The sequence below is a fragment of the Friedmanniella luteola genome (assembly GCF_900105065.1).
Classification (GTDB): domain Bacteria; phylum Actinomycetota; class Actinomycetes; order Propionibacteriales; family Propionibacteriaceae; genus Microlunatus; species Microlunatus luteolus.
Genome location: NZ_LT629749.1, coordinates 508,633 through 734,612, shown reverse-complemented (window position 1 = coordinate 734,612; position 225,980 = coordinate 508,633). Strand labels below are relative to the sequence as shown.

202 protein-coding genes, 2 tRNA genes, 1 pseudogene and 1 riboswitch (2 of these 206 only partly in view) are annotated in these 225,980 nt (G+C 73.7%); of the genes and pseudogenes, 85 read left to right on the top strand and 120 right to left on the bottom strand.

Annotated elements, in window-relative coordinates; all coding sequences use genetic code 11:
- The 3 genes in view from BLT72_RS03430 to glp are tightly spaced (each overlapping or abutting the next) and all read right to left on the bottom strand, a layout consistent with a single transcriptional unit that may run on beyond the window.
- A protein-coding gene (locus BLT72_RS03430) for a MogA/MoaB family molybdenum cofactor biosynthesis protein (protein ID WP_231930298.1) crosses the window boundary here: on the bottom strand, positions 1-277 show its 5' portion. The gene continues 239 nt to the left of window position 1, outside the view; only the first 277 of its 516 coding nucleotides appear in the window; its start codon is at positions 275-277; its stop codon lies off the left edge, out of view.
- Complete coding sequence (gene moaC, locus BLT72_RS03425) at positions 274-762, bottom strand: cyclic pyranopterin monophosphate synthase MoaC (RefSeq protein ID WP_091410170.1); 489 nt, start codon at positions 760-762, stop codon at positions 274-276. Before moaC ends, BLT72_RS03430 begins: the two co-directional genes overlap by 4 nt.
- Entirely contained in the window at positions 762-2,084 is a 1,323-nt protein-coding gene (gene glp, locus BLT72_RS03420) for a molybdotransferase-like divisome protein Glp (RefSeq protein ID WP_091410168.1), read from the bottom strand. Before glp ends, moaC begins: the two co-directional genes overlap by 1 nt.
- Before the next feature lie 138 nt (positions 2,085-2,222).
- Between glp and BLT72_RS03415 the strand changes: the two genes are divergently transcribed.
- Positions 2,223-3,146 carry an Fpg/Nei family DNA glycosylase gene (locus tag BLT72_RS03415; protein ID WP_091410165.1) on the top strand — a complete coding sequence of 308 codons (924 nt, stop codon included), beginning with the start codon at positions 2,223-2,225 and terminating at the stop codon, positions 3,144-3,146.
- Here BLT72_RS03415 and BLT72_RS03410 read toward each other — a convergent pair.
- Positions 3,124-4,782, bottom strand: coding sequence for a glycoside hydrolase family 13 protein (locus BLT72_RS03410; RefSeq protein WP_091410162.1), 1,659 nt, complete (start codon positions 4,780-4,782; stop codon positions 3,124-3,126). The two genes, BLT72_RS03415 and BLT72_RS03410, sit on opposite strands and share 23 nt — an antisense overlap.
- Before the next feature lie 43 nt (positions 4,783-4,825).
- Between BLT72_RS03410 and BLT72_RS03405 the strand changes: the two genes are divergently transcribed.
- Positions 4,826-5,431, top strand: a complete 606-nt coding sequence (locus BLT72_RS03405; protein ID WP_091410159.1) for a 5-formyltetrahydrofolate cyclo-ligase — start codon at positions 4,826-4,828, stop codon at positions 5,429-5,431.
- A gap of 4 nt (positions 5,432-5,435) precedes the next feature.
- On the opposite strand, the gene BLT72_RS03400 is transcribed toward BLT72_RS03405, so the two are convergent.
- From BLT72_RS03400 to BLT72_RS03390, 3 genes are all read right to left on the bottom strand, one after another.
- Positions 5,436-5,708 carry an acylphosphatase gene (locus tag BLT72_RS03400; protein ID WP_091410156.1) on the bottom strand — a complete coding sequence of 91 codons (273 nt, stop codon included), beginning with the start codon at positions 5,706-5,708 and terminating at the stop codon, positions 5,436-5,438.
- Between the two features lie 26 nt (positions 5,709-5,734).
- Positions 5,735-9,010: an isoleucine--tRNA ligase gene (gene ileS / locus BLT72_RS03395; protein WP_091410153.1), complete on the bottom strand. Its 3,276-nt coding sequence runs from the start codon at positions 9,008-9,010 to the stop codon at positions 5,735-5,737.
- Positions 9,011-9,332: 322 nt separating this feature from the next.
- Entirely contained in the window at positions 9,333-11,879 is a 2,547-nt protein-coding gene (locus tag BLT72_RS03390; protein WP_091410151.1) for a penicillin acylase family protein, read from the bottom strand.
- A gap of 145 nt (positions 11,880-12,024) precedes the next feature.
- Between BLT72_RS03390 and BLT72_RS03385 the strand changes: the two genes are divergently transcribed.
- The 3 genes from BLT72_RS03385 to BLT72_RS03375 all read left to right on the top strand — a co-directional run bounded on the left by BLT72_RS03385 (position 12,025) and on the right by BLT72_RS03375 (position 13,582).
- A complete protein-coding gene (locus BLT72_RS03385) occupies positions 12,025-12,414 on the top strand; it encodes an FmdB family zinc ribbon protein (RefSeq protein WP_091410148.1) in 390 nt (129 codons plus the stop codon).
- A gap of 49 nt (positions 12,415-12,463) precedes the next feature.
- Positions 12,464-13,135 carry an SAF domain-containing protein gene (locus BLT72_RS03380; protein ID WP_157720278.1) on the top strand — a complete coding sequence of 224 codons (672 nt, stop codon included), beginning with the start codon at positions 12,464-12,466 and terminating at the stop codon, positions 13,133-13,135.
- 81 nt (positions 13,136-13,216) lie between these two features.
- A complete protein-coding gene (locus tag BLT72_RS03375; RefSeq protein ID WP_091410143.1) occupies positions 13,217-13,582 on the top strand; it encodes an MscL family protein in 366 nt (121 codons plus the stop codon).
- 24 nt (positions 13,583-13,606) lie between these two features.
- Here BLT72_RS03375 and BLT72_RS03370 read toward each other — a convergent pair whose 3' ends face one another.
- Complete coding sequence (locus BLT72_RS03370; protein WP_091410140.1) at positions 13,607-13,951, bottom strand: hypothetical protein; 345 nt, start codon at positions 13,949-13,951, stop codon at positions 13,607-13,609.
- Positions 13,952-14,064: 113 nt separating this feature from the next.
- On the opposite strand from BLT72_RS03370, the gene BLT72_RS03365 reads away from it, so the two are divergent.
- Positions 14,065-14,712 (top strand): malonic semialdehyde reductase, encoded by a 648-nt coding sequence (locus tag BLT72_RS03365; RefSeq protein ID WP_231930297.1) that lies wholly within the window; start codon positions 14,065-14,067, stop codon positions 14,710-14,712.
- 75 nt (positions 14,713-14,787) lie between these two features.
- On the opposite strand, the gene BLT72_RS03360 is transcribed toward BLT72_RS03365, so the two are convergent.
- The 4 genes from BLT72_RS03360 to BLT72_RS03345 all read right to left on the bottom strand — a co-directional run bounded on the left by BLT72_RS03360 (position 14,788) and on the right by BLT72_RS03345 (position 18,774).
- Complete coding sequence (locus BLT72_RS03360; protein ID WP_091410137.1) at positions 14,788-16,170, bottom strand: UTP--glucose-1-phosphate uridylyltransferase; 1,383 nt, start codon at positions 16,168-16,170, stop codon at positions 14,788-14,790.
- Between the two features lie 64 nt (positions 16,171-16,234).
- Entirely contained in the window at positions 16,235-17,287 is a 1,053-nt protein-coding gene (locus tag BLT72_RS03355) for an alpha/beta hydrolase (RefSeq protein ID WP_091410135.1), read from the bottom strand.
- Positions 17,288-17,337: 50 nt separating this feature from the next.
- Entirely contained in the window at positions 17,338-17,823 is a 486-nt protein-coding gene (locus tag BLT72_RS03350) for an aminoacyl-tRNA deacylase (protein WP_197677189.1), read from the bottom strand.
- 72 nt (positions 17,824-17,895) lie between these two features.
- A complete protein-coding gene (locus BLT72_RS03345) occupies positions 17,896-18,774 on the bottom strand; it encodes a dioxygenase family protein (RefSeq protein ID WP_091410133.1) in 879 nt (292 codons plus the stop codon).
- Positions 18,775-18,876: 102 nt separating this feature from the next.
- On the opposite strand from BLT72_RS03345, the gene BLT72_RS03340 reads away from it, so the two are divergent.
- Complete coding sequence (locus BLT72_RS03340; RefSeq protein ID WP_091410131.1) at positions 18,877-19,374, top strand: GNAT family N-acetyltransferase; 498 nt, start codon at positions 18,877-18,879, stop codon at positions 19,372-19,374.
- A 10-nt stretch (positions 19,375-19,384) separates the two neighbouring features.
- Positions 19,385-20,596: an SGNH/GDSL hydrolase family protein gene (locus tag BLT72_RS03335; RefSeq protein WP_091410129.1), complete on the top strand. Its 1,212-nt coding sequence runs from the start codon at positions 19,385-19,387 to the stop codon at positions 20,594-20,596.
- A gap of 41 nt (positions 20,597-20,637) precedes the next feature.
- On the opposite strand, the gene BLT72_RS03330 is transcribed toward BLT72_RS03335, so the two are convergent.
- Positions 20,638-21,330 (bottom strand): anti-sigma factor family protein, encoded by a 693-nt coding sequence (locus BLT72_RS03330; RefSeq protein ID WP_091410127.1) that lies wholly within the window; start codon positions 21,328-21,330, stop codon positions 20,638-20,640.
- Positions 21,327-21,863: a sigma-70 family RNA polymerase sigma factor gene (locus BLT72_RS03325; RefSeq protein ID WP_091410125.1), complete on the bottom strand. Its 537-nt coding sequence runs from the start codon at positions 21,861-21,863 to the stop codon at positions 21,327-21,329. Before BLT72_RS03325 ends, BLT72_RS03330 begins: the two co-directional genes overlap by 4 nt.
- Positions 21,864-22,065: 202 nt before the next feature.
- Between BLT72_RS03325 and BLT72_RS03320 the strand changes: the two genes are divergently transcribed.
- Complete coding sequence (locus BLT72_RS03320; RefSeq protein WP_091410123.1) at positions 22,066-22,905, top strand: DUF4394 domain-containing protein; 840 nt, start codon at positions 22,066-22,068, stop codon at positions 22,903-22,905.
- 54 nt (positions 22,906-22,959) lie between these two features.
- Here BLT72_RS03320 and BLT72_RS03315 read toward each other — a convergent pair whose 3' ends face one another.
- The gene (locus BLT72_RS03315) at positions 22,960-24,507 is read right to left on the bottom strand and encodes an alpha-amylase (RefSeq protein ID WP_091410120.1); all 1,548 of its coding nucleotides are present in this window, start codon (positions 24,505-24,507) and stop codon (positions 22,960-22,962) included.
- A 265-nt stretch (positions 24,508-24,772) separates the two neighbouring features.
- Here BLT72_RS03315 and BLT72_RS03310 point away from each other — a divergent pair, with 265 nt between their 5' ends.
- On the top strand, positions 24,773-26,371 hold the full coding sequence (locus BLT72_RS03310) for a VCBS repeat-containing protein (RefSeq protein WP_091410118.1): 1,599 nt from the start codon (positions 24,773-24,775) through the stop codon (positions 26,369-26,371).
- A 93-nt stretch (positions 26,372-26,464) separates the two neighbouring features.
- Here BLT72_RS03310 and BLT72_RS03305 read toward each other — a convergent pair whose 3' ends face one another.
- The 3 genes from BLT72_RS03305 to BLT72_RS03295 are packed head-to-tail and all read right to left on the bottom strand — an operon-like array spanning position 26,465 to position 28,227.
- Positions 26,465-26,926 (bottom strand): AAA family ATPase, encoded by a 462-nt coding sequence (locus BLT72_RS03305; RefSeq protein WP_091410115.1) that lies wholly within the window; start codon positions 26,924-26,926, stop codon positions 26,465-26,467.
- Between the two features lie 44 nt (positions 26,927-26,970).
- Positions 26,971-27,540, bottom strand: coding sequence for a dihydrofolate reductase family protein (locus tag BLT72_RS03300; RefSeq protein WP_091410112.1), 570 nt, complete (start codon positions 27,538-27,540; stop codon positions 26,971-26,973).
- Positions 27,541-27,549: 9 nt separating this feature from the next.
- The gene (locus BLT72_RS03295; RefSeq protein ID WP_091410110.1) at positions 27,550-28,227 is read right to left on the bottom strand and encodes a Clp protease N-terminal domain-containing protein; all 678 of its coding nucleotides are present in this window, start codon (positions 28,225-28,227) and stop codon (positions 27,550-27,552) included.
- A gap of 133 nt (positions 28,228-28,360) precedes the next feature.
- Between BLT72_RS03295 and BLT72_RS03290 the strand changes: the two genes are divergently transcribed.
- Together BLT72_RS03290 and BLT72_RS22050 are read left to right on the top strand one after the other, a co-directional pair.
- Positions 28,361-29,128: a GolD/DthD family dehydrogenase gene (locus BLT72_RS03290; protein WP_091410107.1), complete on the top strand. Its 768-nt coding sequence runs from the start codon at positions 28,361-28,363 to the stop codon at positions 29,126-29,128.
- 45 nt (positions 29,129-29,173) lie between these two features.
- Positions 29,174-29,344, top strand: a complete 171-nt coding sequence (locus BLT72_RS22050) for a hypothetical protein (RefSeq protein WP_157720277.1) — start codon at positions 29,174-29,176, stop codon at positions 29,342-29,344.
- 81 nt (positions 29,345-29,425) lie between these two features.
- Here the strand turns inward: BLT72_RS22050 and BLT72_RS03285 are convergent, their stop codons facing one another.
- The 7 genes from BLT72_RS03285 to BLT72_RS03255 form a co-directional block, all read right to left on the bottom strand.
- Positions 29,426-30,136, bottom strand: a complete 711-nt coding sequence (locus tag BLT72_RS03285) for a hypothetical protein (RefSeq protein ID WP_091410104.1) — start codon at positions 30,134-30,136, stop codon at positions 29,426-29,428.
- 7 nt (positions 30,137-30,143) lie between these two features.
- Positions 30,144-31,166 carry a LacI family DNA-binding transcriptional regulator gene (locus tag BLT72_RS03280; RefSeq protein WP_091410101.1) on the bottom strand — a complete coding sequence of 341 codons (1,023 nt, stop codon included), beginning with the start codon at positions 31,164-31,166 and terminating at the stop codon, positions 30,144-30,146.
- Positions 31,167-31,335: 169 nt separating this feature from the next.
- Positions 31,336-32,508, bottom strand: coding sequence for a sialidase family protein (locus BLT72_RS03275; protein WP_091410098.1), 1,173 nt, complete (start codon positions 32,506-32,508; stop codon positions 31,336-31,338).
- A 244-nt stretch (positions 32,509-32,752) separates the two neighbouring features.
- Entirely contained in the window at positions 32,753-33,367 is a 615-nt protein-coding gene (locus BLT72_RS03270; RefSeq protein ID WP_091410095.1) for a hypothetical protein, read from the bottom strand.
- Positions 33,357-33,878: an RNA polymerase sigma factor gene (locus BLT72_RS03265; protein WP_091410093.1), complete on the bottom strand. Its 522-nt coding sequence runs from the start codon at positions 33,876-33,878 to the stop codon at positions 33,357-33,359. The genes BLT72_RS03270 and BLT72_RS03265 overlap by 11 nt, the downstream gene beginning before the upstream one ends.
- A gap of 120 nt (positions 33,879-33,998) precedes the next feature.
- The gene (locus BLT72_RS03260; RefSeq protein ID WP_091410091.1) at positions 33,999-35,675 is read right to left on the bottom strand and encodes an MFS transporter; all 1,677 of its coding nucleotides are present in this window, start codon (positions 35,673-35,675) and stop codon (positions 33,999-34,001) included.
- Between the two features lie 26 nt (positions 35,676-35,701).
- Positions 35,702-36,862: a PIG-L family deacetylase gene (locus BLT72_RS03255; protein ID WP_172826017.1), complete on the bottom strand. Its 1,161-nt coding sequence runs from the start codon at positions 36,860-36,862 to the stop codon at positions 35,702-35,704.
- A gap of 116 nt (positions 36,863-36,978) precedes the next feature.
- On the opposite strand from BLT72_RS03255, the gene BLT72_RS03250 reads away from it, so the two are divergent.
- Together BLT72_RS03250 and BLT72_RS03245 are read left to right on the top strand one after the other, a co-directional pair.
- Entirely contained in the window at positions 36,979-37,695 is a 717-nt protein-coding gene (locus BLT72_RS03250; RefSeq protein WP_091410087.1) for a DUF2652 domain-containing protein, read from the top strand.
- A gap of 97 nt (positions 37,696-37,792) precedes the next feature.
- The gene (locus BLT72_RS03245; RefSeq protein WP_091410084.1) at positions 37,793-38,452 is read left to right on the top strand and encodes a hemerythrin domain-containing protein; all 660 of its coding nucleotides are present in this window, start codon (positions 37,793-37,795) and stop codon (positions 38,450-38,452) included.
- Between the two features lie 43 nt (positions 38,453-38,495).
- Here the strand turns inward: BLT72_RS03245 and BLT72_RS03240 are convergent.
- Positions 38,496-38,571, bottom strand: a tRNA-Arg gene (locus BLT72_RS03240).
- An 85-nt stretch (positions 38,572-38,656) separates the two neighbouring features.
- Here BLT72_RS03240 and BLT72_RS03235 point away from each other — a divergent pair.
- Complete coding sequence (locus tag BLT72_RS03235) at positions 38,657-39,619, top strand: nucleoside hydrolase (protein ID WP_091410082.1); 963 nt, start codon at positions 38,657-38,659, stop codon at positions 39,617-39,619.
- Positions 39,620-39,693: 74 nt separating this feature from the next.
- Here the strand turns inward: BLT72_RS03235 and trxA are convergent, their stop codons facing one another.
- The 4 genes from trxA to BLT72_RS03215 form a co-directional block, all read right to left on the bottom strand.
- Positions 39,694-40,092 (bottom strand): thioredoxin, encoded by a 399-nt coding sequence (trxA, locus tag BLT72_RS03230; RefSeq protein WP_091410079.1) that lies wholly within the window; start codon positions 40,090-40,092, stop codon positions 39,694-39,696.
- Positions 40,093-40,275: 183 nt separating this feature from the next.
- A complete protein-coding gene (locus tag BLT72_RS03225; RefSeq protein ID WP_091410076.1) occupies positions 40,276-41,064 on the bottom strand; it encodes a class I SAM-dependent methyltransferase in 789 nt (262 codons plus the stop codon).
- Positions 41,061-42,119, bottom strand: coding sequence for a hypothetical protein (locus tag BLT72_RS03220; protein ID WP_091410073.1), 1,059 nt, complete (start codon positions 42,117-42,119; stop codon positions 41,061-41,063). The genes BLT72_RS03225 and BLT72_RS03220 overlap by 4 nt, the downstream gene beginning before the upstream one ends.
- A gap of 38 nt (positions 42,120-42,157) precedes the next feature.
- A complete protein-coding gene (locus BLT72_RS03215) occupies positions 42,158-42,853 on the bottom strand; it encodes an iron-dependent transcriptional repressor DtxR (protein WP_091410070.1) in 696 nt (231 codons plus the stop codon).
- 76 nt (positions 42,854-42,929) lie between these two features.
- On the opposite strand from BLT72_RS03215, the gene BLT72_RS03210 reads away from it, so the two are divergent.
- Together BLT72_RS03210 and BLT72_RS03205 are read left to right on the top strand one after the other, a co-directional pair.
- On the top strand, positions 42,930-44,333 hold the full coding sequence (locus BLT72_RS03210; RefSeq protein ID WP_091410067.1) for a cryptochrome/photolyase family protein: 1,404 nt from the start codon (positions 42,930-42,932) through the stop codon (positions 44,331-44,333).
- Positions 44,334-44,467: 134 nt separating this feature from the next.
- Positions 44,468-44,992: a hypothetical protein gene (locus tag BLT72_RS03205; RefSeq protein ID WP_091410064.1), complete on the top strand. Its 525-nt coding sequence runs from the start codon at positions 44,468-44,470 to the stop codon at positions 44,990-44,992.
- A 20-nt stretch (positions 44,993-45,012) separates the two neighbouring features.
- Here BLT72_RS03205 and BLT72_RS03200 read toward each other — a convergent pair whose 3' ends face one another.
- From BLT72_RS03200 to BLT72_RS03180, 5 genes are all read right to left on the bottom strand, one after another.
- Positions 45,013-46,461, bottom strand: a complete 1,449-nt coding sequence (locus tag BLT72_RS03200) for a vanadium-dependent haloperoxidase (protein WP_172826016.1) — start codon at positions 46,459-46,461, stop codon at positions 45,013-45,015.
- A 331-nt stretch (positions 46,462-46,792) separates the two neighbouring features.
- On the bottom strand, positions 46,793-47,632 hold the full coding sequence (locus tag BLT72_RS03195; protein ID WP_091416594.1) for a class II fructose-bisphosphate aldolase: 840 nt from the start codon (positions 47,630-47,632) through the stop codon (positions 46,793-46,795).
- On the bottom strand, positions 47,632-48,810 hold the full coding sequence (locus BLT72_RS03190; RefSeq protein ID WP_091410059.1) for an N-acetylglucosamine-6-phosphate deacetylase: 1,179 nt from the start codon (positions 48,808-48,810) through the stop codon (positions 47,632-47,634). Before BLT72_RS03190 ends, BLT72_RS03195 begins: the two co-directional genes overlap by 1 nt.
- On the bottom strand, positions 48,807-49,739 hold the full coding sequence (locus BLT72_RS03185; protein WP_091410057.1) for an ROK family protein: 933 nt from the start codon (positions 49,737-49,739) through the stop codon (positions 48,807-48,809). Before BLT72_RS03185 ends, BLT72_RS03190 begins: the two co-directional genes overlap by 4 nt.
- An 8-nt stretch (positions 49,740-49,747) precedes the next feature.
- Complete coding sequence (locus BLT72_RS03180; RefSeq protein ID WP_091410056.1) at positions 49,748-50,629, bottom strand: SIS domain-containing protein; 882 nt, start codon at positions 50,627-50,629, stop codon at positions 49,748-49,750.
- 116 nt (positions 50,630-50,745) lie between these two features.
- Here BLT72_RS03180 and BLT72_RS03175 point away from each other — a divergent pair, with 116 nt between their 5' ends.
- Both BLT72_RS03175 and BLT72_RS03170 read left to right on the top strand, forming a co-directional pair.
- Entirely contained in the window at positions 50,746-51,516 is a 771-nt protein-coding gene (locus tag BLT72_RS03175) for a DeoR/GlpR family DNA-binding transcription regulator (protein ID WP_091410055.1), read from the top strand.
- A gap of 343 nt (positions 51,517-51,859) precedes the next feature.
- Positions 51,860-52,495 carry an acVLRF1 family peptidyl-tRNA hydrolase gene (locus BLT72_RS03170; RefSeq protein ID WP_091410053.1) on the top strand — a complete coding sequence of 212 codons (636 nt, stop codon included), beginning with the start codon at positions 51,860-51,862 and terminating at the stop codon, positions 52,493-52,495.
- A gap of 74 nt (positions 52,496-52,569) precedes the next feature.
- Here the strand turns inward: BLT72_RS03170 and pdxH are convergent, their stop codons facing one another.
- Positions 52,570-53,217 (bottom strand): pyridoxamine 5'-phosphate oxidase, encoded by a 648-nt coding sequence (gene pdxH / locus BLT72_RS03165; RefSeq protein ID WP_091410051.1) that lies wholly within the window; start codon positions 53,215-53,217, stop codon positions 52,570-52,572.
- Positions 53,218-53,285: 68 nt separating this feature from the next.
- On the opposite strand from pdxH, the gene serC reads away from it, so the two are divergent.
- Entirely contained in the window at positions 53,286-54,404 is a 1,119-nt protein-coding gene (serC, locus tag BLT72_RS03160) for a phosphoserine transaminase (protein WP_091410048.1), read from the top strand.
- Between the two features lie 115 nt (positions 54,405-54,519).
- Here the strand turns inward: serC and BLT72_RS03155 are convergent, their stop codons facing one another.
- On the bottom strand, positions 54,520-55,533 hold the full coding sequence (locus tag BLT72_RS03155) for an NHL repeat-containing protein (RefSeq protein ID WP_091410046.1): 1,014 nt from the start codon (positions 55,531-55,533) through the stop codon (positions 54,520-54,522).
- A 229-nt stretch (positions 55,534-55,762) separates the two neighbouring features.
- Here BLT72_RS03155 and BLT72_RS22955 point away from each other — a divergent pair, with 229 nt between their 5' ends.
- Together BLT72_RS22955 and BLT72_RS03145 are read left to right on the top strand one after the other, a co-directional pair.
- Positions 55,763-59,482 (top strand): efflux RND transporter permease subunit, encoded by a 3,720-nt coding sequence (locus BLT72_RS22955; RefSeq protein ID WP_231930296.1) that lies wholly within the window; start codon positions 55,763-55,765, stop codon positions 59,480-59,482.
- A gap of 137 nt (positions 59,483-59,619) precedes the next feature.
- Positions 59,620-60,276, top strand: coding sequence for a DUF7691 family protein (locus tag BLT72_RS03145; RefSeq protein WP_157720273.1), 657 nt, complete (start codon positions 59,620-59,622; stop codon positions 60,274-60,276).
- A 121-nt stretch (positions 60,277-60,397) separates the two neighbouring features.
- On the opposite strand, the gene BLT72_RS03140 is transcribed toward BLT72_RS03145, so the two are convergent.
- The 6 genes from BLT72_RS03140 to BLT72_RS03115 all read right to left on the bottom strand — a co-directional run bounded on the left by BLT72_RS03140 (position 60,398) and on the right by BLT72_RS03115 (position 67,446).
- Positions 60,398-63,805 carry a pyruvate carboxylase gene (locus tag BLT72_RS03140; RefSeq protein ID WP_091410042.1) on the bottom strand — a complete coding sequence of 1,136 codons (3,408 nt, stop codon included), beginning with the start codon at positions 63,803-63,805 and terminating at the stop codon, positions 60,398-60,400.
- A 72-nt stretch (positions 63,806-63,877) separates the two neighbouring features.
- Entirely contained in the window at positions 63,878-64,531 is a 654-nt protein-coding gene (locus BLT72_RS03135; protein ID WP_091410039.1) for an SIMPL domain-containing protein, read from the bottom strand.
- A 31-nt stretch (positions 64,532-64,562) separates the two neighbouring features.
- On the bottom strand, positions 64,563-65,969 hold the full coding sequence (locus BLT72_RS03130) for an MFS transporter (RefSeq protein WP_231930295.1): 1,407 nt from the start codon (positions 65,967-65,969) through the stop codon (positions 64,563-64,565).
- Positions 65,966-66,418: a MarR family winged helix-turn-helix transcriptional regulator gene (locus tag BLT72_RS23255; protein ID WP_091416584.1), complete on the bottom strand. Its 453-nt coding sequence runs from the start codon at positions 66,416-66,418 to the stop codon at positions 65,966-65,968. The genes BLT72_RS03130 and BLT72_RS23255 overlap by 4 nt, the downstream gene beginning before the upstream one ends.
- 142 nt (positions 66,419-66,560) lie before the next feature.
- A complete protein-coding gene (locus BLT72_RS03120; protein ID WP_091410036.1) occupies positions 66,561-67,148 on the bottom strand; it encodes a flavin reductase family protein in 588 nt (195 codons plus the stop codon).
- A gap of 103 nt (positions 67,149-67,251) precedes the next feature.
- On the bottom strand, positions 67,252-67,446 hold the full coding sequence (locus BLT72_RS03115; protein ID WP_091410033.1) for a CsbD family protein: 195 nt from the start codon (positions 67,444-67,446) through the stop codon (positions 67,252-67,254).
- A gap of 148 nt (positions 67,447-67,594) precedes the next feature.
- On the opposite strand from BLT72_RS03115, the gene BLT72_RS03110 reads away from it, so the two are divergent.
- The 4 genes from BLT72_RS03110 to BLT72_RS03095 all read left to right on the top strand — a co-directional run bounded on the left by BLT72_RS03110 (position 67,595) and on the right by BLT72_RS03095 (position 71,613).
- Positions 67,595-69,652, top strand: a complete 2,058-nt coding sequence (locus BLT72_RS03110) for a bifunctional copper resistance protein CopD/cytochrome c oxidase assembly protein (protein WP_197677187.1) — start codon at positions 67,595-67,597, stop codon at positions 69,650-69,652.
- Positions 69,649-70,254: a hypothetical protein gene (locus tag BLT72_RS03105; RefSeq protein WP_091410029.1), complete on the top strand. Its 606-nt coding sequence runs from the start codon at positions 69,649-69,651 to the stop codon at positions 70,252-70,254. Before BLT72_RS03110 ends, BLT72_RS03105 begins: the two co-directional genes overlap by 4 nt.
- 76 nt (positions 70,255-70,330) lie before the next feature.
- Positions 70,331-71,086, top strand: a complete 756-nt coding sequence (locus tag BLT72_RS03100; protein ID WP_091410026.1) for a YcnI family copper-binding membrane protein — start codon at positions 70,331-70,333, stop codon at positions 71,084-71,086.
- Complete coding sequence (locus tag BLT72_RS03095; RefSeq protein WP_091410024.1) at positions 71,083-71,613, top strand: copper resistance CopC family protein; 531 nt, start codon at positions 71,083-71,085, stop codon at positions 71,611-71,613. The genes BLT72_RS03100 and BLT72_RS03095 overlap by 4 nt, the downstream gene beginning before the upstream one ends.
- A gap of 9 nt (positions 71,614-71,622) precedes the next feature.
- On the opposite strand, the gene BLT72_RS03090 is transcribed toward BLT72_RS03095, so the two are convergent.
- Together BLT72_RS03090 and BLT72_RS03085 are read right to left on the bottom strand one after the other, a co-directional pair.
- On the bottom strand, positions 71,623-72,648 hold the full coding sequence (locus BLT72_RS03090) for an NADP-dependent oxidoreductase (protein ID WP_091410020.1): 1,026 nt from the start codon (positions 72,646-72,648) through the stop codon (positions 71,623-71,625).
- Positions 72,649-72,757: 109 nt separating this feature from the next.
- Entirely contained in the window at positions 72,758-74,296 is a 1,539-nt protein-coding gene (locus tag BLT72_RS03085; RefSeq protein ID WP_091410018.1) for an NCS2 family permease, read from the bottom strand.
- Positions 74,297-74,319: 23 nt separating this feature from the next.
- Between BLT72_RS03085 and BLT72_RS03080 the strand changes: the two genes are divergently transcribed.
- Positions 74,320-74,616: a DUF2530 domain-containing protein gene (locus tag BLT72_RS03080; protein ID WP_157720271.1), complete on the top strand. Its 297-nt coding sequence runs from the start codon at positions 74,320-74,322 to the stop codon at positions 74,614-74,616.
- Between the two features lie 54 nt (positions 74,617-74,670).
- Here the strand turns inward: BLT72_RS03080 and BLT72_RS03075 are convergent, their stop codons facing one another.
- The 4 genes from BLT72_RS03075 to BLT72_RS03060 form a co-directional block, all read right to left on the bottom strand.
- Positions 74,671-75,192, bottom strand: a complete 522-nt coding sequence (locus BLT72_RS03075) for a MarR family winged helix-turn-helix transcriptional regulator (protein ID WP_091410011.1) — start codon at positions 75,190-75,192, stop codon at positions 74,671-74,673.
- Between the two features lie 20 nt (positions 75,193-75,212).
- Positions 75,213-75,998, bottom strand: a complete 786-nt coding sequence (locus BLT72_RS03070; protein WP_091410008.1) for a DUF3027 domain-containing protein — start codon at positions 75,996-75,998, stop codon at positions 75,213-75,215.
- 67 nt (positions 75,999-76,065) lie between these two features.
- Positions 76,066-76,449 carry a cold-shock protein gene (locus BLT72_RS03065; protein ID WP_091410005.1) on the bottom strand — a complete coding sequence of 128 codons (384 nt, stop codon included), beginning with the start codon at positions 76,447-76,449 and terminating at the stop codon, positions 76,066-76,068.
- Between the two features lie 146 nt (positions 76,450-76,595).
- Positions 76,596-77,489 (bottom strand): LysR substrate-binding domain-containing protein, encoded by an 894-nt coding sequence (locus tag BLT72_RS03060; protein WP_091410002.1) that lies wholly within the window; start codon positions 77,487-77,489, stop codon positions 76,596-76,598.
- A gap of 167 nt (positions 77,490-77,656) precedes the next feature.
- Here BLT72_RS03060 and BLT72_RS03055 point away from each other — a divergent pair, with 167 nt between their 5' ends.
- The 6 genes from BLT72_RS03055 to BLT72_RS03030 all read left to right on the top strand — a co-directional run bounded on the left by BLT72_RS03055 (position 77,657) and on the right by BLT72_RS03030 (position 86,341).
- Positions 77,657-79,024 (top strand): MFS transporter, encoded by a 1,368-nt coding sequence (locus BLT72_RS03055; RefSeq protein WP_231930294.1) that lies wholly within the window; start codon positions 77,657-77,659, stop codon positions 79,022-79,024.
- 50 nt (positions 79,025-79,074) lie between these two features.
- The gene (locus BLT72_RS22465; protein WP_172826013.1) at positions 79,075-79,971 is read left to right on the top strand and encodes a hypothetical protein; all 897 of its coding nucleotides are present in this window, start codon (positions 79,075-79,077) and stop codon (positions 79,969-79,971) included.
- A 4-nt stretch (positions 79,972-79,975) separates the two neighbouring features.
- Complete coding sequence (locus tag BLT72_RS03050; protein WP_091409999.1) at positions 79,976-82,192, top strand: helicase-associated domain-containing protein; 2,217 nt, start codon at positions 79,976-79,978, stop codon at positions 82,190-82,192.
- Between the two features lie 53 nt (positions 82,193-82,245).
- Positions 82,246-83,091 (top strand): hypothetical protein, encoded by an 846-nt coding sequence (locus BLT72_RS22045; protein ID WP_157720269.1) that lies wholly within the window; start codon positions 82,246-82,248, stop codon positions 83,089-83,091.
- Entirely contained in the window at positions 83,091-84,752 is a 1,662-nt protein-coding gene (locus BLT72_RS03035; RefSeq protein ID WP_091409989.1) for a DNA repair helicase XPB, read from the top strand. The genes BLT72_RS22045 and BLT72_RS03035 overlap by 1 nt, the downstream gene beginning before the upstream one ends.
- 86 nt (positions 84,753-84,838) lie before the next feature.
- Positions 84,839-86,341, top strand: coding sequence for a SulP family inorganic anion transporter (locus tag BLT72_RS03030; RefSeq protein WP_091409985.1), 1,503 nt, complete (start codon positions 84,839-84,841; stop codon positions 86,339-86,341).
- A gap of 6 nt (positions 86,342-86,347) precedes the next feature.
- Here the strand turns inward: BLT72_RS03030 and BLT72_RS03025 are convergent, their stop codons facing one another.
- Entirely contained in the window at positions 86,348-88,420 is a 2,073-nt protein-coding gene (locus BLT72_RS03025) for an MMPL family transporter (protein ID WP_197677185.1), read from the bottom strand.
- A gap of 120 nt (positions 88,421-88,540) precedes the next feature.
- Between BLT72_RS03025 and BLT72_RS03020 the strand changes: the two genes are divergently transcribed.
- Positions 88,541-89,032 (top strand): MarR family winged helix-turn-helix transcriptional regulator, encoded by a 492-nt coding sequence (locus BLT72_RS03020; RefSeq protein ID WP_091409981.1) that lies wholly within the window; start codon positions 88,541-88,543, stop codon positions 89,030-89,032.
- 129 nt (positions 89,033-89,161) lie between these two features.
- Complete coding sequence (locus BLT72_RS03015) at positions 89,162-89,650, top strand: VOC family protein (protein ID WP_091409977.1); 489 nt, start codon at positions 89,162-89,164, stop codon at positions 89,648-89,650.
- Positions 89,651-89,735: 85 nt separating this feature from the next.
- Here the strand turns inward: BLT72_RS03015 and BLT72_RS03010 are convergent, their stop codons facing one another.
- On the bottom strand, positions 89,736-90,746 hold the full coding sequence (locus BLT72_RS03010) for an aldo/keto reductase family protein (RefSeq protein WP_091409974.1): 1,011 nt from the start codon (positions 90,744-90,746) through the stop codon (positions 89,736-89,738).
- Positions 90,747-90,891: 145 nt separating this feature from the next.
- Here BLT72_RS03010 and BLT72_RS03005 point away from each other — a divergent pair, with 145 nt between their 5' ends.
- Together BLT72_RS03005 and BLT72_RS03000 are read left to right on the top strand one after the other, a co-directional pair.
- Positions 90,892-91,635, top strand: a complete 744-nt coding sequence (locus BLT72_RS03005; RefSeq protein WP_091409970.1) for a histidine phosphatase family protein — start codon at positions 90,892-90,894, stop codon at positions 91,633-91,635.
- Positions 91,616-92,500, top strand: a complete 885-nt coding sequence (locus BLT72_RS03000) for an NAD(P)H-hydrate dehydratase (protein WP_091409966.1) — start codon at positions 91,616-91,618, stop codon at positions 92,498-92,500. The genes BLT72_RS03005 and BLT72_RS03000 overlap by 20 nt, the downstream gene beginning before the upstream one ends.
- A gap of 15 nt (positions 92,501-92,515) precedes the next feature.
- On the opposite strand, the gene BLT72_RS02995 is transcribed toward BLT72_RS03000, so the two are convergent.
- Together BLT72_RS02995 and BLT72_RS02990 are read right to left on the bottom strand one after the other, a co-directional pair.
- The gene (locus tag BLT72_RS02995; protein WP_091416574.1) at positions 92,516-93,742 is read right to left on the bottom strand and encodes an MFS transporter; all 1,227 of its coding nucleotides are present in this window, start codon (positions 93,740-93,742) and stop codon (positions 92,516-92,518) included.
- Between the two features lie 20 nt (positions 93,743-93,762).
- Entirely contained in the window at positions 93,763-94,341 is a 579-nt protein-coding gene (locus tag BLT72_RS02990) for an NUDIX hydrolase (RefSeq protein ID WP_197677184.1), read from the bottom strand.
- 133 nt (positions 94,342-94,474) lie between these two features.
- Between BLT72_RS02990 and BLT72_RS02985 the strand changes: the two genes are divergently transcribed.
- Positions 94,475-96,544 carry a HelD family protein gene (locus BLT72_RS02985; RefSeq protein WP_091409958.1) on the top strand — a complete coding sequence of 690 codons (2,070 nt, stop codon included), beginning with the start codon at positions 94,475-94,477 and terminating at the stop codon, positions 96,542-96,544.
- 67 nt (positions 96,545-96,611) lie between these two features.
- Here BLT72_RS02985 and BLT72_RS02980 read toward each other — a convergent pair whose 3' ends face one another.
- From BLT72_RS02980 to BLT72_RS02945, 8 genes are all read right to left on the bottom strand, one after another.
- Positions 96,612-97,118: a MarR family winged helix-turn-helix transcriptional regulator gene (locus BLT72_RS02980; protein WP_172826012.1), complete on the bottom strand. Its 507-nt coding sequence runs from the start codon at positions 97,116-97,118 to the stop codon at positions 96,612-96,614.
- A gap of 66 nt (positions 97,119-97,184) precedes the next feature.
- A complete protein-coding gene (locus tag BLT72_RS02975) occupies positions 97,185-98,636 on the bottom strand; it encodes an ATP-binding protein (RefSeq protein ID WP_091409954.1) in 1,452 nt (483 codons plus the stop codon).
- A 10-nt stretch (positions 98,637-98,646) separates the two neighbouring features.
- Positions 98,647-100,341 (bottom strand): NAD(P)/FAD-dependent oxidoreductase, encoded by a 1,695-nt coding sequence (locus tag BLT72_RS02970; protein ID WP_091409951.1) that lies wholly within the window; start codon positions 100,339-100,341, stop codon positions 98,647-98,649.
- A 164-nt stretch (positions 100,342-100,505) separates the two neighbouring features.
- Entirely contained in the window at positions 100,506-100,778 is a 273-nt protein-coding gene (locus tag BLT72_RS02965; protein ID WP_091409947.1) for a DUF4031 domain-containing protein, read from the bottom strand.
- The gene (locus BLT72_RS02960) at positions 100,775-101,488 is read right to left on the bottom strand and encodes a copper homeostasis protein CutC (RefSeq protein WP_091409944.1); all 714 of its coding nucleotides are present in this window, start codon (positions 101,486-101,488) and stop codon (positions 100,775-100,777) included. Before BLT72_RS02960 ends, BLT72_RS02965 begins: the two co-directional genes overlap by 4 nt.
- Positions 101,485-102,669 carry a dipeptidase gene (locus BLT72_RS02955; protein ID WP_231930293.1) on the bottom strand — a complete coding sequence of 395 codons (1,185 nt, stop codon included), beginning with the start codon at positions 102,667-102,669 and terminating at the stop codon, positions 101,485-101,487. Before BLT72_RS02955 ends, BLT72_RS02960 begins: the two co-directional genes overlap by 4 nt.
- Positions 102,670-102,851: 182 nt before the next feature.
- Positions 102,852-104,483 (bottom strand): chaperonin GroEL, encoded by a 1,632-nt coding sequence (gene groL, locus BLT72_RS02950; protein WP_091409941.1) that lies wholly within the window; start codon positions 104,481-104,483, stop codon positions 102,852-102,854.
- 271 nt (positions 104,484-104,754) lie between these two features.
- Positions 104,755-106,527: a glycoside hydrolase family 3 protein gene (locus tag BLT72_RS02945; RefSeq protein ID WP_091409939.1), complete on the bottom strand. Its 1,773-nt coding sequence runs from the start codon at positions 106,525-106,527 to the stop codon at positions 104,755-104,757.
- A 144-nt stretch (positions 106,528-106,671) separates the two neighbouring features.
- Between BLT72_RS02945 and BLT72_RS02940 the strand changes: the two genes are divergently transcribed.
- The gene (locus BLT72_RS02940) at positions 106,672-108,126 is read left to right on the top strand and encodes an MDR family MFS transporter (protein ID WP_091409936.1); all 1,455 of its coding nucleotides are present in this window, start codon (positions 106,672-106,674) and stop codon (positions 108,124-108,126) included.
- 19 nt (positions 108,127-108,145) lie between these two features.
- Here BLT72_RS02940 and BLT72_RS02935 read toward each other — a convergent pair whose 3' ends face one another.
- Positions 108,146-109,528 carry a serine hydrolase domain-containing protein gene (locus BLT72_RS02935; RefSeq protein ID WP_157720267.1) on the bottom strand — a complete coding sequence of 461 codons (1,383 nt, stop codon included), beginning with the start codon at positions 109,526-109,528 and terminating at the stop codon, positions 108,146-108,148.
- Between the two features lie 89 nt (positions 109,529-109,617).
- On the opposite strand from BLT72_RS02935, the gene BLT72_RS02930 reads away from it, so the two are divergent.
- Positions 109,618-109,995 (top strand): YccF domain-containing protein, encoded by a 378-nt coding sequence (locus tag BLT72_RS02930; protein ID WP_091416567.1) that lies wholly within the window; start codon positions 109,618-109,620, stop codon positions 109,993-109,995.
- 2 nt (positions 109,996-109,997) lie between these two features.
- On the opposite strand, the gene BLT72_RS02925 is transcribed toward BLT72_RS02930, so the two are convergent.
- Positions 109,998-110,780 carry an HAD-IIA family hydrolase gene (locus tag BLT72_RS02925; protein WP_091416564.1) on the bottom strand — a complete coding sequence of 261 codons (783 nt, stop codon included), beginning with the start codon at positions 110,778-110,780 and terminating at the stop codon, positions 109,998-110,000.
- Positions 110,781-110,887: 107 nt separating this feature from the next.
- On the opposite strand from BLT72_RS02925, the gene BLT72_RS02920 reads away from it, so the two are divergent.
- Both BLT72_RS02920 and BLT72_RS02915 read left to right on the top strand, forming a co-directional pair.
- Positions 110,888-111,154, top strand: a complete 267-nt coding sequence (locus BLT72_RS02920; RefSeq protein ID WP_091409929.1) for a hypothetical protein — start codon at positions 110,888-110,890, stop codon at positions 111,152-111,154.
- Between the two features lie 123 nt (positions 111,155-111,277).
- Positions 111,278-112,705, top strand: a complete 1,428-nt coding sequence (locus BLT72_RS02915) for a glucose-6-phosphate dehydrogenase (protein ID WP_197677183.1) — start codon at positions 111,278-111,280, stop codon at positions 112,703-112,705.
- Positions 112,706-112,760: 55 nt separating this feature from the next.
- Here BLT72_RS02915 and BLT72_RS02910 read toward each other — a convergent pair whose 3' ends face one another.
- From BLT72_RS02910 to BLT72_RS02895, 4 genes are all read right to left on the bottom strand, one after another.
- Positions 112,761-113,555: an inositol monophosphatase family protein gene (locus tag BLT72_RS02910; RefSeq protein WP_157720265.1), complete on the bottom strand. Its 795-nt coding sequence runs from the start codon at positions 113,553-113,555 to the stop codon at positions 112,761-112,763.
- A gap of 1 nt (position 113,556) precedes the next feature.
- Positions 113,557-114,492 (bottom strand): ROK family protein, encoded by a 936-nt coding sequence (locus BLT72_RS02905; protein ID WP_197677182.1) that lies wholly within the window; start codon positions 114,490-114,492, stop codon positions 113,557-113,559.
- Positions 114,493-114,565: 73 nt separating this feature from the next.
- Entirely contained in the window at positions 114,566-116,623 is a 2,058-nt protein-coding gene (locus tag BLT72_RS02900) for a RecQ family ATP-dependent DNA helicase (RefSeq protein ID WP_091409921.1), read from the bottom strand.
- Positions 116,624-116,806: 183 nt separating this feature from the next.
- Positions 116,807-117,418 (bottom strand): TIGR03086 family metal-binding protein, encoded by a 612-nt coding sequence (locus tag BLT72_RS02895; RefSeq protein WP_157720263.1) that lies wholly within the window; start codon positions 117,416-117,418, stop codon positions 116,807-116,809.
- Between the two features lie 100 nt (positions 117,419-117,518).
- Here BLT72_RS02895 and BLT72_RS02890 point away from each other — a divergent pair, with 100 nt between their 5' ends.
- Complete coding sequence (locus tag BLT72_RS02890; RefSeq protein WP_172826011.1) at positions 117,519-118,502, top strand: helix-turn-helix transcriptional regulator; 984 nt, start codon at positions 117,519-117,521, stop codon at positions 118,500-118,502.
- Here the strand turns inward: BLT72_RS02890 and BLT72_RS02885 are convergent.
- A complete protein-coding gene (locus tag BLT72_RS02885; RefSeq protein ID WP_091409912.1) occupies positions 118,463-119,140 on the bottom strand; it encodes a TetR/AcrR family transcriptional regulator in 678 nt (225 codons plus the stop codon). The genes BLT72_RS02890 and BLT72_RS02885 overlap by 40 nt on opposite strands.
- Before the next feature lie 66 nt (positions 119,141-119,206).
- On the opposite strand from BLT72_RS02885, the gene BLT72_RS02880 reads away from it, so the two are divergent.
- The gene (locus BLT72_RS02880) at positions 119,207-119,923 is read left to right on the top strand and encodes a GAP family protein (protein ID WP_091409909.1); all 717 of its coding nucleotides are present in this window, start codon (positions 119,207-119,209) and stop codon (positions 119,921-119,923) included.
- A 5-nt stretch (positions 119,924-119,928) separates the two neighbouring features.
- Here the strand turns inward: BLT72_RS02880 and BLT72_RS02875 are convergent, their stop codons facing one another.
- A complete protein-coding gene (locus tag BLT72_RS02875; RefSeq protein ID WP_091409906.1) occupies positions 119,929-120,204 on the bottom strand; it encodes a MoaD/ThiS family protein in 276 nt (91 codons plus the stop codon).
- The gene (thrC, locus tag BLT72_RS02870) at positions 120,201-121,502 is read right to left on the bottom strand and encodes a threonine synthase (protein ID WP_091409902.1); all 1,302 of its coding nucleotides are present in this window, start codon (positions 121,500-121,502) and stop codon (positions 120,201-120,203) included. The genes BLT72_RS02875 and thrC overlap by 4 nt, the downstream gene beginning before the upstream one ends.
- Before the next feature lie 10 nt (positions 121,503-121,512).
- Positions 121,513-121,626: riboswitch (SAM riboswitch) on the bottom strand.
- A gap of 104 nt (positions 121,627-121,730) precedes the next feature.
- On the opposite strand from thrC, the gene BLT72_RS02865 reads away from it, so the two are divergent.
- Positions 121,731-122,216 carry a hypothetical protein gene (locus BLT72_RS02865; protein WP_091409899.1) on the top strand — a complete coding sequence of 162 codons (486 nt, stop codon included), beginning with the start codon at positions 121,731-121,733 and terminating at the stop codon, positions 122,214-122,216.
- On the opposite strand, the gene BLT72_RS02860 is transcribed toward BLT72_RS02865, so the two are convergent.
- A complete protein-coding gene (locus BLT72_RS02860) occupies positions 122,213-122,521 on the bottom strand; it encodes a DUF3263 domain-containing protein (protein WP_091409895.1) in 309 nt (102 codons plus the stop codon). The genes BLT72_RS02865 and BLT72_RS02860 overlap by 4 nt on opposite strands.
- Positions 122,522-122,625: 104 nt before the next feature.
- Between BLT72_RS02860 and BLT72_RS02855 the strand changes: the two genes are divergently transcribed.
- The 3 genes from BLT72_RS02855 to BLT72_RS02845 are packed head-to-tail and all read left to right on the top strand — an operon-like array spanning position 122,626 to position 126,110.
- The gene (locus BLT72_RS02855) at positions 122,626-123,645 is read left to right on the top strand and encodes a Gfo/Idh/MocA family protein (RefSeq protein WP_197677181.1); all 1,020 of its coding nucleotides are present in this window, start codon (positions 122,626-122,628) and stop codon (positions 123,643-123,645) included.
- 1 nt (position 123,646) lies between these two features.
- Positions 123,647-124,837 carry a mannose-6-phosphate isomerase, class I gene (gene manA, locus BLT72_RS02850; protein ID WP_091409889.1) on the top strand — a complete coding sequence of 397 codons (1,191 nt, stop codon included), beginning with the start codon at positions 123,647-123,649 and terminating at the stop codon, positions 124,835-124,837.
- A gap of 7 nt (positions 124,838-124,844) precedes the next feature.
- Positions 124,845-126,110 (top strand): hypothetical protein, encoded by a 1,266-nt coding sequence (locus tag BLT72_RS02845; RefSeq protein WP_091409887.1) that lies wholly within the window; start codon positions 124,845-124,847, stop codon positions 126,108-126,110.
- Between the two features lie 12 nt (positions 126,111-126,122).
- Here BLT72_RS02845 and BLT72_RS02840 read toward each other — a convergent pair whose 3' ends face one another.
- A complete protein-coding gene (locus BLT72_RS02840) occupies positions 126,123-127,169 on the bottom strand; it encodes a phosphatase PAP2 family protein (RefSeq protein ID WP_091409884.1) in 1,047 nt (348 codons plus the stop codon).
- Positions 127,170-127,297: 128 nt separating this feature from the next.
- On the opposite strand from BLT72_RS02840, the gene BLT72_RS02835 reads away from it, so the two are divergent.
- Positions 127,298-127,373, top strand: a tRNA-Thr gene (locus BLT72_RS02835).
- A gap of 82 nt (positions 127,374-127,455) precedes the next feature.
- On the opposite strand, the gene BLT72_RS02830 is transcribed toward BLT72_RS02835, so the two are convergent.
- The 5 genes from BLT72_RS02830 to BLT72_RS02810 form a co-directional block, all read right to left on the bottom strand.
- Positions 127,456-128,595: a tyrosine-type recombinase/integrase gene (locus BLT72_RS02830; protein WP_091409880.1), complete on the bottom strand. Its 1,140-nt coding sequence runs from the start codon at positions 128,593-128,595 to the stop codon at positions 127,456-127,458.
- The gene (locus tag BLT72_RS02825; protein ID WP_091416552.1) at positions 128,592-128,777 is read right to left on the bottom strand and encodes a helix-turn-helix domain-containing protein; all 186 of its coding nucleotides are present in this window, start codon (positions 128,775-128,777) and stop codon (positions 128,592-128,594) included. Before BLT72_RS02825 ends, BLT72_RS02830 begins: the two co-directional genes overlap by 4 nt.
- A 176-nt stretch (positions 128,778-128,953) precedes the next feature.
- Complete coding sequence (locus BLT72_RS02820; protein WP_231930292.1) at positions 128,954-130,465, bottom strand: replication initiator; 1,512 nt, start codon at positions 130,463-130,465, stop codon at positions 128,954-128,956.
- Positions 130,462-131,553 carry an FtsK/SpoIIIE domain-containing protein gene (locus BLT72_RS02815; RefSeq protein ID WP_091409877.1) on the bottom strand — a complete coding sequence of 364 codons (1,092 nt, stop codon included), beginning with the start codon at positions 131,551-131,553 and terminating at the stop codon, positions 130,462-130,464. Before BLT72_RS02815 ends, BLT72_RS02820 begins: the two co-directional genes overlap by 4 nt.
- 42 nt (positions 131,554-131,595) lie before the next feature.
- On the bottom strand, positions 131,596-131,862 hold the full coding sequence (locus BLT72_RS02810; protein ID WP_157720259.1) for a hypothetical protein: 267 nt from the start codon (positions 131,860-131,862) through the stop codon (positions 131,596-131,598).
- Between the two features lie 308 nt (positions 131,863-132,170).
- On the opposite strand from BLT72_RS02810, the gene BLT72_RS23460 reads away from it, so the two are divergent.
- The 4 genes from BLT72_RS23460 (at position 132,171) to BLT72_RS22040 (ending at position 138,009) form a co-directional block, all read left to right on the top strand.
- Positions 132,171-132,671: a protein NO VEIN domain-containing protein gene (locus tag BLT72_RS23460; protein ID WP_091409870.1), complete on the top strand. Its 501-nt coding sequence runs from the start codon at positions 132,171-132,173 to the stop codon at positions 132,669-132,671.
- A gap of 870 nt (positions 132,672-133,541) precedes the next feature.
- The gene (locus BLT72_RS23455; RefSeq protein ID WP_091409867.1) at positions 133,542-134,027 is read left to right on the top strand and encodes a DUF4231 domain-containing protein; all 486 of its coding nucleotides are present in this window, start codon (positions 133,542-133,544) and stop codon (positions 134,025-134,027) included.
- A complete protein-coding gene (locus BLT72_RS02795) occupies positions 134,024-137,032 on the top strand; it encodes a toll/interleukin-1 receptor domain-containing protein (RefSeq protein ID WP_091409862.1) in 3,009 nt (1,002 codons plus the stop codon). The genes BLT72_RS23455 and BLT72_RS02795 overlap by 4 nt, the downstream gene beginning before the upstream one ends.
- 380 nt (positions 137,033-137,412) lie before the next feature.
- Positions 137,413-138,009 carry a helix-turn-helix domain-containing protein gene (locus BLT72_RS22040; protein WP_157720257.1) on the top strand — a complete coding sequence of 199 codons (597 nt, stop codon included), beginning with the start codon at positions 137,413-137,415 and terminating at the stop codon, positions 138,007-138,009.
- A gap of 341 nt (positions 138,010-138,350) precedes the next feature.
- On the opposite strand, the gene BLT72_RS02790 is transcribed toward BLT72_RS22040, so the two are convergent.
- From BLT72_RS02790 to BLT72_RS02765, 6 genes are all read right to left on the bottom strand, one after another.
- Positions 138,351-139,637 carry a tetratricopeptide repeat protein gene (locus BLT72_RS02790; RefSeq protein ID WP_091409859.1) on the bottom strand — a complete coding sequence of 429 codons (1,287 nt, stop codon included), beginning with the start codon at positions 139,635-139,637 and terminating at the stop codon, positions 138,351-138,353.
- Between the two features lie 272 nt (positions 139,638-139,909).
- Positions 139,910-140,155, bottom strand: coding sequence for a type II toxin-antitoxin system RelE family toxin (locus BLT72_RS23450; protein WP_091409855.1), 246 nt, complete (start codon positions 140,153-140,155; stop codon positions 139,910-139,912).
- Between the two features lie 2 nt (positions 140,156-140,157).
- Complete coding sequence (locus BLT72_RS02780) at positions 140,158-140,418, bottom strand: type II toxin-antitoxin system Phd/YefM family antitoxin (protein WP_091409850.1); 261 nt, start codon at positions 140,416-140,418, stop codon at positions 140,158-140,160.
- Positions 140,419-140,530: 112 nt separating this feature from the next.
- Positions 140,531-140,896: a hypothetical protein gene (locus BLT72_RS02775; RefSeq protein WP_091409846.1), complete on the bottom strand. Its 366-nt coding sequence runs from the start codon at positions 140,894-140,896 to the stop codon at positions 140,531-140,533.
- Between the two features lie 440 nt (positions 140,897-141,336).
- Complete coding sequence (locus BLT72_RS02770; protein ID WP_091409843.1) at positions 141,337-144,000, bottom strand: DUF4062 domain-containing protein; 2,664 nt, start codon at positions 143,998-144,000, stop codon at positions 141,337-141,339.
- Entirely contained in the window at positions 143,990-144,835 is an 846-nt protein-coding gene (locus BLT72_RS02765) for a hypothetical protein (protein ID WP_091409839.1), read from the bottom strand. The genes BLT72_RS02770 and BLT72_RS02765 overlap by 11 nt, the downstream gene beginning before the upstream one ends.
- A 51-nt stretch (positions 144,836-144,886) precedes the next feature.
- On the opposite strand from BLT72_RS02765, the gene BLT72_RS02760 reads away from it, so the two are divergent.
- A complete protein-coding gene (locus BLT72_RS02760; protein ID WP_091409834.1) occupies positions 144,887-146,578 on the top strand; it encodes an NAD(P)/FAD-dependent oxidoreductase in 1,692 nt (563 codons plus the stop codon).
- A 62-nt stretch (positions 146,579-146,640) separates the two neighbouring features.
- The gene (locus BLT72_RS02755) at positions 146,641-147,654 is read left to right on the top strand and encodes an ABC transporter substrate-binding protein (RefSeq protein WP_091409832.1); all 1,014 of its coding nucleotides are present in this window, start codon (positions 146,641-146,643) and stop codon (positions 147,652-147,654) included.
- 214 nt (positions 147,655-147,868) lie between these two features.
- On the opposite strand, the gene BLT72_RS02750 is transcribed toward BLT72_RS02755, so the two are convergent.
- The gene (locus BLT72_RS02750) at positions 147,869-148,759 is read right to left on the bottom strand and encodes an SDR family oxidoreductase (RefSeq protein ID WP_091409829.1); all 891 of its coding nucleotides are present in this window, start codon (positions 148,757-148,759) and stop codon (positions 147,869-147,871) included.
- A gap of 103 nt (positions 148,760-148,862) precedes the next feature.
- Here BLT72_RS02750 and BLT72_RS02745 point away from each other — a divergent pair, with 103 nt between their 5' ends.
- Entirely contained in the window at positions 148,863-149,453 is a 591-nt protein-coding gene (locus tag BLT72_RS02745) for a TetR/AcrR family transcriptional regulator (RefSeq protein WP_091409826.1), read from the top strand.
- Complete coding sequence (locus BLT72_RS02740; protein ID WP_091409823.1) at positions 149,450-149,659, top strand: hypothetical protein; 210 nt, start codon at positions 149,450-149,452, stop codon at positions 149,657-149,659. The genes BLT72_RS02745 and BLT72_RS02740 overlap by 4 nt, the downstream gene beginning before the upstream one ends.
- A gap of 59 nt (positions 149,660-149,718) precedes the next feature.
- Here the strand turns inward: BLT72_RS02740 and BLT72_RS02735 are convergent, their stop codons facing one another.
- Positions 149,719-150,804, bottom strand: coding sequence for an Rv2578c family radical SAM protein (locus BLT72_RS02735; protein WP_157720255.1), 1,086 nt, complete (start codon positions 150,802-150,804; stop codon positions 149,719-149,721).
- 137 nt (positions 150,805-150,941) lie between these two features.
- Here BLT72_RS02735 and BLT72_RS02730 point away from each other — a divergent pair, with 137 nt between their 5' ends.
- A complete protein-coding gene (locus tag BLT72_RS02730) occupies positions 150,942-152,180 on the top strand; it encodes a sensor domain-containing phosphodiesterase (RefSeq protein ID WP_091409816.1) in 1,239 nt (412 codons plus the stop codon).
- A 132-nt stretch (positions 152,181-152,312) separates the two neighbouring features.
- Here the strand turns inward: BLT72_RS02730 and BLT72_RS02725 are convergent, their stop codons facing one another.
- Together BLT72_RS02725 and BLT72_RS02720 are read right to left on the bottom strand one after the other, a co-directional pair.
- Positions 152,313-154,619, bottom strand: coding sequence for a putative bifunctional diguanylate cyclase/phosphodiesterase (locus tag BLT72_RS02725; RefSeq protein WP_091409813.1), 2,307 nt, complete (start codon positions 154,617-154,619; stop codon positions 152,313-152,315).
- Positions 154,612-156,630, bottom strand: coding sequence for a glycosyltransferase family 2 protein (locus tag BLT72_RS02720; RefSeq protein ID WP_091409810.1), 2,019 nt, complete (start codon positions 156,628-156,630; stop codon positions 154,612-154,614). Before BLT72_RS02720 ends, BLT72_RS02725 begins: the two co-directional genes overlap by 8 nt.
- 238 nt (positions 156,631-156,868) lie before the next feature.
- Here BLT72_RS02720 and BLT72_RS02715 point away from each other — a divergent pair, with 238 nt between their 5' ends.
- Together BLT72_RS02715 and BLT72_RS02710 are read left to right on the top strand one after the other, a co-directional pair.
- Entirely contained in the window at positions 156,869-158,239 is a 1,371-nt protein-coding gene (locus BLT72_RS02715; protein WP_091409806.1) for an L-serine ammonia-lyase, read from the top strand.
- A 100-nt stretch (positions 158,240-158,339) separates the two neighbouring features.
- A complete protein-coding gene (locus BLT72_RS02710) occupies positions 158,340-159,134 on the top strand; it encodes a transglutaminase-like domain-containing protein (RefSeq protein WP_091409803.1) in 795 nt (264 codons plus the stop codon).
- Here BLT72_RS02710 and BLT72_RS02705 read toward each other — a convergent pair.
- From BLT72_RS02705 to BLT72_RS02695, 3 genes are read right to left on the bottom strand one after another with little or no spacing between them, the layout of a single operon-like run.
- Positions 159,122-159,706 (bottom strand): DedA family protein, encoded by a 585-nt coding sequence (locus tag BLT72_RS02705; protein WP_091409800.1) that lies wholly within the window; start codon positions 159,704-159,706, stop codon positions 159,122-159,124. The two genes, BLT72_RS02710 and BLT72_RS02705, sit on opposite strands and share 13 nt — an antisense overlap.
- 10 nt (positions 159,707-159,716) lie before the next feature.
- On the bottom strand, positions 159,717-160,571 hold the full coding sequence (locus BLT72_RS02700) for a YceI family protein (protein WP_231930291.1): 855 nt from the start codon (positions 160,569-160,571) through the stop codon (positions 159,717-159,719).
- On the bottom strand, positions 160,568-163,147 hold the full coding sequence (locus BLT72_RS02695) for an MFS transporter (RefSeq protein ID WP_091409797.1): 2,580 nt from the start codon (positions 163,145-163,147) through the stop codon (positions 160,568-160,570). The genes BLT72_RS02700 and BLT72_RS02695 overlap by 4 nt, the downstream gene beginning before the upstream one ends.
- A 139-nt stretch (positions 163,148-163,286) precedes the next feature.
- On the opposite strand from BLT72_RS02695, the gene BLT72_RS02690 reads away from it, so the two are divergent.
- A complete protein-coding gene (locus tag BLT72_RS02690) occupies positions 163,287-163,958 on the top strand; it encodes a TetR/AcrR family transcriptional regulator (RefSeq protein ID WP_197677180.1) in 672 nt (223 codons plus the stop codon).
- A 130-nt stretch (positions 163,959-164,088) separates the two neighbouring features.
- Entirely contained in the window at positions 164,089-165,186 is a 1,098-nt protein-coding gene (locus tag BLT72_RS02685) for an ABC transporter ATP-binding protein (protein WP_091409795.1), read from the top strand.
- 125 nt (positions 165,187-165,311) lie between these two features.
- Here BLT72_RS02685 and murQ read toward each other — a convergent pair whose 3' ends face one another.
- The 3 genes from murQ to BLT72_RS22940 form a co-directional block, all read right to left on the bottom strand.
- On the bottom strand, positions 165,312-166,145 hold the full coding sequence (gene murQ, locus BLT72_RS02680; protein ID WP_425349233.1) for an N-acetylmuramic acid 6-phosphate etherase: 834 nt from the start codon (positions 166,143-166,145) through the stop codon (positions 165,312-165,314).
- A 101-nt stretch (positions 166,146-166,246) separates the two neighbouring features.
- Positions 166,247-167,431: an anhydro-N-acetylmuramic acid kinase gene (locus BLT72_RS02675; RefSeq protein WP_091409791.1), complete on the bottom strand. Its 1,185-nt coding sequence runs from the start codon at positions 167,429-167,431 to the stop codon at positions 166,247-166,249.
- 186 nt (positions 167,432-167,617) lie between these two features.
- Positions 167,618-168,472 carry an NUDIX domain-containing protein gene (locus BLT72_RS22940; protein WP_231930285.1) on the bottom strand — a complete coding sequence of 285 codons (855 nt, stop codon included), beginning with the start codon at positions 168,470-168,472 and terminating at the stop codon, positions 167,618-167,620.
- 68 nt (positions 168,473-168,540) lie between these two features.
- Here BLT72_RS22940 and BLT72_RS02665 point away from each other — a divergent pair, with 68 nt between their 5' ends.
- Positions 168,541-169,107, top strand: a complete 567-nt coding sequence (locus tag BLT72_RS02665) for a GNAT family N-acetyltransferase (protein ID WP_157720253.1) — start codon at positions 168,541-168,543, stop codon at positions 169,105-169,107.
- Positions 169,108-169,245: 138 nt separating this feature from the next.
- Here BLT72_RS02665 and BLT72_RS02660 read toward each other — a convergent pair whose 3' ends face one another.
- Positions 169,246-170,160 carry a 3-methyladenine DNA glycosylase gene (locus BLT72_RS02660; RefSeq protein WP_231930283.1) on the bottom strand — a complete coding sequence of 305 codons (915 nt, stop codon included), beginning with the start codon at positions 170,158-170,160 and terminating at the stop codon, positions 169,246-169,248.
- A gap of 86 nt (positions 170,161-170,246) precedes the next feature.
- On the opposite strand from BLT72_RS02660, the gene BLT72_RS02655 reads away from it, so the two are divergent.
- Positions 170,247-171,629 (top strand): DUF4032 domain-containing protein, encoded by a 1,383-nt coding sequence (locus BLT72_RS02655; RefSeq protein ID WP_091409784.1) that lies wholly within the window; start codon positions 170,247-170,249, stop codon positions 171,627-171,629.
- A 15-nt stretch (positions 171,630-171,644) separates the two neighbouring features.
- Here the strand turns inward: BLT72_RS02655 and BLT72_RS02650 are convergent, their stop codons facing one another.
- Genes BLT72_RS02650 through BLT72_RS02640 form a run of 3 tightly spaced genes read right to left on the bottom strand, consistent with a single transcriptional unit; the run spans position 171,645 to position 174,221 of the window.
- The gene (locus BLT72_RS02650) at positions 171,645-172,226 is read right to left on the bottom strand and encodes an adenylyl-sulfate kinase (protein ID WP_091409780.1); all 582 of its coding nucleotides are present in this window, start codon (positions 172,224-172,226) and stop codon (positions 171,645-171,647) included.
- Entirely contained in the window at positions 172,223-172,987 is a 765-nt protein-coding gene (locus tag BLT72_RS02645; RefSeq protein ID WP_091409777.1) for an SDR family NAD(P)-dependent oxidoreductase, read from the bottom strand. The genes BLT72_RS02650 and BLT72_RS02645 overlap by 4 nt, the downstream gene beginning before the upstream one ends.
- Positions 172,974-174,221 (bottom strand): acyl-CoA dehydrogenase family protein, encoded by a 1,248-nt coding sequence (locus BLT72_RS02640; protein ID WP_091409774.1) that lies wholly within the window; start codon positions 174,219-174,221, stop codon positions 172,974-172,976. The genes BLT72_RS02645 and BLT72_RS02640 overlap by 14 nt, the downstream gene beginning before the upstream one ends.
- Between BLT72_RS02640 and BLT72_RS02635 the strand changes: the two genes are divergently transcribed.
- From BLT72_RS02635 to rlmB, 5 genes are all read left to right on the top strand, one after another.
- The gene (locus BLT72_RS02635) at positions 174,220-174,825 is read left to right on the top strand and encodes a TetR/AcrR family transcriptional regulator (protein ID WP_091409770.1); all 606 of its coding nucleotides are present in this window, start codon (positions 174,220-174,222) and stop codon (positions 174,823-174,825) included. The two genes, BLT72_RS02640 and BLT72_RS02635, sit on opposite strands and share 2 nt — an antisense overlap.
- Before the next feature lie 135 nt (positions 174,826-174,960).
- Positions 174,961-176,667 carry an amidase family protein gene (locus BLT72_RS02630; protein WP_197677179.1) on the top strand — a complete coding sequence of 569 codons (1,707 nt, stop codon included), beginning with the start codon at positions 174,961-174,963 and terminating at the stop codon, positions 176,665-176,667.
- 280 nt (positions 176,668-176,947) lie between these two features.
- Positions 176,948-177,376 carry a MarR family winged helix-turn-helix transcriptional regulator gene (locus BLT72_RS02625; RefSeq protein WP_091409767.1) on the top strand — a complete coding sequence of 143 codons (429 nt, stop codon included), beginning with the start codon at positions 176,948-176,950 and terminating at the stop codon, positions 177,374-177,376.
- A 146-nt stretch (positions 177,377-177,522) separates the two neighbouring features.
- Positions 177,523-178,950 carry a cysteine--tRNA ligase gene (gene cysS, locus BLT72_RS02620; protein ID WP_091416526.1) on the top strand — a complete coding sequence of 476 codons (1,428 nt, stop codon included), beginning with the start codon at positions 177,523-177,525 and terminating at the stop codon, positions 178,948-178,950.
- Position 178,951: 1 nt separating this feature from the next.
- The gene (rlmB, locus tag BLT72_RS02615; RefSeq protein WP_091409763.1) at positions 178,952-179,923 is read left to right on the top strand and encodes a 23S rRNA (guanosine(2251)-2'-O)-methyltransferase RlmB; all 972 of its coding nucleotides are present in this window, start codon (positions 178,952-178,954) and stop codon (positions 179,921-179,923) included.
- A 16-nt stretch (positions 179,924-179,939) separates the two neighbouring features.
- Here the strand turns inward: rlmB and BLT72_RS02610 are convergent, their stop codons facing one another.
- Positions 179,940-180,713, bottom strand: a complete 774-nt coding sequence (locus BLT72_RS02610) for a glycoside hydrolase family 16 protein (protein ID WP_197677178.1) — start codon at positions 180,711-180,713, stop codon at positions 179,940-179,942.
- A gap of 62 nt (positions 180,714-180,775) precedes the next feature.
- Entirely contained in the window at positions 180,776-181,507 is a 732-nt protein-coding gene (locus BLT72_RS02605; RefSeq protein ID WP_091416520.1) for an SDR family NAD(P)-dependent oxidoreductase, read from the bottom strand.
- Between the two features lie 100 nt (positions 181,508-181,607).
- On the opposite strand from BLT72_RS02605, the gene BLT72_RS02600 reads away from it, so the two are divergent.
- Together BLT72_RS02600 and BLT72_RS02595 are read left to right on the top strand one after the other, a co-directional pair.
- Positions 181,608-182,546 (top strand): helix-turn-helix transcriptional regulator, encoded by a 939-nt coding sequence (locus BLT72_RS02600; RefSeq protein ID WP_231930282.1) that lies wholly within the window; start codon positions 181,608-181,610, stop codon positions 182,544-182,546.
- A 61-nt stretch (positions 182,547-182,607) separates the two neighbouring features.
- A pseudogene (locus BLT72_RS02595) lies at positions 182,608-184,076 on the top strand (glycine hydroxymethyltransferase); the annotation flags it as partial.
- Positions 184,077-184,155: 79 nt separating this feature from the next.
- Here the strand turns inward: BLT72_RS02595 and BLT72_RS02590 are convergent.
- The 6 genes from BLT72_RS02590 to BLT72_RS02565 are packed head-to-tail and all read right to left on the bottom strand — an operon-like array spanning position 184,156 to position 191,288.
- Positions 184,156-184,779, bottom strand: a complete 624-nt coding sequence (locus BLT72_RS02590) for a MurR/RpiR family transcriptional regulator (protein ID WP_157720251.1) — start codon at positions 184,777-184,779, stop codon at positions 184,156-184,158.
- Positions 184,776-185,723, bottom strand: coding sequence for a S66 peptidase family protein (locus BLT72_RS02585; protein ID WP_197677176.1), 948 nt, complete (start codon positions 185,721-185,723; stop codon positions 184,776-184,778). Before BLT72_RS02585 ends, BLT72_RS02590 begins: the two co-directional genes overlap by 4 nt.
- Positions 185,720-187,513, bottom strand: coding sequence for an ATP-binding cassette domain-containing protein (locus BLT72_RS02580; RefSeq protein ID WP_091409748.1), 1,794 nt, complete (start codon positions 187,511-187,513; stop codon positions 185,720-185,722). Before BLT72_RS02580 ends, BLT72_RS02585 begins: the two co-directional genes overlap by 4 nt.
- Positions 187,513-188,418: an ABC transporter permease gene (locus BLT72_RS02575; RefSeq protein ID WP_091409744.1), complete on the bottom strand. Its 906-nt coding sequence runs from the start codon at positions 188,416-188,418 to the stop codon at positions 187,513-187,515. The genes BLT72_RS02580 and BLT72_RS02575 overlap by 1 nt, the downstream gene beginning before the upstream one ends.
- Positions 188,415-189,446, bottom strand: a complete 1,032-nt coding sequence (locus tag BLT72_RS02570) for an ABC transporter permease (protein ID WP_231930281.1) — start codon at positions 189,444-189,446, stop codon at positions 188,415-188,417. Before BLT72_RS02570 ends, BLT72_RS02575 begins: the two co-directional genes overlap by 4 nt.
- Positions 189,447-189,449: 3 nt before the next feature.
- The gene (locus tag BLT72_RS02565) at positions 189,450-191,288 is read right to left on the bottom strand and encodes an ABC transporter substrate-binding protein (protein ID WP_157720249.1); all 1,839 of its coding nucleotides are present in this window, start codon (positions 191,286-191,288) and stop codon (positions 189,450-189,452) included.
- A 274-nt stretch (positions 191,289-191,562) separates the two neighbouring features.
- Between BLT72_RS02565 and BLT72_RS02560 the strand changes: the two genes are divergently transcribed.
- Positions 191,563-192,924 carry a M20/M25/M40 family metallo-hydrolase gene (locus BLT72_RS02560; protein WP_231930280.1) on the top strand — a complete coding sequence of 454 codons (1,362 nt, stop codon included), beginning with the start codon at positions 191,563-191,565 and terminating at the stop codon, positions 192,922-192,924.
- A gap of 7 nt (positions 192,925-192,931) precedes the next feature.
- Here the strand turns inward: BLT72_RS02560 and BLT72_RS02555 are convergent, their stop codons facing one another.
- Positions 192,932-193,750, bottom strand: coding sequence for a serine hydrolase (locus tag BLT72_RS02555; protein WP_197677175.1), 819 nt, complete (start codon positions 193,748-193,750; stop codon positions 192,932-192,934).
- 110 nt (positions 193,751-193,860) lie between these two features.
- Between BLT72_RS02555 and BLT72_RS02550 the strand changes: the two genes are divergently transcribed.
- The 3 genes from BLT72_RS02550 (at position 193,861) to BLT72_RS02540 (ending at position 198,647) form a co-directional block, all read left to right on the top strand.
- On the top strand, positions 193,861-194,064 hold the full coding sequence (locus tag BLT72_RS02550) for a hypothetical protein (protein ID WP_091409734.1): 204 nt from the start codon (positions 193,861-193,863) through the stop codon (positions 194,062-194,064).
- A 43-nt stretch (positions 194,065-194,107) separates the two neighbouring features.
- Entirely contained in the window at positions 194,108-195,130 is a 1,023-nt protein-coding gene (locus tag BLT72_RS02545; RefSeq protein ID WP_091409731.1) for an aldo/keto reductase, read from the top strand.
- A 166-nt stretch (positions 195,131-195,296) separates the two neighbouring features.
- Positions 195,297-198,647, top strand: a complete 3,351-nt coding sequence (locus tag BLT72_RS02540) for a S8 family peptidase (RefSeq protein WP_091409727.1) — start codon at positions 195,297-195,299, stop codon at positions 198,645-198,647.
- Between the two features lie 75 nt (positions 198,648-198,722).
- Here the strand turns inward: BLT72_RS02540 and BLT72_RS02535 are convergent, their stop codons facing one another.
- Both BLT72_RS02535 and BLT72_RS02530 read right to left on the bottom strand, forming a co-directional pair.
- Complete coding sequence (locus BLT72_RS02535) at positions 198,723-200,192, bottom strand: cryptochrome/photolyase family protein (protein WP_091409723.1); 1,470 nt, start codon at positions 200,190-200,192, stop codon at positions 198,723-198,725.
- 120 nt (positions 200,193-200,312) lie between these two features.
- The gene (locus tag BLT72_RS02530) at positions 200,313-202,025 is read right to left on the bottom strand and encodes a DUF2207 family protein (protein ID WP_091409720.1); all 1,713 of its coding nucleotides are present in this window, start codon (positions 202,023-202,025) and stop codon (positions 200,313-200,315) included.
- Between the two features lie 138 nt (positions 202,026-202,163).
- On the opposite strand from BLT72_RS02530, the gene BLT72_RS02525 reads away from it, so the two are divergent.
- Positions 202,164-203,273: a neutral zinc metallopeptidase gene (locus tag BLT72_RS02525; protein ID WP_091409715.1), complete on the top strand. Its 1,110-nt coding sequence runs from the start codon at positions 202,164-202,166 to the stop codon at positions 203,271-203,273.
- A 54-nt stretch (positions 203,274-203,327) separates the two neighbouring features.
- Here BLT72_RS02525 and ispF read toward each other — a convergent pair whose 3' ends face one another.
- Positions 203,328-203,801 carry a 2-C-methyl-D-erythritol 2,4-cyclodiphosphate synthase gene (gene ispF, locus BLT72_RS02520; protein ID WP_091416508.1) on the bottom strand — a complete coding sequence of 158 codons (474 nt, stop codon included), beginning with the start codon at positions 203,799-203,801 and terminating at the stop codon, positions 203,328-203,330.
- A 40-nt stretch (positions 203,802-203,841) separates the two neighbouring features.
- Positions 203,842-204,327: a CarD family transcriptional regulator gene (locus BLT72_RS02515; RefSeq protein ID WP_091409713.1), complete on the bottom strand. Its 486-nt coding sequence runs from the start codon at positions 204,325-204,327 to the stop codon at positions 203,842-203,844.
- A 315-nt stretch (positions 204,328-204,642) separates the two neighbouring features.
- On the opposite strand from BLT72_RS02515, the gene BLT72_RS02510 reads away from it, so the two are divergent.
- A complete protein-coding gene (locus BLT72_RS02510) occupies positions 204,643-205,245 on the top strand; it encodes a hypothetical protein (RefSeq protein ID WP_091409710.1) in 603 nt (200 codons plus the stop codon).
- A gap of 63 nt (positions 205,246-205,308) precedes the next feature.
- On the opposite strand, the gene BLT72_RS02505 is transcribed toward BLT72_RS02510, so the two are convergent.
- From BLT72_RS02505 to BLT72_RS02495, 3 genes are all read right to left on the bottom strand, one after another.
- Entirely contained in the window at positions 205,309-206,268 is a 960-nt protein-coding gene (locus tag BLT72_RS02505; RefSeq protein WP_091409707.1) for a ribose-phosphate diphosphokinase, read from the bottom strand.
- Between the two features lie 88 nt (positions 206,269-206,356).
- Entirely contained in the window at positions 206,357-207,034 is a 678-nt protein-coding gene (locus BLT72_RS02500; protein ID WP_091409705.1) for a response regulator transcription factor, read from the bottom strand.
- Positions 207,031-208,260: a sensor histidine kinase gene (locus tag BLT72_RS02495; protein ID WP_091409702.1), complete on the bottom strand. Its 1,230-nt coding sequence runs from the start codon at positions 208,258-208,260 to the stop codon at positions 207,031-207,033. The genes BLT72_RS02500 and BLT72_RS02495 overlap by 4 nt, the downstream gene beginning before the upstream one ends.
- A gap of 172 nt (positions 208,261-208,432) precedes the next feature.
- Here BLT72_RS02495 and phoU point away from each other — a divergent pair, with 172 nt between their 5' ends.
- Complete coding sequence (phoU, locus tag BLT72_RS02490; RefSeq protein ID WP_091409699.1) at positions 208,433-209,098, top strand: phosphate signaling complex protein PhoU; 666 nt, start codon at positions 208,433-208,435, stop codon at positions 209,096-209,098.
- A 197-nt stretch (positions 209,099-209,295) separates the two neighbouring features.
- On the opposite strand, the gene BLT72_RS02485 is transcribed toward phoU, so the two are convergent.
- Positions 209,296-210,048, bottom strand: a complete 753-nt coding sequence (locus BLT72_RS02485) for a phosphoglyceromutase (protein ID WP_091409695.1) — start codon at positions 210,046-210,048, stop codon at positions 209,296-209,298.
- A gap of 80 nt (positions 210,049-210,128) precedes the next feature.
- Here BLT72_RS02485 and BLT72_RS02480 point away from each other — a divergent pair, with 80 nt between their 5' ends.
- Entirely contained in the window at positions 210,129-210,893 is a 765-nt protein-coding gene (locus BLT72_RS02480) for an SDR family NAD(P)-dependent oxidoreductase (RefSeq protein WP_091409691.1), read from the top strand.
- Between the two features lie 3 nt (positions 210,894-210,896).
- Here BLT72_RS02480 and BLT72_RS02475 read toward each other — a convergent pair whose 3' ends face one another.
- Entirely contained in the window at positions 210,897-213,083 is a 2,187-nt protein-coding gene (locus BLT72_RS02475) for a glycoside hydrolase family 36 protein (RefSeq protein WP_091409688.1), read from the bottom strand.
- 36 nt (positions 213,084-213,119) lie between these two features.
- Here BLT72_RS02475 and BLT72_RS02470 point away from each other — a divergent pair, with 36 nt between their 5' ends.
- The gene (locus tag BLT72_RS02470; RefSeq protein ID WP_091409684.1) at positions 213,120-213,596 is read left to right on the top strand and encodes a PPOX class F420-dependent oxidoreductase; all 477 of its coding nucleotides are present in this window, start codon (positions 213,120-213,122) and stop codon (positions 213,594-213,596) included.
- Between the two features lie 34 nt (positions 213,597-213,630).
- On the opposite strand, the gene BLT72_RS02465 is transcribed toward BLT72_RS02470, so the two are convergent.
- Positions 213,631-214,185: a type III secretion system chaperone family protein gene (locus tag BLT72_RS02465; RefSeq protein WP_091409681.1), complete on the bottom strand. Its 555-nt coding sequence runs from the start codon at positions 214,183-214,185 to the stop codon at positions 213,631-213,633.
- Between the two features lie 140 nt (positions 214,186-214,325).
- Here BLT72_RS02465 and BLT72_RS02460 point away from each other — a divergent pair, with 140 nt between their 5' ends.
- The 3 genes from BLT72_RS02460 to BLT72_RS02450 are packed head-to-tail and all read left to right on the top strand — an operon-like array spanning position 214,326 to position 216,912.
- Positions 214,326-215,225, top strand: coding sequence for an ABC transporter substrate-binding protein (locus tag BLT72_RS02460; RefSeq protein ID WP_091409677.1), 900 nt, complete (start codon positions 214,326-214,328; stop codon positions 215,223-215,225).
- Positions 215,222-216,136 (top strand): amino acid ABC transporter permease, encoded by a 915-nt coding sequence (locus BLT72_RS02455; protein WP_091409673.1) that lies wholly within the window; start codon positions 215,222-215,224, stop codon positions 216,134-216,136. Before BLT72_RS02460 ends, BLT72_RS02455 begins: the two co-directional genes overlap by 4 nt.
- Positions 216,133-216,912: an amino acid ABC transporter ATP-binding protein gene (locus tag BLT72_RS02450; RefSeq protein ID WP_091409669.1), complete on the top strand. Its 780-nt coding sequence runs from the start codon at positions 216,133-216,135 to the stop codon at positions 216,910-216,912. Before BLT72_RS02455 ends, BLT72_RS02450 begins: the two co-directional genes overlap by 4 nt.
- A 63-nt stretch (positions 216,913-216,975) precedes the next feature.
- Here BLT72_RS02450 and BLT72_RS02445 read toward each other — a convergent pair whose 3' ends face one another.
- The 4 genes from BLT72_RS02445 to BLT72_RS02430 form a co-directional block, all read right to left on the bottom strand.
- Positions 216,976-218,286, bottom strand: a complete 1,311-nt coding sequence (locus BLT72_RS02445) for a class I SAM-dependent methyltransferase (RefSeq protein WP_091409667.1) — start codon at positions 218,284-218,286, stop codon at positions 216,976-216,978.
- The gene (locus BLT72_RS02440) at positions 218,283-219,653 is read right to left on the bottom strand and encodes an FAD-binding oxidoreductase (RefSeq protein ID WP_091409664.1); all 1,371 of its coding nucleotides are present in this window, start codon (positions 219,651-219,653) and stop codon (positions 218,283-218,285) included. The genes BLT72_RS02445 and BLT72_RS02440 overlap by 4 nt, the downstream gene beginning before the upstream one ends.
- Before the next feature lie 234 nt (positions 219,654-219,887).
- Entirely contained in the window at positions 219,888-221,786 is a 1,899-nt protein-coding gene (locus tag BLT72_RS02435; protein WP_091409661.1) for an amylosucrase, read from the bottom strand.
- Positions 221,787-221,841: 55 nt separating this feature from the next.
- Positions 221,842-222,981 (bottom strand): GTPase family protein, encoded by a 1,140-nt coding sequence (locus BLT72_RS02430; RefSeq protein WP_091409657.1) that lies wholly within the window; start codon positions 222,979-222,981, stop codon positions 221,842-221,844.
- Between the two features lie 199 nt (positions 222,982-223,180).
- On the opposite strand from BLT72_RS02430, the gene typA reads away from it, so the two are divergent.
- Complete coding sequence (typA, locus tag BLT72_RS02425; protein WP_091409654.1) at positions 223,181-225,043, top strand: translational GTPase TypA; 1,863 nt, start codon at positions 223,181-223,183, stop codon at positions 225,041-225,043.
- Positions 225,044-225,311: 268 nt separating this feature from the next.
- Positions 225,312-225,980 carry the 5' portion of a L,D-transpeptidase family protein gene (locus BLT72_RS02420; protein ID WP_197677174.1) on the top strand. It continues 72 nt past the right edge of the window, so 669 of the gene's 741 nt are visible here — the first part of the coding sequence; the start codon lies at positions 225,312-225,314; its stop codon lies beyond the right edge, outside the window.

Genomic DNA, 225,980 nt, shown 5'->3' with positions numbered 1-225,980 from the left:
GCTCCGGGGTGTGGTCGTCGGGGCTGAGGCCGGTGCCGCCGGTGGTGATGACCAGGGGCCGGCGGGCGGCGACGGCACCCCGCAGGGCGTCACCCACGGCGTCTCCGTCGGGCACCACCACCGCGTCGCCGACGGCGAAGCCGAGGGCCCGCAGCGCCTCCACGACGACCGGTCCCGAGCGGTCCTCGTACACGCCGGCCGACGCCCGGGTGGAGACCGTCAGCACCAGCGCCTCCGGCAGGCCCGCGTCGCCCGCCCCGTCGGTCGGACCGCTCACCGCTCCTCCTCCGCGCGCTGCCAGTCCCCGCGCCGGCCGCCCGACTTCGCCAGCACGCGGATGTCGGTGATCACCGCGGCCCGGTCGAGGGCCTTGATCATGTCCACGACGGTCAGCGCGGCTGTGCTCACGGCGGTCAGCGCCTCCATCTCGACGCCGGTGCGGTCCGTGGTCCGCACGGTGGCGGTCAGCTCGACGCCGTCGTCGGTGACCTCCGCCGTCACGTCGACCCCGCTGATCGAGAGCGGGTGGCAGAGCGGCACCAGGTCGGGGGTCCGCTTCGCCCCCTGGATGCCGGCGATCCGCGCCACGGCCAGCGCGTCGCCCTTGGGCACCGAGCCGTCCCGCAGGGCGGCGACGCACGCCGCGCTCAACCGGACCCGGCCGGCCGCGGTCGCGCTGCGCGCCGACACCTCCTTGGCCGACACGTCGACCATCCGCGCCTGGCCGGTCGCGGTCAGGTGCGGGAACGGCGTCTCGGCCATCAGGCGACCTCGTCCAGCAGCCAGACGTCCACGTCCTCGCCCGCCTCGACGGCGGTGACGTCCTCGGGCAGCACCACCAGCGCGTTGGCCCGGGCCAGGTCGGCCATCAGGTGCGAGCCGTGCCCGCCGGCCAGCTCGACCAGCCGGGTCCCGTCCTCGTCCACGGTGACGATGCCGCGGGCCAGCTGCCGCCGTCCGGGCGCCGAGCTGACCGGGTGGGTGACGCGGGCGCGGACCGTCGGTCGGGTGTAGGGGGTGACGCCCATCAGCCGGCGGATCGCAGGCCGGACGAAGGCCTCGAAGGAGACGAACGCGCTGACCGGGTTGCCCGGCAGCATGATCATCGGCGTCCGGTCGTCGCCGACCAGCCCGAAGCCCTGCGGCTTGCCCGGCTGCATGGCGACCTGGGTGAAGTCGGTGGCTCCCAGCTCCGGCATCACCGCCTTGACGACGTCGTAGTCGCCCTGGCTGACGCCGCCGGTGCTGACGACGAGGTCGGCGCGCACCAGCTGGTCGGTGATCAGCTGCTTGACCTGCTCGGGGTCGTCGCTGACCAGGCCGACCCGGAAGACGTGGGCGCCGGCCTGCCGGGCGGCAGCAGCCAGCAGGTAGGAGTTCGAGTCGTAGATCTGGTGGTCGTTGCCCAGTTCCAGGCCGGGCTCCACCAGCTCGGTGCCGGTGCTCACGACGGCGACCCGTGGCCGCGGCCGGACCAGCACCTGGTCGTGCCCGATGCCGGCCAGCAGGCCGATGTCGCGGGGGCCGAGCTGCTGGCCGACGGAGAAGAGGTGCGTCCCGGCCTCGACGTCCTCACCGACGTAGCGGACGTGCTGCCCGGCGGTGCTGGGTGCGTAGACGCGGACGTCGCTGCTGCCGCGGTCCGTGGCCTCGTAGGGGACGACGGCGTCGGCGCCCGCGGGCAGCGGGGCGCCGGTCATGATCTTGATCGCCGTGCCCGGCGACAGCCGGTGCAGGGCGTCCTGGCCGGCGGCGACCTCACCGACGACGGGCAGGCTCACCGGGCTCTCGTCCCCGGCGGCCTCGACGTCGACGGCGCGGACCGCGTAGCCGTCCATCGCGGAGTTGTCGAAGCGCGGCATGCTGATCGGCGCGTAGACGTCCTCGCACAGGCTGAGCCCCAGCGCGTCGAGCACGTGCTGGCTGAAGGCGGGCAGCGGCTCGAGGCAGCTCAGCAGGTAGTCGCGGTGGTCGTCGAGCGTGCGCAGGCCGGACGGCCCGGGCTCGGGCGGCGGGGGCAGCGGCTCGCGGGTCCGGTCCAGCGGAGCCGGGTCGTCACTCTTCTTGCGGCCGAACAGGGGCATACCGGCCACCCTAGATCCCGCTCCTCCGCGAGGCGCCGAACCGGGGCCCGTGCCGACTGGCCAGAAGCCCGTCGACCCCGGGGTCGGCGGGCTCGCGACACCTCGGGGAGTTGGGGGGCGCGCACTACAGTCGCCTGCGTGCCCGAAGGACATACGATCCACCGCCTGGCCCGACGGCACGCGAAGCTGTTCGGCGGTCAGACGCTGCACGCCTCGAGCCCGCAGGGCCGCTTCGACGGCGGCGCCGCCCTGCTCGACGGCCGCACCCTCGAGGGCACCGACGCCTACGGCAAGCACCTCTTCCACCGGTACGGGCGGGCCTCCGCCCCCGGCGGGGAGCCGAGCGCCCGCGCCCCCCGCGACGACCTGTACCTGCACGTCCACCTGGGCCTGTACGGCAAGTTCACCGAGGGCCACCTGCCCGCGCCGGAGCCCCGCGGCGCCCTCCGGCTGCGGCTGCAGGGCGACGTCGGCTACCTCGACCTGCGGGGACCGATCACCTGCGAGGTGATCACCCGCGGGGAGAAGGACGCCGTCGCCGCCAAGCTGGGGCCGGACCCGCTGCGGCCGGGGTCCGACCCGGCGCTGGCCCAGGCCAGGCTGGCGCGCAGCCGCACCGCGCTGGGCGCGCTGCTGATGAACCAGACCGTGCTGGCCGGGGTCGGCAACGTCTACCGCGCGGAGATCCTGTTCCGGCACGGCGTCCACCCCTACCTCGCGGGCCGCGACCTCGACCCGGTGGTCTGGCTGGACATGTGGGAGGACCTCGTCCGGCTGATGCGCGCCGGCGTGCGCAGCGGCAAGATCATCACCACCGACCCCGACGACCGGGAGCGCCGCTCGGGTCCCGCCCGCCGGGTCGACGCGCACTACGTCTACCGGCGGACCGGTGAGCCCTGCCGCCGCTGCGACACCCCGATCGCCCACGCGGTGATGGTGACCCGCAACCTCTTCTGGTGCCCGCGCTGCCAGCCCGAGCCGCGGACCGACGCCCGCGGGGCCGGCGCCGAGCTGGCCTCCGCGGTGGACGACGCGACGGTCACGCCGGACGAGGACGAGTGAGCCAGACCGTCGTCTCCCCCGGCAGCTGGTCGACGACCGGGGCGGCCGCGCTGCTCAGCAGCAGCTGACCCTCGGGCAGCGGCGCCGGGTCGCTGCCGAAGTTCATCACGCAGTGCCAGCCGCCCGGGCGCTCGAGGTGCAGCACCTCGTCCCCGGCCGGCAGCCAGGTCAGCGACTCCGGTCCCTGCAGGGTGCGCCGCAGCCGCAGCGCCTGCGTGTACAGCTCCAGCGTGGAGCCGGCGGCGCCGCGCTGCGCCGAGACCGCGGTCCGGGAGAACGCGGCCGGCTGCGGCAGCCAGGCCGCGCCGGAGCCGAACCCGTAGGAGGCGCCCTCGTCGGACCAGGGCAGTGGGACCCGGGCGCCGTCGCGGCCCTTCTTGGTGTTGAGCGTCCGCAGCCAGATCGGGTCCTGCAGCGCGCCGAGCGGGATGTCGGCCACCTCGTGGAGGCCGAGCTCCTCCCCCTGGTAGAGGTAGGACGAGCCGGGCAGGGCCAGCATCAGCAGCGTCGCCGCCCGGGCCCGCCGCAGCCCCTGCGCCTCGTCGAGCGGCGGCACCTGGCCCTCGCCCATCAGCCAGGCGTCCAGGTCGACGCCCCGCGGCAGCCCGTAGCGGGTGGCGTGCCGGACGACGTCGTGGTTGGACAGCACCCAGGTGGTGGACGAGCCGGCCCGCTCGGCCTCACCGAGGCAGAAGTCGATCACCGTGCGGAAGTCCTCGGCGCCGAAGTCGGCCTTGAGGAGGTCGAAGTTGAACGCCTGGCCGAGCTCGGTGGGACGGGCGTACAGCGCCCGGCGCTCCGACGGCGCGAAGGCCTCGGCGACGGCGGTGCGCGGCGGGTCGTAGCGGTCGAAGACCTCCCGGCGCCACTCGGCGTAGATCTCGTGCACCTCGTCGCGGTCGTACAGCGGGTCGGTGCCGTCGAGGGGCACGCCCTCGTCCTCCAGCGTCGGCTTGCTGCGCAGCGGCTCGGACAGGTCCTTGGCCAGCGCGTGCGCGACGTCGACCCGGTAGCCGTCGACGCCACGGTCGGCCCAGAAGCGCAGCGTGGTGAGGAAGTCCTCGTGCACCTCGGGGTTGCCCCAGTCGAGGTCCGGCTGCTCGGGCGCGAAGAGGTGGCAGTACCACTGGCCGTCCGGCACCCGTGTCCACGCGGGACCGCCGAAGTGGGAGATCCAGTCCGACGGCGGCTCGGCGCCGTCGGGGCCCAGCCCGTCGCGGAAGATGTAGCGCGCGCGGGCGGCGGAGCCGGGCGGGGACGCCAGCGCCTCCTGGAACCAGACGTGCAGGTCCGAGGTGTGGTTGGGGACGATGTCGACGACGACCTTGAGCCCGCGCGCCTTCGCCGCCGCCACCAGGGCGTCGAAGTCGGCCAGCGTGCCCAGCTCGGGGGCGACGTCGCGGTAGTCGGCGACGTCGTAGCCGCCGTCGGCGAGGGCCGAGGGGTAGAACGGGCTCAACCAGACGGCGTCCACGCCGAGGTCGGCCAGGTAGTCCATCCGCGAGGTGAGGCCGGGCAGGTCGCCGATGCCGTCGCCGTTGCTGTCGGCGAAGCTGCGCGGGTAGACCTGGTAGACGACGGCCTGGCGCCACCAGTCGCGGTCGTGGCTCGTCGGGGCGGAGTTGGCTGCGGTCACCGGCACGATGCTAGGGCCCCGAGGGCATCCCTAGCATGGAGGCGTGCCCGCGACCGCTGCCGACGACGACGCCCTGAGCGGGGCGAAGCAGGTGCTCCGGCACGCCGTCCAGCTGCGCCGCGAGAGCCGCCGCCCCGAGCAGCGGACGGCGGACGACGAGGCCCGGCTGGCCGTCGTCGACGAGGCCCTGGCCACCACCCTGCCGCGCACCGTCGCCGCCTACCTCTCCACCGGGGTCGAGCCGGGGACCCTGCAGCTGGTCGGCTGGCTGGCGGCCCACGGGGTGGAGGTCCTGCTGCCCGTGCTGAGCCTCGGTCCCGCGCCGGCGTGGGCACCGTACGGCGGTCCGGACGCCCTGCGGCTGGGTCGGCACGGGATCCTCGAGCCGACCACCGGCCCGCTGCCCGACGGCGGCCTGTCCCGCGCCGAGCTGGTGCTGTGCCCGGGGCTGGCCGCGAACCGGCGCGGCGACCGGCTGGGCCGGGGCGGCGGCTGGTACGACCGGGCGCTGGTGTCGGCGGACCCGGGCGCGCCGGTCTGGGTGCTGCTCAACGCCGACGAGGTGCTCGAGACCATCCCCGCCCAGGCGTGGGACCGGCCGGTCGACGCCATCGTGACGCCCGAGGCGCTGCTGCCCTGCGTGCGCTGACCCCTCAGACCACCGCGAACCCGGAAGCGCCGGTCGGCTCCTCCTCGGTGACGGTCTGGCGGTCGACCCGCGCCCTCACCGGCCCCCGGCGGGTCCAGGCGATCATCGCGTCGACGGCGTCGGGCTCGCCCTCGAAGACGGCCTCGACGCTGCCGTCCTCCCGGTTGGTCACCCAGCCGGAGACCCGCCGGCGGCGCGCCTCCCGGCGGGTGCTGTCGCGGAAGAACACGCCCTGCACCCGCCCGGTGACGACCACCCGGCGGCGGATCACAGCCATCTCGGTCCCTCCCGGCGACGGCGCGGTCAGGCCCGGCTGACCGTGACCGCCACGCGCTGCTTGTCGCCGATGTCGACGGCGTCCGGCCCGAGCGGCTGCTCGGCGGCCTCGAGCGAGGTGGCCAGGGTCTCGGTCCGGATCAGGGCGGCGTGCGTGTGCACCGCCGCGACCAGGTCCGCCCCGCCGCCCAGGGTGAGCGCGATCCGGTCGCTGACCTCGAACCCCGCCTCGCGGCGGGCCTGCTGCACGGCCCGGATGACGTCGCGGGCCAGGCCCTCGGCGGCGAGCTCGGGGGTGACCGCGGTGTCGAGGATGACGAAGCCGCCGCCCGGGAGCATCGCGACCGCGCGCTGGTCGGACGGGTCGGCGTCGGCCACGACGGTCTGCAGCGTGTACTCCCCCTCGACCAGCGCGATGCCGCCGGCGGTGACGGTGCCGTCGTCGGCCACCGACCAGTCGCCGCTCTTGCTGCCCCTGATGGCGACCTGCACCTGCTTGCCCAGCCGCGGGCCGGCGGCGCGGGCGTTGACCTGCAGGGTCTGCCGCACCCCGAAGGCGGACGCGTCGCCGGCGTCGACGTGGGTGAGCTCGACCGTCCGCACGTTGAGCTCGTCGGCGACGAGGCTGCGGAAGGGCTCCAGCGCGGCCGCGTCGTCGGCCACCACGGTCAGCTTGGCCAGCGGCAGCCGGACGCGGAGGTTCTCGGCCTTGCGCAGGCCGGAGCCGGTCGAGCAGACCTCGCGGACCCGGTCCATCGCGGCGACCAGGGCGTCGTCGGCGGGCAGCAGCGCGGCGTCCGGCCAGTCGGTCAGGTGCACCGAGCGGCCGCCGGTCAGGCCGCGCCAGATCTCCTCGGTGGTCAGCGGCAGCAGCGGGGCGATCGCCCGGCAGAGCACCTCCAGCACCGTGCGCAGGGTGTCGAACGCGGCGTGCGAGGCGGCGGACCCACCGTCCCAGAACCGCTCGCGGGAGCGCCGGATGTACCAGTTCGAGAGCACCTCGAGGAAGCCGCGGGTGGCGTCGCAGGCGGCGGCCACCTCGAGGCGGTCGAGCTCGGTGGTGAGCGTCTCCACGAGGTCGCGCAGCTTGGCGAGGACGTAGCGGTCGAGGACGTCGTCGGAGTCGTAGCGCTCCTGCGCCTCGTAGCCCCGCCCGGGGCTCGAGGGCGCGCCCGCACCGTCGCCTCCACCGTCGGCCACGTTGGCGTACAGGGAGAAGAAGTACCAGGCGTTCCAGAGCGGGATCATCACCTGCCGGACGCCCTCGCGGATGCCCTGCTCGGTGACGACGAGGTTGCCGCCCCGCAGGATCGGCGACGACATCAGGAACCAGCGCATCGCGTCGGCGCCGTCGCGGTCGAACACCTCGCTGACGTCGGGGTAGTTGCGCAGCGACTTGCTCATCTTCTGCCCGTCGCTGCCCAGCACGATGCCGTGGCTGATGCAGTTCTGGAACGCGGGCCGGTCGAAGAGGGCGGTGGCCAGCACGTGCATCGTGTAGAACCAGCCGCGCGTCTGGCCGATGTACTCGACGATGAAGTCGCCCGGGTAGTGGTGCTCGAACCAGTCGGCGTTCTCGAACGGGTAGTGCACCTGGGCGTAGGGCATCGAGCCCGAGTCGAACCAGACGTCGAGGACGTCCTCGATCCGGCGCATGGTCGAGCGCCCCGTCGGGTCGTCGGGGTTCGGCCGGGTCAGCTGGTCGACGTAGGGCCGGTGCAGGTCGGTCACCTCGACGCCGAAGTCGGCCTCCAGCTCGGCGATGGAGCCGTAGACGTCGACGCGCGGGTGGGCCGGGTCGTCGGACTTCCAGATCGGGATCGGGCTGCCCCAGAAGCGGTTGCGGCTGATCGACCAGTCCCGGGCGCCGGCCAGCCACTTGCCGAACTGGCCGTCCTTGACGTGCTCGGGCACCCAGGTGATCTGGTCGTTGAGCTGGACCATCCGCTCCTTGATCGCGGTCACGGCGACGAACCAGCTGGAGACGGCCTTGTAGATCAGCGGGTTCTTGCAGCGCCAGCAGTGCGGGTAGGGGTGGTCGTAGGTCTCGCGGCGCAGCAGCACCGTGCCCGGGGAGACCGAGCCGGTCGCCGCGCGCAGGTCGTCGATGATCGCCAGGTTGGCGTCGAAGACCTGCAGGCCGGCGTACTCGGGCACCTCGGCGGTGAACCTGCCGGCCGCGTCGACGGGGACGACGACGGCGATCCCGGCCGCGTCGGTGACGGCCTTGTCCTCCTCGCCGAAGGCGGGGGCGATGTGCACGAGGCCGGTGCCGTCCTCGGTGGTCACGTAGTCGGCGGCCAGCACCACGTGGGCGTTCTCGGTGCCGACGAAGTAGCGGAACGGCGGGGTGTAGCGGCGGCCCAGCAGGTCGGCGCCCTTCAGCCGCTCGACGACGTGGTCGGCGGCGTCCTCGCCCAGCTCACGGGCGTAGGCGGCCAGCCGGGACTCGGCGAGGACGTACCGCTCGCTGCGCCCGTCCTCGCCGGTGTGCTCGACGACGACGTAGTCGATGGCCGGGTTGACGGCCATGGCGAGGTTGCTGGGCAGGGTCCAGGGCGTCGTCGTCCAGATCAGCGCCAGCTCGCCGGTCTCCAGCCGGAAGCCGACGGTGACGGCCGGGTCCTGCCGGTTCTGGTAGACCTCGTCGTCCATCCGCAGCTCGTGGCTGGACAGCGGCGTCTCGTCGTTCCAGCAGTAGGGCAGCACCCGCAGGCCCTCGTAGACCAGGCCCTTGTCGTACAGGGTCTTGAGGGCCCAGAGCACGCTCTCCATGTAGGAGATGTCGAGAGTCTTGTAGTCGTGCTCGAAGTCGACCCAGCGCGCCTGGCGGGTGACGTAGGCCTGCCACTCGTCGGTGTAGCGCAGCACCGACTCCCGGCAGGCGTCGTTGAACTTGTCGATGCCCAGCTCGAGGATCTCGTCCTTCGTCTTCAGCCCCAGCTGGCGCATCGACTCCAGCTCGGCGGGCAGGCCGTGGCAGTCCCAGCCGAACCGGCGCTCGACGTGCCGGCCGCGCATCGTCTGGTAGCGCGGCACGATGTCCTTGACGTAGCCGGTCAGCAGGTGGCCGTAGTGCGGCAGGCCGTTCGCGAAGGGCGGGCCGTCGTAGAAGACGAACTCGTTGCTGCCGTTCTCCCCGGCCGGGTTGCGCTCCACGGAGGCCGTGAAGGTGTCGTCGGCCTTCCAGAACGCGAGCACCCGCTCCTCCAGCTCCGGGAACCGCGGGCTCGACGGAATGCTCGTCGACCCTTCGACGGGGTCCGGGGTCGACGGTCCGGTCGTCTGCTTCGGGTAGGTCATCGGGACGTCTCTTCCTCGTGGGCTGCTGCCTGCACGAGGACGACGTCACCGCCGCGGTACCACCTCGCTTGCCGCCCGCCGGTGCACCGGAGGACGACCGCTCTGGGTCGAAGGCGATGACGGGCCCACCCGTCCGGTTCTAGTGAGGCCTGGCGGCCCGTTCTTCCGGAGGCTCACCGGTGATGGCCGGATCACTGCCTGTGCCGCCATTCTAGGCCCGTCGGCCGGGTGGTCGGCCAACGCATTCCGGGCGGGGCGGGAGCGGCGGGAGGACGACACCGGACGAGGCCCGCCGGCCTGCCGTCCTCCCGCAGCTGCGGGCTCAGCCGCCGGGCACCAGCTCCAGCCGGTCCGCCGTCGCGGCCTCCACCGCGGGCCGGGAGCTGACGAAGGGCAGCATCTGGTTGGTCGCCCACAGCTCGGTCTGGTCGTCGTAGTGCTCGGCGAACGCGTGCCCGGAGACCCCGCTCTGGTTGATCCAGCGCGACCCGTCGAGCGCCCCGAGGTCGACCAGCATCCGCATCGTCGGGGCCGTCGTCACCCCGTACCCGAGCAGGTCGTCGTAGCCCAGGGCGTTGACGACGGCCGGGCCGCCGCCCACCGGGTAGTGCCCTCGGTTGAACAGCGCCTCGACCGGGGCGATGCCGCTCTGGCCGAGCGTCAGGCTCTCGAGCCGCACCTGGTGCAGGTGACCCCAGCGCCAGCCGTCGGGGTCGCGGGACATCAGCGAGGTGATCTCGGAGCGGGCGTCGGTCATCGCCGCCAGCAGGATGTCGTCGCGCCGCTCGACCTGCGGGGTCGTGACGTCGTCCCACCAGGCGTTGTCCGGGTCGGCCAGCAGCCTGTCGAGGACGGCGTACCACCGGTCGCCGCCGTGCGGCCACTGGTCCTGCGGCAGCTCGTCGCGGAAGGTGAGCTCGAGCAGGTCGTGCACGACGACGTTGTAGAAGGCGGCGGGCGCGGAGTCGGCCGAGGCGCTGTAGTCCCAGCCGACGAGCGTGCGCTGCCCCTCGGCGACCCACGGGTCGGCCACCCGCACCTTCAGCAGGGCCGGGACGAGAGCGGCGGCGGGCCGCACCGTCTCGTCGTAGAAGATCTGCTCCGCCGCGTCGAGGGTCAGCGGGGGCGCGTCGGCCAGCCGGTCGCGGATCTCCTGGCTCCGCCAGCCGTAGGAGTAGCCGGAGCCGACCGGGTAGGGGTACTGCCGGCCGATGACCTGCTGGTTGGCCGCCACCAGGTAGCCGCTCGGCGGGTTGTAGGTGTAGGGCAGCTGGGCGAACGGGATCCGGCCCGTCCAGTCGTACCGCTCGTCCCAGCCCGGGGACGGCGTCCGGCCGTCGCCCCGGCCCCGGACCGGCAGGTCGCCGGGCAGCTGGTAACCGATGTTCCCGGCGGTGTCGGCGTAGACGAAGTTCTGCGACGGCGCGGACAGCAGCGCCAGCGCGGCCCGGAACTGGCGGAAGTCCTGGGCCCGGTTGAGCCCCAGCAGCGCGTCCATGGTGCGGCCCGGGGTGGAGCCGACCCAGGCGACGGACACGGCGTAGCCCGAGCCGCCCGACTCCCCGCGCTGCGCCCCCACCCGCTGCAGCGCGGCGCTGACGTCGGACAGCAGCGGCCCGTGCCGCGACGAGCGGATCCGCAGGGCGCGCGGCTGGTCCTCGCCGCGGACGCGGATCTCCTCGGTGCGCTGCTCCAGCGGCTCGTACACCGGACCGCGGCGGACCGTGTCGCCCTGGACCTGCTCGAGGTAGAGGTCCTGCACGTCGGCGTAGCTGGTGGTCATCCCCCAGGCGACCGCGCTGTTGTGGCCGATCACCACGCCCGGCACGGCGGCGAGGCTGAAGCCGGAGACGTCGAACGGGCACGCCTTCGACACCGTGCGGCAGTGCAGCCCGACCTGGGCGAAGGTCGAGGGGATGGAGGTGGCCAGGTGCGGGTCGTTGGACAGCAGCGCCTTCCCGCTGGCCGTCCGGGAGCCCGCCACGACGAAGGAGTTGGAGCCGATGCCGCCGGCCCCGTCGGCCGTGCCGAGGACGGCGGGCAGCAGCCGGTCGACCGCGGCCGCACCGGCGAGGGCCGGCTGGGCGGCCTGCAGCTGGGCCCGGGAGAGCCCGGCCGGGGCCGGCCGACCGGAGACCAGCGCCGCGTCCGGGTCGAAGGCCCGTCCGCGGACGTCGCCACGGTCGAGGATCGGGTCGTAGCCCTCCAGCGGGTGCTGCGGGTAGAGCTCGGCGACCCGGCCGGGGCCGAGGGTGGCGCTCAGCAGGCCGCGGGAGGCCTCGTCGTCCTGGTTGGACCCGAGCTGCCAGGCCATCACCTTGAGCCACGCCAGCGAGTCGGCGGCCGTCCACGCCTCCGGGGCACCGCGCAGCCCCTGGACCCCGAGCAAGCGGTACTCGAGGGACAGCTCGGCGGGTGACCGCTCGCGCAGGTAGCCGTTGACCCCGGCCGCGTAGGCGTCCAGGTAGCGGCGGGTCGAGGAGGACAGCAGGCGCAGCTCCTGCTCGGCCACCCGGCGCCAGCCCAGCGTGCGGACGTAGGCGTCCGTGCTCACCTGCGACTCCCCGAACAGCTCGGCCAGCCGACCCGCGGCCAGGTGACGGCGGAAGTCCATCTCGAAGAACCGGTCCTGGGCGGCCACGAAGCCCTGGGCCTCGAAGAGGTCCTCCGGGTTGTCGGCGTAGACGTGCGGGACGCCGCTGGCGTCACGGAGCACCTCGACCGGAGCACCCAGCCCGGGCAGGGTGAGCCGGCCCTCCGTCGTCGGGGTGGACTCGCGGACCAGGCTGACGGCCAGGAAGGGCAGCACGACCAGCGCCAGCACGACGACGATGGCGGGGAACAACAGCCAGCGGGGAAGGCGACGCACCGGCTCAGCCTAGTGACCGCGGCCGTCCCCGCCCTCCCTCCGCAGCCGCGGCCCGCGGGTGCGTTGGCAGTCGTTATGCTGGAGTGCTAAGTGCGTCGTATCGTCACCGGCGCCTGATCCACCTGAGACCGGAGAGAGCACGCTCATGCCTACCTACCAGTACCGGTGCACCGAGTGCGGGCACGACCTCGAGGCCGTGCAGAAGTTCACCGACGCGGCGCTGACCGAGTGCCCGAACTGCGGCGGCTCCCTCCGCAAGGTGTACAACGCGGTCGGCGTCGTCTTCAAGGGCTCGGGCTTCTACCGCACCGACAGCCGCAAGGCCCCGTCCGAGAACGGCTCCTCCGGGGGAGGCAGCAGCTCCACGCCCGCCAAGGAGACCGCCGGCAGCGGCTCGGGCAGCAACGGCTCGGGCAGCAACGGCTCGGGCACCAACGGCTCGGGCCCGCAGGGGACGTCGGCGCTGGCCAAGGAGTCCTCCGGCAGCGGCTCGTCCTCGTCCTCGTCCACACCCAGCAAGGCCGCCAGCTCCTAGGGCTGTGGACGACGCGCACGCCCCGGCGGCGCGTCCCGAGACTGACGGCGTGACCTTCCCGCCGTCCCCGCGCACCCGTCGCCGGCCCGCCGCCCTGACCGGGCCGGGTCGGCGTCACCCCCTCCGCACGCTGCTGCGCGCCGCCTCCTGGCACCGGCGTCCGCTGGCCGCGGTCGCCGCGGCCCTCGCCGTCCTCACGGCGGTCTCGGCCGCCCTGCCCGAGGGCCCGCCCGAGCGCACCGTGCTGGTCGCCGCGCACGAGCTGGCCGGCGGCAGCGTGCTGACGGCGGCCGACCTGCAGCGTCGGCCTCTCCGGGCCGCCGACCTGCCCGCCGGCGCCCTCACGGCGGCGGAGCAGGCGGTCGGCCGCGCGGTCAGCGCACCGGTCGCCCAGGGTCAGGTGCTGACGCCGCTGGCCCTGGTCGCTCCCCGGGCCGGACCGGCGTCCGGACGGGTGGTGGCGCCGGTCCGGCTCTCCGACCCCGGCCTGGTGACCCTGCTGCGGCCCGGGGACGTGGTCGACCTGGTCGGCACGGACGAGCAGGGCGGCGGCGCGTCCGTCGTCGCCCGGAGCGCCCGGGTGGTGACCGTGCCGCACGTGGACGAGGAGACCGCGACCGGCAGTGACGGAGGTCTCGTGCTGGTCGAGGTGCCGACGGGCACCGCGACGGCGCTCGCCCGGGCGGCGGTGGCGGGTCCGCTGACCCTGACCTGGCACTGACCGCAGTCCCGCCCGCCCCGGCGTCGCCCTGCTACCGTCCGGCGTCCCAGCCCGATCACCGAACTCGCCGGAGGAAGCACGATGCTGCAGGGATTCAAGGAGTTCCTCCTGCGGGGGAACCTCATCGAGCTGGCGGTGGCCTTCATCATGGGCACCGTCTTCGCCGCGGTCGTCCAGGCGTTCACCAGCATCGTCCTCGACCTGCTGGGTCTGGTCGTGCGGGTGGAGGGGCTCAGCGACGTCGCCGTGCGCGGCATCAACGTCGGCAACTTCCTGACCGCGCTGATCACCTTCGTCCTCACCGCGGCCGTGCTGTACTTCGCCGTCGTCGTCCCCTACAACCGGTTCAGCCGGGTCCGCAAGGCCGACGAGCCCGAGCAGGCCGCGTCCACCGAGGACCTGCTGGCCGAGATCCGCGACCTGCTCCGGGCGCAGAACCGGGGCTGACGCAGAACCGGCCGCCGCTCCGCCTCAGACGCCGTGGTGGGGCGGCACGTCCTGCAGCAGGCGGCGCTCGTCGGCGGTGAGCGGTCGCTCGCCGGCAACCACGGTCGGCGACGGCCCGGTCAGCCGGCGGCGGAGCTCCGCCAGCGCCGCCCCCAGCTGGGCCGCACCCAGACCCTCGGCGAGGTCGGCCGGCAGCGGGTGGGCCCGGGTCAGCTCGGCGACGTCGACCTCCGCGCCCAGGCGCGGGCGCAGCAGCGCGGTCAGGGCGTCGAGGTCGGGACGGGGCTGGCGCCCGAGGTCGTCGAAGCGGACACCGGTCACGGCGTAGGCCAGCGCCTCGTGCCAGGCGGGCACGTGCTGGTCGTCCATGACACCTCCGGCTGGTCGAGAGCCACCCATGGTCGCAGACCGGGCGGAGGCCCGTCGTGACGGGCGTCGCACGGACGGAGGAATAGCCAAACTAATTGAACGTTGAATCAACCGTGACCGACCTCGATGTGAACGCCGCCGACCTGAACGCCTTCGAGCAGGAGTTCGACGCCCCGCTCGCCGTCCCGGCGGGGGTCGCCGACCAGCTCTTCCGACAGGCGGCCACCGCCTACCGCTTCTCCGACCAGCCCGTCACCGACGCCCAGGTGCGCGCCGTGCACGACCTCCTCAAGTGGGGTCCGACGGCGATGAACACCCAGCCCCTCCGGATGGTGCTCGTCCGCTCCCCCGAGGCTCGGGCGCGTCTGGTCGAGCACATGGCCGGCGGCAACAAGGAGCGGACCGGCGCGGCCCCCCTGGTGGCGCTGCTGGCCGCCGACGTCGACTTCCACGACGAGCTGGACCGTGTCTTCCCCGTCTACCCGAACGCGAAGGCCGGGTTCGCCGACGAGGCCGGTCGCGCCGCCGCGGCCCACACCAACGCCGTGCTGCAGGCGGGCTACTTCATCCTGGCCGTCCGCGCCGCGGGCCTGGCCGCCGGTCCGATGGGCGGCTTCGACGCCGACGCCGTCAGCCGGGAGTTCTTCCCCGACGGCCGCCACCGCGTCTTCATGGTGGTCAACCTGGGCCACCCCTCGGCGGAGTCCTACCGCCCGCGCCAGCCGCGGCTGGGCTACGACGAGGTCGTCACCACCGTCTGACCACGACGGGCACGGGGGCCCGCACCCCTGGGGGTGCGGGCCCCCGTCGACCGCGGCCAGCCGGCGCTGGTCCGCTCAGCCCTGCAGCACGGTCCCGGCGGGCACGGTGCGCGGCCCGCCCTCGTCGGGCAGCCGTCCGGCGCCGACGACGGTGACGTCGGCCTCGAAGGTCCAGTCCCCCTCGACGGCCAGGCCGCTGGCCCGCCGGAGCGACGGGGCGCCGGCCGGGAAGCGCGCGTCGAAGGCCGAGATCGTCTTGTAGTGGTCGCCGGCCAGGTCGACCAGTGGCGCCGGGTCGGTCACCCGCACCAGGTGGCCCGCGTCGTCGACCTCGTAGACGTCGGAGCGCAGCAGCAGCAGGTCATTCGTCGTCTTGACCGGCAGGAAGCGCTCGCGGCCGACACCGATCGCCGTCGCGCCGTCGAAGACCTCGACCGCCGCACCCATCGCGCACTCGATCTGGACCACCGGCGTCGAGGTCGGGTCGGCGGGGTCGACCGTCTTCTCGTTCTTGATCAGCGGCAGGCCCAGCACCGACCCCCGCTCCTTGAGGGTGCGGGAGAGCACCTGGAGGTCGAACCACAGGTTGTTGGTGTGGAAGTACGGGTGCCGGTGCTCGTCGGTGAAGTAGTGCATCTCCTCCTTGGCCGTCTGCGCGGTGTCGCGCAGGATCAGCTGGCGGTCCGCCTTGCGGACGGCCAGGTGACCGCCCTTGCGGTCCGCCGCCGTCCGACGGCAGATCTCGGCCGCGTAGGGGGCACCGCTGGCGGCGAACCAGCCGGCGATGGTGGCGTCGGGGGCAGCGCCCAGGTTGTCGGAGTTGGAGACGGAGGCGTAGCGGTAGCCCAGCGCCAGCAGCCGGTCCAGGAGACCGGACGCCTCCAGCGCCGGGTAGAGGTCGCCGTGCCCGGGCGGGCACCACTCAAGCGTCGGGTCCGCCGGCCACGCGACCGGCGTCAGGTCGTCGGCGCGCAGCCGGGGCTCCTGGCTCTGCAGGAAGTCGAGGTCGAGGCCCTCGACGGCGAGGTCGTCGTAGCCGGCCAGGGCGGCGAGGGTGTCCTCGCGGGTGCGGAAGCTGTTCATGAAGACCAGCGGCAGGGTGGCGCCGGAGCTGGCGCGGGCGGCGCGGACCTGGTCGACGATGAGGTCGAGGAAGCTCTTGCCGTCCCGGACGGTCAGCAGGGACTTGGCGCGGTCCAGCCCCATCGACGTGCCGAGCCCGCCGTTGAGCTTGATGATCACGGTGGCGGCGAGGGCGGACCGGGCCTCCTCGTCGCTGATCGTGACGTCGCTGAGCAGGTCGGGGTCCTCCAGCGGGTCGATGCTGTCCTCGGAGATGACGCCGCTGACGCCCTCCTCGAGCTGGTGGTAGTAGTGGCTGAAGACCTCGATGGCCTGCGGGTTCACCCCGGCGGCGACCATCTTGTCCTGGGCCTGCTGCAGTCCCTGTGCGCTCATGCCCCTGATCCTAGGGAGGTGCCGCCGGGGCGAGCGGCCCGGGACGGCGGCGGAGCGGACGGCGCTACTTCTTCTTCGCGGGCGGCTTCGGGGTCACCGCGGCCAGCACGGCCCGGGTGGCCTTCGTGATCTGCGCCTGCGCCGCCGCCCGGTCGCCCGTGGGCGTCCCGTCGCCCGGCTGGTCGCCGTAGTCGCCGAACCAGCTGTGCACCGCGCCGGGCACCACCACGTAGGTGGTGTCGGGCGGCAGGTCGTCCTTGGCCGCGTCGATCGTGGCCGGGGTGCTCAGGCCGTCCCGCTCGCCCGCCACCGACGTGACGCGGAGGTCGGGGCGCTCCAGCCGACGCGCCGGGTAGGACGCCCACAGCACGAGCCCCGCCACCCGGGCGTCGCCGACCGTCGGGGTGCCGTCGGCGAAGGAGGCGGCGGTGACGCCACCGAGCGAGTGCCCGGCGACCACCCACTGGGCGATCTCGGGGTGGGCGGCCATCACCCGCTCCGGGTGGCCCGCGTCGACGAAGGACACCCCGAACGGCTCCTTGAGGACGGTGACGAGGTAGCCCGCCCGGGCCAGCGGTCGCAGGACGTTGGCGTAGGCGCGGGGGTCGACGCGGGCGCCGGGCACGAAGACCAGCCCGGTGGTGGGCCGGACCACCTGGTCGTCGTCGTCCCGGGCGGTCGAGGCCATCTCGAACCAGGTCAGCCGGTCCGACACCCGGACGTCACCCCCGGAGCGCATGGCCGCGACGGCGACGGGCGAGGCGGGGAACGGTCGCGACCAGGCGAGGGCGCCCACCAGCAGCACGCAGACGAACAGCGCCGGCACGGCGAGGGCGATCCGTCGGCTGGCCCGCCGGGCCCGCTGCCGCTCGGTGCGGGGGCGGGTCTCGTCGTCCTCGGAGCGGTCCCCGAGCACCAGGCTGGCGAAGGCCCAGGCCAGGGCGACGAAACCGAGCAGTCCGCAGCCGATGGTGAGCCCGAGCATCAGCGGGTGGCCCATCAGCACCGGCTGCCAGCGCGTCCAGCCGAGCCAGACCGGGACGGCGACCATCGCGGCCCCGACCACCAGCCAGACCGTCGCGAGCACGCGTCGGCTGAGGACCCCCGTCTTGGCCATGCCGGGAAGTGTAGGGCGGCGGCGCACGTTCCCCGGCCGTCGCGGCGGGCTCAGCCGGCCAGGTCGGCGACCGTGCCGGCGTAGGCGGTGACCAGCGCGTCGGCGTCGAGGAAGGCGCTGAACCCGTGGTCCCCCGCACCCATCGCGACCCGTCGACCGGCCAGCCGGGTGTCGACCCAGAGCGGCCAGGCCGTGGTGCTGCCCACCGGCGTGATCGTCCCCCGGGCGTAGCCCGTGGCGGCCAGGGCCTCGGCGGCGTCGGGCAGCGTCAGCTTGTTCACCCCGACCAGGGCACGGAACTTCGGCCACGCCAGCTGGGTGTCGCCGGGCAGCACGGCGAACAGGTAGCTGCCGTCGGAGCGGCGCAGCACCAGCGTCTTGGCGATGTCGGCCGGGGTGATCCCGAGCAGCCCGGCCGCCTCCTCCAGGCTGCGGGCCGCCGGCCGGGGCCGCACCTCCACGGCGAGGCCGCGCTCGGCCGCCCCCGCCAGCATCCGTCCGACGCCGGCGGGCCAGGTCTGCTGCGGCTCGGTCACGGCTCCATCGTGCCGGATGCCGCGCTGTCGCGCCGTGAGCCCGTCCGCTTCCCCATCAGCCCGTCGAAGGGCTCATCCCAGCTGGAACGATCGGCGGGACAGCCCCATCATGTAGCCGTCGATGGTGGTGAGGGCCGACGCGGGCGGGGCGGAGGCGGCGCCGAAGGTGACGAACATCGGGATGAAGTGCTCGACCGTCGGGTGGCACCAGGGCATGCCGGGCGCGTGGTCGCGGAAGCCGGCGAGCCCGTCGACGTCGCCCGCCGCCAGCAGCTCGGCCGCCCACTGGTCGAAGTCGGAGGACCAGGTGGGCACCTCCCCGGCGGCGTTGGCGCGGGTCAGGAACGGCAGCCCGTGCGTGGTGAAACCCGATCCGATGACCAGCACGCCCTCCTCGCGCAGGGCGCGGAGACGGCCGCCGAGGGCCAGCAGGTCGCCCGGGTCCTCCGTGGGCAGGCTCAGCTGCAGGACGGGCACGTCGGCCAGCGGGTACATCACCATCAGCGGCACCCAGGCGCCGTGGTCCAGGCCGCGCTCGGCGTGCTCGTGCACCGGGGTCGCGTCACCCATCACCGCGTGCACCCGCGACGCCAGCGCCGAGGCGTCGGGCGTCGGGTAGGTCAGCGCGTAGTAGCGGGGGTGGAAGCCGCCGAAGTCGTAGACCAGCGGGGCGGCCGCCACGCTCGAGGACAGCGAGAGCGGGGCGGACTCCCAGTGCGCGCTGACGATGAGGATCGAGCGCGGCTTGGGCATCGAGAGCGACCACGCCAGCAGCTTGGCCATCCACTCCGGGTCGTCCAGCAGCGGCGGGGCGCCGTGGCTGAGGAACAGCGAGGGCAGCGGCCCGTCCTCCGGCTGCCACAGCGGCTGACGGCGGCTGGCGGCCACCGCCCCGGGCAGGAACGCGTCGTAGGCACCGGCGGGGACGCCGCGTTCGAACAGGGAGGTCATGGTCGGCTCTCGGTCGCAGGATCAGCACCGTCTGGCGCTGCACCGAGTGTACGAGGAATGAGTTGAATTATCAAGTGAAGCCGCCACTGCTACGGTCGTCCGGTGCCGTGGATCGAGGTTCACCCGGCCGGGCCGGAGAACGAGCACGCCCTCGCCACGCTGGAGAACGCGGCCTGGGCGCTGGAGCTGCGCGCGCGGCCGCGGACCGGCGTCGACGAGCCCTTCTTCGGGCCCCACCGGCAACCCGGCGACGTCCTCGTCGCGGTCGAGGAGCCGGACGGGGTGATCCTCGGCCACGTCGACCTCGACCGCCAGTTCACGGCACCCAGCAACGCCCACGTCCTCCGGCTGCTGAACCTGCTGGTCTCACCCGCCGCGCGCGGCCAGGGCATCGGGGCGAAGCTCCTCGCCGCCGCCGTGGAGGAGGCCCGCGTCCGCGGCGCCCGCAAGGTGGAGGTCCGCGCCCTGGCCACCAACGCCACGGCCGTCGACCTCTACACGCGCGCCGGCTTCGCCGAGGAGGCCCGCTTCCACCACGAGTTCGCCCTGCCCGACGGCCGGCTGGTCGACGACGTGTGGTTCGCCCGCTGGATCGGCTGAGCGGCGACGCGTGAGAACCCGCTCCCTGCTGACCTGCCTGCTGGTCGTCGTCGTCCTCCTCACCGCCGGCTCGTGCCGCAGCGGCGCCGGTGCACCCGCACCGTCGGCGACACGGACGGTGGGGGTGCTCGACCAGTGGCGAGCCGCGCTGGCCGGCCGGGCGTCCGAACCCGCCGTCTGGTACTCGATCGGGGAGTCCCTCGCCGAGGGCCAGGGCGCCTCGACCGTGGAGAGCCGCTGGTTCACCCAGGTCTCCGACGCGCTGCACGCCGCCGACCCGGGCGGCGGCCGCGCCGACTACGTCCCCGCCCGCCAGCGGGTCTACGGCCCGGACTCCCCCTGGGGCAACCGCTACAGCGCCTCCGAGGGCACGCTGGTCATGCGCGACGGCTCGGCGGAGGCGGGCTACGGCTTCGCCGACCTCGGCCACAAGGCCCTGGAGATGGCGCCGGGAGCCAGCCTGACGTTCTCGGTGACCGGCACGTCGGTCGACCTGTGCTGGGTCGGGGCCCCGCTGGCCGGCACCTTCAGCTACACCGTGGACGGTGGGCCGCCGGTCAGCGTCTCCACCACCACGGAGACGCCGGCCCCCGCCAGCCGGACCCGAGCCACCTTCGCGACCGGGGGCGACCACACGGTCGTCGTCACCGCCGCCTCGGACGTGGTGTTCGCCGGCCTGATGGTCTACGACGGCGGGGAGACCTCGGGCATCACGACCGTCGACGGCGCCTGGTCCTCGGCCACCCTGGCGGTGCCGTTCCTCACCGACCTCGAGGGCTGGCGGCAGACGACGAGCACCCTGGCGCCGGACCTGGTGACCATCGAGCTGGGCGGCAACGACGTGCTGCAGGGGACGGACCCGGCCACGTTCCGCCAGCAGGCGCAGAGCCTGGTCGACATGCTGATGTCGCTGCCCACCCCGCCGTCGATCTACTGGGTGTTCCCCTACCAGTTCTCCCCGACGCTGGACAACGCCGACCAGATGGGCACCTACCAGGACCAGATCGCGCAGCTCGTCGCCGCCAACCCCTCGGTCGGGCTGCTCTCGCTGCGGGACCAGATGCCCGCCGCCACCGCCGCGGGGGGCGGGCTCTACGCCTCCGACGGGCTGCACCCGAACGACGCCGGCCAGCGCGTGATCGCCGGGCTCGTCGGGGCCGTCGTGACCGCACCGCTGGCCGGCACGGCGTCGCCGTCACCGTCCCCCTCACCGACCCGGTGACCGGCTGACCGCCAGGCTGCTGAGCACGGAGCAGGCGACGGTCAGCCCAGGTCTGCGTCCATGACGACCGTCCCGCCGGGGTCGGTCACCAGGAGCTGGCGCGTCTCGTCGACGGGGACGGCGGCGTTGACGCTGCACCGGACCGCGTCCGCGCCGGTGCCGAGGAAGCTCCCCGCGCTCACCCGCGACCCGTCGTCGCGCACGAAGGTGACGGCGTAGCTCTGGCCGCGGTCCAGCCCCGCGGCCTCGAGCTTCAGCTCGGTGCCCCAGGTGTGCCGGACCAGGCCGGCGTCGGCGGTGAGGCCCGGCGCGTCGAGCCTCAGGTCGACGGCGATCACGGGTGGCTGGTCCCGGGACCCGGCGAACCAGGCGCCCGCCCCGAACGCCGCGGCCACGCTCGCCGCCACCAGGACGGCCCCGGCCACCCGCCGCCGCACCGACCGGCGGGCCGCGGCCCGCCGCCGGGCGCCGACCGCCGCGATCACCTCGCCCTCCAGCGCGGCGGGCGGGTCGGCGGCGTCGGCGAGGCTGGGGTCCAGCTGCTGCAGCGCCGCGACGACGGGCTCGAGGGCCGCCACCTCGGCGCGGCAGTCCGCGCAGCCGGCCAGGTGGACCTCGACCCGCTGGCGCTCCCCCGGGGCCAGCTGGCCGAGCACGTGCGCACCCAGGAGCTCGCGGAGCGCGGCGTGCCCACCGTCTCCGAGGTGCCCGCCGGTGCGGTCCTGGTCCGTCACAGCGACACCCCCATCTCCTCCATGGCGACCCGGAGCGCCTTGAGCGCGTAGAACGCCCGGCTGCGCAGCGTCCCCGCCGCCACGCCGCTCGTCGTCGCCAGCTCGTCGTAGCTGCGTCCCCGCAGGTAGGTCTCCACGATCACCTCTCGATGTTCTGGGCTGAGCCGCCCCAGCGCCTGCACGACCAGGGTGCGGTCCAGCACCTGCTCCGTCGGGTCCGCCGCCGGACGCAGCTCCTCCTCCGCCGCCGCCCCGTCGGTCGCGACGGGCGCGAAGGAACCCTTGGTGCGCCGCCGGTGCAGGTCGATCATCACGTTGCGCGCGATGGCGAACAGCCAGACGCGCAGGCTGGCCAGGGCCGGGTCGTAGCGGTGCGCCGACTGCCAGGCCCGCAGGAACGTCTCCTGGACCGCGTCCTGCGCCAGCCCGGGGTCGCCGAGCCCGCGCAGCGCGAACCGGTAGAGCTCGCGTCCGTGAGCGGCGTAGGCGGCGCGCAGCCCGCTGTCGGCCGAGAGGTCGCCACCCCGCTGCACCGCACCCCTCCCGCTCCGGTTCCCGTCCGGGTGGCTACGCAGCCACCAGCACCGGCGTTCAGCAGGAGTTCGGAGCCCGGCGGTGAGCGGGCGGGCGGCTCGCGGCCCCGACGTTCAACGCCCGCCGTCCCGGCCGCGTAGACACCGGCGTCGCCACCGGTGACGCCCCGCCCGGGTCCGGGCGCACGAGAGGAACTGTCCGATGAGGATTCGCAGAGCTGCCATCGCCGTCGCCGCCGTCACCGCCGCCGCCGTGGGGGTGCCGCTCAGCGCCGCCGCCACCGGGTCGGGCGGGCCGGACGCGGTCGGCCTCGCCCGCGGGGGCACGGCGCTGGTGAAGTTCGACACCGACCGCCCGGGGAAGGCCCGCTCGATCGGCCCGGTGCGCGGGCTGGCCGGGGACACGAAGCTGGTCGGGATCGACCGGCGGGTGCAGAACGGCAAGCTGTACGGCGTCGGTGACCGGGGCGGGATCTACACCCTGTCCACCCGCTCCGGGAAGGCGACCGCGGCCGGCCGGCTCAGCGTCACCCCCTCGGGCACGTCGTTCGGCGTCGACTTCAACCCGGCCGCCAACGCCCTGCGGGTGGTCAGCGACACCGGCCAGAACCTGCGCCAGCCCTTCGGCACCGGGGACGCCCCCAGCGCGGCCACGGTCGTCGACGGCGCGCTCAACTACCTCGCGGTGCCGGCGACCGGCGTCGCGGGGGCCGCCTACACGAACAACGACCTGGCCGCGGACACGGCGACGTCGCTGTTCGACCTCGACACCGCGCTCGACCAGGTGGCGCTGCAGTCCCCGGCCAACTCCGGGTCGCTGGCCGCCACCGGCAAGCTCGGGGTGGACGCCGGGGCGGACGTCGGGTTCGACGTCCGCAGCACCGTCGAGCGGGGCACCACCGTCGCCAACACCGGCTTTGCCGTGCTGAGCGTCGGCCACCGCTCCGGCCTGTACCGGGTCGACCTGCTCACCGGTGACGTCGTGGGCCAGGGCTGGTTCCGGGGCACGGTCACCGACCTGGCCGTCGACCTCGACCGCTGATCCGGCGGGACGGCTCGCCCCTCCCGCGGGGCGAGCCGTCCCTCGCCCGGGCCGTCAGCGGCGGCTCGCCCGGGTGATCGCGACGACACCCTTGGCCGGCACGGTGACCGTGGCGAAGCCGGTGCTGCCGACGGTCACGACGGTGCCCGTGCAGGCACCCGCGCTCGGAGCGCCACCCACCACGTCGCAGTAGCGACCGCCCGGGAGCCCGGTCTGCACGCGGACCTGCTTCGCGGCCGCGCCGTTGTTCAGCGCGACCCAGCCGCGGTTGCCCTTGCTGAACGCGACGACGTTGGCGTCGTCGGACCAGAAGTTGGCCCGCTTCGCCTTCCCGACGTAGTCGTGCCAGCCCACCATGGCGACGATGCCCGGGTTGCGGTGGTCGCACGTCCAGCCCTGGCCGCAGACGGTGTCGGTGACCCGGCCGTCGGGCCGCGCGGGCGGGGAGGCGTCGGCCTGCTCCCAGGTGAAGCTGGAGTACACCTGCGGGGACCCGTAGCCCTGCGCCAGCAGCCACTGGTTCGCCAGGATGAACGTGGGGCCGTCCTGGGAGCTCAGGTAGTCGTTCCGGTTGCGCTCGCTGTCGTGGTTGGTCACGAAGGAGAGGGTCTTCGCGCCCGGCGTCAGCCCCGCCTCCGGGCCGAAGACCTCGAGCGAGGACAGGCTGCCGACGTTCCCGGTGCCGGTGTAGCTCTTGAACGCCTGCTGCATCTGCCGGGCGCCGTCGACGCCGAGCACGTCGCCGGAGCGCAGGTAGGCCTCGGGCCGCAGGACACCGGGGCCCCCGGGCAGCACCTCCAGCACCCAGTAGGGCCTGACGCCGTCCGCCGTCCGGTTCAGTCGGGCGTAGATGGCGTCGAGGTCCCGCTGCGGCATGTGCTTGGCCGCGTCCACGCGGAACCCGGACACGCCGTAGCGGATCAGCTTGTTGAGGTAGCCGGCCAGCTCGGCCTGCACGTCGTCGGTCCCGGTGCGCAGGTCCTCCAGGCCGACGAGGTTGCAGTTCCACACCTGCGCCTTGGCGTTGAAGTCCTGGATGCCGCCGTCGCTGGAGGGGCACTCACCCGACGGGGCGTGGAAGTCGCCCTTGTCGTAGGTCCCCGCGTAGGTGTAGGGCTGGTAGTCGACCCCGCCGTAGGAGGTGCTCCCCTGGCCGGTCGTGTGGTTGATGACCGCGTCGACGTAGACCTTCACGCCCGCCTTGCGGCAGGCCTTCACCATCTTCTTGAACTGCGCCTCGGTGCCCATCCGGCTGGTGAGGTCGTAGCTGACGGCCTGGTAGACCTCCCACCACGGGTGCAGCACCGTGTCGGAGCCGTTGCCGAGCGCCGTGCGCTTGAGCGAGTTCTGCGGCGGCGCGACCTGGACGCCGTCGTAGCCGGCCGGGCCCAGCACGTCCGTGCACTCTCGTGCGATCGACGGCCAGTTCCACTCCCACAGGCTGACGGTGACGCCGGGCTCCTGGGTGCTGCGGCCGCGCGCGACCGCGCCGTCGGCGGTGGGCACGGCCAGAGCCAGCGAGGCGGCCAGGGCGGCGGCGGCCAGCGCCGCCGTCCGGCGGAGGAACGGCCGGGTGCGGCCTCGGCTGCGGGGTGAGTCCATGGGCCCTCCTGGGCAACGGGTCGAGGCGTCGTCGACTCCCCCGACCGATCGAGTGACGTGGCTCACCTTCGCAGACGCCGCTGACACCGGGAACGGGGCGGACCCCGCACGGAGCGCTCGCCGCCGCGCACTTATGTGCTGCTCGTCACCGCGGCCAGGCGGGCCGACCGGCGGGCGCTCGCCACGAGGCGGCAGACCTTGTTACGGTCGGCCGCGACTGGTGCCCGAACGGGCGTGCACCGGCTGACCTGCTGGGAGAAACACCATGTCCGCACTTCGACGCAGGGTCGGCGCGACGGCGCTCGCCTGCCTGGGACTCGGATCGGCGGTGGCCCTGGTGGCCCCCGGTCCGCTCGCCCCGACCGCTGCCGCGGCACCCGCGGCCGCCAACGACTTCAACGGCGACGGCTACGCCGACCTCGCCGTCGGCGTCCCTCTCGAGGACGTCGGCACCACCGCCGACGCCGGGGCCGTCCAGGTCTTCTACGGTGCCGCCGGGGGCCTCAGCGGCACCCGCAGCCTGGTGCTGCACCAGAACGTCAACGGGGTGGCCGACACCGCCGAGCGTGGCGACCGCTTCGGTTCCGCCGTCGCCATGGGCGACCTCAACGGGGACGGCTTCGGCGACCTCGCCGTCGGCGTCCCGCTCGAGGACGTCGGCACGCGCGTCGACGCCGGCGCGGTCCAGGTCTTCTACGGCTCCTCGACCGGCCTGCAGCCCACCCGGAACCAGTTCCTGACCCAGGACAGCGCGGGGGCCCTGGACGTGGCCGAGGCCGGTGACCGCTTCGGCGGCGCGGTCGCGGTCGGCGACGTGGCCGGCAGCACGATCGCGGACCTCGCCGTCGGTGTGCCGTTGGAGGACGTGGGGCGGATCCGCGACGCGGGTGCCGTCCACCTGCTCCGCGGCTCCCGGAGCGGCGTCACCACCACCAACGACCAGCTGGTGCACCAGAACAGCGCCGGCGCGAACGACGTGGCCGAGACCGGCGACCACTTCGGTCAGGCGCTCGCGGTGGGCGACGTCTCCGGCAGCACCAAGCGCGACCTCGTCGTCGGGATCCCCTACGAGAACGTGGGCCGGGTCGCCGACGCGGGCGCGGTCCACGTGCTGCGCGGCACCGGGGGCGCCCTCAGCACGGCCGGTGACCAGGTGATCAGCCAGAACACCAAGAACGTGGCCGACAAGGCCGAGACGGGCGACCGCTTCGGCTGGTCGCTCGCCGTGGCCGACCTGGCCGGCAACAGCAAGGCCGACCTCGCCGTCGGCGTCCCGCGGGAGAACGTCGGCTCGATCTCCGACGCGGGGGCCGTGCACCTGCTCCGCGGCGGCACCGGCGGCGTCAGCGCCTCCGGCGACCAGCTGGTCAGCCAGAACACCCGGGGCGTGGCCGACGTGTCCGAGAAGAGCGACCTGTTCGGCTACTCCGTGACCGCGGCCAACCTCGCCGGGTCCGGCAAGGCCGACCTCGCCGTCGGCGTGCCGCTGGAGAACGTCGTCGGCCAGACCGACGCCGGCGCCGTCGCCGTCTTCGAGGGCTCGACGCCGGGGCTGCGCACCGCGGACGACAAGCTGATCCACCAGAGCAACCGCGGGTCGGACGCCGCCGCCGAGAAGGGCGACCAGTTCGGCGCGGCCCTGGCCTCGGCCAACCTCGTCGGCTCCGGCTACGCCGACCTCGCGGTGGGGGTGCCGAACGAGAACGTCGGGGCGGCCCCCGACGGCGGGTCGGTCCAGGTGTTCCGCGGGGCCACGAACGGGGTCACCATCAGCGGTGACCAGGTGGTCACGCAGAGCATCACCGGTGCGCCGAGCGCCGCCGAGCGCTCGGACCGCTTCGGGTCCGCCGTCACCGCTCGCTGAACCACCCGGGCGGCGCGGCACCTGCGGGTGCCGCGCCGTTCGTCTGCCCGGACCCGTCAGCGGGTCGGGGTGCCGCGGCTCGCGCGCCCGGCGTCAGCCGCGTCCGGCCGGGCGACCGCGCAGCAGGCCCTCGACGACGTCCGCGAGCTCCGGCGCGGGGCGCCGGCCGTCGAGCTCCAGCGTCGCCCCCGCGCGCAGCAGCGGCTCCACGGTCTCGAGGTGGTCGAGGATCGCGGCCCGTTGCTCCGGCGTCCGCCCGTAGGGGTTGGTGGTCCGCGCCGCGACCCGGGCGAGCAGGACCTCGGCCGGCGCGCTCAGCAGCACGACGTGGGCGAAGCGGTCGTAGAACCGCCCCTGGTTGTCGGCCGTGCCGACGACCAGGAGGTCGGCGTGGGAGGCCAGCAGGGTCGCCATCCGGCTCTCGTCCCAGCCGCCGTCGGGTCGGTGCCAGCCCTCGTCGTCGGTCTCGACCGTCCGGCACCCGCGCCGCTCGACCTCGGCCCGGAGCGTGCTCTTGCCCGTCCCGGACATCCCCGTCAGCAGCACGCGCGGCACCCGGCCAACCTAGCGGTGCTGCGGGACCCGGAGCGCTGGGCGGTTCAGGAGCGGCGGTAGGTCTCCACCACGACCCCGGTCTCGAAGGTGCGGGTGCCGGCCGGGGTCAGCCCGGCCGGGCGGAACGGCCCGGCGAACAGGGGCACGCCGGTCCCGATGACGACCGGGTTCCGCTTGACGAGGAGGACGTCGACCTCGTCGCGGAGGCACCCCGCCAGCTCTCCGCCGCCGGCCAGCCACAGTCCGGCCCCGTCCTGCTGCTTGAGCCGCCGCACCACCGCGACCGGGTCCTCGGCGACGACCTCGACGTCCTCGGTCGACCGGTCCAGGCTGCGCGAGAACACGAGCTGCCGCAGGTGCGGGTAGGGGCTCCGGATCCCGAGGGCCAGCCCCGGCTCGTAGGTGCGCCGGCCCATCAGCACGGTGTCGAACTGCCGTGACGGCGTGTCGGTGAGACCGAGCGGCCCGCGGGCGTGGGCCGGCAGCGTCTCGGGGTACTCGGCCATGATCCAGGCGGCGGAGTCGCCCTCGAAGCCGAAGAAGTCGAACTCCCCCGCCGGCCCGGCGATGAAGCCGTCGACGGTCGCGGCCACGTAGTAGGTGAGGGTGCGCACCCGGTGACCCTAGGCCGTCCCGCCCTGGCCCGCGGCCGGGTCGAAGCCGAGCCCGGCCAGCACGCCCGTGCCGTCCTCGACGGCGGCGACCGCCAGCAGCACGTGCTCGGTGCCGACCCGGGCGGCGCCCAGCTCCTCGGCCCGGCCGAAGGACTGCTCCAGGGCGCGCTTGGCGTGCGCGTCGAACGGGATCAGCGCGGGGACCGCGGCCGCCGGCTCGGGCAGGGTCTTGCGCGCGGTGGCCCGGACGACGTCGAGGTCGAGCCCCTGCCCGGTGACGCGCTGCGCCGCGCTGCCGCTCGGGTCCGCGAGCAGGCCGAGCAGCAGGTGCGCGACGGTGATCCGGTCGTGGCCGGCCGTCCGTGCCTCCTCCTGGGAGGCCACGACCGCGAGCCGCGCCCCCTCGGTGAAGGCGCTGAAGCCGGCGCTGGGGTCGGGCGCTCCCCCGGCCTTGGCGGTGAACCGCTTCTGCACGGCCTGCTTGGAGACGCCCATGCTGGCACCGATGTCGGTCCAGGAGGCGCCGCTGCGGCGGGCCTGGTCGACGAAGTGGCCGATCAGGGCGTCGGCGACGTCGTCGAGGTGGCTGCCGAGCGCGACGGCCTGCTGCAGCCGCTCCAGCGGGTCGGGGTGGGCGTGGGCGACGGCGGCGATGAGGTCGTCCAGCCGGACGGCGGCGGTGGTCATGCGTCAACCCTAGGTTGACGACCGCTTCTCCGTCAACCCCAGGTTGACGCCCCGGCTCAGGGCTCGATCAGGTCCGCCGAAGCCCCCGCGTGGTCCCTTGCGGTGACGGTCCGGTCGGAGGAGGGTGCGACCCGTGGACGACACCGGTGCCGACGCCCTGCTCGACTTCTCGCTGGCGGGGAAGGTCGCCGTCGTCACCGGCGGGGCCTCGGGCATCGGGTCCGCCGTCGTCGACGCGTTCGCGGCGAAGGGCGCGACGGTCGTCGTCCTCGACCGCGACCTGGACGCGGCCCGGCGCAAGGTGTCCGACGGGTCCGCCGCGACGGCGCTGGCCTGCGACGTCAGCGAGGAGAGCTCGGTGACGGCGGCGGTCAGCGCCGTCGCCGACCAGCACGAGCGGGTCGACGTGCTGGTCAACAGCGCGGGCCTGGCGGTGCTCGCGCCCGCCGAGGAGCTGGGCATGGAGGCCTGGGACCGGACGATGACGGTCAACCTCCGCGGCGCGTTCCTGGTCAGCCAGCACGTCGGCCGGCTGATGCTGGCCCGCGGCCGGGGCACGGTGATCAGCATCGCCTCCCAGGCGGCGACGGTGGCGCTGCCGGGCCACGTCGCCTACTGCGCCTCCAAGTTCGGCCTGGTCGGGATGACCAGGGTCCTGGCGTCGGAGTGGGCCGGCCGGGGTGTCACGGCCAACACCATCAGCCCGACGGTGGTGCTCACCGACCTCGGGCGCGCGGCCTGGGACAACCCCGAGGGCGAGGCGCTGAAGGCCGACATCCCGGTCGGCCGCTTCGCCCTCCCCGAGGAGATCGCCGCCGCCGCGGTCTACCTCGCCAGCGACGCCGCGGCCATGGTGAACGGCGCCGACCTGCTGGTCGACGGCGGCTACACGATCCGCTGACCCGCGCCCCTGCGTGGGCCGGCGCCGGACGGGTAGGAGCACGGCATGACCGAGAACAGCGCCGACGAGCACGACCAGGACGCCGAGCCCACCATGACGGCCCCGCCCGAGGGCCGACCGGACGGCACCGAGGGGCAGTCCGACGAGGCGGAGAGCGACCAGATCCACGCCCAGGACGCCGACGACCAGACGGGCTCCGAGGCCCCAGCTCCCTGAACCCGTCCGAACCCCTGCTCCCCGAGCTGCCGAGGGCCCGCGCCCTGAGCCTGTCGGAGGGCCGACACCTCGCGGGGGGCCTCAGGGGGCTGCGGGCCCCGCGGCCCGCTCGGAGCGCGCCCGGAGCACCCCGAGCAGGTTGAGCCCGACCCCCCACAGCAGGACCACGACCAGCCAGCGCGCCCACGCCACCGCGGTCATCCGGCCGGCCAGCAGGGCACCGGTGGTCGCGAAGGGCGTCAGCCAGCCCCGGGCCGGGCGCAGCGCGTCGCTCGCCCCGAGGACGGCCCACAGGCCGAGGGGCAGCACGACGGTGGACAGGCAGGCGAGGGTCACCGACGGGATGAGCAGGCCGAGCCCGGTCCCGACCAGCTGGGCGAGCACCTGGACCAGCACGCTCCCCAGGGTCACGGCGGCCGCGCCGGCCCACGGGTCCGCCGCCCGGGACCCGACCACGCCGAGGACGCCCGCGGTGGCCAGCACGCCGACCAGGGCGGCGCCGGCGGCCACCAGCCCCGCACCCAGGAGGCTCGGCAGCACCGGGGGGCGAGCCTCCTGAGTGGCGAGGTCCCGTCCGAGGAGCACCCCGGTGCAGGGCACCCCCACCGACATCACCAGCTGGACCGGAGCCGTCAGGCCCGCGAACGTCCGCCCGGCCGGAGCCGTCGCCGTCGCGACCGCGACGGCGGTCAGCAGTCCGACGAGCAGGACGACGGCCAGCAGCCGACGCCGCGCCCGCGTGCCGACCGCGCTCCGCACCACCGCGACGGCGCGCCGGCTGCGGTCGGGCACGTCGTCGTCAGCCCCGGGGGCGGGGACCGGCGACCGAGGCGCCTGCCACGAGGGGGCAGACGAAGGAGTAGTGCTGCGCCTCGGGAGCGCTGCCGCTGTCCAACCACTCGATCAGCAGCTCGGCGGCGTGCGTGGCCATCAGGTCGTCGGGCCGCTCCATCCGGGTGACCTCGGGGCTGAGCTGGGCGCTCAGCTGCTCCCGGTCGTCCAGGCTGACGAGGGAGAGGTCGTCCGGCACCGTCAGGCCCAGCCGCGCCGCCGCCAGCATGACGCCCACGGCGAGCCGCTCGTTGGTGCAGACCAGGGCGGTCGGCGGCCGGTCGGCGGTGAGCAGGGCGGTGGCGGCGGCCAGGCCCTCGTCGATCCGGAGGTCGTCGGCCGCCACCTGCCGGGGCGCGATCCCGGCCCCCACGAGGGCCTGGGCGGCGCCCGCCGCCCGGAGCCCCGTCTGGAAGTGGGTCAGCGGACCGCTGAGCAGGGCGATGTCCCGGTGGCCGCGGTCGAGCAGCGCCTCGACCGCGCCCCGGCCGGCACCCTCCTCGTCGGGCGCGACGCTGGTGAGCCGCTGCTCGGGGTCCTGGCAGTTGAGCAGCACCACCGGGGACGCAGACAGCGCCTCGACCGCCGCGTACTCGCACAGCTCGGGGGCGACGACCAGCATGCCGTCGACCTGCTGGTTGCCCAGCGTCGACAGGGCCCGGCGCTGGTCGATCTCCGTGGGCTCGGCGTACATCTTGATCAGCTTGTAGCCGCTGTTCAGCGACGTCTGGAGCGCCGACGCCATCAGGTGCAGCGGCAGCCCGCCCACCCCGCGCCAGGTCAGCACCCCGAGGATGCGGGTGCGGGACGTCCGCAGGCTCTGCGCCACGGCGTTGGGCGTGTACTCGAGGCGGCGGGCCGCGTCCAGCACGGCCTCCTGCTTGGCGGCGGAGATGAGCCCCTTCGCCCGCCCGTTCAGCACCAGCGACACGGCGCTGCGCGAGACGCCGGCCAGGTCGGCCACGTCCTGTGCGGTTGCCCTACGACTCATGGTTGGTCCCCCCGGAGGCTCGTGCGTGCGTCAGAAGCCCTCCCCCGAGTGCGGATCTGCTCCGGGCAATCTACCCGGGCACGTCCGGGGCAGCCAGGTCCGTTGGTGCACGACCCGGTTGCCGGAGGACCCCTGCCGGGCGCTCGACCCGCCGGCCGGTCCGGACGGGTCAGCGCTTCAGGACGTCCGCGATCCGGAGGCTGCGGAAGTCGATGCGCTCCTTCCACGTCGTCTGGCCGGTCTCGTAGAGGATGCCGACGGTGGCGCCGTCGAGCTGCACGAGGTCGGAGTAGGCGCCGGGCCGGCTGTCCTTCTGGACGGGGCGGCCGCTGCCCCAGCTCTTGCCCGCGCTCGCGCCGCGGCTGACGAACAGGGCCATGCCGTGCCGCCGGGTCGGGTCCTTGCGGGACGGCGACGAGAACAGCAGGGTGCCGGCGTGGGGGCCGGTCAGGGCGAGGGCGCTGCCCTGGACCGAGACGGTCGGCAGCCCGGCCCGCTTGAAGGGGGCGTCGAGGCTGGAGCCGCCGTCGCTCGAGAAGGTGGCGATCCGACCGGTGCCCACCGGGGCCTTCGCGTTGCGGTTGCGGTAGCTGATCCAGAGCCGGCCGTCGGGCAGCTCGGCCACGGTGCCCTCGATCCGGCCGTCGTCGCCGGTCGCCTTGTAGCCGACCTTCCAGGTCTTGCCGTGGTCGTCGCTCACGACGGCGTAGGCGCCGTAGCGGTTGCCGTCCTTGTAGCCCATCGGGACGACGAGCCGGCCACGGTGCTTGCTCCGGGGGGAGCGCAGCTGGATCGCGTGACCCGGCCCGGTCAGCCCGCCGGACCAGCGCGGGATGCCCGCCAGGTCCTTGCTCGCCTTCGCGTAGGCGGTGAAGGTGCGGCCGTCGTCCGTGCTGCGCTGCAGGTGGAAGCCGTGCCCGGTCGTGCCGCCCTTCGGCCGGAGGATCGTGACGAGCAGCACGTCGCCGGTGCTGGTGTCGACCAGCGGGGCCGGGTTGCCGACGGTGCCCTTGCCGGCGTCGCCGATCACCCGGGGCTTGCTCCAGTGGCAGCCGCGGTCGGTGGAGCGGACGGTGACGACCTCGGTGTCGGAGATGTCCGCGGCGGGGCTGGTGCTGCGCCGCCGCTCGGCGAAGGCGACGAGCGTCCCCTGGGGGGTCCGCACCATCGCCGGGATGCGGTAGACCACCTTCCGGCCCGCGTTGGTGCGGAAGGGCGTGGCGCTGCAGGTCTTGGCCGCGGCGTCGGCGTGCGGCAGCGGTGCCGAGGTCATCACCAGGGCCATCACGAGCAGGACCGCGCTGCTGGCGCGGCGAAGGAGCGGGCGGGTGGTCGCGGTCATCAGACGCCTTCCATCGTTTCCGCCCCGAGGTCACCCCGAGCGTAGCCACCGCGACCGTGCGACATGGACTCCGTCGAGGCGCTCGGGGGCTCCGGTCCGAGAACGTGCCCATCAGACCCCGGACCAAGGTCCCGGGCGGACCGCGTCTCACCCCACGAGTGCTGAAGATGCGCAGCTGGAACCGGCGCCGGGACGCACCTCCTCAGCACTCGCCCGCCCGGCGGCGCCTTCGGACCGGTGCGGGTCAGCCGACGAGCGTGAGCTCGCCGCGGACGATGGTCTGACCGGAGTGCTCGGTCTCCCCCGTGCCCTGCTGCGAGATGTCGAGGATCGCGTACTCCTGCAGGTCGATGGAGTGGTCGACGGTCCACAGGCCGTCGCGCCCGTCCAGGATGCCGAGGGTCTGGCGTCGGCTCGGGTCGAGGCGGTGGACCAACCAGGCCTGGCGGATGCCGGAGGACGGCAGGTCGGCGTGCAGGGCGACCTGGAGGACGCGCCGGCCGCGCTCGTCGGTGGCGAGGTCCGCCCGGCCCGACGCCTGGGACCAGGTCGCCTCGACCGGGGTCAGCCGGGCGTGCGCCCTCAGGTCGTGCCCCGGCCTGGCGTGCGCGGTCGGAGGGAGGGACGGTTCCGGCGCGCGGTCGAGGCCCAGCTCGGCGCGGACCCTGGCCCAGACGTCCGGGCCGGGGCTGACCAGCCGGGTCTCGTCCCGCGCGCCACGGCCGACGGTCGCCACCCGGTGGAGGTCCGCGAGCTCGTCGGCGCAGGCGGGACAGCTCTGCGCGTGACGGCGCTCGTCGGCGGTGCCGACGTCCTCGCCCAGGGCGAGCAGGACCAGCAGCTCGGGATCAACATGCATGCGGCTGCACCTCCAGCCGCTCGCGCAGCGTGTCGAGGCCGCGCCGCAGGTGGGCCCGCACGGTGCCGGAGGACAGCCCCAGGCGGTCGGAGATCTGGGTGTGGGTGAGCTCGCCGTACAACGCCATCCGGAGCACCTGCTGGGGCTCGGCGTCCAGGTGGGACACCCCGTCCGCCAGCAGCAGCCGGTCGGCCACGTCGGCGGACCCGGCGGCGGTGACCGACCCGGTGTCCCGGGAGATCCGGGAGCGCGCGACCTCCTCGAGGGTCAGCCCGACCAGCCAGGCCGGCAACCCGACGACGCGGGGCGTGCCGGCGGTGTCGCGGGCGGTCCACGCGCGGGTGAAGACCCGCTGGGTGACCGCCTCCGCGTCGCCGACGTCGCCCAGCGACCGCAGGGCGATGCTGTGGACCAGCGGCGACCAGCGTGCGTAGGTCGCCGCCAGGGCCTGCTCGTCGCCCGCGCGGAAGGCCCTCAGGACCGTCGGCAGATCGCTCACCTGCTCGGCCACCTGCTGCTCCTCGTCCTCGGAACGCAGCGCTCGGCGTCCTCCGGACCAGCCTAGGCGGCCTCACCGGCGCCAGGGCCGTCGTCGGGGCCGCGGAGACCGCACGGTTGCGGTCGCACCGTCCTACCGGGGCCCGTCGGGCTCGCCCGTCGAGCGCTCCTCGTCGGCGGAGCGCAGCCGGGCCACCCGCTCCCGGGCGAGGTCGTCGGTCGGCCGGTGCCCCGTGACGGCGGCGACGAAGCCGTCCCGGTCCACGACGAGCAGGCGGGTCGGTGCCGCGGTCGTGACGGTGGCCGTGCGCGGTCCGGGGTCCAGCAGGGCGATCTCGCCGAACGCCTCGGCCGGACCCAGCTGGCGGACCTCCCGGCCGTCCCGCGTGACGAGGGCCGCCCCTTCGGCGATGACGTAGAAGTCCGCGGCGGGCTCGCCCTGCTCGACCACGACCTCGCCCGCCGCCAGATCCCGGGTGCGGGCGCCCCGCGCGAGCCGCTCGACGCCGACCAGGGACAGCGCGGCGAACAGCGGGACCCGACGGAGCAGCTCCACGTCCTCGGCCCGACCGCTCGCCAGGGCGTCGAGGCGGCTGAGCCACCGCCAGGTGACGGCCGGCGCGAGCGCGAGCACGGCGCCGGTCAGCACCATCGCGCCGGTCAGCCCCACCAGCCCCGCCAGCAGCGGGGCCGCCAGCGAGCCGAGGGCGACGACGGCCGCGCCCAGGGCGCTGAAGGCGCCCCAGGCCCGGCCCGCGAGGTGGTCGGGGACCAGCCGGTTGACCAGCGTGTACCCCGACACGTCGAGGAGCGCGTTGCCGAACCCCAGGACGGCGAGCGCGACCGAGGCGACGGTCGCGTCCGGCCAGAGCCCGATGGCGACGACGGGCAGCCCCCACAGGGCGATGCCCAGCGCGATCCAGCGGCTCCCGTGCTGCGGGCCCAGCCCCAGGGCGACGGCGGCGCCGACCAGCCCGCCGACCCCCATCGCGATGAAGAGGCTGCCGGCCCGGGACTCGGACCCGCCCACCATCGACGTGGCGACCAGCACGACGAAGACGTTGAGCAGGCCCCGCATGGTGGTCTGACCGAGGAAGAGCGAGATCGCGAGCCGCAGCCCCGGCCGCGCGAGCACGCGGAAGCCGGCGAGCGGCGCCAGCCAGGCCGCCCGGGCCGACGTCCGGGCCGACCGGACCGGTCGGAACGGGGTGCGGATCGCGGCGGCGACCAGGGCGGCCAGGCCGAGGAGCACCGCCAGCACGCCGAGGACCCCGGGCGGGCCGACCGCGCCGAGGAGGGCCGCGCACAGGCCGGGCCCGACGACCGTGCCGACGGCCTCGATGGTCGCGTAGGCCGCGTTGGCGGCGATCAGGTCGGCGGGCGAGGTGACCAGCGTCGGCACCATCGCCTGCAGGGTGGGTCGGACGGCCGCGCCGATCGCCGAGCCGGCCGCGACGACGACGAGCAGGACCGGCAGGCCCGCGTCGACGGAGGCGCACCAGACGAGCACCCCGGTCAGCGCACCCGAGCCCGCCAGGACGACCGCCAGCAGCCGGCTGCGGACCCAGCGATCGGTCAGCACCGAGGCGGGAGCGCTCAGCAGCGCCGCGGGGAGCACGCGCACGGCGCCCACCAGGCCCACGGCGGCCGGGCCGCCGACGTCGAGCGCCAGCAGCGAGACGGTGATCAACAACGCCCAGTCCGCGGTGATCCAGACCGCCCAGACCACCAGCAGGCGGGCGAGCGGGGGGTTCCGCAGCGCCTGGCGGGTGCCGTCCAGCCGTCCGCGCAGCCCCGCCGTCGCCGCCATCACCCCGCCCCCGCCCGCTGCTCCGGCTAGCCGACCACGGTGAAGTACTCGGTGCTCAGCAACGGGCTCAGCACCTGGCGCGGCAGCAGCTCCGCGTCCAGCGCGTACTGGGAGCGGTGCGCGACCAGCGCCGCGATCTTCTGGTCGAGGGCCGCGTGCACGTCGACGACGACGTCGTCCTCGCCGTCGGGGTCGTCGGCCGCCGGGCCCGGTCGGTCGGACCCGGACGGGTCGTCGGCCACGGTGGCGCTGGTCCCCCGGCCGGCCGAGAGGTCGCGCCCGCGCGGCGACAGCACGAAGCAGGTGACGTCGTCGCGGGCGATGACGTGGGCGTTGCGCGGACGGTTGGTGGCCAGGCCGTCCTGGCCGACGAAGGCGCCCGCGTAGGCCGTGTCGACGGTGCGCAGCCCGCCGTCGGCGTCCTCCACGACGATGTCCACCGAGCCCGACAGGATGCAGAACAGCTCGGTGGCCGGCTCCCCCTGCTCGATGACGAACGAGCCGGCCGGGAACCACTGGACGTGCAGGTGGTCGGCCGCGAACCCCAGCACCGAGGACCCGTCGGCGAACAGGCGCAGCGCGTTGCCGAACCCGGCCGTCCCGACGGACTCCCGCTCCCGCGACGTCAGCCACTCGACCAAGAGGTCCACCAGCAGGCGGTCGTGCGCCGGGAAGCGGGCGTGCAGCACCCGGAGCGGGCGGGCCAGCTGCTCGCGCGCCGAGAGCACGGCTCGCGAGGACGCCATGTGGTCGGGGTGACCGAAGCCGCCGTCGTCGCCGAAGGTGACCACCACGTCCGGGGCGTGCCGCTGAAGGACCTCCCGCACCAGGACGACCAGGTCCGCGTACGGCATCCGGGCCAGGTTCCCGTCGCCGAGGTCGAAGCACTCCACCGCGCCGACGCCCAGGGCCTTGGCCGCCGCCTCCAGCTCACCGACCCGGGTCGCGCCCAGGGTGCGCCGGGTGGCGACCGCGGAGTCCCGGATCTGCCCGGCGTCGCCCTGGGTCAGGGAGACGAGGGCGGTCTCGGCCCCGGCGGCCGCGGCCAGGGCGATGGTGCCGCCGACGCAGAAGACCTCGTCATCGGGGTGGGCGAACAGGCCCAGGACGCGCAACGGCCGCTCGCCGGGCTCGAGCGGACCCCACAGCGCAGCGAGACCGTCCGGGGAGGGCGGACGGGGCGTCACGGCCTGATCACGTCCAGCCCTCTCCCAGCCTGAGCGTTCGGGGCGGGCCACGAGCCGCCATCGGACGAGCGAGGAAGTTCTACCACGGGCGGTCGTGCACTGCTAGCGTCGCCGGCATGCCGACCCGACGGGCGCTCCTGCTGATCGCCGACATCGGCGGCTACACCGAGTACATGCAGTTCCACCGCAGCGTCCTGGGGCACGCGGAGGCGGCGACCACCCGGATGCTCGGCAAGATCGTCGACGCGGCGCACGGCTTCGACCTGATCGAGGTCGAGGGCGACGCGGCCTTCCTCTCCCGCGACGCGGAGGGCCTGGACGGGCCGGCGGTGTGGGCGGCCGTCACCGAGGCCGCCGTCGCCCTGCACCGGGCCTTCCACCAGGAGCGACGGTTCGTCGAGCTCAACATGTGCCCGTGCGGCAGCTGCACCAGGACGAGCGAGCTCAAGCTCAAGTTCGTCGCCCACCTCGGCGAGGTCGCCACCCAGACGATCCGCCGCCGGAAGAAGCTGGTCGGGCTGGATGTGATCCAGGTCCACCGTCTGCTCAAGAACCCCGTCGCCGTGCCGGAGTACCTGCTGGTCTCCGACGAGCTCTACCGCGAGGGCGCCGCCGCCGCGGCCGGGCTGCCCGTGCAGGACGTCGGCCTGGACCTGGAGGGCATCGGCGCCGTGCAGGCCCACGTCGTGGACCTCCAGGACCTGCCGGCGGGCGCCCCGCTGGCCGACCCCTCGTGGCCGCAGCGGATCGGCAGCACCTTCGCCATGGTCGGACGAGGGCTTCCGCACATCCTCGCCCGGCGACGTCCGGCGGCGCTGAGCCCGGCGGGCTGATCCTGGCGGCTCCCGCGTCGCACCGTCGGGATGTGCAGGCCGTCAGCAGGGCACCCGCACTCTTCCCCGGGCCGCTCGCCACTCCTAGCGTGTCGCCATGGCCACGTCGCACCCGCAGATGAGCATGAACAAGACCATCCACCGAGCCGTGCGCCGCGATCTCGTCCGGTTCCGGCAGGCCCTCGACGCGTTCGTGGACGGCGACCGGGAGCGCGCCGCTGCCCTGCACCGGGCGTGGGAGAACTTCGACGCGCAGCTCACCGACCACCACGAGGGCGAGCACGCCGTCGCCTGGCCGGCGCTGGACGCGGTCGGGGTCACCCGTTCGACCCTCGAGACGTTCGACGCCGAGCACGAGGCCATGGCCGCGGACCTGGCGACGGCCCGGGACGCCATGGCGCGGCTCAGCTCCTCCGCGAGCCGGTCCGACGCCGACGACGCCGCTGCCGCCCTGGGCCGGCTCCAGCGGACGACGGTGACCCACCTCGACCACGAGGAGGCCGAGACCGAGGGGCTGCTGACCCAGCGGGCGGGCGACCCGGCGATGAAGACGATGAGCGCGCGGTTCAGCCGCCGGTCGAGCCCGGCCAAGGCCGGGACGTTCTTCGCCTGGGTGCAGGACGGTGCCTCGGCGGAGGAGAGGACCGCCCTGCGGGCGAACGTGCCGGCCCCGGTGCTGACGGTGCTGGGCGGGCTCTTCGGCCGTCGCTACCGCCGGGAGGTGGCACCGGTCTGGCACGGGTCGTCGGGCGCGTAGGGCGGCCGGCGACCAGGCCGGGGAGGGCCGGTCGGTCCACGGTTGGCGCCCCCAGCAGGATTCGAACCTGCGACACAAGGTTTAGGAAACCTTTGCTCTATCCCCTGAGCTATGGGGGCCGACCAGCGCCGTCGGCGCCGGACCCGAGCGTCTAGGTTAGTGGATCGCCCGAGCCCCCACCCCACACCCGCCCGGAGGTCGTCGATGCCTGCCCGCACCATCGTCCTGGACGTCGACACCGGCACGGACGACGCGCTCGCGCTGCTCTACGCCGTCGCGCACCCGGACCTGACGATCCGCGCCGTCAGCTGCGTCGCCGGCAACGCGAGCCTGGAGCGGGTCGTCGCCAACACCCAGCAGGTGCTCGACGCGGCCGGCGCCCCGGACATCCCCGTCGGGGCCGGCGCCCGGAAAGCGCTCGTCGAGCGCGTCCAGCAGGAGTCGGCGTTCCACGGCGAGGACGGCCTCGCGGGGATCGTCCTCCCCGCCACCGCCCGGACCGTCAGCCCGCTGAACGCCGTCGAGCTGCTCCGCCAGCAGGTCGTCGAGGCGGACAGCCCGGTGACCCTGGTCGCCCTGGCTCCGCAGACCAACATCGCGCTGCTGCTCACCCTGCACCCCGAGGTGACCGACCACCTGGAGCGGATCGTCTTCATGGGCGGGTCGGCCTCCGTCGGCAACGTGACGGCGGTGGCCGAGTTCAACGTCTGGCTGGACCCGGAGGCGGCGACCTGCGTCCTCGAGTCCGGCGTCCCCACGGCGATGTACGGCCTGGACGTCTTCAACCGGCTGACCGTCGAGGAGGAGCACGCGCGGCGCTACGCGGCCAGCGACCACCCGGCCCAGCAGCTGGTCGGGGAGCTGCTGCTGCGCCGCGGCGCCCGCGCCGACGGCCTGTCGTCGCAGGCCTACGTCGGCGGCATCGGTGACGCCGGAGCGCTGGTCTACCTGACCCGGCCGGAGCTGTTCACGGTCGGCCGCCACCCCGTCCGGGTGGACCTCGCCGGGCTCGGCCGCGGCCAGACCGTCGTCGACCGGCGGCCGGTCGCGCAGGAGTTGCAGGCCCGGAGCGACGACCCGTGGCCGACGGTCGAGGTCGTCCTGGACCTGGACGTGCAGCAGGCCGCGCGGGCGTTCACCGAGGTGGTGGACGCCTACGCGGCCTGACGGTCGCTGCCCTTCGACGAGCTCAGGGAGCGGAGGTCGCTCAGGGAGCGGAGGTCGAGCTCAGGGAGCGGACCTCAGTGCTGGTGGTCGGCGTGGTCGTGGTCGCCGTGCTCGGCCTGCAGCTTCTCGACCTGCGCGTGGACCTCGTCCATGTCCAGCTTCTTGACGGCGTCGATGACCTGCTCGAGCGCCGGCCCCGGCAGCGCGCCGGCCTGGTTGAAGACCATGACGCCCTCGCGGAAGGCCATCAGCGTCGGGATGCCCTCGATGCCGAGCTGGCCCGAGAGCTGCTGGTTCGCGTCGGTGTCGAGCTTGGCGTAGACGACGTCGCTGTGCTGCTCGGACGACTTCTCGTAGATGGGTCCGAAGCGCTTGCACGGGCCGCACCACTCGGCCCAGAAGTCCACCAGGACGATGTCGTTGCCCGTGATGGTGGTCTCGAAGGTGTCGGCACTGATGTCGATCGTTGCCATGCTTGCTCCTGTCCGGAAGTCTCGGCCGCCTGCCCGCCGCGGTCACGGGGCACAACCAACCCCGGCCGGGCACTATTCCCGCAGGGTCGTCGCTCCGGCAGCGGCCAGCAAGCCGAGGACGGCGAGGGCGACCAGGTCCACCGGGTGTTCCCCTCCGGCTGCGCGGGCGGGTGCCGCGGAGGCCTACTTGATGGCCACCACGCGGCGCATCGGGATGGCGATCTCGACGCTCTCGGCGCGCTCCAGCCGGTCCTCCAGGTACTCCACGGCGGCCTCGACGCGGGACCGCCGGGTGGTCGGCAGGTAGAGCGCCGACATCACCAGCTCCGCGTCCTCCCGGGTGCGGATGGTGAACCGGTAGCGCTCGCGCTTGTCCTCCACCCGCGTCAGGCCGACGGCCTCGAGCGCCTTGTGGAACCCGGCCAGCTCCACCGGCCCCGGGAAGCGCGGTTTGGCCCGCAGCCGGCGGCTGATCTGGCCCAGCGTCAGCAGGTCGGCGGGGCCGAGCGGGCGGACGGCGGGCGCGATGGCGGCCAGCACGCCGCCGGGCCGGAGCACCCGGGTGACCTCGGCCAGCAGGTCGTCCAGCGGCCGGACGACGACGAGGCCCATCGAGCTGGTGACCACGTCGACCGAGCCGTCCCGCACCGGCAGCCGGAGCGCGTCGGCGCGGACCCACGGCCCGGGACCGCGCTCGGCGGCCAGCGCGAGCTCGGCCTCCGAGACGTCCACGCCGACGACGGTCCGGCCGGGTCGGGCCAGCTCGCGCGACATCGGCCCCGACCCGGCCGCGAGGTCGACGATGGTCTCCGCGTCGGCCGAGACGGCCCGGCCCAGCCAGCGGTAGGGCGAGTGGTCGCCGGCGGTGGCCCGGGACAGCACGGCCTCGGCGACGCCGGCCCGGGCCCGGTGGAAGTCGGCGAGGAAGGCCTTCCAGTCCAGCGGCTCGTCGCCGCCGTCGCGCCCGCTCATCCGACCACCTCCACGTCCGTCGCCTCCAGCGCCCGGGCCACGTCGTCGCCGATGTCGCGGAGCAGCCGACCCGGACCCAGGGGTCGTCCCGCGACGGCGGAGACGAGCGCCGCCATGCCGGGCAGCGCCTCGTGCACCGCGGTCGCGGCCGGCGGCGTGCTCAGCAGCGGGTTGCTGCCGTCGTTCCACGGCGTCGACAGCTTCTCCCACGTCCGCAGCCAGGCCTCGGAGATCTCCGCCGTCGACGGCACCCCGAAGAAGTGCCCGACCGGGGCGTGGTGCCGCAGCGCGACCACGGGCGACTCCACGTACAGCTTGGCCAGCCGGACCCGCGCGTCGAGGTCGCGGCGGTCCTCCAGCGAGCCGGCGGTGACGAAGGCGCAGGGGTTGGGGCACCACTCGCCGACGTCGGGCCGCTCGCCGGCGCCGACCGTCGCGCCGTTGACCGCGCAGACGGCGAGCGCGTCGCCCTGGCGGGAGTGGAAGCGGTCGAGGTAGGCGGTGTAGCCCTCCAGGTCGCCGCGGCAGGCGTTGAGCGCCCGCTTGGCGGTGCTGCGCAGGGCCGAGGAGTGCGGGCAGGCCGGGTCGTCGGTGCCCCAGCGGCTGCCGCCGACCACCTCCTCGAGCCGGAGCGGGTCGCCGGCGTGGCCGAGCGTCGACTCCCAGGCCAGCTGCGGCAGGTACTCCCCGATGAGGTGGGCGGTGACCACCACCTGCAGCGGCTCCCGCCGGATGGCCCGCAGGTCCAGCACCTCGAGCATCAGCTCGTAGATCGGCACGAGCGAGCCCAGGGCCCCGCGCTCGGCGGCCCGCGGCTCCGCGGGGAAGCCGGAGGCGGCGAGCCGCGGGGCCCACGGGGTGTCGAAGCCGGCGGCGATCTCGCCGAAGTCCTCGCCGTCCAGGTCGAGCACCCGGCGGGCGGCCATCGCGAGGTTGCGCGCGCGGGTCAGGTCCCGCTTCTCGCCCCGGCCGAAGAACGGGTCGGGGCGGGTCAGGGCGGTGTCGAGCAGGCCGGCGACGGCGTCGTACCAGTGCCCGTCGAGCAGCGCGCTCATCGCCGGCGCCCCGACGGCGGACTCAGCCACCTCGGGCGTCAGACGCGCGACACGAACAGGTGCGTGGACGCCTCGCGGTCGATCTCGCAGTCGGGCCAGCCCGCCGCCGACATCCGCACGCCCAGGCCCCCCGCCTCGACGCTGATCTCGGCGCCCGGCTGGATGCCCGCCTGGCGCAGGGTGCCCATCATCTCGACGTCCTTCTGGATCTCCTCGCTCATCCGCTCGATGACCACCCGGGTGGGGCTGGTCTGGCGGCGCACGACGTCCTGCAGCTGCTCGTTGCCGTCGCGGAAGACGCCCGGGGCGTCGGTGACGCCCAGCTCGGCCATCCCGGGGATCGGGTTGCCGTAGGGCGACTGGGTCGGGGAGTTCAGCAGGTCGACCAGCTTGCGCTCGACGTCCTCGGAGATGACGTGCTCCCAGCGGCAGGCCTCGTCGTGGACCTTCTCCCAGTCCAGCCCGATGACGTCGATCAGCAGGCGCTCGGCGAGCCGGTGCTTGCGCATGACGCGGATGGCCCGGTTGCGGCCCTCGTCGGTCAGCTCCAGGTGGCGGTCGCCCTCGACGCGGAGCAGCTGGTCGCGCTCCATCCGGGCGACGGTCTGCGACACGGTCGGACCACTCTGGTGCAGCCGCTCCGCGATCCGGGCGCGGAGGGGGACGATGCCCTCCTCCTCCAGCTCGTAGATCGTCCGGAGGTACATCTCGGTGGTATCGATCAGGTCACTCACGGTGTCATTCTCCCTGCTCTCCGTCGTGGCCCGGTCCAGCCGTCGGCACGTTCGGTGCGCGAGGCAAGATTAGCCGGTGCACGCCTCCCCCTCGGCCACGCTGTGGTGGGCCCGCCGCGACCTCCGGCTGGCCGACAACCCCGCCCTGCTGGCCGCCGTCGAGGAGGGGGCGGGGGTCGTCCCGCTGTTCGTCCTCGACCCCGTCCTGCTGCGCTCCGCCGGCCGCGGCCGGCGGGCCTGGCTGGTGGCCGCCCTGCACGCGCTCGACGCCGACCTGCGCGCTGGCGGCGGTCCGGGGCTGAGCGTCGTCGAGGGCCGGCCCGCCGACGTGCTCCCCCGCGTCGCCGCGCAGGTGGGCGCGACCACCGTCCACGTCAGCGCCGACTTCGCCCCCTACGGCCGGCGCCGGGACGCAGCCGTCGGGGCCGCGCTCGCGGCCACGGCGGTGGAGCTGCGGGCGACCGGCTCGCCCTACGGCGTCGCCCCCGGCACCCTGCGCACGCAGTCGGGTCGACCGTTCCAGGTGTTCACCCCCTTCCACCGGGCGTGGGCGGACCGGGGCGTGCACGGGCCGGCGCCCGCGGTCGACCCCGCGCAGGTCGCCTGGCTGGAGGCCGCGGGCCGGGTCACGCCGGAGGAGCCGGAGCCCGCGCTGGCCGCCGTCGCCGGCGAGCGGCACGCGCAGGCGGCCTGGCGGGCCTGGCTGGACCGGGACGCGCACGGCCCGGCCGACTACAAGGCCCTGCACAACGTGCCCGGCGTCGACGCGACGACGCACCTGTCCCCGCCCCTGCGCTGGGGTCACCTGCACCCCCGGACCGTGCTGGCCGACCTGGCCGGACGGCCGTCGGAGGGCGCCGCTGCGCTGGCGCGGCAGGTCGTCTGGCGCGACTTCTACGCCGACGTGCTGTTCCACCGGCCCGACGCGGTCACGCACCCGATCAAGCGCGAGTTCGTCGACCTCGCCGTGGACGACCCGGTGCCCGGCAGCCTCGCCGCGCACCGGCTGGCGGCCTGGGAGCAGGGTCGGACGGGCTACCCGCTGGTCGACGCCGGGATGCGGCAGATGATCGCCGAGGGCTGGATGCACAACCGGCTGCGGCTGGTCACCGGCTCGTTCCTGGTCAAGGACCTGCACCTGCCGTGGTGGCACGGTGCCGACGTCTACATGCGGCACCTGCGCGACGGGGACGTGGCCCAGAACCAGCTCAACTGGCAGTGGGTGGCCGGTTGCGGCAACGACCCGGCGATGTACGTGCGGATCTTCAACCCGGTCACGCAGTCGGAGAAGTTCGACCCGGACGGCCGCTACATCCGCCGGTACGTCCCGGAGCTCGCCGGCGTGCCGCTCGCCCACCTGCACACGCCCTGGACCAACCCGGACGGGCTGCCGCGCGGCTACCCGCACCCGATCGTCGACCACGCCACGGAACGGCGGGAGTCGCTGGACCGCTACGCCGCCTTCACCGGCCGCGGCTGACCCTCCCGGCGCGCGTTCGTGCCCCTGCCGCACCCGACGCCGCCGACCTAGAGTGGGGCCACGGGCGACGGGGTCCGCAGCCCCTCGTCCGGGCCGGCTCGCGCCGGCAACCGCTCGGCGAGGAGGGGACGGCCGTGGAGCTCAGCGTGTCCGAGCTGCTCGCCTGGTGCGTCGTCGTGGTCGCGCTGGTGGGGCTCCCCCTGCTCATGACCGACCCCGAGGCGACCCGGCGCCGGCTCGGACCCCGCGTGATGGGGCTGCTCGAGCGGCTCGCCGCGCAGCTCACGCCCGAGGACGAGCCCGACCCGATGGTCGAGGCCCTCCGGGCCCACGCCCGCCGCGAGAAGCTGGTCGCCGACGTCCAGCGGCTGCGCCGCCTGGTGGCCACCGACATGGCGATGTCGGCCACCCGCCAGCTGGGCAACCGGATCGCCTACGCGTCCCTGGTCCGGGAGCTGGAGGCGCTGCGGGACGCCCCCACCCCCTTCGCGTTCGCCGCCGTCGGGCTGCCGGTCGCGGCGACGGTGCCCACCTCCCGCTGGGAGGACGACCTGGCCCTCAGTCCGCCGGCGCCCCGGCTGCTGGGCCGCGACACCGGGCAGCGGCCGCCGGCCGTCGAGGTGCTGGAGCTGGGCACGCGGCGGCGGGCGGCGCACTGAGCACCGGGAGCGCCGCCGAGCTAGGAGCTGCCGTCAGCCTTCGCGTGCTCGATCACCGCCCTGCCGACCTCCTGGCCCATCGCCACCCCGGCTTCGAAGTCGCTGCGGAAGTGGATGCCGGCCCACAACCGTGAGGCCGCGTTCTCCTTGGCCCGGCTGAGGAAGTAGTGCGCGTCCCGCGGGAACAGGTACCCGAGCACGGTCGCCGGCGCGGTCAGGTTGCAGGAGTGACCGGACGGGTAGGCGGCCACCGGGTAGGTCGTCCACAACGTGTCGATCGTCGGGTCGAAGTGGATCGGCCGACCCACGAGGTAGTGGTACTTCGCGTTCCAGCAGGCGATGTACGCGTCGAGCATGGCGGCGAATGTCAAGGCGTACGTGCGCGCCGCCCGCGGCGGGTTCGCGTCGAGCTTGTACTCGTGGATCTTCTGGTTGATGTCCTCGAGCACGATGAACGCGACGTCGACCGCGTAGTAGAACGCCGCCTGCGCAGCGTTCACGAACGCGCCGGAGTCGGGCTCCGGTCGTCCGGCCGGGTCTTGCGCCCAGAAGAAGAGCTCGGCGAAGTCGGCCTGCTTGCGGCGGGGGTAGTTCTTCACCTCGGCCACCTCGGCCGCCCGCTCGGCGGAGCCCTTGGCGGGGGGCGGCGGCGAGCGGAACGCCGTGACGTCCCCGATCAGGAGCGGCTTCCACTCGCCGATCACGAGCTGGATGTAGCCCTCGTCCTTCGGCAGGACGGGGTACGAGCCGTCGCCGCCGGGGTAGGGCACGTCCGGGTCGCCCCGGTACGGCTTGTCGAAACCGTCGCCGTCGATCCTCGCGCGGGCGACCTTCGCCCCGACCGCCCTGCCGAGCGCGTAGCCGGCCTTGAAGTCGCTCGGGTGCTCGACACCGGCGGCGACGCGTGACGCCGCGTGCTCGGCGGCCCGCTCCGCCAGCGCGGCCGCCTGGTCCGGGTAGAAGTGGCTGAGCACGCCCACCGCCGCGCCGGCGGCCGCGCCGTGCTCGCTCGGGTAGGACGGGCTGCGGGGCGTGTCGACCGCCGTCCTCAACCGCTCCCCGCTCGGGCGCTGCCGCCGGTAGTGCTGCTTCCACGCCCACGCGGCGATCGTCGCGTCGTAGATCGCGAGGTTGAGGTAGGTGACCACCCGGAAGGTGTCGGGGGCCGGGTTGGCGACCAGCAGCTGCGCGCCGATCTGGTTCCAGCGGAAGCCGGGTGATCCGGTGTCCCAGAAGGAGATCTGCTCGAGCGTCTCGTCGGTGCGTGCTGCGGCAGCCCTCAGCACGGCGTCGAGGTCGCGCCGGGCTGCCTGCCCTCTCGGGGGCGGCTTCACCGGGATCTCGGTGCCCGACGACAGCACCCACGTCTTCCAGGTGCCGGCGGTCGGCTCGACGCCGCGGTCGCGCCGGTGGCCGTCGCCTCGACGGCTCTCGTCGGCGTGCGCGGCACCCGCGCCAGCGCCGGTCATGATCGCGGCCGCACCAGCGGCTCCCGCGGTCTTCAGTGCCCATCGGCGGCTCATGCCGCCCTGCGTCTCCATGATGGTGTGCGTCCTCTCGCCCGGGCTCGGATCTGGTCCGGCGGACGCGACGCCATGGACCTGCGAGACCCACCCCCCCTCGGACGACGAGCTCGGGCGCGCGCCTCGTGCACCGCGCCTCGAACGCCCCCACCTGCCGCGTTCGCCCGGGAACCGACGCTACGCCCCCGGGGTCGGACCGTCTACGGATGCCGGACGAGGCCAGAAGTTCGCCCCAGCCGTGGCCGACGCGTGAGGTCTCGACCTCACCGCACCGTGATCAGCTGGTGGCGTCGAGCATGATCAGCAACCGGGCCGTCTCGGCCGCCATGGCGTCGCGCGCCGGGGCCAGGTACTTGCGGCTGTCGACCAGATCGGGCTGTGCCTGCAGGGTTTCCCGGACGGCGGCGGTGAACACCTTGTTCAGGTGGGTGGCGATGTTGATCTTGGTCATCCCGGCGCGGACGACCCGGACGATCTCGTCGTCGGGCACGCCGGAGGAGCCGTGCAGCACCAGCGGCACGGGAACGGCGGCCGCGAGCTCCGCGACCAGCCCGAGGTCGAGGGCGGCGCTGCGCTCGGTCATCGCGTGCGAGGAGCCGACGGCGACGGCCAGGGCGTCGACGCCCGTCGCGGCCACGAAGGCCGCGGCCTCGTCCGGCCGGGTCCGCACGCCCGGCGCGTGCACGCCGTCCTTGCCGCCGACCTCGCCGAGCTCGGCCTCGACGTCGACGCCGCGGGCGTGGCAGTGCTCGACGACCGCGGCGGTGGTGGCCACGTTGGCCTCGTAGTCGAGCTCGGAGCCGTCGAACATGACCGAGCCGACGCCCAGCGCCACGGCCTCGTGGACGAGGTCGACGTCGGTGGCGTGGTCCAGGTGGACGACGGCGCGGACGTCGCCGGCCCGGGCCAGCGCCAGGGTCGCGAGGGCGATGGGGGCCAGGCTGCCGTGGTACCGCACGGCGTTCTGGGACAGCTGCAGGACCACCGGGGTGCCCGCCTGCGCCGCGCCCGCGACGAGGGCCTCCGCGTGCTCGAGGCTGAAGACGTTGAAGGCGCCGACGCCACGGCCGGCGGCGGCCGCCGGGGTCAGCAGCTCGGTCAGCCCGACGACCGCCATCAGACCCACGCCCCGTTCTGCATCACGCGCTGCAGCCGGCCGCCGTCGTCGACGACGCACAGGTCGGCGGCCGCCCCGACCTCGATGGTCCCGACGTCGTCGAGCCCGTGCCGGCGGGCCGGGGTGCTGGCGGCGAGGTGGGACGCGCCGGGGATGCTCATCCCCAGCGAGACCAGGAAGGCGAAGCCCGCGGCCATCGTCAGGGTCGACCCCGCGATGGAGCCGGGACTGCCGTCGGCCTCGAGCAGCCGCGCCTCGCCGTGCCGGACGACGACGTCGAGCCCGCCGAGCGTGTAGCCGCCGTCGGGCATGCCGGTGGCGACCATCGCGTCGGTGATCAGGGCGACCCGGTCGAGACCGGCGGCGTCGACGGCCATCCGGACGACGTCGCGGTGCAGGTGGAAGCCGTCGCCGATCAGCTCGACCACGACCCGCTCGTCGCCGAGGAGCACGGGGACGGGGCCGGGCTCGCGGTGGTGGATCGGCCGCATCGCGTTGAACAGGTGGGTCGCGACGGTGGCGCCCGCGTCGAGGGCGCGGAGCGCGTCGGTCTCGTCGCCGTCGGTGTGCCCGACCGCGACGGTGACACCGCCGCCCACCAGCTGCGCGATGGCGGCCAGGGCGCCGGGCAGCTCCGGTGCGATCGTCACCATCGCGAGGGTGCCGTCGGCCGCCTCCAGCAGGCGCTCGACGGCCTCCGGGGTCGGCGGGACCAGCAGGGACTCCGTGTGCGCACCCTTCTTCGCCGGCGCGAGGAACGGCCCCTCCAGGTGCAGCCCGGCCAGCTCCCCGGTCCGGACCAGCGGCGCGAGCGTCTGGATCTGGGTCACGAGGGTGTCGAGGTCGGCGGTCACCAGGCTGGCCAGGGCCGTCGTCGTGCCGTGCGCCCGGTGGAACGCCCGGGCGCCTCGCGCCTCGTCGAGGTCCAGGGTGGCGTAGTCGTGCCCGCCGCCGCCGTGACCGTGGGTGTCGACGAAGCCGGGGACCGTCCAGCCGGCGACCCGCTCGACGCCGGCGGGCGCGGCCGGGCTGGCCTGCAGGTCTGTGATCCGGCCGTCGGCGACCTCGAGCAGGACGCCGCGGCGCTCACCCACCGGGGTCACCACCCGCTCGCACCAGAGGCGGGTGGCGGCCGGGGCGGGACGAGCGGGGTCGGGCGGGGAGGGGTCGGGGGTCACGGTCCCACATCCTCACGGATCAGGTCCCAGGCCACCAGCCCGGCCCCGATCACGCCGGCGTCGGCACCGAGCCGGGCGGGCACCAGCCGCGGCCGGCGCTGGAAGGCCATCCGGGCGTCCAGACCGCTGGTGACCGGGGGGCCCAGCAGGTCGAAGGCGCCGGCCAGGCCGCCGCCGATCACCACGGTCTCCGGGCCCAGCAGCGTGGCGTAGGTGGTGAGCGCCTCGACCAGCGCCGCGACCGCGACGTCGAAGGCCTGCCGGGCCGCGGGGTCGCCGGCACGGGCGAGCTCGGCGACCTCGCGGGCGTCCAGCACCGTGCCGGCCAGCCGCGCGTGGGTGCGGACGACGCCGACCGCGGACGCGACCGTCTCCAGGCAGCCGCGCTGGCCGCAGAGGCAGACGGCGTCCCCGGCCGCGGGGACGGCGATGTGGCCGATCTCGCCGGCGTAGCCGTCGGCGTCGACCAGCCGCCCGTCGACCACCATGGCGCCGGCGATGCCGGTGCCCAGCGGCAGGAACAGCAGGTTGCGCGCCCCCACCCCGGCGCCGATCCGCCACTCGGCCAGTCCGCCCGAGCGCACGTCGTGGGCGACCGTCCCGGTGCGGCCGGTCAGCTGGCTGAGCTGGAGCCGGAGCGGGACGTCGTACCAGCCGACGTTGGGCGCGGCCCGGACCACGCCGCGCGGGACGTCGATGATGCCCGGCACCACCACGCCGAAGCCCGCGCACGTGCCCGCCGGTCGGGCGGCGACGGCGTCGTCGAGGACGGAGGCGAGCCAGCTGACCGAGGCCTGCCCGTCCACCAGCTGGGTGGGCAGCCGGACCACGCCGCTGACCGTGCCGTCGGCGTCGGCGTGCGCGACCTTGGTCAGCGTCCCGCCGAGGTCGACGGCGACGACGTAGTCGGATCCCCCGGCGTCGGACATCGCGCGGCTCAGGCGTCGAGGACGACGGACCGCGTCAGGTGCTGCGGGGTGTCCGGGTTGACCCCGAGCAGCCGGGCGCGGGCGACGGCGACGCGCTGGACCGTCACCAGCTCGACCATCGGGTCCCGCCCCGAGGCGAGGAAGGTGGCGCCGGTGGCGCGCACCTGCTCCTCCAGGCCGGCGGGCGGCTCGCCGAACATCCACACCAGCCGACCGGGGCGGGCGATCGAGATCGGTCCGTGCCGGTAGTCCATGGCCGGGTAGGACTCGGCCCACGACGACGAGGTCTCGCGGTACTTCAGCGCCGCCTCGTGCGCCAGCCCGATGGTCCAGCCCCGGCCCAGGAAGCTGACCTGCTCGGCCTCGGCCAGGCCGTCGGCGAGCGGTGCGGCGACGGCCTCCTCGGCGGCGGCGGCCAGCGGCTCGACGTCGGTGCCGTAGGCCGCCCGGAAGAGGGCGAGGGTGGAGGTGGCGAACCGGGTCTGGACGACCGACTGCTCGTCGGCGAACGACAGGTCGACGACCTGGTCGGCGAGCCGGGCGGCCGGCGTGCTCTGGTCGCCCAGGACCACGGTCGTCGGGACCAGGCCGCGGAGCGTCTCGAGCAGCTCGACGACCTCGGTGGTGGTGCCCGAGCGGGTGATCGCGACGATCCGGTCGTAGGGGCGGTCGGGGACCTCGCTGGCGCTGAACGCGTCGGACTCGCCGAACCCGGCGGCCTCGCGCCAGGACGCGATGATCTGCCCCATGAACCAGGACGTGCCGCAGCCGACGAAGCCGACGCGCTCCCCGGGCACCTTGAGCGCGTCCGCCAGGCCGGGAGCCAGCCCGGCGGCCTGACGCCAGCAGGCCGGCTGGGAGGCGATCTCGTCGTCGACGAAGAAGGTCACGGCTTCACTCCTGCTGTCCAGATTGTGCTTGTTTTGCTAACCAAACGAACAGATATGAACATAGCATGACGGACGGTGGCGCGTCCGGCCGCCAGGGCTGCCGAGGAGGTGATCAGGTGACGCGTGCCGAGCGCCTGTCGGCCCTCCTGGAACTGCTGGTGTCCGACGGCAAGATCGACGTCGAGGCCTCCGCCGAGCACTTCACCGTCTCCGCCGCAACCATCCGCCGCGACCTCGACTACCTGGCCGACCAACAGCTGCTGAACCGCACCCACGGGGGCGCCGTCCCCAACGCGACCTCCTACGACCTCCCCCTGCGCTACAAGGCGATCGACCACGGCGAGGCGAAGGCGCGGATCGCCCAGTGCGCCGTGGCGATGCTGTGGCCGGGCTGCACCGTCTCCCTCAACGGCGGGACGACGACGGTCGAGGTGGCCCGCGCGATCCCGGGTCGGGAGTCCCTGCAGACGGGCATCACCGTGGTGACGAACGCGATCAACATCGCCACGGAGCTGATCGTGCGGCCGTTCGTCAAGATCGTCGTCTGCGGCGGCGTGGCCCGGCCGCAGAGCTATGAGCTGGTGGGGGCGATGGCCAGCGAGACGCTCGGCCAGCTGACCCCCGACATCTGCTTCCTCGGGGCGACCGGGCTGGACCCGGTGGCCGGCATCACCACCTACGACGAGGCCGAGGCGGCGATCAACCGGGTGATGGCCCAGCAGGCCAAGCGGACCGTCGTCGTCATCGACTCCTCGAAGCTGGGGACGATCGGGTTCTCGCGCATCTGCCACGTGGACGAGGTGTCGTCGGTGATCACCGACAGCGACGCCGACCCGGCCGTGATCGCCATCCTGCGGGCCCGCGGCGTCGAGGTCCTGCTGGCCTGAGGAACGAGCGCGGATGTGACGTGGATAACCGTTGCGTCAGCCCAGATCGCGGCCTATCTTCTGTGGTACACGGGAAGGAGGTGGTCCAGAGGATGAATGACTTTGGGACATGTGAGGTGTCGGCCAGCTAGCCGCACGCGCTGACTGTGTGTTCTGGTCCCCTGCGGCCGGCTAATCCACAGCCAACACCCGAACCCGCGAGCGCCGGAGTTGTTCACCGGCCGACGACGTCGACATCGAGCGGCGCGCCGAAGTGCTCGCGGGTTCGTCCATGTCCGGGCACCTCCCCACGCTGCCCGACCCACCCGTCCGCCCCCGCGCGCGGCCACCCTCGAGGAGCACCGTGGAGACCGACCGCGTCGTCCGGGTGCCCCCGGAGCGGCTGCCGCGCTGGCTCGACGGCTTCGCCGCGCGGCACGGCGCCGTCGAGGCCACCCTGAGCAGCGACGCCGTCACCCTGGTCGCGCAGGACGGGGCGGAGGCGGTGGTCACCGTGCCCTTCCTCCCGTGGCGGCCCGTCGGCGAGCCGCTCGACGCGCTGGTCGCGCACGTCGGCCGGACCCGCGTCGTCGGGGCCGTGCTGGTCCGCAAGGGCGGCTACGCCGTCGGCCGCTTCAGCGGTGCCCGGCTGCTGGAGTCGAAGGTCGACTCCACCTACGTCCAGGGCCGGACCAAGGCCGGCGGCTGGTCGCAGCAGCGCTACGCCCGCCGGCGCGACAACCAGTCGGCGAAGGCGTACGCCGAGACCGCCGACGTCGCCGCCCGCCTCCTCGCCCCGCACGCCACCACCCTCGACGCCCTGGTCGGCGGCGGGGACGCTCCGGCCGTGGTCGCCGTGCTGGCCGACCCCCGGCTCGCCGCCCTGCGGCCGCTGCTGGAACCGCGCGTCCTGCCGGTGCCCGACCCCCGGCTCCGCGTCCTGCAGGCCTTCCCGGAGCAGTTCCTCGCCGTCGAGATCGCCCTCAACGCCCGGGCGTGACCGTCGCCCGCCCACGCGCCCTGAGCCCCAGCCCCACGCGGGCCCTCGACGAGCTCAGGCGACGGACCCCGACGTCAGGGGGCCAGGCGGACCAGGTCCCAGGCGTCACCGGTGCGCCGGTAGGCCAGCCGGTCGTGCATCCGGCTGGGCTGGCCCTGCCAGAACTCGACGACCGCCGGGACCACCCGGAAGCCGCCCCAGTGCTCCGGGCACGGGACGTCGCCCCCCGCGAAGCGCTGCTCGGCCGCGGCGTAGGAGGCGTTCAGCTCCTCCCGCGAGGCGACCTCGCTGGACTGCGGGGACGCCCAGGCGCCCAGCTGTGAGCCGCGGGGGCGGGTGGCGAAGTAGGCCTCCGACGCGGCGCGGGGCACCCGGGTCGCCGTCCCCTCGACCCGGACCTGGCGCTGCAGCGGGTACCAGCCGAAGTGCAGCGCGACGGCGGGCTGCGCGGCCAGCTCGCCGCCCTTGCGCGAGGTGTAGTTGGTGAAGAAGACGAAGCCGTCGGCGTCGAACTCCTTGAGCAGCACCGTCCGGGCGCTCGGCCGGCCGCCGTCCGCGGTGGCGACGACCATCGCCGTCGGCTCCGGGAGCAGGCCGTCCTCCTTCGCCTGGAAGGCGGCCTCCAGCCAGCGCGCGAACAGCGGGAAGGGGCTGGCCGGCACCGCCGACTCCAGCAGCTGCTCGCCGGAGTAGTTGACGCGTTCGGCAGCGAGGTCGGGCATGCGCGCCAGTCTTCCAGGGCGGGAAACCCCCGGGGCCGCACCGGCGTCGCGTGAGAGGATCGGCGACCGTGACCGCCCTCGAGATCCCGGCCGAGCTGCTGCCCTCCGACGGCCGTTTCGGCTGCGGCCCGGCGAAGATCCGCGACGCCGCGGTCACCGCGCTCGCCACCCGTGGCGCGGCCCTCCTCGGCACGTCGCACCGGCAGCCCCCGGTCCGGCAGCTGGTCGGCAGCGTCCGCTCCCGGCTGGCCGCGCTGTTCGCCCTGCCCGACGGGTACGAGGTCGTGCTGGGGAACGGCGGCTCCACGACGTTCTGGGACGTCGCCGTCTGCTCGCTGATCGAGCAGCGGAGCGCCCACGCCAGCTTCGGGGAGTTCTCCGCCAAGTTCGCCGCGGCGGCGGCCGCCGCGCCGCACCTGGCCGAGCCGTCCGTCGTGACCGCCCCCGCCGGCTCCGTGGCCCTGCCGTCCGCCGTCGCCGGGGCGGACGTCTACGCGTGGGCGCACAACGAGACCTCGACGGGCGCGCTCGCCCCCGTCCGCCGGGTCGCCGGCGCGGACGACGGCGCCCTGGTCGTCGTCGACGGGACGTCGGCCGCGGGCGGGGTGGAGGTGGACATCGCGGCCACCGACGTCTACTACTTCGCGCCGCAGAAGAGCCTGGGCTCCGAGGGCGGGCTGTGGATCGCCCTGCTCTCCCCCGCCGCGGTCGAGCGGACGGAGCGCCTCGCCGCCACCGACCGCTGGATCCCCGAGAGCCTGAGCCTGCGCACCGCCCTGACGAACGCCCGGCTGGACCAGACGCTCAACACCCCCGCCATCGCCACGCTGTTCCTGCTCGACGAGCAGCTCGGCTGGCTGCTGGGGCAGGGCGGGCTCGCCTTCGCGGCCGACCGCTCCCGCGACTCCGCCCACCGGCTCTACGGCTGGGCCGACGTCAGCCCGTTCGCGACGCCGTTCGTCACCGAGACCGCGCACCGCTCCCCCGTCGTCGGCACGGTCGACTTCGAGGGCGTCGACGCGAAGGTGCTGGCCGCGACCCTCCGCGCCAACGGTGTCGTCGACACCGAGCCCTACCGCAAGCTCGGCCGCAACCAGCTCCGCGTCGGGATGTTCCCCAACGTCGAGCCCGACGACGTCACCCAGCTCACCCGCTGCATCGACTGGGTCGTCGAGCAGCTCGCCTGAGCCGAGCCGAGCGGAGCCGCGCAGCCGCGCCCCGAGCCTGCCCGTCGCGGCCCGAGCCTGCCCGTCGCGGCCTGAGCCTGTCGAAGGCCCGTCGACCCGCCCAGGGCACGGGGGGTCAGGGCTTGCGGACCACCGCGACGACCACCCCGGCCACCACCGCGACGACGGCGGCCAGCCCGACGGCCAGCAACGTCCCCCGCCGCCCGGCCGAGGGCGTGGCCGCGTCCGCGGCCCCGGCGTCGGGGTCCTCGCCGGAGTCGGCCGGGGTCGCGCTGGCGCTGGGGGCCGCGGTCGGCGTCGGGGTGGCGTCGCCGGCGGTGCCGGGCAGCGGCAGGGCGTAGACCTTGCTCCGGCGGCCCTCGCTGCCCACCAGCAACCCGTCGCCGGTCAGGGTCACGGCCAGCGACTCGGCCTGCGGCTGGGCCGGGATGGGCGTGCTGGAGACGGGGGCGTAGGTCTCGCCGTCGAGGACCTCGACGGAGCCGTAGGTCAGCAGGGCGATCTGGCCGTCCGGGAGGACGACGCCGTCGGTGACCAGCGCGGGCGCGTCGCCCACCCGGCGGAGCACGTTGGTGCTGGAGCGGGACGGGGTCTGCGGCGCCTCGTAGATGCCGCCCTTCGCCCCCTTGGTGACCACCAGCAGCCGGCCGCCCGGCGCGACCAGCAGCGTCTCGGCGTCGTGCGCGCCGTCCTCGTAGCGGAAGTCGACGGCGTTGTAGGTGACGGTGAGCCCGTTGGCGCGCGGGTTGGTGAGGAAGTAGACGGTCACCATCGAGCGGACCGCGTCGTTGTCGCCGATGTCGGCCACGTAGAGCCGGCTGCCGTCCACCGCGACGGCCTCGACGTCGGTCGGCTGCGCCCGGAAGTTGAGGGTGCCCCGGAGCTCGCCGTCGTCCCCGAGGCCGTAGACGGTGCCCCCGTCGCCGGAGTCGTTGACGGTCCAGTACAGGCCGTTCGCGACGTCGCGGGCCAGCCCCGAGGACTCGGTGATGCGCCGGTCGGCGATCGTGAAGGCGACGGTGTCCTCGGCGCCGGCGGCGGCGGGCAGACCCCCCGCGAGCAGCAGGCCGAGCAGGGCGGCGCCGAGACCGCGGCGAGCCGACCTCGACCGATCTCGTCCGCGCGCCATGGTGCTCGGAAGCGTACGCGAGCGCGCTCGACCGGCGCCGGGCGACACGTCGCCCGTCCCGCACCGCCCCCGGAGCGCCTGTGGGGAGCCTGTGATGCAGGTGCCCACGGTTGTCGCGCCCGACTACCGTCGAGCCCGCCTGCGGTGCGCCTCCGGGCGGTGCAAGTCGCGCCGGGGCGAGCGACCCCTGAGTCCTGCGGTGGGTCATCGTGTGCGCGGAAGGATCTGCATGACCTCGTTGACCAAGCTGAGCCTGGCCAACCGGATGCTGGTCGGTCTGGTGACCGTGGCCATCGTCGTGTTCGGGGTGATCGCCGCGGCCTCGCTGCGGCAGGAGCTGCTGCCCTCCACGCAGATCCCGACCGCGCTGGTCACCGCCACCTACCCGGGGACCTCCCCCGAGACCGTCGCCAAGGACGTCGCCGAGCCGATCGAGCAGGCCGTCAGCAGCGTCAAGGGCGTCACGAACGTCCGTTCGGTCTCGGCCAACGGCTTCGCCACGCTGACCGTCGAGTGGGACTACGGCCTGGACGACGACGCGACGGTCGCGGCCATCCGCACCGCCGCCGACGGCGTCCCGGCCCTGCCCGACGACGTCGAGGTCACGGTCCAGGCCGGCAGCACCGACGACATCCCCGTCGCCGTCCTCGCCGTCGCCTCCGACGCCGACCTCCGCGCCCTCGACCAGCTGGTCAGCGACGTCGCCGTGCCGCAGCTCTCCGAGGTCGAGGGCGTCCGGCAGGTGCAGCTCAGCGGCCAGGACACCACCGAGCTGGCGGTGACCCTCGAGCCGGCCGAGCTGCGCGAGCGCGACCTGACCGCCGCGGTCGTCACCCAGCTGGTGCGGGCGCAGGCGCTGGTCGTCCCGGCCGGCACCAGCTACGACTCCGACACCGAGCTGGCGATCGAGGTGGGCAGCGCCCCCGGTTCGGCGAAGTCGGTCGGCAGCTGGCCGATCGCCACGGCCGACGGCCCCGTGCCGCTCCGGTCGCTGGCCACCGTGAAGGTGCAGTCGGTGGAGTCCAGCACGGTGGCCCGCCAGGACGGCCGACCGGCGCTGAGCCTGACGATGCTCAAGGAGAGCGACGCCGACGCCGTCGAGATCTCCCACGCCGTCCAGGACCTGCTGCCCGACCTCGAGCGGACGATGGGCTCGGGCACCACGTTCAGCACGGTGTTCGACCAGGCCCCCTCCATCGAGCAGTCGATCCACGACCTCGCCGTCGAGGGCGGCCTGGGCCTCGTCTTCGCCGTGCTGGTGATCCTCGCCTTCCTCTTCTCGGTGCGCTCGACGGTCATCGCGGCGATCTCCATCCCGCTGTCGCTGCTGATCGCGATGGTCGGCCTCTACGCCGGCGACTACTCGCTCAACATCTTCACCCTGGCGGCCCTCACCGTCGCCGTCGGGCGGGTGGTCGACGACTCCATCGTCGTCACCGAGAACATCAAGCGACGCGCCGTGCCCGGGGTGCCGCTGACCCCCGCGGACATCGTCGCGTCGGTCCGCGAGGTGGCGGGCGCGGTGACCGCCTCGACGCTCACCACGGTGGCCGTCTTCCTGCCGGTGGCCATCGTCTCCGGCGTCACCGGCGAGCTGTTCCGGCCCTTCTCCGTCACGGTCGCCATCGCCCTGGTGGCGTCGCTGCTGGTCTCCATGACGATCGTGCCGGTGCTCGCGTACTGGTTCCTGCGCCCGGCCAAGGACCGGGCCGCCGCGGCGGGCGCGGTCGGGGAGGGTGAGGACCACCCGACCCGCCTGCAGCGCGGGTACCTGCCGGTGCTCAACTTCGCGCTCCGGCGCCCGCTGGTCATCCTGCTGGCCGCCGTCCTCGTCTTCGCCGGCACGATGGCCTCGACGACGCTGCTGAAGACCGACTTCCTCGGCTCGGTGGCCGACAAGAGCTCGCTGCAGATCACCCAGGAGATGCCCGCCGGCACCCGGCTCAGCGCGACCAGCGACGCCGCCGAGAAGATCGAGCAGGTGCTCGCCGGCATGCCGGACGTCACCGGCTACCTCACCACCGTCGGCACCGGCGGCTCCAACAACGCCGCCATCACCGCGACGGTCGGCGACGAGGACCGCTGGGACGCGGTCAAGACCGACCTGGAGGCCCGGCTGGCGGACCTGCCCGACGTGGGCGAGACCACCGTCGCCGCCGTCAACACCTCCGGCGCCGGCTCGGACGTCACCGTGACCGTGACCGGCGACGACCCCGAGCTGCTCGCCACCACCGCCCAGCAGGTGCAGAGCACCCTGGAGGGCGTCGAGGGGCTCGACGACGTGACCAGCGACCTCGCCGAGCAGCGACCGATCCTCAAGGTCGACGTGGACCGCGGCACGGCCGCCGAGCAGGGCTTCACCCAGTCCGAGGTCGGCCAGGCGATCGCCGGCGCGCTGCGCGGCACCGAGGTCGGCAAGGTCACGCTGGAGGGCGAGTCGCGCGCCATCACGGTCCGGACCGAGGCGACCGACGCCAGTCCCGCCGACATCGCGAAGATCGAGCTGCCGGTCAGCCAGCTCCAGCAGGCGGCAGCGACCGAGAAGGCCACCGACGAGGTCACGAAGAAGCAGGAGACGGCGGCCGACGAGGCCGAGGCCGAGGCGGCGGAGGCCACCGAGAAGCAGCGCCGGGAGCTCGTCGAGCAGCGCGGGGAGACGTCGGACGGGCTCACCGAGGCCCGCCGCCAGCTCGCCCGCCTGCAGGCCGCCCCGCCGCCCGCCCCGGCCGTCCCGTCGGCCCCCCCGCAGCCGGCGGCGCCGCTGCCGACGACGCTGCCGCCCGAGGTCGCCAAGCTGCTGCCGAGCCCCGCCCCGACCACGGCCGAGGAGGCGGCCTCGGCGGTGCCCTCGCGGGAGGAGGCGGCCGAGGCGTCGGAGGCGGTCCAGCGGGCCGTCATCGCCGCGGCGCGCTCCATCGCCGCCGGGCAGGCCGCGCAGGCGGCCGCCGCCGCGCAGGCCCAGGGGGTCACCGCCGCGCTCGCCGCGCAGATCGCCCAGCAGACCTACGCCCAGCAGATCGCCCAGGTCGCGGCCGCCGTCACCCAGGCGCAGGCCTCCCTGGAGCAGATCGACGCCCAGCTGACGGCGCTGGACGAGCAGGCCGCCCAGGCGGGCGAGCAGCGCGAGCAGAGCACGGAGCTGGCCGACGAGCAGAAGGCGGTGGCCGACGTCCGCGCCGACCCGCTCACCGTCGGCGACCTGGCCGACGTGGAGCAGGTGCTGGCCCCGAGCACGGTCACCCAGATCGAGGGCATCCGCGCCGTCACGGTCTCGGGCACGCCGTCCGCCTCCGACCTGGGCGCCCTGACCGACACCGTGCAGACCCAGCTCGACCGGCTGGACGTGCCGGCCGGCATCACCGTCGAGCAGGGCGGGGCCTCCTCGGACCAGCAGGAGGCGTTCACCCAGCTCGGCCTGGCCATGCTGCTGGCCATCGTGCTGGTGTTCCTGATCATGGTGGCGACGTTCCGCAGCCTCGTGCAGCCGCTGATCCTGCTGGTCTCCATCCCCTTCGCCGCGACCGGGGCGGTGGCCGCCCTGCTGCTGACCGACACCCCGCTCGGCGTGCCGGCGATGGTCGGCCTGCTGATGCTGATCGGCATCGTGGTGACGAACGCCATCGTGCTCATCGACCTGATCAACCAGTACCGCGAGCGGGGCGAGGACGTCCGGACCGCCGTGGTGGACGGCGCGCGCCTCCGGCTGCGGCCGATCATCATGACGGCGGCGGCGACGATCTGCGCGCTGATCCCGATGGGCCTGGGGCTGACCGGGGGCGGGGCCTTCATCTCCCGCCCGCTCGCCGTCGTGGTGATCGGCGGGCTGGTCTCGTCGACGATCCTGACCCTGGTGCTGGTGCCCGTCCTCTACACGCTGGTCGAGCGGCGCGGCGAGCGGCGCGAGGCGCGGCGGGCGGCCAGGGCGAACCCGGAGCCCGCGGAGGCCTGAGTCAGCGCAGCAGGGCGCTGAGGGCCACCAGCAGCACCAGCCCCACGAGCACCCCGGAGACGATCCAACGACGCGTCCGGGGGTTCATGGGCCCAGCCTAGGGGCGCTCCGGCACGGCGAGCACTACCGTGGCGGGCATGGGCGAGCTCCGGTTGTACGCCATCGGCCTCGACGAGGTCCGCGGTGTCTTCGGCGCCCCGGACGACCGGGCGGCCCACCTGCGGGAGGTGGCCCGGAAGGCCTTCGCCCCCGAGCCCGACCCGGCCCGGACCGGCCTGCTCTCCAAGCTGGGGCCGATCTTCCGCCGGCCGCCGGCCGCCCAGGTGGTCTCCCCCACCCAGCCCGAGCCGCGGGACGTCGAGGTGCTGCTCGCCGGTGCCCACGTCCGGCCCGAGCGGACCGGCGCCACCTGGCGGGTGCTGGAGACGCTGGTCTGCGACCTCGCCTGGGGCTCGACGAAGATGAGCCTGACCCCGCAGACGCTCGACGAGCTCGACTTCGCGCTGGCCCGGGGCGGCGTCTCGTCCTCGGTGGGCCTGCGGCACCTGCTGGACAGCTCGGCGGAGCTGAACCTCGTCCCGGTGCAGGGCCTGACGGTCGGCTGGCACCGCTACGAGACCGCTCTGGCCATGGCCGGCGCCTACCGCGGGGCCCTGCCGCAGGTCAAGACCACCGAGCAGCAGGACATGGTGCTCGCCCTCGCCCACTGGCTCGACGGCTTCGTCCCCTGGGCCCAGGTCGCGGCGTCGCTCGGGCGCCCGGTCCCCGACCTCGTCGGCTTCTGGGCGCAGTGACACGGAGTTGTCAGACGTGGGTCGACCCTTGGGTCAACCCAGCTCTGACAACTCGGCCTCGGCGGGCTCAGAAGCGCGAACTCCACCCGCGCGCGGCCGCGCACGAGCGGAGCGAGTGCCATCACGAGGGGTCGACCACCAGGACGAGGTCCCCGCCCTCCACCTGCGTGATGCTGCCGATGGCCAGCCGGGAGACGGTGCCGGCCACCGGTGAGGTGATGGCCGCCTCCATCTTCATGGCCTCGATCGTCGCCACGGTGGCGCCGGCCTCGACCGTGGCGCCCTCGTCCACCGTGACGCTCACCACCCCCGCGAAGGGGGCGGCGACCTGGCCGGGCTTGGTCGGGTCGGCCTTCTCGGCCACCTTGACGTCGACCTTGATCGAGGTGTCCCGGACGCGGATGGGCCGCAGCTGGCCGTTGATCGTGCACATGACCGTCCGCATCCCGCGCTCGTCCGGACTGCCGATCGCCTCCAGGCCGAGGATGAGGCTGACGCCGCGGCCGATCCGGGCGACGTGCTCCTCCCCGGGCTGCAGGCCGTACAGGTAGTCGAGCGTGTCGAGCCGGGACACGTTGCCGTAGGTCTCCCGGGCCCGGACGAAGTCCTTGGTCGGGCCGGGGAACAGCAGCCGGTTCAGGGTCTCCCGCCGGGTCCTCCCCTCGACGTCGAGGGCCGCGGAGTCCTCGGCGCCGAGCTCGGTCTCGCGGACCGGCGCGGTCCGGCCCTGCAGGGCCTTCGAGCGGAACGGCTCCGGCCAGCCACCGGGCGGGTCGCCCAGCTCACCGGAGAGGAAGCCGACCACCGAGTCCGGGATGTCGTAGTTCTGCGGGTTCGCCTCGAACTCCGACGGGTCGGCCCCGACGGCCACCAGGTGCAGGGCGAGGTCGCCCACGACCTTCGACGACGGCGTCACCTTGGTGGGCCGGCCGAGGATCCGGTTGGCCGCGGTGTACATCGCCTCGATCTGCTCGAACTTCTCGCCCAGCCCCAGCGCCATCGCCTGCTGGCGCAGGTTGGACAGCTGACCGCCGGGGATCTCGTGGTCGTAGACGCGCCCGGTCGGGCTGGGCAGCCCGGACTCGAACGGCTTGTAGACCTTGCGCATCGCCTCCCAGTAGGGCTCCAGGTCCATCACCGCGCGCAGGTCGAGGTTGGTCGCCCGCTCGGTGTGCTCCAGCGCCGCCACCAGCGCGGACGCCGGCGGCTGGCTGGTCGTGCCGGCCATCGGGGCGCTGGCCACGTCGACGGCGTCCACCCCGGCGTCGACGGCGGCGAGCAGCGTGGCCAGCTGGCCGCCCGCGGTGTCGTGGGTGTGCAGGTGCACCGGCAGGTCGAAGTTCTCCCGCAGGGCACGGACCAGCTTGTGCGCGGCCGGCGGCCGCAGCAGCCCGGCCATGTCCTTGATCGCCAGGACGTGCGCGCCCGCCTCGACCATCTGCTCGGCCAGCCGCAGGTAGTAGTCGAGCGTGTACAGGTCCTCGGCCGGGTTGTTCAGGTCCCCGGAGTAGCAGAGGGCGACCTCGGCGACGGTGGTGCCGGTCTCGCGGACCGCCTCGATCGCCGGCCGCATCTGCGCCACGTCGTTGAGGGCGTCGAAGATCCGGAAGATGTCGATGCCCGTCCGCGCCGCCTCGGCGACGAACGACGTCGTCACCTTGGTCGGGTAGGGCGTGTAGCCGACGGTGTTGCGGCCGCGCAGCAGCATCTGCAGGGCCAGCCCCGGCATGTTGTAGCGCAGGGCCTCGAGCCGCTCCCACGGGTCCTCGGAGAGGAACCGCAGCGCCACGTCGTAGGTCGCGCCGCCCCAGCACTCGACGCTGAACAGCTCCGGTGTCATCCGGCCGACGTAGGGCGCGATCCGCAGCAGGTCCTTGGTGCGGACGCGGGTGGCCAGCAGCGACTGGTGGGCGTCGCGGAAGGTCGTGTCGGTGACCTCGACGCCCACCCGGTCGCGCAGGTCCGCCGCGAAGCCCTCCGGGCCCAGCTCCAGCAGCCGCTGCCGCGACCCGTGCGGCGAGGGCTGGCCGAGGTCGACGCCGTCGGGCCGCTTGACGCCCGGGTCGAGCAGCGTCGGTGCCGCACCGTTCGGCTGGTTGACCGTGGTCTCGGCGAGCCAGCGCAGCAGCCGGGTCCCGCGGTCGGCGGGCGCGTGCGTGGTGAGCAGCTGCGGCCGCTCCTCGATGAACCCGGTCGAGACGTTGCCGGCGATGAAGTCGGGGTCCTCGAGGACGCCCTGCAGGAAGGGGATGTTGGTGCTGACGCCCCGGATCCGGAACTCCGCCAGCGCCCGCCGGGCGCGGGCCACGGCCATCGGGAACGTGCGGCCGCGGCTGATCAGCTTCACCAGCATCGAGTCGAAGTGGGCGCTGACCTCGGCGCCGGTGTCGGCGGTGCCGCCGTCCAGCCGGATGCCCGCCCCGCCCGCCGAGCGGTAGGCGGTGATGGTGCCGGTGTCGGGCCGGAACCCGTTGGCCGGGTCCTCGGTGGTGATGCGGCACTGCAGGGCGGCGCCGTTGATCCGGATGTCGGACTGCACCAGGCCGAGGTCGCCCAGCGTCTCGCCCGCGGCGATCCGCATCTGCGCCTGGACGAGGTCGACGTCGGTGATCTCCTCGGTGATCGTGTGCTCGACCTGGATCCGCGGGTTCATCTCGATGAACACGTGCTGGCCGGCGCGCTCGCCCTCGGTCTCGACGAGGAACTCCACCGTCCCGGCGCAGGAGTAGTTGATCGACTCGGCGAACCTGACCGCGTCGCGGCACAGCGCCTCGCGCAGCTCGGGGGTGATGTTCGGCGCCGGGGCGATCTCGACGACCTTCTGGTGCCGCCGCTGGATGGAGCAGTCGCGCTCGTAGAGGTGCAGCGTCGTGCCCTGGCCGTCGGCGAGGATCTGCACCTCGATGTGGCGGGGGCGGCCGACCGCCTGCTCGATGAAGGCGGTCGGGTCGCCGAAGGCGCCCTCGGCCTCCCGCATGGCGGCACCGACCAGCTCGCGCAGCTGCGCCGGGTCGTCGATCTGGCGCATCCCCCGGCCGCCACCGCCGGCGACGGCCTTGACGAAGACGGGGAAGCCGATCTCGGCGGCGCCCGCGACCAGCTCGTCCAGGTCGGCCGAGGGGGCGGTGGACCGCAGCGTCGGGATCCCGGCCGCCTTCGCCGCCTCGAGCGCCCGGACCTTGTTGCCGGCGAGCTGCAGCACGTCGGCGGGCGGGCCGATGAAGGTGATGCCGGCGGCGTCGCACGCGCGCGCGAGGTCGGGGTTCTCGCTGAGGAAGCCGTAGCCGGGGTAGATGGCGTCGGCCCCGGACTCCCGGGCGGCCCGGATGATCTCGTCGATGTCGAGGTAGGCCCGGACCGGGTGCCCGCGCTCACCGATCATGTAGGCCTCGTCGGCCTTGATCCGGTGCACCGCGTTGCGGTCCTCGTAGGGGTAGACCGCGACGGTCTGGGCACCGAGCTCGTAGGCCGCGCGGAAGGCGCGGACAGCGATCTCGCCGCGGTTGGCGACAAGGACCTTGGCGAACATGTGCGGGAATCTATCGGCAGTTCGTTACGGCAGGGCGACGCGGACCAGCAGATGGGTGGCCGGGCGCCCCGCTCAGGGCTGCGGACCCAGGACGGCCGGGGAGAGCAGGAACCGCACCGTGACCTGGCCGGTGACGGTCTGCACGGCCGGCTCGAGGTCCAGCTCGGGCTCGTCCGGCACCGCCCCCCGCGCCAGGGCTGCCGACCGGGCGAACCGGCCGGCGCCGCCGCCCCCCTCGAGGTCGGACACCTCCAGCACGTCGACGACGGTGGCCCCGAGGGCCGCGGCGTAGTCGTCGGCGCGGCGGCGGGCGTCGTCGAGCGCCGCCAGCCGGGCCTCGCGCTGCAGCGGGTTCTGCGGCCGGAGCGACCACCAGGGCCCGTCGACCTGGACCTGGTCCAGCCCGCTGAGCGCCGACACCAGCGGCCCGAGGACGTCGAAGTCGGTGACGGAGAGCTGCGTCGACCAGCTGCCCCGGTAGCCCGTCACCCGCCGTCCCTGACGGGCGAACACGGGGGCGACGTGCACGCTGGCGCCGGGACCGCTCTCGATCGCGGTCCGCTGCGGGTCGACGGCGGCACCCACGTCGGCCGACGCGGCGGCGAGCGCCCGGCGGACGGTGGCGGCCGAGTCGCCCGCGCGGTGGACGGTGACGGACAGCCCGGCCAGGTCCGGCGGCCCCTGCAGGGTCGCCTCCCCGCGGACGGTGGCGACGGGCTGGCTCATGGACGCACCCTAGCGGCGCGCCGGCCGGGGGTCAGGCGGCGCGACGCTCGACGCTCAGGTGCGGGGCGTGCAGGTGCGGCACCAGGTGCAGGCGCTGCCCGCGGGCCAGCAGCGCGACGCAGAGCAGCACGCCCAGCGTCGAGAGCGCGCCGCCCCCGATCAGCGTCCAGCGGGCGCCGAAGACCTCCCCGACCCAGCCGAGGATCGGCGCGCCGATCGGGGCACCGCCCATCAGCACCATCATGTAGAGGGCCATCACCCGGCCCCGGAGCCGCGAGTCGACCGTCATCTGGACCGAGGCGTTGGCCGCGGTCAGCGTCAGCAGGGCGGCCAGGCCGAGCAGCGGGAGGATCGCCGCGTAGGTGAGGTAGCTGGGCATCAGGCCGGCCGCGATCTCGATGACCCCGAAGGCGAGGGCCATCCCGACGACGAACCGGCCGCGCGGGGTGGACCGGCGGCGGGCGGCCAGCAGCGCGCCGGCGAGCGAGCCGACGGCCATGATCGTGCCGAGGATGCCGTACTCCTGCGCGCCCTTGTGGAACTCCTGCTGCGCCATCAGCGCGGACGTCATCTGGAAGTTCAGCCCGAAGGTGCCGAGGAAGAAGACCGTCCCCATCACCAGCAGCAGGTCGGGCCGACGGCGGACGTAGGCCAGGCCCTCGCGGATCTGCCGCTTGGCCCGGGCCGCCGGCGGGCTGATGGTCAGCGTCCTGGCGTCGATGAGCACCAGGGCGCCGATGAAGGCGGTGTAGGTGACGGCATTGGAGAGGATCGCCCAGCCGGAGCCGAAGGTGGCGATGACCACGCCGGCGACGGCGGGCCCGACGATGCGGGCGGCGTTGAAGGTGGCGGAGTTGAGGCCGATGGCGTTGGCCAGGTGCTCCTTCCCCGCGACCTCGGAGACGAAGGCCTGCCGGGCCGGGTTGTCGAACGCGGTGCCGAGGCCGAAGGCGAAGGCGATCAGGAACACGTGCCAGGTGGCGGCGACGCCGGTGATGGCCAGCACCCCGAGCAGGGCGGCGCAGAGCGCGAGCCAGGCCTGGGTGAGCTTGAGGATCAGCCGCTTGTCGAAGCGGTCGGCGACCAGGCCGCCCCACGGGGACAGCAGCAGCATGGGCAGGAACTGCAGGCCGGTGGTGATCCCGACGGCCAGCCCGGAGCCGCCGGAGAGCTCCAGCACCAGCCAGTCCTGCGCGACGCGCTGCATCCAGGTGCCGATGTTGGACACGAACGAGCCGGAGACGTAGACCCGGTAGTTGCGGTTGGCCAGCGCGGCGAACATGCCGGCGTTGGCGGGCGTCCCCGGCCGGTCGTCGGACGACCGGCTGCCGTCGGGCTCCGCCGGGTCCGCCGCGGTGTGCTCGGTGGTCGTCGGGTCGGGGCTCTCGGGCCGGGTCGTCGCGTCCGGGTTCGCGGATCTCGTCGTCTCGACGCTCACGCGTGGTTCACCTTCTCCAGCAGAGGGATGCAGCGGCGCAGCAGGTCGCGCTCGTCAGGGCTCAGCTCGGCGAGCCGGACGGCGAGCCACTGGTCGCGGCGGCGGCGGTTGGCCAGCAGGATCTGCCGGCCCTCCTCGGTCAGGCTGACCCGCGACGACCGGCGGTCGTGCGGGTCCGGGGTGCGGGTGACCAGGCCCCGCTCCTCCAGCCCGTTGACGATCCGGGTCATCGACGGCGGCTGCATCAGCTCCTGCGCGGCCAGCTCGCCCATCGTCAGGTCGCCCTGGTTGAGCAGCACCGACATCGCGGACAGCTGGTTGGAGCCGAGCTCGTGGGACTCGTCGCGCAGCTGGCGCAGCCGCCGGGCCAGGCGCAGCACCGCCGGTCGCAGGGCGTTGGCGAGGCCGGCCGTGCTCCGCAGGTCCTGGGTGGGCGCGGCGCGGGTCATCACTTGCCCAGGCTAACCTTTAGCAGTGCTAAATACAAGGGCTATGCGTTGGTCCGTCGGGGGCACCGGACGATGACGCCGCCGCGTCGTGCCGGGTGCTCACGGCACACCGCAGCAGCGTCTCGGCGCGGCCGGCCGGGGGTCAGATGGCGGTGTGGTCCCCGACCGCGTGGTACGTCCGGTCGTGGTAGACCAGCGGCTCGGTGGCGCCGCCCTGGTGCGCCTCGAGGGCGAGCACCGAGACCAGGAAGCTCCGGCCGATGGCGGTGCGCTGGACGACGCGGCCGCGCAGCCAGGCCTGGTTGCCGTCGAGGACGGGCTCGCCCGTGGCCAGCAGGGACCAGCCGCCCTCGGCGAACCGGTCGATGCCGCGGGTGGCGAAGCGGGCCGACACGTCGACCTGCGCCGCGGCGAGGAAGTTGATGACGAGGGTGTCGGCCTCGGCCAGCGCCGCCCAGGACGACGAGGTCGAGTCGATGGAGAAGGTGAGGACCGGCGGGTCGGCCGACACCGAGATCACCGACGTGGCGGTGAAGCCGTGCAGCGTCCCCTCGTGCGTGAACGTGACCACCGCGACGCCGGCCGGGTGACGGCGGAAGACGGACTTGAAGTCGGTGGGGCTGACCTGGCTGGGGCCGTCGGCGCCGGTGCCGGGCACGCCGAGCGCGTCGGCCGGCGGCTGCTCGGGGACGGGGGCGCCGTCGCGGCTGGGCGCCGGGGAGGAGGTCATGCTCGGGCAACAGGGGGCGGGCGTCGAAGATTCCCGCCGCCGGCTGTGGTGCCGGACACGCGCGACGCCGCCGCCCCGGTCGGGACGGCGGCGTCGCGGGAGCTCAGGAGGTGAAGGCGTCCTTGACGTCCTTCGCCGCGTCCTTGGCGTGCTCGCCGGCCTGCTTGACCTGCGCCTCGCTCTGGTCCGCGCGGCCCTCTGCCTGGAGGTCGACGTCGTCGGTGGCGTCGCCGGTCGCCTCCTTGGCCTTGCCGGCCAGTTCCTCGGCCTTGTTCTTCGCCTTGTCAGCCAGACTCATCTGCAGCTCCCTCCGTCGGGTCCGCGGCGGTGATCCGTCGTGGTGGGACCACCGTAGGCCGGTGACCGGAGCGCCCGACCTGCCGACCCTGGCCACCCGGCCGTCCGCGCCGGTCGCGGTTGTCGGGGGCGCTTCCTAGACTGGCCCGGTGCAGACCCAGACCGGGGCCGGGGACCGCAGCCGCGCCCGCACCCGGACCCCCGACGCCGCTCCGGGCGCCGACGCGCTGCTGGCGCCCGGACCCCGGCGGACGCTGCTCGCGGGGCTGGTGGTGCTGGTCACGGTGGGGCTGGCCGTGGGGCTGCTCGGGGTCACCGGCGAGCTGGCGGCCGGTGTCGCGGGCTTCGACGCCGGGGCGGCCGTCCGCTACGGGCTGCCCCTGGTGCGCGCCGTGCACGACCTGGCCGCGGCCCTCACCGTCGGGCTGCTGTTCACGGCCGCCTGGTTCGTGGCCCCCGGGCCCGGCACCCGGCCCGACCGGCTGAGCGGCGCCCGCCGCGCCACCGCGAAGGCCGCCGTCGGGGCCGGGCTGGTGTGGCTGGCCTGCGGCGTCCTGCTCATCGCCCTCACCGCCGCCGACGTCTCGGGGCTGCCGCTCGGCTCGCCGGGCTCGACGGGCATCGCCTTCTCCTTCGTCTCCCAGGTCGACCTCGGCCGCTCGCTGCTGGCCAGCGCCCTCGTCGTCGCCGTGCTGGTCAACCTCGTCATGCTGGCCACCCGGGTGACCACGCTGGTCTGGGCGTCGGTGCTGAGCCTGGTCGCCCTGCTGCCGCTGGCCCTGGCGGGGCACTCCGCCGGCAGCGCTGACCACATGAACTCCGTCGACAGCCTCGCGCTGCACCTGCTCGGCGTCTGCCTGTGGGTGGGCGGGCTGGGCGCGCTGGTGCTCACCGGCCGGCGCCTGGGCGCCCAGCTGCCGGTGGTCGCGGCCCGCTACTCGACGCTCGCGCTGTGGTGCTTCGTCGTCGTGGCCCTGTCCGGGCTGGTGAACGCCGTGCTCCGGGTGGGCTCGGTGGACCGGCTGGGCACCACCTACGGGCTGCTCGTCGTGGGCAAGGTGGTCGGTCTCGGCCTGCTGGGCGTCGCCGGCTGGCAGCACCGGCGGGTGAGCCTGCGCCGGCTCACCACCGACGGCCGGGGGTTCGCGCGGCTGGCCGCCGTCGAGCTGGTGGTGATGGGCGCCACGACGGGCCTCGCCGTCGCGCTCTCCCGCTCGGCTCCGCCGGTGCCGGAGGTCGGCAGCGACCCGGTCGCCGCCCTGCTCGGCTACCCGCTGCCGCCCCCGGTGACCGTCGCGCGCTACCTGACCGCGTTCCACGCCGAGACCCTCTGGCTGGCCGTCGCCGCGCTGATGCTGGGCCTCTACGCGGCCGGCGTCGTCCGGATGGTCCGCCGCGGGGACCGCTGGCCGGTGCTCCGCACGGTCTCCTGGGTGGCCGGCTGCCTGCTGCTGGTCTTCCTCACCAGCGGCGGGCCCGGGGTCTACGGCCGGGTGCACTTCAGCACGCACATGCTCCAGCACATGACGCTGATGGTGCCGGTGCCGATGCTGCTGGTCCTCGGCGCGCCGATCACCCTCGCCATGCGGACGCTGGCCCCCCGCCGGGACGGCAGCTTCGGCCCGCGCGAGCTGCTGCTCACGCTGGTCCACGCCCGGGTGCTGGGCGTCCTCGGGCAGCCGCTGGTCGCGGCCGCCCTGTTCACCGGCAGCCTGGTCGTCTTCTACTACACGCGGCTGTTCGAGCTGGCCATGTTCACCCACACGGGCCACGTGCTGATGGTGGCCCACTTCCTGCTCAGCGGGTACCTGTTCGTCTGGTCCCTGGTCGGCATCGACCCGGGACCGCAGCGCCCGGCCTACCCCTTCCGGCTGGTGCTGCTGCTGGTGACGCTGGGCTTCCACGCGTTCTTCGGCATCTCGCTCATGTCGTCGGGGACACTGCTGGCGCCCGACTGGTGGCACGCGCTCGGCTACACCGACGACGCGGCCCTGCTGGCGGACCAGCAGACCGGTGGCGGCATCGCCTGGGGCCTGGGCGACATCCCGTCGCTGCTGCTGGGGCTGGCGCTCGTCGTCGGCTGGGTCCGCAGCGACGCCCAGGAGACCAGGCGCCTGGACCGGCAGGCCGACCGCGACGACGACGCCGAGCTGCGCGCCTACAACGAGCGGCTGGGCGCGCTGTCCCGCCCCCGCGAGCAGGGATGACCGGGCCGGGCGGTCACCGTCCCCTGGCCGGGCCCGTCCGTGCGCTGCGCGCCGGGGTGCTGGGGACGACGTCCCTGGGCCTGGCGCTCGGCGGCCACCTGGCCGCCGGCGGGGCTCGTCCCGCGCTGACGCTGCTGCTGGTCTGCGCCGGCCTGCTCGGGCTGACCGCCGTGACCGCCACCGCCCGCCGGGTCAGGCTCCCCCTGCTGGTGCCCCTGCTCGGGGTCCAGCAGGCGCTGCTCCACCTCGTCTTCGACGCCGGCTCCGGCGCCGCCGCGTGCGGCGCCGTCGACCAGCACGCCGGCCACGCGGCCGGCGCCGCGCTCAGCTGCGCGCCCGGCACCGTCGCGATGACGATGCCCGGCTGGCCGATGACCCTGGCCCACGTCCTCGCCACGCTGGCCACCGCGTGGCTGCTGCTGCGCGGCGAGGACGCCCTCTGGGCCCTCGCCGACCGGGCGGTGCGCGCCGCCGCCGCCGCGCCGACCCGCCGTCGCCCTCGCGCCGTCGTCCGGCGGGTCGCGCCCCTGCCGGCGCTGGTCGCCGTCAGCGCTCTCTCCCCCGCCGCCCCGCGCGGCCCTCCGGTCCCGGTCGCTCCCTGACCCCTCGGGCCGCCGCGGCGCCCGGCCCTCCCGGCCGGACCGCGGCCGTGTCCGCACTGCCGACCGAAGGACTCCCATGACCACCCGCACCCCCTCCACCCGACCCCGGGGGACCGCCCTGGCCGGTGCCGCCCTCGCCGGCGGCCTCCTGGTGAGCCCGCTCGCAGCGACCCCGGCCGACGCCCACGTCCGCGTGGTCGCCGACGCCGACGCCACCAGCGGCGGCTACAGCGTCCTCACCTTCCGCGTGCCCAACGAGTCCGACGAGGCCTCGACCACCCGGGTGGTCGTCGAGCTCCCGCAGGACACGCCGCTCAGCTCCGTCCGCACCCGCCCCGTGCCGGGCTGGACGGTGACCGTCGCCCGCGCCCCGCTGCCGAGCCCCGTCGAGGTCGGCGGGGCGACGCTGACCGAGGCGCCCCGGACCGTCACCTGGACGGCGCAGGGCGACGCGGCCGTCGGGCCCGACCAGTACCAGGACTTCGCCCTCGCCGTGGGCCCGCTGCCGGCGCCCGGCGAGGTGCTGCTGCCCGTCACCCAGACCTACTCCGACGGCGAGGTGGTCCGCTGGGACGAGCCGGTCCCGGCGTCCGGCGAGGAGCCGGAGCACCCCGCCCCGGTCCTGGCCGTCGCGGCCGCGGCGGAGGGCGACGACCACCACGGCGCCGGCCCCGGCACCGGCCCCGGCACCGGCACGGGGGCCGCGGCCGCCGTGACCACCGCGGACGGCACCGCCCGCTGGCTCGGCGGAGCGGGCCTGGCCGTCGCCGTCCTCGCGGCGGCGGCCGCCGGGGTGGCGCTGGGCACCGTCCGGGCCGGACGCCGGCGATGACGGGACGGCGCCGGGGGCGCGGGGCGGCGGCACTCGTGCTCGCGCTGGTGCTGGGCGTGCTCACGGCGGGCCCCGCCGCCGCGCACACCCACCTGGTCAGCTCCGACCCGGCCGACGGCACCGTCGTCGACCGCACCCCCGGCGCCGTCGTCCTCACCCTCACCGAACCGGCGGCCGCGCTGGGCACCCAGGTGGTGGTCACCGGGCCGGACGGCCTGGCCTCCACGGGTGCCGCCCGGCTGGTCGACGCGACGGTGCAGCAGTCCCTGGTGCCGGGCGCCCCGGCGGGGGCCTACACCGTGGACTGGCGGGTGACCTCCGCCGACGGCCACCCGATCACCGGGCAGCTCACGTTCACCTCCGCCGCAGCGGGGACGGGTGAGTACAGCGGCCCCGCGGAGCCCGCCTCGCCGGCGGGTGGTGACGGCGTCCCGGCCTGGGGCTGGCTGCTGCTGGCCCTCGGGCTGCTGGCCGCCGCGGGGGTGCTGGCGGTGCTGCGCCGACGGCGGGCGGGTCCGCAGGACTGAGGGCCCGGCTCAGACCGCGACGACCATCTTCCCGGTGTTCTCCCCGCGCAGCATCCCGAGGAAGGCGTCGACGGTCCGGTCGAGGCCCGGGACGACGGTCTCGTCGTAGGTCAGCTCCCCCGACCGGAGCCAGCCGCCGACCTCGGCCGCGAAGGCGGCCCCGTGCTCGGCGGCGTACCAGCTGACGATGAACCCCTGCAGCAGCAGCCCCTTGCCGACCAGCTGGGAGAGGTTGCGCGGCCCGGGCGGCGGCTCGGTCGCGTTGTAGACCGAGATGGCCCCGCAGAGCGCGGCCCGCCCACCCCGGTTGAACACCTCGATCGCGGCCTCCAGGTGGTCACCGCCCACGTTGTCGAAGTAGACGTCGATGCCCTCAGGCGCCGCGGCCGCCAGCTGCTCGACGACCGGCCCGTCGCGGTAGTTGAACCCCGCGTCGAAGCCGTAGCGCTCGGTGAGCAGGGCCACCTTCTCAGCCGACCCGGCGCTGCCGACCACCCGCCCGGCCCCGCGCAGCCGGGCGATCTGGCCGGCCACGGAGCCGACGGCGCCGGCCGCCCCGGACACGAAGACGGTGTCGCCGGGCTGCATCCGGGCCACGACCAGCAGGCCCACCCAGGCGGTCATGCTGGTCATCCCCAGCACCCCGAGGTGCACCGAGGACGGCAGCCCCTCGACCGGCTCGACCCGCCGGAACCCGGCCGCCGGACCCTGGGCGACGTCGCGCCAGCCCCGGTCGTGGCTGACCAGGTCACCGACCGCCAGCGCGTCGGAGTGGGAGGCGACCACCCGGCCCACCGCCCCGCCGGTCAGCGCCTCGCCCAGCCCGAACGGGGCGACGTAGGACTTCGCGTCGTTCATCCGGCCGCGCATGTACGGGTCGACCGAGACGAACTCGTTGGCCACCCGGACCTCGCCCTCGGCCAGGGGCGCCAGCTCGACCTCGACGAGCCGGAAGTCCTCGGGCGCCGGCCAGCCCGACGGGCGGGAGACCAGCTCCCACTGGCGGCTGACGGCGGTCTCGGTCGTGCTGCTCACAGGAAGGTCCTCGGGGTCGGGCGGGTGCGGGTGGTCGACGCTACGCCGCCCCAGGCGGCTCGCTCCAACCCCGCCGACGGCGCGAGGAGCGGCGTTGCTCCGAGGGGCATCACCTGACCAGCTGGTTGAGGACCCCCGAGGCGAAGTAGACGACGAAGGCGCCGGCGACGACCCACATCAGCGGGTGCAGCTGCCGGGCCTTGCCGCGGGCCACCTTGAGCACGACGTAGCTGATGAACCCGGCGCCGATGCCGATGGTGATCGAGAAGGTGAACGGCATCAGGGCCAGGGTGAGGAAGGCGGGCAGGCCCTCCTCGACGTCGTCGAAGTCGATCTTGGTGATCTGGCTCATCATCAGGAAGCCGACGAAGACCAGGGCGGGGGTCACGGCCTCGGACGGGACGATGTTGACCAGCGGCGCGAAGAACATGGCCAGCAGGAAGCCGATCCCGGTGACCACCGACGCCAGCCCGGTGCGCGCCCCCTCGCCGACCCCGGCGACCGACTCGACGTAGGAGGTGTTGGACGAGACCGACCCGAGGCCGCCCGCCGCGGCCGCGACGGAGTCGACCATCAGGACCGCCCCGAGGTGCGGCGGCGTGCCGTGCTCGTCCAGCAGGTCGCCCTCGGCGCCGACGGCGACGACGGTGCCCATGGTGTCGAAGAAGTCGGCGAGCAGCAGCGAGAAGACCAGCAGCGCCAGCGGGATGAACAGGTGGGCCTGGAAGCCCCCGGCGAACGAGGGACCGAAGGCGCCGAGGACGTCGACGTCCCCGATCAGGGACAGGTCGGGCACCGAGACGATGCCGTTGAGGCTCGGCACGTTGAGCGCCCAGCCGGTCGGGTTGTCGGCCGTCTTGGGCCCGGCCTTCGCGACCAGCTCGATGAGCACGGCCACGACGGTCGCGCCGATGATGGAGATCAGCAGCGCCCCGCGGACCCGCCGGGCGTAGAGCACGGCCACGGCGAACAGCCCCAGGACGAAGACCAGCATCGGCCAGCCGAGGATCGAGCCGCCCACGCCGAGCTCGACGGGGACGCTGCCCTCGGGCTTGCGGACGATGCCGCCGTCGACCAGTCCGACGAAGACGATGAACAGGCCGATGCCGATGGAGATGCCGCTGCGGAGCGAGCGGGGGACGGCGCGGAAGACGGCGGTCCGGAAGCCCGTCAGCACCAGCAGGGCGATGAGGACGCCCTCGACGACGATCAGGCCCATGGCCTGCGGCCAGGTCATCAGGGGGGCGATGGTGAAGGCGAGCAGGGCGTTGATGCCCAGCCCGGCGGCGATGCCGATCGGGAAGCGGCCGACGACACCCATGAGGATCGTCATCAGCCCGGCGACCAGCGCGGTCGCCCCGGCGACCAGCGTGATGGTGGCGTCGACGTTGGCGCCCAGCACCTGACCGCCGCCGTCGAGGTAGGGCAGCCCGCCCAGCAGGTTGCCGGCCCCGTCCGGCGCCGTCCCGATGATCAGGGGGTTCAGCGCCAGGATGTAGGCCATGGTGAAGAAGGTGACCAGGCCGCCCCGCACCTCGCGGGCCACGGTGGAGCCGCGCGCGGTGATGCCGAAGTAGGCGTCGACCCCGCTGACGGGCCGGCTGATGGCGGTGGCGCTCGGCGCCGACTTGGGAGACCTCTGGACCATGACGGCATCGTAGGATCTCGGCTGTGACCCCTCCGACGTCCTCGTCCCCGGCGGGACGGCCCGAGCACCACCACCGCCTCGTGCAGGCGCCGGTGCCCGCGGTCGACGTCGACGGGCTGCGGGTGGTCGCGGTCGGGACGGTCCTGTTCGCCGTCGCCGCCGTGCTGACCGGGCTCCGGCGCGACCAGCTGGTCGCGGCCGGCCACGAGGACTGGTTCGGGGTCTGCGTCAGCGGCGCCGGCCTGGGTCTGCTCGGGCTCCTCTACTGCTGGAACCGGGTGCGCCAGCGCCGCTCGGCCCCGGCCACCCCGAACCGCTGAGCCGTCGCCGGTTCCGCGACGCCCGGGCGGCCGTCCCCAGCGGTTCCCGCGACCTCAGAGGTCGGCGGCGTCCAGGCCGGAGAGGACCTTCTCCAGCAGCGCGGCGAGCTGGTCGACCTCGGTGTCGGTGAGGGACTCCAGCAGGTCGGACTCCACCAGGTCGGACTCGCGGATCGCGGCCGCGTAGAGCGCGTAGCCGGCGTCGGAGAGCTGGACCAGCACCCGGGTCCGGTTCGAGGGGTCGGGCGTCCGGGTGATCAGCCCGCGCTCCACCATCCGGTCCAGCCGGTGCGTCATCGACGACGGCGCCACGTTGGCCGCGCCGGCCAGGTGGCTGGGGGTCAGCGGGGTGTCCTCACCGCTCCGGGCGAGCTCGCTGAGCACGGCCCACTCCCCCGTGGAGACGTCGATGTCGGCCAGCTGCCGGTCGTACCACTGGTCCAGCCGGCGGGACAGCCGGTGCACGGCGGTGGTGACGCGCTGGACCGACTCGTCGGCCCCGGCCGCCACGAACGCGGCGACCGCGCGGCGGACCTCCTCGATCTCCGAGCGCTTCGCCGCCCTCGCCCTGGCCATGCCCCTGCCCGCCGGGTCGCTCAGTCGAAGAGGGAGACGGGCTCGTCCCACTCGATGGTCTCCCAGACCGGCGGGGGCAGCTCCTCCGCCGGCTCCAGGGGCGGCACGCTGGAGTGGGCCCCGCAGCCGTGGTCGACGCTCACCACCCGGCCGTCGGAGGGCGAGAAGGCGTTGCCGCACGCCCCGAAGAGCACGCCCATGCCCCCCTGCAGCCGCAGGAAGAACCCGCAGGTCTCGCACGGACCGGGAGCCTGCTTGGACATCGGGTTCTCGGGGCCGCCGTCGCCCGCGAGCCACCGCTCGGCGGCCTCGTCCCGACCGGTGCGGCTGAGCACGCGCTCACGGCCGAGGCCGAGCTCGGCGACGACGGCGCGGGCCTGCGTCGCCTCGGCCGGGTCGGTGTCCGCGGCGCGCTCACCGCCGGTGTAGCCCGGCTCCAGCCGCGGGTCCTCCGCCGGGGTCGGCATCAGCAGGCCGGGGGTGACGTCGCCGGGCTGGATCCGGTCGGCCCACGGCAGCCACTCCTGCGCCAGCAGGGCGCCCTCGGCGGGCAGCAGCACCACCTCGTCGAGGGTCACCACCTTGGCGCGCGAGGCCCGGGCGACCGTCACCGACCAGCGCCAGCCGCGGTAGGCCGGGTGGGGGCACGCGAAGAAGTGGCTGAGCACGCGCTCGGCGTCGGCGTGGTGGCCGAGGTACTCCCCGACGCCCATCTCCCCGGCCGTCTCGACGGCCGCCTCGCGCGCGAGGTCGACGGCTGCCAGGCAGATCGCGTCGGGCTTGGTGGTGCGGGTGCTGGGAGCCATGGGTCCATTCTGGCAGCGGGGCGGTGGCCGCCGCGCACGGCGACCGGGGAGGGTGCGGCGAGCGGGGCTAGAGCTCCAGCTCGTCGGCGACGGCGCGGAGCACGGTGGCCACCTGGGTGGCCGTGCGGGACTCCGGGTGCCGGCCGCGCCGGTAGCCGTTGCCGAGCCCGTCGAGCATCTTGATCAGGTCCTCGACGATGACCGTCATCGACTCCGGCGGCTTGCGGAGAGCCTTGGACAGCGACGGCGGGGCCTCGAGGACGCGCAGCGAGAGCGCCTGCTCGCCCTTGCGGCCCTCGACGACGCCGAACTCGACCTTCTGGCCGGCCTTGAGGCTGGTGACGCCGGGGGGCAGTGCGGTGGCGCGCACGTACACGTCCCCGCCCTCGTCCTTGGTCAGGAAGCCGAAGCCCTTCTCGGCGTCGTAGAACCTCACCTTGCCAACAGGCACGTCTGTCCTCAGTCTCGCGTCGTCGCCGGGGGCGCCCGGCTCGGTCATCAGCCCGCAAGCCTAGCCGCATCGCGGGGGGCGCCCAACCGGGTTCGCGCCGGCCGCAGCCGCTCGGCGGGAGCCCGTCACGGCGCCCCGGGACGCCGCTACCGGCGGGCGCGGTCCTGCGGCGAGGCGTGCGGTCCCAGCGGGAGGTTGACGATGGCCCGGCTGAGCGCCTCGACCGGCTCCCGGGGCGAGCGGGGGTTGTCCACCAGGGCCATCTCGACGTCGGGCAGCGGCGGCAGGTCGAACCGACCGGAGAGGATCCGCAGGTCCCCGGGCACCCGGCTCTGCGCCAGCACGCAGATGCCGATGCCCGCCCGGGTGGCGGCCAGCACACCGTTGATCTCACGGGTGTTGCAGGTGATCCGCCAGGTGCGGTGCGCCTGCTCCAGCGAGTCGATCGCGGCCGAGCGGCTGAGGCTCGGCGCGTGGTAGGTGATGACGGGGACGGGGTGGTCCGGTTCCAGCTGCAGCCGGTCGATGCCCACCCAGACCAGCCGGTCCCGCCGGACCAGGGTGCCGCGGCCGAGGTCGGCCTCCTGGTTGATGAAGACGAGGTCGAGGTGGTTGGCCGTCAGGCGCCGGACCAGCGTGCCGCTCTGGGTGACGGTCAGCTCCAGGTTGATCCGGGGGTAGAGCTGTCGGAACTCGCGCAGGATGGTGGGCAGCTCGCTGAGCGCCAGCTCGTCGGCGGCCCCGAAGCGGAGCCGGCCGCTCATCGCGGAGCCGGTGAAGTAGGCGACGGCCTCGTCGTTCGCGGCCAGGATCGTCCGGGCGAAGCCGGCCATGGCCTGGCCGTTGTCGGTCAGCGCGACGGTGCGGGTGTCCCGCCGCAGGAGCTGGCGCTTGCAGGCCTCCTCCAGCCGTCGGACGTGCTGGGACACGGTGGGCTGGCTCAGCCCCAGCTGCTCCGCGGCGCGGGTGAAGCTGAGCCCCGTGGCCACCGTCAAGAAGGTGCGCAGCAGCACCGGGTCGAAGTTCGTCTCCCCCGCCATCGCCCGCTCCTTCCGCGCACTCATTGCGAAACGCAATGAGAAATATAGCGTCGATACTCCCGTCGAATAAAGCCGGGCTATCGTACGTTGAGACGGTCGACTCAGCGACGAGCCGAACTTCCCCGTGAGCCCCCGTGCTCCGTGCCGTCCTCGCATCGCTGAATTGGGTGAACCCTGTGTCCGCGGCCACCGCTGAACACGCCCCGACGTCCACGTCGACCCCGCCGTCCGCTCCCCCCACGAGCCCCGCCGCCCGCTCGCGCCGTCCCTGGCCGCGTGCGCTGGCCGCGCTGGAGGTGCGCGACTACCGGCTCTACCTCTCCTCGCAGATGGTGGCGACGACGGGCCTGTGGATGCAGCGCATCGCGCAGGACTGGCTGGTGCTGGAGCTGACCGGCAGCGTCACCGCCGTCGGGGTCGCCGTCGCGCTGCAGTTCCTGCCCGTGCTGCTCTTCGGGATGTGGGGCGGCGTGCTCGCCGACCGCTACCCGAAGCGCACCATCTTGATCGTCACCCAGTCCACGGCCGCCCTGATGGCGGCGACGCTGGGCACCCTGGCGCTCACGGGCACCATCCAGGCCTGGCACGTCTTCGTCGTCGCCGCGGCGCTGGGCTTCGTGACCGTGGTGGACAACCCCACCCGGCAGGTCTTCGTGTCCGAGCTGGTCGGGCACACCCACATCCGCAACGCCGTCAGCCTCAACTCCTCGGTCTTCCAGCTCGGCGCCCTCGTCGGCCCGGCGGCCTCCGGTGCGCTGATCAGCGCCGTCGGCCAGGGCTGGTCGTTCCTGCTCAACGCCGCGTCCTGCCTGCTGGTGGTGACGATGGTGGCGATCATCCGCCCGACCGCCGCACCGGCCCTCGCGCCCGGCGGCCAGAAGAGCCAGCTGCGGGACGGCCTGCGCTACATCCGCCGCACGTCGGAGGTGGGCTGGTCGATCGTGCTCGCCGCGGCCATCGGCGTGTTCGGGCTCAACATGCCGGTCATCCTGGCGGCCTTCGCCGACCACGTGTTCACGGCCGGCGTCGCCGGTTACAGCCTCTTCAACTCCCTGACCGCGGTCGGCGCGCTGACCGGGGCGATCCTGTCGGCCCGCCGCCAGGCCAGCCCCCGGCTCCGGGTGCTCACCACCACCCTGGTGGCCCTGGGCGTCATGTTGATGATCGCCTCGCTCGCCCCGAGCCTGTGGGTGTTCGGCCTGGTCCTGGTCTTCGTCGGGTTCTGCACCCTGCAGTTCCTGACCGGCGCCAACTCCCTGGTCCAGACCACCTGCACGCCGGCCGTCCGCGGCCGCGTGATGAGCGTCTACCTCATGGTGCTGCTGGGCGGCCAGGCGATCGGCGGCCCCGCCGTCGGCTGGCTGGTGGACCACATCGGCGCCCGCGAGAGCATGCTGGCCTGCGGCGCGATGGTCGCCCTGGTCTCGACGGCCGCCGGCCTGGCCATGGCGCGGCGCTCGCACCTGACGCTCGAGGTCACGGTCCGCCGCGGCACCGGCCGGCTGCCGGTGCACATCGTGCCCTCCGACCACTGAGCGCACGGCACGACCGGGGCGGCTCGACCCGCCAACCTAGGATGGGAGCCATGGCCACCTGGGAGGACGGACCGGAGTACGCGCCGCTCGAGCGCCCGGCCGCGTTCACCTCCCCGGTCGTCGAGCCGCTCGACCCGGCCCCGCCGCACGTCCAGCCCGCCGCCGGCGCCCCCGCGGAGCGGCCCCTCTTCGCCGGCCCGGCCGCCCCGGTGGCCCCGTTGGCGGCGCTCGTCCCCGTGGTCGCCGACGTCCGCGACCCGGAGCGGCCCTTCGAGGTCGTCTCCAGCAACCTGACCTCCGGCGGCGCCTGGGGCTCGGCGCACGGGGGCGCGGGCTCGGGGCACGGCGGGCTGCCGACGGGGCCCCTGGCCGCAGCCCCGCCGCCCGCACCGGTCGCCCTGCCCGGGACCGCCTACCTCCCCGAGGCCCTGCCAGCCCCGGCGCCCGTCGCACCGCAGCAGTGGCCCGAGCCCGCCCCGGTGCCCGGCGGCTACCCGCCGCCCGCGCCCGGGGCGTACCCCTCCCCCGGCACCCCGCAGTGGTTCGGCCCGGGACCCTACGGCGAGCAGCCGGCGGCCGGCCGGGTGGACGCCCGCCGGGTGCTCGACGCCGCGACGCCGGGCCTGCTGATCGTGCTCGGCGTGGGCGCCGTCGTCTTCGTCCTCGCCCCCGTGATGGTGGCGGTCGCCTTCGCGCTCCGCTCCCGGGTGCGCGCCGCGCAGCACCAGGTCCGCCGGACCCTGGCCGTCGCCCTCGGCGCGGTCGGCTTCTTCGCCTTCGTCGGCCTGGTGCGGCTGCCGCTGGACTTCAGCGCGTGGTGGTCGTTCGTCGGCGTCTGGGCGCTGCTGATCTGCTGGGCCACGCTCATCACGGTGGTCGCGCTGGTGCACCGGGCCCTCAAGCGCGGGCCGGTGGCCCCGCCGTCCTACCCCAACCCCTGGCGCTGAGCCGGTGCCCCGTCGCACTGCGGCCGCGACGCGGCCACGCACGCTCACCGAGGCCCTCCGGGCGCTGACGGCCGACCAGCTCGCCGACCTGCTGCGGCTGCGGCCCGACCTCACCTACCCGCTGCCCCACGACCTGACCGAGCTCGGCTCCCGCTCCACCACCCCCACGTCGGTGGCTCGCGCCGTCGACGGCCTGGACGCGTGGTGCCGGCTGGTCGCCGAGGCGCTCGCGGCCTGCCCCGACCCCGCGTCCACCGCCGACGTCAGCGCCCTGCTGGGCGAACCCGCCGCGGTGACCCGGGCCGTCGACGCGCTGCGCCGGCGTGCGCTGCTGTGGGGGGCCGACGACCAGCTGCACCTGGTCCGGCCGGTCCGGGAGGCCTTCGAGCCCCACCCGGGCGGGCTGGCCGCGCCGTCCCCCCGCCCGCTGACCCCCGCGCAGGTCGAGGCGGCGCTCGCGGCCTGCGACCCCGCGGTCCGGCCGGTCCTCGACCGCCTGCTGTGGTCGCCCACCGGCGCCGTCCGCAACGCCGAGCGCGCCGTCGCCGTCCAGGCCGCCCGCTCGCCCGTCGAGCAGCTGCTGGCCCACGGGCTGCTGCGACCGCAGGACGCCGACACCGTGGTGCTGCCGCGCGAGGTCGCCTGGGTGCTCCGCGGCGGCCGGTTCAGCCGGCATCCGGTGCCGCCGACCGCGCCCACCGTCGGCGGCCGGGTCCGGACGCCCCCGCTGGTCGACTCCGCCGGCGCCGGCGCCGCCTTCGGGCTGCTGCACGACGTCGAGCTCGCCGTGCACGCCGTGGAGACCGTCCCGCACCGGCTGCTGCGCACCGGCGGCGTCGCGGCGCGCGACGTCACCGCCCTCGGCCGCCGGATGGGGACCGACGCCGCGCACGCCACCTTCGTGCTCGAGTGCGCCGCGGCGGCGGGGCTGGTCGCGCCGGGCGGGAACCTGTGCCTGCTGCCCACCGCGGACTTCGACCGCTGGGCCGGGCAGGACGGACCCAGCCGCTGGCTGCTGCTGGCGCGCAGCTGGCTGGCCGCACCCCGCTGGTTCTCCGCCTCCGCCGAGCCCGGCACCCACCCGCTGGGTCCCGAGGCCGACGCCTCCTCCGCCCCCGCCGTCCGGCGGCTGCTGCTCGGCCTGGCCGCCGCGCTCGAACCCGGCACCGTCCCCGATCTCGGGGGGCTGACCGAGGCCCTGGCCTGGCACCGGCCGCGGCTGACCCGCGGGCCGGTCGACGCCGCGACGCTGGTCGACTGGACCTGGCGGGAGGCCGGCTGGCTCGGGGCGGTCGCCCTGGGCGGGGTGAGCGCCTTCGCCGCCAGCCTCGACCGCGAGGACGCCGCGCTCCCCGCCGAGCTGGCCGCGCTGTTCCCCGAGCCCGTCCACGCGGTGATCCTGCAGGCCGACCTGACCGCCGTCGCCCCCGGTCCTCTTGCCTACGAGGTGGCCGGGGAGCTGCGGCTGCTGGCCGAGCAGGAGTCCCGCGGCGGCGGTGGCGTCTACCGGTTCAGCGACGGCTCCCTGCGTCGGGCCTTCGACGTCGGCTGGTCCGCCGCCGAGGTGCACGCGTGGCTCGGCGAGCACTCGGTGACCCCGGTCCCGCAGCCGCTGGCCTACCTCGTCGACGACGTGGCCCGCCGGCACGGGAGCATCCGCGTCGGCAGCTCCCTGTCCTACCTGCGCAGCGACGACGCCACGGAGGTGGCGACGCTGCTGGGGCACCCCGGGGCGGCCTCGTTGGGCCTGCGCGCGGTCGCCCCCGGGGTGCTGGTCGCCGGCGTCGAGCCGGCCGAGCTGGTCGCCTTCCTGCACGGCCTCGGCCAGACGCCGGCCGTCGAGGACGAGGGCGGCCGGACGATGACGCCGCCCCCCGGCCAGCGCGCCCCCCGGCCGACCGGACCGGACCCGCTGCCCGCGGTGCGGCCCGAGGAGGTCGCCGCGTCGGTGCTGGCCGCGGAGCGGAACCACCCCCGCCACCACGCCGCGGGCGTCGACAGCACCGAGCAGACCCTGGAGCGGCTGCGGGTGGCCACCCAGCAGGCGTCGCCGGTGTGGGTCGCGTGGGTGGCCGCCGACGGCAGCCCCACCGAGCGCGAGCTGGCCCCGCTGGACCTGACAGGCGGCTCCGTCCGGGCCGTCGACCGCTCCAGCGCGCAGGTCGTGACCATCCCGCTGGCCCGGATCTCCCGCGTCGGGGCGGCCCCCGGCGGGGTCTGAGCCGGCTCGTCGCCGCGGCCGGCCGGTCGACGTGCGGCCACTAGACTGACCCGGTGCATGACGTGACCGTGAGACGCCTCCTCGTCTTCGGCGTCTGCGCACTCGGGGTCGCGAGCCTGTACCTCGTGCCGGGCATCGCCCGCTCACCGCACCAGACGGCGGTCCCGCGCCAGCAGGACCAGCCCACGGCCCGACCCTCCGGCACCGTCGTCCGCGAGGTCGCCGTCCCCACCAGCGCCAGCACCGGCGCGGCGCCCCGCCCGAGCGCCAGCGCGCCGCCGGCCGCCGACGACGCGACCTCGGGACCCGCCCCCAGCCCGCTCGACGACCGCGCCGCGGACGCGGGGCCGGCCGAACCGTCGACCACCGCCGCCCCGCGGCCCCGGCCGTCCCGCACCGGCGCGACCGCCTTCGACCCGGCCGCACCGCGGGACGACGAGGCCCCCGAGCCCGTCGCCGACATCACCAGCGCCACCGTCACCCCCAGCCGGCTGACCCTGCGCTGGCCCGCCGCGGCGGACAACGTCGGCGTCGTCGAGTACAAGGTGGTCCTGAACGGCTACCAGGTCGCCAGCACGCCGGACACCTCGGCCACCGTCCGGTGGTTCAACGACGACGCCCGCGACCACATCGTCCAGGTCCGGGCCGTGGACGCGGCCGGCAACGAGAGCCCGAGCTCGCCGAACCTGCTGGTCGCCCGGCCGACGCCCGGACCGACCCCCGAGCCCACCCCGACCCCCGAGCCCTCGGAGACGGCGCCCACCCCGGTGCCGACGCCCGAGCCCACCCCGCAGCCCTCGGCGACCACCACGGCCCCGAGCCAGGACGACGAGCCCCAGGGGGAGGACGTGCCCGGCGACGCCGAGCCGCTCGCCACCCCCACCGACGAGGAGAACTGATGCCCCCCGGAGCTGTCGGCGCCGGCCCGCTGGTCGTGCAGTCCGACCGGACGCTGCTGCTGGAGGTCGACCACCCCGACGCGGCCGCCTGCCGGATCGCGATCGCACCCTTCGCCGAGCTGGAGCGCGCGCCCGAGCACATCCACACCTACCGGCTGACGCCGCTGGGACTGTGGAACGCCCGCGCCGCCGGGCACGACGCCGAGCAGGTGGTCGACACCCTGCTCACCTACAGCCGCTACCCGGTGCCGAACGCGCTGCTGGTGGACGTGGCCGACACCATGGACCGCTACGGCCGGCTGCGGATCGAGAAGCACCCCACGCACGGCCTGGTGCTGGTCAGCACCGACCGCCCGGTCCTCACCGAGGTGCTGCGCAGCGCCAAGGTGAAGGGGCTGGTCGGGGCGGAGGTGGACGCGGACACCGTCGTGGTGCACCCGTCCGAGCGCGGCCACCTCAAGCAGGTGCTGCTCAAGCTCGGCTGGCCGGCGGAGGACCTGGCCGGCTACGTCGACGGCGAGGCGCACGCCATCGAGCTCGACCAGACCGGCTGGGACCTGCGGCCCTACCAGGGCCAGGCGGCCGAGGGCTTCTGGCACGGCGGCTCGGGCGTGGTGGTGCTGCCCTGCGGCGCCGGGAAGACCATCGTCGGCGCGGCCGCCATGGCCAAGGCGCAGGCGACGACGCTGATCCTGGTCACCAACACCGTCTCGGCCCGGCAGTGGCGCGACGAGCTGATCAAGCGGACGACCCTGACGGCGGAGGAGATCGGGGAGTACTCCGGCGCCAAGAAGGAGATCCGGCCGGTCACCATCGCCACCTACCAGGTCATCACCACCAAGCGCGGTGGCGTGCACCCGCACCTCGAGCTCTTCGACGCCCGCGACTGGGGGCTGATCATCTACGACGAGGTGCACCTGCTGCCCGCGCCGGTGTTCCGGATGACCGCCGACCTGCAGGCGCGCCGGCGGCTCGGCCTGACCGCCACGCTGGTCCGCGAGGACGGTCGCGAGGGTGACGTGTTCTCCCTGATCGGGCCCAAGCGGTTCGACGCCCCCTGGAAGGACATCGAGGCGCAGGGCTACATCGCGCCGGCCGACTGCGTCGAGGTCCGGGTGACGCTCACCGAGCACGAGCGGATGACCTACGCCGTCGCCGAGGCGGACGTGAAGTACCGGCTGGCCTCGACGGCGGACTCCAAGACCGAGGTCGTCGTCGACCTGGTGGCCAAGCACAAGGGAGTCCCGACGCTGGTGATCGGCCAGTACGTCGACCAGCTGGACGAGCTGGCGCAGCGGCTCGGCGCCCCGCTGATCAAGGGCGACACCACCGTCCGGCAGCGGGAGAAGCTGTACGAGGAGTTCCGCTCCGGCGAGATCGACCTGCTGGTGGTCAGCAAGGTGGCGAACTTCTCCATCGACCTGCCGACCGCCCAGGTGGCCATCCAGGTGTCGGGCGCCTTCGGCTCGCGGCAGGAGGAGGCGCAGCGGCTGGGCCGGCTGCTCCGGCCCAAGGCTGACGGGGTGACGGCGCGGTTCTACGCCGTCGTCGCCCGGGACACGGTCGACGCCGAGTTCGCGGCCCACCGGCAGCGCTTCCTGGCCGAGCAGGGCTACGGCTACCGGATCATGGACGCCGAGGACGCCGTCGCCGCCGACTGACCCGCCCGGAACCCCCGGCGGGGCCGACGGCGAGGCTCACCGCCGCGGCGCGGCCCCGACCACCCGACCTGCCGAGAGCGACCACGATGACCCCGACGCCGCCCGCGTCCTCCGCCCCTGCCGCGCGCGTCACGGTGCGCGACGTGCTCCGGGACCCCCGGCTCCTCACCCGCGAGGCGCTCGCGGGCGTGGTGACCACCCTGGCCCTGGTGCCCGAGGTGATCTCCTTCTCGGTCATCGCCGGCGTCGACCCCGTCGTCAGCCTGGTGGCCTCCATCGTGCTGGCCCTGACCATGTCGGTGCTGGGCGGCCGGCCCGCGATGGTCACCGCGGCCGCCGGGTCGGTCGCGCTGGTGATCGCCCCGCTGGTGCAGGACCACGGCGTCGGGTACGTGCTGCCGGCGGTGGTGCTCGCCGGCGTCGTGCAGGTCGTCTTCGGCCTCGCCGGCCTGGCCCGGCTGATGCGCTTCGTGCCGCGCTCGGTGATGATCGGCTTCGTCAACGCCCTCGGCATCCTCATCTTCGCCGCGCAGGTGCCGCACCTCGTGGGCGTGCCGTGGGTGGTCTACCCGCTGTTCGCCCTGACCATCGCCGTCGTCGTGCTGCTGCCCCGGCTGACGACCGCCGTGCCCGCGCCGCTGGTGGCCATCGTCGTGGTCACCTTGATCGTGGTGCTGGCCGGGCTGACCGTGCCGGACGTGGGCGGCGAGGGCCCGCTGACGGGCTCGCTGCCCGGGCTCACCCCGTTCACGGTCCCGCTCAGCCTCGAGACGCTGCAGATCGTCTGGCCGACCGCCCTCAGCGTCGCCTTCGTCGGCCTGCTGGAGAGCCTGCTCACCGCCAAGCTCGTCGACGACCTCACCGACACCCGCTCGGCCAAGGGCCGCGAGTCCTGGGCGCTGGGCGTCGCAAACGTCGCCGCGGGGTTCTGGGGCGGGATCGCCGGCTGCGCCATGATCGGCCAGACCATCGTCAACGTGAAGATCGGCCGCGCCCGCACCCGCGTCTCCACCGTCGTGGCCGGGCTGTTCCTCCTCGCCGTCGTCACCGGGCTGAGCAGCGTCATCGCGCGGATCCCCATGGTGGCGCTGGCCGCGGTGATGATGGTCGTCGCGCTCAGCACCGTCAGCTGGCACAGCGTGGCCCCGGGGACGCTCCGGCGGATGCCCCTGCCGGAGACGGCGGTGATGGTCGTGACGGTGATCGTGACCGTGGCGACGGGCAACCTCGCGGTGGGCGTCGCGGTCGGGGTGGTGCTGGCCATGGTGCTGTTCGCCCGCCGCGTCGCCCACGTCATCGACGTCGAGCGCACGGTCAGCGAGGACGGGACCTCGGTGCGCTACGAGGTCGTCGGCCCGCTGTTCTTCGGCAGCAGCAACGACCTCGTCGAGCGGTTCTCCTACGCCGACGACCCGTCCGTGGCGGTGGTGGACCTCCACCAGGCCCAGGTCTGGGACGCCTCCACGGTCGCGGCGCTGGACGCCGTCGAGACCAAGTTCCGCGACCACGGCGTGCACGCCCAGATCGTGGGTCTGGACGAGCGCAGCACCGCGTTCCACGCCCGCCTCTCGGGCCGGCTCGGCGCCTGAGCCCGGCTAGACCAGGGCGCGCCGCGGCGTGACCTCGGCCGGCTCGGCGGCCACCGGGGCGTCGGCGTGCCGGGGCAGCCGTCGCGGCCACCAGAACCGGTCCCCGAGCAGGTGCACGAGGGCCGGCACCAGCACCGTCCGGACCAGCAGGGTGTCCAGCAGCACCCCGAGCCCGACGATGATGCCGATCTCGGTGAGCACGATGACCGGCAGCACCCCGAGCACCGTGAACACCGCGGCGAGCAGGATCCCCGCGCTGGTGATCACCCCGCCGGTCACCGCCAGGGCCTCGACGACCCCGGCGCGGGTGCCGTGCCGGAGGGACTCCTCCTGCGCCCGGGAGACCAGGAAGATGTTGTAGTCGACACCCAGCGCCACCAGGAACAGGAAGGCCAGCAGCGGCACCTGGTAGTCCAGCGCCGGGAAGTCGAAGACGAGGGTGAAGGCGAGGCTGCCCGCGCCGAGGGCGGCGAAGAAGCTGAGGACCACCGTCAAGATCAGCACCAGCGGCGCGACCAGCGCCCGCAGCAGGGCGACCAGCACGAGGGCCACGACCAGCAGGATGAGCGGCGTGATCACCCGCAGGTCCCGCAGGGAGGCGTCCCGGGCGTCCAGGCTGGTGGCGACGCTGCCGCCGACCACGGCGCCCGGGTCCACCGTCGCCGACGCCGTCCGGAGGGCGCGGACGGTGTCGTAGCTGGCCGCGGTGTCCGGCTCGGCGGTGATCACCACGTCGACCTCCGCCAGCGACGCCGTGGACTCCCCGCGGCCGGCGTCGGCCACGCCGGGCACCGCCCGGGTCGCGGTCACCATGGCGTCCGCCCGGTCGGGCGTGGTCATCACGACGACCGGCGAGACCACCCCGGCGGGGAAGGACGCCGACAGCGTCTGCAGGCCCTCGACGGACTCGGCGCGGGTGCGGAAGGTGTCCTCCTGGCTCAGCCCGTAGCCCGTCGTCAGGGTGCCGGCGCTGAGCCCGACGAGCAGCACCACCGACGCCGCGATCACCGGCCACGGCCGGCGCGCGGTGGCCTCGCCGATCCGGCGCCAGACCCGCCCGCGGCCGCGGGTGGCGCCGACCCGCGGCACCAGCGGCCAGAACAGCCCGCGAGGGCAGACCACCAGCGCCGCCGGCAGCACCACGAGCCCGAACAGCAGGGCCACCGCGATGCCGATGGCGCCGGCGACGCCGATCGCCCGGGTGCCGCCGAAGGCGGCGGCCAGCAGGGTGAGCAGGGCCAGCACCACCGTGGTGCCCGAGGCCGCGATCGCCGGACCGGCGCCCGTGACGGCGTCGCGCATGGCCTGGCGCCGGTCCTCCGTGCGCTGCAGCTCCTCCCGGTAGCGGGCGATCAGCAGCAGCGCGTAGTCGGTGCCCGCGCCGAAGACGAGCACCGAGACGATGCCGGTGGTCGACTCGTCGAAGGGGATGGAGCTGCCCTGGGAGACGAGGCCCACGAGGGACGCCACGACCTGGTCGGCCGCGCCCACCACGGCCAGCGCCAGGATCCACAGCACCGGGCTGCGGTAGGTCAGGACGAGCAGCAGCGCCACCACGCTGGCGGTGGTGGCCAGCAGGGTGAGGTTCGCGCCGTCGAAGGCGGCCGAGATGTCGGCGCTGAAGCCGGCGCCGCCCGTCACCTGGGCCAGCACGCCGTCCGGCAGGCCGGCGCGGACCACGGCGCGGATGTCCGCCACCCGGGTGCTGTTCTCCTTCCCCGTGACCTCCCCCGACAGCGGGACCGCCACCAGGGCGGCCGTCCGGTCCGGGGACACCTGCGGCGGCGAGACCCGGCCGTCCAGGGCCAGCGGGCCCAGGTCCGCGCCCTGGGCCGCGATGGCGGCGACGTCGGCCTCGGTCAGCGTCCCGCCGGGACGGCTGTAGACCACGAGCGCCGGGTCGAGCTGGCCGGACGGCAGCTGCTGCTGCAGCTCCGCGACCGCGGTGGACTGCGCCGACGCGGGCAGCCCCGCGGTCGGGTCGTCGTTCACCTCCAGCCCCGGGCTCAGCCCGATGACCAGGCCACTGCTCACGACCGCCAGCGCCAGCACCGCCCACACCGAGCGTCGTCCGGTCACCAGTGCTGCTATACCTGCCCAGAAGCGGTGCACGACGGACCAACTCTCTCGTTCAGCGATAGTCTTAGTGACTAAGAGATTAAGCACCCGGAGCCCGGTCCGCAAGAGAGGAGCAGCGCCATGGCGGACACCGCACGGCTGGAGCACCTGCGCGCGCTGGTCGTGGACCACCTCCGCCGCTACGGGGCGGAGGCCAGCCGCGTCGTCGACGTCTTCGCCAAGACGCACGGCATGCACCCCACCGACCTGCAGGCCCTGGTGCTGATCCTCAACGCGGAGCGCCAGGGCGAGCCCGCCACCCCGGGCACCCTGCGGCAGGTGCTCAACGTGACCTCCGGGGCGGTGACCGGCACGGTCGACCGGCTGGTGCGGGCCGGGCACGTCCGCCGGGTGCCCGACGCCCACGACCGGCGCCAGGTGCGGCTGCACCAGGACGCCACCGGGGAGGAGCTCGGGATCGAGTTCTTCGGTCCGCTCGGGGCCCGGGTGGACGCCTCGATGGCGCGTTACGACGAGCAGCAGCTCGAGCTGATCGAGGACTTCATGCGGACGATGGCCGAGGCGATGGCCGAGCACCGGCGGAGCCTCGAGGACGGCCCTCCCGCGTCCTGAGCCCGTCCCGCGTCCTGAGCCCCGTCCCGCGTCCTGAGCCCCGTCCCGCGTCCTGAGCTCGTCGAAGGGCGATGAGTTCGCGGCCGCCCCGTGGTCTCCACTCCCACACCTACCGCAGAGGAGCAGACCATGCCCGCCATCACCCCGTGCCTGTGGTTCGCCGGTCAGGCCGAGGAAGCCGCCCGCTTCTACGTCTCCGTGTTCCCGAACTCACGCGTGCTCAGCGTCAACCCGGCGCCAGAAGGCACCCCCTCCGCCACCCCCGGCGAGGCGCTCACCGTGGAGTTCGAGCTGGACGGCGTCCGCTTCACCGGCCTCAACGGCGGTCCGCAGTTCCACTTCGACGAGGCGGTCTCGTTCCAGATCGACACCGCCGACCAGGCCGAGACCGACCACTACTGGGACGCCCTGATCGCCGACGGTGGCGAGGAGAGCGTGTGCGGGTGGCTCAAGGACCGGTTCGGGCTGTCCTGGCAGGTCGTCCCCCGCCGGCTCACCGAGCTGATGACCGACGCCGACCCCGCACGGGCCGGCCGCGCCATGCAGGCGATGCTCCAGATGCGCCGGATCGACATCGCCGCCATCGAGGCCGCCGCGGAGCCGGTCCCCGCCTCCTGACCTCCCGCCCGGCCGGGAGCGCGTGGACGCGTGGTGCGTGTGCTCACCACGGGTCCACCCGCTCCGCTCGGCCGGGGGGCTGAGGTCAGGCCTCCCGGGTCTTCGGCGAGCTCTCCAGCGTCTTCGCGGGGTCGCTCACGACGGCGTCGCCGAGGACGTCGTCGATCTTGCCCAGCAGCTCCGGCTCCAGCGTGACGCCGGCAGCCTTGACGTTGTCGAAGACCTGCTCGGGCCGCGAGGCGCCGATGATCGCCGTGGCGACGTTCTCGTTCTGCAGCACCCACGCGATGGCCAGCTGCGCCATCGACAGCCCGGCCTCCTCGGCGAGCGGCTTCAGCTGCTGCACGCGCTCCAGCACGTCGTCCTTCATCCAGCGGGCGATCATGTTGGCGCCGCCCTTGTCGTCGGTGGCGCGGGAGCCCTCCGGCAGGTCCTGGCCGGGCACGTACTTGCCGGTCAGCACGCCCTGCGCGATCGGGGACCAGACCACCTGGGAGATGCCGAGCTCCTTCGACGCGGGCACGACCTCGCCCTCGATGACCCGCCACAGCATGGAGTACTGCGGCTGGTTGGAGATCAGCTGGACGCCGAGGTCCTTCGCGAGCACGGCCGCCTCGCGCATCTGCTCGGCCGTCCACTCGCTGACGCCGAGGTAGAGCACCTTGCCCGCGCGGACGAGGTCGGCGAACGCCTGCATCGTCTCCTCGAGGGGCGTCTCGTAGTCGTAGCGGTGTGCCTGGTAGAGGTCGACGTAGTCGGTCTGCAGCCGCGTCAGGGAGGCGTTGATCGACTCCGAGATGTGCTTGCGCGAGAGGCCGAGGTCGTTGTGGCCCTTCGGCCCGGTCGGGCCGAAGACCTTGGTGAAGATCTCCAGCGACTCGCGGCGCTCACCCTTCAGCGCCTCGCCCAGCACGGTCTCGGCCTTGGTGTTGGCGTAGACGTCAGCGGTGTCGAAGGTGGTGATGCCGGCCTCGAGGGAGGCCTTGACGCAGGCGTGCGCCTGCTCGTTCTCGAGCTGGGAGCCGTGGGTGAGCCAGTTGCCGTAGGTGATCTCCGAGATCTTGAGTCCGGAGTTGCCGAGGTAGCGGAAGTCCATGGAGGCCAACCTAGACCGCCCGTCCCCGCGCTCCTCGCGGTGGCCCTGAATCGGTTCAGCAGCCCGCCCGGCCGGAGTGCCAGCGGTCCCCGTTAGCGTGGCCCCGCACCGGGTACCTCCCGGCCACGTACTGCAGGAAGGGCCTATGGCTGTCGCCGAGCTGGTCGTCATCCGCCACGGGGAGAGCCTCGGCAACGCCGCGGCCGCCCGCGCCTACGCCGAGGACGCCGAGGTGATCGACGTCGGCGCCCGCGACGCCGACGTGGAGCTGTCCGAGGTGGGCCGTGAGCAGTCCCAGGCCCTCGGCCGCGGCCTGGAGGCGTTGCTGGGCGACGACGTCCCCACCCTGCTCTGGTCCTCCACCTACGTCCGCGCCCGGCAGACGGCCGAGCTCAGCCTGGCCGCGGCCGGTGCCGGCGAGGTCCCCGTGCGGCTGGACGAACGGCTGCGCGACCGCGAGCTGGGCGTGCTGGACCTGCTCACCTGGAAGGGCGTGGTCAACCGCTTCCCCGGCGAGGCCGAGCGCCGCCGCTGGCTCGGGAAGTTCTACCACCGCCCACCCGGCGGGGAGTCCTGGGCCGACGTCGTCCTGCGCGTCCGCAGCTTCCTCCGCGACCTCGACGGCCTGCCCGACGGCAGCCGCGTCGTCGTCTTCTGCCACGACGCCCTCGTGCTCTGCTTCCGCTACGTCTGCGAGGGCCTCGACGAGCACCAGATCCTCGACATCGGGGCGACCACCCCGGTGAAGAACGTGTCCATCACCCACCTCGGCCGCGCACCGGACGGCGGCTGGCAGGTCCGGCTGTTCAACGACGTCTCGCACCTCGACGCGTCCGACGCGCCGGTCACCCAGCACCAGGGAGACTCCCGTGTCCGACCCCAGACCTGAGCCGGGCACCCCCCGCGAGGTCACCCCCGGCCTGCTCCGCTCCTGGCCGCTGCCCGACGCCGCCGGTTCCAAGTACGGCCGCGGGCAGGTGCTCATCGTCGGCGGCGCCGCCAGCACCCCGGGCGCCGTGCAGCTCGCCGGGCTCGGGGCGCTCCGCGTGGGCGCCGGCCACCTGACCCTGGCCGTCGCGTCCTCCGCCGCCGTCCCGCTCGCGGTCGCCACGCCGGAGGCCGGCGTCGTCGGGCTGCCCCAGGACGAGCGCGGCACCGTGCTGGGCGGCGACCTCGACGCCATCGCCGACGCCCTGGGCTCCTCCGACGTCGTCACCATCGGCGTCGGCCTCGACCACCCCGAGGAGACGGCCCGGCTGATCAGGACGGCCATCCCCCTGCTGGGTGAGGAGACGTGGCTCGTGCTCGACGCCTACGCCCTCGGCGTGCTGCCGGGGATGCTCGACGCCCTCGACCCGGTCCGCGGGCGGCTCGTGCTGACGCCCAACGGGCAGGAGGCCGGCCGGCTGCTCGGCCGTGACGTCGAGGACGAGGACGCCGACATCGCCGAGATCGCGGCGCGCTACGGGGCCGTGGTCACCTGCTACGGCACCGTCGCCGACGCCGAGGGCCGGATCTGGAAGGTGGGGGCCGGCAACGGCGGCCTCGCCACCTCCGGCAGCGGCGACGTGCTGGTCGGCGCGGTCACCGGTCTGCTGGGCCGCACCGGGCAGCCCGACCAGGCCACCTGCTGGGCCACCCACGTGCACGCGGCCGCCGGCGACCGGCTCGCGGCCCGGATCGGGACCGTCGGGTTCCTGGCCCGCGAGCTGCTGGACGAGCTGCCCGTGGTGATGAGCGAGCTCGGCGCCTGAGCCGGCGGCGCGTCCTCAGCCGCCGACGGGCGGGTTGCCCGGCTGCAGCAGGCTGGTGCTGCGCGCGAGCAGCAGCGCGACGCCGCAGCCCAGCACGACCAGGGCGGCGGTGAGGACGAGCACCCCGGTCCAGCCGCTGCTGGTCCAGGCCCGGCCGGCCGCGGCGCCGACCACCGACGAGCCGACGTAGTAGGCGAAGAGGTAGGTCGACGCCGCCTGCGCGGTGGCCCGGCCCCCGGCGCGGGCGCGGGCCGCCACCCAGCCGCTGGCCACCCCGTGCGCCGCGAAGAAGCCGACGGTCATCACCGCCAGGGCCAGCACCACGAGGACCAGCGGGCTGGCCGCCGTGCCCAGCAGCCCGGCCAGCATCACGACCACGGCGACGGGGACGACGGCCCGCCGCCCGTGCCGGTCCGCCAGCCGTCCCGCCGTGGTGGAGGCGACCGAGCCGAAGGCGTAGACCAGGAAGACGAGCCCGGCCAGGGCGGCGCTGAGCGCGTACGGCGGCGCCTCCAGCCGGAACCCCAGCGCGTTGAAGACGGCGACGAACGCGCCCATGAGCAGGGCCGCGAGCAGGTAGAGGCCCAGCAGCACCGGGTCGGTGAGCACGGCGCGGGCACTCCGGGCGACGGTCTCCAGGCCCGGTTGGGCGGCCACGAAGCGGCGCGAGGGCGGCAGCAGCACGACCACGGCGGCGGTGCAGGCCGCCCCCAGCACCGCGATGCCGCCGACGGCGAGACGCCACCCGCCGAGGTCGGCGAGCGCGCCGGCCAGCAGCCGGCCGACCATCCCGCCGAGGGCGTTGCCGCCCACGTAGAGGCCGATGGCCTGCCCGGCGACCGCGCCGTCGAGCTCCTCGTTCAGGTAGGCGACGGCGACGGCGGGCAGTCCGGCCAGCGCCAGCCCCTGCGCCGAGCGGGCGGCCAGCAGCAGGCCCCAGGTCGGGGCCGCGGCGCAGGCGACGCCGAGCAGGGTGGCCGCGACCAGGCTGAGGGTCACCAGCCGGGTCCGGCCGAACCGCTCCGAGAGCGGGCCGGCGACCAGCAGCCCGACGGCCAGCGTGAGGGTGGTCAGGCTGACCGTCAACGTCGACGCGGCGGCGCTGACGCCGAACCAGCGGCTGAGCTCCGGCAGCAGCGGCTGGGTGCTGTAGAGCAGGGCGAACACCGCGACGCCGGCCAGGAACAGGGCGAGGGAGGCGCGGCGGACAGCCGGGTCACCGGCGCCGTAGGCCGCGGGCAGCCCGTCGCCCGTCGACGTGCTCAGTGCACATCGAGGACGGTCGACTCCTCCTGGGTACCGAGCGAGACGGGCCAGCGGTCGCGCTCGTCCACCAGGTGCAGCAGCTCGACCAGCTCGTGCGGCCAGACCCAGTCGTCGGTCGCCCGCAGCTCCTCGGTCGACCACCAGCGGTGCCGCAGGAAGGTCAGCTGCTCGTCCGGGGTGTGCTCCGACGTGTCCACCTCGAACTCGGCGACCCGCGCCAGGTAGAAGGACTCGTCCTGCTCGATCACCCGGTCGGAGTAGCCGTGCACGACGTGCCGGCGGGCCACCGGCCCCAGCAGGTCGGCCGGGTCCAGCCGGTAGCCGGTCTCCTCCCAGACCTCGCGGACGGCCGCCTCGGTCTCGGTCTCGCCCGGGTCGATGCCCCCACCCGGCGTCACCCACCAGCGCGCGTCGTCGAGGCCGGGGTCGCTGTCCTCGAACAGCAGCGTGTCCCCCGCGGGGTTGGTCAGCAGCACCCGCACCGTCGTCCGGGACGTCCGCGGACGGTCCGCCGGGTTCTCGACCGGGATGTAGGAACGCTCGGTCTCACCCGAGGTCGGCTTCTCTGAGGTCACCGCCCCAGGGTAGGAACCCGGGCCCACGGCCGTGCGCAGGGGGTGCGGGAAAAGCGCTCGCCGGCCGCGGACGACCGGTGTAGTTTGTCCCTCCGCTCCCCCCACCCGGCCGACTCGCATCGGAGCTTCCCGCGTGCCCGCACCCGCCCCGTCCGCCACCCTGACCGCCGAGCAGCAGCACCTCGTCGACTCCCGGACCGCCCTCCAGCGGATGCGGGAGCACACCGCCGGCCTCACCGCCCAGGGCGGCGACCGCGTCTCCACCGAGCACCTCAAGCAGGTTCTGCACCGCCGGATGAAGGCCCTCGAGGACGACCCGACCGTCCCCCTGTTCTTCGGCCGGCTCGACTACGCCTCCGACCTCGGAGCCGAGCGGGACGAGACCCTCTACGTCGGTCGGCGGCACGTCACCGGCGAGGCCGGCGGGGAGCCGCTGGTCATCGACTGGCGGGCCGGGATGGCGCTGCCGTTCTACCAGGCGCGGGTGGGCGAGCCGATGCGCGTGCGCCGCCGGCGTCGCTTCGGGTTCTCCTCCGGCCGGCTGACCGCCTTCGAGGACGAGGACCTGGTCCGCTCCCCCGCCGCCGAGGTGGCCGCGTCGTCGTCGGCGATCCTCGAGTCCGAGATCGAGCGGCCGCGGACCGGGCCCATGCGCGACATCGTCGCCACCATCCAGCCCGAGCAGGACACCATCGTCCGGGCCCGGCTCGACCAGTCGCTGTGCGTGCAGGGTGCGCCCGGCACCGGCAAGACGGCCGTCGGGCTCCACCGCGCCGCGTACCTGCTCTACGCCTACCGCGAGCAGCTGGCCCGCTCCGGCGTCCTGGTCGTCGGCCCGAACGACAGCTTCCTGTCCTACATCGCCGACGTGCTGCCCGCCCTCGGCGAGATCGACGCCACCCAGGCCACCGTCGGCTCCCTGGTCAGCGGGGCCACCGGCGTCGCGGTGCGCGGGCTCGAGGCGGCGCCGCCGGCCGTCATCAAGGGCGACGCCCGGATGGCTGAGGTGCTGCGGCGCGCGGTGTGGGGCCACCTGGGACGCCCGACCGAGGCGCTGGTCGTGCCGCGCGGCGCCTACCAGTGGCGGGTCGGGGCCTACCTGACCGAGGAGATGCTGGGCGAGCTGCGGGAGCGGGGCGTCCGGTACGAGGCCGGCCGGGCCATGCTGCCGCAGCGGCTGGCGCACCAGGTGCTGCTGCGGATGGAGGCCTCCGGCGACTCCCCCGACGACCGCGTGCAGAACGCCGTCGCCCGCAGCCGCCCGGTCCGCGCCTACGCCGAGCAGCTGTGGCCCACGCTCGACGCGGCCAAGCTGGTGCTCCGGCTGCTCACGGACGCCGAGTTCCTCGCCCGGTGCGCCGACGGCCTGCTGGACGCGGACGAGCAACGGCTGGTGCGGCTGCCGAAGCCGGCGCGGACGGTCGCGGCGGCCCGCTTCACCCTCGCCGACGTCGTCCTGGTCGACGAGGTCTCCGACCTGCTGCAGCGCACCCCGAGCCTCGGTCACGTCGTCCTCGACGAGGCCCAGGACCTGTCCCCGATGATGCTGCGCGCCGTCGGCCGGCGGGCCTCCACCGGCTCGGTCACCGTGCTGGGCGACCTCGCCCAGGCGACGACGCCGTGGGCCACCCGCTCGTGGCGGGAGTCGCTGGGCCACCTCGGTCAGGCCGACGCCGTGGTCGAGGAGCTGGTCGCCGGGTTCCGCGTGCCCGGGGCGGTGATCGACTTCGCCGCCCGGCTGCTCCCCCACATCGCGCCCTCGCTGACCCCGCCGCACTCGGTCCGCCGCTCCCGCGGTGAGCTGGACCTGCGGCGGTCAGCCGACCCGGCGGCGGCCGTGACGCGAGCCGTCGGCGACGCCCTGCGGTCCGAGGGCACGGTCGGGGTGGTCGTCCCGGACGCGACGGTGCCGGCCCTGCGCGCGGCGCTGAGCGGGGCCGGGGTGGTGTTCGAGCTGCTCGGCGAGCAGGCCCAGGGCTTCGAGAGCCGGGTGGACCTGGTGCCCGCGACGCTGGCCAAGGGCCTGGAGTTCGACCACGTGGTGCTGCTGGAGCCGGCCGGCATCGTGGCCGGCGAGCCCGACCGGGTGACCGGTCTCCGCCGCCTCTACGTCTGCCTGACCCGCGCGGTCAGCTCGCTGGTGGTCGTGCACGGCGAGCCGCTGCCCGCGGAGCTCGACGCCCCCACCGCCAGCGCGGCCTGAGCCCCGTCGACGTCCCTCGACAGGCTGGGGGAACGGGAACGGGGGCCGGCTCAGCGAGCGGGTGGGGTCAGGAGACGCGCGGCTCGGGGCCGCGGGCGACGGCCTCGGCGGTGGAGGCCTCGAGCCGGACCGTCAGGGCCCGGAGCTGCTCGGTGAGCTCGTGGTACTCCTCCGGGGTCTGGCCGGTGGCGGCGCCCATCTCGGCGGCCACCTGCGCCGCCTCGCTCTCCAGCTCGGCACCGCGCGGGGTGACGCCGATGATCATCAGCCGCTCGTCGGTCGCGGCCCGCGTCCGGGTCACCAGACCCATCGCCTGCAGCCGCTTGAGGAGCGGGGAGAGGGTGCTCGAGTCCAGGCTGAGCCGGTGACCGATGCCACCGACGGAGCACGACCCCTCCTCCCACAGCAGCAGCATGACGAGGTACTGCGGGTAGGTGAGACCGACCCGGCTCAGGGCGACGCGGTAGCGTGCCGTCATCGCGCGCGAGGCGGTGTAGAGCGCCAGGCACAGCTGCTGGTCCAGGCTGATGCCGACCGCCGTCGCCGCAGGGGGAAGATCAGTACTAGCCACCATGGACCCAGGCTAAACCGTCCAGGCGCGTACCGCCGCCGCGACCGCGGAACGGTACCGCGTCCCCCGTCAGCCGGCGGAGGCGGGTGCGGTCAGCGGCAGCCGGACCTGGAACCGCGTGTCGCCGGGCCGCGAGACCACCCGCAGGTCGCCGCCGTGCCGCTGGGTGACCACCCGGTAGGAGATGTCGAGGCCCAGTCCGGTGCCCTCGCCGACGGGCTTGGTGGTGAAGAACGGCTCGAAGATCCGCTGCTGCAGCTCCTCCGGGATCCCGGCGCCGGTGTCGCCGACCTCCACCAGCAGCCGGTCCCCGTCGAGCGCGGTGCGGACGGTCAGGGTCCCCCCGTCGGGCATGGCGTGCACCGCGTTGTCGATCAGGTTGGTCCACACCTGGTTGAGCTCGGCCGGGTGGGCGGGGATGGTCGGCAGGTCCGGGTCCAGCTCCTTCACCACGGTGATCTTCCCGGACTCCTTGATCTTGTGGCCCAGCATCACCAGGGTGCTGATCAGCCCGTCCCGGACGTCGATGTCGGCGTAGGCGGCCCGGTCCATCTGCGAGTACTGCTTGGCCGCGCCGACGAGGGCGGAGATCCGGTGGGTGGAGTCCTCGATCTCCCCCATCAGCTGCTCGGTGTCCAGCGCGTAGGTCACCCAGTGGATGCCGTCGGGCAGCTGCTCGGGCGGCATGGTGTCGGCGATCTCGTCCAGCCAGTCCGTCCCCACCCCGGCGGCGACCAGCGTCGGGGCCAGGTCCCAGGCGTTGCTGACGCCGTGGTCGTCCAGCCAGTCGCTGAGCGCGTCCTCCGCGTCGCCCACCTCCAGGGGCGACAGCTTCTCCGCCTTGACCATCCGCTCGACGGCGACCTCCTGCAGCTCGGTCAGGGCGACCAGGGCCTTCGGGTCGACGTCGGAGGTGGCCAGGTGGGCGAGCTTGCCGCGCATCTTGCTGACCCGCTCGCGCAGCGCCGCCGTGGCCCGGACGGCGGCGGCCGCCGGGTTGTTCAGCTCGTGGGTCAGCCCGGCCGACAGCCGGCCGAGGGACAGCAGCCGCTCGCGCTGCCCGATGATCGCCTGGCTGGAGCGGTAGCCGATCGTCACGCCCTCGAGCATGTGCATGGCCATCGGGAACCAGACGCGGATCTGCGGGCCGAACACCGCGGCGTCGATCACCCAGAACTCGGCGTCGGTGACGGCGACGACCGAGTTGAGGTAGCGCGGCGCCTCGGTGCTGGGCACGAACGCCTGGGTCGCACCGGAGTAGACGCCCCGCTGGGCGGTCCGGGTGATCTCGACCTGGGTGCCCTCCACGTTGCGCTGCAGGGTGATCGTGCCGGCCAGCAGGACGTAGAAGCAGGTGGCCTCGTCACCCTCGGCGAACAGCACCGCCCCGGCCGGCCGGGACTCGGTGGAGCCGCGCTCGCTCAGCCAGTCCAGCTGCTCCGGCGTCAGCGCCTCGAACAGGAACAGCGTCGCCAGCTCGTCGGGCGTCAGCCGGTGCACGGAGGTCGGGTCGGACGTCATCGGGGTCTCCCTACTGCTCGGCCAGATAACGGTGGACGAGGGTGACGGCCAGCGCACCCTCCCCGACGGCGGACGCGACCCGCTTCACCGACTGCGCGCGCACGTCGCCGGCCACGAAGACGCCGGGGATGCTCGACTCCAGCAGGTAGGGGTCGCGGGACAGGTCCCAGCTGGGCGGTGGCGCGTCGCCGCGCAGCAGCTCGAGGCCCGTGACGACGAAGCCGCCCGGGTCGCGGACCAGCTCCGGCGGCATCCAGGCGGTCAGCGGGGCGGCGCCGATGAACACGAACAGGTGGCCGGCGTCGAGGACCTCCTCGCTGCCGCTGACGTGCCGCAACGTCACCTGCTGCAGCCGGTCCTCCCCGGCGCAGCGGGCGACGGTGGTGCAGGTGCGGACCTCGATGTTGTCGATCGCCGCGATCTGGTCGATGAGGTAGCTGGACATCGAGCGCTCCAGCCCGTCGCCGCGGACGGCGATCGTCACCCGCGCGGCGTGCCGGGCGAAGAAGACGGCGGCCTGGCCCGCGGAGTTCGCCCCGCCGACGATGACGACGTGGTCGCCGGCGCAGGCCGGCGCCTCGGTGGAGGCGGAGCCGTAGTACACGCCGCGACCGACCAGCTCGTCGGCGCCCGGCGCGTCGAGGTGGCGGTAGCTGACGCCGGTGGCGAGCACCACCGCGTGCGCGAGGACCGAGCTGCCGTCGTCGAAGGTGACCTGGCGGGCCGGGCCCTTGACCTCCAGCCCGGTGACCGTGCGGGCCGTGATCAGCTCGGCACCGAAGCGCAGCGCCTGCCGACGGGCCCGGTCGGTCAGCTGGCCGCCGGCGACGCCGTCCGGGAAGCCCAGGTAGTTCTCGATCCGCGAGCTCTGACCGGCCTGCCCGCCCGCGGCCTCCCGCTCCACCATGACGGCCTTGAGGCCCTCGGAGGCGGCGTAGACGGCGGCGCCGAGGCCGGCGGGGCCGGCACCGACGATCACGACGTCGTACAGCTCGGCCTGCGGGGTGGTGCTGAGCCCGACGGCGGCCGCGAGCTCCTGCAGGCTCGGCTGCACCAGGGCGGCGCCCTCGGTGGTGATGACGACCGGCGCCTGGCTGGCCTCGGCACCGGCCGCGGCCAGCAGCCGGCGGCCGTCGGCCTCGTCGACGTGGAACCAGGTGTAGGGCACGAGGTTGCGGGCCAGGAAGTCCCGGACCTCGTAGGACGCCGGGTTCCAGGGGTGGCCGAGGATCTTCGTCCGGTGCTCGGCGGGCTTGCCCTCGCGCAGCCAGGCGGCCAGCAGCTCGTCGACCACCGGGTAGAACTTCTCCTCCGGCGGCTCCCACGGCTTGAGCAGGTAGTGGTCGACGTCGACGACGTTGATCGCGGCGATCGCCGCGTCGGTGTCGGCGTACGCCGTCAGCAGGGCCCGGCGGGCCTGCGGCACCAGGTCCATCGCCTGCTCGAGGAACTCGACGCCGTTCATCCGGGGCATCCGGTAGTCCGCCAGGATGACGGCCACCTGCTCCCCGCGGAGCACCACGTCGCGGATCAGGTCCAGGGCCTCGGGGCCGGAGTCGGCCCGCATCACCCGGTAGTCGGCGCCGTACTGGCGGCGCAGGTCCCGGGCGACGGCGCGGGAGACGGTCGGGTCGTCGTCGACGGTCAGCAGGATCGGCCGGGCGAGGCGCTCGCGCGGCTCACCGTCCGGGCGGGTCGTGGTCATGCCGGCTCTCCGGTCGGGTGGTCGGGGTCCGCGGGCGGCGCTGTCAGCGGGAGGGTGGCGGGGGTCGCGCACGACAGCACGGCTGACCTCCTTCTCGAGTCGAGCCCATCCTGCCCGCCCGGACCAGCCGACGGCGACCCCTTCGTCCGAGGGCGAACAGGGCCTCAGCGGGCGAGCCGGGACACCTTCCGGCGGCGCAGGCCCGCGGCGTGCAGGCGGGCGACGATCTCCCGGGAGGGCACCAGCACCGCGCCGGCGGCCACCGCGGCGTCGAAGCGCTCGGCGACGACGTCGTAGTGGTCGCGCTCGAAGGCGCGCCGGGGCAGTCCGATCCCGGCGGCGAAGGTGTGCAGCTCCTCGTAGGAGGTGTCGCTGACCAGGTGCGACCAGAGCCGGCCGTGGCCGGGCCAGGTGGGGGCGTCGATGAGGACGGTCACCGGCCGGCGGCGGGCACGTCGGCGACCTGCTCGTCGATCAGGGTGCGCCAGGTGCGGACCAGGTCGGGGTCGACGTAGGCCTTCCAGGAGCCGAGCGGGCGGGCGGACGAGCCGATGTGGAAGGCGCGGACTCCGGCCCGGGCCAGCCACGGCACGTGCTCGGGGAGCAGCCCGCCGCCGGCCATGATCGTCGCCCGCGCGAACGCGTCGCCCCGGGCCCGCTGCACCAGCTCGTCGAGGCCCTCGCTGACCCCGCGCGCGGAGCCGGCGGTCAGCACCTGGTCCAGGCCCGGCAGGTTCCGGAGCTCCCGCCAGGCCCGGTCGGTGGAGATGCAGGAGTCGACCGCCCGGTGGAAGGTCCAGCCGGGACGGGCGTCGGCGACCACCTCGGTGACCACCTCGACGTCGATCTCGGTGTGGGCGTTGAGGAAGCCGAGCACCAGCCCGTCGGCCCCGGCGGTCTCGTAGGCCGACACCAGGCCCTTGAGGTGGGCGACCTCGCCGCCGTCGGTGCCGAAGCCCTCGCGCAGCCGCAGCATCGCCCGCACGGGCAGCGTGGTGGCGGCCCGGACCTGCTCGACCAGCCGGGGCTCGGGCGAGAGCCCGTCGTGCTCCATCGTGCCGACGAGCTCCACCCGGTCCGCACCCCCGGCCTCGGCCCGCTCCGCGTCCGCGGCGTGCCGGGCGATGACCTCGAGCAGGCCGCTCACGACGTGCTCCCCGCCCCCTGACCCGGTCGAGGGGCCGGGGTCCCGTCCAGGGACGCGAGGGTGGCGATCGACGGCATCCGCTCGTCGCGCAGCCGGTAGGAGACGGCCTCGGCGTCGTGGAAGGTCCGGACGATGTTGCCCGACGCCAGCTTCGCGAGGTCCTCCTCGGACCAGGACTTCGCCCGCAGCGCCTCCAGCAGGGCCGGGTAGCAGGAGACGTCCTCCAAGCCCTCGGGCAGCACGCCGACGCCGTCGTAGTCGCCGCCGAGCCCGAGGTGGTCGATCCCCGCCACCTCTCGCGCGTGCTCCAGGTGGGCGACGACGTCGGCCAGCGTGGAGCTGGGCCGGGGGACGGCGTAGCGGCCCCAGAAGGAGTCCATCGCCGTCAGGTCGCGGGGGTCCAGCCCCTCGGAGCGGGCGACCTGCTCGGCCTCCAGCGCCCAGGCGCGGACGGCCGGGCTGACGAAGGTCGGGACGAAGGTGATCATGCAGGTGCCGCCGTTGCCGGCCAGGGAGGCGAGCACGTCGTCGGGCACGTTGCGCGGGTGGTCGCAGACCGCGCGGGCCGAGGAGTGGCTGAAGATGACCGGCGCCTCGCTGGCCTCGATGGCCTGCCGCATCGTCGTCGGAGCGACGTGGCTGAGGTCGACGAGCATCCCCATCCGGTTCATCTCGGCCACCACCTCGCGGCCGAAGGCGGTGAGCCCGCCGTGCCGTGGCTCGTCGGTGGCCGAGTCGGCCCAGTCGGTGTTCTCGTTGTGGGTCAGCGTCAGGTAGCGGACGCCCAGCCGGTACAGCGTGCGCAGCGCGCCGAGGGAGTTGTTGATCGAGTGCCCGCCCTCGGCTCCCAGCAGGCTGCCGATCAGGTACGGGTCGTCCAGCACGGCCGCCAGCCCGTCGGCGCTGGTCACCAGGGCGAGGTCGGAGACGTAGCGCTGCACCATGTCGTAGACGGCGTCGACCTGCTCCAGCGTCGCCGTGACCGCGGCGTCCCCGCGGAGCGAGCAGGGCACGAACACCGACCAGAACTGGGCGCCGAGCGAGCCGGCACGGAGCCGCGGCAGGTCGGTGTGCAGCTGCGGCTGGGACTGCGCGATGTCGACGGCGTCGAAGTCGTAGCCCACCCCCCGCATCGCCCACGGCAGGTCGTTGTGCCCGTCCACCACACGCAGTGCGCTCACGCGAACCCCTTCCCTGCCCGACCGTCCTGGGCTGCACCCTAGCGGCAGGCCCGGGGACCCTGCGGCGGCCGACCGGTCGCTCGTCGCGGCGCCGGGTGAGGCCCTCGAAGACGCCGAGAGGCGGCCCCCGTCGGGGGACCGCCTCTCGGTCTGTCGTGCTGGTGGTGCGGGTGGGGCTGGACTCAGAAGTCCATGCCGCCCATGCCACCGGACGGGTCGCCGCCGCCGGCCGGAGCAGCCTTCTCCGGCTTGTCGGCGATGACGGCCTCGGTGGTGAGGAACAGGGCCGCGATGGAGGCCGCGTTCTGCAGGGCAGAACGGGTGACCTTCGTCGGGTCCGGGACGCCGGCGGCGAGGAGGTCCTCGTACACCCCGGTCGCGGCGTTCAGGCCGTGACCGACGGGGAGGGACTTGACCTTCTCCACCACGACGCCACCCTCGAGGCCGGCGTTGATGGCGATCTGGCGCAGCGGGGCCTCGACGGCCACGCGGACGATCTGGGCGCCGATCTGCTCGTCACCCTCGAGCTCGAGGGTCTCGAACACCTTCGCGGCGGCCTGGACGAGGGCCACGCCACCACCGGCGACGATGCCCTCCTCGACGGCGGCCTTCGCGTTGCGCACGGCGTCCTCGATGCGGTGCTTGCGCTCCTTGAGCTCGACCTCGGTGGCCGCACCGACCTTGATGACGGCGACGCCGCCGGCCAGCTTGGCCAGCCGCTCCTGCAGCTTCTCGCGGTCGTAGTCGGAGTCGGAGTTGTCGATCTCGGCGCGGATCTGGCTGACGCGCCCGGCGATGGCGTCGGAGTCGCCGGCACCCTCGATGATCGTGGTCTCGTCCTTGGTGACCAGCACCTGGCGGGCCTGGCCCAGCAGCTCCAGCCCGACGCCGTCGAGCTTGAGGCCGACCTCCTCGGAGATGACCTGACCACCGGTGAGGATGGCGATGTCGCCGAGCATGGCCTTGCGGCGGTCACCGAAGCCCGGGGCCTTGACGGCGACGGACTTGAAGGTGCCACGGATCTTGTTGACGATCAGCGCGGCCAGGGCCTCGCCGTCGGTGTCCTCGGCGATGACGACGAGCGGCTTGCCGGCCTGGATGACCTTCTCCAGCAGCGGCAGGACGTCCTTGAGGCTCGAGACCTTCGAGTTGACGATCAGCACGTAGGGGTCGTCGAGGACGGTCTCCATGCGCTCGGTGTCGGTGACGAAGTAGGGCGAGATGTAGCCCTTGTCGAACCGCATGCCCTCGGTGAGCTCGAGCTCCAGGCCGAAGGTGTTGGACTCGTCGACGGTGATGACACCTTCCTTGCCGACCTTGTCCATCGCCTCGGCGATGATCTCGCCGACGGTGGGGTCACCGGCGGAGATCGACGCGGTGGCGGCGATCTGCTCCTTGGTGTCCACGTCGACGGCGGTGCTGGCCAGCTCCTCGACGATGGCCGCGACGGCCTTCTCGATGCCCTTCTTGAGGGCCATCGGGTTGGCGCCGGCGGTGACGTTGCGCAGGCCCTCGCGGACCAGCGCCTGCGCCAGCACGGTGGCGGTGGTGGTGCCGTCGCCCGCGACGTCGTCGGTCTTCTTGGCGACCTCCTTGACGAGCTCGGCGCCGATCTTCTCGTAGGGGTCCTCGAGCTCGATCTCCTTGGCGATGCTGACACCGTCGTTGGTGATCGTGGGGGCGCCCCACTTCTTCTCGAGCACGACGTTGCGGCCCTTCGGGCCGAGGGTGACCTTCACGGCGTCGGCGAGGATGTTCATCCCACGCTCGAGCCCGCGACGTGCTTCGGTGTTGAACGAAATCAGTTTGGGCATGTTCTCGGCGAGTCCTCCCGCGCGCCGGCGGCGGGACCGCCGGCTCGATGGCTGCTAGTGGTGATCCCTGAGCAGGTGCCCGCGACGGACGACCTCCACAGGAGGCCTCACACGCTCAGAGAGGTGGCACTCTCACGAGGAGAGTGCTAATCAATGTTTAGCACTCTCCCCTGGCGAGTGCAAACACCCCCGGGCACCGCGGCGGGCAAGGCCGCACCCCAGGCACCCCTCCCCCGCTGTGCACGACCGCGCGGCGGACGACGTGTGACGATCAGTCCTGCAGGCCGTCGCCGAACCGGAACAGGGGGTCCGCGGTGTCGAAGGGGACGTCGCTCCGGCTGGCCTCGACGGCCTCGACGGAGGACGGCAGGTCGAAGGGCAGCCGACCCCGGGCCTGCGCCCGGCCGGTGAGGACGTCGACCAGCGCGTCGTCGGAGGCGCCGTAGTCCACCAGCAGGGCCGCGGCGGCGCCGGCCAGCTCGGGCACCACGGCCGGCCGGTCGAGGTAGAGGTCGACGACGGTGGGCACGGCCGCGCAGATCGCCAGCAGCCGGTCCCGTTCCGGCGGCGCGAAGGCCAGCGAGCCGGCGTGGAACATCGACTCGAAGCGGCCGGGCCGCGGCTCGAAGGGGGCGGCCAGCCGCAGCACGGCGACGTCGGCGTCAGCCGGGTCGTCCACCAGCCGGCCCAGCCGGGACGCCGCGTCGGTGCGGAAGCCCTCGACGTAGACGGCCAGGCCCTCGGCCAGCGGCAGCGACCCGGGCCCGTCGGCCGCAGCGGTCAGCCGGGTGATCGAGGCCCGCTGCGCCGCGCCGCCGGCGGCGACGAAGTCCTCCCGGCCGATCGTCGCGAGGGCGTGGTTCAGGTCCAGCGGGTCGGCGTCGAAGAGGCCGAGGACGAACTTCTCCCGCAGCAGCCGCCGGACGGAGACGTCGAGACGCTCCTCGGTGACGGCGCCGGAGCGGACCAGCTGGACGACGAGCTCGGGGCAGCTCTCACCGCCGAACTGGTCGACGCCGGCCGCCAGCGCCCGGGCCACCCGCTCGGGCGGGCTCAGCTCCTCGACCCCCCAGGCCCGGGCCGGCATCGGCTCGCCGGCGAAGGACTTGTCGGTGATCAGGCCCCAGTCGGTGCAGACGATCCCGTCGAAGCCCAGCTCGTCACGGAGCAGCCCCGCGATGACCGGGCGGTTGAAGGCGAAGCCGACCTCCTCCCAGTCCGTCCCGACGGGCATCCCGTAGTACGGCATGATCTGCGACGTCCCGGCCTCGAGCGCCGCCCGGAAGGGCGCCAGGTGGTACTCCTGCCGGCCGCCCGGGTAGACCTGCTCGCGGCCGTACGCGAAGTGCGGGTCCTCCCCGTCGAGCTGCGGGCCACCGCCCGGGAAGTGCTTGGTCATGGTGGCGACCGAGTCCGGGCCCAGCCGCTCGCCCTGGAAGCCGCGGACGTAGGCCCGGACCAGCTCCGCCGTCAGGTCGGCGTCCTCGCCGAAGGTCATCCCGATCCGCGCCCACCGGTACTCGGTCGCCAGGTCGATCTGCGGGTGCAGGGCCACCCGGAAGCCGCCGGCCACGTACTCCTGCCGGGCGATGTCGGCGAACCGCTCGACCAGGGCCGGGTCGCGCAGCGCGGCGAAGCCCAGCGACTCGGGCCACGCCGAGAAGGAGCCGGCGAGCGCCGCGGTGCCCGCGTTGTCGCTGAAGGAGTGCCGCGGGTCGGTGGACAGGCTCACCGGGATGCCCAGCTCGGTGCTCGCGGCGAGCTCCTGCAGCCGGTTGTACCAGGCGACCAGGTCCCGGACGCCCGACGGCGAGCCGAGCAGGTTGAAGTGGTTCATCCGCAGGCCGCGGACGGCGGCCTCGCTGCCGGGGCGGGCGATGACGTTGTCGTCGCCGACGAGCGTCCCGTCCGGCCCGATCAGCGTCATGTCGTGGAACATCAGCCCCGCCTTGTCCTCCAGGGTCAGCCGGCCCAGCAGGTCCTCGACCCGTTGGTCGGGGCTCAGCGACGGGTCGCGGTAGGGCGGCGCGCTGGGCTGGGTCATCGGCGGACTCCTTCGTCGGACGGGTCGGGGCGGGGCGGCGCCGGCCGGGGTCATCCTCGCGGACGCGGCCGGCCACACGACCGGCGGCCCGACCTGAACACATAGGCCGGGAATGCACAGGGTGCTCCCAGGGTTGCGCTGACCATGGCCGACACCGAGACACGCCCGATCACCCGTGCCGATGTCGGCCTGCGGTCGGAGCGCGGACCGATCCTGCTGGCCGTGATGCTCAGCGTCGGCCTGGTGGCGATCGACTCGACGATCCTCGCCACGGCGGTACCGGCGATCGTCGACGACCTGGGCGGGTTCGCCCAGTTCCCCTGGCTCTTCTCGATCTACCTGCTGGCCCAGGCCGTCTGCGTGCCGATCTTCGGCAAGCTGAGCGACCTGTTCGGCCGCAAGCCGGTGATGCTGGCCGGCGTCGGGCTGTTCGTGCTCGGCTCGGTCCTCTGCGGTCTCGCGTGGAGCATGCCCGCGCTGATCGTGTTCCGCGCGGTCCAGGGCCTCGGCGCCGGAGCCGTCCAGCCGACCGCGATGACGATCATCGGCGACATCTACACCGTGGCCGAGCGCGCCAAGGTGCAGGGCTACGTGGCCAGCGTGTGGGCCATCTCCTCGGTCGTCGGACCGACGCTGGGCGGGGTGTTCGTCGACTTCCTCGACTGGCGCCTCATCTTCTTCGTCAACGTCCCGCTGGGCGCCGTCGCGGCCTGGGTGCTGTTCCGCCGCTTCTCCGAGGACGTCACCAAGGCCGAGCACCAGATCGACTACCGCGGGGCCGTGCTGCTGACCGTCGGCACCTCCCTGCTGGTGCTGGGCCTGCTCGAGGGCGGCGTCCAGTGGGACTGGCTGTCGGTGCCCGGCGTCGGCGTGCTGACCGTCGCGGTGCTGGCCCTGGTCGGCTTCGCCCTCGTGGAGCGGCGGGCCGCCGAGCCGGTGATCCCGCCGTGGGTGTTCCGCAGCCGGCTGCTCAACACCACCAACCTCGCCAGCCTCTCGATCGGCGTGGTGCTGATCGGCCTGACCTCCTACGTCCCGCTCTACGTGCAGGGCGTGCTCGGGGAGAACGCCCTGGTCGCCGGCTTCGCGCTGGCCGCGCTCACCCTCGGCTGGCCGATCGCGGCCTCCTCGGCCGGCCGCATCTACCTGCGGGTCGGCTTCCGCCTGACGGCGCTGCTCGGCTGCGCGATCATCCTGGTCGGCGTCGCGCTGCTGGTGCTGATCGGGCCGGGCAGCTCGGTCTGGCAGGTCGCCGGCACCTGCTTCGTGATCGGCCTCGGCATGGGCCTCACCGCCAGCCCCACCCTCATCGCCGGGCAGGCGGCCGCCGAGTGGTCGGTTCGCGGCGTGGTCACCGGGACCAACATGTTCGCCCGCTCCATGGGCAGCGCCGTCGGGATCGCCGTCTTCGGCGCCGTCGCCAACGCCTCGTTGGCCCGCAGCGGCGGCGGCACCGTCTCCACCACCGCCGCCGGCATCCCGGCCGGCGCGCTCGACCCAGCCCTGCACGCGGTCTTCCTCGGCACGGCCGCCGTGGCCGCGGTGCTCACCGTCGCGGTGCTGCTGATGCCGAAGACCCCGCCGCACGGCCAGGACTGACTGATCCCGGCCCGCAGTCCTAGCCCGCGTCCGGCCCGAGCCGGTGGGCGGGGCCCCCGGGCAGGTCCGGGAAGGGCTCGAGGCTCATCCCGCCGTAGCGCAGACCGCCGGCGGTCGAGCGGGTGACCGGCTCCCCCACCGAGCCGTAGCCGCTGCCCGCCTCGATCAGCAGCTCGTCCCCGTCCTCGGCCAGCTCGTCGGCGCCCTCCAACGGCGCCCAGGTGCCGGTGGACAGGCTCCGCAGCCGGCCACCGACCGCGGCGACGTCGACCACCGTCCACGGGTTGGCGTAGCGGCCCGTCCAGCGACGCGCGGACGCCGGCAGCGCACCGCCGTCGGTCGCCGCGGCGGCCAGCAGCTGGGCGATCCCCCGGGCGAGCTGGGTGGCCGGCCCGTCGACGGCGTTCGTCAGCACCGAGATGGTCAGCCCGCTGACCGGGTCCAGCAGCGTCTTGGTGATGTGGCCCGGGTAGCCACCCGAGTGGCCGACGAAGACCTGGTCGTCGACCCTCTCCCGCACCATCCCCCACCCGTAGCCGGCCCCGTCGTCGGTGCGCGGGTCGGCCGGGTTGGCCTGGCGCTGCTGCAGCCGCTTGGTGCGGTCGCTGAGCAGCCGCTCGTCGCCCAGGACGTGGGCCCCGAAGTAGAGGACGAGGTCGCTCGCCGTGGAGGTGAAGCCCGTGGCCGCCGCCATCGCGCCGGTGTCGACGTGCTCGAGCGCCCGCCGGCGGGGGCCGGTGTGCAGGCCGGTGTGGCCGACGGCGTAGTCTCCGGCCCGGTCGCGCCAGTAGTCGGCCACCGTGTCGGCGAGGCCGAGCGGGGCGGTGACGCCGTCCCGGGCCGCGTCACCGAAGCTGGTCCCGGTCACCGCCTCGACGAGCAGCCCGAGCAGGGAGTAGCCGAGGTTGCTGTAGGCGTAGAGCGCGCCCGGCGCGGTCTTCAGGCCGCCCTCGCGCGTCATCGCCAGCAGCGTGTCCGTGTCGGGGAAGGGCCGCTGGAACATCCAGTAGTCGGCGTCCCGGCCGTCGCGGAGCAGGCCGGAGGTGTGCTCCAGCAGCTCGCGGACGGCGAGGTCGGCCAGCGGCCCGTCGGCCAGCGCCGGCAGGTGCGTCCCGACCGGGTCGTCCAGGCCCAGCCGGCCCTGCTCGACCAGCTGCAGCACCAGCGTCGCGGTGAACGTCTTGGAGTGCGAGGCGATCCGGAACAGGTGGCCGGTGGTCATCGGCACCGCGCGCTCGAGGTCGGCGTAGCCGTAGGCCCGGGAGAAGAAGGGGACCCCGGCGACGCCGAGCGCCACCTGGGCCCCCGGGGTCCTCGCGTGCCAGAGCCGGTAGTCGACCCAGCGGTCGACGGTCTCCAGGGTGGCGGCGTCGGGCACGGGCGCGGGGCCGGGTGTGGTCATGGCGACCATCATCACCACCGGCCCGGACCGGGGTGCGGCCAGGGCGACGCCGGATGGTCCGGACCGGCCTGCGACGCACCCTGGTCCGCGTGCGCACCCTGCTGAACATCATCTGGTTCGTCGTCAGCGGCTTCTGGCTCTGGCTGGCCTACGTGCTGGCCGGGGTGATCTGCTGCCTGCTGGTCGTGACCATCCCCTGGGGCATCGCCTCGTTCCGGCTGGCCGGCTACGCCGTCTGGCCGTTCGGCCGTGAGGTGGTCCCGCGGCCGGGCGCCGGCGTCGGCGCCGCCCTGGGCAACGTCGTCTGGGTGGTGGTGGCCGGCTGGTGGCTCGCGCTCACCCACCTCACCACGGGTCTCGCGCTCTGCCTGACGGTCATCGGCATCCCGCTGGGCGTCGCCAACGTCAAGCTGGTCGGGATGGCCCTGCTGCCGCTCGGCCAGCAGGTGGTCCCCCGCCGGTCCTGACGTCAGTCCGCGCTGAGCTGGCTGTACTCGTCCGGCGCCAGCTCGGCCACCAGCGGGACGACGTCGGCGATGGAGTCCAGCACCCGCGTCGGCCGGTAGGGGAACCGGGTGATCTCCTCGCGCCGGGTCGAGCCGGTGAGCACCAGGACCGTCCGGAGCCCCGCCTCGATGCCGGCCACCATGTCGGTGTCCATCCGGTCGCCGATCATCACCGTCGTCTCCGAGTGCGCCTCGATCGCGTTGAGCGCCGAGCGCATCATCAGCGGGTTCGGCTTGCCCACGAAGTAGGGCTTGATGCCGGTCGCCTGGGTGATCAGCGCCGCCACCGAGCCGGTGGCGGGCAGCGGACCCTCCGGCGACGGGCCGGTGGCGTCGGGGTTGGTGGCGATGAAGCGGGCGCCGCGGTGGATCAGCCGGATCGCCCGGGTGATGGCCTCGAAGGAGTAGGTCCGGGTCTCCCCGAGCACCACGTAGTCCGGGTCACGGTCGGTCAGCACGAAGCCGACGTCGTGCAGGGCCGAGGTCATCCCGGCCTCCCCGATGACGTAGGCCGAGCCGCCCGCGTCCTGGTCGGCCAGGAACTGCGCGGTGGCCAGCGCCGAGGTCCAGATCGACGCCTCCGGCACGTCGATGCCGCTGCCCAGCAGCCGGGCGCGGAGATCGCGGGCGGTGAAGATCGAGTTGTTGGTCAGCACCAGGTAGGGCCGCTGGTGCTCCTGCAGGGCGGCGATGAAGTCTGCCGCCCCGGGCAGCGCCTGCTCCTCGTGCACGAGCACGCCGTCCATGTCGGTCAGCCAGCAGGCGACGGGTCTGGTGTCCACCCGGCCAGGCTGTCAGCCGCGGCCGCGCGCCGTCCACCGGGCCCTTGACGACCCCACCTAGCCTGGAGGCGATGAAGCTCCTCCGGACCGCCGGCGCGCTGCTGCTCGCCGCCCTCACCGTCACCGCCTGCACAGCCGGTGGCGGGTCGAGCGCGGCCCCGGTCCCGACGCCCGCTCCCCGCGCGACCGCCAGCCCCGACCCCGCGCCGTCCACCCCCGCCACCCCGGAGCCGCGCCCGCTGGCCACCGGCGGGCTCGGCACGGACGGTCTGACGGTGCGCTACCAGGACCGGGACGGCTCGATCAAGACCCTGCGGGTGGAGGACTTCCCGCGCTGAACGGCTGCTGAGGACCGCCTGAGAAGGTGGGCCGACCCGCCTGCGTCGGCGCGCTCCTGACAACGGTGTCCAGCGCTGGAGGCCCACCTGATCTGCCCCGTCCGCGGACGGCATACTGCTGGGGTGGCTGAGAACCAGACGTCCGAGCAGGGCTCCGTGACCGACGAGCCGACCGTCATCATCCTGTACGGAGGGACCGGTGACCTGGCCAAGCGGCTGGTCCTCCCCGCGTTCTGGGAGCTCCACACCCGCGGCCTGCTCCCCAAGCGCTGGAAGCTGGTGGGCAACGGCCGCGGCGACGTCTCGCACCTGGACTTCCAGCAGCACATCTACGACGCGCTGAGCGAGTTCGCGACCACCCCCGAGCCCGAGGCGTGGAAGGACTTCGCGCCCAACGTGCTGTTCGCCGGCGGCGGCTTCACCCACGACAACCCGGGCAGCCTGCTGGACGTCATCCAGCAGGCCGAGGACGAGCTGGGCGAGGACCGCCGGATCATCCACTACCTGGCGATCCCGCCGTCGGCCTTCGAGAAGACGACCCGGGCGATCAAGGCCCACGGCCTCGGCCCGGACGCGAAGGCGGTGTACGAGAAGCCGTTCGGCACGTCGCTGGACAGCTTCCACGAGCTCGACGATCTGGTGCACTCGGTCTTCGACGAGGAGCAGGTCTACCGGATCGACCACTTCCTGGGGAAGGAGGCGACGCAGAACCTGCACCTGGTGCGGTTCAGCAACCGCCTCTTCAACGACACCTGGAGCCGGGAGCACCTCGCGCAGGTCCAGATCGACGTGCCGGAGACCCTGGACATCGCCGACCGCGCCGGGTTCTACGACGAGACCGGCGCCGCGCTCGACATGCTCGTGACCCACCTGTTCCAGGTCGCGGCGCAGGTGGCCATGGAGCCGCCGCTGAGCATGGCGGCGGAGGACCTGCAGGACGCGCGCGAGTCGGTGATCGCCGCCTTCCGACCGCTCGACCCGTCCGAGGTGGTGCTCGGCCAGTACCAGAGCTACCGCGCGACCGAGGGCGTGCCGGACGACTCCGACACCGACACCTTCGTCGCCGCCCGGCTGTGGATCGACACCGACCGCTGGCAGGGCGTCCCGTTCCTGCTCCGCACCGGCAAGATGATGCCCATCAGCGCCCAGCGGGTGAGCCTGATCTTCAAGCCGTCCGACGGCCCGGTGCACTCGCAGGGCTCGAACACGAACGCGCTGATCTTCGACCTCAAGGGCAACGGCGCCATCGAGATCCAGATGACGGTGAAGAAGCCGGGCCCCGAGCCGGTGCCCGCCGAGAGCTGCAGCACGCTGCACCTGGAGAACGTGTCGGAGGGTTCGATGACCGCCTACACCTCGCTGATCTACGACGTGTTCGCCGGCGACCGCTCGCTGTTCACCAGCTCGGCCGGGCTCGAGGCGACCTTCCGCGCGTTCGCGCCGCTGCAGGCCGACACCCGCCCCGCGATCCAGCCCTACGACGACGGCAGCTGGGGTCCGGCCGCCGCCGACGCCCTCACCGGCGACGTCGGCTGGCTGCTCGGCAGCTGAGCCGGGCGGCGGCCGCGGCCGGCCGCCGGCCGCCGCCTGGTTCAGCGGCGTCCGCTCAGCGGCGGGCGTCCGCCAGCACGGTGACCAGTGCGTCGTAGACCGCGGGCGGCCCGGCGACGATCGGGTTGCCCTGCAGCAGGCCGTCGCCGGCCAGGAAGTCGCTGACCCGCGCGCCGGCGGCGTGCAGCACCGCGACGGCGCCGAGGCAGTCCCAGCTGTTGATGTGCGGCTCGACGTAGCCGAGCAGCCGCCCGCAGGCGACGTCGCACAGCCCGAGGGCGCCCGAGCCGTTGCGGACGAACATGCCGCCGGCGCGCAGCAGCCGGTCCAGCACCGGGACGATCTGGTCGGGCCCGACCCGCGGCGAGTAGCCGAGGTAGGTCAGCCCGTCCGCGAGCGAGGCACCCGGGTGCGGCCGCACCGGGTCACCGTTGAGCGTGGCGGGGACGCCGTCCCCGCCGGCGAACAGCTCGTCGGCCACGGGGTTGAGCACCAGCCCCAGCACCGCGGCCCCGTCGCGGACGTAGGCCATGGAGATGCACCAGGTCGGCAGCCCGCTGACGAACGGCTGCGTGCCGTCGATCGGGTCGACCACCCAGATGCCGGTGCTGCCCGGGAAGTCCGCGTGGCCGGTCTCCTCGCCGAGGAACGCATCGGTCGGGAACCGGTCGGCCAGGCGGCCCTTGAGGTGGTTCTCCACCGCGACATCGGCCTCGGAGACGACGTCCTGCACCCCCTTGCTGTTGACGGTGAGGGTGGAGAGGCGGCCGAAGTAGCCGAGGGCCACCGTGCCGGCCTCGCGGATCAGCTCGGTCGCGAACGCCAGCCGGGTCAGGTCGTCGTCGTGCACGTCAGTCCTTCCAGAGCCACGCCGCGCCCCGGACGCCGCTGGAGTCACCGTGGGTGGCGGGCACGATCGGGGTGTAGAAGCAGGGCGAGAAGGTGGCTCCGGCCACCCGGGCCGGCAGCCCGGTGTACAGCTCGGGGATGTTCGACATGCCGCCGCCCAGCACGATGACGTCGGGGTCGAGGGTGTTCACGACGATGGACAGACCCCGCGCGAGCCGGTCGAGGTAGCGGTCCCAGACCAGCTGGGCCAGCCGGTTCCCGGACCGGACCTGCTCGAGGATCTCCTTGGCGCTCAGCCGGGGCGGGTCGATCAGGTCGACGCTGGCGTGCTGGTGGTAGTCGCGGGCGAAGGACGGCCCCGACACCCACCGCTCGACGCAGCCGTGCCGGCCGCAGTAGCAGGCCGGGCCGGGGATCTCGCTGACGTCGGGACGCGGCAGCTGGTTGTGGCCGTACTCGGCCGCGCTGTTGTTCGGCCCGTGGTGGGCCCGCCCGTCGATGGCGATGCCCGCCCCGGTCCCGGTGCCGATGATGACCCCGAGCACCACCCGGTACCCGGCCCCGGACCCGTCGACGGCTTCGGAGACGGCGAAGCAGTCGGCGTCGTTGGACGTCCGCACGGGCCGGTCGAGGACGCGCTCGAGGTCGGACTCCACCGGACGGCCGTTCAGCCAGGTGGAGCTGGCCCCCTTGGCCAGGCCGGTCCGCGGGTCCAGGCTGCCGGGCAGCCCGACGCCGACCGTCCCCGTCCGGCCGGTGGTCGACTCCACCTGGCCGACCAGGGACGCGATCAGGGCCAGGCAGCCGTCGTAGTCCGAGCGGGGGGTGGCGACGCGGACGCGGGCCAGCTCCGCGCCGGCCTCGCCGAGGGCGACGACCTCGATCTTGGTCCCGCCCCAGTCGACACCGACCAGCATCCGGTCCTCCGCTCCGGTCACCGCGGTCACGCTGCCGGACCGCCCGTTGGTCCCGGCAGGCTAGCGGCCGCCGGTCGTTCCCGGCCGTCGACCCTCACGGCAGCTGGTGCAGCGCCAGCGGCAGGACGGCCGTCGCGCCGGCCCCGGCCAGCAGGGAGCCGGCCACCGTCAGCGTCCAGCGGCTGCGGATCCGGTCGTCGACCAGCAGCACCGGCCCGTCGAAGGAGACGTCGGGGTGCAGCGTCGTCGTCCGCAGCAGGTCCTGGGCCCGGGTGGAGCTGGACGCGTCGACCGCCGGGGCGGGGCCGCTGACGGCGAGGGCGTCGACCAGCGGCAGCCGGCCGATCCGGGCGAGGTGCTCGGCCACCGAGCCGATCAGCGTCGGGTAGCTCCGCGACGGCATGGGCACCACCGCGACCGGGCGCTGCCACGTCTTCGACCAGCGCTTCAGCACCTCGACCATGGCCGCCAGCACCTCGGGCGAGGCCGGGGCGTCCCGCTGCCACATCCGGCCGAGCTCCTCGGCCCAGGCCGGGTCGTCGGCGAAGGCCAGCGCCCGTCCGGGGGCCAGGAAGCCGATCTTGCCCTTGCGGTCGGGAAGCCCGGAGGCCCAGATCTTGCGGGGCTCGACGATGACGTCCTGGCCGCGGAAGAAGCGGGCGGCCGCGGCCACGATCTCCGGGTCGGGCTCCGCGCCCGGTGCGGGCAGCCGTCCGGTGCAGACCGAGCAGCGTCCGCAGGGGCGGGGGTCCGGGTCGTCCAGCGCCTGCTGCAGGAAGCGCATCAGGCACCCCTCCCCGTGCGCGTAGGAGCGCATCAGGTCAGCCTCGGCCGCCCGCACCTTGCGCAGCGCCGCCCACTTGGCCTCGTCGAAGTACCAGGCCTGACCGGTGGCCACCCAGCCGCCGGCGCGGCGCTCGACCGCCTCGTCGACGGCGAGGATCTTGAGCGTGCTCTCCAGCTTGCCGCGTCGCAGGCCGGTGGCCGCCTCCAGTGCGGGGACGGTCTGCGGCTCCTCACCCAGGGCGTCGAGGATCCGCTCGACCTGGTGCTCGTCGGGGATCCCGGCGGTGGCGAAGTACTCCCAGATCCGCTCGTCCGCCTCGGCCGGGACCAGCACGGCCAGCGCGTCGTCCAGGGCCCGGCCGGCCCGGCCGACCTGCTGGTAGTAGGCGACCGGTGAGCCCGGCGAGCCGAGGTGCACGCAGAAGGCGAGGTCGGGCTTGTCGTAGCCCATCCCCAGCGCCGAGGTGGCCACGAGGGCCTTGACCTGGTTGGCCCGCAGCCGGTCCTCCAGCTCCTCCCGGTTGGGCGTCTGCCCGGAGTAGGCGGCGACGTCGAGGCCCTGCTCCCGCAGGAAGCCGGTGACCCGTTCGGTCTCGGCGACGGTGAGCACGTACACGATGCCCGAGCCGGGCAGCGAGCGCAGCGCCTCGGCGACCCAGGCGTAGCGCTGCAGCACCGTCAGCTGCGGCACGACGGCCAGCGTCAACGAGGCCCGGGCCAGTGACCCGCGCAGCGTGACGGTCTGCTCCCCCAGCTGGGCCGCCACGTCGGCGGTGACCCGCTCGTTGGCCGTGGCGGTGGTGGCGAGCACCGGCGTGCCGGGCGCGAGCGCCAGCAGCGTCCGGGTGAGCCGCTGGTAGTCGGGCCGGAAGTCGAAGCCCCAGTCGGAGACGCAGTGCGCCTCGTCGATCACGAGCATCCCGCAGGAGCCGAGCAGCTCGGGCAGCTGCGCCGCGAACACCGGGTTGGAGAGCCGCTCGGGGCTGATCAGCAGGACGTCGGTCTCGCCGGCGCGCAGCTCGCTCATCACCCGCGCCCAGTCGTCGATGTTGGTGGAGTTGACGGTGGCGGCCCGCAGCCCGGCCCGCTCGGCGGCGCTGATCTGGTCCCGCATCAGGGCCAGCAGCGGGGACACCACCAGCGTCGGCCCGGCGCCGCGCTCCCGGAGCGCCGCCGTCGCCGCCCAGTAGACCGCCGACTTGCCCCAGCCGGTGGCCTGGACCACCAGGACCTTCTGGTTGCGCTCCACCAGCTCCTCGACCGCCCGGACCTGGTCCTCACGGGGACGGGCGTCCGGGCCGGCCATCGTGGTGATCACCCGACCGAGGACGTCGGCGGCGGGGGTGCGCTGGGTGGCTGCTGGCATACCTGCAGTCTGCCCGCCCGCGCCGCCATCGCTCGCCCCGCCTCCGGGCCTGTGGACGAGTCCGAGCACCCGGCTGGGGACGACGGTCGGCCACAGCCCCACCCAGGACCGGTCCGCCCGACGTGCGTCGACCCGGGGTCGGCGACGCTCTGACCGGCAGCGAGGCGAGGACCGAGGGCTGCCTCAGGCGGCGGGAGCCGGCGACCGGCCCAGGTAGGCGGCCAGCCGCGCCGTCGGACCGGCGTCGGCCGAGGGCGCCACGGCGGGCCCGAAGGGGACGGGCCCGCCGCGCGGCAGGGGGTCCAGGACGGCGCGGATCGAGCGCTCCGCCAGCGCGGCGAGGTCGGCGTCGGCCTCGGCGGGCCGCCCGGTCGCCACGGCCAGGTCCCAGCCGTGGGTCAGCTGCTCGCTGACGTAGACCCCGACCACCTGCGCGCCGGGCAGCGGCCCGAACGGGGCGACGACGACCCGGCTCAGGGCGGCGTCGTCGGCCCAGGCGGCCTGCGAGCGCGCGGCCCGCTCGCGGTAGCCGGCGGCCAGGTCGTCGGGCAGCGCCTCGGCGAAGGCGGGCACCGACGCGGCCGGCTGCCCGTGGCCCAGGGCCTCGACGCGGTCCGCGACGCCGTACAGGTGCCGGACCAGCGCGGCGACGTCGAACTCGGTGCACGGGGTGGGCAGCGCGAGCTGCTCGGGCGTGACGGTGGCCAGCAGCCCGACGATCCACGCCTGGGTGCGGGCGAGCGCGGGCCGCGGGTCGTCCGCGGTGCGGGGGGCGTCGATCTGGGTGGCGGTCATGGCTCTCCTCGGCTCGATGGCCCCGGTCGGGACCGTCTGCGACCATCCTCGAACGCCATACCTGACACCTCCTGTCATGGTTGTCTGCGATGCTCGGACCGTGCGCGCGGACCGTCTGCTCCAGGTCGTCGGCCTGCTGCGGCAGCACGGCCGGCTCAGCGCGACGGAGCTGGCGCGACGGCTGGAGGTCACGCCGCGGACGGTGCTGCGCGACATGGAGGCGCTGTCGACCGCCGGGGTGCCGGTCGTCGCCGAGCGCGGCCGCGGCGGCGGCTTCTCGCTGCTGCCCGGCTACCGGCCCGCCGTCGAGGAGCTGACCGCCAGCGAGGTGCAGGCCCTGCTGCTGACCGGTCGGGTGCCGGCGGACTCCCTCGGGCTGGCCGGGCCGCTCGCCTCCGCGCTGCGCAAGGTGGCCGGCTCCGCGCCGCCCGAGCACGGACGGTCGGCCGCCCGGATCAGCGACCGGGTGCTCGTCGACCTCACCGGCTGGTGGGGAGCCGCCGAGGAGCTCGAGCACTTCGACGCCGTGCAGCAGGCGGTGCTGGCCGACCGCCGCCTCCGGCTGACCTACCGGCCGCGTGACCCGACCCGCACCGGCGTCCGGACCGTCGACCCCTACGGGCTGCTGCAGGCGGCCGGCACCTGGTACCTGATCGCGGGCCACGGGGGCCGCCCCCGGTCCTACCGCCTCTCCCGGGTGCTCGCCGCCACGGTGCTGGACGAGCCGAGCAGCCGGCCCGCCGACCTCGACCTCCGGGCGCTGTGGGGCGACCTGCGGTCGCAGTTCGCCGGCCCGCCCGGCCACACCATCCGGCTGTCCTGCGACCCGGCGCGCTACGAGCTCGCGCTGACCCTGCTGGCCAGCCAGGGCGCGGGACGGCCGCGGGTGCTCGACGACGGGCCGCCCGTGGTGTTCGAGGTCGAGGTGCACGTGCTGCGCCCGACGGTCGGGGTGCTCGCCGGCCTCGGGTCGGCGGTTCGCGCCCTGGCCCCGCCCGAGCTGCTCACGATGATGGTGGCGGTCGCCGAGGAGCTGCTGGCTGCCTACCCCGACGTCCGGTCGCCGGCCGCCGACCCGTCCTGACCGGCGACGCGCTCGAGCTCGCGACGGAGCACCGCGCGCTGGGTCGCCGCGTCCATCAGCTGCGGGTGCAGCAGGCCCTGCACGGCCAGCCCGTCGAGCAGCACCTGCAGCATGAGGGCCTGCGCCTCCAGGGCGGGGTCGGCGAGCGGCTCCGCCCCGCGGGTCCGGGTGCTGAGGAGCAGCTCCGGCTCCGGCTCGGGCCCGCCGGCCAGCCAGAGCACCAGCGAGCGGATCAGCCGGCGGCTCTCCCGGAACGCCCAGCTGCGGAAGTCCTGGTGCCCGGGCGCCAGGCGGGTCAGGTCGATCAGCCCGAAGTAGACCGCGACCTCGGCCTCCCGCTCCGCGTCCAGCGGCAGCAGCTGCTCCAGCAGACCCTGCACCACGGCGATCGGGGCCCGGTCACGGTCGGCCAGCTCAGCAGCCATCCGCTCGCCGATCCGTTCCACGGTGTGCTCCGCCGCGAAGAGCAGCAGGCTCGCCTGGTCGGGGAAGTAGTGCCGCAGCGCGCCCGTCGACAGGCCGGCCTCGGCGGCGACGGTCCGGACCGACACCGCCCCGACACCCTCCCGGGTCATCACGCGCCACGTCGCCCGCGCGAGGTCACGCCGGCGCTCCTCGTGGTCGACCAGCTTGGGCATGCGGCTTTTGTAGCACAGCCGTACTGCTAGGTTTATGACACAGTCGTGCTAAATCAGGAGCAGCTCATGTCCGTCGCCGTCCTCGCCGCCCTCCTCGGGCTGGCGCTGGTGGACTCGACCAGCTTCGGCACCCTCGTGCTGCCGCTGATGATGCTGCTGAGCCCGCGGGTCAGGACCCGGAACGTGGTCGTGCACCTGGGCGTGCTCGCCGTCTTCTACCTCGGGGTCGGGGTGCTGCTGATGCTGGGCGCCGAGGCCGCGGTCGCCGTCGTCGGACCCCTGCTGGAGTCCCGGGTCGCCCGCGCGGCGCAGCTCGCGCTGGGAGTCGCGCTCGTGGTGCTGTCCTTCGTCCTCGACCCGAGGATGGCGGCGAAGCGCCGCGCCCGCCGCGGCCTGCCGCCGAGGCGGCCGTCGGCCTGGCGCCGGCGGGCCCTCGGGGCGGACGCGACCCTGCCCGTCGTCGTCGGGGTGGCACTGCTGGCCGGAGCGGTCGAGGTCGCGTCGATGCTCCCCTACCTGGGCGCGGTCGGGCTGATCGTCACCGCCGGCGTCGGCCGGGCGACGCAGCTCGCCGTGCTGGCCGGCTACGTGGCGGTGATGGTGGCACCCGCCCTGGTGCTGCTCGCCGTGCGGCGGGCGGGCGGGCGGCGCCTCGAGCCGCGGCTGGCGCGGCTCGAGGCCTGGTTGACGACGAGGACCGCCGGCGCGAGCGCGTGGGTGGTCGGGGTCATCGGCGTCCTGGTCGGGCTCGACGCCGTCGGCGCGCTGCTGCCGGACGCCTGAGGCGGTCAGCCGCCGGCGACGGCCGGGATGATCGAGACCTTCGCGCCCTCGGGAACCGGGGCCTCGAGCCCGCCGGAGAAGCGGACGTCCTCGTCGCCGACGTAGACGTTCACGAAGCGCCGCAGCTGGCCGGCGTCGTCGAGGATCCGGGCCCGGATGCCCTGGTGGTGGGCCTCGAGCGAGTCGAGCAGCTCGGCCAGGGTGCCGCCGTCGGCGGACACCTCACCGGCCCCGGCCGTGTAGGTGCGCAGGATCGTCGGGATGCGGACGGTGGCGCTCATCGGTCGAGCCCCTTCCAGAAGTCGGTGAAGGCGTCGTAACGGGGCGGGATGGTGGTCTTGGGCCCGACGCGGCCGCTGACGGCGTCGAGGGTCTTGAGGCCGTCCCCGGAGTTGATCACCACGGTCTCGGCGTCGGGGTCGAGGACTCCGTCGGCGATCAGCTTCGCGGTGACGCCCACGGTGACGCCGCCGGCGGTCTCGGCGAAGACGCCCTCGGTGCGGGCGAGCCGCTGGATGTTCTGCACGACGGTCTCGTCGTCGACGTCGGCGATCAGGCCGCCGGTGCGGCGGACGACGTCCAGCACGTACGGCCCGTCGGCCGGGTTGCCGATGGCCAGCGACTTGGCGATGGTGTCCGGCTTGACCGGGGGCACGAAGTCGAGGTCGGCGCGGTAGGCCTGGGAGATCGGCGAGCAGCCGGTGGCCTGGGCGCCGTAGATCTTCCACGGCTTGTCCTCGACCAGGCCGAGCGTGACCAGCTCGGCGAAGCCCTTGTCGATCTTGGTCAGCTGCGAGCCGGAGGCGACCGGGATGACGACCTGGTCGGGGATGCGCCAGCCCAGCTGCTCGGCGATCTCGTAGGCCAGCGTCTTCGAGCCCTCGGAGTAGTACGGGCGGACGTTCACGTTGACGAACGCCCAGCCCTCCTCCTCGGCGGCGATCTCGCTGGCCAGCTTGTTGACGTCGTCGTAGCTGCCCTGCACCGCGATCAGCGTGGTGTCGTAGACGGCGGAGGCGATGATCTTCTGGTGCTCGAGGTTCTCCGGCACGAAGACGACCGACTTGATGCCGGCCCGCGCGGCGGCGGCCGCCACGGCGTTGGCCAGGTTGCCCGTCGAGGGGCACGCCAGCACGTGCAGGCCCAGCTCGCGGGCCGCGGACAGCGCGACGGCGACGACGCGGTCCTTGAAGGAGTGGGTCGGGTTGCCCGAGTCGTCCTTGACCCACAGCTTGCGCAGGCCCAGGTCCGCGGCGAGGTTCGCGGCGTCGAGCAGCCGGGTGTAGCCCGGGTCGGTCGAGCGGAAGGTGGCGATGTCGGCGGGCACCGGCAGCAGCGGGGCGTAGCGCCAGATGCTCTTGGGACCGGCCTCGAGCTGCGCGCGGGTGATGGTCGGGAAGTCGTAGCCCACCTCGAGCGGGCCGAAGCACTCCAGACAGGCGTAGAACGGGCCGAGCGAGCTCTTCTCGCCACAGGCGCGGCAGACGAGGTGGGTGGCGTTGCCGAAGGCTCCGGGCCGGACACCGGCGGGAGCGGGCACCCCGGCCGAGGTGGCCGAGGGGGTTGCGAGCGCAGTCATTCCTGTTCCTTCTTCATCTGTCGTGGCCGACGTTCGACCACGGCGGAGTTGGCACCGTTCCTGGTTTGGCCAGGCGGTTGCCGGGGAGTCAAAGGGCCGTTCCCTCATCCCCTCTGGATGAACGTGGTTCACCCTACGTGCGGGTCTCCGACGCGGGCACATCGCGGTCCCAACAGGTGGGAACGGCGTCCGCCATCCGGGACAGTGAGCGCGCGCTACGGTTCCGTCATGGGTCTTCGACATCCGGCCGAGCTGAGCGGACCCGACCGCGTGCGGCGGCTGGGGAACCGGGTGAACCTCAGCACGGTGCTCGGGCTGGCCGTGGCCCGGCTCGGCCGCGCGGAGGTGCGTCCAGGGCCGCGCGGGCTGCTGCTGGCGGACGGGTACCGGCTGCCGTTCCCGGTGGCGGGGGCGTTCACGGTGGGGGACGTGCTCGTCACCGCCGGCCGGTGGGACGCGCACCGGCCGGCGCTGCTGGAGCACGAGGAGCGGCACAGCTGGCAGTGGTTCTGGTGCGCGGGGCTGCCGTTCCTGCCCGCCTACGGCGTCTGCCTGGTCTGGTCGGTGCTGCGGACCGGCGACCGGGCGGCCGCCAACGTCTTCGAGCGGCGGGCCGGGCTGGCGCTGGGCGGGTACCGCGAGGTGCCGGTGCGGCCGCTGGTGCCCGCCGCGCGGGCGGCGCTCAGCCGACGGCGCCCGCGGCCGAGGACCTAGGAGTCGATGGTCAGGTCGATGCCGAGCCGCTTCGCGGACCGGTTGCGCTGCCGGGTGGACCGCAGCCGGCGGAGCCGCTTGACCAGCAGCGGGTCCTGGACCAGCGCCTCCGGCTTGTCGATCAGCGCGTTCAGCACCTGGTAGTACCGGGTGGCCGACATCTGGAACTTGTCCCGGATCGCCTGCTCCTTGGCGCCGGCGAACTTCCACCACTGGCGCTCGAAGGCGAGGATCTCGGCGTCCCGCTCGCTGAGCTCACCGAAGGGCTCACGGCTCTCGAGCGACGGGTTCGAGGCGCTGACCATGCCGCCATCGTAGGGGCAAACCACACGGGTGTCATTCACCCCGGCGAGGCGGGCGACCACAGACCGGCGTCGTCCCGGTCACCCGGATGCGCCACGATGGCGGGGTGACTGAACCCGACGCCCCCACGACCGGCTGGGGCATCCTCAGCACCGGCCACATCGCCTCCGTGCTCGCGAAGGACCTGGCCCTGCTGCCGGACGAGGCGACGCTGGTCGCGGTGGGCTCGCGGTCGGCCGACAAGGCCGCCGCGTTCGCCGCGGAGTACGGCGTCCGCCGCAGCCACGGCTCGTACGAGGAGCTCGCCGCCGACCCGGACGTCGACGTCGTGTACGTCGCCAGCCCGCACAACGACCACTTCCCCTCCGCGAAGCTCTGCCTGGAGGGCGGCCAGGCGGTCCTGGTGGAGAAGCCGCTGACCGTGGCTCCCGCGCAGGCCGAGGAGCTGCTGGCGCTGGCCCAGGAGCGCGGCCTGTTCGTCATGGAGGCGATGTGGACGCGCACCCACCCGCTGATCCGGCACGCGGCCGAGCTCGTCGCGTCCGGGGAGCTCGGGGACGTGCGGCACGTCGACGCCCAGTTCGGCTTCGCCTTCGACGGCCCGGACAGCCACCGCCTGCTCGACCCCGCCCAGGCCGGCGGGGCGATCCTCGACGCCGGCGTCTACCCGGTGCACGCGGTCAACCTGTTCCTGGGCGAGCCCGAGGACGTGCTGGGCTACGGCACCGCCGCCTCGACCGGCGTCGACGACCACGCGGCGGCCCTGCTGACCTACCCGGCGACCTCGGACCGCCCGGCGGCGACGGCCTCGGTCCTCTGCACCCTGCGTGCCGGCCTGCCGAACCGGCTGGCCGTGTACTGCACGAAGGGCCGGGTGATGTTCGACGACTTCTACCTCCGGCCGGCCGAGCTGACGGTGTGGCGCGACGGCACCGACGCCCCGGAGGAGCTGCTGGCGTCCTGGCCCGGCGGCGGCTACACCTTCGAGGCGCAGGAGGTCATGCGCTGCCTGCGGGCCGGCGAGGTCGAGTCACCGCTGGTGCCCTGGGCCGACACGCTGGCGGTGTCGCGGACGCTGAGCCGGTGGCAGGACGCCGTCGGCGCGCCCGCGCGGACCGGGGCCTGAGGTGCCGGAGCTCCTGACCGGGGTCCGGCAGCCCTACGCCTGGGGCTCGCCGACCTTCATCCCCGCGCTGCTCGGCGAGGAGCCGACCGACGAGCCGCAGGCCGAGCTGTGGCTCGGCGCGCACACCTCGGCGCCGTCGACGCTGGGCGACCGGCCGCTGACCGAGGTGATCGCCGAGGACCCGGCCGGCATCGTGGGCGCGGAGGCCGTCCGCGACTTCGGCGAGGGGCTGCCGTTCCTGCTCAAGGTGCTGGCCGCGGACGCGCCGCTCTCCCTGCAGGCCCACCCCACCCGCGAGCAGGCCGAGGAGGGGTACGCCCGCGAGGAGGCGGCCGGGATCGCGGCCGACGCCGGTGACCGGCTGTACAAGGACACCTGGCCGAAGCCCGAGATGCTCTGCGCGCTGCAGGACAGCGAGGCGCTCTGCGGTTTCCGCGACCCCGAGGCCACCCACGCGCTGTTCGCGGCGCTGGGCGTGCCGGAGGCGCTCGCGCTGGTCGCCCCGCTGGCGGACACCTCGACGGCGCCCGACGCGCGGCTGGCCGACGTCTTCGCCCGGCTGCTCCGGCTGGGTGAGTCCGAGCTCGCGGTGGTGGGGTTGGTGGGCGCCGCGGCGGCCGACGTGACCGACGACGGCGACCTGGGGCTGTTCGCCCGGACCGCCCGCGAGCTGGCCGGCCCCTACCCCGACGACCCGGGCGTGCTCGCCGCGCTGCTGATGAACCGGGTCGCGCTGACGCCGCACCAGGCGGTGTTCCTGCCGGCCGGGAACCTGCACGCCTACCTGCACGGCGGCGGCGTGGAGGTCATGGCCAACTCGGACAACGTGATGCGCGGCGGGCTGACGCCCAAGCACGTCGACGTCGACGAGCTGCTGGCCATCCTCGACTTCACCCCCGGCTTCTCCGGCTACGTCGAGCCCGTCGAGGAGACACCCGGCTGCTGGCGCTACCCCACCCCGGCGCCCGAGTTCGCGCTGTGGCGGCTGGAGCCGCGGGAGACCGTCGTCGAGGTCCCGCACACCGGCGTCGCCCGGGTGCTGCTGGTGACCGACGGCTCCGCCGTGGTCGAGGGCGGGGCGGACGACCTGCGGCTGGCCCGTGGCCGCTCCGCCTTCGCCCGCGCCGGCGAGGAGCTCGTGGTCAGCGGGTCCGGGACCGTCTTCGTCGCCGGGCCCGGCGTCGGCGGCTAGGCCGCCGGTGCACCTGGGACCCGGCGCCGCCGCGGACGGTGGCGCGACGGCCGTGGCCGGTCGGCACGGCAGCGCCGAGCGCCCGCGGCGGGCGGTGGCCGTCACCGTCGCCACCGCCGCCGGGCTGGCGGGGGTGGTGCTGCTGGTCACCGTGGTCGCGCTGGTGCTGCGGGCCGCGCGGACCGACCCGATGACCCCCTACGTCGCCCCGCAGTACTGGCTCGGCTACGACGACGGCTTCGTCCGGCGCGGTCTGCCCGGAGCCGTGCTGCGCGCCCTGTCGGGCGGCCGGCCGCCGACGCTGGCCCTGGCCAACGCCGCTGCGGTCGGGCTGACGGTGGCGGCCGTGGTCGCACTCCTGGTCCTCGCGGCCGCACTGGCCCGCCGCGCACGCGACCGCTGGACGGGGCTGGCCCTGGCGGCCGCCGTGGTGGCGACGCCGCTCGGCCTGTCGCACACCGCCCGCGACCTCGGCCGGCCGGACGCGCTGGGCGTGCTGGTCGCCGTCGTCGTGGTCACGGTCCCCTGGTCCCGGTTGCCGCCCGTCCTCGCGGTGGTCCTCGTCGCCCTGGCGACCTCGGTGGCGATCGGCGCCGTCGAGCTGCTGGCCGTCCTCGTGCTGCCGCTGGCCTGGTGCGCGCTCCGGTCGGCCTTCCCCGCCGGTCGCGCCCGGACGCTCGCGCCGACCCTGGCGGTGCTGCCCGGGCTGGTGCTGGCCGTCGTCAGCGCGGTGCTGCCCGCTCCCCCGGCGGCGCTGGCGCGGGCCCACGCCGACGCGGCGGCGGCGGGTGTGCCGGCGCCGGTCCCGCTGCCGGGCGGACCGCCCGACCACGACGCGGTGTCCCGGCTGGGCTACGGGCTGTTCGACAACATCAGCAGCTACTACACGACGACCAGCGTCCTCAGCGTGGTGATCACGACGGCGGTCTGGGCCGGCGTGCACCTGCTGCTGCTGGCGGTGGCCTGGCGACTGCTCGGCCGCGCGTGGCGGGACCGGACGTTCTGGCTGCTGGTGGGCGGATCGGTGGCGGTGGCCCTGGCGCTCTCCGTGGCCGGGATCGACTTCCGCCGCTGGTGGGCGCTGGCCACCGTCGGGGCGCTGGGCGTGCTGGCGCTGGTCGCGCGACGTCCTCGTGCTCCGGTGGCGCCGATCGGGACCGGGACGGCCGTCGGCGTCCTCGTGCTCGCGGTGAGCGGGCTGCTGCTGCGCACCATGCCGGTGCTGCCCCTGCAGACCGAGCACCTCGAGCGGCTGCTCCTCGGTCTCGGCTGAGGGCGTCCGCCGTCAGCCGGCGGCGACCCCGCTGCTGACGGCCGCGGGTCGGGCGTCCTCCAGCACGTGCGCGGGGACCAGCTCGCGGTCGACGGCGCGGCCGGCCCAGCCGGCGATGGCGACGGAACCGCCGCCCAGCGCCAGCCCCGCGACGTCGTCGATCAGGTAGTGCCAGCCGAAGTAGATGGTGGCGACCATGGTCATGGCCAGGAACGCCCACAGCGCCCAGCGGAGCGCGCGTGGCAGTCCGATCTTGTGGGCGACCAGCGCGGCGGTGAAGACGACGGACGTGTGCAGCGAGGCGAACCCCGCGACGCCGGCGATGCCGTCGGCGGTGAGCGGGTTGATCAGCACCTCGAGCCGGGTCTCGGCCAGTCCCTGCTGCAGCGCGCTGACCCCGGTCGCCGGCAGGTCGGCGTACCGGCCGGGGCGCACGAAGGCCGGCCCGAGCGACGGGATGAGGTAGTAGCTGACCGTGCCGAGGATCCAGTTGAGGCAGAGCGCGGTGACGTACCAGGACGCCGACCGCACGTCGCGCAGCCAGATCAGCGCCGCGACCACCGAGAACGGCACGAAGCCGAGGAAGACCAGGTAGACGGCGGAGAGCACGTAGGCGGTGACGCCCGTGCCCAGCAGCGTGTGCAGCACGTGCGACGGGTCGTACCCGAAGGCCATGATGTGGTCGAGCTGGAGCAGCGCGCCGTCCTGGATGTCGGGGCGCGCGAACGGCAGGGCGCCCTTGAGGTTCCGGTAGGAGACGTAGCTGAGGTAGAACGTGCCGAGCCCGACGACGACCAGCGCGGCCCGGCCGGGGCCGTAGCGCTCGCGGAGCACCTGGACGACGTGGCGCCGCTGGTGGATCGCCCGCGGGATGACGTCGAGGGCCACGAACAGCACGACGATGACCGGCAGCCGCACCCACGCCGGGCCGAGGAAGCCGTCCGGGTCCCGCAGCGGCAGGCCGAACTCACCGGCGACCAGAACCGCCACCACACCCGCGCACACGGCGAGGAGCACGGCCAGGGCGTAGGCCCGCAGCGCGGATCGGAGGTGAGGCATCGGTTCAGGGTAGCCACCGTTACCGCATCGTTGTCACCACCTGATCATCTCCGCGTCGTCGGCGTGTCGCCTCGACGTCGGCGATGGTTCGCTCGGGTCGCGGGTCAGTAGTCTGTCCCGAGCACGTTGCTGGCGTGGCGCAATTGGTAGCGCACCTGTCTTGTAAACAGGCGGTTGTCGGTTCGAGTCCGACCGTCAGCTCCACTTTCTCCCCTTGTCAGAGGCATGTTGCGTCGGGCTCTGACCTTAACGAATGGCCACCTGACAGCAGTGGTGACAGCAACGGTCACTCCTGGCTCCCAAGAACGCGATCGATCGCGTCAGCCGCCTCACGCAGCGCGGACGGCATCACGTGCGAGTACAGGTTCATCGTGATACCGAGCTGCGAGTGCCCAAGGACCTCCATCACCACCCGCGCCGGCACCCCCTGCGCCAGCAGCAACGACGCACAGGTGTGCCGCATGTCGTGCAACCGGATCCGCCGCACGCCAGCCTCGATGATCAACGCGTCCAGCACCCGAGCTAGGTTCCGCGGCTCGATCACCGTCCCGACCGTCGTCGTGAACACCAACCCGGTCTCCTGCCAGTACGGCTTCAGCGCCGCCCGCTCCTCCTCCTGACGCTTCCGGTGCTCCTCCAACACCCCGACCGTCACCGCCGGCAACGGAATGTCCCGCCGCGACCGCGCCGACTTCGGCGGCCCGAACACCATCCCGCTCCCGTACACCCGCTGCGCGGTGTGCCGCACATGCAGCACCCGCTGGTCCACTTCGACGTCAGACCACCGCAGGCCCAGCAGTTCGCCCCGCCGCATCCCCAGACCCACACCGACCGCGAACAACGCGTACAGCCGATCCCCGCGAACCGATCGGAGAAACGCCCCCGCCTCCTCCGGCGACCACGGCCGCACCTCCTCCTGCTCCGCCCTCGGAGGCCGCACCAGCGCAGCGACGTTCCGCTCGATCACCTCGTCCCGCATCGCCTCTGCCAGCATGTTCCGCAGTGTCGCGTGGATGATCTGCACCGACCGCACCGACAGCCCGGACTCCAGCTTGGCCGCCAACAACGCCCGGACGTGCGCCGGCGTCAGGCGACGCAACGGATACCGGCCCAGGCCCGGCACGATGTGCAGCCGCAGCGTTGACCGGTACGACGACACCGACGACGGCCGCAGCCGCGGCGCCACCACATGGCTCATCCAGTGCGAGGCGTACGACTCCACCGTCCACGCGTCCACCGCCAGCGGCACCCCCGCCGATGTCTTGGCCACCAGCTCTGCGAGCTTGGCCACCGCCTCCCGTTGCGTCCGGGCGTACACGGCGCGACGCACCCGACCGCCGTCGGGACGCAGCACGTAGTGGGCACCCGTCCACCGGCCATCGGCCCGCCGGTAGACCGACCCCTCACCGTTCGTCCGCCGGCTCATGCCGTCCAGGCGTCCTCGGCCAGCCGCTGCACGTATTCACGCAGCGGGGCCGCCGGGATACGGCGGGAACGGCCGATCAGGATGCTCACCACCTCGTGCCGGCGCATCAGCTCGTACAGCTGAGACCGGCTAACCCCCAGCGACTCAGCGGCCTCCTGTGGTGTCAGCAGCAACTTCTCCATCACGCACTCCCATCGTTCGGTGTCGGGGCTCGGTCTCCCCGACGGGTGAGGTTCTGGTCTCCGGTCCGGCCGTCAAGGGCCCTTCGGGTCCTGCGGATTCGCTGCGCTCACCCTTGACGGCCGGACCGGAGACCATAAGATCGGCGGCTATCGGGGAGCCCGAGCAGCTTGGTCGCTCAGCCGGGGTCGGGCGGTGGAGTGGTTGCCGAACGCTTGTCCACAGGCGCTGCTGCCTTTGCGGCTTCGTACTGGTCTCGCCACTTGTGCCGTTCGGCGATGGAGGCGAGGAGGACGCGGGCGTAGGTGCGGGCATCGGGTCGGGTGTCGGTCCACACAAAGCGGGGGCTGCCATCGGCCAGGGTGACGGCGGCGGCGAGCCGTTCTGTCTCGGGGGCGACGATGCCGGCGGCGAGGAGGGCTTCGCGGACGACGGTGGATCGGTCGGCTTTGTGCTCGGCCAGCCGTTTTCCGGACCACTGTCGGGAGACCAGGACGCGCCGGCCTCCGAGGCCGAGGTGTTCGCGATCGTGGGCCTTCGAGGGGCACCGGCCGGGGGTAAGACCGGGGCCGGCTTGGTCGGGCTGGACGCCGTAGCGCAGCCAGTTGGCGCACCGTTCGGAGCAGGGCAGGTAGCGCAGCTCGGCGTGGAGCCGGTCGACGTGCGCCTCGACGACCGGCTCCGGCTCACTGTCGGGCTCGGTGTGGGTGTCAGCGACGGCTTTGGTCAGGTACTTGGTGAGGTAGCGGACGGCCCGGTCGGCGTCCTCGGACGGAGCGATGGTGCCAGCCATGTCGACCTGACGGCCAAACCGCATCACGTGCGCCGGCTTCGCGGCCGGGTCGGCGGCCAGCCGGTCGAGAGCCTGGTCCCAGGTGGGCAGGACCTCGCCGGTGTCGGCGTCGACGTAGGACTCGCCGTCCCACACCGGAACCCGGTGCACATAGACGGGCCGGTCGAAGGACGGCCACCACAACTGCAGATAGGTGGCCGCGACCACCTGCCGGATCGTGGCTCGCGGGATCGCCCCACGAACGGCGGCGTGCAGGTGCGGGACGAGGCGACGTTGCGGTTCAACCGCGCCGAAGTACTGCACCTTGTAGCCGGCCGCTCGGCGGAGGTTCTGCCAGAACCGGTCAACCAGCCGAGCGAAGTGCAACGCGTCGAGCGCTTGACGCCGATAGTTGTAGTGCGCCGGGTCGGCTGGCACACCGGCTGAGGTGACCGCGCCGTAGGAGGGCATGGTCAACGTCAGGAACATGCTCGGCCGGTACTCACGACCGTCGGCCGTGGCGAACACCCGGCCGACGGTGCGATCCTCCTGCGGCACCCGCGGCAGGTCCGGGGCATCCTGACGCCGGCGGGTGGACCGGACCCGCCGATCCTCGTTGTCGGGCTGGTCCTCGTCGACCTGGTCTTCGTCGAGCTGCCGGGTCGGGCGGTATTCGGGTTCGTCGGTACGGTGCCAGCCCTCGGTGCACTGCTGCATCCGCAGGATCCGGGCCTTGTGGGCGCAGGGCGGGCAAACGGCTTCCCGGGTGGACCCGCACGGGAGTGCGACGACGTCCTCGGTGTCGGTCGCGCGGTCGTGGACGCGGCGAAGCAGCGGTCGGATGCAGACCTTCTGCGACAGGGCGAGCTCACGAGCCATATCGGCGGTGATGACTGGCCCGTCCAGAACCGACGTCACGCCGCACCACCAGGCACCAGCTGCAGCGCCGGCGCAGCCGGGGTGACCAACGTGGTGATGTGTTGATCGGTGACGTTGGAGAAGCGGACCCGGACGGGTTCGGCGATGCCGTCGACGGTGACGTAGCCGACGCCAGGGAGGCTGTCGGGGATCAGGTCGGCCTGCGCACCCCGGTTACGGGCACCGGGGCCGAGGACGAGGTTGACCTGTTCGGCCTCGTTCAGCCGCAGCGCGATGCGGGTGGGGAACAAATCTCTCATCGGCAGGACGTCCTTGCGCGGGTCCTGCACCGCCCCGACCACCACGACCCCGACCGCCCGGCCCTGGGAGAGCAGGAGCCCGAGGGCGGCCTCGATCCGCTTCTTCGCGGTCCGGTCGGTCACCCAGCCCGTCAGCGCGGCGAGCTCGTCAACGACCAGCACGACCAACGGCTCATTGACCGACGCAGTGTGGAGGCGGGTGACGCCGCGGAGCCGGTCCTGCCGGCGGCGCATCACCGCGACCGCGTCCTCGAGCACCTCCGCGAACGTCGACTCGTACCCGGCCGCGGTGTCGGAGTCACCGTGCGCGAACCGAGTGAACAAGCTGCGGCCGGCGGCAAGTTCCATGCCGCCCTTCGGGTCCACCGCCCACACGTTCACCAACCCCGAACGGACCAGCGGGGCCAGGTGCAGCAGCAGAGACCAGATCACCGACCCCTTCCCCGCCCCCGTTGCGCCAACCACGAGGACGTGCGAGCCCACCAGCTGCAGCCGCCACGTCCGACCGTCCTCAGCCAGCGCAAGGGGCAGGCCGGCGGTGAGCGCCTGGTCGTCGACCGGCAGCGGCTCCACCACCGAGGTCAGCGGATCAGCGGTGAGGAGCCACAACTCGACGTGATGCGGCCGTGTCAGCACTGACCGCACCCGCACCGCAGAGGCGCCAAAGGTCTGCGCCAGCCGGTCAGCGACGGCCGCGTAGTCCTCGACCGTCTGACCGGGCAGCATCCGCACTCGCACCCGATCGACCGTCAGGGTGCTCGTCACCGACAGCACGGTGGGGTTCCACAGGGTGCCGCGCCACGGGATCGCGAGGCCGGCAGTGTCCATCGCCGCCGCCCACCGGTGCCGGTAGACGAACCAGCCCCGCCACTACGACCGTGTCGGCAGCCGCATCCACGCCAGCCAGCGATCCGGCCACACCAGCCTTACCCCGACCAGCAGACCGACCCCGAGCGCGCACGTCGAAAGCATGAGCAACGGTGACGTCGACCACAGCAGCCAGCCGATCACGACCAGGAGCAGGCCGGCGAGGGCGGCCGGGGTCGCAGCGGTCACCACCAGCAGCCGCCACAGCTGGCGCACCACCCAGCCGGAAGCCACCACACCAGCACCGACTCGCACGCTGCTGCTGCGCAACTGTACGGGCTGGCAGTCCCAGCCAAGCCAACGACTCTCCGACCCACAGATCCACAAGTTCATGGAGCACGACGACCGTCTGCACTCAATCCATCTAATTCATGAGAGCTGGTCCTGCCCGCCCCTATGTCTACTGCGGCACACTCGGCTACCTCAGCCATAACGCGGACACGGAGGCGCCCGTCCACTTCCAGTGGCAGCTCATGGATTGGCCGGCCCCGGCTGAAACCCTGCAACATCTCGGCATCGAGCCTCGCCCCTAGACCGAGGATGATGGAGCCAGCCCTCCCGCGCCGCCCCATGGCGGCCTGCAACGAACAGACCCGCCCCAGCCCATCCGGCGCGGGGCCAGAAGCTCCCATGATTTCGGCGCGCATAGCCAAGCCCGCCACCCCGACCAAGAAGCACGAAACGCGGAGCTCGGCCGGGCAGGAGAGCTGCTGGCGCTTAGGCATGAAAAAGACTGCCTACAGGCCGCCGGGCGCTCAGACCTTGCCGAACGAGTCACCCACGTAGCCGTCGTTGAAGGCGACTCCGCCGAATACGACATTAGGTCGTTCACCCCTGACCGGTCACACCGATTCATAGAGGTCAAGACCACACGCGGGGCCGCCTCCACGGCCTTCTTTGTGTCCCCCAACCAAGTAGCGTTCAGCGAGGATCATTCCGCAAACTACGTGCTACTCCGGATCTTTGCCTATTCAGAGTCCACCGACAGTGCACGCTTCTATGAGTCGACTGGGCCGCTCACCCGCCACTTTGACCTCCAGGTCTCCGAATTCAGGGCGTCCATGAAGCCGATCACGTGACGGTCGCCGCCATAAGCGCCAGGTGCAAGAGCCTCCGCGTCCCTGATCCGGTCGACTTATCAGGCGGCGGTGCGCGGCGGCCGCGGGGGCCTGACCCAGGTGCTCATGGAGGCCGATGTCCCGAGGAGTCGGCTGCGGCCCGACCCTGTTGATTCCACCGCAATCTCAAGTGGTTGCTGGCATGCTCAGAAGTCCTCGTGCCGCCGCTAAATGAACGCCGCAGCTCCTCCAGGAGTAGGTCGCTTCCCTCGCACGGGGAACAGGTGCTCGTAGCCATGGAGGTAGCGGCGCACGTCGTCCAGTTCCGGGGGGGGGGGGGGGGGGGGGGGCGACCAGGTCCGTCAGGCGCCAACTTCCAGGGGGGCCCAGAGGCGTTCCAACGTCGACATGCAGCACCTCCACCAGATCCATCAACACCGGAAGCCGATGGAGGACCGCATACCACGTTCGACCTGCGACAATCACGACTCCGATCGCCCGATCAGAGTCGCCGACACCCCCTGGCTCAACCCGCGACGGCGACGCGCAACCGCAACTCGCTCGCTGATGGAGGCGCTCACCTGGCCAGAGCCTGTATACAGAACCGACAGCGGCTTCAGGCTTCAGAGGATCAGGTCGCACGCACGATAGCTAGGGCGAGGCGGCCACGCCCGCCAAGCCTCACAGTCTCGGCGCAGTGCTTTGAGACGCCCCCTAGGCGAGCAGACTGGGGCCAAGGTATAAAGGCGCAGTGAGGTGGCGTCAACTCCAACTAGTGAGGCGTCGTGGGATACGCCGGGCTGGAGCACCGCTCAACTGATAGGTGTTAGGCAAGAACAGCCTATCAGGCAGTGTAGCCGGCATCCATACCGGAGCGAGGGAAGGCGATCCATGACACGCGATGACGAGGCAGACTCCGCTTACGCCATGCGGGTTGCTGACGAGTCGTACGGCTGGTATAGGAAGGCCGCCATCCGCTCCCGGCGGGCGCATCGGATATCAGCGGTAGCGATCCAGATCGTTGCAGCGAGTATCCCCGTCTCGGTGGCAATTGCGCCAGCCAAGCCCATCATCACAGCGATCCTAGGAGCTGCAATTGTTCTCCTCTCGAGCCTTCGCGCGATCTTCAATTGGCAGGAGGACTATCTCCGATTCTCGAGTTCTCGCGAAGCAGTGGAACAAGAGCGACGCCGCTACCGTCTGGGTGTTGAACCATATGCGGATCCTAATACGCGCAGCGGTCTCCTAGCAGAGAGGGTTAGTGCGATCGAGCGAGACGAAATGAGCGGCTGGCTCAAGACAGTGACCAAGCCGAGGTCCGATGTCGGACAGGCGTCGGCCGACACGCCAGCGGGAATGGGCGATAGCAAACCATGATTACAGCACGATCCGGTGCCTTCCTCAGCTACGCCCGGACCGACGACCGCAGCTCTCATGGCTTCATTAGCGACCTTCGTGAAGAGATAAGTCAAGAGATGCGTTCTCGAACGGGCGTGCCCTTCCCGATCTTCCAGGATCGCCTGAACATTCGCTGGGGCGAGCAATGGGACGACCGCATCCTAAACGCCCTTCAAACAAGCTTGTTCTTCCTCCCCATTCTCACTCCCAGCTTTATCAGAAGCGACGCATGCCAGCGCGAGATCCTCCGCTTCCGGCAGTTCGAGAGAGAGCTTGGCCGTGAGGACCTGATACTTCCGCTGTACTTCATTGACGTGCCCGAGATCGATCGCCCCGCCCGACCTTCGGATGAAGTAGTTCCCATCCTCCAAGCCCGACAGTTTATCGACTTGAGGCAGCACCGCGGGAAGAAGGTAGAAGCGCTCCTATCCGACGTCATCATTGATATTGGCGCCGAGATCTTGCAACGCCTAAGCGCACTAGGCAGCCAACCGGGACGGCAGGCATCGAACCCGATTGAGCACACAGCACCACTCGACGACTCGTCTTTCAGAGTCGTCAGTGCAGCGCCCGCCTTCCCGCCACTCGAGTTCCGCGACCGACGAGAAGTTTTTCCCATTCTGGTGGACAGGATTGGTAAGGCGAGCACGCGGCTATCAGTCGTAACCGGCTCCCCTGGCGCAGGGAAGACAGCCGTGGTATCACAACTTCAGTCCATGATCGAAGCTGGTGACGTCTTGCAAGATACCAGCGCATTCGTTTACCTCGATGCTCGGGGCGCTCGCCCAGCTAGCGTAGCTACGGTGATAGAGGACTTGATTGAGTGCCTCCATGAGCAGTCCGACCGCGACCGAGTAGGACGTCAAATCCGAGATGCAGCGGGAAGTTGGTACGACGCCATCAGCGTGCTCTTCAACGAGTTGGCGAACCGACGCGTCCTATACGTGATCGACGGAGCCGAGGCACTACTCGGTCCTGACGGAACGGTCCGAGATAGATCGTTCCGTAATCTACTTGACCTCATCACGACCCGGCGCAACCACGCCGTCCACACAATTCTTATCAGTTCCATTCGCCTCAATGATCGATTCGAAGGGTACCAACCGGCTGATGCGATAGACCTACAGGAGGGCCTTCCTCTAGCGGAAATTGGACCGCTCGTACAGGCATGGTCCACTCCGGCCTCAGCGTGGCATTCGGGTGCGACCGCAATCGACCTCGAGGACTTGTATGAGTTGACAGCGGGTAGTCCACGACTTGTCGAGTTGCTGCTCAACGCAAGTCTGGCCTGGCCAGATTTGTCTCCAGCTGAGCAAGTTGCCCGTCTGAAGGATATTCGGCGGAGTCACATGGCAGGCGTCCTAGCCAATGCTGCTATGAGCGTACTGGAGGACGACGTTCTTTCCACCATCATAGTTCTGGCCGCCTTCGGTCGGCCCGTCCCCGATCGCGCTCTCAGTCATCTGCTGAATTCCGACGTGGGGGCCTCACTGAGCAGCTTGGTCGAAACACGGTTCGTGCGGAGGGACGGCGACAACTACTACCTGCCCCCAGGTGACGCGACTCATATTCTCAAGGAGGCCCCCAACCGCCAAGCCTTCAGCAAGTTGGAGGTGATGCGAGGGGGCGCTATGAACCTAATCCGACGAGCTGCGGACTGGTTGCACGACGAGACGATTGGCCGTGGGGTTGAACGAGTTGAAGACCTCTCATACCACTTGCGAGATATTGAACTCCGGCTAGCTATAGGCGAATATCACGTAGCGTTCCAGAAGCTGTCCGACGTGGATGAGGAGTACCTCGAGGGCTGGGGGCACAGTGACGTCATATCGGATATGAGACTCGCCGTAGAAGGAAGGCTCGGGCATCCGAATGACGAACTCCGCAATCTGGCGCAATACGCCAACGCAAAGAGCAGACAGGAACAGCATTCTACTGCCCTCGCCGCTGTCGAAAGGGGTGCAATTCATCTCCAAGCGCTAGGGCCTGGTGAGCGACCGCGGGCAGTGCAACTGCAGACGCTGATGCGCGCTCGAATTTTCTACGACGATGGGCGGCTGGCGGAGGCGGAAGCCATGTATCGCGCGGCCGTTGACGACCGCCTCCCCGTCCTATCGCGAGCCGAGTTCACCCAAGCGTTGATTGGCGCAGCACTCTGCCGGGCTGAAGTTGGGGACTTCGAAGGGGCACTAGGAGGCTTGATTGAGGCAGAGAACTATCTAGGATCGACGGGCGAGGCTCCCCATCTTCGTGCCCAGTTGAATTACAACCAGGGTTTGGTATATATGTACCTTGGCGAGTATAAGTCTGCAGTAGGATTGCTAGGGCGTGCCAGCACCAGGGCGTGCGCCGCTGGCGATCACCTGCTCGACACTATGGCTGTAGACGCTCTGGCCCTCCTGCGCTATTGCGAGGGCAAGTCTGAGGGTGCCGCGAAGTTGGCCCGTCGTGCCTCTCAGATGGCAGTTCGGTTTGGCTCACCCAAAATCTCGCGCAATGCCTATGGAACTCTTGCTCTCGTGGAGCTCAATCGAGGCAACGGGGACGCGGCGCTCGCTGCTGCGGAAGCTGCCGCCCAGTATGCGGGGTCTCGTAAAGGTTGGGGGGCTCAAGCTATCCTAGGCATCGCTCGCCTTCGAGAACTAGACGTTGCTGGAGCACGCGGCGCGTTCTTCGAAGCACTCGAATATGCCCGCCTGACGCTCCGGAAAGAACCCCAGAACTTCCAGGCTCTGGAATTCGAAGGCCTAGTTTTGACCGGCCTTACGGTTGCCGGGTCGGACGACTACCGCGAAGAAGCGCGAGCGGCCTACGCTGAGGCTCGACGGCTCACCCAGGCTCCAGGCGTCGTTAAACTATGTCTCCTCAAACTCGAGGATATGCTGGCGGAAGAACATCAGGGTGGATACGACGCCGTTGTAGCGGCTGCTCAGGGCATCGTGGTTGACGCCCCTGCCAACCAATCGAACGAACAGCTGAGTTAGGATTGAGGTCCCAAGTAGTAGTCGACATCCTCGCCCGCGGTCAACTGGTCCTTCAGGCTGCCAGGTACTTGAGGGAACGTACGGTCAGCTTTCTGGACGCTCCGCAGGGTAGCCTCAGTGTCATCAGCGGGTTGGTGGCTGGAAGCTAGGTCAGCCGGCCAGCGAACGATTGGTGGTTCGAATTTTCCCTCGACCATGGATTGACCTACACCTCTCCGAGCAAGTGGACCGGGATCGCGGATACAACGCCTTGATGCTAGGGAGCCGTTGGGTTGCAGGTCCATGACGCAGTGTCGGTGGCAGGAACCTGACAACACGTCCGGTACTGTCCGCCGTAGGCGGCGCAGGACTCGAATGGAAGTGTCCATGGGAGGTTGGCAGTGCGACCGCAGCTGGCGATCTCCGATCCGCTCCCGGTGTACCGGCTGGGAGTTGCCGCAGCACTGGTCGACTTCGGGGCGAGCGTCGATACCCCCTCCGATCTCCACTCGTGGTGCCTCGACGTTCCTGATCGGCTAGCAGTGCTGACTGTGCTGACGAATCAACACTGGCTCCTTCTAGAGGAGTTGGGAAGGCTTCCCCATGTCTCAGTCATAGCTGTACTTGCTGACAGCAATGCGGACGCGGAGTTTAGAGCCTTCAACGCTGGCGCTGTGGGTGTCGTACGGCGAGACGCGGAGCCAGAGGAGTTCCGCAGGATTGTCGCCGCGATCCTAGAAGGTTGCGCCACAATACCAGTCCCGGTTCTGCGTCGCCTCATTTCGCAAGAACCCAACGTGTCCGGAGCCCCAACATCATCTGAGCTAGCTTGGCTGTCCGCGCTCGCTGCCGGGGCGACGGTGAGCGACGTCGCTCATCGAGCTGGCTACTCCGAGCGCATGATGTTCCGCTTGCTGGCAGAGGTTTACAGAAAACTTGGTACAAGCCGCCGTATCGATGCTGTGATGACAGCCAAGAAGCTCGGCCTCATCGAGTGAAACCGGCTGCCGTGGCCCTGAGGGGGAACCCTTGGTGTGCTAGCAGTTGCGCCCCCGCATGCGGAACCCGAGCGCGCGTACTGTCGCTACAACCGGCCCACGCTTATGGGAGCCCGACCCCCTTGCCCTCGTCCACAACGGTCGACCGCTTCCGCGAAGTCTAGCGATCCATCGCAGCCACGACTGGCCGTCACCTGACCACAGCACCCGGCGGCGACGCGCAACTTGCCGAATTTACCTCTTCTGTATCAAGCGCCTCGCTGCGCTCGGCGACCGGGGCGTGTCCTCGCTTCGCTGCGGGCCGCCCCGGCTTGCTGCGGTGACCTAGATTATGCAATTGCCTACGGACCGTTCTCCGTTCTGGCGCTGCGCGACGCCTTCCGCACCAACTCACGCTCACGACGCTGCCAGACCTCGGTGAGCGCCGCGTCGGACGTCGACTCGGCGACACGCGCTCCCAGCCCAACGAGGTAACACCTAGGACACTTCTGGAGCAACCGGTCCTTATCTGGTTCCTCAATCCCCCACACATAAGACGAGCCCGCGTCCAGCTGGTCCCAAATCTCATATGCCGACTCGAGCAACTCGATAGCAGCGACAGGTCGACCAAGCCTCAGCAGGCAGAGGGCGCGGTTGGCAACATTCACCGTTCCCTTGAAACCCTTGCTCGACGCGAGGTCCAGGGCTTTAAGGGCTGCCCCAGGATCGTCGGGGAGGACACAGAAACCGTAGTTATTGTGCAACTCAGGATCGTCCCAGTCACTCTGTCGAACAGCCTCAAACAGGGCTGCAGCAGCGTCACGCTTACCCGCCCTCAGCATAGCCGCTGCATTTCTCACTAGATGTTGATCGCGGATGGCTCGCTCGTCACCAGCAACAGCGAGATCGGCCACGCGGTCGGCTAGATCCGCCATGTCAACATGCCGCAGAGCCATCTGAGCAGGACTCACCGGGGCCAAGTTCTCGTTCCCGCGCCGGTAGGCCCACTCAAGCCGCAGGCTCTCGGGTGCCCAATCAGAGAGGTACGTCACCGTGAATCGATCAAACATCCACACCGCGAGACGATCCGGGCGCCCTTCAGGTGCCGGTCCCTGCGCGTCGGCAGAGACGTTCCAACTCAGGAGGTCCTCAACGCTTGCCGCTCGACACCAATTCGTCACGTGCCTGTGGAAATCACCAGCCACGGTGAAGACAATCTTCGCAGCGGTCTCCTGATCGAGTCTGCGATCGTTAACTGAAACCTCATGATCCGACGCGAGCTCGCCCTTCTCTAACGCGTCGGCGTACATGGAGTCGCGCAAACTCGTCCGGCTGTCAACCTCGCCTATATCGGGGTTCTCCGACGACTCGGCTTCAGACAGGGTACGTCCGAGAACACTCCCGACAATCGCCTGAGTCACGCTGTCAGCCAACGGACCGTGCGCGATCAGCTCAACGTCGAATCCACGCCGCGCTAGTTCGCTCATACAAGCCGCGACTTCTTGGTGCTGCTCCAACGTCCGGTCGAATGGATGCCTCTCGAACGTGCGCTTCAGAGAGACGAATAACGCGGCCGTTGACCAACCTGATGGCTGCGCATTCTCGCTGTCGCGGTAGTAGACCTCGGACGCGTCAAAGGCGCGGTCCACAGTTGCTACGAGTTCTCTACTAGCACGAATGCGCGGCCGAATCTGAAATGCAAGCTCGTCAGAGGCATCCAACTTGGTGTACTGAGCAGGACCATGGATGCTCAGCAGTTCTTCGCACTCCTCCCCACAGCCTCGGCCACCAGTAGGGAGATCAACGCTGAATGGGCATTCGGCTAGCAACTCAGGAGATTGGCACTGCGCACTCATGCGGCTCAGAGCGGTTACAAATATTTCTCGTTCTGGCCCTTCCGAGGGGAGGTCTCGGCGACTCGTCACCGATACGCATCCTTACGTTGGACCACCGTAAGAACGTGGGCAGTACCGTCCTCATTCATCTCGAATAGGACTCGGTGCGACCTACCCAAACGCGCAGAACGGACACCCTTGAGAGGACCAACGAGCCTCTTTCCCAGACCCGGCTCCGTGTCAAGGCGCGCGATGAGCGCTTCGGCCTTCTCGCGCATCGAGGGTGGCAAATCCTGGATATCGCGCTCCGCACGCTTGCTCTTGGTGGGCATACTCAGTTTGTTCCGCTGTGCTCGTGGGCCTCTGCCCTTGCCTCAGCGAGAGCGTCCATCGCGTCAGAGTCAGCTAGAACGTTCAGAGTCTCGATCAGGGACTCATACTCGTCGTACCCGAGCACGACCGCCATGGGGCGGCCGTGACGGGTAATGGTAAACACGTCTGCACTTGTACCGACCTGCTCGACGATCTCACTGAGCCGGTCGCGAGCCTCGGTCAAACTTGCCGCGTCCATCGGGCCTCCGCTGCCAGGGTTCATAGGTGCAATGTACAGAACTCCGGGCAGTTGGGCAACCGAATCGTACGGAACTCTGGGCAGAGTGCCGGCTGGACGAGTCGGTTGCGCGACGAGCTCGCTCGGACAGTTGCGATCAGAGGCCGCGACGGAGGACCCGACCGACCTCAGCGCGCTCGGCGCCCTCGAGCGCCGAGGGCCTGCACGCGGCGGGTGCGATGCCTCTCGGCGAGACAACCAGCTGCTCGGCTGGACTGCTTGGCACTAGCGAGCAACGAAGCGCACGGCGCGCCGGCTCAGGTCCGGGCGTGCTACAAAGCCAGCGGCGCCCCACGACCTTTGACTGCGGGTGTGTCGGATCGTCGTTGCTCCACAACGCCTCCCACATGTACGCAGACTCGGGGAGGCCGCCGGGGATGGGGTTCAACAGCTCGGTCATGGAGAGGTCCACGATCACGCTCTTGGATGCTAGGAAGTCCTTTATCGCGTCGTACTTGGCCATCGTGCTCCTTCCGCTAGCTACTGGTCCTACGTCCAGCCTCAGTGCAAGCACCGAGGCCCTGTCCAGCACGACACCTCAGGTCCAGGCCGACCAGGTCCTCATTCAACGAGCAAGGAGGGCGGCTTTCCAGCGCCTAGGTGAGCTCCCCGGGGGGGGCACCACACCGACAACTGCTGCAAGAGGGCCGAGGAGGATCGCCTCCGTCCGGGAACTGCCTACCCCAGCAGCGTCAGAGCGCTAGGCGGGACCGGACGAAGGGAGGCGGCCGAGCACCGGCTTCGCTTTCAAGGCGGCAGCGTTGACAGCAACGCTGACAGCAACGACTCGCCGAAAGCCGGCACGAGGGCAAGCCCTATTCGGCTCTGACTAGGTTCGATGCACATCGGCGGACACCTCGCGGGGACCTTGTAAACAGGCGGTTGTCGGTTCGAGTCCGACCGTCAGCTCCCCGCCTGACCGTCCGCCTCGGTCGACGCGAGAGCCAGCGACAGCGCCTGCTCCAACGACAGCAGGGCCCCCTCCCGCCGCACCCGCTCGAACACCGCCGACCCGAGCGCCGCCTCCGCCTGCCCCAGCACGTAGCCGCGCAGCGCCTGCAGCCCGGGCCAGACCGACACCCCCACCAGCTGGCGCGCGTGCTCGGCCGCCCCGAAGAGCCGGGCCGCCGCCTCGGGCCGCTGCAGGGCCAAGGCCACCGCGCCCAGTCCGTCGATGCAGTACGACGAGCCCTCCTGGTCGAGCAGCCGGCGGTGGATCTCCACCGCGGCGACGAACGACGCCCGGGCGCCCGCCACGTCCTCCGCCGCCAGCCGGTCCATCCCCAGCAGGTCCTGCAGCAACGCCCTCAGGTGGTCGTCGTCGATCCGGTCGGCCGCGGCCAGCGCCTCGGTGTGGATCGCCGCGGCGTCGGCGGCCCGGTCACCGGACAGGGCCAGCTGGCCGCGGATCGAGAGCACGAAGGCCAGGCCCCAGTCGTCGCCGAGGGTCCGGAGGGTGCCGACCGCCTCGTCGAGGAGCCGGTCCGCCTCCACCGGGTCGGAGGCCAGCTCCACCATGCCCAGCCCGGCGAGCGCGAAGGCGTGCAGGCGGGGGTCGACGCCGTCGCTCAGCTCGCGCAACCGGGTCAGGTACGGCGAGGCCTCGGCGGCGTGGCCCTGCGAGACCCGGAACATCCCCCGCGACCACAGCAGCAGGGCCGCCGGCAGCGGCGCGAGCCGCTCCGCCGACGGCAGGGCCGCCGCCGCCTCGCTCAACCCGCTCATCGTCGTCATCAGCCCGCGGGTCCACCAGTAGCTGAACAGCGGCGCGGCCAGGGCGACCACCGACTCGGCGTCGTCGACCTCGACCGCGTGCTGCATGGTCGTGCGGATCTCCTCGAACCGCCGGTCGACCTCGCGGGTCCAGCGGCGGTTGTCGGGCCCCGCCAGGCCCTGCCCGGCCGTCATCACGAAGCCACGCAGGTAGGTCGTCAGCCGGGTCAGCGTCGCGTCGCGCTCCCCCCGCTCGTCCAGGCGCTCCCGGGCGTACGCCCGGACGGCGCCCAGCAGGGTGAAGCGGGGCTCGTCGGCGTCGGCGAGGTCCGGCTCGGCGGTCAGGTCGACGGCGCTGACCAGGCTCTGGCTGACCAGCGACGACAGCGTCTCCAGCACGTCGAGGTCGCCGTCGACCACCCCCACGGCTTCCGCCGCCTCCAGCGTCCAGCTCTGGGTGAACACCGACAGCCGGGCCAGCAGGGTGCGCTCGGACTCGGCCAGCAGGCTGTGGCTCCAGTCGATCGTCGCCCGCAGCGTCCGCTGCCGCGCGGGCACGTCGACGACGTCGGCGGCGAGGTCGAGGTCGTGGTCGAGGTGGCGGCCCATCCGCTCGAGCAGGGCCTGCGGCGACAGCACCCGCAGCTGGGCGGCGGCCAGCTCGATGGCCAGTGGGATGCCGTCCAGGCGGCGGCAGAGGCCGGCCACCGCCTGCGCGTTCGCCGGCGTGAGCGCGAAGCCCGGCCGCACCTGGCGGGCGCGCTCGACGAAGAGCTTGACCGCGTCGAACCGGTCGACCTGGCCGCTCTGCACGTCGTCGCCCGGGACGGCGAGCGGCGCGAGCGGCACCGTGCGCTCGTTGCGCAGCTTGAGCCGGATGCGGCTGGTGACCAGCAGGGCGATCGCCGGGCTCGCCGCCAGCAGCTCGGCCAGCGCCGGGGCCGCCCCGACCACCTGCTCGGCGTTGTCGAGCACGACGAGCACCCGCTTGGCCCGCAGCCGGTCCACCAGCAGCGGCACCAGGTCGTGCTGCCCCTCGCGGCGCACCCCGAGGGTGGCGGCGATCCGCTCCACCACCAGGCCCGGGTCGGTGACCGGGGTGAGGTCGACGAAGAACACCCCGTCGAGGTCGGCGTGCGGGTCGGCGGCCAGCGTCGCCGCGATCTCCAGGGCCAGCCGGGTCTTGCCGATCCCGCCGGGCCCGACGAGGGTCACCAGCCGGGCCGCCTCGTCGCGCAGCAGCGCGGTCACCTGGCGGAGCTCCCGTCCGCGCCCGACGATCGGGGTCGGGGACACCGGCAGGCGGCCCGGCTCCAGCTCGGCCGGCGCGTCCTGCTCGGTCCCGGCCGCGCGGGCGCTCCCGCCCCGCGCGGTGGTGAAGCGCTCGGTCAGCAGGACGGCCAGGTCGTCGGCGACCAGGCCCGTCAGCTGCCGGGCGTTGCTGAACGGCTTGTACGCCGCCCGGTCGTCGGCCTCCAGCCGCTGCAGCAGCTCGGCCAGCCGCGGCTGGCGGTCCTCGACGTCCTTGACGTAGATCAGCTTGGGCCGGTCGCCGGAGAGGAGGTATTCGTCCTCCAGGCCCGAGACCTCCTCCCCCGGCGCCACCCAGCCGTAGCTGGCGGCGTAGATCCCGAGAAACACCTCGCTCTGCTCGAGGTAGGCGCGGTAGAGCTCCCGCGGCGGGTGCGGGCGGGCGCCGAGCTCGAACATCACCGGCGTCAGGTGCAGCCGGGCGATGGCCCGCCGGACGGCCGCCCGCTCCTCGGCCAGCTCCCGCAGCGTCGAGGAGACGAAGATGCGCAGCCGCCGGTCGGGCGTCCAGATCGGGTCGGTCGCGGGCGGGTCAGGCGGCACGACCCACCCCCACGCCGGCCGGCTCGGGTCGTCGGCGCAGGCCGGCGGCGGCGGTCACGAGCATCAGGACAGCCAGGCCGAAGAACACCCAGGTCGCGGGCGCCCCCCACCGCAGCGTGGCGGGGAACCGCAGCACCGCGACGAGCACGAGCACCACGAGGACGGCGTAGGCGGCCGCGATCACCCGCAGCGGACGCAGGTCGCCGACCCGGAGGGCCAGCACCGCCGCGAGCCCGAACGCCAGCAGCCAGGAGGCCACCGCCCGGCCGGTCAGCGGGGTGAGCGGCCACGGCCAGAGCACCGCCTGGCTGCGCGGCACGACGTAGAGCGCGAGCCCCACCAGCACGAAGACCGCGCCCTGCACGGCCAGCCCGGCCCGCAGCCAGGACGGCATCGGGGCCGCGCCCTCGGTGCTCGGCCCGACCGCGTCAGCCGGCGAGGGTCGGCGCCGCACCAGCAGCACGGCCATCGCCACGGGCACCACGACGTAGACCGCCAGCCAGAACCACGCCGCCGCCCGGGCGACCGCCCCCGGTGCGGCCAGGTGGAAGCGGTCGAGGTGCAGCAGCGTCGCCAGCAGCGTGGCCACGGTGAACAGCAGCACCGCGAGGTAGGGGATCCGGACCGCGGGCCAGCGTCCCGAGCGCAGCGCCAGCACCACCATGACGCAGCCGGCCCCGTAGGCCGCGCCCAGGAACGCGGCCGTCGTCGCCGGTTTGATCGTCCACGCGAAGTACTGCTCGGTCCGGGTCGCGCCGACGAACAGCGCCACGAACGCGAGCACGGTGAGACAGGTGAACGCGGCGAGCAGCCGCCGCATCCCGGTGCTGATCATCGAGCCCCCGCTCCCTTGACCACCGAGAGGACCAGCCAGTACGTATTGGCTGTGACGACGGTAGACGATCCTGGCCGGGAGCGCTCCGACGTTGCGGGTGCCATCGTCTGGATCAGCGCCGACCTCGATCTGCGGGACCGCGTCGCCGCCGTGCTGGGCCGTCGCTACGGCGCCGACTACGCGCTGGTCGCCGCCGCCGACGGACCCGCGGCCGAGCGCGAGCTGGCCGCGACGGGCCACGACGTCGCGCTGGTGCTGGCCGGGCTCGGCGAGGCCGACACCGACGGGCTCGCCGAGCTCGACCGGCTCGCGGCCGGCCACCCCCACGCGGTCCGGGCCACGGTCGTGCGGTGGGGCGACTTCGAGGCCGCGGAGACGGTCTTCGCGGCGATCGCGGTCGGCCGGCTCGAGGGCTGGGTCTTCCGCCCGCGCAGTGCGGGCGACGAGCAGTTCCACCTCGCCGTCACCGAGCTGCTGGACCAGCGGGCCGGGCGGCGGGAGGCCGCCGGCGAGGCCGTCCAGGTGGTCGGCGAGCCGCACGCCGCCCGGTCGCACGAGCTGCGGGACATGTTCGCCCGCAACCGCGTCCCCACCCGCTTCTACCCCGCCGACCAGCCCGACGGCCAGACCTTGCTGGCGACGCTCGGCCTGACCGAGCCCGAGCTGCCCGTCGTCGTGCTGCGGTTCCGGCCGGGGCAGCCGGTGCTGACCAACCCGGACGCGGTCGAGATCGCCGCGGCGTTCGGGCTGCTCGAACCGGTCGCCGAGCTCGGGGTGTTCGACGTGGCGGTGGTGGGCGCGGGACCGGCCGGGCTGAGCGCCGGCGTCTACGCCTCGTCGGAGGGGCTGCGGACGGTGGTCGTCGAGCCGCTGGCCATGGGCGGCCAGGCGGGCACCAGCTCGCTCATCCGCAACTACCTCGGCTTCCCGCGCGGGATCAGCGGCTCCCGGCTGGCCGCGCACGCCTACGAGCAGGCCTGGTCGTTCGGCACCACCTTCCTGTGGTCCCGCCACGTCACCGGCATCACCGCGGACGAGGACCAGCGCGTGCTGCACCTCTCCGACGGCGCCGAGCTGCGGAGCCGGGCGGTGGTCGTCGCCTCCGGGGCCGAGTGGCGGCGGCTGGACGTGCCGGCCCTCGACCCGCTGCTGGGCCACGGCGTGTTCTACGGCGCCCCGGTCACCGAGGCCCTCGGCGTCGCCGGGAAGGACGTCTACATCCTCGGCGGCGGGAACTCCGCCGGCCAGGCGGCGGTCTTCCTGTCCCGGTTCGCCCGCTCGGTGACGGTCGTCATCCGCAAGGACAGCCTCGCCAGCTCGATGTCGGACTACCTGATCCGCGAGATCGACGCGTTGCCCACCGTCGCGGTCCACCCCCGCGTGCAGGTCGTGGACGCGCGCGGCGAGCAGACGCTCGAGGCGCTGGTGCTGGAGGACGTGCGCAGCCACGAGCGCACCGAGGTCCACGCCGACGCCCTGTTCGTGATGATCGGCTCGGTCCCGCACACCGACTTCCTGGGCGCCGACGTGGCCCGGGACCGGTGGGGCTTCGTGCTCACCGGCCCCGACGCCGCCGTGGACGGCCACGTCCCGCTGCTGTTCGAGTCGAGCCTGCCGGGCGTCTTCGCGGCCGGCGACGTGCTGCACGGCTCGGTCAAGCGGGTGGCCTCGGCCGTCGGGGCCGGGGCGACCGTGGTCAGCATGGTGCACCAGTACCTGCAGGCGCTCGACCAGCCGTCCTGACCTGGTCCCGTCCGGCGGACCCAGCGTCGCGCCACGCGGGAGACTTAGGTTAGCCTCACCTCATGTACCGATCGATGGCTCGTGTGGCCCTGCGACGACCGCTCGCCGCGCTCGTCCCCCTGCTGCTCCTCGTCGCGATGGCCGGCTGCTCGGCCGCTGACGCCGAACCGGTGGAACCGGCCGCCTCGGGGTCGGGTGCCTTCCCGGTCACCCTCGAGCACCAGTTCGGCAGCACCACCATCCCGGCCGCCCCGCAGCGGGTGGTGACCGTGGGCTTCAACGAGCAGGACTACGCGCTGGCCTTCGGCGTCGAGCCCGTCGGCGTCCGCGAGTTCCTCGGCTACGACGCGCCGGACCGGCCCTGGGCCCCCGACGGCGTCCGCGGCCAGGACATCCCGACCCTCGGCTCCCAGGACCTGGAGTTCGAGAAGATCGCCAGCCTCGCCCCCGACCTCATCCTGGGCATCAACAGCTACATCGACCAGGCCGACTACGACAAGCTCGCCGCCATCGCCCCCACCGTCGCCCAGTCCGGCGACGTCCCCCTCGGCGCCACCACCTGGCAGGACCAGACGCTGACCACCGGCAAGGCCCTCGGCCGGGACGCCGACGCCCGGGCCCTCGTCGAGCGCACCCAGACCGCGTTCACCGACGCCGTCGCGGCGAACCCGGGCTTCGCCGGGAAGTCGGCGGCCTTCGCCCTCGGCTCGTCCGACAGCGGCACCTTCAGCCTCGGCGCCGACGACTACCGCACCGGATGGCTGGCCGAGCTCGGCTTCACCGTCCCCGCGACGAGCACCGAGGTCAGCTTCGAGCGGCTCGACGTCCTCGACGCCGACGTCCTGCTGGTCGAGGGCTTCGAGCAGAAGGCCCTCGACAACAAGCTGTTCGCCGCGCTGCCGGTCGTGGAGGAGGGCCGGCTGGTCCAGCTGGGCGCCTTCGACCAGGACTTCGCGGCCGCCCTCGGCTTCAACTCCCCGCTGAGCATCCCGTTCCTGCTCGACGTCGCCGTTCCGCGGCTGGCCGCCGCCACCGACGGCGACACCAGCACCACCCCCGAGCCCTACACGGGCTGACCGTTCACCGCCCCCGGCGTCGCCTGCGGCGGCGCCGGGTGGTCCCGGTTCGGTCCCGGGTCAGCAGACCGGGCCACGACCAGAAGGCCCCACCGACCTTCGAGAAGAGCACGACGATCTACAAGGCCGCGGTGGCGTACCGGACCGACCTCGACCGCGACAGGGCGGCGTCGCCTGCGAGAAGCGCTGATCCTGGATCCCGTCCCACGTGGGCTCAGCGGGTGTAGTGCCCCGCCTCGAGGTCGGCGAGCAGGGTCGGGTGCGTGGGCGTCCAGCCCAGCGCCGCCCGCGTGATCGCGCTCGAGGCGGGGATGTCCAGGCCGAAGAACATCCCGATCCAGCCGAAGTGCTCGGCCGCCTCCTCCGGCGGGATCGATCGGGTCGGCAGACCCAGACCGCGGCCGAGGGCCTCGGCGATCGCCCGGGCCTGGACACCCTCCTCCGCGACGGCGTGCACGACGGTGCCGCCCGGCGCCTGCTCGAGCGCCAGCGCGACCAGGCGCGCCGCGTCCCGGACGTGCACCGCGGACCAGCGGTTGCCGCCGTCGCCGACGTAGCCGGCCACGCCGGTGCGGCGGGCCACCCCGGCCAGGGTCGCGACGAAGCCGTGGTCCCCCGCCCCGTGGACGGTGGGCGCGAACCGCAGGCTGACCGTCCGGACGCCGCGCTCGGCGTACCCGAGCGCCAGCTGCTCGCCACCACCCCGAGGGCTGTCCGGACCCCCGGGTGCCGCGTCGTGCTCGGTGATGGCCCGTCCGGGACCCACGATCGCCGTCCCGGCGGCGAACAGCAGCGGCCGGCCCGAGCCCTCCAGCGTCGAGGCCAGCGTCTCGAGCGCGGCGCGCTCGGTCCGGCCGGCCCCGGCGTAGTCGGAGAAGTCGTGGTTGAAGGCGAGGTGGATGACGCCGTCGGCCTCCGCCGCGCCCTTGGCGAGGCTGTCGAGGTCGTCGAGGCTGCCGCGCAGGACCTCGGCGCCCGAGGCGGTGACGGACGCCGCGGACTGGTCCGAGCGGGCCAGGCCGACGACCTGGTGACCGGCCGCGACCAGCTCCGGCACGACGGCCGAGCCGATCCAGCCCGAGGCTCCGGTGACGAAGACGCGCATGGTTGCTCCCCTCCGCGGCTCGTGGCCGCGGTCGTTGATGTCAGTTGCTGACATGACGACGCTAGCACGCCATGTCAGCCGCTGTCATCAGTAGGATCAGCGCATGGGTCGATGGCAGCCGGACGCGCGCGGGCGCCTGCAGCTGGCGGCGCTCGAGCTCTACGGCGAGCAGGGCTTCGAGCAGACGACCGTCGCCGACATCGCCGAGCGCGCCGGCGTCACCGAGCGGACGTTCTTCCGCCACTTCGCCGACAAGCGCGAGGTGCTCTTCGACGGGGCGTCGGAGCTGGAGCGGCGGGCCGTCGAGGCGATCCTCGTCGCGCCTCCGTCCTGCCCTCCGGTGGAGGCGGTCGGCGCCGGGATGGCCGCCGCCGCCGCCCCGCTCGACGAGGTGCGCGACTACTCCCGACTGCGGGCCGCCGCCATCGCCGGCCACGCGAGCCTGCAGGAGCGCGAGCTGCTGAAGCTGGCCGCGCTCACCGCCGCCGCGACGGCCGCCCTGCACGAGCGCGGGGTGCCCGAGCCGGCCGCCACCCTCGCGGCCGAGGTGGGGGTCGCGGCGTTCAAGGTCGGCTTCGGCTGGTGGATCGCCGACGACGCGACCGACACGCTCACCGCCTGCATCCGGAGCGCCCTCGACCAGCTCCGCGCGCTCACCTCGCAGCCGGCCACCCGGGCGGCGGCGGACCGATGAGCGACGGGGCCGACGCGGTCACCCGGCTGCAGCGCTGGGAGGCCTTCGGTGCCCCCTGGCAGCTCGTCGACGACGACGGCCGCCGGGTGACCGTCGCTCTCTGCCGTTGCGACGGCGGCGAGGAGGTCGACCGCCTCACCTCAGCCGACCCGGCCCTGCGCGCCTTCCTCGACGGCCGGACCAGCAGCGTCGCCGACGAGGGCTGAGCTGCGGCCCTTCGACGAGCTCAGGGAACGCGGCCCCTCGACGAGCTCAGGGAGCGGGGTCAGAACAGCGTCGGGGGCTCGTCGACCGCCGGTGCGGCGGCGACGCGGGCCGAGGCGGGGCGGGCGCGCAGCCAGGCCGGGCGGTCCAGGCCGTGCCGGGCGATGATCACCTTCGCGCGCCGGGCCAGGTCCTCGGCGTAGGAGCGCAGCACGTAGGAGCCGCCGCGGTACAGCTCGGCGTAGGCGTCGACGAGGTCCGGCCGGTGCTCACCGAGGTGCTGCAGGAACCACTCCCGGCTGCCCGGCCGCAGGTGCAGGGCCATCACGGTGGCGCTGGTCCCACCCGCCTCGGCGATGTCGGCGAGGATCGCGTCCAGGTCGTCGTCGGAGTCGGTGATCATCGGCAGCACCGGCGCGACCAGCACCTGGCAGGGCAGGCCGGCCGACGTGATCGCCCGGACCAGGTCCAACCGGGCCCGGACGCTGGGCGCCCCGGGCTCGAGCAGGGCGTGCAGGCGCTCGTCGGCCAGGGCGATCGACACCCCCAGGTTCACCGGCACCTCCGCGGCAGCCGCGGCCAGCAGGGGCAGGTCGCGGCGCGCGAGCGTCCCCTTGGTGAGGATCGAGACCGGCGTGCCCGAGCCGGCCAGGGCGGCGATGATGCCGGGCATCAGCCGGTAGCGACCCTCGGCCCGCTGGTACGGGTCGGTGTTGGTGCCCAGCGCGACGGGCTCGCGTCCCCACGAGGGTCGGCGCAGCTCCCGGGCCAGCACCTCGGCGACGTTGGTCTTGACGACGATCTGGGAGTCGAAGTCGCCGCCGCTGTCCAGGCCCAGGTAGGTGTGCGTGTTCCGGGCGAAGCAGTAGACGCAGGCGTGGCTGCACCCCCGGTAGGGGTTGACGGTCCAGCTGAAGGGCGCCGCCGACGTGCTCGGCACCTTGTTGAGCGCCGAGCGGGCCAGCACCTCGTGGAAGGTGATGCCGGCGAACTCGGGCGTCTGCACGGTCCGGACCAGGTCGGCCAGACGGCCCAGCCCCGGCAGGGCGCCCGCGGACGCCGCGGAGTCCTCGGCCGCGAGTCGCTGCCCGTCCCATCGCACACCAATATTAGAACACACGTTCGACACGCCGCCGTGGTCGCGCATCCTTGCCCTCGGACCCCGCCGCCTTCCCGAGCCGGACGGGCGGCGGATGAGATACTCAGCCGTGCTCATCCCCCAGCGCAGACCCGTCGACGGCGTCTGCCCCTCGGCCCGGGCCGACGCGGCCTGGCCGTCCCGACATGGCTGACCCGACCGCCGGCGCCCGCCCTCGTCGCCCGGTCCCCGGGCCCGCCTACCGCCTCGCCGCCCTGGCCGCCCGCTCCCTCGGCTTCGGTGACGCGACCTTCGCCCTCGTCGACGGCCCCGTCCAGGGCGTGATGGCCTCCACCCGGCCCCGCTCCGACGCCGACGGGCTGGCCGCCGCCCAGCTGAGCGAGGTCGTCGCGGCGACCGGGAAGCCGGTCGTCGTCGGGGACCTCGCCGCCTCGCGGGACCCGGCCGCGAGGGGCGCCAACGGCGCCTTCGTCGGGGTGCCGCTGCTGGACGGCAGCCAGTCCGTGGTCGGGGTCCTGTACCTCACCGACATCGTGCCGCGGGCCATCCGGGCCGCCGACGTCGAGCTGCTGACCGACTTCGCCGCGGTGGCGGCCGACCAGCTGGACCTGACCCGGCGGGCCAACAACCTGCAGGGCCCGAGCGAGCGCGGCTCCGCAGCCCTGGTGCGGGCCATCGGGCACGGCGAGATCGTCCCCTGGTACCAGCCGATCGTCGAGCTGCGGACCGGCCGGATGACCGGCCTCGAGGCGCTGGCCCGGTGGGAGCACCCCTCGGGCGCCCTGGACGACCCGGGGGTCTTCATCCCGCTGGCCGAGCGGACCAACCTGATCGTCGACCTGGACCGCGCGGTCATGCGGCGGGCGTTCCTGGACGTCAGCCGCTGGCGGACCCGGCACCCCGGCCTGCGGGTGAGCGTCAACCTCTCGGGTCGCCACCTCGACCAGGAGGACTGGGTCGACCAGGTCCGGCGGGCCGCGGCGACCGCGGAGCTCGACCCGTCCGCGGTCACGCTGGAGCTGACCGAGACCGTCCGGCCGAGCGGCCCGGGCCTGACCGCCGACACCGTCGAGGAGGCCCGCGACGTCGGCTTCCAGGTCTGGTTCGACGACTTCGGGACCGGCTGGGCCTCGCTGCAGGAACTCGTCACCTACCCGCTGGACGGCATCAAGATCGACCGCTCCTTCGCCGCCCAGCTGGGCCGGCACGTCGACAACACCGTCGTCCGGGCGATGAGCACGGCCGCGGCCGAGCTGGGGCTGAAGGTCACCATGGAGGGCGTCGAGACCCGCGAGCAGGCGGTCATCGCCCGCGAGCTGGGCTGCGACTACGGCCAGGGCTACCTGTGGTCCCGCCCGTTGCCGGCCGCGCGGCTCGAGGCCCTGCTGGTCACCGAGGACGGCGAGCTGCCGGTCCTGGGCTGAGTCCCCGGCGGCCGGACCGCGGCGGCGCCCTTCGACCGGCTCGCCGCCCTTCGACAGGCTCAGGGCCCTTCGACCGGCTCGCCGCCCTTCGACAGGCTCAGGGACCGGGGCGGCTCGAGGACCGGGGGCGGCTCAGCTGTGGACGGCCGCCTCGGCGAGCTGCCGGAGGACCTCGCTGTCGGTCACCAGGCCGCCGAACAGCTCTCCCTGGCCGAGCCCGCAGCCGAGACGGCGCAGGAGGTCGACGTCCTCCTCCGTGCGGACGCCCTTGACCGCCGTCATCAGGCCGAAGTTCTGGACGCCGCGCACCATCAGCTCGAGCAGCCCCTCGGCCGCCTTGGAGCTGTGGTCGAGCAGCGTGCCGTCGAGCTTGACGGCGTCGATCGGCAGCCGGGCGAGCCGCCGGACCGAGCTGTGGCCGGCGCCGAAGTCGTCCAGGCTGATGCCGGTCCCGCCGGCCCGCAGCTGGGCGAGGTTGTCCAGCACGACGGGGTCGTCCACCAGCTGCAGGTCGCTGACCTGCACCATCAGCTGCTGGGCCGGCGTGCCGGAGGCCTGCAGGGCGGTCCGGACGTCGTCGAGGACCCGGGAGCGGCCCAGGTGCCGCACCGAGACCCGGACGCTCAGCCGGACCCCGCCGAAACCGGCGGCCTCCCACTCGGCGATCTGCAGGGCGGCCCGGCGCAGGGCCCAGGCGTCGAGGTCGAAGATCAGGTCGGTGGTCTCGGCCACGGGCCGGAAGTCGGGCACCGCCACGACGCCCACGCCGGGTCGGCTCCAGTGCAGGACGGCCTCCCAGCCGAGCGGGCGGCGGGTCGTCAGGTCCATCACCGGCTGGAAGCGCAGCTGGAGCTGGTTCTGCCACAGCGCCGACCGGAGACCCTTCTCCAGGTCGACCCGGGTCTGGAGCTCGCGGCGCAGGCCCGCGTCGAAGACCTCGGTACGGCCGCGTCCGCGGTTCTTGGCCCGGTAGGCGGCCGTGTCGGCCTCGACGAGCAGCGCGTCCGCGTCGGTGCGGGCGTCCTGGCTGATCGCCACGCCGACGCTGGCCCCGACGGTGACGTCCTCGCCGTTGCTCAGCCGGATCGGGGCCGACACCTCCGCGATGAGCCGCTCGCCCACCGCGACCGCGGACTCCTCGTCGACGACCGGCTCCAGCAGCACGACGAACTCGTCGCCGCCCAGCCGACCGACCACGTCTCCGCCGCGGACCACCGTCTGCATCCGCCGTCCCACGGTCCGCAGCACGTCGTCCCCGGCGCTGTGGCCGAAGGTGTCGTTGACCGCCTTGAAGCCGTCGAGGTCGACGAACAGCAGGCCGATCATCGCGCCGCTGCGCTGGGCGCGGCTCAGCGTGCCCTCGAGCAGCTCGAGGCTCTGCGCCCGGTTGGGCAGCCCGGTGAGCGAGTCGTGGGCTGCCTGGTGCGCCAGCTCGGCCTGCGCCTCGTCCCGCCGGCGGTCGGCGGTGCCGATCTGGTGGATCGCCACGTTCATCCGCGCCACCACCAGCAGGAACATCACCACCGACGCGATCACCACCGCCCAGATGTCCGGCGGCACGTCCAGCAGGTGCTGGACGGCGAGCGTGCCCGGGGCGACCAGCACGGCGGCGGCGGTCGAGATCTGCCGGCGCCGGCTGAACACCGGTCGACCGGGCGGTGCGACGGCGGAGAGCGTCCGCATCGAGGGGTGCAGCGCGGCCGCCCCGATGAGCAGGTAGGACAGCAGCCAGATGAAGTCGATGGGGCCGGTGCTGCCGAGGGACAGCAGCCCCAGGGCGGTCGCCGCCGTGTCGGCGATGATCACCAGCCCGATCGCGATGACGATCATCCGCAGCGCCGCCGTGTGCGTGCCGGGGGTGATGATCAGGGCCACCAGCATGGCGATGATCGTGATGTCGAGCAGCGGGTAGGCGGCGGCCACCGCCGCGGCCAGCCACGAGTCGGCGGACTCGTCCAGGGTCGGCCGGGCCAGCAGCACCCAGCACAGCAGGTAGAGGCCGACCGCGACGGTGAGGCTGTCCAGCGCGCCCTCGACGTCCCGTCGCGGCCGACGGCCCTTGGTGAGCAGGAACAGGCAGAGTCCGAGCAGGGGGTAGCCGGCCAGGTACAGCACGTCGGCCGCGGTCGGGAAGGCGTCGGTGGGCGCGACGGCGTCCTGGACGGTCCCCACCAGGTCGGCCAGCACCCAGGCCAGCTGGCTGGCGGCCAGCGCGAACCAGGCCCGACGCCGCTGCGGCTGGTGCAGCCGGATCCCCACCAGGACGCCCACCGTCCCCAGCACGCCGACCCCGACGTAGATCACGTCCCGGGCGGCCCCGGCGGGCACCAGCTGGTGCAGGGTGACGAGCAGCAGCCCGCCGCCCAGGAAGACCAGCCAGCCGTACGGCCGACGGGCTCCACCCCGGACGGCGAGGGCGGCGCCGCTGCGGTCAGCCATGCTGCCGGACGAGGACAGGTCGCCGGGAGCGGCCCGACGGGAGGGTCGCCGCCACCGCGGGCGCCTGCGGCGGCAGTCCGTCGACCACGCCGGGCGGGGTGTGGAAGAGCCACAGCGAGAGGGCGCGGTAGGTGTCCCAGTCGTGGGCCGGCACCCGGAGGGACACGTGGTCGACGCCGTCGGCGTGCCGGACCCGGACCGTCTCCAGCTGGACCTCCGACGTGCCCGGCAGGTGCAGCGTGACGAGCCCCGCGGTCTCGTTGAGCGTGCCCTGCGGCAGCTGGACGGCGGCGCCCCCGACCGAGAGGTCGACCAGCTCCCCACGCTGCCCGTTGAGGTTGATCGCGGCCCGGACGGGCGCGCGGTAGGCGTTGCGCCGCGAGGTCGCGTAGGCCGAGTCGTGGATGCGCCGCAGGCCGAGGCTGAGGACGACCAGGGCGAACACCAGCCAGATCCCGGAGGCGATGGTGCCGCCGACGGTCACCGTCCAGGGCGCCCACCCGCTGATCCCCAGCACGCCGTAGACCACGACGAAGAGGGTCAGGGCCACGAGCCCCCAGAGGACGCCGGGGACCTTCCCCCGGGCCCGGCCGCTGGCGCCGGACTTGGGCGTCACCTCGAACTTCAGCTCGCGCCGGGTGAGCAGCCACCACAGGCAGGACAACCCCACGGGCACCCGGAGGATGCGGAGCGCGAAGGCCGTCCGCCAGCGCAGGTGCATCCGGAACAGCTGCTTGGCGCCCCACAGCCGGGTGCTGAACATGAGCAGGAAGGCGATGGTGAAGGCCAGCGGCGAGGCCGTCGAGGTCTGGGCCCCGCTGACCAGGATGGCCGCCGGGATGAGGAAGGAGACGGCCGTGCCCACGCCCTCCAGCCAGAACAGGGTGCCGCTCAGGTACTCGTAGTAGTTGCGCCAGGACAGCCAGCGCTTGGCCGCCCACAACCGCTCCTTCACCAGGACCTGCATCGAGCCCATGCCCCAGCGCCGGCGCTGCAGCAGGTACTGGTCGGGGGTGCTCGGGGCCAGGCCGACCGCCAGCACCTGGTGGTGGTAGGTCGTCTTCCACCCGGCGCGCAGCAGGTTGAGGGTGGTGTGCATGTCCTCGACGATCGTGTCGGTCGAGACCCCGCCCACCCCGGCCAGGGCCGCGGTGCGGATGAGCGAGGTGGAGCCGCACCAGAACGGACCGGCGCCGTCCTTGTTCCGGGCGGGCATCAGCACGTAGAAGAACATGCCCTGCTCGCCGGTCTCGCCGTCGTCGTCGAAGGCGCCGACGTTGTAGTAGGCCTGCGGGGCCTGGACGAGGGCGACCTCCGGGTCGTCGAACCAGCCGAGCGTGTCGGTCAGGAAGGTGGGCAGCGGCACGTGGTCGCAGTCCAGGACGGCGATGACGTCGACCGGCTCCGCGCCCGCGGCCACCTCGGCCTGGAGCAGGGCCAGGGCATGGTTCATGTTGCCGGCCTTGGCGTGGGTGTGCTCGTCGCGGCGGACGTAGCGGGCGCCGTAGCGGGTGGCCATCTCCTCCACCCAGGGCCGGTCGCCGTCGTCGAGCACCCAGGTCTGGTGCGCCGGCCGCAGCTCGCACGCGGCGGCGATGGTCGGGGCGATCACCTCGACCGGCTCGTTGTAGGTGGGGATGAAGACGACCGAGCGGTGACCGGGGTCGGCGTCGGTGACCGGGTCCGGACCGACCGTGTCGATGTTCCAGAGCGTGATGGTCCGGAAGACGATGCCGGACAGCGGGACGGCCTCGAAGGCGACCAGCACCAGCGCGGTGGCCAGGTCGAAGCCGCCGGCGGGCAGCGTGAAGAGCAGCCGCCACGTCAGGTACAGCGTGAGGGCGGTGATCGAGGCGAGGCCACCCAGGTGGGCCATCTGCCGCGACCGCGAGCCCTCGGGCCGGGGACGGCCCAGCAGGTTGGCCCAGCTGGCGAGTCGGGCGCCGCTGGTCACGGAGGCCCGGCCTGCCCGGATCAGCACGGGCATCCGGGGGCGGGGCCGCACCGTCATGGCGCGGTCCCGTCAGCTCTCGACGGCCTGAGGGCAGCGTGCACGGGGTGACCTTTCCTAGCCAACCCCGAGTTCGCTGGGCTGATCGTATCGCCCGAGGTCGGCAAAGGCGGCTGATCGCCCGCCGGTGGCCGCACCAGCCGCGCCCCGGCCGCCGGAGCCAGGTCCCGGTCTGCACGGGGCGACCAGGGATCCTCGGCGATTTCCCGGCCGGGAGGCCCAGGAGGAGACTGGGTCGGTGACGGTGAGCGTGTTCGACCTCTTCAGCATCGGGATCGGCCCGTCGAGCTCGCACACCGTCGGCCCGATGCGGGCGGCCGGCCGGTTCGTGACGACCCTCGCGGACGAGGGCCTGCTGGGCCGCACCACGCGCGTCCGCTCGGAGCTGTTCGGCTCCCTCGGCGCGACCGGGCACGGGCACGGCAGCTACGACGCCGTCGTCTGGGGCCTGGAGGGCGAGGACCCGCAGACGGTCGACACCTCCACCGCGCCCGCCCGCGCCGCCGAGGTCCGGCAGACCCGGCGGGTCCGGCTCGCGGGGACGCACGAGGTGGACTTCGACCCGGACGAGGACCTGGTCCTACACCGCCGGCGCGCCCTGCCCTTCCACCCCAACGGGATGACGTTCACCGCCTGGGCGGGCGACCAGGTGCTGGCCGAGCGGACCTACTACTCCATCGGCGGCGGCTTCGTCCTCGACGACGACGGGACGGGCACCCCGGCGCTCCGGCCGGACCCGACGCCGGTGCCCTACCCCTTCCGGACGGCCGCCGAGCTGGTCGGGTTGTGCCGGGCGCACGGTCTGCGGGTCAGCGACCTCATGCTGGCCGACGAGTGCGCCCGCCGCCCCGAGGCCGACGTGCGGGCGGGCCTGCTGGAGATCTGGGCGGTGATGACCGCCTGCGTCCGGGCGGGCAGCGCCACCCCCGGCGTCCTGCCCGGCGGGCTCAAGGTCCGGCGGCGCGCGGCCGAGCTGCACACCTGGCTGCAGCTCACCGCCGACCCGGCCGACCCGCTCACCGCGCTCGACTGGGTGAGCCTGTGGGCGCTGGCCGTGAACGAGGAGAACGCCTCGGGTGGCCGGGTCGTGACGGCTCCCACCAACGGCGCGGCGGGCATCATCCCCGCCGTCCTGCACTACGCCGTCCGCTTCCTCCCCGGCGCCGACGACGACACCGTCGTCCGCTTCCTGCTGGTCGCCGGGGCGATCGGGGCCATCTACCAGCAGACCGCCTCCATCTCCGGCGCCGAGGTCGGCTGCCAGGGCGAGGTGGGCACCGCCTGCTCGATGGCCGCCGGCGCGCTCACCGAGGTGCTCGGCGGCAGCGTCGAGCAGGTCGAGAACGCGGCCGAGATCGGCATGGAGCACCACCTGGGGCTGACCTGCGACCCGGTCGGCGGGCTGGTGCAGATCCCGTGCATCGAGCGGAACGCCGTCGGCTCGGTCAAGGCCATCACCGCCGCCCGGCTGGCCCTGCGCGGCGACGGCCGGCACACCGTCAGCCTCGACCAGGTGATCAAGACCATGATGGAGACCGGCGCCGACATGAAGGTCAAGTACAAGGAGACCTCGCGGGGCGGGCTCGCGGTCAACATCGTCGAGTGCTGAGCCGCCCGACGCCGAGCACCCCCGTGGCCCGCTGAGCACGCGCGTCCACCGTCACCCGACCGTCACGCCGTCGCCGCACGCCTGCGGCAGCATGACGGCCATGCAGCGGACGGTCACCTCCCACCTCGACCTCACCCTCACCGGGCCGAGCAAGCTGGTCTTCAGCGTCGCCGCGGCCGCGGGCGTCCCGCTGGCCAGCGAGGAGCTGACGCTGGTCGCCGACGGCGAGCGGGTCGAGCCCACCGAGCTGGTCGACGCGCAGGGCAGCCGGCTGCACGTGCTGCGGACCGCGGCCTCGCGGGTCACGCTGGACTACCGCGCCGTGGCCGACGGCCAGGCCCCGCCGCCGCCGGTCGACGAGCTGGACCTCATCACCTACGTCCGGCCCAGCCGCTACTGCGAGTCCGACACCCTCGGGCCCACCGCCGCCGGTGAGCTCGCCGGCCTGCACGAGGGCGAGCTGCTGACGGCGGTCGCCGACTGGGTGGCGGGTCACCTCACCTACGCCGCCGGCTCCAGCCTGCCCACCGACGGCGCGGCCCGGACGCTGCTCGGGCGCCAGGGGGTGTGCCGCGACTTCGCGCACCTGTCGATCGCGCTGCTGCGCGCGCTCAACGTGCCGGCCCGGCTGGCCGCGGTGTTCGCGCCCGGGCTGAGCCCGATGGAGTACCACGCGGTGTGCGAGGCCTACGTCGACGGCGCCTGGTACGTCGTGGACGCCACCCACCTCGCGCCACGGCAGAGCCTGCTGCGGGTGGCGACCGGCCGGGACGCGGCCGACACCGCCTTCCTCACCAACCTCGGCGGGACCGTCGAGCTGACCGGGCTGGAGGTCACCGCCACGGTCGACGAGCTGCCCGTCGACGACGGCCGGCCCCTGCGTCAGCTGGTCTGAGCCGGCTCGCTCTCGGCGGCGCGCTGCTGCTGCCGCCCGAGCAGCCGGCCGACGACCGTGCTGGCGACCACCGCCAGGACGACGGCGGCCGTGACCGCGAGCAGCGGGTGGCTGCTGAGCCGCCCGCCGACGGCGCCGGCCAGGGTGTAGAGCGCGGCCCACAGCCCGCAGCCGACGAGGTCGGCGGCGACGAACCGGCGCCGGTCCGCGCCCTGCAGGCCGAGCGCGATGATCACCGGGGCCCGGGTGCCGGGCACCAGCCGGGCGGTGACCACGGCGCTGAAGGCGCTCCGGTCCAGCCAGCGGCGGGCCTGCTCGACCCGCGGGCCGGTGGCGTGCCGGTCGAGCCAGCCCTGCAGCGGCCCCCGGAGCAGCCGGGCGGCGGTCAGCAGCACGGTGTCCCCGACCGCCGAGCAGAGCCAGCACACGCCGAACACCCCGAGCGTGGCCAGCACCGAGGGTGCGGCCAGGGCCGCGGCCGCACCGACCATCTCGCCGGTGGGCACGAACGGCACCGACGAGGCCACCAGCACGGTGAGGCCGAGCAGGAGCAGGTCGACGACGTCGGTCACCGCGCGCCGGTCACGGCTGCAGCACGGCCTCGACGTCGATCGTCACCCGCAGCGTGGTGCCGAACACCGCGATGCCGACGCCGACGGCCTGGTTCCAGTTCAGCTGGAAGTCCTGGCGCCGCAGCTCGGCGGTGGCGCTGAACGCCGCGCGGGTGCCACCCCAGGGGTCCGGACCGCTGCCCAGGTAGCTGAGGTCCAGCTGCACCGGCCGGGTGGTCCCGGCGAGCGTCAACCGGCCGGGCAGCACCCAGCCGGCGCCGCCCCGCTCGAGCCGGTCGGCCTCGAAGCGCAGGGTCGGGAACCGTTCGACGTCGAGGAAGTCCGGTGACCGCAGGTGGGCGTCGCGCTGGGCGTTGCCGGTCTCGATCGACGCGGCGACGATCTCGGCGTCCACCCGCGAGCGGGCGACGTCGGCGTCGACGGTGATCGCCCCGGCGAACTCGGTGAAGCGGCCGGAGACGGTGGCCAGCCCGAGGTGGTGCGCCTTGGCGCTCACCGTCGAGTGGGCCGTGTCGAGCAGGTAGAGCCCGGGCGCCGGCACGTCGGTGCCGCCCCGGCGGGTGAGCCGCAGCTCCCCCACGGTCCACGACGGCCCGGCCGGCACGACGACGGTCATCGCCTTCGGTGCGTGGGCGGGCGCGGCGACCAGCAGCGTCCCCGCCCCCGCCGGCAGGCCGTCGAGGGTGAAGCGGCCGTCGTCGCCGGCGGTCCCGCTGGCCAGCTGGGCGCCGTCGGCACCCAGCACCGTGACCGTCGCGCCGGCGACCGGCCAGCCCTCCGGGGTCACCACCCGGCCGTGCGCGGCGGTGGTGGCCACCGCCGCGCCCGGCACCCGGGTGCCCGGGGACCAGGAGCCGGCGCTCACCGCTGCTCCGCGGGCACGCCGTGGGCGACGTCGAGGTCGGCCCGCCCGGTGCCGAGCGGCACCTGCACGGCCGAGACGGCGTCCTCGTCGACCACGACCTCCATCGCCACCGGGGCGTAGCCGGACGCGGTGAGGGTGTAGCGGCCGGCGGCGAGGTCGTCGAACAGGTAGTCCCCGTCGCCGCCGGTGAGGGCGGTGTCGACGACCTGGCCGTCGGCGTCGACCAGGGTCACGGTGGCCTCGCGGACGGCGCGGCCGTCGGAGGCGGCGACGACGGTGCCGGTCAGCCGGCCACCGCCGGTCAGGGCCAGGTCGCAGGCGAGGGCGCCGGACTCGGCGACCTCGACGCCGCGGGCCAGCGGCCGGTGCTCGACGCTCTGCGCGGTCAGCACGTAGCTGCCCGCGACGAGCCGCTCGAAGGCGTAGCCGCCGTCGGCCTCGCTGCGGACCGAGGCCACCACCTCGCCGGTGACGTCGGTGAGCGTCACGAGGGCGTCCGGCACGCCGACCGGCGCGTTGCGCTCCGCGTCGTGGCGGAGCACCCGACCGGTGATGGCGGAGCGGCCGGCCAGGGTCACGTCGCGCACCACCGGGGCGTCGCCGACCGCGACGAGGCTCGCCGTCGGCGCGCGGTGCGCCGCCGCGACGATGAGTAGGAACGTGCCGCCCGAGGTGAGCGGCAGGGCGTACCGGCCGTCCTCGTCGCTGACCGTGCGGCCCACCTGGCGACCGGACTGGTCGGCCAGGGTCACCTGCGCACCGGCCAGCGGCCGGGTGGCGTTCTGCCGGACGGTGCCGGCGACCACCAGCGGGGCGGGCTGCTGCACCGGCAGCGGCGGCTCCTGGGCGGGCGAGGGCGGCCCGGGCACCGCGACGGGCTCCGACTGGCCGTCGACGACCGCCCGGCGGGCCGGGTGGTCACCGTGGCCGTTGCGCGACGCCGGACCGGCGCTGTGCGCCGGTTCGTGGTCGGCGGGGGCGTTCCAGCGCTGGTCCGGCTCGGCGCCGTCGGCGACGGCGGCCTCCGGCTCGTCCCGGCCGCGCAGCACGACCTCCTTGAGGAAGGCCGCGATGATGAGGGCCAGCAGCGCGAAGGGCGTGGCGACCAGGAAGACGTCGGCGATCGCGGAGCCGTAGGCGCTCTGCACGACGCCGCGGATCGGCTCCGGCAGCAGGGACAGGTTCGGGATGCCGCTGCCGCCCGCGGCTCCGGCCTGGGCCGGGTCGATGCCCGCCGCGGCGAGGCCCTCGGTGAGGTGGCTGACGACCCGGTGCGCCAGCAGCGCACCCAGGGCGGAGACGCCGATGGCGCCACCGAGCGAGCGGGTGAAGGCGATGAAGGAGCTGGCCGCGCCCAGGTCCTGCGGGGCGGTGATGTTCTGCACCGCGAGCACCAGGTTCTGCATCATCATGCCGACGCCGGCGCCGATCAGGAACATGTAGGGCGCGACGACCCAGTAGTTGGTGTCGAACGCGATCGTGGCCAGCAGTCCCAGGCCGGCGGTCATCAGCACGCCGCCGATGAGCACCCAGACCTTGTAGCGGCCGGTCCGGCTGATGATCTGCCCGGAGATCGTGGAGGAGAGGAACAGCCCGGCGATCAGCGGGATGGTCATCACGCCGGCCATGGTCGGCGACTCGCCCCGGGCCAGCTGGAAGTACTGGCTGAGGAAGACGGTGCCGCCGAACAGCGCGATGCCGACGAACAGGCTGGCCAGCGAGGAGAGCACGATGGTGCGGCTCTTGAAGAAGCGCAGCGGGATGATCGGCTCGGGCGCGGTGCGCTCGGCCAGCACGGTGAGGGCGAGCAGGGCGATGCCGCCGCCGACCATGAGCCAGGTCTGCCAGGACCACCAGTCGAACCGCTGCCCGGCGAGCGACACCCAGATGAGCAGGGAGGACACGCCGGCCGCCAGCAGGATCGAGCCGAGGTAGTCGATGTGCACCTCGCGCTTGATCACCGGCAGCTTCAGCTTGAGCTGGAGCACGATGAACGCGGCGACGGCGAACGGGACGCCGACGTAGAAGCACCAGTGCCAGGAGAGGTGCTCGGTGAGCACGCCGCCGATCAGCGGACCGCCCACGGTGGCCAGGGCGAAGGTCGCGCCGAGGTAGCCGGAGTACTTGCCCCGCTCGCGCGGGCTGATCATGGTCGCCATGATCACCTGCGCCAGGGCGGTCAGACCGCCACCGCCGATCCCTTGCAGGACACGCATCGCGATCAGCGTCTCCATGTTCTGGGAGAGACCGGCGACCGCGGAGGCCACGACGAAGATCACGAGCGCGATCTGGACGAGGATCTTCTTGGAGAACAGGTCGGCGAGCTTGCCCCAGATGGGGGTCGAGATCGTCGTGGCGAGCAGGGCGGCCACGACCACCCAGGTGTAGCCGGACTCGCTGCCACCGAGGTCGGGGACGATGATCGGCAGGGCGTTCGAGACGACCGTGGAGGACAGGATCGCGACGAACATCCCCAGCAGCAGGCCCCAGAGCGCCTCCATGATCTGGCGGTGCGACATGGCGGGACCGTGCAGGTCCTCGTGGGTCGGGGCGGCGGTGGCGGTGGCGGTGCTCATCGGTTCCTCCGGTGCTGAGGTGGGCTCGGCGGGTCGTCCGGCCGACGCTGGCCTAAGCGGAAGACTTCGTTCCGGTTCAACGTAACATAGTCGAGTGATGCAAATACCTGGATCCCCGCCGACCGGGCAGGCTGGGGTCGTGACGCCCGTCCCCCCGGCCCCCGACCCCGCGGCTCCCGGCTCCGCCACCCCGCTCCGCGCCGACGCCCAGCGGAACCGGGACCAGCTCATCGCCGCCGCCGCCCGCACCTTCGTCACCGGGGGCCCGGAGGTGCCGATGGAGGAGATCGCCCGGGCGGCCGGCGTGGGCGTCGGGACGCTCTACCGGCGCTTCGCCGACCGCGAGTCGCTGATGGTGGCGGTCGCGCAGACGAGCCTGGCCACGCTGCTGACCCGGGTGCGGACGGCCGAGGACGAGGAACGGCTGGCCTGGGACGCTCTGGTGCGGAGCATGACCCACCTCGGAGAGCTGAAGCTCTCGCTGCCCGCCACGGACCCGTTGCCGCCCCACCTCCGGGTGGCCGTCCGCGCCGATCCGGAGGTGCGCCGGCTCCGCCAGGAGCTGGACGAGGCGACCGAGCGGCTCGTCGGCGCCGCTCAGGCGGAGGGGACGCTGCGGACCGACGTCGGAGCCGGCGACGTCGTCCGGCTGTTCACCCTCGTCCACCGCGCGGCCCCGGTCCCGGGGAACCCGGTCGCCGAGCAGGCGGACGAGCGCGCCCTCGCCGTCCTGCTGGACGGGCTGCGGACCGGTCCGCGCCGCGACCTGCCGGGTCGGCCGGTGGCCGCCGCCGAGCTCGGCCGCGGCTGAGCGCCGCCCCGCCACCCCGCACCCGGGCGCCCGATCTGGTTGCCGGGGTGGGTGGCCCGTGTCACACTGCGTGAGTTATTTCCACTACGGATCGTCGGGCACGTACCTGCCCGTGGAAAGGAAGTGTGGCGTGGCCACAGTCCAGTTCAACGAGGCGACCCGGGTCTACCCCGGCGCCGACCACCCCTCGGTCGACAAGCTGAACCTCGACATCGGCGATGGCGAGTTCATGGTCCTGGTCGGCCCCTCGGGCTGCGGGAAGTCGACCTCCCTGCGGATGCTCGCCGGGCTGGAGGAGGTGAACGCGGGCGCCATCCACATCGGCGACCGGGACGTCACCGACCTGCCGCCCAAGGACCGCGACATCGCGATGGTGTTCCAGAACTACGCCCTGTACCCCCACATGACCGTGGGCGACAACATGGGCTTCGCGCTCAAGATGGCCGGGGTCTCCAAGACCGAGCGCCAGCAGCGCGTCCAGGAGGCCGCCAAGCTGCTGGGCCTGGAGGACTTCCTCAACCGCAAGCCCAAGGCGCTCTCCGGTGGCCAGCGCCAGCGCGTCGCCATGGGCCGCGCGATCGTCCGCTCGCCCCAGGTCTTCCTGATGGACGAGCCGCTGTCGAACCTCGACGCCAAGCTCCGCGTCTCCACCCGCACCCAGATCGCGGCGCTGCAGACCCGGCTGGGCGTCACCACCGTCTACGTGACCCACGACCAGGTCGAGGCCATGACGATGGGTGACCGCGTGGCGGTCATGAAGGACGGCGTGCTGATGCAGGTCGACAGCCCGCTGGGCCTGTACGACACCCCGAAGAACCTCTTCGTGGCCGGCTTCATCGGCTCGCCCGCGATGAACCTGATCGAGGGCACCGTCGTCGACGGCGGCATCAAGGTCGGCGACTACACCGTGCCGGTGCCGCGCGAGTGGCTGACCAAGGCGGCCGGCGAGGACAAGCTGACCCTCGGCATCCGCCCGGAGAACTTCAACATCTCCGACAGCGGCGAGGGCATCGGCCTCGACGTCGCGGTGGTCGAGGAGCTCGGCGCCGACGCGTTCCTCTACGGCACCCTGACGGGGCTCGACGAGGACGCCCGCCTGACCGCCCAGCAGATCGTGGCCCGTATCTCGTCGCGGCGCCCGCCGAACCGGGGCGCCACGGTCCGCCTGACCGCCGACGCCGAGCACTTCCACGTGTTCTCGACGAAGACGGGCGAGCGTCTCTCCTGAGCCGCTCCCGGTCGCGGTGACCCGCGGCTGAACGCCCAGCAGGCCCCCGGCTCCGGCCGGGGGCCTGCTGCGTCTCCGGGGTGCCGAAGGGGCCGAGGCCGGCTCGGGCCCCGCGGCGGGGGCGATCAGCCGGTGACGGCCTCGCGCACACGACCGCCGTGCCGGGCCAGCCGGGCGCGCGCCTCGTCCGCACCGCAGCCGGCCAGCAGCATGACCACGGCCGTCTTGGCGTGGCCGTCGGCGGCCCGCAGCGCCGCGTCGGCGCGCTCCTCGTCGACGGTGGCCGCCGTCGCGACGATCCGCCTCGCCCGGTCGACCAGCTTCGCGTTGGTCGGCCGGACGTCCACCATGAGGTTCCGGTAGACCTTGCCCGTCCGCACCATCGCCGCGGTGGAGAGCATGTTGCACACCATCTTCTGCGCGGTGCCGGCCTTGAGCCGGGTCGAGCCGGTGATCACCTCGGGCCCGGTGTCGACCTCGATCGCCACGTCGGCGAGCGCGCTGATCGGCGACCCGGGGTTGCAGGCGACGGAGACGGTGGCCGCGCCCACCTGGCCGGCGTGGTGCAGGGCCGCGACGACGTAGGGCGTCCGCCCGCTGGCCGCCAGCCCGACGACGACGTCCGCCGGACCGATGCCCAGCGCCTCCAGGTCCGCGACCGCGAGGTCGGGGTCGTCCTCGGCGCCCTCGACGGCGACGGCGAAGGCGCCATCGCCGCCCGCCAGCACCCCGACGACCTCCTGAGGCGCCGTGCCGAAGGTGGGCGGGCACTCGACGGCGTCGAGCAGGCCGAGCCGGCCACTGGTGCCGGCACCCACGTAGACCAGCCGGCCGCCCCGCTGGCGGGCCGCGACGACGAGGTCGACCGCGCGGGCGACGGCGGGCAGCACCCGCTGGACGGCGCCGGCGACGGTCTGGTCCTCGGCGTTGATCACCTGCAGCACCTCGAGGGTGCCCATGGCGTCGAGGTCGGCCGTGCGCGGGTTGGCCGTCTCGGTGCCCAGCGCGGCGAGGCCCACCGGGGCGCCCTCGGACGAGGCCGGTCCGCGGGTCGAGGTGGTCACCGGCTGCTCCTCTCCTGGTCGACGACCAGTCGGGTCGGGCGTGCCGGGGGTCCTCCCCACCGCGGCCAGCCGTCGCGGCCCGGGGTCAGCGAGCCGAGGACGCTGGTGTGCCGGGCCCCCGTGCACGACGGTACCGACGCCGGCAGTCCGACGAGGGTGAAGTAGCCGAGAAGGGCGAAGGCGTAGGCCTCCTTGGCCGCGGCCGGCAGGCCCAGCTCGTCGGAGACCAGCAGCGGCACCGGCCCGAGCCGCTCGCGCAACCTGGCCAGCAGCGTCGGGTTCCGGGTGCCCCCGCCGGCCGCGACGACCTCCTGGCCGCCCGCGGCGTGCACCGCCGCGGCGACGGTCGCAGCCGTCAGGTCGGTCAGGGTGGCGAGCAGGTCCTCGAGGGCGAGGCCGGGCCGCCCGGCCAGGACGGGATCCAGGTAGGCCGGGCTGAACAGCTCCTTGCCGGTGCTCTTCGGCGCCGGGCGGGCGTAGTAGGGATCGGCGAGGAGTGCGGCCAGCAGGTCCTCGTCCACCCGGCCGGCGGCGGCGAGGGCGCCGTCGACGTCGTAGGCCTGCACGCCGTCGGTCGCCTGCTGGACGACGGCGTCCAGCAGCGCGCCGGCGGGCCCGGTGTCGAAGGCGACCGGCTCCGCGCCGGGCGCCACCACCGTGACGTTGGCGATGCCGCCCAGGTTGAGGGCCACCGACCGGCGGCCGCGGCCGGCGAGCCAGAGCACGTCCAGGGCGCTGACCAGCGGGGCGCCCTGGCCGCCGGCGGCGACGTCGCGGCTGCGCAGGTCGGAGACGACGGGCAACCCGGTCCGCTCGGCGATCCAGGCGGGCTGGCCCAGCTGCAGGGTGCCGCGGACGTGCCCGTCCTCGGTCCAGTGGTAGACGGTCTGGCCGTGCGAGACGACCAGCTCGGCCCGGCCGTCGCAGAGCTCGGCGTCGGCGCGGGCGGCCAGCCGGGCGAAGGCCTGGCCGACCCCGGTGTCGAGCCGGCACACCGCCTCGAGGGTCGTGGCGGCCGGCGGCAGCGCGGTCCGGAGGGCGCCGACCAGCGCGGCCGGGTAGGACTCGCTGAGCAGGCCGAGCGGGCGCAGGTGGACGGCGTCGTCGTGCACCTCCAGGTCGGCGGCCGCGGCGTCCACCGCGTCGGCGGAGGTGCCCGACATCATCCCGACGACCCTCACCGGCCGGCCAGGGCCCGGCGGTGCGCGTCGCTGCGGAGCGTGAGCAGGGCGGCGGCGCTGACCGGGCAGGTCGCCGTCACGTGGTGGGCGGGGATGTCGAGGTTGCCGGCGGAGCGATCATGGGGGTCCTACTTTCCCCGCCTCCACCTTTCGGTGTCAATCATTGACCTCGGCTCGGCGCCGGGGTCAGAGGAGGTCGAGCAGGCTCCGGGGGCCCAGCACGGCGGCGCCCAGGTCGCCCACCCGGGCCCGCAGCTCGCGGTCGGCCGTCACCACCACCAGCGGCCGGCCGGAGCCGGCGTGCTCGGCGACCGCCGCCACCACCGCGTCGTCGCCCGAACCGCCGGTGCCGACGACCTCGACCCCGTCGACGCCGCCGACGTCGCGCGCCCGGCCCTCGACGACCAGCAGGAAGCGGGGGAACGAGCGCAGCCCCCGGACCTCGCCGTCGCCGAGGCCCGCCACGCCGGTCCCCGACGCCCGGGCCAGCTCGTCGCGCAGCCGTCCGGCCGCGCCGGCGCGGTCCTTCCACCAGCCGTCGGGCCGGCTGCCCATGACGTTCGCCGCGTCGACGACGACCACCGGTGCCGGCCCGACGGCGCGCAGCAGCGGCCAGGTGCGGGCGAAGCCCGGGTGCAGGTCGAGGGCGTCGACCTCACCGAGCGGGACCCAGCGGACGTCGTCGCTCTCCCAGTTGCGGGCGGCGAGGCCCATGCTCGACGACGCGGTGGCGACGACGGTGGTGTAGGCCCAGCCGCCGTGGTCGTCGACGTAGGTGGCCTCGACGGCCACCCGCTCGGGGGCGACGGTGGCCTCCTCCCCGGCCTCGCGGAGGGCGGCCTGGACCGCGGTCTCGTCCCCGTCCCGGGCGCCGCCGAGGATGCCCCAGGTGCCGCCGTGGTGGCTCCGCTCGGCCCGCAGCTGGAGGGCGACGGCGGGCGGCTCGTCGGCGGGGGTGCGCAGCAGCAGACCGGCTGCTCCGAAGAGCCCCCAGTGACGGTGCCCGGCCACGCACGTCGTCCAGCCGTCACCACTCGTCACCACCCGATGGTAGGGCGGCCCCGCGCGCTAGCGTGGCCCGGCCACCGACCCCTCCGAGGAGCTCCCGGATGCCCGCCGAGCACGACCCCCGCCTCGTCACCCTGCGCCCCGTCACCCTCGACGACGCCGAGGCCTACGTCCGCTGCCACGTCGACTGCCTGACCGAGACCTACGCCGCGATCATGCCGCCGGCGTTCGCCGAGCAGCACCGGCAGGCGATCCCGGACACCGTGGCGCAGACCCGGGCCGCCTGGGCCGCGGCGGACGAGCAGCCCGAACCCCGGACGCACGCGTGGCTGGCCCGCGACCCCGACGGGGAGGTGGTGGGCGTCGTCCGCTCCGGCCCGGGCACGCAGGACTGGGAGCGTGCCCTCGGCGCCCCGCCGACCGACGTCGGCTGGCAGCTGCACCACCTCTACACCCGGGCCCGGACCCACGGCACCGGCCTGGGCCGGCGGCTGCTCGACGCCGCCGTCGGCGACCACGCGACCTACCTGTGGATCCTGGACGGCAACCCCCGCGCCGACCGCTTCTACCGCCGCCACGGCTTCGCCCCCGACGGCGGCACCCTGACGTGCGGCCCCAGCTGGTTCCACCGCCCGATGTACCGCCTGGTCCGGCCTCCCGCCCGCTGAGCTCCTCGGGGCCGCGAACCTGCTGGACGACCGCCGCGATGAACGGCCCCCGACGCAGATCTCCAGCACCCGCTGGCCCGAGGAGGGCCCTTCGACAGGCTCAGGGGGCGGGGACAGGCTCAGGCGGCAGGGACAGGCTCAGGGGGCGGGGACCGGCTCAGGGGCGAGGTCGGCGAGCAGGTCGAGCAGCCGCTGCCGCAGGGGTGCGGACCGGACGGCGAAGGCCCGCTGCGCCGCGGCGTAGGCGGCCCGCCCCTCCGGCGTCTCGACCGGCACGGCCTGCAGGCCCAGCGCGCCGAAGTCGTACGGGCTGGCGCGCATGTCCAGCTCGCGGATCTCGCGGGCCAGCGCGAAGGCGTCGGCGACGAGGTCGGACGGCACCAGCGGGCTGAGCTTGTAGGCCCACTTGTAGAGGTCCATGTTGGCGTGCAGGCAACCCGGCTGCTCCAGCGCCTGCTGGTCGGCGCGCGTCGGCTGCAGCAGGTTGAGCGGCCGCGCCGCCGGGGTGAAGAAGCGGAAGGCGTCGACGTGGCCGCAGCGGACCCCGCGCTCCTCGACGACGGCCGCGACGTCCTCGGCGGGCATCCGCAGCGGCCAGCCGGGGTGGCGCAGCTCGTCGGCGCTCTGCCGGTAGACCATCGCCCACTCGTGCAGGCCGAAGCAGCCGAAGTGGCCGGCCCGGCCGGCCGTGGCGGCGAGCAGGTCGCGCACCCACCGGACGGTGCCGAGGCGCGCCGCGAGCACCGTCGCCGTGTCGAGCGTGACGCCGTCGGCCACCGCGACGTAGCCGCGCCAGTCGAGCAGCTCCCCGGCGGCCGGCCCGGCGAGCACGACGCCGGGCCCGGGGTGCCAGCGCCGCAGCTGGTAGGGCCGCTGGTTGTAGTACTCGAACAGGAAGTCCTCGACGGGGTGGCTGCGACCCCGGCTGCGCCGCTCCCGGTGACCGGCCAGCCAGCCGTCGACCCGGGCGTGGTGCGCGTCGCGGCGCCCCGTCCAGTCCGGCTCGGCCAGCACGACCGGCGACCCGGCGGGCGCGGGCAGCAGGTCGGTCACGCCGGTCAGCCTAGGCGGCGGGACGTCCCCCGGGTCGACCCCGGATCGTCCGTCACCCCGCTGGACCTCGGTGACAAGATGACGGCATGCCCAGGTTCCTGTCGGCGAAGCCGGACGCGCGGTTGATCACGCTGCCCTGGGAGACGCCGCTCGCCGAGTGGCCCGAGGAGAGCCTGGTGGCCCTCCCCCGCGGCATCTCGCGGCACGTCGTCCGCTTCGTCCGGGTGGGCACCGACGTCTACGCGGTCAAGGAGGTGCTGGAGCACCTCGCCCGGCACGAGTACCGGCTGCTGCGCGACCTCACCCGGCTCGACACCCCCTCGGTCCAGCCGGTCGGCGTCGTCACCACCCGCATCGACCGCGACGGCGGACCGCTCGACCCGATCCTCATCACCAAGCACCTGCAGTTCTCGCTGCCCTACCGCTCGCTGTTCAGCCGGGGCGTCCGCCAGGACACCGTCAACCGGCTGGTCGACGCCATGGTGGTGCTGCTGGCCCGGCTGCACCTGATCGGCTTCCTGTGGGGGGACGTCTCGCTCTCCAACACCCTCTTCCGCCGTGACGCCGGCTCGTTCGCCGCCTACCTCGTCGACGCCGAGACGGGCGAGCTGCACGACCAGCTCAGCGACGGCCAGCGCGAGCACGACCTGCAGATCGCCCGGGTCAACCTGTTCGGCGAGTTCTGCGACCTGGAGGCGGGCGGCCTGCTGGACGCCAACCTGGACCCGCTGACGCTGGTGCAGACCATCGAGAGCCGCTACCGCGAGCTGTGGCTGGAGCTCACCGAGGTGGAGGAGTTCGACGGCAGCGAGATGCACCGGATCGAGGGCCGCGTCCGGCGGCTGAACGCGCTCGGCTTCGACGTCGCCGAGCTGGACATCACCACCGACTTCGCCGGCTCGACGATCCGCATCCAGCCCAAGGTCGTCGACGCCGGCCACCACTCCCGGCGGCTGCTCCGGCTGACCGGGCTGGACACCGAGGAGAACCAGGCGCGGCGGCTGCTGAACGACCTCGACGCCTACCGGGCGCGGACCGACCAGCAGGGGGCCGACGAGTCGATCGTCGCCCACCAGTGGCTGACCAACCGCTTCGAGCCGGTGGTCAACCTGGTCCCCAACGAGATGCGCAAGAAGCTGGAGCCGGCCGAGCTGTACCACGAGGTGCTCGAGCACCGCTGGTTCATGGGCGAGAAGGCCGGCCGGGAGATCCCGATCTCCGAGGCCGCGCAGAGCTACATGGACGACGTGCTGCAGAACCTGCCCGACGAGCAGATCGCGCTCTCGGCGATGGAGTCGATGGGGCCGCTCGCCAACCCCTTCGACCCCTCCCAGGGCTACGTCGACGACGAGACCGACAAGCCGTACGACCCGTGGGAGGACGCGGGTGAGGCTCCGGGTGAGGACGAGCCGCCGGCCCAGGAGTACCTCGACATCGCCGCCCTGCGCGCCCGCGCCGCCCGGGGCTGATCCGCTCCCGCGCCGCTACGGCGAGCCCACGCCGGGTGCACCGGGCGCGGGAGGGCGGTCGGAGCGCAGCAGCGCCTCGACCTGCGCGCACACCGCGTCGACGTCGCTGCGGCCGGTGTCGACCACGAGGTCGGCCACGATCCCCGGCCGGAGCGCCCAGAAGCGCTCGTGGGTGCGGCGCAGGAAGTCCAGCTCACGGGAGACCCCGCGCTCGGGGTCGCCCGTCACCCGGTCGCCGGCCGTGCCCAGCGGGCAGGTGAGCAGCACCCGCCGCACCCCGGCCCCCGGCGGCACGTGGGCCAGCACCGCCGCCGTCTCCTCGGGGCTGTAGACCGGCCCGTGCACGACCACGACGTCGAACGGCTCCGCCAGCAGCGCCCCCACCAGCACGCCCTGGGTGACGTGGGCCCGGTCCCAGTGCTCCTCGGTCAGCCCGCCGGGGACGTGTCCCAGCCGGGCGACGTCGTCGTGGTCGGTGCAGGCGACGCTGCGGCCGGCGGCCACCAGCCGCTCCGTCAGCCGGGCGGCGACGGTGCTCTTGCCCGCGGCGATCGGCCCGGTCAGCAGCACCACCCGCGCGGCGAGCGGCGCCGTCACCGCGGCGGCATCCGCAGCGCCCCGTCGAGCCGGATGACCTCGCCGTTCAGCAGCGGGTTGGCCACCAGCGCCTCCACCAGCTGCGCGTACTCGGCGGGACGACCCAGCCGGGCCGGGTGGGGCACCAGCGCCTCCAGCGAGGTCCGGGTCTCCTCCGGCAGGCCGGCCAGCATCGGCGTCTCCATCACCCCCGGCGCGATCGTCATCACCCGGACGGCCCGGTCGGCGAGGTCGCGGGCAGCCGGCAGGGTCAGCGCGGCGACCCCGCCCTTGCTGGCGGCGTAGGCCGCCTGCCCCACCTGGCCGTCGAAGGCGGCGACGCTGGCGGTCATCACGACCAGCCCGCGGTCGCCGTCCAGCGGCGCGTTCCCGCCCATCGCCTCCGCGGCCAGCCGCAGCAGGTTGAAGGTGCCGACGAGGTTGATCTCGACGACCCGCTGGAAGTCGGCCAGCGGCAGCACGCCCTTCCGCCCGACGACCCGGCCCGGCGTCGCCACGCCCGCGCAGCTGACCGCGACCCGGAGCGCCCCGTGCGCCGTGGCGGTGGCGAGCGCGGCGGCCAGCTGGTCGGGGTCGCGGACGTCCGCGGCCGCGAAGACCGCCCGCGGCCCCAGCTCGGCCGCGAGATCGGACCCGCGCGATCCGGGCAGGTCGACGAGGACGGCCTGCGCACCGCTCGCCAGCAGCGCCCGGACGGTCGCCTCGCCGAGGCCGGAGGCGCCGCCGGTGACCAGGACGACGTCGTCCTCACCGAGCCGCACGGGAGCTCCCGCCGAGCGAGCCGAGCAGCTGCCGGCCGATGACCAGCCGCTGGATCTGGTTGGTGCCCTCGAAGATCTGGGTGACCTTGGCCTCCCGCATGAAGCGCTCGGCGGGGAAGTCGGTGGTGTAGCCGTACCCGCCGAGCACCTGCACGGCGTCGGTCGTCACCCGCATGGCCGCGTCGGTCGCCACGAGCTTGGCGACGGCGGCGTCCCGGGTGAAGGCCATCCCGGCGTCGCGCTTGCGGGCCGCGAGCAGGTAGGTCGCCCGGGCGCTGTCCACGGCGGCGGCCATGTCCGCCAGCAGGAACTGCATCCCCTGGAACTCCGCGACGGCCCGGCCGAACTGCCGGCGCTCCTGCGCGTAGCCCACGGCGAGGTCCAGCGCGGCCTGCGCCAGCCCCGTGGCGCAGGCGGCGATGCCGAGCCGGCCCGAGTCCAGCGCCGAGAGCGCGATCCGCATCCCCTGGCCCTCCGCGCCGATCCGTCGGTCGTCCCCGACCGCGACCCCGTCGAGGTGCAGCCCCGCGGTGACCGAGGAGCTCAGCCCCATCTTCCGCTCGGGGGCGCCGAAGCCCAGCCCGGGCGCGTCCCCGGGCACCAGGAAGCAGGTGAGCCCGGCAGGCGGTGACTCCCCCACCCGGGCGAAGACGGTGTAGACGTCGGCCTGCGAGCCGTGCGTGACCCACGCCTTGGTCCCGTGCAGCGCGTAGCCCTCGTCGGAGCGCTTGGCGCGACTGGTGAGCCCGGCGATGTCGGAGCCGGCCTGGGGCTCGGAGAGGGCGTAGGCGCCGAGCCGGTCCCCGCCGACGAGGTCGGGCAGCAGGCGCTCCTGCTGGGCCGGCGTCCCCCAGGTGGCGAGCGGGTGGCAGCTCATCACGTGCACCGAGACGCCGACGCCGACGCTCATCCAGGCCGCGGCCACCTCCTCCAGCGCCTGGAGGTACACCTCGTAGGGCTGGCCCAGCCCGCCGAGCTCCTCGGGGTAGGGCATCCCGAGCAGGCCCAGCCCGCCGAGCATCGCGAACACGTCGCGCGGGTAGCGGCCGGCGGCCTCGTCGGCCGCAGCGCGCGGGACCAGCTCCGCCCGGGCGACCTCGCGGACGAGGGCGACCAGCTCGGCGCCCTCGTCGGTCGGCAGCAGTCGTTCGACGGCCACGGTCGGACCTCCTCGTCCACCGGCGCCGGGTCGGACGTCGGAGCGGTACCAGCGGCAGTACGGTGGTACCGCCATGCAGAGCACTGTACCCGCGCCGCCGGCGCCCGTGGGGCCCCGCCGGCTGACCCCCCGCCAGCGCCAGCTGCAGGACGGGCTGGTGGAGCTGGTGCTGGCCGAGGGGTTCAGCGCCGCCACCGTCGAGGACGTCGCGGCCCGTCTCGGCTGCTCCAAGCGGACCCTCTACGCGCTCGCCGACAGCAAGGAGCAGCTGGCCCTGCTCGTGGTCCGGCAGTTCTTCCGCCGGGCGACCGCCGCCGTCGAGGAGGCGCTCGCGGGCACCCGCTCCCCCGCGCGCCGGGTGACCCGGTACCTGGAGGCGGTCGCCGAGCAGCTGCGGGCGGCCGGGCCCGCCTTCCGGGCCGACGTCGCCGCCTTCGCCCCCGCCGCGGAGGTCTACGAGCAGAACACCGCCGCGGCCGCGGCCCGGGTCCGGGAGCTGATCGACGACGGCATCCGCGCCGGCGCCTTCCGCCGGGTCCCCGCCGCCTTCGTCGGTGAGGTCGTCACCGCGACCATGCGACGCATCACCTCGGGCGAGATCGGCGCCGCCACCGGGCTCGACGACGCCCAGGCCTACGCCGAGCTGGCCCGCCTGGTCGTCGCCGCCATCAGCCGGTAGGCCCCCCGCCGGACCGGTGGGCAGGTGGGTATGGCGCCCGGTCCGACCGCCTGGGGGAAGTTCATCACCCCCGGCCCCACCCCGCCCCGCCCGCACTAGCGTCGAGAGCACGCTGCCGCAGACCCGGGGGACGCCATGACCGACACCATCGACCGTCGCAGGTTCCTGGAGCTCGGAGCCGGGGGCCTGACCGCCCTGGCCGTCGGCTCGACCGTGGTCCTGCCCGCCGGGGCCACCGTCGACACGGCCGGGGTGGCGCAGCACACCCGGCGGCACCCGGGCGCGCCGTGGTTCGAGACGGACATCGGCACCCTGCAGCGCTGGATGCGCCGGGGTCGGGTGACCAGCGCGGGACTCACCGCAGGGTTCCTCGCCCGGATCGCCGAGCTGAACCCCGTCCTGCACGCGGTCATCGAGACCAACCCCGACGCCCTCCGCATCGCCCGCCGACGCGACGCCGAACGGCGCGCCGGCCACCTGCGGGGACCCCTGCACGGCATCCCCGTGCTGGTCAAGGACAACATCGCCACGGACGACCGGATGGAGACCACGGCCGGATCGCTGGCGCTGGTGGGCAGCGAGGTCCCGGCCGACGCGCCCCTGGTCCGCCAGCTCCGGCGCGCGGGGGCGGTGGTGCTCGGCAAGGCGAACCTGTCCGAGTGGGCCAACTTCCGGGGGTTCGACTCGATCAACGGCTGGAGCGCCCGCGGCGGCTTCACCCGCAACCCGTACGACCTCGGGTTGGACCCCAGCGGGTCCTCCTCGGGCTCGGCCGCGGCCGTGGCCGCCGGGCTGAGCGTCGTCGCCGTCGGCACCGAGACCGACGGGTCGATCCTCTCCCCGGCCGGGGAGCAGTCGATCGTGGGCCTCAAGCCGACGGTCGGCCTGGTCTCGGGCCGGGGCATCATCCCGATCGCCGCGTCGCAGGACACCGCCGGTCCGATGGCCCGCACCGTCCGCGACGCGGCGCTCCTGCTCGACACGCTCCGCGTGCCGGGACGCCGGGTGCTGGGGCACCGCGTCCCCCGCTCCTACGCGGAGCACCTGGACCGCCGGGGGCTGCGGCACGCCCGGCTGGCCTACGACCTGCGCTACGTCACGGGGGACTACGGTCCCGGCGACGAGGACGCGCTGGCCCTCACCGAGACGGTCCTCCGGCGGCTGCGGCGGGCCGGCGCCGTGGTCGAGGAGGTCACGTCGCTCGACCCGGCCCAGCCGGACGCCAGCGGTCGCATCCCCCTCGACGACGAGTTCACGGTGCTGCTGTTCGAGTTCAAGGTGCAGATCCAGCAGTACCTGTCCACGCTGCGGAACACCGACCTCCGGACCCTCGCCGACCTGATCGCCTTCAACCGGGCGCAGTGCGGCACCGAGCTCGCCTGGTTCGGCCAGGAGGTCTTCGAGCTGGCCGAGGCCACCAGCGGCGACCTGCGCGACCCCGGGTACCGGGCGGCCAAGGCCACGAGCCAGGCGTTCGGGCGCGGCGTCATCGACGGCTACCGGCGGCAGGGCTTCGACGCCGTCCTGACGCCCTCGAACAGCTTCGCCACCTCCGTCGCGGCCACCGCCGGCTACCCGAGCCTCTCGGTGCCGATCGGCTTCGTCCGCGAGACCCGGCCGGTGGGGTTGTGGATGGCGGCCGGCTGCCTGGAGGAGCCCGCCCTGCTCGGTCTCGGCCACGCCGTCGAGCAGCTGCTGCAGGCGCGGGAGCGGCCGACGCTGGCCGGCACGGTGCCGCCCCTGCCCGACCCCTTCAACGGGTGCCAGGCCCCGGCTCCCCAGGCGGACCGGTCCCGGACGGCGGCCGCGCCCACCCCGGCCCGCCGACGCCGCACCTGGTGACCGGGCCGCGCCCGGTACGGTGACGGACCCGGTCGACGGACCGGCGACAGGCCGGCAGGGCACGGCCGTCCGGGGTCGCGACGACCGGCGCCGCCGGCCCGACCAGTGGCGCAGCACGCTGTTGCTCCGGGCGTTGCCGGCGCTCTCCTCAGCGGTCTGGCTGGTGCTCACGGGGGTGGCCCTCGCCCTCCCGCGCAAGCCGACCCCGCGGGCTGTGAATCGTCCGAGAACCGGGCCCGATCGGCGCCACCCGGGCAGGCGTGCGCATAGGCTGCGCCCCATGAACGAGGACCTGCACACCCTGGGGGAGGACCTGATCACGACCTCCGCCCGCGTCGTGCGGTGGGTCCCCAAGTCCAGCACGTTCACCCTGAGCCTGGCCGCGGCCCGCATCCTGGCCCGCCTGAGCGACAACGGGCCGACCCGGATCAGCGAGCTGGCGGTCGCCGAGCGCTGCTCGCAGCCGACGATCACCAACCACATCAAGCGCCTCGAGGCGGCCGGCCTGGTCGCGCGGAACGCCGACGTCCGGGACGCCCGCGCCTGGATGATCGAGCTCACCCCCGAGGGCCGGGAGCAGCTGGCGACGCTGCGGGACTCCCTCGGCACGGGGGTCGAGCCCTACCTGGCCCGGCTCTCGCGACGCGACCTCAAGGCCCTGCGCGAGGGTGTCGACGCCATGCGCCGCCTGATGGCGCTCGACGCCTGACGCGCGACACCTGACCCCGGGGCCGCTACCGGTAGTCTGCCTCGGTGACGCAGCACCCTCAGGCCTCCTCGGCGGCGGACGCGCGCCCGGCCCCGGACGCCGCTGAGCCCGAGAGCGGCCCGGGGTCCCCGAGCGGCGCCTTCCGGCTGTACGACACCGCTACCCGCACGGTCCGGGACTTCGTCCCCGTGGTCCCCGGCCGGGTGTCGATCTACCACTGCGGGCTCACCGTCCAGTCGGCGCCGCACGTCGGGCACATCCGCAAGGAGGTCGTCTTCGACGTCCTGCGGCGCTGGCTCACCGCCCGTGGCCACGCGGTCACCGTGATCGCGAACGTCACCGACATCGACGACAAGATCCTCACCAAGTCGGCGGAGGCCGGGGTCCCCTGGTTCGCCCACGCCTACCGCTTCGAGCGCGAGCTCCACGACGCCTACGCGGCGCTGGGCTGCGAGCCGCCCACCTACGAGCCGCGGGCGACGGGGCACATCCCCGAGATGGTCGAGCTGATCGAGGTGCTGGTCGAGCGGGGCCACGCCTACGCGGCCGAGGACGGCTCGGGCGACGTCTACTTCGACGTCCGGTCCTGGCCAGCGTACGGCTCGCTGTCGGGCCAGCGCATCGACGACATGGAGGCGGCCGAGGACGCCGACCCGCGCGGCAAGCGGGACCCCCGCGACTTCGCGCTGTGGAAGGGCCACAAGCGCGGGGAGCCGGCGACGGCCTCCTGGCCCACCCCCTGGGGGCGCGGCCGGCCGGGCTGGCACCTGGAGTGCTCGGCCATGGCCGGCAAGTACCTGGGCGACGAGTTCGACATCCACGGCGGCGGGCTGGACCTGCGCTTCCCGCACCACGAGAACGAGCTCGCGCAGTCGACGGCGGCCGGCCAGCGGTTCGCCCGGTTCTGGATGCACAACGCCTGGGTCACCGCGGCCGGGGAGAAGATGAGCAAGTCCCTCGGCAACGGGGCGCTGGTCTCGGAGGTGACGCAGGCCTACCCGCCGCGTGCCGTCCGCTTCTACCTCGCCCAACCCCACTACCGCTCCGCCATCGAGTTCTCCGACGACTCGCTGGCCGAGGCGACCGCTGCGCTCGCGCGCATCGACGGCTTCGTCACCCGCGCCGCCGAGCTGGTCCCCGACGCCCCGGCCGCCGCGCTGCCGGAGGCGTTCGTCGCGGCCATGGACGACGACCTGTCGACCCCGGCCGCGGTGGCGGTGCTGTACGCCGCCGTCCGCGACGGCAACACCGCCCTGGACGCCGGCGACCTGGACACCCTGGCGCTGCAGCTGGGCCGGACCCGGGCGATGCTCGGCGTGCTCGGCCTCGACGCCGACGACCCGGTCTGGCAGCGGGGCGGCGCGGCGGGCGCCGGCCAGGACTACCGACCCGTCGTCGACGGGCTGGTGGCCGCCCTCGTGGAGCAGCGCGCCGCGGCCCGCGCCCGCAAGGACTTCACGGCGGCCGACGCCGTCCGGAACGCGTTGGCGGCGCTCGGCGTCGTCCTCGAGGACACCCCGCGGGGGACCCGGTGGTCACTCGCCGCCCCGCCCGAGATCACCACAGGAGCCTGAGATGCCCGGGAACAGCCAGCGCAAGGGCGCCGTCCGCCGCAAGGGCAAGGGCAACACCGCCGGCTCCGGCGGACGCGTCCGCCGGGGTCTGGAAGGCCGCGGCGCGACGCCGCGGGCCGAGGACCGGCCGTACCACAAGTCCTACGTCTCGCCCAAGGCCGCGGCGGCCGCCGCCGCCCGCGGTCGGGGCGACCGCGGCAGCGGGCCGACCCAGCGCACCGGCCGGCCCGGCACGGGCCCGGAGTGGGTGGCGGGCCGCAACCCCGTCCTCGAGGCCATGCAGGCCGGCATCCCCATCAAGACGGCCTACATCAGCGAGGGCGCGGAGCGCGACGACCGGCTGCGCGACATCCTCAAGCTGGCGGCCGACACCAAGACGCCGATGCTCGAGGTGACCCGCGACCAGCTCGACAAGATGACGGGCGGCGCGATCCACCAAGGCGTCGCCCTGCAGCTGCCGGAGTTCACCTACGCGCACCCCGACGACCTGCTGGCCGCCGCGCTGGACACCGACGGCGAGCCGCTGGTCGTGGCGCTCGACTCCATCACCGACCCCCGCAACCTCGGGGCCGTGGTCCGCTCGTCCGCCGCCTTCGGCGCCCAGGGCGTGCTGATCCCCGAGCGCCGCTCCGCGGGCATGACGGCCGCCGCGTGGAAGACGTCCGCCGGCGCCGCGGCCCGGATCCCGATCGCCCGGGCCACCAACCTCAACCGGGCGCTGCGGGCGTACAAGGACGCCGGGTTCTTCCTCGTCGGCCTCGACGGCGAGGCGGAGACCGACATCGCCGACCTCCCCCAGACCAGCGGCCCGCTGCTGCTCGTGGTGGGCAGCGAGGGCGACGGGCTGTCCCGGCTGGTCCGGGAGGCCTGCGACACCCTGGCGTCCATCCCGATCACCGCGTCGGTGGAGTCGCTGAACGCGGGCGTGGCCACGGGCATCGCCCTCTACGAGATCGCCCGCAGCCGCCGCTGACCCGGGTCGGCCGCCGTCAGCCGGGCGGTCGGACCTGCACCTGGCGGACGTCGAGCTCGGTCACCAGCGTGGCCGGGGCCGTCCGCCGGTCGGGGAAGTCGAAGACGGCGAGGACCAGCTCCATCGGGTAGGCCGGGGACTGGGCCGAGGTCCGGTGCGTCCGCCCGTCGACGGAGAACGTGACGCCGTCCGGGGTCCAGGTGACCGCGTAGCGGTGCCACCCCGCGACGTCGAGCGCGGTCGGCTCGGCGCTGAACTCCTCGTGCAGGGCGGGATCGCGGAAGGGGTGCAGGCCCGAGCCGAGCCCGACCGACCCGCCCGCGACCGTGTCGCCGAACACCTCGACCAGGCAGATCTCCCCGCACCGCTCCGGCCGGTCCTCCAGCCCCACCATCCAGGCCGAGAACATCGAGGCCGGGTCGAGGACCGCCCGGCACTCCACCTCCACGCGGCCGTACCAGGGGGTGCAGCCCCACTGCGCCGGCTGCTCCTCGGTCACGACGAGCCCGTCGGCGAACGGCTGCTGGCCGCGCGTGCTGCCGAGCGGGCCGGACCAGTTGCCGCTCTGCACCGCCGAGACGCGCAGGGCGCCGGGGTGCAGGTCGGGACACCACCGCGGGTGCTCGGGCGGCAGGCTCAGGTGCAGGCCGTCCGCCTGCACCGACCAGGTGGCCGCGGCCGCGGCCCGGGAGCTCCACGCCGGCATGTAGGCGGGCGTCCAGGTCTGCTCGTCGAGGCCGGCGGCGAAGCGCTCGTCGAGCGACGTCGGGCCGGGAGGCTGCTCGGTCACGAGGACCAGTCCAGCACCGACCACCGACAGTTCTCGCCGCCGGGGCACCGTCCACGGACGGCTCACCAGGGCTCGACGCCCGAGCGGCTGAAGAAGGTGCCCGGCAGGTCGTCCGCGGTGCACGCCTGGACCACCGCGTCGGTCCCCTCCGTCACCGTCTGCGGCCCGGAGTGCGCGTTGAGGTCGGTCGCGGTGTAGCCGGGGTCGACGGCGACGACCCGGACGCCGTCGAGGAACTTCGCGTACTGGCTGGTGATCATGTTCAGCGCGGCCTTGGCGGACGGGTAGACGACCGAGGGCACCTGGGACTCGAACCGGCCGGGGTCCGTCGTCACGCCGAAGGAGCCGAGCCCGCTCGAGACCATGACCACCCGGGGCGCCGCGGCGGCCCGGAGCAGCGGCAGGAACGCGGCGGTCATCCGCACCGGGCCCAGCACGTTGACCCCGAAGACGGGCAGGAAGTCGGCGGCGACGGTGTCGGCCGGGGCGGCGTGGGTGCCGGCGACCCCCGCGTTGTTCACCAGCACGTCGAGCCGGCCGGACGCGGCCCGGACGGTCGCGACGGCCGCGGCGACGGAGGCGTCGTCGGTGACGTCGAGGGGCAGCGGCCGGACGTCGGCGCCGTCGACGCGGCCCGCGACCTCGGCGACCGCCTGGTCGAGGCGCTCGGGGTCCCGGGCGCCGAGGTGGACGGTCCAGCCGAGCGCGGCGAGGCGGACGACGGTCTCGAGGCCGAGACCCTTGTTGGCCCCGGTGACGAGGGCGACGGGTGAGGAGGCAGCAGGTGTGGTCATGGAGCCAGCGTCGGCGGCCCCGCGGACCCGCACCAGGGCCGGTCGGTCGTGGGACCGGCGCTCCTACCCGGGCGCGGCCACGCCGGAGCATGCTGGGGCGGTGACCACCGCCGTGAACCGCGCCGAGCTCGCCACCGTGCTGCGCCGCGCCCGCGCCCGGGTGAGCCCGGCGGACGTGGGCCTGCCCGCCGGACTGCACCGCCGGGTCGCCGGGCTGCGCCGCGAGGAGCTGGCCATGCTGGCCGGGATCAGCGTCGACTACGTCGTCCGGCTCGAGCAGGGTCGGGGGCCGCACCCGTCCGCCTCGGTGCTGGGCGCCCTGGCCCGGGCGCTGCGGCTCGGCGACGACGAGCGCGCCGAGCTGTTCCACCTCGCCGGGTCCGCCCCGCCGACGCCGGGGACGATCGCGCTCCAGGTCCGGGCCACCGTGCTGCGGCTGGTCGACCGCTTCGTCGACCTGCCCGTGCTGGTGACCAGCGCCAAGGGCGACATCCTCGCCTGGAACGCGATGGCGTCGGCCCTGCTGGGGGACCTGTCGGCGGTGCGACCCGAGCGTCGCAACATGAACCGGCTGCGCTTCCTGCCCGAGCCCGGCGACGCGGCCCGGCACCCCGTCGGCGTCGGCCCGGGCGAGAGCGCCGCCATCGCCGCCCAGACCGTCGCCAGCCTGCGCACCGCGGCCGCCCGCTACCCCGGCGACCCCGGCCTGCGCCGGCTGCTGGCGGACCTGCAGGCAGGGTCGCCCGAGTTCGTGGCCCTGTGGCGGTCCGAGCCCGCCGGCGGCTGGCGCAGCCACCGCAAGACCGTGCTGCACCCCCGGCTGGGTCCGCTGGTGCTGGACTGCGACACCCTGCTGGTCCCCGACGACGACCAGTCCGTCGTCGTCTACTCGGCCGCCGCCGGCACGCCGGAGGCGGGGGCGCTGTCCCTGCTCACCGTCGTCGGGACGGAGATGTTCCTGCCCGCCGACCTGGTCGACCAGCCCGAGGACGCGGCGTCCGCAGCACGCCCGGGCGGCGGACGGGCCCCGTCCCGGTAGATTGACCTCGGTCCGGTCCACGCCGGGCCACCCCGCACCCCACCCGCTGGAGAGATCGTGACGCTCACCACCGCGACCGCCGCCGCCAACGGCGCGGACTACGCCGCCACCGCTTCCCAGGCCTACCAGGCCGCCCTGTCGGTGATCGAGCAGGTCGAGCCGCGCATCGCCGAGGCCACCCGCCAGGAGCTGGCCGACCAGCGCAGCTCGCTCAAGCTCATCGCCTCGGAGAACTACGCCTCCCCCGCGGTGCTGCTGACCATGGGCAGCTGGTTCTCCGACAAGTACGCCGAGGGCACCGTCGGCCACCGCTTCTACGCCGCCTGCCAGAACGTCGACACCGTCGAGGCGATCGCCGCCGAGCACGCCCGTGAGCTGTTCGGCGCCGAGTACGCCTACGTCCAGCCGCACTCCGGCATCGACGCCAACCTCGTCGCCTTCTGGGCGATCCTCGCGAACCGGGTCGAGCTGCCGGAGCTGGCCGAGGTGGGCGTCAAGGGCATCAACGACCTCTCCGAGGAGCAGTGGGAGTCGCTGCGCCACAAGTTCGGCCACCAGCGGGCGCTGGGCATGTCGCTGGACGCCGGCGGCCACCTCACCCACGGCTTCCGCCCGAACATCTCCGGCAAGATGTTCCACCAGCGCTCCTACGGCACCGACCCGACGACGCAGCTGATCGACTACGACCAGGTGCGCGCGGCCGCACGGGAGTTCAAGCCGCTGGTGCTGATCGCCGGCTACTCCGCCTACCCCCGCCGCGTGAACTTCGCCAAGATGCGCGAGATCGCCGACGAGGTGGGCGCGACCTTCATGGTCGACATGGCGCACTTCGCCGGCCTGGTGGCGGGCAAGGTGTTCACCGGCGAGGAGGACCCGGTCCCCTACGCCCACATCGTCACCAGCACCACCCACAAGTCGCTCCGCGGGCCCCGCGGGGGCCTCGTGCTGGCGACGAAGGAGTACGCCGACTCCGTCGACCGGGGCTGCCCGATGGTGCTCGGCGGCCCGATGGCCCACGTGATGGCCGCCAAGGCCGTCGCGCTGGCCGAGGCCCGCACCACCGGGTTCCAGACCTACGCCCAGCAGGTCGCCGACAACGCGAAGGCCCTCGCCGAGGGCTTCACCCGGCGGGGCGCCACGCTGGTCACCGGCGGCACCGACAACCACCTGGTGCTGCTCGACGTCTCCGGCTACGGGCTGACCGGCCGGCAGGCCGAGTCGGCCCTGCTGGACGCCGGCATCGTCTCCAACCGCAACGCCGTGCCCAGCGACCCGAACGGCGCCTGGTACACCTCGGGCGTCCGGCTGGGCACCCCGGCGCTCACCACCCGCGGCTTCGGCGCCGACGAGTTCGACCGGGTGGCCGAGCTGGCCGTGGACGTGCTCAGCGGCACCACGCCGGCGACCGCCTCGAACGGGAAGCCCGGCAAGGCCAGGTACGTGCTGGCCGACGGCCTCGCCGACCGCACCAAGGCGGCCTGCGCCGAGCTGCTCGCCGACTTCCCGCTGTACCCCGGCCTGCAGCTCTGATTCCCGCTGCGGCCGTCTCGTCAGCGTCGGTGGTCGCGCTGGCGACCGCACGCGCTGACACGTCGGTCCGCCGGTGGCGTCAGAGGTAGAGGTGCAGCTCCTGGGCCAGCCGCTCCCGGTCGGCGATCCGGCGCTGCGCGCCCTTGGCGCTGGCGCTGGAGAGCGCCGTCAGCACGTCGATGACCATGGCGACGACGACCGGGGGCGCCAGCGGTGACTCCGGGTGCAGCCGGGCCGAGTCGGACCGGTCGCCCGGGGCGTCGATGACCACGGCCTCGGTCGCGTGCGCGACCAGGGGGGCGTCGGGGGCGTCGGTGATGACGACCAGCGCCCCGCCGGCCCGGACGAACGGTACGGCCGCCTCGACGGTGTAGCGCCGGTAGGGGCTGAAGGAGACCGCGATCATCACGTCGCTGTCGCGGACGTCGGACAGCAGGTCGAGCGGCCGGACGATCGTCCCGTCGACCAGCGTCACCTTGGCCAGCGCGGCGCTCAGCTTGGCGGCGAGCAGCGAGGCGTAGGTGAACGACGTCGCCGCCCCGATGACGAACCGGCGGCGCGAGCCCGTGACCAGGGCGGCTGCGGCCTCCAGGCTGGGGTCCGAAGACGCCCAGGCCAGCCCGGCGGCCAGCTCCGCGCGGTGCGCCTCCAGCAGCCGGTGCTTCAGCTGGGTCGACGCGCGGGGCCGGGCCACCTCGCTCACGCGGCCGCCCCCGCAGGCTCCGGCGCCATCACCAGCTCCGGCGGCCGGCCCGGCTCGGCCACCAGCGTCCCCCGCCGGCCCAGCGGCAGGCTGTGCGCCGCGGGCCCGTGCCCGAACCCCAGCTCCCACACCAGGGGCACGCCCAGGGGCGCCAGCAGCTCCCGGCACAGCGCCTCGATCTCGGGCAGCGGGCTGCACGCCTGCCAGCTGCCCAGGGCGATCCCGACGACGCCGTCGAACCAGCCCGCCCGCAGCAGGCTGGCGAGGTAGCCGTCGATCCGGTAGGTCTCCTCGGTGACGTCCTCCAGCAGGACGATCGTGCCGCGGTGGTCCAGCGGCGGGCGGCGGCGGGCGCCGAGCGTCATGGCCAGCAGCGAGGCGTTGCCGCCGATGAGGGTGCCGGTCGCGGTGCCCGGCACCAGCACCGACGCCGCCCGGGCCGACCACCGTCGGCCCGCCAGGCCCTCGAGCACCGCGGCGCGCAGCGACGCCGTCGCCTCCGCGTCGTCGAGCACGGAGGTGGTGCCGACCATCGGCGTGAACCAGCTGGCCACGCCCAGCTGCTCGCGCAGCCACTCGTGCACGGCCGTCAGGTCGGAGCTGCCGTAGAACGGCTTGGGCCGGGCCGCCCGCATCCGCTGGACGTCCAGCCGGTCGAGCACCCGGACGCTGCCGTAGCCGCCGCGGAGCGCGAAGACGCCGGCGACCGTGGCGTCGCACCAGGCGTCCTCCAGGTCGCGGGCGCGCTGCGCGTCCTCGGCCGCCAGGTAGGGCGCCCGCGGGTGGGACGCCCGGGCGCCGGGGAAGACCACTGGCTCCAGCCCCCAGGAGCGCAGCAGCGCCTCGGCACGGCCGAGCTGCTCGGGCGGGGTGGGGCCGGCGGGGGCCACCAGCGCCACCCGGTCGCCAGGGACCAGCGGGCCGAGGCCGTCGACGCCGGTCACCGGCGGCCCAGCTCCGACGGCACGACCGCGAGCAGGCTGCGCGTGTACGCGTGCTGCGGGTCGAGCAGCACCTGCTCCACCGGTCCGCTCTCCACGATCTGCCCGCGGTGCATGACCAGCACCCGGTCGGCGATGTTCCAGGCCAGCCCCAGGTCGTGGGTGATGACCAGGGCGCCCAGCCCGAGGTCGCGTTTCAACCGGAGCAGCAGGGCGAGGATCTCCCCGCGGACGGACGCGTCCAGGCTGGCGACCGGCTCGTCGGCGACGAGGAAGCCGGGCTCCAGCGCGAGAGCCCCGGCGATGACCACCCGCTGCCGCTGCCCGCCGGACAGCTCCTGCGGGATGGCCCGCAGGTAGCGCTCGGGCGGCAGGAGCTCGGCCTGGGTGAGCGCCGCGCGCACGCGCTGCTCCTCGTCGCCGGGTAGCCGGTGGATCCGGATGCCCTCCGCCACCGCCTCGTAGACGCTGTGCTTGGGGTTGAGCGAGGCGCTCGGGTCCTGCAGGACGAACTGGACCTGCCGCCGGTAGGCCTTGAGCCCGGCCCGGTCGCGCGGCAGCGGCGACCCGGCGTAGCGGACGTCGCCCGCGGTGGCGGGCTGCAGCCCCAGGATGGTCCGGGCCAACGTCGTCTTGCCGGAGCCCGACTGGCCCACCAGGGCCACGACCTCCCCCGCCCCGCAGCTCAGCGAGACGTGGTCGACCGCCCGCACCCGCGTCCCGCGGGCGGAGAAGTCGACGACGAGGTCGTCCACCTCGAGCAGCGGCGCGGCGCCCGCCCCCTCGCCCCCTGAGCCGGGACCCTCGCCCCCTGAGCCCGCCCCCTCGCCCCCTGAGCCCGCCCTCTCGCTCCCTGAGCCCGTCGAAGGGCGGTTCGACGGGCTCACCGGGCGGGAACCTGCGCGCGTGCCCACCTGCAGCCGCGACGCCGGGTCGCCGATCACCGGGAAGGCCGCGGCGAGCTCGCGCGTGTGCTCGTGCTGCGGGTCGGTGACCACCTGCCGCGCCGGGCCCTCCTCGACCACCCGGCCGTGCCGCATCACCACGATCCGCTCGCAGACGGCCGCGAGCACCGCGAGGTCGTGGCTGATCATCACCAGGGTCAGGCCGCGGTCACGGACCAGGCCGGACAGCACGTCCAGCACCTGGGCCTGGACGACGACGTCGAGCGCCGTCGTCGGCTCGTCGGCGACGATGACGTCGGGGTCGCAGGCCAGGGCCATCGCGATCATCACCCGCTGCTTCTGGCCGCCCGACAGCTCGTGCGGGTAGGACCGCGCGCGGCCGGCGGGCAGGTCCACCAGGGCCAGCAGCTCGGCCACCCGGGCCGTCGTCGCGGCGTCGTCGGCCGCCGCGCCGGTCCGGTGCAGCTCGAGCGCCTCGGCGATCTGCTTCCCGACCGGCCGGACCGGGTTGAGCGAGTGCATCGCGCCCTGGAAGACGATGGCCGCCTCGGTCCAGCGGACGGCCCGCAGCCGTCCCCAGCGCATCGTGACCAGGTCCTCGCCGCCGATCTCGACCGACCCCTCCAGCCGCGCCGAGCGGGGCAGCAGCCGCAGCGCCGACAGCGCCAGCGTCGACTTCCCGCAGCCCGACTCCCCCGCGATCCCGACGGTGCCGCCGCGGGGCACGGCCAGGCTGACCCCGTCCACGGCGACCACCGGCTCGGTGTCCCCCAGCCGAGGGGCGTAGGAGATCCGGACGTCGCGCCACGCCAGCGCGGGCGGCCCTTCGACGGGCTCAGGGAGCGGGGGGACGGGCTCAGGGAGCGGGGGGACGGGCTCGGGGGACATCAGCGACCTCGCAGGGTGGGGTTGACCACGGCCTCCAGGGCCCGGCCGACGAGGGTGAACGAGAGCACGACGACGACGATGGCCAGGCCCGGCGGCAGCACGAACCACCAGAAGCCGGCCGTCGCCGCCCCGGTGTCGAGCGCCGTCTTGAGCATCGAGCCCCACGAGATGGTCGTCGGGTCGCCGAGGCCGAGGAACGAGAGCGTCGACTCCGCGATCACGGCCGAGCCGACCGTCAGCGTGGTGTTGGCCAGCACCAGCGGCAGCACCGCCGGCAGCACGTGCTTGCCGAGGATGTGCACGTCGCCGGCGCCGAGCGCCCGCGACCGCTCGATGTAGTCGCGCGCCTCGATGCTCAGCGTCTGCGAGCGGACGATGCGCGCGGTCGCGGCCCAGCTGGTCACCCCGATGGCGATGATGATCGTCCAGACGCCGCGGCTCAGCACCGAGGACAGCACGATGGCGAGCACCAGGCCGGGGATGACGAGGAAGAAGTCGATCACCCGCATGATCACGGCCTGCGCCCAGCCGGTGAAGTGGCCGGCGGCCATCCCCACCACGGTGCCGATGACCATGGACACCGCCGTGGCCGCGAAGCCGACCAGCAGCGAGATCCGCGAGCCCCACAGCAGCAGGGCGACGACGTCGCGGCCGGCCGGGTCGGTGCCCAGCCAGTGCGCAGCCGACGGCGGCTCGTTCTGCGCCGCGGTCAGCCGGGTGACGTCGAGGGTCTCGCGCGGGATCAGCACCGGCGTCAGCAGGGCCAGCAGGATCACGGCGAGCAGCAGGGCCAGGCCGACGACGCCGGACCGGTTCGCCGCGAACTCCCGCACCACCTCGGCGGCCTGGGCCCGTCGGCGCGCGGCGGCCGCGCTGCCCGCCCGCGCCGGCGACGCGGTGCTCATGCCGCCCTCAGCCGCGGGTCGAGCACCCGGTAGACGAGGTCGGCCACGAAGTTCATGACGATGACGATCGAGGAGAAGACGACGAAGGTGCCCTGCAGCAGCGGCAGGTCGGGGGCGCTGAGGCCCTGGAAGGTCAGGTAGCCGAGACCCGGCCAGGAGAAGACCGTCTCCACCGTCACCGCCCCGCCGACCAGCCCGCCGAGGGTGAGGAAGACGAGGGTGACGGTGGGCAGCAGCGCGTTCGGGACGGCGTGCCGGGTGCGGACCCTGTCCTCGGTCAGCCCCTTCGCCCGCGCCGTCGTCAGGTAGTCGGCCGTCATCTCCTCCAGCACCGAGGCGCGCATGACCATCAGGTACTGCGCGTAGACGACCGCGACGATGGTCAGCACCGGCAGCACCATGTGCCAGGCGACGTCGAGGGCCAGGGCGGGACCGGTCGCGTCGGTGCCGGGCGACATCATGCCGCCGGCGGGGAACAGCCGCAGCCCGCCGGCGAAGACCAGGAGCAGCAGCAGACCCAGCCAGAACGTCGGCACCGACCAGAAGGTGAGGGCCAGCCCCGTCTGCACCTTGTCGAACCAGCTGCCCCGCTTCCACGCGGCCAGCTGGCCGAGCCACAGGCCGAGCACGATGGAGATGACCGCCGCCGTGCCGGTGAGCAGCAGCGTCGGCCCCAGCCGGTCGAGGATCAGGCCCGCGACGGGCTGGTTGTAGACGTAGGAGTAGCCGAGGTCGCCGGTGAAGAGGTCCCGGACGTAGCGCAGGAACTGGACCGGCAGCGGCTGGTCGAGGCCGAACTGCACCCGCAGCCGCTCGACCTCCTCGGCGCTCACCCGCCGGCCGCGCGTGAGGTTGATGGCCGGGTCGGAGCCGGGCAGGATCCGGAACGAGAAGAAGCCGAGCACCACGACCATGGCCAGGCTGACCAGCGCCCCGCCCGCCTTGAGCAGGAGGTAGCGGCCCAGCGTCGAGCCGGCCGGCGCCTCCTGCTCGGCGACCAGCGCCTCGTCAGCGCCGAGCAGCGTCACGACTCACTCACGGTCGGCGGCGGAGGAGCGGCGGCGCAGGCCGAGCACCACGCCTAGGGCGGCCAGCACGACGACGGCGAGGCCGACGGGCAGCACCCAGCCGGGCAGGCCGTCGGACGCGCCGCCGGCCGGGTCGGTGTCGGCCGCAGTCACCGGCGCCGCGTCGTAGAAGCCCCAGTAGCCGTTCTGGCCGGTGATCACGCCGCCCTCCGTGGGCTGCTTGGTGAACCCGGCGAAGCGGTCGCTGCGGTAGGCCTCGAGGCTGTCGGCGTAGTAGAGGACGTCGTTGACGGCGGCCTCGTGGATCATCGTGAAGGCCTCCTTGACCAGCTCGGCGCGCTTGGCCGGGTCCAGCTCGGCGTGCTGGGCGTCGTAGAGCTCGTCGAACGCCGGGTCGCACCAGTTGGACTCGCTCGTGGAGCCCGAGCCGTCGGCGTTCGGCCGGCTGTCGCAGCGGTTGATCGAGAGCTGGAAGTCCGGGTCGGGACCGATGCCCCAGCCGGTGAAGTACAGGTCGTACCTGCCCAGCGTCGAGTCGTCGTTCACCTGGTTCGGGGTGACCATCGAGACCTCGACGTCGATGCCGACGTCCCGCAGCCACGGCTGGATGAACTCGGCCAGCTGCTGGTGCGTCGGGTCGGAGTTGCGCCCCATCAGCCGCAGCTTCAGCGGCTTGCCCGACTTGTCGGTGCGGACCCCGTCGGCGCCCTTGGCGTAGCCGGCGTCGTCGAGCATCTGGTTGGCCTGGGCGGGGTCGAAGGTGCGCTCGGTGGCGCCCGGCGCGAAGCCGAAGTAGGCCGGGTAGACGCTCGGCACCTCGGTCTGGCCGGGTCGGCCGAGCCCCTGCAGGACCCGGTCCAGCAGCGTCTTGTTGTCGATGGCGGTCATGATCGCCTCGCGCAGCGCCTTGTCCTGCAGCGCCGGGTTGCCGTTGCCCAGCGGCTTGCCGTCGGCGTCGACGGCGCCCGGGTTGATGGCCATCGCCTGGTAGCGGCGGCCGGCGCCGGAGTTGGTGGTGATGCCCTGCTGGCCGTCGAGCGACTGGAACTGGGCCGGGGTGAGGCCGCTGACGACGTCGACCTCGCTCGTGCGCAGCGCCTGGACGGCCGCGTCGGTGCTCTTGTAGCTGACGTAGGTGAGGCCGCTGATCTTGGGCGCCCCCCGCCAGAAGTTGGGGTTGGCCTTCAGCTCGACGCTCTGGCTCTGCGCGTAGGAGGTGATGACGAAGGGCCCGGAGCCCACGGTGTCGGTGTCGTTCGCGTAGGTCGCGGCGTCGACGTCGGCCCACACGTGCTCGGGCACGATCGGCAGCTCGGCCCCCGGGTTGGCGGCCTGCGGGGAGTTCAGCGTCATCACCAGGGTCTGCGGGTCGGACGCGGTGACCTTCGCGACGTTCGTGACCAGACCGCCGTTCGCCTGCTGGAGCGCCTCCTCGTCCTTCACCGCGTCGAAGGTCCAGACGGCGTCCTCGGCGGTCAGCGGCTCACCGTCGGACCACTTCCGGTCCGCCGGGATGGTGAAGGTCCAGGTCTTGCCGTCGGGCGAGGTCTGCCACTCCGAGGCCAGGCCGGGCACGACCTCGTTGTCGGTGCCGTACTGCACCAGGCTCTCGTACTGGAAGCGCAGGATGCCGGTGCTCGAGGCGAGGATGGCCAGGAACGGGTTCAGCGTGTCGATGTCGCTGGTCAGGGCGACCTTCAGGTCGCCGGCGGCGGCCGCCGCCGGCGTCGGGGCCGCCACCGACAGACCCAGCGGGAGGGTCAGCCCGAGGGCCGCGACCGCCCCGGTCAGCCGTCGCAGCGCGCGCCGGCGCTCGCGTCCAGGTGCTGTCCGATCGACCATCTGCGCGCCCCTCACGTCCCGCGCACGACCCGGGCGGACCGCGCGACTGCTCTGGCCTCCGGCAGAGATACGTAACTCAAAGCATCGCTGCCTCGACGTCTCGCGCACCGGAACTGCGTCCGACCCTCGCACACGGACGCGTGGAAGGGAAGGATGATCACCACATCGACACGCGGTCGTGCGTGGACTCCGCGCCACGCCGTCAGCCATGCTGAGGCTCCTTGTGTTACGTATCTGTTTCGACGACCTGCTCGTATCCCGAACCGAGGTGCCCGTGACCCCACCCCCGTCGCCTGGCGGACCCGCCGAGCCGGAGGTCGTCACGCTGCTGCGGACGATGATCGGCTTCGACACCACGAACTGGGGGCGCGGCCGCAGCCGCGGTGAGGTGGACCTGGCGCGGTGGGTCGCCGACCAGCTCGGCTCCGTCGGCTTCGAGCCGCGGCTGCTCGCCCGGCCCGACGCGCCGGAGCGGGCCAACGTCGTGCTGCGGGTCCCCGGCACCGACCCCGACCTCGCCGGACTGGTGGTGCACGCCCACCTCGACGTGGTGCCCGCCGAGCCGGCCGACTGGTCGGTCGACCCCTTCGCGGGGGTGGTCGCCGACGGGTTCGTCTGGGGCCGGGGGGCGGCGGACATGAAGGACATGGCCGCAGCCACGCTGGCGACGCTGCTGCACTGGGGGCGCACCGGCACGCGGCCGCGGCGCGACGTGGTGGTCGCCTTCGTGGCTGACGAGGAGGACCGCGGCGAGCTGGGCGCGGAGTGGCTCGTGGACGCCCACCCCGGCCTGTTCGCGGGCACGGCGGCCGCCATCGGGGAGTCGGGCGGGGAGTTCCGCGCGCTGCGGGCGGCCGGCGCCGACCCGGTGACCCCCGCCGTCCGCTGCTACGCCGTCGCGGCCGGCGAGCGCGGCACCATGCACCTCCGGCTCACCGCCACCGGCACGGCTGGGCACGCGTCCCGGCCGGGGGCCGACAACCCGGTGGTCGTGCTGCTCGACGCGCTGCACCGGCTGGCGCACCACCGGTGGCCGCTGCACCTGGCCCCCGTCGTCCGGTCCCAGCTGGCGACGCTCGCCGCGGCGCTGGGCGTCGAGGTCGACCTCGACAGCGACGCCGGGGTCGAGGCGGCGCTCGCGCTGCTGGGCGACGCCGCCGACCCGGCCCGCTGGACCAGCCGGGCGTCGACGACGCCGACGGTGCTCGAGGCCGGCTACAAGGTCAACGTCATCCCGGGCTCGGCGACCGCCGAGGTCGACGTCCGCTGCCCGCCCGGCTACGACGAGGCCCTGCTCGCGGCCCTGCCCGCGCTGCTCGGCGAGGGGGTCGAGCACACGTTCACCTCGTTCCAGCGCCCCGTCGAGGCGCCGGTGGACGGAGCCTGGTTCGCCGCCATCCGCGACGCCGTCCTGCGCGCGGACCCCGGGGCGACCGTCGTCCCCACCTGCATGGCGGGCGGCACCGACGCCAAGGCCTTCGCCCGGCTGGGCCTGCACTGCTACGGCTTCGCACCGCTCGGGGAGGACCCGGACGGCCGGCGGGCGACGGGCGTGCACGGCGTCGACGAGCGGGTCCCGGTGGCGTCGCTGGTGTGGGGCGCCGCCGTGCTGGCCGACCTGCTCACCACGATCTGAGCCCGGCCTACCCCCCGACGGCCGCGCGCAGCTGCTGCCCGACCGTCCGCATCGCCGCGAGCACGGCGTCGCGGACGTCGACGTGCTCGGGCCAGGTCGCGAGCACGGCGTAGGCCAGGGTCGCGTCCGGTCCCGCGACCACGCCGACGTCACCGCGGGCGATCGAGATGGTGCCGGTCTTGTTGACCAGGGTCACGCCGCGGTCGGGCTCGCCGTGGGCCAGCGGGTCGAGGTCGAACGCGGAGGCCACCATCGACAGGTCGGCTCCGGCGGCCAGCCAGCGGAGCACCTGCGCGGAGACGGCGGGCGCCACCCCCGTCCCGGCGTGCAGGGCGTGCAGCAGCCCCGACAGCTCTCCCGCGGTGCCGACCGAGAGCGTCGGCGGGTCCTGCGGCGTGCGGCGGAGCCGGACCCGGTCGAGCAGCGTCGAGCGGGTGCAGCCGAGCGCGACGGCCCGGGCCTGCACCGCCGTCAGGCCGACGCGGCGGAGCAGCACGTTGGTCGCCAGGTTGTCGCTGAAGGCGCCGACGAGGACCGCGAGGTCGCGGACACCCAGCGTCCGCCGGTCCATCAGGTACCAGAGGCCCGAGTCGGCGACGTGCTCCTCCTCGGTCCAGGTCAGCGGCTCCTCCGGGTCCAGCGACCCGTCGGCGAGCCGGGCCGCCACCTCGACCAGCAGGAAGACCTTGCCGATGCTCGCCGTCAGCTGCAGCTGGTCGGGGTGGACGGCGGCGAGCACGGCGCCCGTGCCGCCGTCGCGCACGGCCACCGACCAGCGGGCGGCGGCGGGCAGGTCCGGCAGCGTCCAGGGCACGGGGACGGGCACGGGGCGGCTCCGGGTTCTTCGACGGGGCGGTGGGCGGGTCCACGGTAGTGGTCCGCGCCGACCGGACCGGGGTTACGCTCACCGGGTCCCTCCGACCTCGGGTAGGCGCCATGGCTCCGACGACCGTCACCACGATCGTCCTCGTGCTCTTCGGCCTCGGCCTGCTCGCCATGGCCAGCTGGGCCTGGTTCGGCTCCTGGCAGCCGGTGGTCCGGCGGGCGCCGCAGCCCCTCGAGGACGACGCGGTCGAGACGGCCGTCCGGCAGATGCGCCGCGCGATCGAGGAGTACGAGCGCCGGCACCGGGGCCGCTGACCCCGCCGCCGCCCGCCGACGGCGGCAGGCGCAGGCTGGGAGCATGACTGATCTCCCCACCCGCACGCTCGGCACCGGCGACGCCGCGCTCGCCGTCTCCGCCCTCGGCCTCGGCTGCATGGGCATGTCCGAGTTCTACCTGGACGTGGGTCCGCGCGGAGCACGGAACAGCACGGCCGACGCGTCCGAGGCCGTCGCGACGATCCACCGCGCCCTCGACCTCGGCGTCAGCTTCCTCGACACCGCCGACATGTACGGCCCGTTCACCAACGAGCAGCTGGTCGGCCGGGCCATCGCCGAGCGCCGGGACGAGGTGGTGCTGGCCACCAAGTTCGGCAACGTCCGCGACGCCGACGACCCCAGCAGGCGCTGGGTCGACGGCAGCCCCGCCTACGTCCGCTCCGCGTGCGACGCCAGCCTGCAGCGGCTCGGCGTCGACCACATCGACCTCTACTACCAGCACCGCGTCGACAAGACCGTGCCGATCGAGGAGACGGTCGGGGCGATGGCCGAGCTCGTCACCGCCGGCAAGGTGCGCCACCTGGGCCTCAGCGAGGCCGGCGTCGACACCATCCGCCGCGCCCACGCGGTGCACCCGATCACGGCCCTGCAGACCGAGTACTCGCTGTGGACCCGGCACGTCGAGGACGCGATCCTCCCCGCCCTGCGCGAGCTCGGCATCGGCCTGGTGCCCTACTCCCCGCTCGGCCGCGGCTTCCTGACCGGGACCATCACCTCCACCGACAGCCTCGACCCGTCCGACTTCAGGCGGCACAACCCGCGCTTCCAGGGCGAGGCCCTCGACGCGAACCTGGCCATCGTCGAGGCCGTCCGCGCCGTCGCCCAGCGCAAGGGGGCGACGCCCGGGCAGCTGGCGCTGGCCTGGGTGCTGGCCCAGGGCGACGACGTCGTCCCCATCCCCGGCACCAAGCGGGTCCGCTACCTCGAGGAGAACGTCGGGGCCGCGACCGTCGAGCTGACCGCCGACGACCTCGCCGAGCTCGACCGCGCGGTACCCGCCGCGGTCGGCGAGCGCTACCCGGACATGAGCACCATCGACGCCTGATCCGGGCGGTCCCGGACCCTCCGTCCCCGTGGCAGGGGTGTCCGGGCGCGCGTCCCGGGGGGACCGGAGGTAGGAATCGTGAGGCTGTGGTCTTAGGCTCCGCTCAGACTGCCGACGGGACTCCCGGCAGCCCAGTCCCTCACCGGGGTCCCGGAAACGGAATGCCATGTCCCCCCGACGCGTGCGACCCCGGGCCCTGCTGGCCTGCGGGGCCGCTCTGCTGCTGGCCCCGCTGACCCTGGCCGGGGTGCCGACGGCCTCGGCCGCCCCCACCCGCGGCACCGAGCCGTACCAGGTCACCCCGCTCACCGGGACGATCCGGGACAGCAAGCTCAAGGGCGCTCTCGACCGGTCGTCGGTGGAGCGCCAGAGCGTGTTCGTCCAGCTCGCCGGTCCCGGAGCCGCCTCCGTGGCCGACCGGACCCTCAAGTCCGCCTCCCGCGCGCCGCGGACGGCGGCCCGGACGGCCACCCGCGACCGGCGCGCCGACGTCGCCCGCGACGCCGACCAGGTGCTGGCCGCCGCCCGGCGCTCCGACCCGCAGGTGCGCAAGCTCTTCGCCGTCTCCAACGCCGTCCCCGGCCTGGGCATGGTCGCCGACCTCGACACGCTGAAGGCGCTCGCGGAGCGCGACGACGTCGTCGCGATCACCCCGATCGTGCCCAAGAAGGTGTCGAACGCGAGCACCAGCCAGCTCACCCGGGCGGTGAACACCTGGAAGAGCCCGGGTGTCACCGGCAAGGGCGTCAAGATCGGCATCATCGACACCGGCATCGACTACACCCACGCCGACTTCGGCGGCGCCGGGACCGTCAGCGCCTACGACAAGGCCCTGAAGAGCCAGGGCACCTTCGCCGGGACCGCCAAGGTCGTCGGCGGCGCCGACTTCGTGGGCGACGACTACAACGCCGACCCGGCCGCGGAGGCCTACCAGCCCGTCCCCTCACCGGACCGGAACCCGCTGGACTGCAACGAGCACGGCACCCACGTGGCGGGCACCGCGGCCGGCTACGGCGTCAACGCCGACGGTTCCACCTACCGGGGCAGCTACACCACCCTCGACCGCAGCAAGCTGTACGGCATGCGGATCGGCCCGGGCATGGCGCCCCAGGCCTCCCTCTACGCGCTGAAGGTCTTCGGCTGCGAGGGCTCGACCGACGCCGTCATCCCCGCCCTGGACTGGGCGCTCGACCCGAACGGGGACGGCGACTTCGCCGACCACCTCGACATCGTCAACCTGTCGCTGGGCAGCGACTTCTCGGCGGCCGACGACCCGGAGAACGCCGTGGTCGACGTGCTGGCGAAGAACGGCGTGCTGCCGGTGATGGCCGCCGGCAACGCCGGTGACCTGACCGACGCCGCGGGCTCCCCGGGCAACGCGGTCCGCTCGCTCGCCGTCGCCAGCTCGGTCGACGAGCTGCAGCTCCGGGACGGCCTCCGGGTCACCGCCCCCACGGACCTCGCGGGCGTGGTCGCCAGCCAGTTCTCCGTCGCCTACCCGTGGGCCGACAAGGCGCCCGTCTCGGGCCAGGTCGTGGCCCTGTCCACCGCCAACGCCGACGGCTGCGCCCCGCTGGGCACCGCGGACGCCGCCAAGGTCGACGGCAAGGTGGCCTGGCTCGAGTGGGACGACGACGACGCCACCCGGCTCTGCGGCTCCGCTGCGCGGGCCGCCAACGTCGCCGCCGCCGGCGCCGTCGGGGCCATCTACACCGCGGGCGTCGACGTGTTCGACGCCGGCATCACGGGCAGCCCGACCATCCCCGTCGTCCAGCTGCCCAAGGCGGGGACGGACCGGCTGCGGCCGGCCGTGACCGCCGGCACCCTGGCCGTCACCTTCGACGGGTCGCTCCGCGGGACCATCAAGAGCATCACGCCCGCGATCACCGACACGCTCTCCTCGTTCAGCTCGCGCGGCGGCCACGGCCAGCCGGGCGTCGTCAAGCCCGACGTCACCGCCCCCGGCGACACCATCACCTCCGCGGGCATGGGCACCGGGAACGACCAGCTGACCATCTCCGGCACCTCGATGGCCTCCCCGGCCACCGCCGGGATCGCCGCCCTCGTGCGGGCGGCCCACCCCTCCTGGAACGTCGAGCGGGTGAAGGCCGCGGTGATGAACACCGCCGGTCACGACGTCTACACCGAGCCGAGCCGGAAGGGCCTGAGGTACGGGCCGGCCCGGGTCGGCGCCGGCCGCGTCGACGCGCTCGCCGCCGTCAAGACCGAGGTGCTGGCCTACACGCTGGGCCGTGGCGCGGTCAGCGCCTCCTTCGGCGTCGTCGCCGTGCCGGCCGACAAGGCGAAGGTCACCAGGACCCAGCAGGTCCGCATCCGCAACAACGCGAAGAAGACCACCACGGCCACGGTGGCCTACCAGCCGGTCGTCACCCAGCCGGGCGTCAGCTACAAGGCCAGCAAGTCCAAGGTGACGATCAAGGCCGGCCGGTACGTCGACGTCACGGTCACCATGACGGTGACGACGGCGAAGCTGCGGCACACCCTCGACCCGACGATGGCCGAGACGCAGACCGACGCCTTCTTCGTCGGGCCGGACGACGAGCCGCTCGAGCGGGCGCGGCAGTACGTGTCGGACGCGTCCGGCCGGCTGCTCGTCACGCCCGCCGGGAAGACGGCCCTCCGGGTGCCGGTGTACGGGGCGGCCAAGCCCGCCTCGACCACCCACGCCGACGACACCACGCCGGGCGGCACCCCCACCCTGGTCGTCAAGGGCACCGGGTTCGCCCAGGGCGGCGGGTCGACGGCCTTCGAGTCGAAGCTGTCGGTGCTGACGCTGGGCTACAACAGCCCTCGGCAGCCGAAGTGCGGCGGCGTCCAGGCGGCCGGCTGCGCGGCGACCTACGCGACCAAGGCCGGTGACCTGCACTACGTCGGCGCCGGCGCCGTCGCGGGCGACAACGGGAGCAAGGCCGACGGCGCGCTCTGGTTCGGGCTCAGCACGTGGGGCAACATGTCCACGATCGGGCACTACAACACCCCGTTCGTCGACATCGACACCACCGGTGACGGCAAGGCCGACTTCGAGACCATCGTGCAGGCCGAGACCGACACGGACATCTACAACGCCCTCACCTTCGACCTGCGCAAGGACCCCGACGAGCAGCTGGTGGACGTCCAGCCGCTCAACTTCGGCGACGGGGACTTCGAGACCAACGTCTTCGACACCAACACGCTCCTGATCCCGGTCTCCGCGGCCGCGATCGGCGTCACCGACGCGGCGTCGACCTTCCCCATCACCTACCGGGTGGGGACGTTCAACTACTACGCCTCGCCGCTCACGGAGAACATCCAGGACCAGACGCCCGCCGTCGCCTTCGACGTCGTCAACCCGGGCGTCCAGGTCGACGGCATCGTGTACCCGGATGTGGCGGGGACGAAGATCCCCTACCGCACCGCCGCGGCCGGGCCGCTCCCCCGGGCGCTCATCCTCCACCTGCACGGGGTGGACGGCACCCGGGCGGAGGCGCAGACGCTGCACGCGACGCCCGCCGGCTGACCCGGAGCAGCACGCACGACCACGAGCCCGGTCGACCTCACGAGGTCGGCCGGGCTCGGCCGTCTCCCGGCCGGCTCAGGCCAGGTCGGGGTTCTCCGCGACCAGGGCGTCCAGGTCGGCCAGCCGGTCGAGGCTGCTGATCGAGCGCATCATCCGGTGGTTGCGGGCGAACAGCTCCCGGTTGCGGTGCAGGAACATCCAGTAGCCCGCGGTGAAGGGGCACGCCTTCTCCCCCAGCCGCTGCCTCGGGTCGTAGACGCAGTCGCGGCAGTGGTCGCTCATCTTGTTGATGTAGTTGCCGCCCCCGGCGTAGGGCTTGGTCGCCAGCACCCCGCCGTCGGCGTGCTGGGACATGCCGATGACGTTCGGCACCATCACCCAGTCGTAGCCGTCGACGAACGAGCGGTGGAACCAGTCCGTCATCTGCTGCGGGCTCCAGCCCTGCAGCAGCGCGTAGTTGGAGAGCACCATCAGCCGCGGGATGTGGTGCGCCCAGGCGTCCTCCCGGACGCCGGTGAGGGCCGAGCTGAGGCAGGCGGCCTCGGTACCGGCGGGGTCGAGGTCGACGAACCAGGCGGGCACGTCCCGCTCGGCCCCGAGCGCGTTGCGGTCGCGGTAGTCCTCGCCCAGGTACCAGTACAGGTGCCAGATGTAGTCGCGCCACCCGATCACCTGCCGGACGAAGCCCTCGACGGCGTTGATCGGGGCCTCCCCGGACCGGTAGGCCTCGACGGCGGCGTCGACCTCCTCCAGCGGGTCGAGCAGCCCGAGGTTGACCGGCGCCGACAGCATCGAGTGGGACATCCAGCGGTCGCCCGCGAGGATCGCGTCCTCGTAGCGGCCGAAGGTGGCCAGCCGGTTCTGCACGAAGTCGTCGAGGGCGTTCAGCGCCTCGGCGCGGGTGACCGCGAACCGCCGGGGCCCGTCCTGCCCGACGAAGCGGACGCCCTCCCGCTCCAGCCGGTCCAGGTCCTCGCGGACCTGCGCGTCGATCTCGTCCTCGACCGGCCACGACGGCTCGGGCAGCCCCAGCGTCGGCGTCCTCGGCGGGGGCTCGCGGTTGTCGGCGTCGAAGTTCCACCGCCCGCCGACCGGGTCACGACCCTCCATCAGCACGTCCAGCCGCATCCGGGAGTCCCGGTAGAAGTCCTCCATCAGCAGCCGGCGACCCTGCCGGGCGTCGGCCCAGGCGGTGAAGTCGGCCCGGGAGGTGGCGTAGCCGCGGGCGGGCAGCCGGAGGACGTCCCGCTCCTCGGCCAGCCGGTCGACGAGGTGCAACGCCGCCCAGGACGTCGGCTGGACGACGTCGAGCGGCTCGTCGACCTGGGCCAGACCCTCGCGGTACGTGTCGGTCACCAGGTAGAGGGCCTGGTCCCCCAGCTCAGCGGCCCGGTGCCGCAGGGCGGAGAGCACCAGGTGCGCCTTCTGCCGGTGGAACGCCCGACGGCGGAGCACGCCGTGGGCCTCGATCATCAGCACCGGCTGCGCCGGGTCGTCGAGGAAGGCGGGACCCAGCTGGTCCCCGAACAGCCAACGGCGGCGCATGGGCCCGACGGTACCCGGCCCTTCGACAGGCGCAGGGCGGCGGCGACAGGCTCAGGGCGCGGTGGCCGGGCCCAGCGCGCGGTGGCCGGGCCCGGCGCGCGGTGGCCGGGCCCGGCACGGTCACCGGCTGAAGAGGCTCCCGGTGACGGTGGTGACGAAGTTGCGGAGGGAGTCCGGCAGGTCCCGCAGGTGCCAGCCCGCGGGACCGTGGTACCAGGACAGGTCGGTGGCGTCCGCGTCGTCGTCGTCGTCGGCCGAGACCAGGGCGTCCAGCCACCGGTCGCGGCCGCCCAGCACGATCGTGTACGGCAGCACCTGCGAGATCTCGTCCAGCTCCCGCCCCGGGGGCAGCTGACTGGTCGGCTGGCTCATCAGGTCCGAGCGCAGCGCGCCCAGCCCGCCCAGCAGCGCCGTGCCCTTGGCGGTCCGGCTCGGCATCTCCTGCGCGACGAACACCAGGCCGAGGGCCAGCACGACGAGCGCCAGCCCGATGAGGCCGAAGGTCGTGAAGGCGGCCAGCAGGACGGTGACGACGACGGCCGCGATCAGCGCGGACAGCGCCAGCTGCGTCCAGCGGTTGCGGATGGCGTCGGGCCGCCGCTCGAACCAGCCGTTGGCCACGACCTCGTCGTAGAGCTTGTCCTGCACGTCGCCGACGGAGGCCTGGACGCGCTCGGCCACCTGGGAGACGAGGACGTTGCCGCCGGCCGGCGCGATGCCGTCCAGCAGGCTCCGCTCGAACGGCTTGAGCTCGTCCGCGCCGGAGAGCCGGGTGAGGTCCCAGTCGGTGCGGCCGAACTCGGTCTCCCGCGGCAGCTCGGTGATCAGCAGGTGCCCGCGGACGGCGAGGTCGACCAGGGTCGCGGTGATGTCGATGGGGTCGACGCGCTCGTCGGCGACCGTGCCGATGTGGCCGGGGCGGATGTCGTCGACGACGCGGAACTCGCTCTGCCCGGCGGCGACCGGGGCGAACTCGGCGACCCGGCCGACCTCGCCGGACGCCGTGCGCTGGTCGGACCCCCGGCGGCGGTGCACCAGCAGGAGGGCCAGCCCGCCCAGCACGAGCAGACCGAGGGCGAGGCCCAGCGGGAGCGGGTCGGCGGAGAAGGCGCGGCCGACGGTCCAGCGGCGGTCGACGACCTCGTTGGCGGTCAGGGCGCCCGCCGGGAAGCCGATGTCGACGACGACCACCTCGCCCTGACCGCGGGGCCCGTCGCGGAAGGTCGGGACCCGGGCGTTCTCGGTGCCCGCGGAGGCGACCTCGCAGGGCACCGTCGAGTTGGGCGGGCCCGCGGTGCACTTGACGTAGCTGAAGGCGCCGGGGATCTGCACGGTGCCCTCGAACTGGTCGACGCTGACGCTCAACCCCTGCAGCAGGGGCCAGCGCAACGCCGTCTCGCCGCCCTCGAGGTTCACCACGGCACCGGTGACGGTGTAGCCGAGGGTCACCTCCGAGGCCCCGCCGGTGGGCAGCGTCACGGTCGTGAAGCGCCCGTCGACCTCGACGGCCGGCGTGGCCGGGTCGCCGCCGGCCGTCCCGGTGACCGCCGACACCTCCTGCACGTACTGCCGGTCGCCGACGAGGTTCTCGCGGGTCTCGAGCTGCTGCTCCAGCTCGGCGGGGGCTGCGCCGCTGAAGGTGATCGTCTCGGTGACCACCAGGGTCCCGTCCTTCGCCAGCGACCCGTCGACCACGACGCGGGAGGCCGCGCCCTCCGCGGAGGCAGGGACAGCCAGCGGCCCGGCCCACAGGCCGGTGGCCACCGCGCAGGCGGCGAGGAGCGACCCGACGCGGCGGCGGGTGGGCGTCGTCGATGCAGAGTGAGCGGGCACGGAGACACCCTCCCATCCCCGGCCGGCCGCGCGGGGGTGGCCGGGGCTGTTTCGCGCCTCCGATCGCCCGGGCCGCGATCCGCCACGCCCGTCCGCTCCCCCGCCCCGACGCCCCGGCCCCCGGTTAGGCTCACCCCCGTGAGCCAGCGACCTTGGGGACCCCCGCCGCCCGGCAACGCCCCCGGGCGGGCCCCGGCCGGGCGGAACCCGTACGGCTACAACCCGTACGGGCAGGCGCCCCAGGGCTGGGGCGGGCAGCGCGGCCCCGCGACGAACCCGTACGGCCGGCCGGGGCTGCAGCCCTACGGCCAGCCGCCGCGTGGCCCCGCACCTCGCGGGCGCAGCCCGATCCGGGCGCTGCTGATGACCGGGGTCGTCCTCGGCCTGCTCATGGTGGCGGCCCTGGCGGTGTCGAACGTGGCCGACGGCGGCACGTCCGACACGGCCTACCAGAACGACAACTACCAGGTGCCGCCGCCGGACACGAGCCCGCCGGCCCTGCCGCAGCCCGAGACCTACGACGAGGCCGAGCAGCTGCTGGTCGCCAACCCGTTCTACCGGCAGGCCACCCCCACGCCGGTCCGCTGCGACGCCGACCCGATCGACGTCGGCGACGCCAGCGACAGCGAGCTGGAGGAGCACTTCTCGGGTCTGATGGAGTGCCTGGTCCGGGTCTGGCAGCCGCCAGTGGAGGGTGCCCGGTTCCAGATCGTCCGGCCGACCGTCACCGTCTACGGCGAGGAGATCACCACCCGCTGCGGCAAGAGCGGGGTGAACGCCTTCTACTGCGGCGCCGACCAGCAGGTCTACTACAGCAACCTGCTCGACGACGCCGTCCCCGTGGTGGCGACCGACAAGTGGGGCGCCGACGTCGTCATGGCCCACGAGTTCGGGCACGCCCTGCAGGCGCGGACCGCCATCCTCATCTCGTCGCAGGCGCTCGGCCAGCAGGCCGGTGACGAGTCGACCGAGCTGGGGCTCTCCCGGCGCCTGGAGGTCCAGGCGGACTGCCTCTCGGGCATGTTCCTGCGGTCGGTGTCCGGCTCCTTGCGGATCGAGCAGTCCGACGTCCGGGGCATCCTCGACGTCTACCGGGCCGTCGGCGACGACTCGGTCAGCGGCGACGCGGACATCGTCGGCAACCACGGCCTGGCCCGCTCGCGCGAGTACTGGGGCCAGACCGGCCTCAACAGCGGTGACGTCAGCGCCTGCAACACCTACACGGCCAAGTCGAACCTGGTCCGCTGAGCGGGGGGGGGCACCCGGGCTGCGGTGACCGAGCGGGGCGGCTGGTGCGGCCGGTCAGGCGCGGTGGACGACGGCGGTGGCGATGGCGGCGACGCCCTCGCCGCGGCCGGTCAGGCCCAGCCCGTCGGTGGTGGTGCCGGCGACCGAGACGGGCGCGCCGACGGCCTCGCCCAGCACCTGCTCGGCCTCCTGCCGGCGCGGGCCCAGCTTCGGCCGGTTGCCGACCAGCTGGACCGCCACCGAGCCGATCTCGTAGCCGGCGGCGCGCACCCGCTGCGCGGTCTCGGTGAGGAAGTCGACGCCCGGGGCACCCGACCAGCGCGGGTCGGACGTGCCGTAGTTGCTGCCCAGGTCGCCGAGCCCGGCGGCGCTGAGCAGCGCGTCGCAGGCGGCGTGGGCGACGACGTCGCCGTCGGAGTGGCCCTCGGGGCCCGACGGCTCGTCGACGAACAGAAGCCCCGCGACCGTCATCGGACGGCCCGGAGCGAGGCGGTGCACGTCGACCCCGATGCCGGTGCGGATCTGCATCAGCAGACCCGCACGCGGCACGGCGCTCGACGGGTGGAGATCAGGACGCGAGGACCTCGTCCAGCAGGATCTCGGCCTTGTCCTCCGGGACGCGCTCGGCCAGCGCGAGCTCGGAGGTGAGGATCTGACGGGCCTTGGCCAGCATGCGCTTCTCACCGGCGGAGAGGCCACGCTCGCGCTCACGACGCCAGAGGTCACGGACGACCTCGGCGACCTTCATGACGTTGCCCGAGTGCAGCTTCTCGAGGTTCGCCTTGTACCGACGCGACCAGTTGGTCGGCTCCTCGGTGTGCGGGGCGCGGAGCACGCCGAACACCTTCTCGAGGCCGTCCGCGTCCACGACGTCACGGACCCCGACGAGGTCCAGGTTGCAGGCCGGGACCCGGACGATCAGGTCGGTCTGCCCTACGATGCGGAGGACGAGGTAGAGCCTGTCCTCACCTTTGATCTGACGGGTTTCGATGTCCTCGATCACGGCAGCCCCATGATTTGGGTAGACCACCGTCTCACCGACTGTGAAGGTCATATTGTTCGGTACCCCTTTCGCGACCTCAAGTTTAGCACGCTCTCAGGTTCGCAAAAGAGGCGTTTGCGCTAGCCAGAGGCCGGTCGCGGCCCACATCGACGCTTGACAAAACCTCGATGCGTGTGCAGCGGGTGTGGCGTGGGACACGCGGGGGGACCCCGGACGGTGAGCCGGTGCAGCGACCTCGGGCGACTGGATAGGCTGCGGGCAGTGTCCAGCAGAGCAAGGTGTCATCTCAGGCAGGCGGGAGTCGACCTCGTGTCACAAGACAGGCGTCCGGCAGGACGTGCAAGGGGCCGTGGCGCCCGCGCCCTGATGGCGACGGTGCTCTCGCTCGGCCTCCTCGGGTCCGCGGCGGGTTGCGGCTTCGACGCGCAGACGTCGCAGCCCTACACACCCGCCGACGGCACCAACCTCGACGTCGGGGCCGACAACCAGCTGAAGATCCGCAACCTCGTGGTGGTCTCCCGCACCGAGGGCGAGGCGTTCATCAGCGCCTCGATCCTCAGCGGCGGGGGCGACACGCTGACCGCGGTCGCCGTCGTCCCGTCCCCGCTGTCGGGTTCCCCCGCCCCGGCCGTCACCGCGGAGGTCCCGGCCCCGGTCGAGCTGCCCGCCGGCCGGCTGGTCGTGCTCACGAACGGACCCCTGATCACGGTGTCCGCCCCCGCGCTGGTCGCGGGCGGCGCCGCGTCGGTGACGATGGAGTTCGAGGGCTCCGGCCCGGTCGCGCTCAACTGCCCGATCGTCGACGGCACCCTGCCGGAGTGGCGCTCGATCGGCACGTCGGCCAGCCCCTCGCCCTCGACGGGCATCAGCATCACCCCGAGCGCCGAACCGCAGACCCCGATCCCCAGCCCGGAGGCCAGCGGCAGCGCGAGTCCCGGGCCGAGCCCCAGCCCCAGCGAGACCGGCTAGCCGCCGCACCTCCCGCGCCGGCGGCCCGTCCGGCGCGGGAGCCCGCAGGGGACCCAGTGGCGCTCAGCCGTAGGTCTCGCGGTCGCTGAAGAGGCTGCTGACCGACTCCCCCGCGTGGATCCGGTGCACCGCCTCCGCGAACAGCGGGGCGACGGAGCGGACGACGATGGTGGGCAGCTGCTTCTCCGGGGGCAGCGGCACCGTGTTGGTGGTCACGATCTCGACGATGTCGGGCTCCTGCTTGAGCCGCTCGATGGCCGGCCCGGTGAACAGCCCGTGCGTGCAGGCGATGGAGAACTGCAGGGCGCCCTCCTGGCGCAGCACCCGGAGCAGCTCGACGATGGAGCCGCCGGTGGCGATCTCGTCGTCCAGCACGATGACGTCCTTGCCCCGCACGTCGCCGACGATCCGGTCGATGACGACGCGGTCGTCGCTCGTGCGCTGCTTGGAGCCGGCCGCGACGGGCAGGCCGAGGTTCCGGGCGAACTCGGTGGCCACCTTGGCGTTGCCGAGGTCCGGGGAGACGACGACGGTGTTGCTGAGGTCCTGCCGGCGGAAGTGGGCGGCCAGCTCCAGCACGGCGCTGAGGTGGTCGACGGGCACGGAGAAGAAGCCGTGCACCTGGGGGGCGTGCAGCGCCATCGTCAGCACCCGGGTGGCCCCGGCCGTCTCGAGCATGTCGGCGACCAGCCGGGCGCCGATGGAGATGCGCGGGGCGTCCTTCTTGTCCGAGCGCGCGTAGGCGAAGTGCGGGACCACCGCGGTGATGTGGGCCGCCGACGCCCCGCGGGCCGCGTCCAGCATCAGCAGGAGCTCCATGAGGTTCTCCTGAACGGGCGGCACCAGCGGCTGGACGACGTAGACGTCACGCTGGCGGCAGTTGTCGCGCAGCTGCACCTGGAGGCAGTCGTTGCTGAACCGCGTCGTCCGCGTCTGGGAGAGGGGCACGTCCAGGATGGAGCACATCTCCCGGGCGAACTCGTGATGGGCGGAGCCCGAGAAGACGGTGATGTCGCCGGTCACCGGGCCACCCTAACCCCGGGCGACCGGGGCCCCGCCGCGGCTGTCGGCGCCCGGACGGGCCCGCCGTCGGGCCCGTCCGGCGCGGGGTTCAGCCCTCGAACTTGTAGCCGAGCCCGCGGACGGTCACCAGGTAGCGCGGGTTGGCCGGGTCGGCCTCCAGCTTGCTGCGCAGCCGCTTGACGTGCACGTCGAGGGTCTTGGTGTCCCCGACGTAGTCGGCCCCCCAGATCCGGTCGATCAGCTGGCCGCGGGTCATCACGCGGCCCGCGTTGCGGAGCAGCATCTCGAGCAGCTCGAACTCCTTGAGCGCCAGCTTCACCCGGTCACCGTTCACGGAGACCTCGTGCCGCTCGACGTCCATCCGGACCCCGGCCGACTCGACGACGTCCGGCACCAGCTCGACGTCGGTCCCCCGCCGCAGCACGGCGCGGATCCGGGCCACCAGCTCGCGGTGGCTGAACGGCTTGGTGACGTAGTCGTCGGCGCCCAGCTCCAGGCCCACGACCTTGTCGATCTCGGAGTCCCGGGCGGTGACCATGATGACCGGCACGGGGCCGCGCAGCCGCAGCTGGCGGCAGACCTCGGTCCCCGGCAGACCGGGCATCATCAGGTCCAGGAGCACGATGTCGGCTCCGGCCCGGTCGTACTCGGCCAGCCCGGCCGTGCCGTCGGCGGCCTCGATCACGTCGAAGCCCTCCTTGCGCAGCATGTAGGCGAGGGCCTCGCGGTAGGACTCCTCGTCCTCGACGACGAGCACACGGGTCATCGGTCCTCCTGTCCTGGGGTCTGCCGGCCCCCGGCCGGCAGGGCGGTGACGGTCGCCGCGACCTCGTCGGGCGGCGTCGGGGTCCCGGCACCGTTGAGGTGCGCGGGGATCTTGATGGTGAAGGTCGAGCCGGCCCCGGGCCGGCTCCAGACCGAGACGTCGCCGCCGTGGGTGGCGGCGATGTGCTTGACGATCGACAGGCCCAGCCCGGTGCCGCCGTTGGCCCGGCTGCGGGCGTAGTCGACGCGGTAGAAGCGCTCGAAGATCCGGTCGACCTCGGAGGCGGGGATGCCGATGCCGTTGTCGGACACGGTGATCTCGATGTAGTCGTCGTCGCTCTGCGCCTGCACGTGGGCGGCGACGACCACGCGGGCCCCCGGGTCGGAGTAGACCACCGCGTTCTCGACCAGGTTGCCGACGGCGACGCTGAGCTGGCGGGCGTCGCCCAGGACCTGCGTGCCGGTGGCGCCGGCGACGGCCAGGGTGACCTGGTGCTGCTCGGCGTCCACGCGGCAGCGGTCCACGGCGTCGACCAGCACGTCGTCGATGTCCACGACCTCGGCGTCGCGGAGCGGGTCGTCGGCCTGCAGCCGGGACAGCTCGATGATCTGCGCGACCAGGTCGTTCAGCCGCGCCGACTCCACGCCCATCCGCCCGGCGAAGCGGCGGACGGCGACCGGGTCCTCGGCCGCGTCCTCGACCGCCTCGGCCAGCAGCGAGATCGCCCCGATCGGGGTCTTGAGCTCGTGGCTGACGTTCGCGACGAAGTCGCGCCGGGTCTGCTCGGTCCGCCGGGCCGTCGTCTGGTCGTCGGCCAGGATGAGGATGTGCTGGTCGGCCAGCGGAGCCACCCGCGCCGTCAGGAAAGTGGAGGCGGCCCGCGGCCCGCGGGACACCTCGAGGTCGGTCGTCCGGATCACCCGGTCGCGCCGCACGGCCCGGACCATCTCCAGGAGCTGCGGCAGGGCGACCCGGCTGCCGCGCGCCAGCCCCAGGTTCCGGGCGGTGCTGGTGGCCTCGAGGACCTCGTCGTGCGGCCCGACGACGACGCCGGAGGAGCGCAGCACGCTCAGCACCTCGGACACCCCGTCGGGCAGCGGGGGCGTGGCGGACTCGAGGTCGTCCGGCTCGACCGGGGTGCGGTCACGCCGGGTCCAGCGGGTCACGAGCACCCCGAGCAGGACCCCGACGACGAGGGCCGCCAGAGCGGCCAGGGTCGGGTTCACAGGTTGATCGTAGGGCCGCCCCCCGGATGCTCCCGACCGTTCACCGGCCCGTCGCGCGGCGCGGCGTGGACCGTTCCCGCCCTGTTCACCCCGCGTTCACCGCCCCCACCGCTCCCTGTACTGCCCGGGCATAGGGTTGCCACGACTTGATGATCTACGAGGGGAACGACCGATGCGGGACTCCTACCGCGAGCAGCTCGACGACATCCTGGCCGACCTGGTCGAGATGTCCCAGGTGGTCTCGTCCGCGGTGCGCAGCAGCACGACGGCTCTGCTCGAGGCCGACATCCACCTCGCCGAGCAGGTGATCAGCGACGACGAGAAGCTCGACCACAAGCAGAGCGAGGTCGAGGCGCGCGCGTTCTCCCTGCTGGCCCGCCAGGCCCCCGTCGCCGGCGAGCTGCGGACCCTCGTCGCCACCCTGCGGATGGTCACCGAGCTGGAGCGGATGGGCGACCTCGCCGCCCACGTCGCCAAGATCGCCCGGCTCCGCTACCCCGAGATCGCCGTGCCCGACAGCCTGCGTCCCAACTTCGTCCGGATGGGCGACGTCGCCGAGAAGATGGTCGTCACCGCCGGCCAGACGCTGAACGACCGCAACATCCAGAACGCCCAGGAGCTGCGCGCCCGCGACGAGGAGATGGACGAGCTCCGCCGCACCCAGTTCCGCCTGCTGCTGAGCGACGAGTGGAACTTCGGCGTCGAGGCCGCCGTGGACGTCGCGCTGCTCGGCCGCTACTACGAGCGCATCGCCGACCACGCCGCCTCGATGGCCCGCCGGATCATCTACATCGTCACCGGCGACTTCCCGGAAGACGCGTACTGGCCGCAGCCGTAACTCTGTCCTCGCTCCGCTCGGACTGCTCGGGCCTCTGAGCTGCGGACCGCGGCGCGGGCGGGGGCGTCAGATGCGCCTACCGCGCCTCTGACGACCGCGCCCTGAGCTCGTCGAAGGGCCCAGGAGCCGCGGCGTCCGCTCGTCCCCGCGGCGCCTGCTGGCGCCGCGGCGACGAGCGAGGGCCGCGAGGTCGTGCCCTACTTCTTCTTGCCCTGGTTCTTGACCGCCTCGATCGACGCGGCGGCGGCCTCGGGGTCGAGGTAGCGGCCGCCGGGGGTGACCGGGGTGAGGGCGTCGTCCAGCTCGTAGACCAGCGGGATGCCCGTCGGGATGTTGAGGCCGACGACGTCGTCATCGCTGATCTTGTCGAGGTGCTTGACGATCGCGCGGAGCGAGTTGCCGTGCGCGGCGACGAGCGTCACCTTGCCGGCCATCAGGTCGGGGACGATCTGGTCGTACCAGTACGGCAGGGCGCGGAGCAGGACGTCCTTCAGGCACTCCGTCTGCGGGCGCGCCTCGGGCGGCAGACCGGCGTAGCGGGGGTCGCTGAACTGCGCGTACTCGTCGTCGTCGTCGATCGGGGGCGGCGGCACGTCGTAGCTGCGGCGCCAGGTCATGAACTGCTGCTCGCCGTACTCGGCCAGCGTCGCCGCTTTGTCCTTGCCCTGCAGGGCACCGTAGTGGCGCTCGTTCAGCCGCCACGACCGCTTCGTCGGGATCCAGAGCCGGTCGGCGGTGTCCAGCGCCAGCTGCGAGGTGCGGATCGCGCGGCGCAGCAGCGACGTGTGCAGCACGTCGGGCAGCAGGCCGGCCTCGGCGATCAGCTCGCCGCCGCGGCGCGCCTCGCGCTCGCCCTTCTCGTTGAGGTCGACGTCCACCCAGCCGGTGAAGAGGTTCAGCGCGTTCCAGGCGCTCTCGCCGTGCCGCAGCAGGATCAAGGTTGAGCTCATGGCAGGAGCGTAGTGGAACCCCTCCCGCCGGCCCGGGGTCGCCGGACGGCGGCGAGACGGCGACCCGGATGATGGCGTGCATGACCTCCACGCCCGCACCCAGCAGCCGTCCCGTCGCCGTCGTCACCGGAGCGAGCAGCGGGATCGGCGCCGCGAGCGCCCGCCGGCTGGCCGCCGACGGCTTCCACGTGGTCGCCGCCGCCCGGCGCGCGGACCGGATCGAGGCACTGGCTGCCGAGATCGACGGCACCGCCGTGGCCTGCGACGTCACCGACGCCGGGCAGGTCGCCACGCTCGCCGCGGCCGTCGGCGAGCGCTGTCACCTGCTGGTCAACAACGCCGGCGGCGCGCTGGGCCAGGAGCCGGTGGCCGAGGCCGACCTCGACGCGTGGCAGGCGATGTACGCCTCCAACGTGCTCGGCGCCGCCGCCGTCACCAAGGCCCTGCTGCCCGCCCTGGTCGCGAGCGAGGGGCAGGTCATCTTCGTCACCTCGGTCGCCGCCGACGGCGCCTACGAGGGCGGCGCCGGCTACTGCGGCGCGAAGGCCGCCGAGCGGGCGATCGCCGGCGCGATGCGCCTCGAGCTGGTCGACCAGCCGGTCCGGATCGCCGAGATCTCGCCCGGCATGGTGGCGACCGAGGAGTTCTCGCTCACGCGCTACGCCGGGGACGCCGACCGCGCGGCCAAGGTGTACGCCGGCGTCGCCGAGCCGCTGACCGCCGAGGACATCGCCGACTGCGTCGCCTGGGTCGCCGCGCGGCCCGCGCACGTCAACATCGACCGGATGACGGTCCGGCCCCGCGCCCAGGCCGCCCAGCACAAGGTGCACCGGGTCGGCGTCTGAGCGTCAGGCGGGACGCGCCGCCACCCGCAGCATGCGGGCCCCGACGCCGGGGTGGGGCGGCGTCAGCCGCAGGCCCGCCGGCGTGCGCTCGACGTCCCAGGCGGGCAGCCGGTCGAGCGGCGGGTAGACCTGGGTGACGTCGAGGTCCGCGCCGTCCAGGTGCGGCAGGGCTGCCTCGACCGACGCGGCCGCGTCCGCCCGCCGCCACAGCAGCAGGTAGGTCTCGTCGCCGGCGTCGAAGGCGACGGTGACCCAGGCGTCGTCCCAGTCGGGCAGTCCCGTCGGGAAGCGCGGGACCGAGCGGGCCAGCGCGTGCCGGGTGTCGCGGTGCGCCTGGACGCCGGCGGCGACCAGCGCACGCTGCGCCTCGTCCATCCGGTCGAGCAGCCCGGCCTGGTAGAGCCGGCCGGCGAGCCCCGTGACCATCGTGAAGGCGATCTCCTCGTCGCCCATCGTGGCCTGCGGGTAGGCCCAGTTGGCCGCCTGCTCGGGCAGCACGTGCAGCAGCGAGCCGACGGCGATGGCCGGGTAGAGCAGCGGCTCGGTCTGGTCCGAGGTCGACTGCAGCTGCAGCACGCCGAGCATCGCCGCGTCGGCGCGCAGCGCACCCGACCCGCAGTTCTCCAGCACCAGGTCGGGGTGCCGGTCCAGCACCGAGCCCAGCCAGTCCAGCAGCGCCCGGTTGTGCTGCAGCAGCCCGTCGCCGACGCTCTCGGCGTCGAGATCGGTGCCGGAGCCCGGGATGACGTTGTAGTCCAGCTTGAAGTAGCCGACGCCCAGCTCGCCGACCAGCCGGTCGACGCACCGGTCCAGGTGGGCACGGGCGTCCGGGCTGCGCAGGTCCAGCAGGTAGCGGTCCTTCTCGCGCACCCGGACCCCGCCGCGCTGGAGGAAGGCGGAGTCGGGCAGGGTACGGGCGGCCGCGCTGGTGAGCCCGACGACCTCGGGCTCCAGCCACAGCCCCGGCACCATCCCGCGCTCGCGGATCCGGTCCAGGACCTCCCCGATGCCGTCCGGGAAGCGGACGGTCGACGGCTCCCAGTCCCCGACCGAGGCCCACCAGCCGTCGGTGTCGTCGTACCAGCCGGCGTCGATGCAGAAGTACTCGCAGCCGACCGCGGCGGCCGCGTCCACCAGTGGACGCAGCCGCTCCGACGACGGGTCGCCGTTCAGCGTGTTCATGTAGTCGTTGAACACCACCGGGAGGGTCGCGTCCTGGGCGTGGGTCCGACGGGCGGCCCGGCGGTGCGCCGTGAGCCCGGCGAAGGCGTCCTCGAAGCCGGCGGCGACGGCGAAGGTCACCGGGACGGTGACGAACGGCGCCCCGCCCGGCTGCACGGTCAGCGACCAGGCGTGCAGCCGGTCACTGGGCCCGAGCACCGCCAGGTAGGCGCCGTCGGCGAACCGGACCGTCCCGGCGTCGACCTCCCAGGGCAGGCCCCCCGCGTCGGGCGGCGGGGGCTGGGCCGACCAGCCGGGCCGCTCCCCCACCTCCCAGCTCCAGGCGCCGTTGTGCTCCACCTGCCAGGCCAGGGTGCGGTCGCCCGCCGTGACCGCACCGGCCGGCACCCAGGTGCCCGAGGACCAGGTGCTGGTGCTCACCGCGGTGACCGCCCCCATGGCGGTCTCCCCGCGGGCCCCGGCGCCGGCGTGCGCCAGACCGGCCGACCGCAGCGGGGCCGACGCCCACCGGGCCTCCGCCGACCAGGTCGACGCGCCCCGCCAGACCGTGGTGGTCGCGAGGTCGTCGGAGACGACCAGCCCGGTGGCCAGGCTGGTCACGGCGAAGACGGTCAACGGCTCGGCGTCGGCCGCGAGGGTCAGCTCGGTCCGGCAGCGGACGGCGGCGACGCCGTCGTGGGCCTCGAACCGGCTCCGGGCCACGAGGCCGCTCACCGGGTCGCGCTGCTCCAGCACCAGCACCTCCACGGCCCCGACGCGGGAGGTGGTGTGGGTGACGTAGCGGAGGGCCCGGCCGAGGTGGCTGCCGCTGTGCCGCTGGCTCTGCCCCGCGGGCGCCTGCCCGTGGCCCGGGGTCAGCACCTCCACCAGCGGCTGGTGGACCCGGGCGTAGCGCTCGTCGTCCGCGGCCGGCAGCTCGGGAGCCGCCTCGACCAGTCGGACGGGGGCGTCCTCGTCGGCCACGAACCGCAGCCGGAGTGCCGGCTCCTGCCAGTCGATGATCGTCACGGCTCACCACCCTAGGGGCGCGGTAGCGTCGCGGCCATGGCCCGAACCATCGCCACCGCGACCGCCGTCGAGCTCGCCGAGCTGCTCGACTTCGTCCGTCCCCGCCACCGGATGCTCGTGGCCACGACCCGCGCGGACGGCCGGCCCCAGCTCTCCCCCGTCTCCGGCGGCGTCGACGCGCAGGGCCGGATCGTCATCTCCTCCTACCCGGGCCGCGCGAAGATCCGCAACGCGGAGCGCCGGTCACCCACCTCGGTCTGCGTGCTGTCGGACGCGTGGGACGGCCCGTGGGTGCAGGTCGACGGGGAGGCCGAGGTGCTGCACATGCCCGAGGCCGAGGACGCCCTGGTCGACTACTTCCGCTGCATCGCCGGCGAGCACCCGGACTGGGACGAGTACCGGGCCGCGATGCGGCTGCAGGACAAGTCCCTCATCCGGATCACGCCGACCCGGTGGGGACCGGTCGCGACCGGCGGCTTCCCCGCCGACGTCGCCGCGCGCCTCGACGGCTGAGCGCGGGTCCCCGTGCCCTGAGCCGGTCGGAGGATCAGGGCGCGGGGTCCTCCGGGGCGGGAGGGTGCCGCTCCGGGTCGAGGTGGGCGAAGGCCGCCAGGTTGGTGGTCGGCTCCCCGCGGGAGCGGCGCCACGCCCACTCCCGGGCGATGCTGGTGGCGAAGCCACGCTCGAGGATCGGGTTGAAGCTGGCGTCGGCGGTCTCGGCGATGGTGCCGAGGACCTGGTCGACGAGGGCGGGCGTGACCGCGTCCAGCGGCACCGTGCCGGTGAGGTGGATGTCGCCGGCGGCGTCGAGGCTGAAGCAGACGCCTCGCAGCTTGAGGTTGCGCTGGAGCAGCCAGCGGTAGACCTCCGCGTGGTTCTCGTCGGGCCGGCGGGCGACGAAGGCGCGGACGGCGAGCCCGTGCCGGCCGACCTCGAGGGCGCAGGCCGTCGTCAGCTTCGCCGTCCCCGGCAGCGTCACCGCGAAGAGCCCCGGCCGCGTCTCGGACCACGGCAGGTCCAGCCCCTCCAGCACGGCCCGGACCGCGGTCCGTGCGGCCTCGCCGGCCGCCGTCCGGGCGGTCCCGGTCGGCTGGTCGTCCACAGGCTCACGGTACGCGCCCGGCCCGGTCTCACAGCCGGCACGGACGGCCGCCGGGTTCCCGACCGCGGCGCTAGGGTTGGCGGCACGCCCACGTCGGCGCCCGGTCCTGCGGGCGTCCGTCCGCCCTCGAGGAGCCCTGCATGCTGCGCCCCCACCGTCTCCCCGCGCCCCGGCTCGCCGCCCTCGGCCTGGCCGCCGCGCTGGCCCTCGCCGTCACGGCCTGCGCACCCGAGGACGAGACGGCCGCGCCGCAGCCGGCCGCCGGGTCCAGCGCCTCCAGCGCCGCCGCGTGCAGCCAGGAGTCGCTGAGCCTGGTCACCGACGGTCAGTTCACCGTCGGCACCGACAAGCCGGCCTACGAGCCCTGGTTCTCCGACGACGACCCGACCAACGGCAAGGGCTACGAGTCGGCCGTCACCTACGCGGTGGCCGAGCAGCTCGGGTTCAGCCGGGACGAGGTCTCCTGGATCACCGTCCCCTTCACCAACGCCTACGCCCCCGGTGACAAGAAGTTCGACGTGGACATCAACCAGGTCTCGATCACCGAGGCGCGCCGGAAGGCCGTCGACTTCTCCTCCGGCTACTACGACGTGGCGCAAGCCGTGGTCACCACCGCCGACTCCCCCATCGCCGGGGCCACCACGCTCGCGGCGCTGAAGACGGCGAAGCTGGGCGCCCAGGTGGGGACCACCTCCTACACGGCGATCCAGGAGCAGATCCAGCCGGAGCAGCAGGCCGCCGTCTACGACACCAACGACCTCGCCGTCCAGGCGCTGAAGAACGGGCAGATCGACGGCCTGGTCGTCGACCTGCCGACCGCGTTCTACGCCGCCGCCGCCCAGCTGGACGACGGCAAGATCGTCGGCCAGCTGCCCCCCGGCTCCGGCACGACCGACCAGTTCGGCTTCGTGCTGGCCAAGGGCAGCGCGCTGACCGCCTGCGTCTCCGCCGCGGTCGACGCCCTCCGGGCCGACGGCACCCTGGAGACGATCGAGGGCGAGTACCTGTCGAACGCCGGCGGCGCCCCGCTGCTCCAGTGAGGCCGCTCCGCCCGGTCGACGTCGACCCGGGGCACGCCGCCGACCGCGAGGAGCCGGCCGCCGGCACCTGGCGGCCGTCGGCCCTGCAGCGGGAGCGGACCGCCTACCGGCAGCGGCGGTCGAACCGTTCCGTCGCCGTCGCGGTGGCGAGCAGTGTCGCCATCGTCGTCGTCCTCGTCGTCGGGCTCACCTCGACGCCCGGCTGGCCCCGCGTGCAGCAGACCTTCTTCGACCCGGCGCGAGCCTGGGAGTCCCTGCCGGCGGTGGCCGTCGGGCTGTGGCTGAACATCCGCGTGATGCTCGTCTGCGGCGTGCTCATCCTGGTGCTGGGGCTGACGCTGGCCGTGCTGCGCACCCTGCGCGGGCCGGTGTTCTTCCCGGTCCGGGCGGCGGTGGCCGCCTACACCGACGTCTTCCGCGGGCTGCCGCTGCTGCTGGTGATCTTCCTGCTGGGCTTCGGCGTCCCCGCGCTGAACCTCACCGGGCTGCCCGACGACCCGCTGATCTGGGGCGGCGCTGCGCTGGTGCTCACCTACTCCGCCTACGTGGCCGAGGTGTTCCGCGCGGGGATCGAGTCGGTGCACCCCTCCCAGCGCGCGGCGGCCCGGTCGCTCGGCCTGTCCTACGCGCAGTCGATGCGCTTCGTGGTGCTACCGCAGGCGGTCCGCCGGGTGGTGCCGCCCCTGCTGAACGACCTGGTCAGCCTGCAGAAGGACTCCGGCCTGATCGCGGTCCTGGGCGTGATCGACGCCATCCGCTCGGCCCAGATCGCGACCGCCACGGACTTCAACTTCACGCCCTACGTCGTCGCCGGGCTGCTCTTCGTGGCGCTGACGATCCCGTTGACGCGGGTCACCGACTGGGTCGCGCGGCGGCAGGGCTGGTACGGCGTGGCCGGGACGACGCTGTGAGCGCCTCGACAGGCTCAGGACACCGGCCTTCGACAGGCTCAGGACACCGCCTGCTGGAGGCGCGCGGGCTGCGCAAGGTGTTCGGCGCCCAGGTGGTGCTGGACGACCTGGACCTCGACGTCGAGCAGGGCGAGTGCGTCGTGCTGATCGGCGGCTCGGGCTCCGGCAAGTCGACGCTGCTGCGCTGCCTCAACCTGCTCGAGACCCTCGACGACGGGCGGATCCTGCTGGACGGCGAGGACATCAGCGACCCACGGGTCGACGTCGACGCCGTCCGGGCCCGGGTGGGGATCGTCTTCCAGGCCTTCAACCTGTTCCCTCACCTCAGCGTGCTGGAGAACGTGGTGCTGGCGCCGGTCCGGGTGCACAAGCGGCCCCGGGCCGCGGCCGAGCAGCAGGCGCGGGAGATGCTGGCGCGGGTCGGCCTGGCCGACAAGGCCGACGCCAGGCCGGACGCCCTCTCCGGCGGGCAGCAGCAGCGGGCGGCGATCGCCCGCGCCCTGGTCAACGCCCCCGCGCTGATGCTGCTCGACGAGGTGACCTCGGCGCTGGACCCCGAGCTGGTGCACGAGGTGCTGACCCTGCTGCGGGACCTGCGCCGGGACGGCATGACCATGGTGCTGGCCACCCACGAGATGGGCTTCGCGCGGTCCGTCGCCGACAAGGTCTGCTTCCTGCACGACGGCCGGGTGCTGGAGCAGGGGCCGCCCGCCCAGCTCTTCGACCACCCCCGCGAGCCCCGGACGCAGGAGTTCCTCTCCCGACTGCAGCTCTGACGTCGCTCCACCGCGGAGCGGTGGTCGGCTCGGGGAGCGGTGGCCCAGATCGAGGTGCGGAGGCTAGGGCTGCCACCAGGGCCGCAGCGGCAGGTCGACCCCGCCGCCGTGGCCGTCGGTCTTCACGGCGAGGACCTGGTGCAGCTGGACGATGTCCCGCTCGAAGCCGAGGCGGGACCCGGCCATGTAGAGGCCCCAGACCTTGGCGGTGCCGAGGCCGACCTCGGCGACCGCCTCGTCCCAGTGCTCGACGAGGTTGGCGCACCAGTCCCGCAGGGTCAGGGCGTAGTGGGGCCGCAGGTTCTCCTCGTGCAGCACCTCGAGACCGGCGTCCTGGGCCTCGGTGATGATCCGGCCCGAGCCGGTCATCTCCCCGTCGGGGAAGACGTAGCGGTCGATGAACCCCGTGGTGGCGACCGCGCGGCGGTTGTCCGGACGGGTGATGCAGTGGTTGAGCAGCAAGCCGCCCGTCCGCAGCCGGGACCGCAGGAAGCGGAAGTAGCCGGGGTAGTTGGCCACCCCGATGTGCTCGGTCAGCCCGATCGAGGACACGGCGTCGAAGCCCGTCTCGGCGATGTCGCGGTAGTCGCCGTGCCGCACCTCCGCGAGACCCTCGAGCCCTTCCGCGACGACGGCCTGCTGCGCCCAGGCCGCCTGCTCGGCCGAGAGGGTGACCCCGGTGGTCCGGACGCCGCGGCGGGCGGCGTAGCGGACCATGCCGCCCCAGCCGCAGCCGACGTCGAGCAGCCGGTCCCCCGGCTGCAGGCGCAGCTTCTCGAACACCAGCCGGTACTTGTTCTCCTGCGCCTCCTGCAGGGTCGCCCCGGCGGTGGGGTAGCAGGCGCAGGTGTAGGTCATCGACGGGCCGAGCACCCACGCGTAGAAGGTGTTGGAGACGTCGTAGTGGTGGGAGATCGCCTCCGCGTCGCGGTGACGGCTGTGCCGCAGTCCCTGGAGGGCCCGCCGCCACGGCGGCTGCACCTCCTGCGGCGGCGGCGGGACCGGCTTGAGGTGCTCGACGCCGAGCGAGCGGACGATCTCGGCCAGCACCCGCGCCGGCGGCCGGGTGATCTCCACGTCGTCGAGGGCGCGCAGCAGCGGGTAGGGGTCGCCCGGGTGGACTCCGTGCAGCTCGAGATCGCCCGAGACGTAGGCCCGGACCAGCCCCAGCTCACCGGGGGCGGTGGCCAGGTAGGTGGTGCCGCGCGAGGTCAGCAGGTCGAACCCGAGCGCGTCCTCGGGACCGGTCGCGCTGCCGTCGTAGGCGGTGAAGCGCAGCGGGACCTGCCCGCCGAGCACCGTCTGCAGGATCTGGGCCAGGGACATCCGACCGGGCGCGGTCGTGCCGGTCCGCTGCTGCTGGGAAGTCGTCATCGTCGTCGCACCGCTTTCGCGTAGAGGTCGAGGAAGCGTCCGTCCGGGTCGTAGGTCTTCTTGGCCACCCGGTAGTCCTCGCCGCCGTACAGCTCGTCGAACTCGTCCTCGGTGTAGTAGGCGTCGGAGTAGAGCGACTTGTGGCCGTCGAGCTCGCGGACCCGGCGCTCGATCCGGCGGTTCGTCGTGCCCTCGACCGGTCCGGCGGCGACCGTCGACCAGAAGCCGACGTTGACGAAGGTCCGGTCGGGCGGCATCGGGTAGAGCGGCCACCGGTCGCGGAGCCGCACCGGGCACAGCCACAGCGGCTCCACGGGCACCTCGGCCAGGAACCACCGGAGGAACTCGACGCACCGCTCGAGCGGCAGCTCGACGTCCTGCACGACGCGCTCCCGGGGCGGCCGGCCGCGTCGCCGCTCGAGGCGGTCGACGAGGTCGAGGCGCTGCTCCAGGGCGAGCAGCTTCCAGTAGGTGCTGCTGCGCCGGTACCGCCGCGGCCACCAGCGCCGCAGCCGGGGGTTCTGGGCGCCGAAGGCCCGCGAGCACCAGAACCAGTCGGTGTCCCAGCGCCAGAGGTAGTCCTCCACCGTCAGCCGGTCGTGCCGGAGGCCGTGGTCGTGCTGGAGGGAGCGGTAGTAGATGTCCTGGCCGGTGTAGTCGCTGACCGGCCCCGGATCGCTGGTCAGGGTGCCCAGGGTCAGGTAGGCCTCGTCGGGGCTGAAGACGACGCCGTCGAGGTAGTCGACGCGGACGCCGTCGAGGCTGCCCTCGTCGACGACGGCGGCCATGGCCGCGACCAGCGCGTCCAGCGCGTGGAAACGGACGTGCCGGAGGGCGACGAACGGCTGGACGGGCTCCAGGGCGATCCGCAGCCGGGTGGCGTAGCCGAGCGTCCCGTAGGAGTTGGGGAACGCCCGGTACAGGTCCGGGTGCTGCTCCGGCGACGCGGTCAGCACCTCACCGGTCCCGGTCAGCACCTCCAGCTCCAGCACCGACTCGTGCGGCATGCCGTTGCGGAAGGAGGCGGACTCGATCCCCAGCCCCGTCACGGCGCCGCCCAGGGTGATGGTCCGCAGCTGCGGCACGACCAGCGGGGTGAGCCCGTGCGGCAGCGTCGCGGCGACCAGGTCCTCGTAGGTGCACATCCCCGCGACGTCGGCGGTCCGGGCGTCCGGGTCGACGCCGAGGACCCCGGTGAGCCCGCTGGTGTCCAGCCCGGGCACGCCCGTCCTCGGTCGCGGCCGGAACAGGTTCGACGTCCGCTTGGCCAGCCGCACCGGCGCGCCCGCCGGGATCCGCCGGTAGCTCGCCCGCAGCCGCTCCACCCCCGCCGCGTGCGCGGCGGCAACGTCGGGAGGGGTGAGCACATCGCCACGCTAGACCTGCGCCGCCTGCGCGTCACCAGGCGCCCGGGCAGACCGAGCCAGGCGGCGCGGCGGGCCCTCACCGCTCACGCGCAGCAGCGCCGGACCGCGCGCCTCCGTGGAGAGGAGGAGCCGGGGTGGACGCGCTCTTCGTCCGCCCCGGCGACGACGTCGACGGAGGCCCGAGCGCGGGCCGCGTCCGAGCGGAGCGAGGACAGGCAGCACCGCCGCTCCCCCTCACCCCTCCACGAACCACCGCGCCTGGTACGGCTCGAGCGTCAGCGGCCCGTCGGTCAGCGGGGTCTCCTCGGTGAGGGCGTCCCAGGCCCAGTTGCCGACGGGGACGACCCAGCGGGGCAGGGACTGCTCGGTCCCCGTCACGTTGTAGACCCCGACGAGGGTCTGGCTGGGCGCGCGCCGCACGAACACCAGCACGCCAGGGTTCACCGGGTCGGCGATCTCGGTCTCGACGGCGGCGTCGAGGCTGGGCAGCGAGGACCGGACGGCGATGGCGTGCCGCAGTCCGTGCCAGACCCGGTGCTCGAGCGTGCCCGGCTGGTGGCGTCGGGCGGCGACGTCCCAGGGCATCGCGGGCCGGTGGACCCAGCGGTTGTCGTCGGCGTGGTCGGGGTGGTCGAGGTAGGAGTAGTCGTTGCGCAGGGCCAGCTCGTCACCCATCCACAGCAGCGGGAGACCGCCGAAGCCGAGCACCACCAGGTGGGCGAGCAGCAGCTTCTGGACGGCCCGGTCGAGCTGGCGCTCGTCACCGCGGGCGAGGGCGGCCTCGACCCCCGCCAGGGAGGCCGCCGTCCCGCTGATCCGGCGGTCCCCCGTCTGCAGGTTCTCCTGGAAGACGATCCCGCGGGCGTCGCTCATCGGGTAGAGGCCGGCGTAGTACTCGGCCAGGAAGTGGCGGTGCTGATGACCGCTCAGCCCGACCGAGGCGGCGTCGCCGTCGTCGACCGCCCAGCCGATGTCGTCGTGGCAGCGCAGGTAGGTGGCCCAGACCGTGGTGGGCGGCTTGGCCGGGAACCGGTTGAGCGCCGCGCAGAGCAGCCGGGTGTCCTGGGCGGCCAGCGCCGACCAGATCTGCACCATCAGCGAGTTCTGGTAGGCGAGGTCGCTGACCTTGCCCGCGTGCTTGCCGACGCCGAGGTAGGGCGCCAGGTCGGCGGGACCGACGATGGCCTCGGCCTTGAAGACCAGCGCCGGCGCGGCGATCCGGGCCACGGTCCGCAGCGCCTGGGTGATGGCGTGCACCTCCGGCTGGTTCTGGCAGCTGGTGCCCATCCGCTTGACGAGGAAGGCGATGGCGTCCAGCCGCAGGCACTCGACGCCCAGGTTGGCCAGCCAGCAGACGAGGTCGGCGAACTCGCAGAAGACGTCCGGGTTGTGCCAGTTGAGGTCCCACTGCCAGGTGTTGAACGTCGTCCAGACCCAGGAGCGGGACTCCTCGTCGTAGCTGAAGCTGCCGGGGGCGAAGTCGGGGAACACCTCGGGGAGCGTGCGCTCGTAGGCGTCCGGCAGGGTGCGGTCGGGGAACAGGTGGAAGTAGTCGCGGAAGTGCGGGTCTCCGGCGCGCGCGGCCTGGGCCCAGGCGTGCTCGGCCGCGACGTGGTTGAGCACCAGGTCGAGGGTCAGCGAGATGCCACGGGAGCGCAGCACCGTGGCGAGGTCCCGGAGGTCGTCGACGGTGCCGAGGTCCTCGCGGACGGCGCGGTAGTCCATCACCGCGTAGCCACCGTCGTCCGCGCCCGGCCGCGGCCGGAGCAGCGGCAGCAGGTGCAGGTAGGTGACCCCCAGCTCGGACAGGTAGTCGACCCGGTCCGCGACGCCGGCCAGGGTGCCGCCGAAGAGGTCGGCGTAGGCGGCGTAGCCGACCATCCGCGGCGCCGAGAACCACTGCGGGTCGGCGTGCCGGCGGAGGTCCAGCAGCCGCAGCTCGGCCGGCCGCTGCCGGAAGTTCTCGGCCGCGATGACGACCAGCCGCTGCGCCATCTCCGGCGCGTGGTCGGGGTAGGCGCCGGCCAGGCCGGCCAGCAGGTCGGGCCAGTAGCGCTGCAACCGGGCCTGGAAGACGACCTGGTCGTGCTCCGGCTCACCCGCCAGCAACGGCGCGACGTCGGGGATGCTCATGGCGGGAGAGTAGGGGCTCCGACCACCGGGGCGCTGCCTCGGCGCGGGTTCCGGCTCAGACGCCCGACTTGTCCCCGCGGCGGATCTTCAGGCGGGCCCGGAACTCCTCGACGAAGGCCTCCCGGACGGCTTCGTCGTCCAGCGCCCGGCCGATCCCGCCGAGCCCGCCGGACGCCACGCGCTGGCAGACCACCAGCCAGGCCTGGCCCATCGCGTAGGTGAAGCTGGTCGCGACGCCGGCGCTCATCATCCCGCCGGCGACCGTCCCCGCCCCCGGCACCATCTTGAGCAGCCCGCTGAAGGTGGCCCGGCCGGCCTGGGTGGCGGCCGTCGTCGAGGCGATGGCCAGCAGGGCCGCGCGGTCGACCTTGATCTTGTAGAGCTGCGCGATCTTGGCCATCATCCCCAGCTGGATGGGCACCAGGGCGGCCGCGTCGGAGAACGGGATCGGGATGAAGGCGGCCCCGGCCGCGGCGGTGACGGCCGCGCCTATGTAGCCCTGGGCCTCCTTGGCCTTCCGAGCCTGATCGATCGTCTGCGCGGCGACGAGGGCTCCGTGGACGCCGTCGGGCGCAACGCGAAAGGTGGCATCGAGGACGTCCTGCAGCCCGTGCGCGGGCTGGTCGGCGAACGGGTCGGCCTTGGCGAACACGAAGAACGGCCGGCCGCCGGCCAGCGGTAGCCGGTACTCCTCGATCCGGCGGGCCAGCTCGACGGCGTCCGGGTGGTAGCGGCCGTCGCGGGCCGGCACCTGGGTGAGCACCAGCACGACGGGCAGCCCGAGGTCGGCGAGCCGCCGCACGAAGTCGGCCTCCGCCTCCTCGAACCTGCGGTCCATGCCCCGGACGCAGAACCAGGCGACGTGGATCTGCTCCGCGAGCGGGCGGCGGCGCATCTCCTTCATCGCCTTGCCCAGCTCGGAGAGGATCTCCTTGTTGTCCTTGCCGACCTCGAGGCCCTGGCTGTCGACGATGCCGAGGTGCCCGATCCGGTCGAGGTAGAGGTGGCTGCCGCGGGTCACGGGCTCCCCGATCCCGGTCGCCGCCACGTCCTCCCCGAAGATGGCGTTGACCAGGGTCGACTTGCCCACGCCGGTCTTGCCGAAGAGGGCGAGGTTGAAGCGGCCGATGGCGGCCGACTGCTGCTCGTACTCCTGCCGGAAGGACTCCTTGAACCAGTCCGTGCCGCCTGCCACGTGGGTCTCCTCACCGTCGGGACCCCTTCAGCGTACGGGCGCCGGGGACGGCGGCCGTGCTCCCTCCCCGGTCCGGCCGAGCCCCCTCTGACCAGCGACGATTCGGGTTGCGGGGGCACGGGTCGGTAGACTCGTTCAGGTTGCCCGTCGCCGTCGCGACCGCGCGACCCCCAATCGTCTGTGAAGGAAGTCCTCACGCATGCCCACTCGCTCAGATCTGCGGAACGTCGCCATCGTGGCCCACGTCGACCACGGCAAGACCACGCTCGTCGACGCCATGCTCTGGCAGTCGGGCGCCTTCCGCGCCAACCAGGACGTCAACAACCGGGTCATGGACTCGATGGACCTGGAGCGGGAGAAGGGCATCACCATCCTGGCCAAGAACACCGCGGTGCTGCACCACGCCCCGGACGGCCAGAACGTCATCATCAACATCATCGACACCCCGGGCCACGCCGACTTCGGCGGTGAGGTCGAGCGCGGCCTCGAGATGGTCGACGGCGTCGTGCTCCTCGTGGACGCCTCCGAGGGCCCGCTGCCGCAGACCCGCTTCGTGCTCCGCAAGGCGCTGGCCAAGAACCTGCCGATCATCGTGGTGGTCAACAAGGTCGACCGGCCCGACGCCCGGATCGCCGAGGTGGTCGAGGAGACCTACGAGCTCTTCCTCGACCTGCTGGACGACGCGGACACCGACGTCCTCAACTTCCCGGTGGTGTACGCCTCGGCCAAGGCCGGTCGCGCCTCGCTGACCGCCCCCGAGAACGGCGAGATGCCCGACCACGACGACCTGGGCCCGCTGTTCGCCACCATCCTCGACGGCGTCCCGGCGCCGGAGTACGAGGAGGGCGCGGTGCTCCAGGCCCACGTCACCAACCTCGACGCCTCCCCCTACCTCGGCCGGCTGGCCCTGTGCCGGGTGTTCGCCGGGGAGATGAAGCGCAACCAGGTGGTCGCGTGGTGCAAGCAGGACGGCACCATCCAGAACATCAAGCTCTCCGAGATGCTGATCACCGAGGCGCTGGACCGCGTGCCGGCCGAGATCGCGCGGCCGGGCGACATCGTGGCCATCGCGGGCATCCCCGACATCACCATCGGCGAGACCCTCTCCGACCCCGCGAACCCGAAGCCGCTGCCGCTGATCACGGTCGACCAGCCCTCGATCTCGATGACCATCGGCATCAACACCTCCCCGCTGGCCGGCAAGTCCGGCAAGCTGCTGACGGCCCGCCTGGTCAAGAACCGGCTGGACGCCGAGCTCATCGGCAACGTGTCCATCAAGGTCGCCAACACCGAGCGGCCCGACACCTGGGAGGTCCAGGGCCGGGGCGAGCTGCAGCTCGCCATCCTGGTCGAGATGATGCGCCGGGAGGGCTTCGAGCTGACGGTCGGCAAGCCGCAGGTCGTCACCCGCGAGATCGACGGCAAGATCCACGAGCCCGTCGAGCGGCTGACCATCGACGCCCCCGAGGACTTCGTCGGCGTGGTCACCCAGCTGATGGGGCTGCGTCGCGGGCGGCTGGAGCAGATGATCAACCACGGCACGGGCTGGGTCCGGATGGAGTACCTGGTCCCGGCCCGCGGCCTGATCGGCTTCCGCACCGAGTTCCTCACCGAGACGCGCGGCACCGGCATGATGCACCACGTCTTCGAGACCTACGAGCCCTGGCACGGTGAGCTGCGGACCCGCCCGAACGGCTCGCTGGTGGCCGACCGCACCGGCGTGGTCACGGCCTACGCCTCGTTCAGCCTCCAGGAGCGGGGCACGCTCTTCGTCGCCCCGACCACCGAGGTCTACGAGGGCATGATCGTCGGCGAGAACGCCCGCTCCGACGACATGGACGTCAACATCACCCGGGAGAAGAAGCTCACCAACGTGCGCTCCGCCACGGGTGACGAGCTCGAGCGGCTCATCCCGGCCAAGATCATGAGCATGGAGCAGGCGCTGGAGTTCTGCCGCGGTGACGAGTGCATCGAGGTCACCCCGGCCGCCGTCCGCATCCGCAAGGTCGTGCTGTCGGGCAACGAGCGGTCCCGGACCCGCTCGCGCGCCAAGAACGCCTGACCCGGTCCCGCTGACGCCGCCCGCGGTGCCGAGCCTCGTGCTCGGTGCCGCGGGCGTCCGTCGTCCCGGCCTCGGCGCGGCGCCCCTGGTGTTCACGCCCTCGTCGCTCACGCCGCCTGCGCGGGATGCTCCCGTGGTCCAGGATGGCTCTCGAGATGTCAGGATCTTCCTGGTATCAGGGATGCAACCGTCGGCTCTTCCCCGCCGTAGACGGTGCAGAACCATCTCGGCACCGCGGACCGTGGTCCGACGACTCAAGGGGAACAGCATGAAGAAGGTCATCCGGCTGCTGCTGGGCGTGGTCATGGCGACCGCGCTCGTCGGAGCCGTGTCCGGCACGGGGCCGGTCGCCCCGGCGGCGCAGGCCGCCACCACGTACGTGTCCACGAAGTACACGGCGCCGAAGAAGGGCCAGACCAACAGCGGCGTCCAGGCGCTGCAGCGCCGCCTCGTCAAGGCGAAGGCGCTGGACAAGGACCTGGTGACGTCCTACTTCGGGACCAGGACCGAGGCCGCGGTCAAGAAGTTCCAGAAGGCCAACGGGCTCACGGCCAACGGCAAGGTCAGCAAGAAGACCTGGACGCGGCTGGTCGACAAGACGGGCAAGATCAAGATCACCAAGCCGTCGCCGAAGCTGGACAAGCGTTGCAAGGTCGACGGCCGGGCGCTCTGCATCGACAAGACCAAGGACAAGCTCTACTACATGAAGAACTCGAAGGTGGTCCGCACCTTCGACGCCCGGTTCGGCTGCGCGAGCACCCGGACCCGGGAGGGCAAGTTCTCGGTGCTGTGGAAGAGCCGCAACCACGTCTCGTCGATCTACCACACCCCGATGCCGTACGCGATGTTCTTCAGCGGCGGCCAGGCCGTGCACTACTCGGCCGACTTCGCGGCCCGCGGGTACAACGGCTGCAGCCACGGCTGCGTCAACATCCGC

What these genes read in the sequence shown, in the direction of transcription:
- trxA (WP_091410079.1), bottom strand. Translation starts at nt 40,092, where the DNA reads ATGGCAACGATCGACATCAGTGCCGACACCTTCGAGACCACCATCACG.
- BLT72_RS02775 (WP_091409846.1), bottom strand. Translation starts at nt 140,896, where the DNA reads ATGGCCAAGTACGACGCGATAAAGGACTTCCTAGCATCCAAGAGCGTG.
- thrC (WP_091409902.1), bottom strand. Translation starts at nt 121,502, where the DNA reads ATGACTGCGCTCGCAACCCCCTCGGCCACCTCGGCCGGGGTGCCCGCT.
- BLT72_RS03295 (WP_091410110.1), bottom strand. Translation starts at nt 28,227, where the DNA reads ATGACCACCGCCGCCGTCCGGCTGGACGACCTCATCGCCGCCGTCGCC.
- BLT72_RS03225 (WP_091410076.1), bottom strand. Translation starts at nt 41,064, where the DNA reads ATGAGCGGGCGCGACGGCGGCGACGAGCCGCTGGACTGGAAGGCCTTC.
- BLT72_RS02605 (WP_091416520.1), bottom strand. Translation starts at nt 181,507, where the DNA reads ATGACCACACCTGCTGCCTCCTCACCCGTCGCCCTCGTCACCGGGGCC.
- BLT72_RS03385 (WP_091410148.1), top strand. Translation starts at nt 12,025, where the DNA reads ATGCCTACCTACCAGTACCGGTGCACCGAGTGCGGGCACGACCTCGAG.
- BLT72_RS02580 (WP_091409748.1), bottom strand. Translation starts at nt 187,513, where the DNA reads ATGTCCCCCGAGCCCGTCCCCCCGCTCCCTGAGCCCGTCCCCCCGCTC.
- BLT72_RS03275 (WP_091410098.1), bottom strand. Translation starts at nt 32,508, where the DNA reads ATGACCGCGACCACCCGCCCGCTCCTTCGCCGCGCCAGCAGCGCGGTC.
- BLT72_RS02900 (WP_091409921.1), bottom strand. Translation starts at nt 116,623, where the DNA reads ATGCCAGCAGCCACCCAGCGCACCCCCGCCGCCGACGTCCTCGGTCGG.
- BLT72_RS23455 (WP_091409867.1), top strand. Translation starts at nt 133,542, where the DNA reads ATGACACGCGATGACGAGGCAGACTCCGCTTACGCCATGCGGGTTGCT.
- BLT72_RS02540 (WP_091409727.1), top strand. Translation starts at nt 195,297, where the DNA reads ATGTCCCCCCGACGCGTGCGACCCCGGGCCCTGCTGGCCTGCGGGGCC.
- BLT72_RS02635 (WP_091409770.1), top strand. Translation starts at nt 174,220, where the DNA reads ATGCAGAGCACTGTACCCGCGCCGCCGGCGCCCGTGGGGCCCCGCCGG.
- BLT72_RS03185 (WP_091410057.1), bottom strand. Translation starts at nt 49,739, where the DNA reads ATGTCCGACGCCGGGGGATCCGACTACGTCGTCGCCGTCGACCTCGGC.
- BLT72_RS23255 (WP_091416584.1), bottom strand. Translation starts at nt 66,418, where the DNA reads ATGACCCGCGCCGCGCCCACCCAGGACCTGCGGAGCACGGCCGGCCTC.
- BLT72_RS03015 (WP_091409977.1), top strand. Translation starts at nt 89,162, where the DNA reads ATGCCCGCCATCACCCCGTGCCTGTGGTTCGCCGGTCAGGCCGAGGAA.
- BLT72_RS03020 (WP_091409981.1), top strand. Translation starts at nt 88,541, where the DNA reads ATGGCGGACACCGCACGGCTGGAGCACCTGCGCGCGCTGGTCGTGGAC.
- BLT72_RS02825 (WP_091416552.1), bottom strand. Translation starts at nt 128,777, where the DNA reads ATGGAGAAGTTGCTGCTGACACCACAGGAGGCCGCTGAGTCGCTGGGG.
- BLT72_RS03115 (WP_091410033.1), bottom strand. Translation starts at nt 67,446, where the DNA reads ATGAGTCTGGCTGACAAGGCGAAGAACAAGGCCGAGGAACTGGCCGGC.
- BLT72_RS03195 (WP_091416594.1), bottom strand. Translation starts at nt 47,632, where the DNA reads ATGGCGGTCGTCGGGCTGACCGAGCTGCTGACCCCGGCGGCCGCCGCC.
- BLT72_RS03245 (WP_091410084.1), top strand. Translation starts at nt 37,793, where the DNA reads ATGGCCACGTCGCACCCGCAGATGAGCATGAACAAGACCATCCACCGA.
- BLT72_RS03270 (WP_091410095.1), bottom strand. Translation starts at nt 33,367, where the DNA reads ATGCATGTTGATCCCGAGCTGCTGGTCCTGCTCGCCCTGGGCGAGGAC.
- BLT72_RS03060 (WP_091410002.1), bottom strand. Translation starts at nt 77,489, where the DNA reads ATGGCGGGGGAGACGAACTTCGACCCGGTGCTGCTGCGCACCTTCTTG.
- BLT72_RS03250 (WP_091410087.1), top strand. Translation starts at nt 36,979, where the DNA reads ATGCCGACCCGACGGGCGCTCCTGCTGATCGCCGACATCGGCGGCTAC.
- BLT72_RS02880 (WP_091409909.1), top strand. Translation starts at nt 119,207, where the DNA reads ATGTCCGTCGCCGTCCTCGCCGCCCTCCTCGGGCTGGCGCTGGTGGAC.
- BLT72_RS02940 (WP_091409936.1), top strand. Translation starts at nt 106,672, where the DNA reads ATGGCCGACACCGAGACACGCCCGATCACCCGTGCCGATGTCGGCCTG.
- BLT72_RS03035 (WP_091409989.1), top strand. Translation starts at nt 83,091, where the DNA reads ATGCCCCCCGGAGCTGTCGGCGCCGGCCCGCTGGTCGTGCAGTCCGAC.
- BLT72_RS03315 (WP_091410120.1), bottom strand. Translation starts at nt 24,507, where the DNA reads ATGGACTCACCCCGCAGCCGAGGCCGCACCCGGCCGTTCCTCCGCCGG.
- phoU (WP_091409699.1), top strand. Translation starts at nt 208,433, where the DNA reads ATGCGGGACTCCTACCGCGAGCAGCTCGACGACATCCTGGCCGACCTG.
- BLT72_RS02740 (WP_091409823.1), top strand. Translation starts at nt 149,450, where the DNA reads ATGAGCGACGGGGCCGACGCGGTCACCCGGCTGCAGCGCTGGGAGGCC.
- BLT72_RS02500 (WP_091409705.1), bottom strand. Translation starts at nt 207,034, where the DNA reads ATGACCCGTGTGCTCGTCGTCGAGGACGAGGAGTCCTACCGCGAGGCC.
- groL (WP_091409941.1), bottom strand. Translation starts at nt 104,483, where the DNA reads ATGCCCAAACTGATTTCGTTCAACACCGAAGCACGTCGCGGGCTCGAG.
- BLT72_RS03360 (WP_091410137.1), bottom strand. Translation starts at nt 16,170, where the DNA reads ATGAGCGCACAGGGACTGCAGCAGGCCCAGGACAAGATGGTCGCCGCC.
- BLT72_RS03355 (WP_091410135.1), bottom strand. Translation starts at nt 17,287, where the DNA reads ATGGCCAAGACGGGGGTCCTCAGCCGACGCGTGCTCGCGACGGTCTGG.
- BLT72_RS03220 (WP_091410073.1), bottom strand. Translation starts at nt 42,119, where the DNA reads ATGAGCGCGCTGCTCGACGGGCACTGGTACGACGCCGTCGCCGGCCTG.
- BLT72_RS02975 (WP_091409954.1), bottom strand. Translation starts at nt 98,636, where the DNA reads ATGACGTCCGACCCGACCTCCGTGCACCGGCTGACGCCCGACGAGCTG.
- BLT72_RS03005 (WP_091409970.1), top strand. Translation starts at nt 90,892, where the DNA reads ATGGCTGTCGCCGAGCTGGTCGTCATCCGCCACGGGGAGAGCCTCGGC.
- BLT72_RS03200 (WP_172826016.1), bottom strand. Translation starts at nt 46,461, where the DNA reads ATGACCGGCGCTGGCGCGGGTGCCGCGCACGCCGACGAGAGCCGTCGA.
- BLT72_RS02755 (WP_091409832.1), top strand. Translation starts at nt 146,641, where the DNA reads ATGTACCGATCGATGGCTCGTGTGGCCCTGCGACGACCGCTCGCCGCG.
- BLT72_RS03095 (WP_091410024.1), top strand. Translation starts at nt 71,083, where the DNA reads ATGACGGGACGGCGCCGGGGGCGCGGGGCGGCGGCACTCGTGCTCGCG.
- BLT72_RS03235 (WP_091410082.1), top strand. Translation starts at nt 38,657, where the DNA reads ATGCCTGCCCGCACCATCGTCCTGGACGTCGACACCGGCACGGACGAC.
- BLT72_RS03260 (WP_091410091.1), bottom strand. Translation starts at nt 35,675, where the DNA reads ATGGCGGCGACGGCGGGGCTGCGCGGACGGCTGGACGGCACCCGCCAG.
- BLT72_RS02550 (WP_091409734.1), top strand. Translation starts at nt 193,861, where the DNA reads ATGGCTCCGACGACCGTCACCACGATCGTCCTCGTGCTCTTCGGCCTC.
- BLT72_RS02970 (WP_091409951.1), bottom strand. Translation starts at nt 100,341, where the DNA reads ATGACCACGACCCGCCCGGACGGTGAGCCGCGCGAGCGCCTCGCCCGG.
- BLT72_RS02875 (WP_091409906.1), bottom strand. Translation starts at nt 120,204, where the DNA reads ATGAGCGCCACCGTCCGCATCCCGACGATCCTGCGCACCTACACGGCC.
- BLT72_RS02435 (WP_091409661.1), bottom strand. Translation starts at nt 221,786, where the DNA reads ATGAGCATCCCCGACGTCGCGCCGTTGCTGGCGGGTGAGCCGGAGCAC.
- BLT72_RS02515 (WP_091409713.1), bottom strand. Translation starts at nt 204,327, where the DNA reads ATGACCTTCACAGTCGGTGAGACGGTGGTCTACCCAAATCATGGGGCT.
- BLT72_RS03140 (WP_091410042.1), bottom strand. Translation starts at nt 63,805, where the DNA reads ATGTTCGCCAAGGTCCTTGTCGCCAACCGCGGCGAGATCGCTGTCCGC.
- BLT72_RS03145 (WP_157720273.1), top strand. Translation starts at nt 59,620, where the DNA reads ATGGGCGAGCTCCGGTTGTACGCCATCGGCCTCGACGAGGTCCGCGGT.
- BLT72_RS22955 (WP_231930296.1), top strand. Translation starts at nt 55,763, where the DNA reads ATGACCTCGTTGACCAAGCTGAGCCTGGCCAACCGGATGCTGGTCGGT.
- BLT72_RS02640 (WP_091409774.1), bottom strand. Translation starts at nt 174,221, where the DNA reads ATGGCGGTACCACCGTACTGCCGCTGGTACCGCTCCGACGTCCGACCC.
- moaC (WP_091410170.1), bottom strand. Translation starts at nt 762, where the DNA reads ATGGCCGAGACGCCGTTCCCGCACCTGACCGCGACCGGCCAGGCGCGG.
- BLT72_RS02830 (WP_091409880.1), bottom strand. Translation starts at nt 128,595, where the DNA reads ATGAGCCGGCGGACGAACGGTGAGGGGTCGGTCTACCGGCGGGCCGAT.
- BLT72_RS02815 (WP_091409877.1), bottom strand. Translation starts at nt 131,553, where the DNA reads ATGGACACTGCCGGCCTCGCGATCCCGTGGCGCGGCACCCTGTGGAAC.
- BLT72_RS23450 (WP_091409855.1), bottom strand. Translation starts at nt 140,155, where the DNA reads ATGCCCACCAAGAGCAAGCGTGCGGAGCGCGATATCCAGGATTTGCCA.
- BLT72_RS02920 (WP_091409929.1), top strand. Translation starts at nt 110,888, where the DNA reads ATGAAGCTCCTCCGGACCGCCGGCGCGCTGCTGCTCGCCGCCCTCACC.
- BLT72_RS02480 (WP_091409691.1), top strand. Translation starts at nt 210,129, where the DNA reads ATGACCTCCACGCCCGCACCCAGCAGCCGTCCCGTCGCCGTCGTCACC.
- BLT72_RS02695 (WP_091409797.1), bottom strand. Translation starts at nt 163,147, where the DNA reads ATGAGCACCGCCACCGCCACCGCCGCCCCGACCCACGAGGACCTGCAC.
- BLT72_RS02925 (WP_091416564.1), bottom strand. Translation starts at nt 110,780, where the DNA reads ATGGACGGCGTGCTCGTGCACGAGGAGCAGGCGCTGCCCGGGGCGGCA.
- BLT72_RS03135 (WP_091410039.1), bottom strand. Translation starts at nt 64,531, where the DNA reads ATGAGCCAGCCCGTCGCCACCGTCCGCGGGGAGGCGACCCTGCAGGGG.
- BLT72_RS02625 (WP_091409767.1), top strand. Translation starts at nt 176,948, where the DNA reads ATGAACGAGGACCTGCACACCCTGGGGGAGGACCTGATCACGACCTCC.
- rlmB (WP_091409763.1), top strand. Translation starts at nt 178,952, where the DNA reads ATGCCCGGGAACAGCCAGCGCAAGGGCGCCGTCCGCCGCAAGGGCAAG.
- BLT72_RS02730 (WP_091409816.1), top strand. Translation starts at nt 150,942, where the DNA reads ATGGCTGACCCGACCGCCGGCGCCCGCCCTCGTCGCCCGGTCCCCGGG.
- BLT72_RS22050 (WP_157720277.1), top strand. Translation starts at nt 29,174, where the DNA reads ATGACCGAGAACAGCGCCGACGAGCACGACCAGGACGCCGAGCCCACC.
- BLT72_RS03100 (WP_091410026.1), top strand. Translation starts at nt 70,331, where the DNA reads ATGACCACCCGCACCCCCTCCACCCGACCCCGGGGGACCGCCCTGGCC.
- BLT72_RS02630 (WP_197677179.1), top strand. Translation starts at nt 174,961, where the DNA reads ATGACCGACACCATCGACCGTCGCAGGTTCCTGGAGCTCGGAGCCGGG.
- typA (WP_091409654.1), top strand. Translation starts at nt 223,181, where the DNA reads ATGCCCACTCGCTCAGATCTGCGGAACGTCGCCATCGTGGCCCACGTC.
- BLT72_RS02780 (WP_091409850.1), bottom strand. Translation starts at nt 140,418, where the DNA reads ATGAACCCTGGCAGCGGAGGCCCGATGGACGCGGCAAGTTTGACCGAG.
- BLT72_RS03375 (WP_091410143.1), top strand. Translation starts at nt 13,217, where the DNA reads ATGCTGCAGGGATTCAAGGAGTTCCTCCTGCGGGGGAACCTCATCGAG.
- BLT72_RS03155 (WP_091410046.1), bottom strand. Translation starts at nt 55,533, where the DNA reads ATGGCGCGCGGACGAGATCGGTCGAGGTCGGCTCGCCGCGGTCTCGGC.
- BLT72_RS03105 (WP_091410029.1), top strand. Translation starts at nt 69,649, where the DNA reads ATGACCGGGCCGGGCGGTCACCGTCCCCTGGCCGGGCCCGTCCGTGCG.
- BLT72_RS03280 (WP_091410101.1), bottom strand. Translation starts at nt 31,166, where the DNA reads ATGAGTCGTAGGGCAACCGCACAGGACGTGGCCGACCTGGCCGGCGTC.
- BLT72_RS02485 (WP_091409695.1), bottom strand. Translation starts at nt 210,048, where the DNA reads ATGAGCTCAACCTTGATCCTGCTGCGGCACGGCGAGAGCGCCTGGAAC.
- pdxH (WP_091410051.1), bottom strand. Translation starts at nt 53,217, where the DNA reads ATGCCCGACCTCGCTGCCGAACGCGTCAACTACTCCGGCGAGCAGCTG.
- BLT72_RS03320 (WP_091410123.1), top strand. Translation starts at nt 22,066, where the DNA reads ATGAGGATTCGCAGAGCTGCCATCGCCGTCGCCGCCGTCACCGCCGCC.
- BLT72_RS03085 (WP_091410018.1), bottom strand. Translation starts at nt 74,296, where the DNA reads ATGGTCCAGAGGTCTCCCAAGTCGGCGCCGAGCGCCACCGCCATCAGC.
- BLT72_RS02460 (WP_091409677.1), top strand. Translation starts at nt 214,326, where the DNA reads ATGCTGCGCCCCCACCGTCTCCCCGCGCCCCGGCTCGCCGCCCTCGGC.
- BLT72_RS02750 (WP_091409829.1), bottom strand. Translation starts at nt 148,759, where the DNA reads ATGCGCGTCTTCGTCACCGGAGCCTCGGGCTGGATCGGCTCGGCCGTC.
- BLT72_RS02735 (WP_157720255.1), bottom strand. Translation starts at nt 150,804, where the DNA reads ATGCGCGACCACGGCGGCGTGTCGAACGTGTGTTCTAATATTGGTGTG.
- BLT72_RS03120 (WP_091410036.1), bottom strand. Translation starts at nt 67,148, where the DNA reads ATGACCTCCTCCCCGGCGCCCAGCCGCGACGGCGCCCCCGTCCCCGAG.
- BLT72_RS02945 (WP_091409939.1), bottom strand. Translation starts at nt 106,527, where the DNA reads ATGACCCAGCCCAGCGCGCCGCCCTACCGCGACCCGTCGCTGAGCCCC.
- BLT72_RS02710 (WP_091409803.1), top strand. Translation starts at nt 158,340, where the DNA reads ATGCAGCGGACGGTCACCTCCCACCTCGACCTCACCCTCACCGGGCCG.
- BLT72_RS02865 (WP_091409899.1), top strand. Translation starts at nt 121,731, where the DNA reads ATGGGTCTTCGACATCCGGCCGAGCTGAGCGGACCCGACCGCGTGCGG.
- BLT72_RS02575 (WP_091409744.1), bottom strand. Translation starts at nt 188,418, where the DNA reads ATGAGCACCGCGTCGCCGGCGCGGGCGGGCAGCGCGGCCGCCGCGCGC.
- BLT72_RS02565 (WP_157720249.1), bottom strand. Translation starts at nt 191,288, where the DNA reads ATGGTCGATCGGACAGCACCTGGACGCGAGCGCCGGCGCGCGCTGCGA.
- BLT72_RS03370 (WP_091410140.1), bottom strand. Translation starts at nt 13,951, where the DNA reads ATGGACGACCAGCACGTGCCCGCCTGGCACGAGGCGCTGGCCTACGCC.
- BLT72_RS22465 (WP_172826013.1), top strand. Translation starts at nt 79,075, where the DNA reads ATGGCCACCTGGGAGGACGGACCGGAGTACGCGCCGCTCGAGCGCCCG.
- BLT72_RS02840 (WP_091409884.1), bottom strand. Translation starts at nt 127,169, where the DNA reads ATGCCTCACCTCCGATCCGCGCTGCGGGCCTACGCCCTGGCCGTGCTC.
- BLT72_RS02795 (WP_091409862.1), top strand. Translation starts at nt 134,024, where the DNA reads ATGATTACAGCACGATCCGGTGCCTTCCTCAGCTACGCCCGGACCGAC.
- BLT72_RS02720 (WP_091409810.1), bottom strand. Translation starts at nt 156,630, where the DNA reads ATGACGGTGCGGCCCCGCCCCCGGATGCCCGTGCTGATCCGGGCAGGC.
- BLT72_RS02470 (WP_091409684.1), top strand. Translation starts at nt 213,120, where the DNA reads ATGGCCCGAACCATCGCCACCGCGACCGCCGTCGAGCTCGCCGAGCTG.
- BLT72_RS03075 (WP_091410011.1), bottom strand. Translation starts at nt 75,192, where the DNA reads ATGGCCAGGGCGAGGGCGGCGAAGCGCTCGGAGATCGAGGAGGTCCGC.
- BLT72_RS02895 (WP_157720263.1), bottom strand. Translation starts at nt 117,418, where the DNA reads ATGACCGCCACCCAGATCGACGCCCCCCGCACCGCGGACGACCCGCGG.
- BLT72_RS02445 (WP_091409667.1), bottom strand. Translation starts at nt 218,286, where the DNA reads ATGACGACTTCCCAGCAGCAGCGGACCGGCACGACCGCGCCCGGTCGG.
- BLT72_RS02765 (WP_091409839.1), bottom strand. Translation starts at nt 144,835, where the DNA reads ATGATCAGCACCGGGATGCGGCGGCTGCTCGCCGCGTTCACCTGTCTC.
- BLT72_RS02665 (WP_157720253.1), top strand. Translation starts at nt 168,541, where the DNA reads ATGCCCGCCGAGCACGACCCCCGCCTCGTCACCCTGCGCCCCGTCACC.
- BLT72_RS03310 (WP_091410118.1), top strand. Translation starts at nt 24,773, where the DNA reads ATGTCCGCACTTCGACGCAGGGTCGGCGCGACGGCGCTCGCCTGCCTG.
- BLT72_RS02545 (WP_091409731.1), top strand. Translation starts at nt 194,108, where the DNA reads ATGACTGATCTCCCCACCCGCACGCTCGGCACCGGCGACGCCGCGCTC.
- BLT72_RS03345 (WP_091410133.1), bottom strand. Translation starts at nt 18,774, where the DNA reads ATGACCTCCCTGTTCGAACGCGGCGTCCCCGCCGGTGCCTACGACGCG.
- BLT72_RS02745 (WP_091409826.1), top strand. Translation starts at nt 148,863, where the DNA reads ATGGGTCGATGGCAGCCGGACGCGCGCGGGCGCCTGCAGCTGGCGGCG.
- BLT72_RS02510 (WP_091409710.1), top strand. Translation starts at nt 204,643, where the DNA reads ATGGCGACGGTGCTCTCGCTCGGCCTCCTCGGGTCCGCGGCGGGTTGC.
- BLT72_RS02980 (WP_172826012.1), bottom strand. Translation starts at nt 97,118, where the DNA reads ATGGTGGCTAGTACTGATCTTCCCCCTGCGGCGACGGCGGTCGGCATC.
- BLT72_RS02535 (WP_091409723.1), bottom strand. Translation starts at nt 200,192, where the DNA reads ATGCGCCGCCGTTGGCTGTTCGGGGACCAGCTGGGTCCCGCCTTCCTC.
- BLT72_RS02885 (WP_091409912.1), bottom strand. Translation starts at nt 119,140, where the DNA reads ATGCCCAAGCTGGTCGACCACGAGGAGCGCCGGCGTGACCTCGCGCGG.
- BLT72_RS03030 (WP_091409985.1), top strand. Translation starts at nt 84,839, where the DNA reads ATGACCCCGACGCCGCCCGCGTCCTCCGCCCCTGCCGCGCGCGTCACG.
- glp (WP_091410168.1), bottom strand. Translation starts at nt 2,084, where the DNA reads ATGCCCCTGTTCGGCCGCAAGAAGAGTGACGACCCGGCTCCGCTGGAC.
- BLT72_RS02725 (WP_091409813.1), bottom strand. Translation starts at nt 154,619, where the DNA reads ATGGCTGACCGCAGCGGCGCCGCCCTCGCCGTCCGGGGTGGAGCCCGT.
- murQ (WP_425349233.1), bottom strand. Translation starts at nt 166,145, where the DNA reads ATGGGCACCCTCGAGGTGCTGCAGGTGATCAACGCCGAGGACCAGACC.
- BLT72_RS03070 (WP_091410008.1), bottom strand. Translation starts at nt 75,998, where the DNA reads ATGGCTCCCAGCACCCGCACCACCAAGCCCGACGCGATCTGCCTGGCA.
- BLT72_RS02935 (WP_157720267.1), bottom strand. Translation starts at nt 109,528, where the DNA reads ATGACCACACCCGGCCCCGCGCCCGTGCCCGACGCCGCCACCCTGGAG.
- BLT72_RS03400 (WP_091410156.1), bottom strand. Translation starts at nt 5,708, where the DNA reads ATGGCTGTGATCCGCCGCCGGGTGGTCGTCACCGGGCGGGTGCAGGGC.
- ispF (WP_091416508.1), bottom strand. Translation starts at nt 203,801, where the DNA reads ATGCAGATCCGCACCGGCATCGGGGTCGACGTGCACCGCCTCGCTCCG.
- BLT72_RS02860 (WP_091409895.1), bottom strand. Translation starts at nt 122,521, where the DNA reads ATGGTCAGCGCCTCGAACCCGTCGCTCGAGAGCCGTGAGCCCTTCGGT.
- BLT72_RS03010 (WP_091409974.1), bottom strand. Translation starts at nt 90,746, where the DNA reads ATGGACTTCCGCTACCTCGGCAACTCCGGACTCAAGATCTCGGAGATC.
- ileS (WP_091410153.1), bottom strand. Translation starts at nt 9,010, where the DNA reads ATGACCTACCCGAAGCAGACGACCGGACCGTCGACCCCGGACCCCGTC.
- BLT72_RS02655 (WP_091409784.1), top strand. Translation starts at nt 170,247, where the DNA reads ATGCCCAGGTTCCTGTCGGCGAAGCCGGACGCGCGGTTGATCACGCTG.